The sequence below is a fragment of the Leifsonia sp. P73 genome (genome assembly GCF_051059105.1).
GTDB lineage: Bacteria > Actinomycetota > Actinomycetes > Actinomycetales > Microbacteriaceae > Leifsonia.
On record NZ_CP194931.1, the window covers coordinates 333,184 to 559,002 of the forward strand.

The following is a 225,819-nucleotide window of genomic DNA, read 5'->3' on the forward strand; positions in this document are numbered from 1 at the left end:
CGAAGTCAGTCGTTCCCGGCGATGTAATCTATGCCAACTGGTACGGCACCGGATTCGGCCACGGGATCGGCCATGCCGGCATCATCGATAAGGTCGTAGGCCGGAACTTGGTAATCGATCAACACGACGGAAAAGGCCGGGACACCCTTTATGCCTCCTCCCTGCGCGGCATTCATGGTGTTTGGATGACGCAGAGGACGGACCAGTTCTGGATCATCAGGCCAGGAGAGCAGTACTAATGACACCTCAGGGGTACGAGAACACAACACGCAAGCGCCGCCTCCGAATCACCGGCGGAAGCATCGTTTTAGCGCTGGTCGTTCTTGTCGTGCTTGCGCTCATCGGACGTCCGTGGATCGAAAGCATGACGATTCGAGGCCTCAACCTGACGGTCACCAACGATACCCATCACGCGATCACCTGGAAATGCGGTACCGGCGACCGTTCAATGCAACCAGGCGAAACGGACGTACTGCGCTTCGCGATCCAGCCCGAGGACACCAGCGGCTGCGACTACGCGAACAACGTTGAGATGTGTGTAAACGAATACAAACCGAACCCGGCGATGCCCGTTACAGCGTCCTACGCGATCAACGAATGGGCCTGCAAATAGGGGATGCTCCACCACACCTTCACTATGGGCACCGCCCCCACCGTGAACACGACCCTGACACCGGGAGCGGGAGCGGGACCGAACACACGCCTTCTTGATCCGTCGGGCCACGTCGTGGCCTGGCCGCCGCTATCGCTCGAGCACTGACCGATCCGGCTGCGGGCGGCCGAGTAGGGTCAGATCGTGATGGAGACCCGATTCGTCCGCCCCGATGCGGGGCTGGTCGACAAGATCGTCATCGAGGTTCTCCGTACGGCGGGCGCACCTGTCGACCCGGCCTCGTGGACACGAATCGAGCGTGGATCAGCGAATCTCGTCGTCCTCGCGGGCGAAGTTGCGGTGCGTGTGAGTCGATCAGTCGAGTCGGTCCCGGACTTCATGCGCATTCAAACCCTGGTCGATCGGCTTCCCGAGCTTCCGTTCTCGGTACCGCGTTCGCTCACCGACCCAGTAAAAGTGGGCGATATTGTCGCGGTCGGACAGACTCGGTTCCGCGGCGCTCCCCACCCGAGCGGAGACGGCGACCCACGCCAGCTGCGGGTGCTGCTCGACGCGATCCACAACATCCCCCTCGACGCCGTGCGGGCCGACCTCGCACCGGCGCGAGCCTTCATGGGAGGTGCGAGCTGGTTCGACGTCATGACCGAGCAGGCGATCCCGCTGCTGGCCGCGCAGGTACAAGATCGGGCACGGAAGGTAGCAGAGCGGCGCGCTGCCCTCGAACCTGCCTCTCCCGTGTTCGTCCACGGCGACCTCGCCGGAGGGAACGTGCTGTGGGAAAACGGCCACGTTTCAGCGGTGCTCGACTGGGACCTCGCCAGCGCTGACGACCCCGCCGAAGACGTCGCCGCGCTCGGCACCTGGCACGGCTGGGAAGCCGTCACCCGCGCCACTGAGGCGCACATCATCAGGCGCGCACGAGCCTTCGCAGCCACATACCCGCTCCAACTCATCTGCTTCGCACTCATCAACTCGCGCCCGGCAATCGAACTCGCCCGCGCCGTCGACAACGCCAACAGGCGTCTCCTGACCTAATCGACCTCCGCCCGCCCCAATCGCCCGGTTCACGTCGGGCGCGCTGAACGAACCCTCTACGGGCCGGCGGGCTCCGATTCCGGCCATCCACTCTGCCGCATCTCGTGGAAACCTGCATTAAATGCAGGAAACCAGCGCCTCAGTGGCGACGCGGCGTAGGAAAGCCAAGGCGGCCCGCCAGAAGAGAGCCTGGGAACCCACGCTGACCGGCGGAAACACTTTCACGCCCATAACACGGGCGTTTTTGCATCTGATGAAACTCCCGTGAGTAAATTGCTGATAATGTACATTATGTCAGCTCAAGGATCGTTCACCCGAGTACCCTTCCAGAATGACGCCGAACAACGACTTCCCCGGCGACGCTGAACTGACGCACATCCTGGTCGTGAAGGACGCCGACGTCTCCCGTGACTTCTACCGCGACGTCGTCGGCGCTGAGATCGTCCGCGCGTACGGCGGCACCAGCGTCGTCGCCCGGCTGGCCGGCACCTGGCTGTTGCTGGTGACGGGTGGCGGCCCGACTCCCGACAAGCCCTCCGTGACGTTCTCCCCGCCGGATGACCCCGACCGGGTCGCTCACGCGATGACGTTCCGTGTGCCCGATTGCGCTGCCGCATACGAGGTGCTTCGCACGCGCGGCGCTGACTTCCTGACCCCGCCCATCGTCAACGGCCCGGAGGTCCGCTGCTTCTTCCGCGATCCGGACGGGCACCTGGTCGAGCTCTCCGAGTACCGGGTCTGATTCGACATCCTTAGAACGCCGAGCACACCCGTGCGGATGCGCCGCTAGCGGACCACCCGGTACACGACCTTCTGCACCCCGTTCCCGTACGTCTCCCCCTCGACCACGGCCAGCTTCTCGATGCCGTGCTCCGAACTGCTGAACAACCGCTCCCCCTCGCCCAGGAGCACCGGGAAGACGAGCAGGTGGTAGCGGTCGACCAGTCCCGCGTCGGCCAGGGCGTGACCGAGCGCCGTGCTGCCGTGGACGATGATCGGGCCGCCCTCGGCCGCCTTCAGCGCGGCCACGTCGTCGAGCGAGCGCAGGATCGTCGCGGGCCAGCGGTCGTCGTCGCGCTCCAGCGTCGTGGAGACGACGTAGCGCGGCATCGCGTTGTAGCCGGCGAACTCCTCCATCGACGGCCAGACCGGCGCGAAGAGCTCGTAGCTCCTCCGGCCGAGCAGGACGGCGGTCGCCTCCCCCTGCTCGCGGCCCTTCAGCTCGTAGGCGGCGGGGTCGAACTCGACGCCGTTGAAGGTCCAGCCGGCGTTGCGGTAGCTCGCGTCGCCTCCGGGAGCCTCGGCGACGCCGTCGGCGGAGACGAAGGCGGAGATGATGAGGTCGCGCATGGGAGTCATTCCTCTCGGTGCAGGTGAACGGCAGGATGTTTGCCGTATTCAACCTAGCAGTTCTGAACCGGATAGTTCAATACCGGGAGGAAGGTCGATCAGGCTTCCGCGAGCTCCCCGAGGACGTCGAGGAAGGTCAGCCAGCCGGCGATCGTGCCCTGCCGCTGCTCGTCCGAGAATCCAGGCGTCTGCTGGGTCATGCGCAGGCGCGTCCCCACCGCCGACGGGGTCAGCTCGACCGTCAGCAGGGCGCGCTCCGGGACGGCAGGCCGATCGGTGAGCGTCATCACCAGGCGCGACGGCGGGTCGACCTCCAGGAACTCCCCCGCCCAGTCGATGGTGCTGCCGTCCGGAAGGACCATCATCGCGGACCAGGCCCGGCCCTCCTCCGCGCGGTAGTCGAGCCCGTCGAGCGGGACCTGCACCTCGCGGCCGCCGAACCAGCGGGCGAAGGACTCCGGGGTCGTCCAGGCGGCGAACACGGCGGCCGGCGGCGCCGCGAACTCCCGGTCGATCTCGATGCCGTCCTCGGTGATGCCGGTCACTCCTGGTCCTTCTGTTCGGTGTTCGTGGCCGCGAGGAGGTCGTCGAGCGCGTCGAAGCCGGCCTCCCAGAACCGCTGGTAGTCCTCGATCCACGCCGAGGCGGCGAGCAGCGGGCGCGCGTCGAGCATGGCCGGACGGTACTGGGCCTCGCGGCCGCGGGTGACGAGGCCCGCGCCCTCCAGGACCCTCAGGTGCTTGGAGACCGCGGCGAAGCTCATCTCGAACGGCGCCGCGAGATCGCCGACGTTCGCCGGGCCCTGCGCGAGTCGCGCGAGGATCGCCCGCCGGGTCGGGTCCGCCAGGGCCGCGAAGGTCCTGCTCAACGGATCGTCGATCGCCGTAGTCATCGCCACCTCCCCATCGACGTACTGAACCGAGTGGTTCCATACGACGCCAACGGTAGCACGCGGGCTGCTCCCCGCCGGGAGGCGCTACGCGCCCAGGATGCGGGCCTTCTGCGCCTCGAACTCCGCCTCGGTGAGCACCCCGGCTGCGCGCAGCTCCCCGAGCTGGGCGAGCTGATCGAGCACGGACGGCTCGGCGGCCACGGCCGGCGTCTCGGGAGCAGCGGGCTGGTGCTGCCCGGCAGTCGCGGCGTCCTGGGCGGCCCAGCGCTGTTGCTGGCGTCGGTGGGTGCTTCCGATCACGCGCGTCGCGACAGAGGCGCGCGCGGCGGTGCGGAGGAGGCTCATCGGTCCGTTCCTTCCACATCGAGGGCGTCCGCGAGATCGATGATGTCGACTCCCCGGCGAACAGCTCCTCGCCGCCCGCGGCGATCCAGGCGTCCGCCGCGGGGGCCAGCGACCGGTCCTCGTAGACGAGCGCGATGGCGAAGGCGCCGGGCTCCAGTGCGTCCACGACTCGCTGGACGTCCTCCGCGTCGAGGATGCCCGAGTACGCTCCGGCGAATCCATCGGCGCCCGGGAACCGGTCGAGCGGCTGCCGGACGGGCGCGCCGGTGTCGTCCACACGGATCAGTTCGAGGTCGAGGACCTCGATGACCCCCTCATCCACCCGCTGCTGCACGGCGGCGAGACCCGCGCTGACGGAGGCCTCGGCGGGGAAGGCGAACACGAGGTAGTCCACGGGTCCGGCGAAAGCGTCGTTGGCCATGGCGTTCCTTTCTCTGGAGAGGGCACGGCGAACGTGACGCTAGCGGGGCGCGGGACTCGCTCCCCGCCGCCGGCCCGGATACCGCGCCGTCGCGGCCGAAGTTTCACCGGGTCGGCCATCCGCCCTCCGGCGCTGTCGCCCGCGCCCTCACCCGGTCGGCGCTCACGCCTTGCGGCCACCGACGCCCGGCCGCGACGTGATCTGCCGCATCCAGTCCGCGACCTGCTCCTCGTCCAGGTCCGCGAGCGTCGCCAGCTCCACCCCGCGGGTGGCCTTGCCCATCGCCACCGGGGTCACCGGTGGCACGGGATCGAGGGTCACACCGTTCACGAACATGAGCTTCACGTGGTCGTCGAAGGCGCCGCAGCAGAAGCACCAGCCGTCGCCGACGCCGTAGTACGACATCCCCCACTTGATCGAGCGGGTGAGGCCCGGCAGCGTCCGAGCCGCCAGGGCGTCGACGGCCTCGGCGATCGCGCGCTGGGCGTCGGGGAGGCTCGCGATGTAGGCGAACACCGGCTTGTCGCCGACCGCCGCCTTGGCCGGGCTCGCGCGGCCGGTCATGAGCGCTCCTGAACGGTGTAGGTCAGATGCGTCGCGCGCGGCGACGCCTCCGAGGCGGTCTGCTCCAGCCTGATCCGGGAGTCGTCCACGGACTCGAACAGGCGGATGCCCTTCCCGAACAGCACGGGCGAGAGGGCGATCGAGAACTCATCCACCAGACCGGCGTTCAGGTACTCCACGATGATCGCTCCACCCCCGGCGATCCGGACGTCGCGCTCCCCGCGGCCTCCCGTGCCCGGTCGAGCGCGACCCGGAGGTCGTCGACGAAATGGAAGGTGGTCCCGCCGAGGCGCACCCAGGGGTCGCGGCGTTCGTGGGTCACCACGAACACCTCGCTGTGGAACGGCGGGTCCTCCGGCCAGGAGTGCTCGCCGGCCTCGAACATCCGCTTCCCCATCACGCTGGCGCCGGTGCGCTCGAAGGTGCTGCGTGCGATGTCATTGTCCAGGCCCTCCTCGCCGCCGGGGCCGGGCCCCAGATTCTGGCGGAAGAACCGGGTCGGGAACACCCAGTGCTGCAGCTCCATCCACTGCTTCCCCATCAGCTCGTCCGGGGAGTCCGGCGCCATGAACCCGTCCAGCGACATCGAGACGCTGAAGAACACCTTCCCTGCCATCAGTCCTCCTTCTCATTCCTCATCGTGGTCTCGACGTAGCCGGCCAGCTTGGCCAGCGTCTGCCTGCCGCCCTCGGCCGCGTGCGAGCGTTCGAGCGCCTGGTCGCGCAGCTGCGTCGTCGGGAAGACCGTCCGCAGTTCGATGCGCGTCGCCGCGCCCTCGGGCGCGAAGGTCAGTGCCGACTCGAACGTGTCCGGGTCGTCTCGGCGCTCGCCGTGCAGCATCTCGATGCGCTCGGGCGGCGCGATGGCGGTCCAGGTGATCCACTCGGGATGGACGGTGCCGTCCGGCCCGCGCATCGTGAACACCCACTCCCCGCCCACGCGGAACTCGAAGGACCGCGTTGTCGTGCTGAAGCCCTCCGGGCCCCACCACCGCGCGAGATGCGCGACCGACGTGAACGCCTCGAACACCAGCTCGGGCGGCGCGTCGATCACGCGCGTGACCACGATCTCGCGATCGGCCGTCGACGACTCCACTGCTTCCGGTTCCCGCACCCGCTACTCCCCTGCCCTCTCGGCTTTCAGCTCCTGCAGATAGGCGTCGAGCCGGTCGAAGCTCTCGTTCCAGAACCGCTCGAAGCCGCCCGTCCACTCGTGCACCGTTCGCAGGCCGCCGGCGTCGAGGCCGTAGACCCGCTGCTTGCCCGCCCGGCGGTCCTGGACGAGCCCGACTTCCTTGAGGACCCGTAGGTGCTTGGACGCGCCGGGCTGCGGCATCCCGAGGGCCGTGGCCACCTCGTTCACCGGCCGCTCGCCCGAGCGCAGCAGCATCAGGATGTCCCGGCGGCGCGGCTCCGCGATCGCGTTGAAGACGTCCGAGGTCGTCGCTGCCCGTGCCATGCGCCCGATCATATACCCATATGGGTGCAGATAGGCAGGTGAAGCTCGTCGTTAAACCTGCTTTCCACTGAGCAGAAGGATGCGCTCGGTCCCGCGGAACGACGCGGGCCTGCGGCGGGATCCGCCGCGTGACGTCGGTACGTTTCGACGGACTTTTCACCGACGGGGAGGCATCGATGAAGTTCTTCACACGCAGGCGCTCGAAAGCGCTGGCTGCGCTCGTGAGCGTGCTGATGGCGGTGGCCGGCGTCATCGTCTTCTCGCAGCTGGCCGCGGCCGCGCCGACCGACCAGCAGTGCTCGTACGCGGACGCCGGCACGGGGACGTACGCGCGCACGCTGTGCTGGCTCGACCAGAGCGGCTACGACCCGGCAGTGGCCGGCAGCAGCAGCGGCCAGCCGATGAAGGTCGCTCTGGCCGGCGGCTACACGCTCGAATACACGGCCTTCGCGAGCGGCCGTGCGTTGGTCCCCGCCGCCTTCCCGACGTACGCGAGCGCCTACCTCGGCCGCAACAACGGCGGGTATCGCGGCGTGGCGGGCATGCCGGCGCTGTACCAGGCGGGCGCGACGGGCGGGTACTCGTCCGTGCTGATGAGCGGCATCACCGTCCGGGACGCCGACGGGAACCCGGTGAAGGCGTTCTCGATCGTGATGGCGGACGCCGAGTCCACTGACCAGGGCGAGACGCTGCGGTTCACGGCCGATCAGCCGCTGCGGCAGATCGCGCCGCTGGGCACCGCGTGCGACTCGGCGTTCACCGGGGTCGGCACGAATTCGGTGACGTGCTCCAGTGCTCAGAACGTCATCAGGAGCGGCACGGCGATGCTGGCGGCCGACGCTCCGTTGGGCGCCACGATCGACCTGAACTCGGACCGGCGACAGGGCGTCGCGTTCGGCATCCTGCTGTCGAAGGTCGTGCTGTCCAAGACCGTCGCCAGCCGGGTGAGCCCGTCCGACTCGTTCGGGCTCAGCGTCACCGCCCCCGGCGGCATCCAGCTCGCCAGCGCGAACACCGGGACGGCGACCACCGCCACCACCGGCGAGGTCGAGACGATCGGCGCGGCAACCACCTCGCCGTTCACGCTCGCGGAGACCGCGACCGGCACGACGCCGATCGGCGCGTACGCGCAGTCCTGGTCGTGCGCCAGGAACGGCTCGGCCGATCCCGGGCTGCCGTCCGGCGCCGCCGGCCCTCAGCCACGGTCGCGCTCGCGATCGGAGACCTCGTCGACTGCACCATCACCAACACGGCGCTCGCGGGGAACCTCCTCCTCCAGAAGGAGGCCGGGACCGTCGCCGACGTCAACGGCAACGGCGTCCGCGACGCAGGCGACACCATCGCGTACTCGTTCGCGGTGACGAACACCGGGCAGATGACCGTCGAGAACCTCGTGGTCACCGACCCCTCGGTGGGCGCGGTGACCTGCCCGGCGACGACGCTCGCGCCCGGAGCCTCCACGCGCTGCACGGCGAACTCGCCCTACACCGTCACGGCCGCGGACGTCGCCTCCGGCGCCTTCACGAACACCGCGACCGCGCAGGCCAACCCGCTCGGCGGCACGACCGTGATCCGCTCCAACTCCTCCGCGACCACGACGACGCTCGAAGCGGCGAACGCCGCGCTGACGCTCAGCAAGACCGTCACCCCGTCGACCGCCGCGACGGCCGGGACCGCGGTGACCTACGACTACAGCGTGACGAACACGGGCAACGTGGATGTGCACGCCCTCGCGATCGTGGAGAGCTCCTTCTCCGGCAGCGGCACCGGCCCGGCGCCGGTCTGCCCGGTGACGTCGCTCGCCCCCGGCACCTCGACGGTCTGCACAGCGACATACACCCTCACCCAGGCGGACGTGGACAGCGGCTCGGTGACGAACACCGCGCACGCGACGGCGACCGACCCGGAGAGCGGCACCGTCGACTCCCCTGCCTCGTCGGCGACGGTGACCTCGGCCGCCGCGCCCGCGATCGCGCTGGAGAAGTCGACCTCGCCGGACGACGCCGCGTCGTTCGTCGTCGGGCAGGTGCTGACCTACTCCTTCGTCGCCACCAACACCGGCAACGTGACGCTGACGGACGTCGGCATCGACGAGCAGGGCTTCACCGGCAGCGGAGGCGCGGTGAACCCGGTCTGCCCGGCCGGCGCTCCGATCGCGCCGGGCGGTCAGGTGACCTGCACGGCGACGTACACGCTGACGCAGTCCGACATCGACCAGGGCGACGTGACGAACACGGCGACCTCGCACGGCACCCCGCCGGCCGGTCCGGCCGTGAGCTCGGCGCCTGCCACGATCAGCGCCCCGGGCAACCCGGCGCCGGCCATCACCGTCGAGAAGACCGCGACGCCCGCGACCGTCGCGGCGCAGGGCGACGTCGTGAGCTACCAGTTCGCGGTCACCAACAGCGGGAACGTGACCCTGAAGGACGTCACGGTCGACGAGACCGCGTTCTCGGGCAGCGGCGGGACGCCCGTCGTCACCTGCCCCGCGGAGGCCGCGACGATGCTCCCCGGCGCCCGGCTCGTCTGCACGGCCAGCTACACCCTGACCCAGACGGACGCCGACGGGTCCCAGCTCGTCAACACCGCCACCGCGACCGGCACGCCGCCGGCCTCGGCGGGCGGTCCGGTGACGAGCCCGCCGTCGACGGCGACCGTCGCGGTCGCCGAGAACCCGGCGCTCACACTGGTGAAGACGGCGAGCCCGCTGCACGCGACGGCCGCGGGTGACACGATCACCTACTCGTTCGCGGTGACCAACACCGGCGACACGACGGTGAACGGCATCGGAATCGCGGAGGGCGCGTTCTCCGGCACCGGCACGGCGCCGTCGCCGACGTGTCCGGCGGGCGCGGCCTCCCTCGCACCGGGCGCGACCGTGACCTGCACGGCGACCTACACAGTGACGCAGGCGGACGCGAACGCCGGCGGCATCGACAACACCGCCACCGCGACCGGTACGACGGGAAGCGGCGCCGCCGTCACGTCGGCCGATGCGCAGACCGTGGTGCCGATCGCGCCCGACCCGGCGGTGACGCTGCAGAAGACCGCCTCCATCCGGAGCGTGACGGCAGCCAGCCAAACGGTCACCTACGAGTTCGTGGTCACCAACACCGGAAACGTCACGCTGCAGACGCCACAGGTCGTCGAGGCCGCGTTCAGCGGGTTCGCCGTGCTCGACCCGGTCTGCCCGGCCGGGGTGAGCTCCCTCGCGCCCGGCCAGTCGGTGACCTGCACGGCCGACTACGTCACCACCCAGGCCGACATCGACAAGGGCGGCATCACCAACCGGGCCGTGGCGACGCTCCAGACACCGGGCGGAGCCACCATCACCGCTCCCCCGTCGGAGGTCGACATCACCGCCGACCCGGCGCCCGCGCTGACGATGGAGAAGACGGTCGACCCCACCGCGATCACCGCAGCGGGACAGCCGGTCACGTACTCCTACCTGGTGACGAACACCGGCAACGTGACGCTCACGGGCGTCGCCGTGGCCGAAGGCGCTTTCACCGGCAGCGGCAGCACGCCGGCGCCGAGCTGCCCGGCCGGCGCTGCGTCGCTCGCGCCGGGCGCCACCGTCACCTGCACGGCGGCGTACACGCCGACCCAGGCCGACGTCGACGCCGGCACCGTGACCAACAGGGCGACCGCCAGCGGCACGCCGATCGGCGGAGGCGCGGCAGTGGACTCCACGCCGTCGTCCACGACCTTCAGCGCCACCGCGTCGCCGGACATGACCATCACCAAGACGGCCGACCCGGCCACCATCACGCGAGCCGGTCAGACCGTGACCTACAGCTTCGTGGTGACGAACACCGGCAACGTGACCATGTCCGAGGTCGAGGTGCTCGAAGGGACCTTCACGGGGACCGGCGCCGTGCCGGCCGTCCAGTGCCCGGCGTCGCCGATGGTCCTGGCGCCCGGTGACACCGCGACCTGCACGGCGACCTACCTCACGACCCAGGCGGACGTGGATGCGGGGACCGTGGACAACACGGCGACCGTGCAGGGCACGATCCCGTCGGCGCCCGGCGTGCCGCTGACCTTCGGGCCGTCCGGGAGCACGGTCGACGCACCGGCCCAGCCGGCGCTGACCATCGTCAAGTCGGGGACGCCGAGCGACGCCGCGTCCTTCACGACGGGGGCGGTGATCACGTACAGCTTCGTGGTCACCAACACCGGCAACGTGACGCTGGACGACATCCAGGTGGCCGACTCGGGCTTCACCGGCAGCGGCCCCGCCCCGGTGCCGGACTGCTCGGGTGCGCCGACCTCGCTCGCGCCGGCCGCGCAGCTGACCTGCACGGCGACCTACACCGTCACGCAGGCGGACGCCGACGCCGGAGGCATCAGCAACACGGCCACGGCCAGCGGACTCCCTCCCGCGGGCGGTGAAGCGGTGGAGAGCGAGCCGTCGACGGTCACGCTGCCGCACGACAGCGCGCCGGCACTCGCCCTGGTGAAGAGCGCCACCGTGAACGCGTCCACGATCGACTACCGCTTCACGGTGACCAACACCGGGAACGTGACGGTCACCGGCGTGGCCATCGCGGAGGGCGACTTCACCGGCACCGGCGGCTTCCCCGGCGTCGACTGCCCGGACGGGGCGGCGTCGCTGGCACCGGGCGCGTCGATCGTCTGCGCGGCGACGTACACGCTCACCGACGCGGACCGGCGGGCGGGAACCGTGACCAACACGGCGGTCGCGGACGGCACGGCCGGCGCCGGACGGGTCTCCTCCCCTCCGTCGACGGCTCGGGCCGCGGTGGGCGGTCTGGCCTCGACGGGATTGGACGTGGAGACGCTGGTCTGGGTCGGCGCGATCCTCCTGGCCCTCGGCGGAGGCGCGATCGGGTTCCGCGTCCTGCGGCGACGCCGGGCCTGACCGAGAGGTGAAAGGCGGGGACGACTCTGGTCGTCCCCGCCTTCCGGCGTGCTCAGGCTTCCGTGCTCAGGCGTCGGCGCGCGCCATGAACGGCTCGTGGTGGTAGCCGTCGTCGGTGAGGATCGCGACGGTGGACTCCCCCACCTCCAGGAACGCGCCGGGGATGTCGTTGAGCGGCTCCGACACCACGACCTTCGCCTTGTCGCCGAACACCTCCAGGCGGGCGGCGTCCGGGTACATCTCACGCAGTTCCGGGATGGCGACCGAGTGGTACAGGCTCCGGCTGCGGCCCGAGGTGGAGTGACGGAACGCCCACAGCGTCTCGCCGTCGGAGATCGCGATCGTCCCCTGCATCGGGAACTGCACGCCGTTCGCCTCGCCCGTCTCCTCGATCCGCTGGACGGTCTTCGCCATCGCGCCGATCGGGTCGTCCTGGAGGCCGAGCGTGAGGGCCAGGTAGAACATGACCTCGGAGTCCGTGGTGCCGTGGATGAGCGGGTAGAGCGACGGGTCGACCGCGAACGTCAGGTCGCGCTTCATCTTCGCGAAGCCGCCGAGGAAGCCGTTGTGCATGAACAGCCAGTTCTCGTAGCGGAACGGGTGGCAGTTCGTCTGCTGGATGGGCGGCCCGGCCGCCGCCCGAACGTGCCCGAAGAACAGCGGGCTCGCGATCGAGTTGGTGAGCTCGCGCAGGTTCTCGTCGTTCCAGGCGGGCTCCGTGGAGTGGAACAGCGCGGGAATGCTGCCCGCCTTCGAGCCCTCCGGGTACCACCCGAAGCCGAAGCCGTCGCCGTTCACCGTCTCGGCGCCGAGCGGCGAGTTCAGCGATTGGGCGACCAGCGAGTGTTGCGCGTCCAGGATCAGTTCGGCGGGTTTCAGCGCCTCCCCGGAGTACGCGAGCCAACGGCACATGACGTCTTCCCCTCCCGGATCGACCGGCTCGATCCGCGAGCACCATAACGCCGCGGGGCCTCCCCCGGGAATGGCGGTCGAACGACTCCCAGGACCGCTCTCAGGCGGTCGGCGCCGCCCCCGCGATGTTCACCAGCCACTGCACGCCGAACCGGTCGACCAGCATCCCGAAGCTGTCGCCCCACGGCGCCTTGGAGAGCGGTTCGACGACCGTGCCGCCGTCGGCAAGCTTGTCGTAGTAGCCGGAGAGCTGGGCCTCGTCGTCGCCGCTCAGCGACACGGAGATCTGCGAGCCCTCCTTGAGGTCCATGTGGGCGGGCACGTCGGCCGCCATGAGCGTGAAGCCCGCGTCGGTGGTGAGCTGCGAGTGCATGATCAGGTTCGCGTCGTCCGGGTCCTGGCTCATCCCGAACTCGGAGAAGGTGCTCTGCTGGAGGGTGCCGCCGAAGACGGACTGGTAGAAGTCCATCGCGTCGCGCGCCTGCGTGCGGAAGTTGAGGTACGGGTTCAGGATCGACGGCATCGTGGGGACTCCCTTCGTGCGCGCGCACGGTGCGCGGCTCAGGGTTCAGGCTAGCCAGTGGGCCGCCCGGGCGGGAAGGCCGCGGAGGCACGTCAGGCGAGGTACGCGGCGACGAACAGCTCGCCGCGGATCGCGCCCAGCGCGGCGAGGACGCGCTCGACCACCGCGTCGGTCACCCCGGACGCGACGACGTCATAGGGGCCGAGCGGCGCGAGCGGCGAGCAGCGCACCCGCACGACCTCCCAGCCGGCGGCGCGCAGGAGGCGGTCCTTGCGGCGGTCGGAGGCCTCCCGCGGGCCGACGTGCTCCAACCCGTGCCGGCCGATGGTGTCGTACTCGATGGCGACGCGCAGCTCGGGGACGACGATGTCGGGCCACACCTCGAGCTGGTTGTAGAACGGCCGCGCGACGCGCACCGCGTTGAGGCTCAGGTCGACAGCGAGGCGGGCGGCGAGGCGGCGCTTCAGCTCCGGCTCGGCCGTGGACGCCGGGCGCGGGGCGAGCTCGCTGAGGAAGGCCTCCCCGACCGGGACCCGGTCCGCCCCGCGGCGCGCGTTCCGGCACACCGGGCAGCGGCGGCCGCCGAGGATGCGCTCGACGGTCGCGGTGTAGCTGGGATGCCCGTTCGCGCACTGCCACGAGTAGCGCGTGGCGGTGCCGTTCTCGTGCGAGAGGGCGACGCGCGAGCCGGGCGCCGCCAGCGCGACCAGCGCCTCCCGCGTCATCGACGTGCGGTCGAGCCTGCGGCACAGGTAGCAGCGGTCGTCGTCCGGGTCGTTCTCGATGCGGCGCAGGTCGCGCGCGTGGCCGCAGACGTGCAGCCCGGCGTCGGGCTCCGGAGTCCGGATGCGGCGCGGGACGGCCTCCTCGCTGCACCACGGGCACCAGGCCGACCGCCGGCGGGTGCCGCCCGGGCGGGAGCGCTGCTCCTCCGGTGTGGCGATGAAGCGATGGCCGGCGTCGCACTCCCACTGCACGTAGACGTCGGCGGCGGGCGGGATCTGGCTGAGCACGATCCCGCCGTTGAGCTCGGGATGGAACTGGCGCACCACGGTCGGGTAGCGCTGCCAGTCGGCGCGGTAGGCGCCGACGGCGTACGGCACCGGGAGGCCCTTGGACCACTGCCGGCGCGCCCACCACTGCGCGACGTTCTCGGTCACGTCACCCCGTCCTTCACACGCCAACGGTACGGCGGGCCTCCGACAGCGGGACTGTCAGAGCACGAAGGGAAGAAGGGCACGACGGCCGGGCGGGTAGTCGGGGAAGGTCTCCCGGTACCAGCGGTGGTTCGCCATCGCGCGCGGCGCGAGATTGGCGACGGTGTAGAGCGCGAAGGCGAGCCCCGCGAGCGACCAGGTGGCGACGGCCCAGCCGGTCCACTCCACCATCTCGCCGAGGTAGTTCGGGCTGGACACGAACCGGAAGCCGCCGCCGTGCGGGATGCGGTACCCGGCTCCGGTGCGGCGCAGCCTCCGGAGGATGCGGTCGGACCCGACGTTGAGCGCATACCCCGCGGCGAACAGGGCGACGCCGATCCCGAACCGCGGATCGTGCAGCCAGGACACCGGGTAGTCGCCGTACTCGGAGATCCAGCGCGCGTTCACCCACGCGTTGAGGAGGTTGAACAGGATGGCCAGCAGCATGACGAGCACCGGCATCCGGGAGCCGGAGCGCATGAGCAGCGGGTAGACGAAGGCGCGCTGCACGTAGTGCGCCTGCCAGAGCAGGAGGAACAGCAGGGGCACGAGGTCGGCGCGGTGCGAGCCGAGCAGGTAGAAGGCCAGGAAGGCGAGGCTCGCGGGGGCCTCCATGACGATCCAGCCGACGCGTGCGGGGACCGTCGGGCCCCAGCCCGGGCGGCCGTGGCGGCCGCCGTAGGGGGCGACGACGAAGAGGAGGGCGACGAAGGTCACGGCCGCGAGGAGGAGCTCGGCGACGACGAACCAGCGGTAGGGGCCTGGCGGCATGTGCTGGAGTCTAGGGCCCGACGAACGCGTCGAGCCCCTCGCCCTGCCACAGCGCCGGATCATGCGTCACGCCGTGCTGCCAGAAGGCCTTCGAGATGATTCGGTTCCTTACGCGCGGGCCCCGGAGCCGCTGCTTCGCGAGCGCGCCGGTCAGGACGAGATCAAACCGCAGCCGGATGTCGACCACGTCCGGGATGTGTGGCAGCGCCCGGCGGTGATGCCGGTGAATCGGCGCGCTCAACAGCACGAGCTGCGCGATGGGGCAGCCGTTATTCACGGCCCGGACGGCCACCTCGCCGCCGTAGCTGTGCGCGAACACGGTGCCGACGCCGGCGCCGCCGGTCGCGGTTGCGAGCCAGTCCTGGAGGCGTCGGGCCGCGATCGCACGATGCTGCCCGCTGAGCTCCCCCGACCAGGAGAACGGCATCCCATCGTCGTACAGGGTGGGACGGAGGCGCCCGGCGACATGGGTGTGGAAGTCGCCGCCGGGATACCACCAGTCTGCCTGCCAGGCCCAGGTGCCGTGTATGAGCGTGCTGAGTCGTGCGGGCGCGGCCGGCGCCGCTCCAGGAGGGGCACCCGCGGGGACGTCTGCGGGCGGTACGGCCCCACCTCGCCCCTCGTCGTCCGCTACGGTCTCCGAGTCGTATACCGTCGGCTCGACGCGGTCGTCCAGGGCGACCGCGCGGAGCCATGCCGCGGCCGCCAACTCGCGCACCACCTCGTCGGGTGACCGCAAAGCCGCGCGAATACGCTCGAACGCGAGCAGGAGGAGCCTGCGGAGCACATCCCGAGTGTCGCCGTCCGCGGACGCGCTGAGCCGTTCCGCTGAGTCCTCCGCCCACTCCTCCCTTCGCCAGACCACGCGTTCACCGGCCGGCTCGGCCAGTGACAGGGACAACGGATAAAGGAGGTCGTCGGCGTCGATCCCGAGGAGGTCGATCACGACCGACGCGGAGAGCGCGTTGAGCACGGCCACAGCCGCGACGACGCTCTCCCGTTCCAGCGAGCTGCACAGCCCGGCCGCCAACAGGGTGAGCCGACGCCCCGCGCTGCCGTCGTTCAGCCGCCGCCAGGCGTCGCGGCGAACCGCCCGCGGCTGCCACCCGCCTCGCACCGTCCCCTGAAGAAACTCGCCCTCTCCGAAAATCGGGTTGTCGCCGCGCAGCCGCTCGACAGCGCCTCTCAGCTCGTCCCGGAAGCCGAACATCGCCAGCATGTCTGGCTCGATCACGTCGAGGGGCGCACCCCGCAGAGTCGTCGCGCCGAGGGCGCCTGCGATCGCAAACCGCGACGCGTTGGTCCCCTCGGTCTCCGGACTCTCCTCGATCGAGTCATCCTCCGGGTGGATTTCGTACTCCTGGCGACCGTCACCCTGGGCGTCCATGAACCGCGTCCCCTCCGAGTCGCGCGCGCGACTCCAGGGCACAGACTAGGTCTGCTGCCGGGTGGGAGGCGAGGAGTGGGCCCTGCCGGGATCGAACCGACGACATCCACGGTGTAAACGTGGCGCTCTACCAGCTGAGCTAAAGGCCCTGACCTCACCAGCCTACCGGGCGAGGCTCGACGCTCACACGTGCGCCGGCAGCAGCTCCAGCGCGGCCCGGTACGCCTCGATCGAGCGGGCCTCCCCCGGCGCGGTGATGAACGACGCGCGGATGATGCCGCTCTCGTCGATCAGGAACGTCGCGCGGTTGGCGAAGCCCTTCTCCTGCAGGAAGACGCCGTACTCCTTGGCGGTCTCGCCGTGCGGCCAGAAGTCGGCCAGGAGGCTGAAGTCGTAGCCCTCCTGCTCGGCCCAGGCGCGCAGCGTGTACTTGGAGTCCACGGAGATCGCCAGCAGCTCGACCCGGTGGTCCTGGAACATCGCCAGGTTGTCGCGCAGCGCGCACAGCTCACCTGTGCAGGTGCCCGAGAACGCCAGCGGGAAGAAGACGAGCGCGACGGCCTTGGAGCCGCGGAAGTCGCTGAGGCGGACCGAGCGGCCGTGCTGGTCGAGCAGTTCGAAGTCGGGAGCCTGGGTGTCGTTCTCCAGAGCCATGTGACGTGTCCTTTCACGCGCTCCGGGGACGATTCCACCCGGCCGGCGCACGAGGACACAGCATAGACCCGGAAGCGGTGAGCGCCAACCCGTGGCCTCCCTCCGAGCGGTCACCGGTCGTCCCGAGTTGCGGCTAGGCTGAACGATGGTGCCCGCGGATTTGTCGTGACCCGACAAGCGGATGCGCTCCTTCCACGATCCATCCGACACAAGAAAGAGGTCGAGGGTGACTGTAAACGACCAGGACCCGTACTCGATGAATAACATCGACTCGGACCCCGAGGAGACCGCCGAATGGCGCGAGTCCCTCGACGCACTGGTTGCGGCACACGGCCACGAGCGCGCTCGCGAGATCATGCTCAGCCTGCTGAAGCGCTCGAAGGAACTCCACCTCGGCGTGCCGATGGTGCCGACCACCGACTACATCAACACCATCTCCCCCGAGAACGAGCCGGACTTCCCCGGCGACGAGGAGATCGAGCGCCGCTACCGCGCCTGGATCCGCTGGAACGCGGCCATCCTCGTGCACCGCGCGCAGCGCCCCGGCATCGCCGTCGGCGGCCACATCTCGACCTACGCGTCGAGCGCCGCCCTGTACGAGGTCGGCTTCAACCACTTCTTCCGCGGCCAGGACCACCCGGGCGGGGGCGACCAGATCTTCGTCCAGGGCCACGCGTCCCCCGGCACCTACGCCCGCGCCTTCCTCGAGGGCCGTCTGAGCGCCGACCAGCTCGACGGCTTCCGCCAGGAGAAGTCGCACGCCGGCGGCGGCCTGTCGTCGTACCCGCACCCGCGGCTCATGCCGGAGTTCTGGCAGTTCCCGACCGTGTCGATGGGTCTGGGCCCGATCAACGCGATCTACCAGGCGCAGCTCAACAAATACCTCACCAACCGCGGCATCAAGGACGCCTCCGACCAGCACGTCTGGGCGTTCCTCGGCGACGGCGAGATGGACGAGGTGGAGTCGCGCGGCCAGCTCCAGGTCGCGGCGAACGAGAAGCTCGACAACCTGACCTTCGTCATCAACGCGAACCTGCAGCGCCTCGACGGCCCGGTGCGCGGCAACGGCAAGATCATCCAGGAGCTGGAGAGCTACTTCCGCGGCGCCGGCTGGAACGTCATCAAGGTGATCTGGGGCCGCGAGTGGGACGACCTGCTCGCCCGCGACACCGACGGCGCGCTGGTCAACCTGATGAACCAGACGCCCGACGGCGACTACCAGACCTACAAGACCGAGAACGGCGCCTACGTGCGCGAGAACTTCTTCGGCCGCGACCCGCGCACGCTGGAGCTCGTCAAGGACTACACCGACGACGAGGTCTGGGGCCTCAAGCGCGGAGGCCACGACTACCGCAAGGTCTACGCGGCCTTCAAGGCGGCCGTCGAGCACAAGGGCCAGCCCACTGTCATCATCGCCAAGACCATCAAGGGCTACGGCCTCGGTCCGTCCTTCGAGGGCCGCAACGCGACCCACCAGATGAAGAAGATGACGCTGGACAACCTCAAGACGTTCCGCGACGCCATGCGCATCCCGGTCAGCGACGCGCAGCTCGAGGAGAACCCGTACCTGCCGCCGTACTACAACCCGGGGCCGGACGATGAGGCGATCCAGTACCTGCACGAGCGCCGCCGCGCGCTCGGCGGCTACGTGCCGGAGCGCCGCGTGAAGTACACGCCCCTGAACCTCCCGGACGACTCGGCCTACGCCATCGCCAAGAAGGGCTCGGGCACGCAGGAGATCGCCACCACGATGGCGTTCGTCCGCCTGCTCAAGGACCTGCTTCGCGCGAAGGACTTCGGCCACCGCATCGTCCCGATCATCCCGGACGAGGCGCGCACCTTCGGGATGGACGCGTTCTTCCCGAACGCGAAGATCTACAACCCGAACGGCCAGCACTACACCTCGGTCGACCGCGAGCTGCTCCTGGCCTACAAGGAGAGCCCGCAGGGCCAGATCATCCACGTCGGCATCAACGAGGCGGGCGCCCTCGCGGCGTTCACCAACGTGGGCACGTCGTACTCGACGCAGGGCGAGCCGCTCATCCCGGTCTACGTCTTCTACTCGATGTTCGGCTTCCAGCGCACCGGCGACGCCATGTGGGCGGCGGGCGACCAGATGGCGCGCGGCTTCATGATCGGCGCCACCGCCGGCCGCACCACGCTGACCGGCGAGGGCCTGCAGCACGCCGACGGCCACTCGCTGCTGCTCGCCGCCACGAACCCCGCCGTCGTCGCGTACGACCCCGCCTACGGCTACGAGATCGGGCACATCGTCCGCTCGGGCCTGGAGCGGATGTACGGCGAGTCGCACCCGAATCCGAACGTCATGTACTACCTGACGGTCTACAACGAGCCGATCGTGCAGCCGGCCGAGCCGGAGGGCGTGGACGTGGACGGCATCGTCCGCGGCATCCACAAGCTCCGCGACGGCGAGACGGGCGGCCCGAAGGCGCAGCTCCTCGCGTCCGGCGTCTCGGTGCCGTGGGCGCTGGAGGCCCAGCACCTGCTCGCGCAGGACTGGGGCGTGTCGGCCGACGTCTGGAGCGTCACCTCGTGGGGCGAGCTGCGCCGCGACGGCCTCGCGGCGGAGGAGCACAACTTCCTCTACCCGCAGCAGGAGAAGCAGGTGCCGTACGTCACCCGCAAGCTGCAGGGCGCCGAGGGACCGTTCGTCGCTGCGACCGACTACATGCACGCGGTGCCGGACCAGATCCGACAGTTCGTGCCCGGCGAGTACGCCACGCTCGGCGCCGACGACTTCGGCTTCTCCGACACCCGCGCCGCCGCACGCCGGTTCTTCAAGATCGACGGTCCCTCCATCGTGGTCCGCACGCTCGAGCTGCTTGCGGCCCAGGGCAAGGTGGACCCGAACGCTCCGGCCTGGGCGATCGAGAAGTACCTGCTGCACGACGTGAACGCCGGGACCACCGGCAGCGCGGGCGGCGAGTCCTAGACCGCGGACCGTGCCGACGACACCGGAGCGGACCAAGTCCGAGACCCTTGCGTGGTTGCGCAAGATCTCGGGCGAACTCGCCACGACCACGCTGAAGCGGCTGGAGGACACGCTCCCCTGGTACCGGGACATGCCCCCGGCCGCCGCAGCGCGGTCGGGCTGGTCGCCCAGGCGGGCATCTCCTCGTTCATCTCGTGGTTCGACGACCCGCGGTCGACGCCGTGGATCGCGGCCGACGTCTTCGGGGCGGCTCCGCGTGAGCTGCTCCGGAGCGTCAGCCTGCAGCAGACCCTCCAGCTCATCAAGATCACCGTTGAGGTCGTCGAGGAGCGCGTGAAGAGCGGCGGCAACGAGTCGCTCAAGGAGGCCATCCTCCTGTACTCGCGCGAGATCGCCTTCGCCGCGGCCGATGTGTACGCCCGCGCCGCCGAGGCCCGCGGCCTCTGGGACGCGCGCCTGGAGGCCCTGGTGGTCGACAGCATCCTCACCGGCGAGTACGACGACGAGCTGCCCAGTCGGATCGCCGCGCTCGGTTGGCACGGCCACGGCGAGGTGAGCGTCCTGGTGGGCACCGCCCCCAAGATGCTCGACGTGGACCAGCTGCGGCGTACGGCCAGGCACATGTCCGCGGACGTGCTGATCGGCGTGCAGGGCAGCAGGCTGGTGCTCGTCATCGGCCGCGCCCTCCCGGCCGACGCGGCGAACGAGGAGGCCATCGGCGCCGCTCCCGCGGTCAGCTTCCTGGAGATCGCGCAGCAGCTCGAGCCGGGCTTCGGACCAGGTCACCTCGTGCTCGGCCACGAGGTCGCGAGCCTGGTGGACGCCTCCAAGAGCGCGAAGGCGGCGCTGGCCGGCTTCGCCGTCGCCAAGGCGTGGCGCAACTGCCCGCGGCCCGTGCATGCCGACGACCTGCTCCCCGAGCGGGCGCTCGCGGGCGACGGGCTCGCGCGGGCCACGCTGATCAGCCGCATCTACCGGCCGCTGCAGGCCTACTCGACCGAACTCCTCACCACGCTGTGGTGCTACCTGGACAACGGCAGGTCGCTGGAGGCCACCGCACGCGAGCTGTTCGTGCATCCCAACACGGTGCGGTACCGGCTCAAGCGCGTCTCCGAGGTGATCGGCTGGGACGCCACCGGGGCCAGGGAGGCGCTCATCCTGCAGGCGGCGCTGATCGTGGGCTCGATCAACGAGCCGGACGCTCCGCGACGGCACTGATATCCCCTCGTTGTAGACATCCACAAAGCTACGGCGCATAGTTCATCCACATCCGACACATCCGCTCGGCGGAAGATTGGCAGACTTGAACCCGTGATCGTCATCGTGTGCCCGGGGCAGGGTTCCCAGACCCCCGGCTTCCTCGACCCGTGGCTCACCGAACCGTCGTTCCGTGACCAGCTCACCCGCATCTCCGACGCGGTCGGCATCGACCTCGTCGCGCACGGCACGGTGAGCGACGCCGACACCATCCGCGACACCGCGGTGGCCCAGCCGCTGATCGTGTCCGCCGGCCTGCTGACCCTGTCGGCGCTCCTAGCCGATGGCCGCCGCGAGAAGGTCGGCGGCATCGCCGGTCACTCGGTCGGCGAGCTCACGGCCGCGGCCGGCGCCGGCGTGCTGTCCGAGACCGACGCTGTCGCGTTCGTCCGGGAGCGCGGCGCTGCGATGGCCCGCGCCGCGGCGGAGGTCCGCACAGGAATGAGCGCCGTGATCGGCGCCGACGAGGACGAACTGCTCGCGAAGCTCGACGCGCTCGGCCTGTCCCCCGCCAACTACAACGGCGGCGGCCAGATCGTCGTCGCGGGCGACCTCGACGCGCTGGCGAAGCTGGCCGAGGAGCCGCCGGCCCGCGCCCGGGTCATCCCGCTGCAGGTCGCCGGCGCGTTCCACACGCGCTACATGGCCCCTGCGGTCCCGGCGCTGGAGGAGTTCGCCGCCACCCTCGCCACGAACGACCCGACCCTGCGGCTCTGGACGAACAAGGACGGCTCCGAGGTCACCGACGGCGCCGAGTTCCTGCGCCTGCTCGTGGGCCAGGTCTCCTCGCCAGTGCGCTGGGACCTCGACATGGCGGCGTTCCAGGAGGCCGGCGTCACGGGCATCATCGAGGTCGCGCCCGCCGGCGCACTCGTCGGACTCGCCAAGCGCGGACTGAAGGGCGTCCCCGCCGTCGCGGTGAAGACCCCCGACGACCTGCCCGCCGCGTTCGACCTCATCGACCAGGCCGCCTAGGAGGACCGCAGACCATGACCCACCCCACCCTGCAGCAGTCCCACGGGCCGCAGTACACCCGCATCCTCTCCATCGGCGCCGCCCGCGGCGACCTGGTAGTGCCGAACGACGACCTGGTCGGGCCGATCGACTCGTCCGACGAGTGGATCCGCCAGCGCACCGGCATCATCACGCGCACCCGGGCCAGCCACGACGTGTTCGCCGTCGACCTCGCCACCGAGGCGTCGAAGGAGGCGATCGAGAAGTCCGGCGTCGACCCGAAGCTGATCGACGCGGTGATCGTCGCGACGATCTCCAACCCGCAGCAGACCCCCTCGCTGGCCGCCGTGCTCGCCGACCGCGTCGGGGCCAACCCCGCCGCCGCCTACGACATGAACGCGGCCTGCGCCGGGTACGCCTACGCGGTCGCCCAGGCCGACGCGCTCATCCGCACCGGGCAGGCGCACTACGCGCTCGTCGTCGGCGCGGAGAAGCTCTCCGACGTGGTCGACCCGACCGACCGGACCATTTCGTTCCTCCTCGGCGACGGCGCGGGCGCCGTGGTCATCGGCCCGAGCGAGTACCCCGGCATCGCCAAGACGGTCTGGGGCTCGGACGGCTCCAAGGCCGGCGCGGTCGGGATGGACGGCACGCTCACCGCGTTCCGCGACGGCGAGACCCCGTGGCCGACCCTGCGCCAGGACGGGCAGACCGTTTTCCGCTGGGCGGTCTGGGAGATGGCGAAGGTCGCCAAGCAGGCGCTCGACGCCGCCGGGGTCACCCCCGACCAGCTCGCGGCCTTCATCCCGCACCAGGCGAACATGCGGATCGTGGACGAGTTCGCCAAGCAGCTCAAGCTGCCGGAGACGGTCGCGATCGCGCGCGACATCGAGACGACGGGCAACACGTCGGCCGCCTCGATCCCGCTCGCCACGCACCGGCTCCTGCAGGAGCACCCCGAACTGTCCGGCGGCCTCGCGCTGCAGATCGGCTTCGGCGCCGGTCTGGTATTCGGCGCTCAGGTCGTCGTGCTCCCCTAGGGCCTGCCCTAGACTGATCAACGGTCAAAACGACACCCCCTCAAGGAGAAAACAATGGCATTGTCCACCGAAGAAGTTCTTGCCGGCCTGGCCGAGCTCATCAACGACGAGACCGGCATCGCGACCGACACGGTTGAGCTGGACAAGTCGTTCACCGACGACCTCGACATCGACTCGATCTCGATGATGACCATCGTGGTCAACGCCGAGGACAAGTTCGACGTGAAGATCCCGGACGAAGAGGTCAAGAACCTGAAGACCGTCGGTGACGCTGTCGAGTTCATCGTCAAGGCCCAGGACGCCTAAGCACCGCACGAAGAAACTTCCTACGCGCGGGCGGGCCTCCCCGAGGTTCCGCCCGCGCGGGTAGCAGCGCGCTGCGCGTTGCACCGTTGTTCCTACCACACGGAGTTGCCGTTATGACCAAGAAGATCGTCGTCACCGGCGTGGGCGCATCCTCCCCGCTCGGTGGCACCGCCCCCGAGAGCTGGGCCGGCCTGCTGGCCGGGAAGTCCGGCGCCCGCAGCCTCACCCACGACTGGGTCGCCGAGCTGGAGCTGCCGGTCACGTTCGCCGCCGAGGCGATCGTGCGTCCGGAGACCGTCCTGGAGCGGCCGACCGCCAAGCGCCTCGACCCGTCCAGCCAGTTCGCGCTGGTCTCGGCGATGGAGGCCTGGGCCGACGCCGGTTCGCCCGAGGTCGCCCCCGAGCGCCTCGGCGTCGACTACGCGACCGGCATCGGCGGCGTGTGGACCCTCCTCGACGCGTGGGACACCCTGCGCGAGCGCGGCCCGCGCCGCGTCCTGCCGATGACGGTTCCGATGCTGATGCCCAACGCCGCCTCCGCCGCGGTGTCCATGCACTTCGAGGCCCGTGCGTTCGCCCGCACCGTCGCCTCCGCCTGCGCGTCGAGCACCGAGTCGCTCGTCAACGCGTACGAGCACCTCCAGGCCGGCCTCGCCGACGTCGTCATCGCCGGCGGCACCGAGTCCGCCATCCACCCGATCACGATCGCGTCGTTCGCGTCGATGCAGGCGCTGTCGCGTCGCAACGACGACCCGGCGACGGCCTCCCGCCCCTACAGCGTCGACCGCGACGGCTTCGTCATGGGCGAGGGCGCGGCCAGCCTGGTGCTGGAGACCGAGGAGCACGCGCTCGCCCGCGGCGCCCGCATCTACGCCGAGATCGTCGGCGGCGGCGTGACGGCCGACTCGTACCACATCACCGCGAACGACCCGGAGGGCCGCGGCGCCATCCGTGCTCTGCGGCTCGCCCTGGAGCAGGCCGGCGCCTCCCCCGACGAGGTCACCCACATCAACGCGCACGCCACCAGCACCCCGGTCGGCGACCCGGCCGAGTACGTCGCGCTCCGCGAGGTCTTCGGCGACCGCGTCCACGACATCCCGGTGTCGGCCACGAAGGCGTCGACGGGTCACCTCCTCGGCGGCACCGGCGCGCTGGAGGCGGTCTTCACGATCTTCGCGCTGCGCGACCGCGTCGCCCCGCCGACGATCAACATCACCGAGATGGACCCGGCGATCCCGCTCAAGGTGTCCAGCGCCCCGCAGCCGCTCGGCGACGCACCCCAGCTCGCCGTCAGCAACTCCTTCGGCTTCGGCGGCCACAACGCCGTCGTCGCCATCCGCTCGGTCTGAGCCCCGAAACGTGACTAATTGCGGGAATCGCGTGGTCGATTTCCGCAACTAGTCACGTTTCGGCGGCGTGAAGAAGGCCCCGGTCGCAGGACCGGGGCCTTCTTCTGTCACCGCGTGCGGACGGCTGAGCCTGGCCCGTCGCGGGAGCTCTGCTAGCCGACCTTGTGCAGCCAGATGACGGAGGTGTCGTCGTGGGCACGCCGGAACGGCTCCAGCTCGTCGTCCCACGCCTGGCCGAGCGCGAGCCGCAGCTCGCGCTGCAGTTCGAGCGGGTTGGGGCCGGCGACCTCCATCGCGTAGCGGATGCGGTCCTCCGGCACCACGGTGTTGCCCGCGGTGTCGGTCTGGACGAAGAAGATGCCGAGATCGGGGGTGTGCATCCAGCGGCCGCCGTCCGTGCCGAGGCCGGCGTCCTCCGTCACCTCGTAGCGGAGGTGCTCCCAGCCGCGGAGAGCGGTAGCGAGGCGCGCTCCGGTGCCCTGGGGGCCGTCCCAGAAGAACTCGGTCCGCTGGGCGCCCTTCAGCACCGGCTGCGTCTCCCAGGTGAAGTTGACGGCGCGACCGAGAGCGCGTCCTGCCGCCCACTCGATGTGAGGGCAGAGCGCGCCGGGAGAGGAGTGCACGTAAAGCACTCCTCGAGCTGCGTGAGCCGTCATGGTTTTCCTCCTTCGTCGGTACGTCTTCCCCTACGACCGCGAACGAGTGCCATGACTCCTATGAAGTTGACTACCGCGATTATGCCGGACAACGCGCCCGAGTTACAAGATTGTGATTCGGCGATTCCTGCGTGCCACACGCGAGCGAGCGGAATAGCATACCGGGTATGTCGGTCCAGTATGGTTTCCTCGCGGTGCTGACCCAGGGCCCCGCCTACGGCTCCCAGCTCCAGAACGAGTTCCTCCTGCGCGCGGCCAACCGCCGCACGCTCAACGCCGGGCAGGTGTACTCCACGCTCGACCGGATGACCGAGCAGGGGCTGATCGAGTCGGCGGGTGAGACGGACGACGGCCTCCCGCTCTACCGGCTCACCGCGGCCGGCGCCGAGGAGGCCACGACGTGGCTGACCGCCGGTCCGCGGGACGTGCGCCCGGACTGGGACGAGATGCAGGACCAGGTGCTCGTCGCCGCCTCGCTCGACGGCGCCGACGCGGCGGTGGTCGTCGCGGACTACCGCGCGGCGTTCGCGGAGCGCATCCGGGAGCTGACGCACGACGCGGACTCCCGGGCGGTGCTCGCCGCCAACCGGGCCGCCGAGCTCGGCGCACGCGCCGCGATCGAATGGCTGGACGAGGTCGCGAAGGCCCTCGCCGCGCACCCCGGCGCGCTGGTGCAGCCGCGCTGCCCCGAGCGCCCCCGCCGCGGCCGGAAGCCCGCCGCCGCCCTCGACTGACGGACTCCCCGCGCCGCCTGGGTCAGTGCAGGAGCTGGCCGTCCTTGTTCAGGACGTTCTTCTCGCCGGCTTCGATCGGCACCGCGAAGCGGTTCTGCGCGGGAGGCAGCGGGCAGTTGAAGTTGTAGCTGAACGCGCACGGCGGCAGCACGGCGAGGTTGAAGTCAAGGGTGACCGTGCCGTCCTCGTTCGGGACGACGAACAGGAAGCGGCCGACCGAGTAGGTGCTCTCGCCGTTCGTGGTGTCCGAGAAGACGAGCTGCAGCGCGCGGCCGGCCTTGAAGGCGGCGAGGTTGTAGTCGACGCCGTCCTTGCTGAAGGTGATCTCGCCCGGGATGACCATGTCCCGGGTCGCGCCGTCGTCCTTGAGGTGCTCGAAGCCGACCGTCTTGCCGCCCTCGATCGGCGAGAACGTCGCGGTGATGATCCACTCCGGGTTGAACGGGAAGGCGTCGATCGAGCCGAAGTTCTGGATGTCCTCCGACTGGGCGTCCCACACCCGCAGCGCGTACTCGCCCTGCTCGTTCGCGATGACGAAGCCGGTGACCGTGTCGCTGAACCGGATGGCGGACGGGTTGGGGTCGTCCTTGCCGCGCACGATCGCGGAGCCGTCGACCAGCACCTCGTCCACGAAGACGTTGTCCGTGGCGACCGCGGTGACCTTCAGACCGGACTGGCCGGCCGGCAGCGGCGACCAGAGGCCGGGAACGCCCCAGACCAGCTGCTCGGTGCCCGGCTCACCCGTGATCCACTGGGTGTTCACGAGCGCCAGGTTGCCCTGCGGCGCCGTGACGGCCTGCTCGCGGCGGGAGTGGTAGCGCGCGAGGACGGCGTCGGGATCGGCGGGGGCTGCGATGTCGGTCATGGTCTCCATCCTCTGTCAGGTCGGTGGGTGCAACCAAGCGCGACACTCCACCATTCCCGTCGCCCGCGGCTCACTTGGCCTCGCCGTAGCTGTCGACCACGGCCGCCGTGACCGGGAAGTCGACGGGGAACCCGCCGAACAGGAGTCGCCCTGCGGCCTCGGCCGAGGCGCGGACCTCGGCGGCGACCGCCTCCGCCGACTCCGCGGGGGTGTGGACGATGACCTCGTCGTGCAGGAAGTACACCAGGTGCGGTCCGGCGGTGAAGTCGGCGCCCTCCGGGGTCAGCCGGGCGAGCCGGTTGCGCAGCTCGGCCATCCAGCACAGGGCCCACTCGGCGGCGCTGGCCTGCACGACGAAGTTGCGGGTGAAGCGGCCCCAGTCGCGGGCCTGGCTGCGCGCCCGGCGCTCCTCCGCGGGGGTGGACTCGGCTCCGGAGGCCGCCGATTGGGCGGCCTGCCAGCTCCCGCCGGGCCGTGGCGAGCTGCGGCCGAGCCGGGAGGTCACGATGTCGCCCCGCTCCCCCGTGCGGGCCGCGTCCTCCACGAGCCGCACGGCCCGCGGGTAGGCGCGCGCCAGGCGCGGCATCAGCCGGCCGCTGTCGCCCGTCGTCGCCCCGTACATGGCACCGAGCATCGCCACCTTGGCCTGGGCGCGCTCCTCCACCGCCCCGCTCGCCACGATGCCCGCGTAGAGGTCGCGCCCGCGCCCGGCCTCGGCCATCGCCGTGTCGCCGGCGAGTCCGGTGAGGATGCGCGGCTCCAGCTGGGCGGCGTCGGCGACCACCAGCTTCCAGCCCGGGTCGGCGACGACCGCGCCCCGGACCTCCTTCGGGAGCTGGAGGGCGCCGCCGCCGCGCGTGGCCCAGCGCCCGGTGACGACGCCGCCGGGGATGTAGTCGGGCCGGAAGCGCCCGTCGCGCACCCACGCGTCGAGCCAGCTCCAGCCGTTCGCCGCGTGCAGCCGGGCGAGCTTCTTGAACTTCAGCACCGCTGGGATCGCAGGGTGGTCGAGCTCGCGCAGCTCCCACGACCGCGTCGAGGTCACCATCAGGCCCGCGCGCTGCAGCGCCTTGAGGAGCTCGGGCGGACTGTCGGGGTTGAGGTCGGGCGCCTCCAGGGCCGTGCGGATCTCCGCCGCCAGGGCCTCCAGCGCCTCGGGCCGGCCGTAGCGCGGGCGCGGGCCGAGGACGGCGCGCAGCAGCTCGTCGTGGCGCTCGACGCTGTACGGCAAGCCCGCGTGCTGCATCTCGGCCGCGATCAGCGCCCCGGCCGACTCGGCGGCGAGCAGGAGGCGCAGCCGGCCGGGCTCCGCGCTGCCCGCGACGGCCTCCTGCTGCGCGCGGTACTCGTGCTCGATGGAGGGCCGGGCCGTCTCCACCGGGTGGTCGAGGTCGAACAGAGTCGCGGCCGCCGGCTCCGGCGCGTCCTCCAGTACACGGGCCGCGTCCCACGGGCCGGGTGGGGCGCTGGCGAGCGCCGAGCCCGCGCTGAGCGTGGAGGCCCGCAGGATCGCGTGGCTGAGCCGCAGGTCCACGCAGCGCTCGACGCGGACGCCCGCCTGCAGCAGCCGCGGGTACCAGGCGCGGGTGTCGTCCCAGACCCAGCGCGGGCGCGACGCCGCATCTTCGCGCCGGACCAACTCCGGCAGGTCGGCCTCCGCGAGCTCGATGCGACCGGTTTCGCCACCTTCCGGACGGATCGCCACGACCCGTCCGGGAGCGACGCGGTCGAGTAGGAGCTGCACGCCTCAATTCTGCATGCGACGGATGACACTTCCCGCTATAGTGAGGAAACGTCACTTTATGCGATGCCGACCCGAAAGGCGAGCGACGATGACAGAGTACCTGCACGACTCCCAGGGCGTGTGGATCGCGTACCGAACCGATCCGCAGTCGCGCTGGCTGTTCAACTCCGAGGGCGACTGGATCGGCTGGTTCCCCTGGTCCGACGACATCGCGGTGACCCCGGGGGCTCCTACCTCGGAACGGTGCACGGCGACCGTCTGTTCATGGACGACGAGCACCCGTACCGCGGGAATCCGGGCTACCCGGGCGCGCCGGGCTACCCGGGCCAGGCGCCGTATCCGGGAGCAGGTCCGTACGTCGGGCTGCCGGACGGCTGCGACGACGTCGCGCCCGCGCTGCTCTGGCCGCGCATCGCGTCCTGAGCGCTCAGCCCGCCAGCGCCGCCAACCGGGACCGCAGCTCCGGCCACGCCGCGCCGAAGCCAGGGTGCAACGGCAGGTCCGCGACCTCCGGCACCGACACCCAGCGCAGCTCGATGCTCTCCACGTCGGCCATGTGCGGCTCGAACGCGCGCACCGCCTGAGCGACGACGGTCGTGTACGACCAGAAGCCGAGGTCGAGCACGCTCTCGAACAGCACCTGCACCGCGTCCGCGGGCACCGCCGCCTCCTCCGCGGCCTCCCGCAGTGCGCCCTCCACCGCGGTCTCGCCCTCGTGCCTGGCGCCGCCCGGGAGGCCCCAGGTGCCGCCGAAGTGGCTCCAGTCGGCGCGGTGCTGGAGCAGCACGCCGCGCCGCAGGTCGTGGACGAGCAGGCCCGCGGCGCCGAAGCGGCCCCAGAACCGCTCGCCGTTCGGACCTTCCACCCATGCGTCGCCGGAGTTCACGTCTCCACGTTAGCCGCACGGCCGAACCCGGTGACGCCGCGTGACGGTTCTCGCAGACGGTCCTACTGTGTGGACATGACACTCCAACGCTGGCGCCACCTCACCGAGTGGCCACTCACCGCGGCCGCCGCGGTGTTCCTCGTCGCCTACGCCTGGGAGGTCATCGGCGACCTCCACGGGACGCAGCTCGTCGTGGCGGAGACCGTGATCTGGATCACCTGGGCCGTCTTCCTGATCGACTACTTCGTGTGCCTCGTCCTCGCCCCGCAGCGCTGGCGCTGGTTCTACACGCACCTGTTCGACCTCGCCATCGTCGTGCTGCCGATGCTGCGGCCGCTGCGGCTGCTGCGGCTGGTGACGATCCTCGCCATCCTGCAGCGGAGCGCGGGCGCCGCGTTCCGGGGCCGGGTGATCATCTACGTCGTCGGCGCGGGCGGCCTCCTGGTGTTCACGGCCGCCCTGGCGGCCCTGGATGCTGAGCGCGGGATGCCGCACGCGCACATCGAGACCTTCCCGCAGGCCGTCTGGTGGGCCTTCGAGACGATCTCGACGGTCGGCTACGGCGACTACGTGCCGGTCACCGAGGTGGGCAAGCTGGTCGCGGTCGGCCTGATGATCGGCGGCATCGCGACACTCGGCATCGTGACGGCGACGCTGGCCTCCTGGATCGTCGAGCGGGTCGCCCAGACCGAGATCGACATGAGGGCGGCCACCCGCGGTCAGATCCGCGAGCTGTCGAGTCAGGTGGCGGAGCTGAAGGCCCTGCTCGAGAAGCGGTCGGCCTGATGCCGGTGCGCAGCGCGGCCATCCTGCTGCACCGCCGAGGGACGGGCGGCAGGGAGGTCTGGATCGCGCACATGGGCGGCCCGTTCTGGGCGCGCAAGGACGAGGGCGCCTGGACGCTGCCGAAGGGGCTGGTCGAGGAGGACGACGTCGACGACCTCGCCGCGGCCCGGCGCGAGTTCGCCGAGGAGATGGGCGCGCCCTCCCCGACGCCGTGTACGTCCCGCTCGGGGAGTTCCGCGCCTCGGGCAAGACGTTCGTGGTGTTCGCGGCGGAGGCCGACTTCGAGCTCACGGAGCTGGTCAGCAACGAGTTCGAGGTGGAGTGGCCGCCGCGCTCCGGCGTCGTCCGGACGTTCCCCGAGGTGGACGACGCCGGCTGGCATCCGCTCGCGGTCGCGCACACGAAGCTCGCGAAAGGGCAGCGGCCCATTCTGGACGCGCTCGTGCGGCTCCTCGACGAATACGGATCCGACTAGCGCGCACGGCACCCCCTCGGTCGTATCGTTGGCTGCACGTGCCGGACGGGACGAAGGAGGAGCAGGTGGCGAAGAAGAAGGCGGAGAAGGACGCCGAGAAGGCCCTGATCACCGCACGAGCCGCTGTCGACGAGGCGCAGCGGCTGGTCAAGAAGCTCGACAAGAAGACCCGCAAGGAGGCGGACGACCTCGCGGCCGCGCTGGAGCAGGCCGCGAAGGACGCGAAGAAGGCCTCCCTGCGCGCCCGCAAGACCGCGGAGGCGGCGGCGAAGGACGCCAAGGAGAAGGCCCAGGCGGCCCGCGAGCGGGCGCGCACGGCCGCGTCGGCCCCGGCGGCGAGCACGGGCATCCCCACGTTCCGCGACCTGCGCGACCGGGCGAAGGCGCAGGGCATCCAGGGCTACTCCCGGATGAACAAGGCACAGCTCCTGCACGCGCTCGGTGAGGGCTGATGTTCACCGGCCGGTAACCGGCTGCTTCTACGGTTGCCGCCGTGACTGACACCACCGCCGAGCCCGCGATCCTCTCGGCGCTGGACCGCGCGCCCGCAGCACGGACGCTGATCGACATCCTGCGGGAGTCCGCCGCCGCCAACCCGCAGGGCTCGGCGATCGAGGACGCCCGCGGCGCGCTCAGCTACCGCGAGCTGCTCGCGCGCGTGCTGGCCACGGCGGCGCGACTGCGGGAGGCGGGGGTGCGTCGGGGCGACCGCGTCGGCGTGCGGATGACCTCCGGCAGCCGGGACCTCTACCTGGCGATCCTCGGCGTGCTCGCCGCGGGCGCCGCCTACGTGCCGGTGGACGCCGACGACCCGCAGGAGCGCGCCGACCTCGTCTTCGGCGAGGCGGAGGTGCGCGGGGTCATCACCGACGACGGCTACCTCGCCACGGCCTCCACGGACAGCGCGGACGCCGTCGACGTGCCGGCCGGACCGCTCGCTGTGCAGGGGCAGGAGCCGCACCCGAGCACCTCCGGCCTCTCCGTCGTCGACCCGCCGACACCCGAGGACGACGCCTGGATCATCTTCACCTCCGGCTCGACCGGGACGCCGAAGGGCGTGGCGGTGCGGCACCGCTCCGCCGCGGCGTTCGTGGACGCCGAGTCGCGGCTTTTCCTGCAGGAGGAGCCGATCGGTCCGGGCGACCGCGTGCTCGCGGGGCTGTCGGTCGCGTTCGACGCCTCCTGCGAGGAGATGTGGCTCGCCTGGGGCCACGGCGCGTGCCTGGTGCCCGCGCCGCGCTCACTCGTGCGCACGGGCATGGACCTCGGCCCGTGGCTGGCGGCGCGCCGCATCACCGTCGTCTCGACCGTGCCGACGCTCGCGGCGCTCTGGCCGACCGACGCGCTCGACACCGTGCGGCTGCTGATCTTCGGCGGCGAGGCCTGCCCTCCCGAGCTGGTCAACCGGCTCGCCGTGGACGGCCGCGAGGTCTGGAACACCTACGGGCCCACCGAGGCGACGGTCGTCGCCTGCGCGAGCCTGCTGACCGCGGGCGAGCCCGTACGGATCGGCCTCCCGCTCGACGGCTGGGACCTCGCGGTCGTCGGCCCGGACGGCTCGCCGGTCGCGAGCGGAGAGTCCGGCGAGCTGATCATCGGCGGCGTCGGCCTCGCCCGCTACCTCGACCCGGCGAAGGACGCCGAGAAGTACGCGCCTCTCCCCTCGCTCGGCTGGCAGCGGGCCTACCGCAGCGGCGACCTGGTCCGCTTCGACCCGGCCGGGCTGTTCTACCTCGGCCGCGCCGACGACCAGGTGAAGGTCGGCGGCCGGCGCATCGAGCTCGGCGAGGTGGAGGCCGCCCTCCAGCAGCTCCCGGGAGTGTCGGGGGCCGCCGCGGCGGTGCGCAAGAGCTCGGCGGGGAACGACGTGCTGGTCGGCTACCTGGCCGTCCCCGAGCGCGCGGCCTTCGACCGGCGTGCCGCGCTGGCGGAGCTGCGCGCCGAGCTGCCCGCCGCGCTCGTGCCGCTGCTGGCGGTGGTGGACGACCTCCCAGTGCGCACGTCGGGGAAGGTCGACAGGGCCGCGCTCCCCTGGCCGTCGGAGGAGTCCGACGAGGACGCGCCGGTCCTCGACCCCGTCTCGGAGCTCCTCGCCGCCGACTGGCGCAGCGTGCTCGGGCTGCCGGTGAGCGGCCTGGACGACAACTTCTTCGACCTCGGCGGCGGCTCGCTCGCGGCCGCGCAGCTCGTCTCCCTGGTGCGCAGGCGGCACCCGGACATCACGGTCGCCGACATCTACGCGCACCCGCGCTTCGGCTCGCTCGCCTCCGCGCTCGCGGAGAGCTCGCCGTCGGCCTCCGCCGCCTCGACGCACGTCGTGCCGCCGACGCCGCGGCGCATGCAGGTGCTCCAGACCGTGCTCGGCGTGCCGCTGTTCATCCTGAACGGCGTCCGTTGGCTGCTCTACCTGCTGACGGCGGCGGCCATCCTGCGGCCGTTCGGCGGGTTCGGGTTCCTCCCGGACGTGAACCCGATCTGGCTGATCATCGGGCTGATCGGGTTCGTCACGCCGTGGGGCCGGATGGCCATCGCCGTGGCCGCCGCCCGGCTGCTGCTGCTCGGCGTCGAGGCCGGCGACTACCCGCGGGGCGGGGGCGTGCACCTGCGGCTGTGGCTCGCCGAGCAGGTCGCCCACCAGATCGGCGCGGCCAGCCTGGCGGGCGCCCCGTGGATCAGCTACTACGCCAGGGCGCTCGGCGCGACGATCGACCGCGGCGTCGACCTCCACGCACTGCCGCCGGTCACCGGCATGCTGCGGATCGGCGCCGGAGCGTCCATCGAGCCGGAGGTCGACCTCGCCGGGTACTGGATCGACGGCGACCTCGTGCGCATCGGCGAGATCCGCATCGGCGCCGGGAGCTCCGTCGGCGCGCGCAGCTCGCTGATGCCCGGCGCGAAGATCGGCCGCGACGCGACGGTGGCGCCGGGGTCGGCCGTGTTCGGCCGGGTGCCCGCCGGCCAGAACTGGGCGGGCTCCCCGCCGTCCGGGTCGGGAAGGCGCGCGAGTGGTGGCCCGGCGAACGGCCGCTGCGCCGCACCAGGTGGGTAGCCGCGTACGCCGTGGCCTCCCTGGTCGTCTCGCTGGTCCCGGTCGTCGCGCTCGGCGCCGGCGGGCTGATCGTGGCGGCGTTCACGCGCGGCGCGACCACGATCGCCGCTGCCATCCCCGGAGCAGCGGCCGCGCTCGTCCCGGCGACGCTCGCGGCAGGCGTCGTGCTCGCGGGCGTGGTCGTGGTCCTCGTGCGCCTGCTCGGACTCCGCCTCAGGGAGGGCGTCTACCCGGTACGCAGCCGGGTCGGCTGGCAGGTGTGGTCGACGGAGCGGCTGCTGGACATGGCCCGGACGCTGCTCTTCCCGCTCTACTCCAGCCTGTTCACCCCGGTCTGGCTGCGGATGCTCGGCGCGCGCGTGGGGCGCGACGTGGAGGCCTCCACCGTCCTCCTACTGCCTGCCATGACCAGGATCCGCGACAGTGCGTTCCTGGCCGACGACACGCTGGTGGCGTCCTACGAGCTCGGCGGCGGCTACGTGCGCGTCGCGGAGGCGGAGATCGGCGCCCGCGCCTTCCTCGGCAACTCGGGGATGGCCGGCGGCGGCGACCAGGTGCCGCGCGACGGCCTTGTCGCCGTGCTGTCGGTCGCCCCGCGCAAGGCGAAGGCCGGGACATCCTGGCTGGGCTCGCCGCCGGTGAAGCTCCGGCGGCGCGCGCAGGACGCGGACCTCTCGCGCACCTTCGAGCCGAAGGCCTCCCTGCGCGTCGCCCGCACCGCGTGGGAGCTGCTGCGTATCGTCCCGGTGTTCGTGACGTGCGCCATCGGGCTCGCCGTGCTGCTGACGCTCGCGGCGCTCTCCGAGGCCTGGGGCGTCGGCTGGGCGATCGTCGTCAGCGGTCCGGTGCTCCTTGTCGCAGGGGCGGTGTCCGCGGCCGTGAGCACCGCGGCGAAGTGGGCGCTGCTCGGGAGGCTGAAGCCGGGCGAGCATCCGCTCTGGTCGTCGTTCATCTGGCGCAGCGAGGTGTCGGACACCTTCACCGAGATGGTCGCCGCGCCCTGGTTCGCCTGGGCCGCCGCCGGCACGCCCGCGCTGGTCTGGTGGCTGCGCAGCCTCGGCGCGCGCATCGGGCACGGCGTCTGGATCGACAGCTACTGGCTCCCGGAGGCCGACCTGGTCGAGCTGGGCGACGCATCCACCGTCAACCGGGGCTGCGTCGTGCAGACGCACCTGTTCCATGATCGAATCATGAGCATGGACCAGGTGATCATCGAGCGCGGCGGGACCCTCGGCCCGCACAGCGTCATCCTGCCCGCGGCCGCGATCGGCTCCGACGCGACGGTCGGACCGGCCTCCCTGGTGATGCGCGGCGAGACGGTGCCGGATCGCAGCAGGTGGAGCGGGAACCCGATCGGCCCGTGGCGGGATGTGGTGGTACGCGAGTACCGTGCGGTGCGATGACCGAGGCCACCTTCGACGCCGACGCCGCAGTCCCCGCCGCGTCCCACGTCTACCTCCCGCGCTCCGGCACCGACGATTTCTCGGTGCTGTCCTACGACCTCGACCTGTCGTACAAGGTCGCCACGAACCGGCTCGACGGGACGGCCGTCATCCGGGGACGCGCGAACGTGCCGCTCACCGCGGTCTCGCTCGACCTGGTTCACCTGCGCGCCAAACGGGTCAAGCTGGACGGCGACAAGCGCACGCGGTTCACGCAGTCCCCGACCCACCTGCGGGTGAAGCCGGCCGCGCCGATCCCGGCCGAGGCGGAGTTCACGGTCGAGATCGCCTACGACGGATCGCCCGTCCCGCGCCGGACCCGCTGGGGCACCCTCGGCTGGGAGGAGCTGAGCGACGGCGTCATCGTCGCCTCGCAGCCCTCCGGAGCGCCGACCTGGTTCCCGTGCAACGACCGGCCGTCCGACAAGGCCGCCTACCGGATCACGATCACGACCGAGCAGCCGTACACGGTGCTCGCGACCGGCGAGCTCGCCGGCCACAGCGTCAGCGGAGGCCGAGGCACCTGGACCTTCGAGCGCCCTGAGCCGACGGCGACCTATCTCGCGGCTGTGCAGATCGGCCGCTACGTGCTGGAGCCCCGGCGCACAGGCGGCGTGGAGTGGGTCATCGCCTATCCGCCCGCCCTCGCCGCCCGCGTGCTGGCCGACTTCGCCTCGGTCGGGCGGATGATCGAGTGCTTCCAGGAGCGCTTCGGCCCGTACCCGTTCCCGTCCTACACGGTCGTGGTCACCGAGGACCCGCTGGAGATCCCGCTCGAGTCGCAGGGCATGGCCACGTTCGGCTCCTCGCACGTCGACGGCCGCGGCGGCTCGGAGCGCCTGATCGCGCACGAGCTCGCCCACCAGTGGTTCGGCAACAGCGTCGGCCTGGCCGGCTGGTCGGACATCTGGCTGAACGAGGGCTTCGCCTGCTACGCCGAGTGGATCTGGTCGGAGTACTCCGGCAGCCACTCCGCGAACACGCTCGCACGCACCCACCACGCCGTCCTGCGCGTGAAGCCGAAGGACCTCGTGCTCGCAGACCCGGGCGTCGACAGCATGTTCGACGACCGGGTCTACAAGCGCGGCGCCTGTCTCCTCCACGCCTTGCGCAGGAGGCTCGGCGACGACACGTTCTTCGACCTGATGCGCGGCTGGTCGGCCGCGCACCGGTTCGGCACGGCGTCGACGGCGGACTTCGAGGCGTTCGCGGGCGGGTTCTCCGAGGAGCCGCTGGACGAGTTCTTCGACGCGTGGCTGCGCGACACGCGGCTGCCGTCGCTCAGCGACTGATCGCCCCGCGGCTGACGGCTAGGGCCGGTCCTCCGGGCGGCGCTCCTCGCCGGTGATCCCGTCGATGCGCGGCGCGTCGTGCGCGGGCGCCGCAGCGGCGGTGGCCGGCGCGGCAGGCTCGGCGGCCGGCCGGGGCGGCGGGACGTCGTCGCGGCGGGTGTCGTCCACCGCGCCGTCGGCGACCACGCGGTTGCCGTGCCGGTCGGTCTCGACGTCCGGGTCGACGTCGTCCGCGCGGCTCAGCTTCTCCTGCTGCTCGCTGCGGGCGGCCGCGGCGGCACGCTCGCGCTCGTCGGCCTCCCGGCGCAGCCGCTCCGCGTCGACCTCGGCCTGCTTGGCGTCCGCGGCGGCCCTGGCGGACTTCGCCTCCCGCTCGCGTGCGGCCAGCTCGTCACGGGAGGCGGCCTCCCTCAGCTCGGTCGCCCGCTGCCGGTCGGCCTCCTGCTTGCGGCGGCGTCCCATCGTGGAGACCACGATGACGATCCCCACGACGATGACCACGATGACGACGATCAGCACGATCCATCCGATGGTGTTCATGCCGCGACATAGTACGCGGGGCACGCGGTGCCGGAAGGGCCTTGCGTCCGGGGGCGCGAGGTGCAGGGCGCGGCCCTCCCAACCCAGAACTGGGGGCGACGGAACGGCGGTCGCGTCGCCTACGCTGGCGCGAGGACCGCACGGGGGGATGGATGCGAGAGGTCGAGTACGACGCCTTCGTCGCCGCCTGGTCGACCTATTGGGGACGGCGCGAGCTCGGGATCGTCATCGAGAACGCCACGGCCGCCCGAATCGGAGCGGACCCGCACGGACTCCGCGCCTTCCACGAGCGGTGGCTGGACGCCGTGCGCGCCTACCCCGCCGAGTCGTCCCTCCGGCTGATGGGAACGCCCGTGCTGGTCCCGGAGCTCGCCGATGCCGCCGACGGGCTTCGGTCGGTCACCCCGCCACGCCCCGCGGCGTTCGGGGCGTTCGCCGTCGGCACCTCGACGGGCCTCCCCCAGTCCGAGCGGTCCGGCGACTACGTCCTCCTGTTCGACCCGGACAGCGAGGGGGCGCGAGCCGGCCGGACGCTGCGACGAGGGACCTGGGCGATGCCGCTCGCCATCGTGGCGCTGCTGACGTCCTGGTGGGCGCCGCTGCTCTCCGTCGCGGCGGCGGGCTGGGCGCTGGCGCTCGCCGTCCCTGTCAGCCGGCTGTTCCTCTCCACGCGCGTCCCGCTGCGCCTGCACTGGCGCCCGCTCCTCGTCCACGTGTTGGCGTGCCTCGCGATCGTGCTCGCGGTCGTGGCCGTCGTCCCGCAGTTCACCCATCCCCGCACCCCGTCGAAAGGCGCCGCCGCCATGTCAGAGTCCGTGGGTTCCCAGACCATCGCTCGAGTGCTCGGGCGAATCCGAGCGCACTGGCCGGACGCCCAGGTCGACTTCGTCCTCTCGCCGGACTCCCCCGACCAGCTGGAGAACGTGCGCGTGCGGGTGTCCGACCACGTGCTGCTCGAAGCGATGCAGACCGGGCCGATGTGGGCGGTGCACCCGGTGACCGACGCGAGCGGCCGGCTCGTGCCGCTGGAACCCGACCACCCGTACACGATCGGCGTCGACGTGTCCGCGCCCCCGGAGGAGTTCGCCGACCGATTCTACGAGGAGGTCTACTTCTGGTGGGTGAAGCTTCACCCCAGGCAGGACCCGGCGCCGCCGCAGCTCCCGTCCTAGGCTCCGCCTAGCCCTCGGTCGTCTCCGCCGACCGCAGCCCGGCGAGCAGCAGGCCCACCATCCGCTCGGCGCGCCCGGAGGCCGCCCCGTCCGGCCGGACCCCGTGGCAGAGGTCGGCGACAGCCGCGAGGAACTCCCCGCGTCGACGTCCTGGGCGATGTCGCCGGACTCCCGCGCCGCCGCGAGCAGCCCGGCGAGCGTGGGCGTGAGGTGGGTCGAGAAGTAGGCGGCCAGCGGCTCGTACGCGGGGTCTCCGGAGTGCAGGGCCGCTGCCAGCCCGCGCTTCGCGGCCACGAACTGGGTGTAGCGCATGATCCAGCGGTCGAGGGCCTCCCCGGCGGATATGCCGCCGCGAGCGGGGCGGCAGCGGCGACGCAGGCGTCCAGCTCGCGCCGGAACACGGCAGAGATCAGGTCGGACCGGAGCGGGAAGTGCCGGTAGAGCGTGCCGACCCCGACACCGGCGCGCACGGCGATCGCCCGCGCGGGCACGTCCACCCCGGCCTCCGCGAACAGCGCGGTGGCCGCCTCCACGAGCGCGTCGGCGTTCTGGCGGGCGTCGGCGCGGCGGGGCCGGGTCATAGGCTCGCCTGCGCTCAGGCTGCTCGTGTTCGCGGGCATGCGGCGGTCCCCGGCGTCCTTCCTCTGGCGAATCGGCGGCGATCGGTGTAGCGTCGGAGGTGTAAACGGAACGTTGTTCCGCTTAGCGTTCCACCGATCCGGAATCATGTTCCGATTACTCGATCTTAGGCCTGCCGTCATCCCGGCGCCAGACCGCCGACCCCTCGACACAGGAGCGAAAGTCATGCAGTACCGCACTCTCGGCCGCACCGGCATCACAGTCACCCCGTATGCGCTCGGCGCGATGATGCTCGGCTCGCTGGGCAACCCCGACCGCGCGGAGGGCGTGCGCATCATCCACCGCGCGCTCGACGCCGGCATCAACTTCGTGGACACCGCCGACCGCTACGGCGACTCCGAGGAGGTCGTCGGCGAGGCGCTGAAGGGCCGCCGTGACGACGTCGTGCTCGCGACCAAGTTCTGGGGGCCGGTGGACGACGACATCAGCCACCGCGGCGCCTCCCGCCGCTGGATCATGCAGGCGGTCGAGCGCTCCCTGCGCCGGCTGCAGACCGACCACATCGACCTCTACCAGTTGCACCGTCCCGACCCGGACACCGACATCGACGAGACGCTCTCGGCGCTCACCGACCTGGTCCGGCAGGGCAAGGTGCGAGCGATCGGCTCCTCGTCCATGCGCGGCTCCGAGATCGTGGAGGCGCAGTGGATGTCCGAGCGCCGCGGCTTCGAGCGGTTCCGCACCGAGCAGCCCAACTACTCCCTCCTCGACCGGGAGATCGAGCGCGAGATCCTGCCCGTCGCGCAGCGCTACGGCATGGGGACGCTCGTCTACAGCCCGCTCGCCGGCGGCACGCTCACCGGCCGCTACCGGGCCGGCGGCGAGAACGACAACTTCCGCTCGACCCGGACCGGCATGCGGCACTTCCGCGACGAGCGCCGGCTCGCGGCCGTGGAGGAGCTGATCGCGCTCTCCGACGAGGTCGGCGTGCCGCTCACCCACCTCGCCATGGCCTTCGTGATCGCGCACCCGGGGGTCACCTCCGCCATTGCCGGCCCGCGCACGATGGAGCAGCTGGAGGACACCCTCGCGGGCGTGGACGTGTCGCTGTCCGACGAGGTCCTCGACCGCATCGACGCGATCGTCCCGCCCGGCGAGAGCATCGGGGCGATGGACATGGTCTACCGCGGGCCGGAGGTCGGTGACCCTGCTGCACGGCGGCGTCCGGCGGCGGAGCGGTCGGCGGGCTGAGCGGTGCCGCCCCGCCTCATCCTGATCAACGGCGTCCCCGCGAGAGGCAAGACCAGCCTCGCCTGCGCCTGGTGCGCCCGGCACGCGTCCGGCCTCCCGCTGGCCCTCGACATCGACGTGCTTCGAGCGATGCTGGGCGGCTGGCAGAACGACCTCCCCTCCGCGGGCCTCGCCGCCCGCGACCTGGCGATCGCGGCGATCACGGTGCACCTCGGCAGCGGGCGGGACGTCGTGCTGCCGCAGTACCTGCGACGCGTCGAGTTCATCGAGCAGCTGCAGGCGACGGCGGAGCGGTGCGGGGCGGGCGCTGGAGGCCGCGGTCGCGGCAGCGACGACGCGGTAGCGCTCAGGCGGGTGCGAGAACCCGGATGCCTGCCGCTCGGGCGGCGCGTGCCAACTCGTCGTCGTAGGTCACGATCTCATCTGCACCGATACGCAGGGCGGTCGTGAGGTGGATCGCATCATTGGACCGGAGTGGAGTCTGCGTGCCGGCAGAGAGCAGATCACCCCGTGTGACATCGACCAGGACGACCGCGTCCAGAACCGCCGTGATCGCCTCGATCGGGACGAACGCGGGATTCCTTCCCGCGGCGCAGTGCAGTTCGGTGTGAAGCAGCCACGAGGATGCCAGGCGGCGACTCGGGTCCGAGATCGCGACGACCAGCTTCTGGGACTCCCGTTCCTCGACCACAAGCTTCATCGCCGCAGAGGTGTCCAGGTAGGCGACCGTCATAAGCGTCCCCTGCTGTCCTCGATGATCTGCTCCGAACTCAGCGGCGAGACCGTGCGCGTGATCCTCGCAAGCGCGTCGGCGCCGGTGCGCGCGGCGCGAGCCTCCCCGCGCGCAACGAGGCCGTCGAGCGGATCGCCGCCGGCCGGGACGATGATGGCCGCGAGGTGGCCGTTGTTGCTGACCTGCACCGACTCCCCCGCCTCGACGCGACGCAGGATCTCGCCACTTCGGTTGCGCATCTCCCGGTGCGTCACGGTTTCCATGAATCGAGCGTAGCACGGCGTAGCACAACAGGGGCGAGCCAGCTGCGAACCGTCTTGCGTAGGGCGGACGGGACTTGAACCCGTGACCGGCGGATTATGAGTCCGATGCTCTAACCAGCTGAGCTACCGCCCCGTGTCCTCTCCGGTCACTCCGGGGCGGTCACGCCGGGGCCGCCGCCGTCACCGGGTCGGCCACCGGCTCTCCACGATACAGGCTCTCGAAGGTGCTGATCGTGGTCTGGATGTCGTGCGTCGCCACGATCCGCAGCGACGCGTTCTTGAGGACGTCGAGCTCCTCCTGCGGGAGCGTGAGCACGTTCTCCAGCTTGTCCGCCAGGTCCTGCGCGTCGCCCGGACGGAACAGGTGGCCGTTCTCGCCGTCGTGCACCAGGTGCGGGAGCGCCATCGCGTCCGCCGCGACCACCGGGAGGCCGGAGGCCATCGCCTCCATTGTCGCGATGGACTGCAGCTCGGCGATCGACGGCATCGCGAAGACCGTGGCGCGGGTGTACGCCTTGCGGAGCTCCTCGTCCGTGACGTAGCCGAGGAACTTCACCCGGCCGGCGATGCCGAGGCTCTCGGCGAGCGACTGGAGGTTCCGCAACTGGTCGCCGCCGCCCACGATCTCCAGCTGGGCGTCCAGCGAATCCGGCAGCAGTTTGATCGCGTTCAGCAGCACGTCGATCTGCTTCTCCCCCGTCACCCGGCCGACGAAGAGGATGCGGTTGCCGGTGCGCGGCGTGAAGTCGGGCGTGTAGTTGTGGGCGTCGATGCCGCAGGAGATCGCGTGCACCCCGCGCAGCCCGGTCGCCTTCTCCAGGAACTCGGCCGCTCGGCGCGTCGGGGTCGTGATCGCCTCGGCGCGGTCGAAGCTCTTGCGCGCATCCCGCCAGGCGATGCTCACGAAGGTCTTGTGCAGGAACTTCGGCAGGCGGGTGAACTCGATGATGTTCTCGGGCATCACGTGATTCGTCGCGACGATCCGGATGCCGCGCTTCTGGGCCTCGTAGGCGAGCCCGCGCCCGATGACGATGTGCGACTGGAAGTGCACGACGTCCGGTTTCACCTCGTCGAGCACCCGGCGGGCGTTCGCCTTGCTCATCCACGGCAGCGCGAACCGCAGCCAGTCGTGCGGGTACCAGCGCCAGCTGCGCAGGCGGTGCGCCGTCAGCTTCTCGCCCTCGTGCTCCTCGATCCAGGTCCCGTGGCGGCGGCCGGCGGCGGGGGCGACGATGTGCATGTCGTGGCCGCGCGCGACCAGTCCGGCGGCGAGGCGCTCGGCGAAACGGGCAGCGCCGTTCACATCCGGCGGGAAGGTGTCGCAGCCCATGAGGATGGTCATCGGCCGGTGCTCGGCCGGGGCGGGCGGGAGGTCGTTCGTTCCGCTCGTATCAGGCACGTGGTGAGTCCCTCACGGTCTTCGGCCGGGGCGGGTCGCCCGGCGACGGTCTGAGCGCGCCGGACGGGTCGGACCGGCGATTCATCGCTTCAGTCTAGGCCGGATTCCGGGACGGAGCCCGCAAGCGTGCCGGTGAGTGGCGCCTCCCCGTTCGTCTGCGGGTGGTGCTTGGCGAGCTGGAACACGCCGTAGATCGCCACGGCGCCGGTGATCGCGAAGCCGAGCATCGCCCACCACGGCGCCCCCGCGGCCTCGTTGAGGACGACGATCCCGATGGTCACGGCGACGAGCGGGTCGATCACGGTCAGGCCCGCGATGACCAGGTCGGGAGGCCCGGACGAGTAGGCGTTCTGGACGAAGTACGCACCGAGCCCGGCGGCCGCGAGCAGCGCGACGATGCACAGCACGAGCAGCCAGTCCCACTCCTGGTTGGAGATGCGGTCGATGACCACCTTGGCGAGGGTGGCGACGAAACCGTAGAGGACGCCGGCCCCGACGATGTACATGATCGCCTTGAACCGGTGCCGCAGGAACGCGAACAGCAGCCCGAAGACGATGAGGACGACGGCGAGGATGATCAGGATGACGACGAGCGCCTGGGTGGTCACCGGTTGGTCGCGCGCGAAGATCGCGGCGATGATCACGAACGCGCCGACGCCGCCGACGCACAGCGAGATGGCGACGATGGACTGCCGGTTGAGCTTCACGCCGCTCACCCGGGCGTTCAGCACGCTCGTGATGACCAGCCCGACCACGCCGAGCGGCTGCACCAGGATGATCGGCGAGAGCTTCAGGCTGACGAGCTGGAACACGATCGCGAGCCCGAGCAGCAGCGTGCCGATCACCCAGGAGGGCCGCGCGAGCAGCAGCCCGAGCTGCCGGACGCTGAGCCCGGCCTTCGCATCCTGGGTCTGCGCCTCCACCTTGGCGACGCCGTGGTGCTGCAGCTGCGCGCCGAGCGACAGGAACACCGCGCCGACCAGGGCGACCGGGATGCCCAGGAGCTGACTGGGCTGATAAGCCAGCTCGAGCGCGTCCATCAGTTCCGTAGCCACGCCACGACCCTACCCAACATGATCCCGATAGTCTTGCCGAATGGCCGTCCTTCCCATCCGGATCACCGGAGACCCCGTCCTGCACACCCGCGCGGCGGAGGTGACGGAGTTCGACGATGCCCTCCGCACACTGGTCGCCGACATGTTCGAGACGATGGACGAGGCGCCCGGCGTCGGCCTCGCCGGCCCGCAGGTCGGCGTGCCGCTGCGCCTGTTCGTCTTCGGCTGGACGGACGACGACGACGTGCTGCACCGCGGCGTCGCGATCAACCCTGTACTGTGGCTCAGCCCGCTGGCGGTCGGCGAGCCGGACGAGGACACCGAGTCGGAGGGCTGCCTATCGTTCCCGGGCGAACGCTTCCCGCTGCGGCGCGCCGAGAGCGTCATCCTGGAGGCCACCGACCTGGAGGGCGAGCGGTACACGATCCGCGCCCACGGCTGGCTCGCGCGCATCTTCCAGCACGAGTACGACCACCTGGACGGCGTGCTCTACGTCGACCGGCTGGAGCACCCGTACGGCAAGGCCGCGCTGAAGGCGCAGCGGAAGAACTCGTGGGGCGTGCCGGGGCTGAGCTGGCTGCCGGGGCGGGACCACCTGGAGGATTGAGGCGGCGGTTGGTCGTCACCGCACGAGGGAGTGCGAGAGTTCGCTGAAATCTCCGGGAATGCACGGGCCAGACATGTAGTAGACCGCTGCGAATCCCGTGATGTCAGCCTCGAAAAACACCCGATCGGCGTCCCTCGGATACCTGACTTCGTAACCGGTTCCTTCGGGCAACGGTTCGACGGTCACCCCGTGATAGCCCTCGGACTCCCACAACGCGGCGATCTCGTTCGCCACGGTCAGCGGTTCGAACGTCGCGTTCGTGGCCTCCTGTTGCTCGTATTCCGCCCCCTCGCTTCCGTCGGGCAGGTAGCACAGCCCGAAGCCCCTGCCGTGGACTCTCCAGTCCGTTCCCCCAATGACCTTCCTCGTCGCTTCGAACAGCGTGACGACCTTCTCCCGAGCCTCGTCCGCGGTCGGATATGCAGATGTCATGGATGTGGTCGCCTTTCCGTGATGAGGTGCATTCGATGCGCAGCCGCTAAGAGCAAGCGCGGCGGTAACAACGGCCGCGAGAGCGGTCGCACGCTTAGTCACTTCGCCGCCGATTTCGGATAGCCCATGGTTTGCGCGGCCAGGTTGTGAAGAGCGCTTGTACCCCTGTCGAAGTACCCGTATGCGTTGGGGTTGTTGGCGTGGACCGTCGCCGCGTGCTCGGTGGTCCCGGCCGTGTCTTTCCCGTCGGGGGTCCGGGCGTCGCCGGTGCTGAACGGCACTGCCCCGAAGTCGGACGGGTCTCCGCGACCGCCGGCGAGCCGGCCCACGGTGGCGACAGCGTCGGCGCTCGCCTGCCCAGCCGAGATGCCGCCCCGGGGCACGTTCAACGGCGTCGGGCGTGGGATCAGGTCCGTTCGATCACGTGGCAGACCCGTAGGTGGCGCACTCTCCAGGCGGATCCCCGCCGACCCGACGGACGCGAATGTGCCGGCGGACGCGCGCTTCAACGCTTCTGCGGCGACTGTCGAACCGTAGGAGAAGCCCACCACGGACAGCTGCTCCGACTTCGCTGGCCAGCCGCGGAAAGCGAGCGTGCCTTCCATCGCTGCCGCCAACGATTCCCCGCCCGCGCGAGCGCACTCGCTCGCCGTCACCTGTCCGGCATCCTGCGGGGCGTCGTACCCCAACCACGCCACTACCGCGATCCGGCCCGACCCTCCATTCCGCGCGGCGATGCGTTGCTGCTCGTAGTAGAGGTTCTTGCTCGCATTGGTCCACGCGGCGATATCCTTTGCGACCGTGGTCGTCATTCCCGGGATGTTGTAGGTGACGTGATCTGCGGTGTCCAGGTCCCCTACTGAGATCGCGGCCTTCGGGTTCGCGCCTGTCAGGTCCAGCAGCAGCAGTTGCAGTGGCGGCTTCTCGTCCTCCGGGTGCGGCCCGAGCGTCCTTTGGATCGCCTCGACCGCCCGCAATTTCACCTGTGCGGCGTCGTACCCGGGGTCATCCTTCGCGATCGTCTTCAGCTCCGCGGCGAAGCGGGCGAGCTCCGCTCGGTTCGCCGCCGAGCGGGATGCCCCATCCACGCCATCCAGAGACCCGATCACGCCGGGCAGCTCCGTCACGTACTTCTGCCGTGCGGCCGGCGTCAGCGACGACCACCATTCCGCGACCTGAGCCGGAGTCATCGAGCGGAGTCTCTTCGCTGGCACCAGGGGCGCGGACACACCAGCACCGGCCGACGCAGCCGGTGCGGTTACCCGGTCCCGTGCGGCGACGCGCACAGCCCGGATCGCGCGCTCGAACTCCTCCACGAATTCCTCGGCCGCCCGGTTGAACGCCCGCACCTTCCAGCGAGCGTCCTCCTCCAGCTCCACCGCCGCCGGGACCTCGTGGATCTCCGGGTAGTACGTCGCGCCATTCACGATCATCCACGCCTCGATCGCCGCGGGGATGTCGCGCGCGTACATCTCGTCGACCGCGAGCAGCAACGCGTCGCGACGCCGGGCTAGGTCACCGTGCGCGTTCCAGGCGGTCTCCAGCACGCGGAAGAGCTCGTCAGCAGTCGTGTGGGCGTTCTGAAGCGCGACCCGGCCCGGCTTCACGTATCGGGCGACGACGTCCGGCATCCTTCGCGACCGGAAGCTCTCCGCGAACGCGGTCTGCGCCTCCTCCGCCTCCTGCGCGAACCCGACCATCTGCGCAGCCGCGTCGCGGAGAGCGACGGCGGCCTCCGCCGCGCGGGTCGGGTCCAGCTCGGCCAGATCGAGCAGGTCGCTCTCCCCGATCACGGCGCCTCCACCGGGAGCGCAACAGCGCCCAGCAGCTTCGCACCCCACTGGTCGGCCGCTACCGCCCGCTCCACAGCGCTCTCCCCGACCTGTGCCAGCTTCCGGAAAGCGTCGCTCGTCTCAGCGGGGATGCCCACGAGGTCCTCGACGACCTCGCTCAACGCCGCCCGCACCGGCGCGCATCGCATCGCGTACACGACCTCTGAACCGGCAGCCCGGAAGACGGCCCCCGCACTCCCGATGCCTTCCGCCGCCGCAGTGACGCGTGCCGTCGCCGCCCGCGCCTCGTCGGGTCGAACCTCGATGTCTGCCATGACGTCAAATACTAGGGGCCGACATTGCACCACCTGAGGAGTGCAGGTGTTACTCCTACCGCAGCGGCACCCCGTGTACGCCGTTGTGGTGCCGCAGCGCCGGAAACACCACGGACAGCGAGAACCCGACCCCCGGGACGGGCTTCGCCTCCATCACTCCCCCGAACAGTGCCGCGCGCTCGCGCAGCTCGTTGAGGTCGGGGCCCTCCACGTACGCGGTCATGGCCCGCAGGTCGTCGTCGGCGCTGTAGGCGGTCGCCTGGTCGACGCCCGCGCGGTCGAGGCCGCGGCGACGGGCCGCGGCGCGGAGGCCGTCGTCGTCCACCGTGACCTGGAGGCCGTCCGGCGTCCAGGTCATCGCCACGACAGCAGTGGTGCCCGGGCCGCCGTGGTCCAGCGCGTTGCCGAGGCTGGTCTGCAGGATGCGGAAGACGACGAGCTCCGCGCCCTGACGGAGCTCGTACGGCTCACCCATCTCGGAGAACGTCACCTCCAAGCCCGCCTCGCGCATCACCCGGAACAGGTCGCGCGCGGAGTGGAGGCCGGGCGCGGGCAGCACGTCGCGGCTGCCGTCCGCGACGGCGTTCTGCAGTCGGCGCAGGTCGGCCAGGGCGTCGCGCGCCGAGGTCTCCATCGCAGCGGCTGACCGCGAGGCCGTCTCATGGTCGGCGCCGGCCGCGTAGCGCAACCCCTCCGCCTGGTTCACCAGCCGGGAGACGGCGGCGACCGCTACATCCCCGAGCTCGCCGATGATCCGGAAGCGGCCGGCCTGCTCCGCCAGCTCCAGCTCGCGGTCGATGCGGTCCCACTCGCGCTCCTCGCGCGCGTTCTGCGCACGGCGGCGGAGGGTGCGCTCCCGGAGCCAGAGCATCGCGAACACGACGACGGCCGCCAGTGCGGCGGCCGTGAGAGCGAAGGAGAGCGGGGTCATACTGGTCCTTCCGGGCCGTGGGGGCGGACCGGTGCGCGGCCCGGACGATCATATCCGGGCCGCGCGGCCGGACGGGTGCCCGGCGAGGGAAGGGTCAGGCGCCGTCGCCGCGGTTGGCGCGCAGCACCTCCAGGCGGGCGCGGTACTCCTTCTCGTCGATGTCTCCGTTGGCGTACCGCTCGGCGAGGGTCTGCTCGGCGGCGCGGGTGGCGCCGTGCGGGCCGTTCGGTCCCCAGCCGTAACCTCCGCGTGCGGCGGCGGCGCGACGCCAGCGGCGGCCGAAGACGCCGAAGATGAGGAAGAAGATCCCGATCCAGAAGAGCGGGATCAGGAACCACCACCAGCCGAACCAGGGGCCGCCACCCCAGGCGACGACCGTGCAGGGGGCGGCGGCTGCGAGCGAACTGAACATGGTGCATCCAATCGGTGAGCTGTCCGCGGCTTTCGCGGAACCGTATCCAGCCTCGCCGTGCGAGCTGCCGGGCGAATCCGCCACCGGGAGACACTTCCACTACTCCGCGGGGAGCAGCGCGCTCAGCGTTGGCCCGGCTGCACCAGCCCCGTCTCGTAGGCGACCACGACCAGGTGCACACGGTCGCGCGCGGCCAGCTTGGTCATGATCCGCGAGACGTGCGTCTTCGCCGTCAGCGGGCTGAGGAACAGCCGCTCCCCGATCTCCGTGTTGGTCAGCCCGTGGCCCACCAGCGCCAGCACCTCCCGCTCGCGCTCGGTCAGGTCGCGCAGCGCCTCCGCGTCCGGCGCCGGCCGGAGCCCGCCCGCCACGCGCTCGATCAGCCGCCGCGTCGCGCCGGGCGACAGCAGCGCGTCACCGGCGGCGACCACGCGCACGGCGCGCAGCAGCTCCACGGGCTCGGTGTCCTTGACCAGGAAGCCGCTCGCGCCGGCGAGGATGGCCTGCGCGACGTAGTCGTCCAGCTCGAACGTGGTCACCATCACGATCCGGGTGCCCGCGAGGGCCGGGTCGGCGGTGAGCTCCCCCGTCGCCCACAGGCCGTCGCCGTCCGGCATCCGGATGTCCATCAGGACGACGTCGGGACGCGTCCGCCGCGCGAGGTCGACGGCCTCCCGCCCGGTCGCGGCCTCGCCGACCACCTCCAGGTCGTCCTCGGCCTCCAGCAGCGCGCGGAAGCCCGCGCGGACGAGATGCTGGTCGTCCGCCAGCAGCACCCGGATCATGCGTCCTCGGCCTTCCGCAGCGGGATGCGGGCCTCCACGGTCAGCCCGCCGCCCTCGGTGGTGCGGGTCTCGAACCGGCCGCCGAGCAGCTCCGCGCGCTCGCGCATCCCGATCATCCCCTTGCCGTCGGTCTCGCCCTCCGGGAGCCCGCGGCCGTCGTCGGCGATGGTCAGCACGTACTCGCCGCCGTCCTCGCCGAGCCGGATGGCGACTGTGCGCGCCTGCGCGTGTCGGCCGATGTTGGTCAGGGACTCCTGCACGATCCGGTAGAGCGCGAGCTGCGAGGCGGCGGACGGCGCTGTCGTCAGAGCGTCGTCGTAGCGCACATCGAGCCCGGCGCGCCGGTAGGTCTCGACCAGCACGGGGATGCGCGCCAGGTCCGGCTCCGGTGCGCGCGCCGCCGGGTACCCCTCGGCGCGCAGGAAACCGAGCACGCCGCGGACCTCCTCCAGCGCCTGACTGCTCACGGACTTGATCGCCTCCAGGCTCTCCCGCGCCTTGTCGGGCCGGCTGTCGAACAGGTGCAGGCCGACGCCGGCCTGCACGCTGATCTGCGACAGCGAGTGCGCGAGCACGTCGTGCAGCTCGCGCGCGATCCGCAGCCGCTCGGCCTCCGCGGCGGACTCCCGGCGCGCGGCGATCTGGCGGGAAACCTCCCGGTAGCGCTCGCGCCGCCCGCGGATCGCCTCGCCGACGCCCACCAGGAGAGTGAGCACGAGCGCGATGACGAGCGGCCGGATGACGGCCTCCGGCCTCCCCACCAGCAGGTACGCGCCCAGCGGCCCGACGACGGCGACTCCCGCCACCGTCCACCAGGCCCACACCCGCGCCGAGCGCACCACCGCGCCGACGACCGCGAACGCCAAGGGCACAGCGGCGAGCGGCGGCCCCATCGTGAGGGCGATGGCCGGGGTGCAGAGCACCGCGATCGCGACCAGCACCGGGCCCGGGTACGCGCGGGCGAGCAGCAGCAGGAACGACGCCGCGAACGCGACCAGGACTGCGGCAAGCGTCAGCGGGTCGGCCGCCGCCGTGTGCGCGGCGATGAGGACGCCGGGAAGCTGCAGCAGGACGGACAGGACCACCGGGAACCAGATCGTCCCGCGCGGCCGCCGCCCCGACCAGCCCCGGCCCTCGGCCCAGCCCGGCCCGTGCTGACGGGGGTCGGCGGACGGGTTCCAGGGCATCTCCTCATGCTAACGAGCGCACGGGAGCGTGGCGTGGCCCGAGAGGAGTCTTGCGGCTACTCCCCCGGGAGTACGCGGCTGACGATCACGGATTGTGCTCCGCGTCGAAGATCTCCCCGTCGTCGCCTTCGCTCTTCCCGAACAGCGGCCCGAAGGCGGGCCCGCCGAAGCTGGTCAGTCCGGCCTCGCGCTCCAGCGATGCACGCCGTTCGGCCTCGTCGTTCTCGTACTCCTCGACCGCGTGGTCCGGCTGCTCGGAGTCGCGCTCGTCCCGGTCCCTGTGTTTCATGGCCGCATCGTAGCGATTCGCGCGTGGGTCGGGGTGTATTCCGTACGGAGCATGTGGACCGAAACGACGAAGGCCCGGAGGCTGTCACCTCCGGGCCTTCGCTGTGTTTCCGCTCCCCGACTTGGACTCGAACCAAGAACCTGCCGGTTAACAGCCGGCTGCTCTGCCAATTGAGCTATCGAGGAATGCTTGATCAGCGAAGCTACTCTAGCAAGACTTCGCGCATCGAGTGAAATCGGCTGTGCATCCCGCGCGCGTCACCGTCAGTACCCGGCGGCCGGGTCCACGCGGCCCACGAAATCGCCGTCGCCGAGGAACGCGCGCACGTTCGCGCGCACCCGCTCGGCGAGCAGCGGAGCGACCATCTCGGACGTGTCGGCCTGGTGCGGCGTGATCAGGCAGGCGTCCTCCGACCACAGAGGGTGTCCGTCCGGGAGGGGCTCCGGATCGGTGACGTCGATGCCCGCTCCCGCGATCTCCCCGGTGCGGAGGGCCCGTAGCAGCGCGTCGCTGTCGACCAGGCCGCCGCGGGCGATGTTCACCAGGTACGCGGTCCGCTTCATGGCGGCGAACTCCGCGTCACCGAACAGGTGGCGGGTCCCGCCGGTGAGCGCGGCGGCGACGACCACCACGTCGGCGTCCGGGAGGACCTCCAGCAGCCGGTCGGAGCCGACGGTGCGCTCGGCGCCCGCCACGGGCTCGGGCGAGCGGCGCACGATGGTCACGCGGACGCCGAACGGTGCGAGCAGCACCATCAGCTCCAGCGCGATCCCGCCGGCGCCGATGATCACGACGTTCCTTCCGTAGAGCGAGCGGCCCTCCTCGACGGTCGACCAGGAGGTCGCCCGCACGCGCTCCGGGAGGACGCGCATCAGGGCCAGGGTGAGCGCCAGCGCGTGCTCGGCGACGGGCTGCGCGTAGGCTCCTTCGCGCTGGTCCAGATCAGGCCGGGGCGGTCCTCCGACGCGATGATGCCGGCGAAGGCGTCGACGCCCGCGAACGGGAGCTGCACCCAGCCGATGCCGGGATGCGCCTCCAGCACTGGCGGGAACGCGGCGGCGTCCTTGTTGGACAGCCAGACGACGCCGCGGGTGCGGTCGGAGAGCGGCTCGACAGTCCCGCCCGCGGCCTCCACGGCGGCGACGAAGGACGGCTCGGCGGTCGGGAGCACGGCGATGGGGCCGGGCTCCGGGCGCTCGCCCGGCGCGAGCGGCACTCCGCCCGGGGCGAGGACGGCGCGGTGCTGCGGGCTGGATTCGATCATGGTTCCTCCTGTCGGGACGCTCGGCTATTTCGCCGCGATCTGCGGCCGGCGCTCCCGCCGGCGCTGCGGCGGCTTCAGCGCGTCCGCCAGCCCGCGCACGAACGGGTGCGACGGATCGGCCAGCACGTCCTCGATCGGCCCGTAGGCGATGGGACGGCCGCCCTGCAGCACCAGCGAGTTGTCCGTCGCGCGGCGCAGCACGGCCAGGTCGTGGCTGACGATGACGGCCGTGAAGCCCTCGTGCGTCCGCAGCTGGGCCAGGAGGTCGATCACCGCGTCCCGGACCGTCGCGTCGATGCCGGCGGTCGGCTCGTCCACGATCAGCACCTGCGGCCCGAGAACCAGGGCCTTGGCGAGGGCGACGCGCTGGCGCTGCCCGGCGCTGAGCTGGTACGGGTATTTGCCGAGCACGCTGAGCGGGAGGTGGACGGTGTCCAGCATGAGCGCGGCCCGCTCCCCCGCCGCCCGGCGGTTGTAGTGCTCGTCGCGCTCGAAGATCGGCAGCGTGACGTTGTCCTGCACCGACAGGGACGGCTCCAGCGTGGCCGCGGCCTCCTGCGGCAGGTAGCCGACGTGGAAGGTCACCTCGGCCAGGTCGCGCTTGCGTGCGTGCCGCAGCGAGTGGCCGAGGACGGTCGCGTCGCCGCCGCTGATCCGCGGGCCGGGCTCGCCGGAGCGGAGGGGAAGCCCCGCCCGGCGAGCACCGCGGCCAGCGTGCTCTTGCCCGAACCCGTCTCGCCCAGGACCCCGAGCGACTGTCCGGCCTCCAGCTGGAAGCTCACCCCGCGGAGGGCGACGCACGAGGGGCTGACGCCCCTGGCGGGATATTCGACGGACAGGTCGCTGACGAGGATGGCGGGTTCGGAACTCACATGATCGACCCTAGGCGCTCTCGGCTTGGAGAGCGCGCAGCGCCTCCCGCCGGTCGGCCTGTTCCACCGGATCCGGCACCGGCAGGGAGGCCAGCAGCCGCTGCGTGTACGCCTCGCGCGGGTTGCCTAGCACCTCGGCTCCCGTGCCCTCCTCCACCAGCTTGCCGCGGTGCAGCACCGCGATCCGGTCGGCGAGGAGGTCGACGACGGCCAGATCGTGGCTGATGAACAGCGCGGCGAAGCCGAACTCGCGCTGGAGGTCGGCGAACAGCTCCAGCACCCGCGCCTGCACCGAGACGTCGAGGGCCGAGGTGGGCTCGTCGGCGATCAGCAGGGTCGGCTCCAGAGCGAGGGCGCGGGCGAGGCTCGCCCGCTGCCGCTGGCCGCCGGAGAGCTCGTGCGGGAACCGGTCGCCGTAACTGCGCGGCAGCTGCACGGCCTCCAGCAGCTCATCCACCCGGCCGCGTGCGGCGGCGGGCGAGGACGCCCGGCCGTGCACGACGAGCGGCTCCGCCACGCAGTCCGCGATCGTGAGCAGCGGGTTGAAGCTCGACGCGGGGTCCTGGAACACGAAGCCGATGTCGCTGCGCACCTTGCGGAACTGGCGCTCCTTGACGCCGTTCATCTCGATGCCGAGCACTTCGAGCGAGCCGTCGGTGACCTTGCCGAGTCCGGCGATGGCGCGCCCGATCGTGGTCTTGCCCGAGCCGGACTCGCCGACCAGGCCGAGCACCTCGCCGGGGCGGATGTCGAAGCTCACGCCGTCGACCGCCACGAACCCGGGGCGGCCGAGCCGGCCGGGGTACTGGATGCGCAGGTCGCGCGCCTTCACCACCGGCGCCTCCTGCGGACGCTCGGCGCGGGCGATCGCCCGGTCCTGCGTGGCCACGGCGCCCATGCCGATGCGCGGCACGGAGGCCAGGAGCTTCCGCGTGTACTCGGCCTGCGGCGCGGCGAACAGCGTGCGCGCGTCGGCCTCCTCCACGACCTTGCCCTGGTACATGACCGCGACCCGGTCGGCGAGGTCGGCGACCACGCCCATGTTGTGCGTGATCAGCACGATGGCCGCGCCGAACTCGTCGCGGCACCGCCGCAGCAGGTCGAGGATCTCGGCCTGCACGGTCACGTCGAGCGCGGTGGTCGGCTCGTCGGCGACGATCAGGCCCGGGTTCAGCACCAGCGCCATCGCGATGACGATGCGCTGCTTCTGGCCGCCGGAGAACTGGTGCGGGTAGTACTTGACCCGCTTCTCCGGCTCCGGGATGCCGACCCGGCGGAGGATGTCGACCGCCTGCTTCTGCGCGTCCTTCTTGGACAGCTTGCCGTGGGCGCGCAGGCCCTCGGCGATCTGCCAGCCCACCTGGTAGACGGGGTTCAGCGCGGTGGACGGCTCCTGGAAGACCATCGCCACGTCGGTGCCGCGCACCTCCCTGAGCTCCTTCTTGCTCAGCGAGACGATGTCCGCCTCGCTGGCGCCGTCCTTGCTCCGCAGCACCACGGCGCCCGAGGCGGTCGCGGTCTCCGGCAGCAGGCCGAGGATGGTCTTGGCGGTGACGGTCTTGCCCGAACCGGACTCCCCACGATGGCCAGCACTTCGCCGGGCGACACGCGCAGGGTGACATCGTCGACGGCCTTGACGGCGCCGGCGTCGGTAGCAAAGGTCACCGACAGGTTGTCGATCGTGACGACGTCGCTCATGGCTTGACCTCGATTCCGTGCTCGTCGAAGGACTCTCCGCCCTCCAGGCCGTCGATGCCGCCGGGGCCCGCCTCCAGCGGACCGCCGGGGACGACCGACGTCTCGGCGACCAGACCCGACGCCTCTGCGGCGCGACGCCGGCCACGGAGGCGCGGGTCGGCGAGGTCATTGAGGCTCTCGCCGACGAGCGTGATGCCGAGCACGACGAGGACGATCGCCAGACCCGGGTAAATGGATGTCCACCAGATGCCGCTGGTGACGTCGGACAGCGCCTTGTTGAGGTCGTAGCCCCACTCGGCCGCCGCGGTCGGCTCGATGCCGAAGCCGAGGAAGCCCAGCGCCGCGAGCGTCAGGATGGCCTCCGAGGAGTTCAGCGTGAAGATCAGCGGCAGCGTGCGGGTCGAGTTGCGCAGCACGTGGCGGAACATGATCCGCCCGTTGCTGGCGCCGACGACCTTGGCCGACTCGACGTAGGCTTCCGCCTTGATCCGGACGACCTCCGAGCGGATGACGCGGAAGTACTGCGGGATGTAGACCACGGTGATCGAGATCGCCGCGGCGAGGATGCCGCCCCACAGGCTGGACTGGCCGCCCGAGATGACGATGGCCATCACGATCGCGAGCAGCAGCGACGGGAACGCGTAGATCGCGTCGGCGATCACCACGACGAGCCGGTCGACCCAGCCGCCGAAGTAGCCCGAGACCAGGCCGAGGATGACGCCGGCGAAGATCGACAGGATCACCGCGACGACGATCACCAGGATCGCGGTCTGCGCTCCCCAGATCACGCGGGAGAACACGTCGTAGCCTCCGACGGTGGTGCCCCAGATGTGCGCCGCGCTCGGCGGCTGCTGGGAGCCGAACTGGCCCTGCGCGTCCTTGAGCTGCGCGAAGCCGTACGGCGCGATCGCCGGGGCGAAGATCGCGACCAGGATGAACAGGCCGGTGAGCACGAGTCCCGTGACCAGCATCCCGCGCTGCAGTCCGACGGACTGGCGCAGCTGGTGGACGACGGGGAGCCGGCTCCAGATGGTGCCCTTGCGCGAGGCCATCTCAGTACCTCACTCTCGGGTCGATGAGCGCCGCGATGATGTCGACGATGAAGTTCGTGACCGCGACGATGACGGCGAGCAGGACGACCATGCCCTGCACCGCGACGAAGTCGCGCGCCTGAAGGTAGTGGGAGAGCTGGAAGCCCAGGCCCTTCCACTCGAAGGTCGTCTCGGTCAGGATCGCGCCGCCGAGCAGCAGGGCGATCTGGAGGCCGATGACCGTGATGATCGGGATGAGCGCGGGGCGGTACGCGTGCTTGCGCACCAGGCGGCTCTCGCTGACGCCGCGCGAGCGGGCCGCGTCCACGTAGTCGGTGGAGAGCGTGCCGATGACGTTCGTGCGCACCAGCCGCAGGAAGATGCCCGCGGTCAGGAGGCCGAGCGTGACGGCGGGCAGGACGGCGTGCAGCAGCACGTCACCGACGACAGCCGGGTCACCGGTCATGAACGCGTCGATCAGGTAGATGCCGGTCTTGTTCGGGAGCGTCTGCATCTCGATCTCGGAGCTCGTGGAGGCGCGGCCCGCGACGGGGAGCACGTTCAGCCAGATCGAGAAGATGAGCTTGAGCACCATGCCGACGAAGAACACCGGCGTCGCGTAGCAGAGGATCGCGAAGATGCGCAGCGAGGCGTCGCCCCACTTGTCGCGGAAGTAGGCCGCGAGCAGGCCGAGCGGGATGCCGACGATGAACGCGACGATGAGGGCGTAGAACGCCAGCTCGAGGGTCGCCGCGCCGTACGTGATCAGCACCTGGGTCACGGGCTGGTGGTCGGTGAAGGTCGTTCCGAAATCGCCGCGGAGGATCTGTCCGAGGTACTCGAAGTACTGCACGATGAGCGGCCGGTCGTACCCGGCCTCGTGGATGCGCTGCTGGAGCTGCGCGGGAGGGAGCTTGCCGCCGAGCGCCGCCGTGATGGGGTCACCGGTGGACCGCATCAGGAAGAAGACGACTGTGACGAGGATGAAGATCGTCGGGATGATGAGAAGAGCGCGGATGACGATGTAGCGGCCCAGGCCGCCTCCCGTCCGTCGACGCGCCTTGATGCGTTCTGGCCCGGCAGTGGGGGCTGCCGGGGTACTGACCGTCGCTGTCATGGAAGCCAATCGTGGTGGTTCGTGGGTGAGGGCGGCTCGCGTCCGTCAGACGCGAGCCGCCCCCGTTCGGCCCTGTTGTGCGGCCTAGCCCTTCGAGAGGGCTGCGTAGCGGAACTTGAACGACGGGTCGAGCGTCTTGTCGGCGCCCGAGACGTTCTTGCCCACCACGGCGACCTGCGAGCCCTGGAGGAGCGGCAGGGTGGACAGGTCCGCCGCCACCTTCGCCTGGATCTCCTCGATCAGCTTGGTGCGCGCGGCCTTGTCGGTGGTGCCGAGCTGCTGGGTGATCAGCGACTGCACCTCCGGGTTGTCGTAGTGGTTCGCGAGGAAGTTGTCCTTGCTGAAGAACGGCGACAGGTAGTTGTCCGCGTCGGAGTAGTCCGGGAACCAGCCGAGCTGGTAGGCCGGGTACAGGTCCTTCACGCGGTCCTTGGAGTACTGGACCCACTCGGTCGACTGCAGGTTGACCTTGAACAGGCCGCCGTTCTCGAGCTGCTCCTTCACGAGCGCGTACTCGTCACCGGAGGACGGGCCGTAGTGGTCCGGGTTGTACTGCAGGTTGAGGGCGACCGGGGTGGTCACGCCGGCGGCCTGCAGCGCAGCCTTCGCCTTGTCGAGGCTCGGGCCTCCGTTGCCGTCGCCGTAGAGGTCCTTCAGCACCGTGGTGGCGCCGGTCAGGCCCTGCGGGACGTAGGAGTACGCCGGGGTGTAGGTGTCCTTGTAGACCTGCTTTGCGATGGTGGCGCGGTCGACGAGGTCGGCAGCGGCCTGGCGCACGGCGAGGGCCTTCTTGGCGTCGGCCTGCGGCGTGGTGGCGCCGTAGGGCTGCGTGTTGAAGTTCCAGACGATGTAGCGGAGCTCACCACCCGGTCCCTTGACGACCTTGACGTTCTTGTCCGTGCCGAGGCTCTCGATGTCGGTCGCCGACAGGCTGCGGAACGCGACGTCGATCGCGCCCTTCTGGATGTCGAGCTTCATGTTCGACGACTCCGCGTAGTACTTGACGTTGACCTTCTCCGTCGCCGGCTTGCCGAGCAGGCCGTCGTAGTTCGGGTTCGCCTTGTACGCGATCAGGTTGTTGAAGTCGTAGCTCGTGATGTCGTACTGGCCGGCGAACGCGTGGCCCTTGACGATGGTGTTGTCCGGGGTGACCTTGTCGGCCGAGAAGACCTGGTGGTCGACGATCGGGCCGGCGGGGCTGGACAGCACCTGCGGGAAGGTCTGGTCGTTCGGGACCTTGAGCTTGAAGACCGCGGTCGTCTTGTCCGGCGTGCTGACGCTGTCGAGGTTGCCGAGCAGCGACGCGGGACCGTTGGGGTCGTTGATCTTGAGCTGGCGGTCGAAGGTGAACTTGACGTCCTCGGAGGTCAGCGAGTGACCGTTGGCGAACTTCAGGTTCGGCTTCAGCTTGACGGTGTACTCCGTGGGCGACGTGAACGCGGCGCTCGCGGCGATGTCCGGCTTGACGTCCGGGCTGCCGTACGGCGAGTTCAGCAGGAACGGGTACACCTGGTTCATCACGGCGAACGAGCCGTTGTCGTAGGAGCCGGCCGGGTCGATCGACGTGATCTTGTCGGTCGTGCCGATGGTCAGCGTGCCGCCGCCGCTGCTGGAGCCGTTATTGGCCCCGGAGCAGCCCGCGAGCACCAGCGCCGCGGCCGCGAATGCGGCCGACACGGCGAGCAGGCGCCGTCCGCCGATCTTTACGGATCTCATATCCGATTACCTCTTCCTTGGTGGGGTCACCGATCGACGGAGCGCACACGCGTGCCACATCGCCGAATCGCGTAGCCACAGTCCTAGCACGAATGCCGCGCCGAGTACGCATCTTGCCGCGGATCGCGGCGCAATCTTTACAACGGCGCAACAATTCCGCGCGCATTTGCGCACACTGCCCTGGATTCCGTCGTCGGAACGTGGCGATGATCTATTGTGCCGCGTTACTCGCCGCGCAGCCGCATCCGCTCGTGATCGATCGACGCCAGCGCCACCTGCAGCGACCTCCGCAGCTCGGCGTTCTGCGGGTCGGTGCGCGCCAGGCGGGAGGTGAGCTCGGCCTTCTCGCGCAGCAGATCGCGGTCGATCAGGCCGTCCAGGATGGAGCGCGCGTAGCGGCCCACATCGGTCCCGGCCTGCGGGAGGGCGCCGACGGCGAGGGCGTTCACGGTCGGCGCGTACGCCTGCGGTACCTCGGCGAGGATGCGGTCCACCCAGCCCGGGTCGGCCATGGACGGGAGCTGGATGGCGATCGCGTCGCGGACGACCGCGTGGGTCGGGTTCACGAACGGCACCTGCACGACGCGGGCGGCGCGCTCGGCTCCGACCTCGGCAGGGAGCTGGAGCAGCACCATGAGGCTCTCGCGCTCGGTGCGCTGCGTCGGGTCGCTGGGGTCGAGCTCGCGCACCGGTGCGGGAGCGTCGGGCGTCGGCTGCTGGTACTGCTGCCGCTCGCGCTCGCCGCCCTGCCGGGACCCGTCGTCGCCCCGACCTGTGCGCTGCGCCGACCGCACCGCGCGCAGTGCGTCCTGGAGGTCCGCGCCGGAGAGCCGCGCGAGCTCGCGCGTGTAGCCGTTCTGCGAGGCGGGGTCGCGGATGGTCGCCACGATCGGCGCCCCCGCGCGGAGGGCGGCCGTGCGGCCCTCCACGGTGTCCAGGTCGAACCGGTCGACCACCTGGCGGATCATGAACTCGAACATCGGCTTGCGGGCGTCGATCATCCGGCGCACGGCCTCGTCGCCGCCCGAGAGCCGTAGGTCGCACGGGTCGAGCCCGTCCGGGCCGACGGCCACGTAGGTCTGGGCCGAGAAGCGCTGCTCCTCGCCGAACGCCCTGGCGGCCGCCTTCTGACCGGCCGCGTCCGGGTCGAACGTGAAGATCACCGAGCCGGTGCTGCTGTCGTCCCCCATGATGCGTCGGATCACCTTGATGTGGTCGACGCCGAACGCCGTTCCACAGGTCGCGACGGCGGTCGTGATGCCTGCGAGGTGACAGGCCATCACATCGGTGTAGCCCTCCACGACCACGACCTGGTCGTTGCGGGAGATGTCCCGCTTGGCGAGGTCGAGCCCGTAGAGCACCTGCGCCTTCTTGTAGACCGCGGTCTCCGGGGTGTTCAGGTACTTCGGGCCGTTGTCGTCCTCCAGCAGCCTGCGGGCGCCGAAGCCGATCGTCTGGCCTGTCACGTCGCGGATCGGCCACACCAGGCGGCCGCGGAACCGGTCGTAGACGCCGCGGTCGCGCTGCGACACCAGGCCGGCGGCCAGCAGCTCGTCCGGGCTGAAGCCCTTGCCGCGGAGGTGCTTGGTGAGCTCGTCCCAGCTCTTCGGGGCGAAGCCGACGCCGAAGTGCGAGGCGGCGGCGGCGTCGAAGCCGCGCTCGCCCAGGAACCGGCGGCCGGGGTCCGCGTCCGGCGCGGCCAGCCGCTCGCGGAAGAACTCCTCCGCCGCGTTGTTCGCGGCCAGCAGCCTGGCGCGGTTGCTGCTCGACTCGCTCGGGCCTCCCCCGCCCTCCTCGTAGTGGAGCTGGTAGCCGATCCGGCCCGCCAGCCGCTCGACCGCCTCGGTGAAGGAGACGTGGTCGAGCTTCACCAGGAACGCGTAGACGTCGCCGCCCTCGCCGCAGCCGAAGCAGTGGTAGCGGCCGACGCCGGGGCGGACGTTGAAGCTCGGGCTCTTCTCGTCGTGGAACGGGCACAGGCCCTTGAGCGAGCCGACGCCGCCGGGCTTCAGGCTGACGTAGTCGCCGATGATGTCGGCGATGTTGGTACGGGCCTTGACCTCTTCGATGTCGCTCTGTCGTATCCGGCCCGCCATACGGACGAGTCTAGTTTGCGGGACCGACGCCGGCCGACCTCCCACGGGCTCAGTCGCGCGGAGGCCGCCTGCGCCGCGTGTTCTGGGCGATCTCGATGATCGCGCAGAAGACCTCGATGGTCACCCGGAGCAGCAGCACGCTCAGGATGGCGGCCACCAGCGTGACCAGGATGCCCAGCAGGAAGACGAACGCTCCGCCCGGGGACCGGGTGGCGATCGCGATGCCGAGGCTGTTGGAGAAGCCCACCACGATCCCGAGGCCGATCAGCACGAGCCCGACGACGTAGACGGGACCGGCGAGCTTCCGCGTCACGTAGCTGGTGAAGGTGAAGTCGAACAGCGACGAGAAGAACCGCGAGTCGTCCAAGCGGTCGGCGAGGTCGTTCATGGTGCGGCCGGGCCGCGGGGCGTGCGGGCCGGCGGCGGGAGGCGGCGGGGCGTCCTCGCCGACGGGGGCGCCGTTCGAGTGCGACGCGGCGGCCGCAGCCGTGGCCTCCGCGGCGACGTCTGCCGTGGCGTCCTCGGAGACCGCTCCGACCGGCACCGGCTCGGCCGCGGGCGAGGTGGGCAGGAGCTCGGTCTCGGCCGCGGGCGACGTGGGCAGGAGCTCGGTCTCGGCCGGCTCCTCGCTCGCCGCAGCCGCAGGGCTCAGGAGCTCCGTCTCGGCGGTCGGGATGCGGTAGAACTCGTCCGCGGTCGGGAGGACCGCGGTCGTGGCCTCCGTCTCGTGCGGCTCGGCCGCGTCCGCCTCGACGGGAGGCTCCGCCGGCGAGGTGGAGGTGTCGGGCGCCGTCGCCGTCTTCGCGCGCGATGCGGCCGGGCGACGGCGCGGCTTCGCGGGCGCCGTCGCCGCCACGGTGTCCTCCGTCGCGGCCTTGCCGAGCATGGCGTCCAGGATCTCCGGGGCCTCCCCGTTCGGCGAGATGGGCTCCGTCTTCGGAGCCCGCTTGCGCGGGGAGGGCGCGCGCTTGGCGGCCGCGGGCCGCGAGCCGGGCGCGGATTCGTCGGGGGCGGGCGCGTGCTCCGCCGCCGCGCCGGACTCGGCCTCCGTGGGCCGGTCACCGTCCGCCGGTGGCTGTGGGCTGCTCATCGTCTCTCCTCCGTCGCCGTCCCTCAAGCATTCTGCACCCGGGCTGTCTATTCAAGCCCAGGCCCGGCGCGCCGGATCAGTGCTGCACGAGACGCTCGAACCAGCTCAGCGCCGACTGGTCGGTCAGGCTCGCGACCTGGTCGACGACCACGCGCTTGCGCTCCGCGTCGCTGCCGGCGAGGCGCCAGTCCTCCTGGAATCCCGGGTCCAGCTCCTCCGGCCCGCGCGCGAGCAGCACGTCGGCCAGCGCCATCAGCACCTGACGCTGCTGCGCGTAGATCGGCTGGCGCGTGTTGCGCGACATCACGAACGTGGCGACGATCCCCTTCAGCACGGCGATCTCCGCCCGGATGGAGTCCGGCACCACGACGTCCGCGCCGAACCGGCGCAGCTCCACGCCGCCCGCGCGGTGCTTCGTCTCGTGGACGGCGGCGTGCGCGAAGCGGCCGATGAGCTGGCTGGTGAGGTTCTTCAGGTGCGCCTGCGCGCGCCGCGAGCCGTCCCAGCGGTCGAGCCAGATGTCGAGGGTGTCGAGCCGGTCGAAGGCCGCGATCAGCTCGTCGTGGCTGAACTCGCCGCCCACCCACTCGTACATCGAGCGCACGAGGTCGTCGTGGTCGACGCGGCTGCCGAGCGCCGCCACGTCGATGTACCCGTTGACCACGGCGTCCTCGAAGTCGTGCACGGAGTAGGCGATGTCGTCGGAGAGGTCCATCACCTGCGCCTCGATGCAGCGCTGGCGCTCGGGCGAGCCGTCCCGCATCCACTCGAACACCGCGTGGTCGTCGGCGTAGAAGCCGAACTTGGCGCGCCCGCTCGGGTCGGCGACCGAGCTGGTCTCCGGCCACGGGTACTTGCAGCTCGCGTCGAGGCTGGCCCGGGTCAGGTTGAGCCCGTAGGGACGGCCGTCGCGGCCGAACACTTTGGGCTCCAGGCGGGTGAGAAGGCGCAGCGTCTGGGCGTTGCCCTCGAAGCCGCCGATGTCCTCCGCCCAGGTGTTCAGAGCGCGCTCGCCGTTGTGGCCGAACGGCGGGTGGCCGATGTCGTGCGCCAGGCAGGCGGTGTCGACGATATCGGGGTCCAGCCCCAGGCTCGCCGCGAGCTCGCGGCCGACCTGCGCGACCTCCAGGGAGTGCGTCAGCCGGTTGCGCGCGAAGTCGAGGCCCGCCGTCGGGCTGAGCACCTGGGTCTTCGCGGCGAGCCGGCGCAGCGCGCTGGAGTGCAGCAGGCGTGCACGGTCGCGGGCGAAGTCGCTGCGGCGGCTCGAGTGGTGCTCGGGGAGCCAGCGCTCCCGGTCGCGCTCGCTGTAACCGTCGGCCGGGACGCTGTCGAGCGTCGCCGTCGCGCTATCCGCCACTGTTGTGCACCTCCGCCTCGGCGACCTCCGCACGGGCGCTGCCCGCCAGCTCGCGGCTGTCGAGCCAGCCCTCGGGGAGGGCAGGACGCTTGGGCGAACCCGCGCGTCCGCGCTGGCCCTCTGCCGCCTCGCCCGGATACTCCTGGCTCCAGTCGAGCGTGGCCAGCAGGTCGTCGAGGTGCGCGAGCGTGTCGACCGTCGCGAGGCTCGCGCGCAGGTCGCCGCCGACCGGGTAGCCCTTGAAGTACCAGGCGACGTGCTTGCGGATGTCGCGGCAGCCGCGCTCCTCGCTGTCGAAGAACTCGACCAGCAGCTCGGCGTGGCGGCGGAACGTCGCCGCCACCTGCCCGAGCGTCGGGTGGGCCTGCGCGAGCGCGGCCTCCTCGGCGCTGATCTCGCCCGCGCGGGCGCGGAACGCCGCCGCCAGGTCGCCGAACAGCCACGGCCGGCCGAGGCACCCGCGGCCGACCACGACGCCGTCGCAGCCGGTCTCCTCCACCATGCGGACCGCGTCGGCCGCCGACCAGATGTCGCCGTTGCCGAGCACGGGCGTGCCGGTGATGGTCTCCTTGAGCTTCGCGATGGCGGACCAGTCGGCGTGGCCGGAGTAGAACTCGGCGGCCGTGCGGGCGTGCAGCGCGATCGAGGCGACGCCCGCGCCCTCCGCGGCCTTGCCGGCCTCCAGGTAGGTGAGGTGGTCGCCGTCGATGCCCTTGCGCATCTTGACGGTCAGCGGGATGTCGCCCGCCGCCGCGACGGCGCCCTCCACGATCTCGCGGAAGTGGTTCAGCTTCCACGGCAGCGCCGCCCCGCCGCCCTTGCGGGTGACCTTGGGCACCGGGCAGCCGAAGTTGAGGTCGATGTGGTCGGCGCGGTCCTCCGCGACGAGCATCGTGACCGCCTTGCGGACCGTCTTGGGGTCGACGCCGTAGAGCTGGATGCTGCGCGGCGTCTCCGACTCGTGGTGCGTGATGAGGCGCAGCGACTCGGGCGTGCGCTCGACCAGCGCGCGGGACGTGATCATCTCGCTCACGTAGAGGCCGGCGCCGAACTCGCGGCAGAGCCGGCGGAAGGCGGTGTTCGTGATCCCCGCCATGGGCGCGAGGACGACCGGCACGTCGAGCGCGAGCGGCCCGATGCGCAGGGCGGGGCTCGTCTCGGTGCGGGGAGCTAGGGTTGCGGTAGTAGACATCTGCGTCGATTCTCCCAGAAAGCGTGCTGATACATGGCCGAGAGCCCCGAAGCTGTGGAAACCGGTGGTGGACGCCGGCGTGTGGAGGAGGATGCCCGGGCCCGCGGGATCCCCGTGCGGATCGTGGAGCGGCCCGCCGCCCGGAGCCTGGAGGAGGCCGCGTCGCTGCTCGGCATCCAGCCCGGCGACATCGTCAAGACGCTCGTGGTCAAGCGCAGCGACGACACCTTCGTGTTCGCGCTGGTCCCGGGCGGCCGCAAGATCTCCTGGCCGAAGCTGCGCGCCGTCCTCCACGTCAACAAGCTGCAGCTCCCCGACGCGTCGGTGGCGTTCGCCGCGACCGGCTACGAGCGTGGGACCATCACGCCGTTCGGCAGCACGACCGCGTGGCCGGTGATCGCGGACACGACCGTCGCCGGCCGCACCGTGTCGATGGGCGCCGGCGAGCACGGCTACTCGCTGTTCGTGGACGCGGACGCCCTGCTCGCCGGCTTCGCCGCCACCCTCGCCGACATCACCGACCCCGAGTAGCCGCCGGCCTCCCGCCCAGAGCGGGGTCGCAACACGCCGTTACCGCTCCGCGTTCGCGGCATGTTGCGACCCCGCTCCGTGACGGCGCCTGTGGATAAGTCGGAGGGCGCGTCGGGCGGCTGGCAGGGTGTGGGGATGCGTCGTCCTGAGCCCCTTCCGCCTCTGCTGCGTTCGCCGGCGTTCTCCGTCGCGGCGGCGACCGCCGCCGGTGTACCGTCGGCCCGGCTACGCAGGTCGGATCTCGTCGCGCCGTTCCACGGCGCGCGGGTCCCGGAGACCGAATATGACGGTGGCTTTCTGTCTCGATGCGTCGCGTACCGGGCGGTCATGCCGCGGACACAGTGCTTCAGCCACCAAACGGCGGCGATCATCTACGGTCTGTCGCTCCCCCGTCGACTGTACGAGAGCATCGACCTCCACGTCGCGTCCCTCGAAGGGCGCCGTGCACCCCGCGGTCAGGGCGTCGTCGGCCATAAATCCAGCCTGACCACGGAAGATCTCCGACTCCACACGGGCCTGCGCGTGCCCGGAGTCGAACAGGTGGTGTGCCAGCTCGCCGCAACGCTGACCGTCGATGAACTCATCGTCGCGGGCGACTCCTGCCTGCGACGTAAGAGCCCGCTCTCCACGTCGGCCATCCTGCGCGCTACCGCCGACGCCGCCCGGAATCGCCCGGGTGTGAACAGACTCCGTGCCGCGCTCGCGCACGTCCGCCCCGACACCGACTCGGCGATGGAGACGGTGCTGAGGATGTCTCTCGTCGGCGCCGGGCTCCCTGAGCCGGTCGTGAACCGTCCCATCCGCGTCGCATCCGGAAGGGAGCTGCACGGCGACCTTGTCTATGCGGAGCCGCAGATCGTCGTCGAGTACGACGGCGACCACCACCGCACCGACGCCCGCCAGTACTACGGCGACATCGATCGGATCTGGGCGCTGGAGAGCTCCGGCTGGCGGGTCGTCCGCATCAACCGCTCCCATCTCGACAACGGAGCCGCCGTCGCTATCGCCCGTGTCCGCGCCGCCCTGGCGGAGCGGGGACGCAACACGCCGTTCTGACTCAGACGTTACGGCGTGTCGGGACCCCGGTCCTGCATGGCGCCGGGGAGGACGCACGCGTCGCCCTCGCACGCGGCGGCCGCCGGGTCGCCCAGCGGCGTGAGGAGCGGGCGCGGCGCAGCCGCCGTCTCGCCGCTCACGCGCCGGCCTCCGCCGGAACCGCCGCGCGCTCGGACCAGACCTGCTCCAGCACCTGCGCGAACGTCGCGGCGTCCTGCGCGCCCGAGACGCCGTACTTCCCCTCGATCACGAAGAACGGCACGCCGTTGATGCCGTACTCGGCGGCCGTGCGCTGATCCTCGCGCACCGCATCCAGGTACTCACCGGACTCCATCGCGGCCAGCGCCGCCTCCCGGTCGAGCCCGACCGAGGCCGCGAGGTCGGCGAGCGACTCGGCGCGGCCCACGTGGCCGCCCTCGATGAAGTAGGCCTGGAACAGCCGCTCCGCCAGCTCCAGCTGCTTGCCCTGCGCCTTGGCGAAGTGCAGCAGCTCGTGCGCCTTGACGGTGTTGGTGTGCTGGAGGGCGCCGAAGTCGTAGTCGAGGCCGACCGAGGAGGCGATCCCGGTCACCCGGTCGAGCATCTGGTGCACCTGCTCGGCGGGGATGCCCTTGTGACCGGCGAGGAAGTCCACCTCGCTGCCGTCGAAGTCCACCGGGGTGTCCGGCGACAGCTCGAAGGAGTGGTACTCGACCTCCACCGCGCGGCCCTCGCCGGCGCCGGAGAACGTCGCACTGCCGTTCTCGAACTTCCGCTTGCCGATGTAGCACCACGGGCACGCGATGTCGGACCAGATGTCGATCTTGATGGGTTCGCTCACGTCAAGGGACAACGGTGCAGCGCTGCAGTTATTCCGCGGCTACAGGCGGTTGCCGGCGCGCTCAGTAGGCCAACATGGGGACCTTGTTGGTGAAGTTCTACGTGGTCACCACGCATTCACCAGCACAATCATTGATGTCGGAGCCCGGCCACTCCTTTGGACTCGCTAGCGTGACCAGGGATTTGACCGCCTCACCGCGTCAGGAGAAGTGTGAACTGCGAGCCTCAGGCAGACGAAAAGCGATCAACGCGACGTATCAGTCTCGTCTCTTTGGCGATCGCGCTCGTGAGCCTTCTCGTCGGCGCCTACGGAGCCTGGCAGGCGACAGTCGAGAATGCCAAAGCCGATGCGCGTCCGGCAGGCGCGGTAGCTCGGTACTTCGTGAAGTGGAACGGTAGGCACGAAAATGGCGCACCAGCGCCCACTGCGCCCGGCACCGCGCTGAACATCTTTCAGCTGACGAACGTCGGTCGGTCAGCGACCTCGATAGTTGGCGTCGAGGCACGATCCGGTGTCCGCAAGGGCGCCGCCTTCCGGCAGGTAGGCGGTGACGGTCGTCAACTCACGGGCTGGAATGACTCGATCCTTGTCGAGGCGAAACAGTCACGGTCGCCGCACACACGTTTGTCTGGTCGGACACATGCAACGAACGAACCTTCGTCGATTGCCCCAGCATGTCGGTAGTGTTCGGCGATGGGCAGCGGATCGACCTTCATTCATATGTCACCGATGCCGGCTGCACGACTACTTCCTCCAGCGAGTTCTGCGAAAGGATTGATGTGATCGGGCGGGCGATCACCAAGCAGCTCGAGGAGTCCAAACATTTTTGCAGACTAATTGTGGCTGAGATCGACTCGCACGAACTGGCAAAGAACGGCGCGTGGAAACCCGCAGGCACACAGGGCGCTGAGGAGATTTGCGCCAACCATGTTGGCACCTTCTGAGTGCGAGTCCCGAGCTCCGTGTCTGTGCGACTTGTGGACGTAGATGTCAAAGCCTCCTGCAGCCGCAGCTAGAGCGCCACGTCGTCCGGCGTGTCCACCGCTCCCCCGAACCGCCGGTTGCGCCGCGCGAAGATCTCGACGGCCTCCCACAGGTCGGTCCGCGAGAAGTCCGGCCACAGCGTGTCGAGGAACACCATCTCCGCGTACGCGCTCTGCCAGAGCAGGAAGTTGCTGGTCCGTTGCTCGCCCGAGCTGCGCACGAACAGGTCGACGTCCGGCATGTCCGGCAGGTAGAGGTGCCGCTGGATGGTCTTCTCCCCCACCGCCGACGGCTTCAGCCGGCCGGCGGCGACGTCCTCGGCGATCGACCGCACGGCGTCCGCGATCTCGGTGCGGCCGCCGTAGTTGACGCACATCGTGAGGGTGAGGACGTCGTTGGCCGCCGTCAGGCGCTCGGCGTACTGCAGCTCCTTGATGACCGACGACCAGAGCCGCGGCGTGCGGCCGGCCCAGCGGACCCGCACGCCCCACTCGTTGAGCTGGTCGCGCCGGCGGTGCAGCACCTCCCGGTTGAAGCCCATCAGGAAGCGGACCTCGTCGGGCGAGCGCTTCCAGTTCTCGGTCGAGAACGCGTAGACGCTGAGGTGCTTGACGCCGACCTGGATGGCGCCGGCCACCACGTCCAGCAGGGAGGCCTCCCCGGCCCGATGCCCCTCGATGCGGGTGAGGCCCTGGCGGTTCGCCCAGCGGCCGTTGCCGTCCATCACGATGGCGACGTGCTCCGGCACGGCCTTCGCCGGGAGGGCGGGCGGGTAGAGCCCCGTCCAGTCGACCGGCCGGTAGGCGACCGCGTCCTTGTGCGTGTAGGGCTTGGGCGTCATCCACTCGCCTTCTGATCGTGCTGGACGTGCTGCAGGGAGCGCAGGCCGCGCTCCAGATGCCATTGGGTGTAGGCGGCGACGAGGCCGTTCGCCTTCGAGCGGGTGGAGTCGTCGGAGGCGTCGGCCAGCTCCCAGTCGCCGGTGAGCAGCGCGCCGAGCAGCGCGATCGTCCCGGCGTCGATCCGCGGGGCGCCCTGCGGCGCGCAGTCGTCGCACACCACGCCGCCGAGCTGCACCACGACGTGTTCGTGCGGGCCGGGCGCCCCGCAGCGCGAGCAGTCCAGGAAGCTCGGCGCCCAGCCCGCGAGCGACAGCGCGCGCAGCAGGTAGGAGTCGAGGGTCAGCTGCGGGCCGTGCTCGTGCCGCGACAGCGAGCGGAGTGCCCCGACCAGCAGGAGGTACTGCTGCAGGGACGCCTCGGCCTCGGTCAGCCGGTCGGCGGCCTCCACCATCGCGTTGGCGGCCGTGTAGCTGGCGTAGTCGTCCGCGATCAGCGCGCCGTACGAGCCGATGGTCTCCGCCTGCGTCACGATGTCGAGCGTGCGCCCCTCGTAGAGCTGCACGTCCGCGACCATGAACGGCTCCAGCCGCGACCCGAACTTGGACGCGGTGCGCCGGACGCCCTTCGCCACCGCGCGGATCTTCCCGTGCTGCCGGCTGAGCATGGTGACGATGCGGTCGGCTTCACCCAGCTTGTGGGTGCGCAGCACGACGACTTCATCACGGTAGACAGGCACGACTCCAGTATCCCGCGTGATACAAGTGACTGGTGACATCCGCGGCCTTCACGATCCCCCTCTGGGGCGACCTGGTCGCCGTCGGCGTCGGCAGCCTCCAAGGCGCCATGTTCGCCTCCGGCTTCCGCGACCGGAGGCTCGACCTGCTCGGCATCGCGATCATCGGCGTGGCGACCGGGCTGGGCGGCGGCCTCCTGCGCGACATCCTGCTCAACGTCACGCCGGTGGCGCTGCAGTCCAACTGGTACCTGCCGGCCACGGTCATCTCGGCGCTGCTCGGGATGCTGCTGGTGCGGCTGTTCCGGAGGCTGGACCCGATCATCACCTTCCTGGACGCGCTCACGATCGGGCTGTTCGGCGCGATCGGCGCGACCAAGGCGCTCGCGCTCGGGCTCCCGGAGGTGCCCGCTGTGTTCGTCGGCGTGGTCTCGGCGGTCGGCGGGTCGATCCTGCGCGACGTGCTGCTCACCCTCCCCATCGCGCTGATGCACGTCGGCTCGCTCTACGCGGTCGCCGCCGGCGCCGGGACGATCGTGCTCGTGGTGCTGGTCGACCTGAAGGTGCCCTTCGCGGTCGCCGTGCTGGTCTGCGTGATCGTGACGCTGATCATCCGCCTCCTCGCCGTCCGCTTCGGCTGGAGCCTGCCGGAACAGCGCGAACTCGGCCGCCTCCGCGCCCCCGCCTGGATGGCGTTCGGGCGTCGCCCGAGCCCCGAGCGGACCATCGAGCGGACCGACACCGGGGCCATCCCGCGGTATCGCATCGAGGACAGGCCTGCGGACAACGGAGGAGATCTGCGCGGGTGACCGTCTGAATGGCGATTAACGGAGGGGATCCCGGTCGGTCGGACCGGGATCTCCTCCGCTGTTGCGGGCTCAGGCGCCGACGAGCTCGGCCTGGTCGGCGGTGTGGCCGGCGGAGGCGCGGACGGCACGGTTCACAGCCGACACGACAGCCTTGAACGACGCGGTCGTGGTGTCCCCGTCGATGCCGACGCCCCACAGCCGCACGCCGTCGACATCCACCTCCACGTACGCCGCAGCCTGCGCCGACTCGCTCGCCGACAGCGTGTGCTGCGAGTAGTCGTACAGGTGCACGTTGATCCCACGCGCGTTCAGGATGTCGAAGAACGCCGCGATCGGCCCGTTCCCCTCGCCGGTCGCCTTCGCCACCGTGTCCCCGTCGCGCAGCGCCACCGTGAGGGTGACGTGCTCGCCGGTCTCGTTCGTGGTGCTCGTGCTGCCCAGCTCGAACCGTCCCCACTTGGCGTCGGGATCGGTGGCCGGGGCCGGCAGGTACTCGTCCTGGAAGATGTCCCAGATCTGCGCGCTCGTGACCTCGCCGCCCTCGGCGTCGGTCTTGGCCTGCACGACGCCGGAGAACTCGATCTGCAGCTTGCGCGGCAGGTCCAGCGCGTGGTCGGTCTTCAGCAGGTACGCGACGCCGCCCTTGCCGGACTGCGAGTTCACCCGGATGACCGCCTCGTAGCTGCGGCCCAGGTCCTTCGGGTCGACGGGCAGGTACGGGACGGCCCACACCAGGTCGTCCACGGAGACGCCCTCGCGCTCGGCCCGCGCGGCCATCGCCTCGAAGCCCTTCTTGATCGCGTCCTGGTGCGAGCCGCTGAACGCGGTGAAGACCAGGTCGCCGCCCCACGGGCTGCGCTCGCCGACCGGCAGCTGGTTGCAGTGCTCGACGGTGCGCTTGATCTGGTCGATGTCGCTGAAGTCGATCTGCGGGTCGATGCCCTGCGTGAACAGGTTGACGCCCAGCGTGACCAGGTCGACGTTGCCGGTGCGCTCGCCGTTGCCGAACAGGCAGCCCTCGATGCGGTCGGCGCCGGCCATGTAGCCCAGCTCGGCAGCGGCGACGGCGGTGCCGCGGTCGTTGTGCGGGTGCAGCGACAGGATGACGTTCTCGCGGTGGTTCAGGTGCCGCGACATCCACTCGATCGAGTCGGCGTAGACGTTCGGCGTCGCCATCTCGACCGTGGCGGGCAGGTTGATGATGACCTTGCGCTCCGGCGTCGGCTCGAAGACCTCCAGCACCTGGTTGCAGATGTCGGCGGCGAACTCCAGCTCGGTGCCGGTGTACGACTCCGGCGAGTACTCGTAGTAGATCGCGGTGCCGGGGACCAGCGACTCGAACTGGCGGCACAGCCGCGCGCCGGCCAGCGCGATGTCGACGATGCCCTGCTGGTCGGTGCGGAACACGACGTCGCGCTGCAGGATGCTCGTGGAGTTGTAGAGGTGCACGATCGCCTGCTTGGCGCCGACCAGCGACTCGTAGGTGCGCTTGATCAGGTGCTCGCGCGACTGCGTCAGGACCTGGATGGTGACGTCATCGGGGATCGCACCCTCCTCGATCAGGCTGCGGACGAAGTCGAAGTCCGTCTGGCTGGCCGACGGGAAGCCGACCTCGATCTCCTTGTAGCCCAGCCGCACCAGCAGGTCGAACATGATGCGCTTGCGCTCGGGGCTCATCGGGTCGATGAGGGCCTGGTTGCCGTCGCGCAGGTCGACGGCGCACCAGCGCGGCGCCTGGGTGATGCGCTTCGACGGCCAGGTGCGGTCGGGCAGGTCGACGGTGATCTGCTCGTGGAAAGGCCGGTACTTGTGGATCGGCATGGCGCTCGGCGCCTGCGTGTTCTTCATGGTCTGTCTTCTCCTCGCGGTGTGGTGTGGAGAGCCAACGACGAACTCCGCGACGAGGGAGGCCCGGAACTAGGACTCGTCGCGGCAGCTAAGAAGGAGCAGACCGTACACAGAAACCACGGTACCACGACGCTGCGTCAGCCGCGTCCCACCGCCAGCGCGGCAGCCTGACGCACGGAGAGATCGGGCAGGTACGCGCGCACCAGGCCGACGCCGATCGCCGGGAGGGCGACCGGATCGGGGTACGCCATGATCAGCGGGTGCAGCTCGGGCTGGAACTTCTGCTTGAACTTGAGCAGCGAGCGGAACCCGTACACCGGCTCCAGCGACGTGCTGAGGTAGCCGAGCACCCGGTCCATGCCGCTCTTGGCGTCGTCGGGCGTGCCGGCGGTGTGGGCGAGCGGAGCGGCCGAGAGGCTCATGAACTCGACGCCGTCCTCCTTCATCCGGGTGGCGGCCTCCGCGATCAGGAACTCCATGACGCCGTTGATGCTGCCGGGACGCCGCCGCATGAAGTCCAGCGTCCAGCCCACGACGTGGCCGTCGCGGTAGCTCGGCAGCCAGGACGTCACTCCCTCGATGCGGCCGGACTCGTCCACCGCGAGCATCAGCCGAACGGCCGGGTCGCGCAGCTCGTCCAGCCCGCCGAGGGTGAAGCCCATCTCGGGGAGGTCCTTCTCGGCGACCCACTGCTCGGAGATGTCCGAGAGCTGCAGCGCGGCGCTCAGCGGCAGCGCGCCGAAGCTGGTCCACTCCGAGCGGATGCCCGCACGCTGGGCGCGGTTGATCGAGCTGCGGACGTCCTGCCACTTCTTGCCGGTGGTCGCCCACTGCTGCGGCCGGATGACCGTCTCCTCCGCCACCGTCATCGTCGACCAGCCCATCCGGTCGAAGACCGGCTGGTACGCGGCGTCCACGCTGTAGAAGGTCGGGATCCAGCCGCTGTCGTCGCAGAACCGCGCGAAGCGCTCGATGATGCCGTCGTGCACGGCCTCGTCAGCGCCGAACGGCGCGCCGGTCGTGAGCGCCACGCGCCCGACGATGCGGTACGCCACCGCGCCCCCTGTCGCGGAGTCGAACCAGTAGCTGTTGCCGGGCCAGGTCGCCATGAACGAGATGGCGTCGCCGCCGCCGCGCTCCAGCAGCGTCCGGACGCGTCCGGCGTCGCCGATCGAGCGCCGCCACGCTCCGCGGCCCACCATGAACGGGACGGCGGCGAGGATGACGACCAGCCAGAACACCGTGCCGATGTTGTGGTACACCACGGTCGCCAGCGGCGTCGTCGGCAGGTACTGCAACGGCTCCCGGCGCAGGAAGCTCACCGGGATGAACCGCTCCAGCACGTCGTTGAGGAGGTCGGTGATGTCGATCGGCCGGGTGAAGCCGGTGTCCTTCTGCAGCCAGCCGACCAGCACGTACAGCCCGATCAGGCCGACGCCGGTCAGCGCCACGGTGAGCACGTAGCGCCGCACCGACCGGGCGGTGGCGAGCACGGTGAAGTGGCGACGGTAGGCGACCAGCAGGATCGTCATCGTGGCGGGCACGAGCGCCGACAGCGCCAGGATGAACGTGACCTCCCAGTACCGCGGCGACACCGTGGGGCGCGGGTCGGCGAACGGGAGGATGCCGAAGTAGAGCCCGGAGAGCACGGCGAGCAGCGCGTTGACCGACACGGCCATCCAGACCGCGAAGCGGCGTCCGCGCAGGAGGCCGTACGCGGCGACCAGCAGCGCCAGCAGCGGCAGCACCGAGATGAGGACGGGCCCGATGCCGTTGATCCGCTCCAGGGTGAGGTCGTGCACGCAGTCGCGCGTGACCGCGAACGCCTGGCAGCGCTCCAGCACGCTGCCGGTGGCCGGGACGTCGTTGGAGAACAGCAGGCCGATCGGCGACAGCATCCCGTACCGCGACTGGCTCAGCAGGCCGATGACGGGGCCGAGCGCGCTGATCGTCACGGCCGACGCGAGGAGCACCCTGACCTCGTGATGGGACGACCGGCGCCAGCCGAGGAGGCGCTCGTGCGGCCGCAGCAGCACGCCGAGGCCGAAGCCGGCGAGCACCGCGAGCAGCCGGTACAGGTCGGACGGGTCGCCCGAGTACAGCAGGTACATGATCGCGATGAGCATCGTGATGACGCGGATGCGGCGGCGCCAGAACGCGCCGGCGAACGCGCTCGCGGTCATGATCGTGCCGGCGATCCCCGTGAACACGTCGAGGACGACGAGGTGGTGGACGTTGCGCGACCACATCTCCCCCGTCTGCGAGCCGAGGAGCTGGATGCCGACGCCGGCGGCGATCCCCGCGGCCGACGTCGTGAAGAAGGCGAGCGCCGTCCGCCACGCTCCCATCAACTGCTCGGAGACGCCGACGAGCAGTACGGTGAGCACGAGCACCACGATCAGCTCGGCGAGATTGTTCGTGAACAGCACGGCGGTCACCGGCGCCCACCAGTGGCCGTCGATGAGCTGGTCGGGGCCCACGCCGAGCCACACGCGCAGCGGGCGGTGCGGGCCGTGGATCGGGCCGGTGACCAGTGCGAGCACGAGGATCAGCGCCGTCAGTCCTGCAGTGAAGGGATGCGTCGCGATCAGCCGGCCGAGGCGCCGGACCCCGCCGGCGAAGCCGGACGCCCGCACGGGTGGCTCCGGCGGGCGCGCGGGAGGCTCCTGGGTGCGCGCCGCCGCGTCCCCCGTGGTCACGGCATCGGTCACGGAGCCAGCCCCATGTGAGCGGCGACCGCGGGGAAGCCGTCCGTCAGCGTGTAGCGCACCGTGTTCCAATCGTGTGCCGTCCCGGGCGAGATCAGGAGCTCGCTGCGGATCCCGGCGGAGACGGCGTCCGAGTGCAGCGTCTTCGCGAATGCAGTGTACTTGGCGTCGTTCTGACCAGCGCCGAAGACGATCAGCGTGTTCTTGTAGGGGGCGTGCGCCTTCATCGTAGGCCCGAGCTGGGCGTCCTGAAAGGCAGTGCGCGACCCCGCGAAGCCGGTCGCGATCGTGAGCGCCTCGTTGCCGAGTGTCGGGCCCAGCTCGCTGGAGGACGACAGGGCGGAGCCGAACAGGTCCGGCCGGCTCACGGCGAACTGCGCGGCGCAGGTGGCGCCTTGCGAGTAGCCGAAGACGCCCCACGCCGCCGGGTCGCTGCTCACCCGCAGGTGCGTGGTGATCCACGAGCGCACATCCTTGAGCAGGTACGTGGCGGAGTCGCCGAAGGCCCGGGAGTCGATGCACATCGGGTTGCGGCCGGGGCCGCCGAGCTGGTCGGGTGCCACGACGATCGGCGCGTAGCCGTTGTGCTTGGCCGCATAGGCATCGAGGTAGCTGCCGATCCGGCCCGCCGTGAACATGTCGGCCGGAGCGCCGGGCTGACCGGAGAGGGCGTAGAGCACCGGGAGCGCCGGCGGGTTCGGGCCGAGGGCGACCGGGGGCAGATAGACGACGGCCTCCCGCGCCGGGAAGTCGGACACGGTCGCCGGGATCTTGACCTTGCCGATCTCGCCCTTCACCGGCGGGTCCGCCTGCGTGGTGGAGGCCGACCAGGCCGTGCCCGCGATGACCTCGCCGCGTTCATGGTGCAGGTTCAGCGCCTTGTACGGCACGACGCCGATCGCGTCGTTGAGGTTGCGGTATGCGCCGAAGTCGACGTTCACGCCCGCGAAGGCGGCGATCAGGAACACCGGGATGCTGACGCCCGCGATCACCTTGCGCCACCACCGCGACCGGAAGAAGTTGGCGATCGCGAGGCCGATGCCGGCGAACCCGAGGGCCACCCACATCGTCGTCACCGGCGTGAGCCCGACGCCGAACAGGTTGTAGACGTCGTCCGTCAGCCACACCAGGAACCAGCCGACCAGCGCGCCGCCGACGGCCGCGATCGCCCCGGCGAGCACTCGCTTCCACGTCGGGCGCACGAGCAGGTACACCGCCAGGACGGCGGCGACGACGTCGATCGCGATGAGGAACGGCGGTTTGTCGATCCTCAGGGTCATGAGCCAGTTCAGGGTGGGTCCTCTCACAAGTGCAGGAGGCGCTCCGGCACGGATGGTGGGCACGTCACCGGTGCGCCAGTCCCCAGTATCGGATACCCAGCCTGCGGATAGCTGAGGCTTGATGAGCGTCCAGGAAACCTGAGGCTCGCTACTCGACCGCGAGGGCCTCCACCGGCGCGACGCGGGTGGCTCCGGCGGGTCGGCGCCACCGAGGCGCCGACGGCGAGCACGGCCGCCGCCGCGACGATCAGGCCGATGAACAGCCACGGGATCGCCGGCGGGACGAGCCCGCCGCCCGGGAGCTGCCCGAGCAGGGTCTGGGCGCCGATCCAGCCGTACAGCGTACCCAGCACCAGCCCGGAGAGCACGGCGGCGACGGTCAGCTGCGCGCCTCGGCCAGGATCATCCGGCGCACCTGCGCGGCGCTCAGCCCGAGCGCCCGGAGCAGGCCGAGCTCCCGGCGGCGCTGCAGCACGCTCAGCGACAGGCTGTTGACGACGCCGACCGCTGCGATCACCGCCGAGAAGCCGACCAGCCCGCTGAACACCAGCATGATGACCGTGAGCACACTCTCAGCGCCTTGGTAGAGCTCCGGGTCCTTCGCGGCCGCACTGCGGATGATCGCGAGCCAGGTCTGCGTCGCGACGACGAACATCGTGATCAGGGTGACGCCGATGACCAGACCGATCGCGGTGCGCGAGCTGCGCTCCGGGTTGCGCACCGCGTTGGCCGCTGCGAGCCTCCCGGCCGCGCCCGCGCCGAACAGCAGTCCGACACCGCGGAGCACGGCGGGGAGGAAGAGCGGCGCGGCGACGATGACCCCGGTGAAGGAGAGCAGGCCGCCGAGCATCGCGATCAGGACCCCGTAGCGCCCGAACTCGACGAGCCCGGAGTCGCCGGACTTCGCGAAGGCGCCGAGGCCGAGCAGGAGACCGAAGCCGAGCAGCGCAGCGCCCGGGAGGATGAGCAGCGCAGCGGCAACGATCCGTCCCGTACTGCGCACGGCCGCGGACGGCCGCTCCTGCGCCGCGCCCAGCGCCTCCACGGGCGCGACGGTCAGCACGCGCCTGCTGCCGATCCACGACGCCGCCCAGGTGCTGAGCACCACGACGACCGGGGGCGCGAGCAGCGACGGCGTGACGACCGGGTACAGCGTGTTCGGGAGGACGCCCCACCAGATGAACGCGCGCACCGCGACGAGCGCGAGCACCGCAGCGATGACGCCGCCCGAGAGCGCGCCGATGACGCCGACGGCGAGGCCCTCCCCGCGACCGAGCGGCGCTGCGCCTTCGAGGTCGAGCCGAGCAGGCGCATCAGCGCGATGGTGCGGGTGCGACCGGCGATGACGGTCGCGAACGTGTTCGTGGTGACGATGGCGCCGACGAACACGGCGATCACGAAGAAGATGCCGGCGACGAGCGCGAGCGCGAACCGCGCCGAGCCGTGCGCGCCCATCGGCGACGCCTCGATATATGCCCCGAGGACATTGGTGCAGGCCAGCAGGGCGACGCCGAACGCGGAGCTGAGGGCCGAGACGAGGACGCTGGCGCGGTGGTCGCGCGCGTTCGCCCGGAAGGCGCGGATCACGCCCGCGCCTCCGTGCCCTGGGTGGCCTCCATGCCGAGCATGAACGCGGAGATCTCCTCCGCCGTCGAGCGCTCCCGCTCGGCGACCACCCGGCCGTCGGCGAGGAACACGATCCGGTCCGCGTAGCTCGCCGCGACCGGGTCGTGCGTCACCATCGCGATGCTCTGGCCGTAGCTGCGGGAGGCCTCCTGCAGGACGCCGAGGACCTCCCGGCCGGTGCGCGAATCGAGGTTGCCCGTCGGCTCGTCCGCGAACACCAGGTCGGGCCGGGTGGCCAGCGCGCGCACGATGGCGACGCGCTGCTGCTGGCCGCCGGAGAGCTCGTGCGGGCGGTGGGTGAGCCGGCCCGTCAGGCCGAGGAGGTCGATCAGGCCGTCGATCCACTCGCGCTGGACGAGGGTCGGCCGGCGGCCGTCGATCTCGAACGGGAGCAGGATGTTGGCCCGCACGTCGAGCGTGGGGACGAGGTTGAACGACTGGAAGACGAAGCCGACCCTGCGGCGGCGCAGGACGGTCAGCTCGCCGTCGCCCATCCCGCTGATCTCGGTGTCCCCGAGGAAGACGCGCCCGCCGGTGACCGTGTCCAGTCCGGCCATGACGTGCATGAGCGTCGACTTGCCGGAGCCGCTCGGCCCCATGATCGCGGTGAACCGTCCGGCCGGGATGCCGACCGTCACGTCGTCGAGGGCGATGACCCGGTTGGTGCCGGAGCCGTAGGTCTTCGTCGCGCCGTCGACGCGAGCCACCATGATGTCGGGGTTGTCCATAACCTCAGGCTAGGAAGCCGGAGGCGCAGGCGGATCGGGCTGGGGAGCCACACCGGATCAGCCCAGAGGATGATCTGCGGGTGAAATCCCCGCCACCGTCACTCCGCCCGCTCCGGCGCTCCCCGGTCAGCCCGTGCTCGAACGCGTAGACCACCATCTGGACGCGGTCGCGCAGCCCCAGCTTCGCCAGGATGCGGCTGATGTGCGTCTTGACCGTCGCCTCGCTGAGGAATTCCGAGCCGGCGATCTCGGAGTTGCTGAGCCCGCGCGAGGCGAGCACGAAGATCTCCCGCTCGCGGCTGGTGAGCGTGGCGAACGCCGGCGGCGTCTGCTTGGCCCGCTGGGTGTCCGAGAAGTACTCGAACAGCTCCCGGGTGGCCCCGGCGGCGATGACCGCGCTGCCGGCGTGGACGGTGCGGATCGCGGCGAGCAGGAACTCCGGCTCGGCGTCCTTCAGCACGAACCCGCTGGCGCCGCTGCGGATCGCGCGGGCCGCTGCCTCGTCCAGGTCGAAGGTGGTGAGCACGATGATGCGCGCGGGCGCACGGCCCTCCCGCTCGGCCTCCTCCATGATCCGGGCGGTGGCGGCGATGCCATCCATGACCGGCATCCGGATGTCCATGAGCACGACGTCGGGCCGCTTCTCGCGCACCAGTGCCACGCCCTCCCGGCCGTCCGACGCCTCGCCCACGAACTCCAGGTCGGCCTGCGATCCGATCAGCATGCGGATGCCCGCGCGGAACAGCGCCTGGTCGTCGACGAGGGCGACCGTGATCGGGGCGGTCATGCCCGCACTCCCGAGACCACCGGCAGGAATGCCGTGACCACGAACCCGTCGTCGGCCGGCCCCGCGGACAGCGAGCCGCCCGCCAGGGTCGCGCGCTCCCGCATCCCGGGCAGTCCGTGCCCGATGCGCGGGAGGCCGCCGGTGGCCAGTGGTTCCGGTGTCGGTGTCTTCATGCTGTTCCTCACGGTGATGACGATGCCCGGTCCTGCGTCGGCGCCGCCCGCCTGGGCGAGCACGACGGAGACCGGGCGGGTGGTGTCCCCGTGCCGGAGGGCGTTGGTCAGCGCCTCCTGCACGATGCGGTACGCGGCGATCTGCTGCGCGGAGCCGAGCCCGTCGAGCTCGCCGCGACGCTCCATGACGACGGGGAGGCCGGCCGCGCGCACCTGCTCGACCGTCTGGTCGACGTCGGCGAGCGACGGCTGCGGGCCCTCAGGCTGGCTCTGCCGCAGCTCGGCCAGCAGCACCCGCACGTCGACCAGGGCGGAGCGCGCGGTCGCGGCGATGGTCTCCAGCGCGGTGTCGACCGCGTCCGGGTCGGCGTGCCTGGCGTAGCGGGCGCCGTCCGCCTGCGCGATGACGACGGCGAGCGAGTGCGCGACCACGTCGTGCATGTCGCGCGCGATGCGGGTGCGCTCCTGCTCGACCACCACGACCTCCTCGGCGCGGTTGCGGTCGAGCTCCGCCGCGATCTGGGCGTGCCGGGAGGCCCGGGCGTTGCGCCAGGTGCGGACCAGGAGGCCGAGCACCCAGGACAGCCCGAGCACGGTCGCGCTCACGACGAAGAGGAAGGCGAACTGCAGCGCCATCCCGGTGAGCTGCGACGACAGCAGGTCGAAGTAGCCCTGCGCGAGTGCGGAGGTCAGCGTCAGGTAGAGGGAGGCGACGAGCGCGCCGACCCCGGCCGAGATCAGGCCGGCGTAGCGGACCACCTTGTCGCCGTACAGCGCCGTCGCGTACAGCACGATGAGCACGGCGATGTCGCTGACCAGGATGTTGTGCCCGGTCGTCATCTGCACCGTGGCCGCGAGCCACGCGATCGCGAGCGAGACCGCCGGCGACATCCTGCGCAGCGCGACGGCGACCGCGAACACGATCAGCACGAGGAATGTCGACCGCCCGCTCCCGTCGGGCACCAGGCTGGAGGTGAAGTCTGTCACCAGGCAGAAGAAGACGTAGGCGACGGCGCCCGCGATGTCGAACGTGAGCTGCGGCCGGGTCAGCCGCCGCACGAGCCGCGGGCTGTCGCCCTCCTCCGCCGCCGCGGCCTCCGAGCCCCCGCCGGGCGAGGCCAGCCAGACCAGCAGTGACGGGACGGGGCCGGAGGTCGCGGTCGCCCGCTGCCGCGCGACGAGGTAGCCGAGCAGCCAGGCGCTGACGAACACGACGGCCAGCAGGAGGCTCATCATCAGCACGCCGACGCCCTGGCTCGTGTAGTAGCCGCCGATCACCGGCCCGAACTGCGGGAACTTGAGGTCGCCGCGCACGGTGAAGAGGTAGGCCATCGCCGGCGCCCACAGGATGGCGGAGCCGAACCCGAACCACCGGACGACCCTCCCACCGTGCGACGCGATCCCGAACAGCGCGATCGCGACGGCGACGGCGGAGATGAGCCGGTGCGGCAACGGCAGCGCGGACGACTCGCTCAGCTCGGCGACGACCGCGAGCCATGCGATCTCCAGCGCCACCACCGGCAGCACCCGCGACAGCGCGACGGCCGCGCAGTACAGCAGCACCGCCAGCGCACCGGCCAGGTCGAACGGGAGGCCGGTGACCAGCCACAGCCCGAACAGCACGACCGCCAGCGCGGGCTCGAGCACCCAACGGTGCGGCGCGAGTGCGCTCAGGACGCGGGTGCGATCTGGCATATCTCTACGTTACGGGGCCACGGGCTGCTCGCACGCATCCGCGGGGCGGAATCATCCTGGGGATGTACGGGCTCCTCGCCTAGAACCCCAACCGCCCCAGCTGCTTCGGGTCCCGCTGCCAGTCCTTCGCCACTTTCACCCGCAACGACAGGAACACCTTGCGCCCGAGCAGCTCCTCGATCGGCTTCCTGGCCTCGGCGCCGACGTCGCGGATGCGGGAGCCGCCCTTGCCGATGACGATCGCCTTCTGGCTGTCGCGCTCCACGAAGAGGTTCGCGTAGACCTCCACCAGGTCTTTGTCGTCGCGCTCGATGATGTCGTCGATGGTCACCGCGAGCGAGTGCGGCAGCTCGTCCTCGACACCCTCCAGCACGGCTTCGCGGATGTACTCGGCGATGCGGTCCTCCAGGCCCTCGTCGGTGATCGCGTCGTCCGGGTAGAGCGGGCCGGGCGACTCCGGCAGCAGCTTCATCAGCTCGGACGTGAGCGTGTCGAGCTGGATGCTGCTGGTCGCCGAGAGCGGGATGATCGCCTCCCACTCGCGCAGCGCGGAGACCGCGAGGAGCTGCTCGGCGACCTGGGTCTTGCCCGCGGCGTCGATCTTGGTGACGATCGCGACCTTCTTCGCGTTCGGGTAGTCGTCCAGCTGGTCGTTGATGAAGCGGTCGCCCGGGCCGATCTTCTCGTTCGCGGGGACGCAGAAGCCGATCACGTCCACATCGCCCAGCGTCGACTGGACGAGGTTGTTGAGCCGCTCGCCGAGCAGCGTCCGCGGGCGGTGGATGCCCGGGGTGTCGACCACGATGAGCTGGCCGTCGCGCTGGTGCACGATGCCGCGGATGGCGCGGCGCGTGGTCTGCGGCTTGGAGCTGGTGATCGCCACCTTCTCGCCGACGAGCGCGTTGGTCAGGGTCGACTTGCCCACGTTGGGGCGGCCGACGAACGAGACGAATCCGGCGTGGTACTCGCTCATGCGCGGGCCTCCTTGTGCTGGCGGTCGGATTTGGGATGCTTGGGGCTCTTGTGCGGCTTGTCGCGCCGGTCGTGCTTCTCCGCCGCGTCCTCGTGCGGCTCCGGCAGCAGCGCCGTGTCGCGCTCCACGAGCACCGTGCTCACGTGCTTGTGCCGGCCGTCCATCCGGTCGACGGTGAAGCGGAGGCCGTGCACGGCGACCGTGGAGCCGACCTCCGGCAGGCGGCCGAGCGCCTTCGTGACGAGGCCGCCGACGCTGTCGACATCCTCGTCCTCGATCTCGATGTCGAACAGCTCGCCGAGGTCGTCGATCGGCAGCCGGGTGGCGACCCGGAGCCGGCCGCCGCCGAGCTGCTGCACCAGCTCGACCTCGTGGTCGTACTCGTCGGAGATGTCGCCGATGAGCTCCTCGATGAGGTCCTCCAGGGTGACGAGGCCGGCGATGCCGCCGTACTCGTCCACCACCATCGCCAGGTGGTTGGACTCCAGCTGCATCTGCCGCAGCAGCGCGTCGGCCTTCTGCGACTCCGGCACGAACAGCGCGGGCCGCGCCAGCTCGCCCATCGTCAGCGCGTCGGCGCCGAGCGCGCTCTCGTAGCTGAGCTTGGCGACGTCCTTCAGGTAGAGGATGCCGGCCACCTCGTCGGGGTCGCCGTCGATCACGGGCATGCGCGAGACGCCGGTGGAGAAGAACATCCCCATCGCCGTGCCGAGTCCTGCCGAGCTGTCGATCGTGATCATCTCGGTGCGCGGCACCATCACCTCGCGCACGACCGTGTCGCTGAACTCGAAGATCGAGTGGATGAGCTCGCGGTCGTCCTCCTCCAGCACCTCGAACTCGGTCGCCTCGTCCACGATGCTGAGCAGCTGCTCCTCGCTGGTCACCGGGGCCGAGCGCGCGCGGGACGGGGTCACCCGGTTGCCGAGCGCGACCAGGCCGTTCGGGATCGGGCCGAGCACGACGCGGATGCCGTGCACCAGCGGAGCGGTGAGCTGCAGAAGGATGCGCGAGTTGGCACGCCCGACGCTGCGCGGGCTGGCGCCGACCAGCACGAACGAGACACCGGTCATGATCGCTGCCGAGAGGATCAGCGAGATCCACCACTCCGTGAAGATCTGCGTGAAGGCGAGCGTCACGAGCACGGCCGCGGTGGTCTCCGCGATGATGCGGCTGAAGTTGATCGCGTTGAAGTACGCGCCGGGGTCCTCCGCGATCGACGCGAGCGACGTCTTCGCCCGGGAGGTCTCGGCGAGGTCCGCGATGTCGCCGCGCGACTGCACCGCCAGCGCCGAGTCGACGGCGGCCATGAGACCGCCGAACGCGACCAGGAGGAACGCGACGATGAAGAACAGCGTTGCGAGCATCCGGTGCCTAGCGCTGTCGGTCGTAGCGGGCGAAGCCCACCAGGATGTCGCGCTGGATGCCGAACATCTCCCGCTCCTCCGCCGGCTCCGCGTGGTCGAAGCCGAGCAGGTGGAGGATGCCGTGCGTGGTCAGCAGCAGCAGCTCCTCCTGCAGGGTGTGCCCGGCGGTCTCCGCCTGCACCTGCGCGACCTGCGGGCAGAGCACGACATCGCCGAGCAGTCCGGCGGGAGCAGGCTCCTCCTCGGTGCCGGGGCGCAGCTCGTCCATCGGGAAGCTGAGGACGTCGGTCGGGCCCGGCTCGTCCATCCACTGCACGTGCAGCTGCTCCATCGCCGCCTCGTCCACCAGCACGATCGCGAGCTCGGCGTCCGGGTGCACGTGCATGATGTCGAGCGCGTAGCCCGCCAGCCGCTGCAGCGCGGACTCGTCCACCTCGATGGAGGACTCGTTGTTGATCTCGATGCTCATCGTGTCGGGCCCTGTCGTTTCGGGAGGTGGTCACGCGGCATGCCGGAGCGGCGCTCGGCGCGGTTGGCGAACTCGCGGGCCTCCTCGCGCTCGTACTGCCGCGCTTGCTGCTTGGCGTCGAACTCGGTGTAGGCGTCCACGATCCGGCCGACGAGGCTGTGCCGCACGACGTCGTCGCTGGTGAGCCGGGAGAAGTGGATGTCGTCGATGTCGTTGAGCACGCGTGTCACCAGGCGGAGGCCACTCGCGGCGTTCGGGAGGTCGATCTGCGTGATGTCGCCGGTGACGACCATCTTGGAGTTGAAGCCGAGCCGGGTGAGGAACATCTTCATCTGCTCGGGCGTGGTGTTCTGCGCCTCGTCCAGGATGATGAAGGAGTCGTTGAGCGTGCGACCGCGCATGTACGCCAGCGGCGCGACCTCGATCGTGCCCGCCGCGAGCAGCTTGGGCACGACCTCCGGGTCGAGCATCTCGTTGAGCGCGTCGTACAGCGGACGCAGGTACGGGTCGATCTTGTCCGTCAGCGTGCCGGGCAGGTAGCCCAGCCGCTCACCGGCCTCCACCGCCGGGCGGGTCAGGATGATGCGGCTGACCTCCTTGCGCTGCAGCGCCTGGACGGCCTTCGCCATCGCCAGGTACGTCTTGCCCGTTCCGGCCGGGCCGATGCCGAACACGATGGTGTTGTGGTCGATCGCCTCGACGTACTGGCTCTGGCCGAGCGTCTTCGGGCGGATGCTCTTGCCGCGTGCGGTCAGGATCGCCTGGCTCAGCACGTCGGACGGGCTGAGGTTCAGGTCGCTGCGCATCATCCGCGCCGAGCTCGCGACCTCGGCCGGGCCGAGGTCCTGGCCGTTGCGGACCATCTGCAGCAGCTCCTCCAGGAGCGCGCGGGCGGCGGCGACTTGCGTGGGATCGCCGGTGAGGCTGATCTCGTTGCCGCGCACATGCACGTCGACGAGGGGGTATTGCCGCTCCAGTGTGGTGAGCAGGCGGTCCTGCGGACCGAGGAGCCGCACCATCTGGATTCCGTCGACGCTCAGGCGCGCCTCGGCCGAACCTCCCGGCGTGGTCGTTCCATCCGGGGTCGTCGGGTCACTCGCTGCCAAGGCTTCCTTCCTCGAGCCCGCCGGAGGGCGAGCCCAGAATGTGGGCGTGGACGTGGAACACGGTCTGTCCCGCGCCGGCGCCGGTGTTGAAGATCAGTCGGAAGTCGCCGTCCGCGTGCTCGTCGGCGAGCTTCTTGGAGGTCGCCACCAGCTCCGCGAGGAGCGCAGGGTCGCCGGCGGCCAGCTCCACGACGTCGCGGTACTCCTCGGTCTTGGGCACGACCAGCAGGTGCACGGGCGCCTTGGGCGCGATGTCGCGGAACGCGATGATGCGTTCGCTGTCGTACACGACGTCGGCCGGGATCTCCCCCGCGATGATGCGCGAGAAGATCGAGCGCTCCCCTGTCTCCATGTGGTCCATCCTATTCGTCCGATGCGACGTCGTAGCGGGCTACCAGCGCCCCAGCGCCGCGTTGAGCACCGCAAGCGCCGCCGGCCCCGCCGTCGAGGTGCGCAGCACCGTGTCCCCGAGCCGCACCACCTCCGCACCCGCGGCACGGAAAGCCTCCAGCTCCTGCGGCGCGATGCCGCCCTCCGGGCCGACCACCAGCGCGAGCGGCCGTCCGTCGGGGCGGATCGCCGTCAGCGCGTCGGTCGCGCCCGGCTCCAGCACCAGCACCCGGTGCGTCGCCGCGAGCGCCGCCACCTGCTTCGTCGTCGCCAGCTCGCCGACCTCCGGCGTCCAGGCCCGGATCGACTGCTTGCTCGCCTCGCGCACGATCGCCGCCCAGCGGTCGCGGCCCTTCGCCACCTTGGCGCCCTCCCAGCGCGACACCGACCGGGAGGCCGACCACGGCAGCACCGCGTCCACCCCGAGCTCGGTCGCGGCCTGGACGGCGAGCTCGTCGCGGTCGCCCTTCGCCAGCGCCTGTACGAGCGTAATCGGCGGCTCGGCGCGCGGGACGCGCTCCACGGCCTCCACGTCGATCGTCAGCTCCGTGCTGGTCGCGACCAGCACCTCGCCCGACGCGACCAGGCCGCGGCCGTTTCCGATGAGGACGCTCTCACCCGGGCGCGTGCGGTTGACCGTCGCGGCGTGCTTGGCCTCCGAGCCGGTCAGCGTAAGCCGGGCGCCCACCTCGACGTCGGCGAGGTCTTCGCGCAGGTAGAGCGAGCTCATCCGTCCGCCCGTCAGAGGTTGAGGAACCGGTCGCGGAGCTTCGCGAACAGGCCCTGCTGGAAGCGCGCGAGCGACGGCTCCGGGTTGTGGTGGGTGGAGGCGAACTTCTTGATGAGCTCCTTCTCCTTGTGGTCGAGCTTCGTCGGCGTGACCACCTGGATGCCCACCCGCAGGTCGCCGCGGCCGCTGCCGCGCAGGTGCGTGATGCCGCGGTCCTTCACCGAGACGATGTCCGCGCTCTGGGTGCCGGGCTTCAGCTCCAGGCGGATGTCGCCGTCGAGCGCCTTCACGGTCGCGGTGGTGCCGAGGATCGCGTCGGTCATCGAGAGCTCCAGCGTGCAGAGCAGGTCGTCGCCGTCGCGGCTGAACACCTCGTGGTGCTTGACCTTGATCTCCAGGTACAGGTCGCCGTTCGGGCCGCCGGCGGGACCGGCCTCGCCCGAGCCCGGCATCTGCAGCCGGAGTCCGGTGTCGACGCCGGCGGGGATGTCCACCGGCACCGAGCGGCGCGCGCGGACGCGGCCCTGGCCCTGGCAGGTGACGCACGGCGTGGCGATGACGGTGCCGTAGCCGCGGCAGCTCCCGCACGGGCTGGAGGTCATCACGTTGCCGAGCAGCGAGCGCACCGAGCGCTGGATGCTGCCGGTGCCGTGGCAGATGTCGCAGGTGACGGGGGCGGTGCCGGGCTGGCAGCAGGAGCCTCCGCAGGTCTCGCAGACGACGGCGGTGTCGACGTCCAGGTCGCGGTGGGTGCCGAAGACGACCTCCTCCAGGTCGACCTCCACGCGCAGCAGGGCGTCCTGGCCGCGCTCGCGCCGGGAGCGCGGGCCGCGGGTGGCGCCGCCTCCGCCGCCGAAGAAGGTCTCGAAGATGTCGCCGAAGCCGGCGAAGTCGCCCGCTCCCCTCCGCCGAAGCCGCCGGAGCCGCCCAGGTCGTACTGCTGCCGCTGCTGCGGGTCGCTCAGCACGTCGTAGGCGTGGGTGACGAGCTTGAAACGCTCCTGCGCCTCGGAGCTCGGGTTGACGTCCGGGTGCAGCTCGCGCGCGAGCCGGCGGTACGCCTTCTTGATCTCGTCGGGGGTGGCGTTGCGGTCAACGCCGAGGACTTCGTAGTGGTCGGCCACGTAAGGCTGTTCCTTCTGTTCGGTGCGTCGGAGTTCGTGAGGTCTGGGGTCAGTCGCCGAGGAGGCGGGAGAGGTAACGTGCAACGGCGCGGACCGCCGCCATGTTCCCCGAGTAGTCCATCCGGAGCGGGCCGAGCAGGCCCACGCGGGCGAGGTCGGAGCCGGAGCTGTACCCGCTCGACATGACGGACGTCTCGGTCAGGCCGATGACGGCGTTCTCGCGGCCGATGCTGACCGCGACGCCGTGCTGGTCGAGCGCCATCTCGTCGAAGAGCCGCAGCAGGACGACCTGCTCCTCGATGGCCTCCAGCACCGGGGTGATGGACCCGGGGAAGTCGGTCTCGGTGCGCGCGAGGTTGGCGGCGCCGGCCATGACCAGCTTGTCCTGCCGGTTGGCGGCGATCTGGTCGAGCAGGGCGCCGGCGACCGGAGCGACCAGCGCGCGGGTGCGATCGGTCAGGTGCTCGGGAAGGTCGCGCAGCCGCACCGCCGCGTCGGTGAGCGAGAGGCCGGCGGCGGCGCCGTTGATCGCACCGCGGATCTCGGCGATCTCGGCGTCGTCCAGCTCCTCCTGCAGCTCGATCACGCGCTGCTCGACCGCGCCGGAGTCGGTGATGAGCACGCTCAGCAGCCGGCGGGAGCCGAGCGCCACAAGCTCGATGTGCCGGATACGCGAGCGCGCCACCGACGGGTACTGCACCAGGGCGACCTGGTTGGTGAGCTGCGACAGCAGCCGGACCGTGCGCGACAGCACGTCGTCCACGTCGACCGACTGGCCGAGGAACGCCTCGATCGCGGTGCGCTGAGCCGCCGACAGCGGCCGGGCCTCCGCGAGGTGGTCGACGAACAGCCGGTAGCCCTTGTCGGTCGGCACCCGGCCGGACGAGGTGTGCGGGGCGACGATCAGCTCCTCCTCTTCCAGGAGGGCCATGTCGTTGCGGATGGTCGCAGCCGAGACGCCGAAGGCGTGCCGCTCCACGATGCTCTTGGAGCCGACCGGCTCCCGCGAGGCGACGTAGTCCTGCACGATGACGCGGAGCACTTCCAGACTGCGTTCCGAGACCATGCGAACCGCCTCCTGTCGTCGCTTCGGCACCCGAGGATCGAGCACGGGAGGACATCGGGCGCGCTGGCACTCGATGAACCTGAGTGCTAATCATATCGCGTCGTCGTGGGAGGGCGGTCATGACGCGACACGGATCATTTACCGCGCGACTCCCGAGCAGTACCCTGTGCGCACCGGCTCAGGAAAGCCCCCGCAGCCGCCCACGAAAGGGTTCTCCTCATGTCAGACCCGAACCAGCCCCCGGCCGACGGCCAGGGCGAACAGCCTCCGCAACAGCCGTACGGGCAGCAGCCTCCCGCGCAGCAGCCCTACGGCGCCGCGCCCGGCCAGCCCGGCGCGGTGCCTCCCCAGCAGCCCTACGCGGCCCCGGCCGGTCAGCCCGCCGGCGCCGTCCCGCCGCCCCAGCAGTACGCGAGCGCCGCCGCCGCTCCCCTCGACCCCGCGCAGGACAAGCAGTGGGCGTCGTTCGCCCACCTCGGCGGGATCCTCTGGTTCCTGCCCTCCCTCATCATCTGGCTCGTGTTCAAGGACAGGGGCCAGCTGACCAATCAGGAGGCCAAGGAGGCGCTGAACTGGCAGATCACCTGGATCCTGGCCTGGGTCGTCTCCCAGATCCTCGGCGTGATCATCGGCTCGTTCACATTCGGCATCGGCTACCTGCTGTTCAGCCTCCTCATCCCGTGGGTGCTGTACATCGTGAACCTGGTGTTCTCGATCCTCGGTTTCGTGCGCGTGAACAGTGGAGGGACGTACCGGTACCCGCTGAACTTCCGCTTCATCAAGTAGCGCGCCACAGCGACGCCGCGCGGGCGGCCGATCCCGGAAAAGACTCTCGGCTCCTTCTCAGGATCACCGCCCGCCCCCTAGGCTGAGACCCGTCATTCCCACTCACCGGAGGAGAAACCGACCATGTCCGCAACGCCCCCGCCCCCGCCGCCGCCCCCGCAGCAGCCGTACGGAGGTCAGCAGCCGCAGCTGAGCCCGGCCGACGAGAAGCTGTGGGCGACGCTCATCCACGTGGGCGGCATCCTGTTCAGCTTCATCCCCGCGCTCGTCGGCTACCTCGTGCTGAAGGACCGCGGCCCGTTCATCCGCTCGCACACCGCGACGGCGCTGAACTTCCAGATCACGCTCGCGATCGCCTACGTGGTCGGGATCATCCTGAGCATCGTCGGCATCGGCGTGCTGATCTTCTTCGCCGTGTGGGTGCTGAACATCGTCTTCAGCATCATCGCGGCGGTGCGGGCCAACCAGGGCGCGTTCTACACGTACCCGATCGCGATCCGGTTCCTCAGCTAGCGCTCTTCCTCGGCGAGCAGCCGTCGCACGACGGCGTCCGCCAGCAGCCGCCCTCGCAGGGTCAGCACCACCGACCCGGCGAGGGCGGCTTTCGCGTCCACCAGGCCGTCGGCGATCAGCCCGGCGACGGAACGGCGTCCCTCGGCGGTGAGCTCCTCGGTGCGCAGCCCTTCGCGGATGCGGGTGAGCAGCAGCACGCGCTCCACCCGCTGGGTCTCGGCGTCGAGCGTCTCGCGGCCCGCGGCGGGCGACTCCCCGCCAGCACGCGCTGGGCGTACGCGGCGGGATGCTTCACGTTCCACCAGCGGACGCCGCCGACGTGGCTGTGCGCGCCGGGTCCGACGCCCCACCAGTCGTGCCCGAGCCAGTAGGCCAGGTTGTGGCGGGAGCGGTGCGCCTCGTCGGTCGCCCAGTTGCTGACCTCGTACCAGCCGTAACCGGCCGCGCCGAGGCGGGCGTCGGCGAGCTCGTACATGTCCGCCTCCAGGTCGTCGTCCGGCTCCTGGACCGCTCCTGAGTGGATCTGCCGCGCCAGCTTCGTCCCGGGCTCCACGATCAGCGCGTACGCCGAGACGTGGTCGGGCTCGCAGGCCAGCGCCGCGTCGAGGGACCGCGACCAGTCGTCGAGCGTCTCGCCCGGCGTGCCGTAGATGAGGTCGAGGCTGACCTGGAGGCCCGCCTCCCGCGCCCAGCGGACGACGAGCGGGACGCGCTCCGGGTCGTGGGTGCGCTCCAGGGTGGCGAGGACGCTCGGCACGGCGGACTGCATCCCGAACGACACGCGCGTGAAGCCGGCGTCGGCCAGCCGCCGGAGATCGTCGGCGTCGACCGAGTCGGGGTTGGCCTCCGTAGTGACCTCGGCCCCGTCCGCGATCCCCCACGCGTCGCGCACCGCGCCGAGCATCGCGCCGAGGTCGTCGGGCGGCAGCAGCGTCGGAGTGCCGCCGCCGAAGAACACGGTGGACACCTCCCGGCCCGGGACCCCGCTGCGCTCCAGCGCCTCGCGAGCGAAGCCGACCTCCCGGACCGCGTGGCCGGCGTAGTCGGACTGGGCGACGCCGCGCAGCTCGGTGGCGGTGTACGTGTTGAAGTCGCAGTAGCCGCAGCGCACCCGGCAGAACGGGACGTGCAGGTACACGCCGAAATCGCGCGCGGCGGCACCGTCGGCCGTGCTCGTCGGGAGGAGGCCGTCCGCCGGCGCAGGATCGCCGAGCGGGAGCGCGCCGGGCATCAGGCCGCCCGCGCGGGCAGCAGCGAGCGCAGGTACCGCTTCGTGAACCGCGCCTGCACGGCGCGCAGGACGGGAGAGGTGAGCCGGTAGAACGCGTTGGAGGGCCGGGAGAAGGCGCGCAGCACGAACCACACGGTCCCGTCGTCGCGCATCTCGACCAGGAAGGCCTCCTCGCCGCTCTCGGGGTGACCCTTCAGCGTGCCGTACGCGAAGCCGCGCCGGTGCGGCTCGTCCACCACGTAGACGACGCGGCAGGGCGCGGACACTTTGAAGGGCCCGAACGGCACCTTCAGGACGGCGGTCATGCCGTTCTGGATGAAGGGGGTGCCGTCGTCGGCGAAGACGGCCTCCGCCTCCTTGTGCTCCCGCATCCGCTTCGGGGTGCCGTCCGCGTCGAACTCGATGCCCTCGTACTGGACGCCGGTGCCCTCGTTGACGTCGGTCACGCGGATGCCGCTGTTGCGCTGCACGCCCCAGGTCATCAGCACGGCCGCCGCGGACTCGAACCGCTCCGCGCCGCTGCCCAGCCGCACCTTCCGCTCCAGCGGGCGGTAACCCTTCGGCGGGTAGTAGAGCAGGTCAGCGGCCTGCGTGCCGCCGATGAACCCGTACGTGACGGGCTGGTCGGTGAAGCTGGTGCGGCGCATGCCTTCTATCCTCCGGCAAACCCGCCCCATCCGCGAACCCACCCCCGCCCGCGAGACGAGAGTCGTTGCGGAAATCCGAAGGAGGATTCCCGCGATTGCTCACTTCTGGGGGGTTACTTCTTGGTCTATTCAGTGCGTCCGAGTAGCGCCATGAGTGTGAGAACCAACACCGTCAGCGCAAGTCAGTCGTCATCCCACTCATCGCGTAGCTCCTTGGTCAACACCGCGACCTGGACTGTAAGAGCGCCGAGGAGTTCTTCTCGATTCAAGCGGTTCGTCGTGCGGTAGCCCCAGGTGACGTCGCCCTCCGAGTCCAAAGACTTGATCAGGACGAACGCCTCTATCGCAGTGTCGCCCGGCTCCAAGGCATGGATCTCCAAGCCCTTGAGCACTTCCGAAATCGGCAGGCGCCGCTCACCTGGATCCGGCGTTCCTGAATGACTCCCCATGCCGCAAGATGTTCGCACACGTCACGACAAATGACGGCTACTTGGTCTTCTTTGATGCTTCCGTGTCGCCGGAGAGCGCCGCGATGAAGGCCTCCTGGGGAACTTCGACGCGGCCGACCATCTTCATGCGCTTCTTGCCCTCTTTCTGCTTCTCGAGGAGCTTGCGCTTGCGGGTGATGTCGCCGCCGTAGCACTTGGCCAGCACGTCCTTGCGCATCGCGCGGATGTTCTCGCGCGCGATGATCCTGGCGCCGATCGCGGCCTGGATGGGGACCTCGAACTGCTGGCGCGGGATGAGCTCGCGCAGCCGGCCGGCCATCATCGTGCCGTACGCGTACGCCTTGTCGCGGTGGACGATCGCGCTGAACGCATCCACTGTCTCGCCCTGGAGGAGGATGTCCACCTTGACCAGGTCGGCCTCCTGCTCGCCGAACGGTTCGTAGTCGAGCGACGCGTAACCCGCGGTGCGGCTCTTGAGCTGGTCGAAGAAGTCGAAGACGATCTCTCCGAGCGGCATCGTGTAGCGGATCTCCACACGGTCCTCGCCGAGGTACTCCATGCCGAGGAGGGTGCCGCGGCGGCCCTGGCAGAGCTCCATGATGACGCCGACGTAGTCCTTGGGCGCGAGGATGGCCGCCTTCACGACCGGCTCCTCCACCTTGTCGACCTTGCCGCCGGGGAACTCGCTCGGGTTGGTGACCGTGACGACCTTCTTGTCCTCGGTGGTCACCTCGTAGACCACGCTCGGCGCGGTGGTGATCAGGTCGAGGCCGAACTCGCGGGACAGGCGCTCGGTGATGATCTCCAGGTGCAGGAGGCCGAGGAACCCGCAGCGGAATCCGAAGCCGAGCGCGACGGAGGTCTCCGGCTCGTACACGAGGGCGGCGTCGGACAGCTTCAGCTTGTCCAGCGCCTCGCGGAGCTCGGGGTAGTCGCTGCCGTCGATCGGGTACAAGCCGGAGAAGACCATCGGCTTGGGCTCGGTGTAGCCGGGGAGGGCGTTGGTCGCGGGCTTCGCGGCCGTGGTGATGGTGTCGCCGACCTTGGACTGGCGGACGTCCTTCACGCCGGTGATCAGATAGCCGACCTCGCCGACGCCGAGGCCCTTGGAGGGGTTGGCTCGGGAGCGGAGACGCCGATCTCCAGGATTTCGTGGGTCGCCTTGGTCGACATCATCTGGATGCGCTCGCGCGGGCTGAGCTTGCCGTCCACCATGCGGACGTAGGTCACCACACCGCGGTAGCTGTCGTAGACGGAGTCGAAGATCATGGCGCGGGCGGGGGCGTCGGCGACACCGACGGGCGCGGGGATCTCCTGCACGACCCGGTCGAGCAGCGCCTCCACGCCCATCCCGGTCTTGCCGGACACACGCAGCACGTCCTCCGGGCGACCGCCGATGAGGCTGGCGAGCTCCTGCGCGTACTTCTCCGGGTCCGCGGCGGGGAGGTCGATCTTGTTGAGCACCGGGATGATCGTGAGGTCGTTCTCCAGCGCCAGGTACAGGTTCGCAAGCGTCTGGGCCTCGATGCCCTGTGCCGCGTCCACGAGCAGGATGGCGCCCTCGCAGGCGGCGAGCGACCGGGACACCTCGTAGGTGAAGTCCACATGCCCCGGGGTGTCGATCATGTTGAGGGCGAACGTGCCGCCCTCGACGGCCCACGGCATCCGCACGGCCTGGCTCTTGATCGTGATGCCGCGCTCGCGCTCGATGTCCATGCGGTCGAGGTACTGCGCCCGCATGTCGCGGTCGGAGACCACCCCGGTGATCTGCAGCATCCGGTCGGCCAGCGTCGACTTTCCGTGGTCGATGTGCGCGATGATGCAGAAGTTGCGGATGGAGGCCGGGTCGGTCGCGGCGGGCTCGAGGGGCTTCAGGGCTCGTGGTGACATTGTGCGCTCATTCTCCCACGAACCGCACCCGCGCCCCGAACCGCCGAGTACGCGCGAAATCAGGCGAAAACCGCCGGGCACGCAGAGAATCCGCGTACTCGGCGGTGGGGTCAGGCGAAGCGCTCGGTGACGTGCGGGGCGCCGTCCTCCCAGCGGTAGACCTCGGCGCCGTCGATGACGACGAGTTCGGCTCGGGAGTTGACGTCCAGGGGGTCGCCGGACCAGACGACGATGTCGCCGTCCAGGCCGGGCTTCAGGGCGCCGACCCGGTCGTCCAGGCCGAGGAACGACGCGGGGTTCACGGTCAGGGCCTCCAGCGCGGTCTGCCGCGGCAGCTCCTCCTTGACGGCGAACGACGCCTGGTGCACGAGGAAGTTGATCGGCACGACCGGGTGGTCGGTCGTGATCGCGACGCGGACGCCGGCGGCGGCGATGTGCGCGAGGTTGCCGATGGCGCGATCCCGCAGCTCGACCTTGGAGCGGGAGGTGAACATCGGGCCGAAGATGACCGGGATGTCCCGTTCGGCGAGCACGTCGGCGATCTTGTGCGCCTCGGTGCCGTGATTGACGACGAGCTTGTAGCCGAACTCGTCGGCGAGCCGGATCGCGGTCGCGATGTCGTCGTGGCGGTGGGTGTGCTGGTCCCAGACCAGCTCGCCGTCCAGGACGCGGGCCAGGGTCTCCTTGGTCAGGTCGCGCGCGAACGGCTTGCCGTCCCGCTCGGCCTCGGCCCGGGAGGCGGCGTAGTTCTGCGCCTCCACGAACGCCTCGCGGATGATCATGGCGACGCCGAGACGCGTGCTCGGGGTCTGGTTCTTGCCGCCGTAGACGCGCTTCGGGTTCTCGCCGAGGGCGGACTTGACGCTGACGGCCGCCTTGATGACCTGCTCGTCGATGGTCCGGCCGCCCCAGCTCTTGATCGCGACGGTCTGGCCGCCGATCGGGTTGCCGGAGCCGGGCTTCACGACGATCGCGGTCACGCCGCCGGCGAGCGCGTCGCGGAAGCCCTCGTCGTCGATGTTGACCGCGTCGATCGCGCGCACGGCGGCGGTGTTCGGCGTGGTCATCTCGTTGGTGTCGTCGCCGGCCGGACCGTTGGCCTCCTCGTGGATGCCGACGTGCCCGTGCGCCTCCACGAAGCCGGGGAGCACCCATTTGCCGCTCGCGTCGACCACGCGGACGCCGTTCGGCACGGTCAGCTCGGCCGTCGGGCCGACCGCGGTGATGGTGCCGTCCTCGACGATCACCGTGCCCTTCTCGATCGGGTCCCCGGCGACCGGGACGACGTAGGCGTTGACGATGGCGATGCTGGCACGAGTCATGGGGTCGAGCCTACGCTCCGCGGGAGGGGCGGCGCGGCGGCGGGAATGGGCGCGGGCCCGCTGCGTTGTCCCCTGTCATGACCATTCTCCTGACCGGCTCGACCGGCTACATCGGCTCCTCCGTCCTCCCCCGCCTCCTCGAAGAGGGCCACAGCGTCACCGCGCTCGTCCGCGACGAGGCGAAGGCCGACGCCGTGCGGGCCGCCGGCGCCACCGCCGTGGTGGGCGACGCGACCGACGTGGAACTCGTGACCCGGCTGGCGCGCGAGAGCGACGGGGTCATCCACCTGGCCTCCGGCCACGACGTCGACCCGGTGTTCATCCCGGCCGTGCTGGAGGGGCTCGCCGGCTCGGGCAAGCCGTTCGTGCACACCGGCGGCGTGTGGACGTACGGCTCGAACGCCGACATCGCCGAGGACTCGCCCGCCGCGGCTCCGGCGATCACCGCGTGGCGCGGTGCGACCGAGGCGCTGGTGCTCGGGGCGGCAGGCGTGCGCGGGACGGTCGTCGTCCCGTCGATCGTTTACGGTCACGGCGCCGGGCTCGCCCGCGTGATCGTGGACGCGCCGCGCGACGCGGGCGACGACGCTCCTCTGCGGCTGATCGGCGACGGGACGCAGCACTGGCCCACCGTGCACGTGGACGACCTCGCCGCGCTGTACGTGCTCGCGCTGGAGAATGGGACGGCCGGCTCGGTGTACATCGGCGCGAGCGGCGCCAACCCGACCGTCCGGGAGCTCGGGGAGCTCGCCGCAGCCGCCGTGGGAGCCTCCGGGGTCGCGGCGGAGACCGTCGCCGAGACCGAGGCACGGCTGGGGGCGGGCCTCACCGAGGCGCTGCTCCTCGACCAGCAGGCGCGCGGAACGAAGGCGCGGATCGACCTCGGCTGGGAGCCGAACGGCCCGGCGCTGGCCGACGAGATCGCGACCGGGAGCTACGCGCCGGAGTTCGCGCGCTCCTGAGCGGCGGGCTCCGCACCCAGGCGTTTTGGTGGAACTGTCGGCCGCTGGTAAAGTGGTTTGTTGGCTTGCGTGTGGGTGTCCCGCACGAACGCCGCAAGGCGCCCTCTCTCGCTGAGCGGCAACATCCGATTACTCACTTCGAACGAAAGTAACCATTCGTGGCAAACATCAAGTCGCAGATCAAGCGCAACAAGACCAACAAGAAGGCGCAGGAGCGCAACAAGGCGGTCAAGAGCCAGCTGAAGACCGCCATCCGCGCCACGCGCGAAGCCGTCGTCGCCGGCGACAAGGAGAAGGCGACCGCGGCGCTGCGTGTCGCGGCCAAGCGCATCGACAAGGCGGCCAGCAAGGGCGTCATCCACAAGAACCAGGCGGCGAACCGCAAGTCGGCCATCGCCAAGCAGGTCGCCGCGCTCTGACGCCGTGACCGCTCGCGGGACCTGTCCCGCGCCGCGACGAGCCCCCGCCCCGCATCCACGGGAGCGGGGGCTCGCTGCATTCGCGGGCGCGTGTGCGCACCGGTTGCCGAAGGGCACGTAAACGCCCCTAAAAGTCGCTCTTAGGGGCGTTTACGCGCCCCTCGACGGGAGCGCGGTGGCGGTTCGTGAGCGGGCGGGCAGCACCCGCGGCGTCAGGCGCGGCCGCGGGCGCTGACGATGCGGATCATCCGCTCCAGTGCGAACACCGGGTCGCGGCCGCCGCCCTTCACGTTGGCGTCGGTCTCGGCGAGCACCTCGATGCAGCGGCCGAGGCCGTCCTCGGTCCAGCCGGACAAATCACGACGGGCACGATCGACCTGCCACGGCGCGAGCCCGAACTGCTGCGCGAGCTGGCCTGACCCGCCGCGCGCGCCCGAGATCTTCGCCATCGTCCGGATCTTGCTCGCGAACGCGGCGACCATCGGCACCGGGTCGGCGCCGGACGCCAGCGCGTGCCGCATCGTCACCAGCGCCTCGCCGTAGCGGCCGGCGATCGCCTGATCCGCGACCTGGAACGCGTTGGTCTCGACCCGGCCGCCGTAGTACTTGTCGACCGTGGCCTCGGTGATCTGCTCCGCCGCGTCGGAGATGAGCTGCTGGCAGGCCGCCGCGAGCTCCGCCAGATCGTCCGTGAACGCGGACGTCAGCGCCCGGAGCGCGCCTGGAGCGATCTTGCGGCCGACGGCGGCGAACTCCGCCTGGGCGAAGTCGTACTTCTCGGTGTCCTTCTTGAGCTCGGCGCAGACGACCTCCACGCCTCCGCCGTTGCCCGCACGGATCGCGTCGAGCAGCTTCTTGCCGCGGACCCCGCCAGCGTGCCGCAGGACGACGACCGTGCCGTCGGCCGGAGCCGCGAGGTAGTCGAGCATCTCGGTGAGGAACCCGTCCCCGGTCTTCTCCACCGCGTCCACGCGGATCAGCCGCGGCTCGCCGAACAGGGAGGGGCTCGCGAGCGTGAGCAGCTCCCCCGGCGCGTAGTCCGCCGCCGAGATGTCGCTGACCTCCAGGCTCGGGTCCTCCTGCTTGAGGCGGTCGCGCAGCAGCCGCGTGGACCGGTCGGCCAGAAAGCCCTCCGTGCCGGAGACGAGGACCACCGGAGCCGGGCGGATCTGGTTCCAGGCGAGCTGCGGGATCGCGCTCTTGGCGGGGGCACCAGCCGCCCGCCCTCGCGAGCCGCCGGATCCGCCCCTGCTGTTGCTTCGTGTCGCCACGTTCCTCCTCGTCCGTATAAAGGATAGAGGTGACCACCGGCAGAGGCCGTCGCGGCGGAGTCCTCCCGCTCGCCCCAGAGCCGCGGGCCGTCCCGACCGGCGGACACCAGCAGGAGGCCCGACCGGTCGGTGCGCGCGGTGGCGGTGCCGGAGTGGGCGAGCAGGTCGAAGGCCCGGCGCGTCGGGTGGCCGTAGCCGTTGTCCTCCCCGACCGACAGCAGGCCGAGACGCGCGTGGACGGTGTCGTAGAGCGCCGCGCTCTGGTCGGCGGACCCGTGGTGGGCGACCTTCACGACATCCACCGTGCCGAGCGCCCCCGTTGCCTGAAGCTGCTCCTGCTCGGGTTCGCCGAGGTCGCCGAGGAACAGCCCGCTGAGGCCGGTCCCCTCGGCGTGGACGACAAGGCTTCCGGGGTTCCCGCTCAACGCGGTCTCCCCCGGGCCGACCGGTGGCGGCCAGACGATCCTCCAGCGCAGCGCGCCGAGAGTGCCTTCCGTCCCCGCGTGGGCTTGCTCCACCGCGATCCCGGCGGCGACCAACCGGTCGACGAGGGCGTGGTCGGCCGGACGCCCGGCCTGGCCGACGATCGCGCGGCCGGTCCGGCCGAGCACCGCGTCGGCGCCGCCCACGTGATCGATGTCGAAGTGCGTCAGGAGGACCCAGTCGAGCCGGGCGATCCCGAGCGTGTCCAGGCAGCCGGTCACCGGTTGGGGATGCCGCCCGACGTCGATGAGGCCGACGTGGTCGCCGTCGCGCAGCAGGAGGGCATCGCCCTGGCCGACGTCGCACGCGGCGTACACCCAGTCGGCCGGCCGTCCCCAGGAGCGCCCTGCACCGATCCCGCCGAGGGCTCCCGCGTAGACGGTTGCGCCGCCGAGCAGTCCGACCGCGGCCACGGCGGCCACGGCTCGCGGGAGCCGCGACCGAGCGGCGACCACCGCGACCGCGACGAGGGCCAGCGCACACAGGGTCACGCCCACGATCCCGTCGGGCCACGGCAGCGCCGCTCCGGGCAGGCCCGCCGTGAACCGGGCGACGGCCGCGACCAGCGCGGACGGCAGCCAGGCCAGCCACACGACGATCTGGCCGAGCGCCGGCGCCCAGGTCAGCGTCAGGCACGCGACGCAGCCCAGCACCGTGGCGACGGGCGCGGCGGGCTCGGCCACCAGGTTGGCGAGCACCCCGAACAGCGGCAGCGTCGGCGTCAGGAGGATCAGCACCGGCTGGCACGCGAGTTGCGCGGCCAGCGGCACCGCAAGCGCGAACGCCGCGCCCCGCGGCAGCCACCTCCCGAGGATGCCGGCGAGCGGCCGGGCGAGGACCAGGAGGCCCGCGGTGGCGAGCACCGAGAGTGCGAAGCCGTAGTCGCGCGCGAGCCACGGGTCGTGGACGAGCAGCACGACCACCGTGAGGGCGAGTGCGGGGAGGCCGTCGGCGACGCGGCCGCGCGCGAGACCCACGAGGACCACGGCGGCCATCGTCGCGGCACGGATCACGCTCGCCCCCGGCCCGACCAGCACGACGAACGCCGCCAGCGACGCGCCCGCCACCAGGATGCGCCCGCGGCGGCCGAGGCCGGCCAGGCGGGCGAGGAGGAAGACGAGCCCGGTCACCAGCGCGCAGTTGGCCCCGGATATAGTTAGCGAAGGGGGTGCGTATGACGACGATGATCGTTCGCGAGTACTTGAGAGTATCGAAGGACAGGTCGCAGACCGGGAAAAGCCCAGATCAGCAGCATCAGGAAAATGTCAGCTCGGTTCAACGCCAAGGGTGGCAGTTGCACACCGACGCTCCCTACCGCGACACGGATCGCAGCGCGAGCCGCTACGCAACGAAGGTTCGCGAGGACTTCAAGAGGCTGATCGCGGATCTCGAGGCCGACACCTTTGATGCGGACATCCTTGCGATTTGGGAATCGAGCCGCGGGTCACGGCGGGTCGGCGAATGGGTGGACCTGGTCGACTTGTGCAAGGAGCGCGGCGTTCGTATTTGGGTGACCACCCATAGCCGTCTCTACGACCCAGCGAACGCGCGCGACCGTCGAAGCCTTCTCGAGGATGCCGTTGATGCCGAATACGAGTCCGACAAGACATCGGAGCGTATTCGCCGCAATGTCCGCGCCGCTGCTGAGAAGGGCAAGCCTCACGGTAAAAACGTGTACGGGTATCTCCGCGTATACGACGCTCGAACTCGCGAATTGATCCGGGTTGAAGAACACCCCGAGCAAGGACCGATTGTGAAGGAAGCCGCTGCGAGGGTTCTCGCCGGCGAGAGCTTCTATGGCATTGCCAAAGACTTCAATGAGCGAGGGATTCCTTCCCGCCGGCCGACGCGCGTCGAGCATCGCGCCCGGTACGGCTGGACTCCCCCGGCAGTGAAGCAAATGCTGAGCATGGCGGCCTACGCGGGAAAGCGCGAGTACCGCGGAGAGATCGTCGGCGACGCGATCTGGCCGGCGCTAATCCCGTACGAAAGCTGGCAGAAGCTGCAGTCGGTGATGTCACCGCCCGAGCGTCGGCGAACTAACGACTGGCCGGCCAAGCACTTGCTCGCAGGGATTGCTGTTTGCGGAGTGTGCGGTGGACCGATGCGCGTTGGCAAGCAGAATGCGGGCTCTCGCAAGCTGGACGCGGATGGCAATCCGCTCCCGCGCCAGAGCTACTCCACGTATGTTTGCGTCGGAGTTCCCGGGCGGCCCGGTCCGGATGGCAAGCGGGGCTTTCACGTTGCGATGCGCGAGGAGCACCTGGATAGCGTAGTGACGGAACTATTGCTGAAGCGGGTTCAGCGGCCGGACTTCCTCGCGACAGTCGGCGACCGCGACGACGATCGCGACGCCGAGCGACGCGCATTGCTCGAGGAGATCAACGGCTACCAGGCTTACCTCGATAAGGTGCGTGCGGACGCTGCCGAGAAGCTCCACTTCGAGCTCTTGCTTGATCAGGAGGCGAGAATCGAGCCGAAGATCCGGATCGCGGAAACAAAGCTGGAGAAGTTGTCGGCCGTGGACCCTCTTGTGTTGTCGATACTTGCGGGCGGTGCTGTTCGTCAGAAGTGGGAGACGCTTGATCTCGCTGCTCGGCGCCGGGTTGTGCGCGGAGTCATGGTGCCTCGGGTCAATCGCATTGGCACAGGGTGGCAAGGCAAGAAGGGACCGAACTACGACCGTGTTGAGCCTGTGTGGCTGTAGCGGTGTGTAGCAGTCCAAGAATGGTCTCGGCTACGCCCTTGCCGCGAGATATCAACGATGTTCAGCCGCCGTAGCGCTGTAGCGCTGTAATCCAAAAAGTGTGCAAGGGAACACCAACCCTCGCAAGTGTGCTCGAAGATCCAACAATTACCTGGCTACAGCGCTACGCCGCTACGTTGTCGGGGAATCCGCGAATTGTCGGTAATTGCCCGTAGCAGTCGCATGTCATCTTCGGCTACCGGGCCGCTACCGCCCAACCCTGAGGCCGCATTTTCTTCCGTCTCTAACGGATGGTGAAAAGTTGAAGGCTTGATCCCGCTCGCGTATCGCCAGCTTTTGTCACAGTTGGCTCATACCGTGAATGAGCGCGGCAACCGCCGTGTGCACAACTCAACATCTATATCTCGACTTCGGCAGTTGTCGGGACGAACAAATCATGCGACCTTCCGCGGAAGGTGCGGACCGCAGCACTTGGCTGGTGAGCGATCCAGGTAAATAGAGCCCCGATTTCGAAGGACCCACCTATGTGGGTGCGGACCACACATTTGGCTGGTGAGTGGCCCAGAGCAGAAGAGCCCCGATAACGAAGCGATCAGAAGTTGTGCTCCTCACTCCCAAGGAGCATCACATGCAAGACCTGTCAGACTTTATCGATCTCCCCACCGCCGTCGAACGCTCCGGCTATGGAGAGTCAACCCTGCGACGCCACATCAAGTCCGGCAAGATCCCCGCCGTCAAGATCAAGGGGCGCGTTCACATCAGGCCCCAGGACTTGGAGACGTTCACTGCTCCCGAACCGATGCGCCCGACAGATGCCACCTTGGAAGACTGGGCATCGCGAATGGCAGCCAAGGCGCCGGCATTCCGCCCCGAGCAGCGCAAGCTGATTCTCGCGGCATTCTCCACCGCGCTGGGTGGTGAGTGATCCGAATGCCGGCAACAGAAAACCGCCCCGGCAATCACGGGGCGGCATCTGAAGAGTTTCGCGGCTCTGACCTCAATCTTAATGCCCACCCAACGACAGCGGCGACCGAGGATACCGTGAACCTGACCTCCACCTCGCCCGCTCGCTTCGCACCTACCTCGGCAGAAACACTGACCGAACGGGCGGTGATCAGATACCTCAGCGAGATCGTCGACAGCCCGAGGGTCTCGCTGGGCACCATCCGTGACGCTCTTCTCCAGCGCATCAATGCTGAGTTCGCGTTAGAAAACGCAGGACGCTCCGAGTCGCACTCCAGCTCCGGACCGATCCAGAAGATCCAGTCGCTCGACGAGCGCACCGTTACGCGTGTGCTTCTAGCGCGACACAGGATCGTTTCAATCGATCTCTCAGGGGGCAGGCCGAGGACATGACACTACTCGGCATCTACGTCGACTTCGGAGAAGACGAGGGTACGTACTCGACCTCCGACCGCCGAATCAAGTCACTAGCGAGCGAGCTAAAGCCCTCCCTGACATCAAGAGGCCTCGAATCGGTCTGCTCGAGCCTCCGAATCCATTCACCCGTGGTGCAGAGGACCATAGAGGCACACCTGATCCCGGTCGGCAACGGCGTGTTCGATCACAAACGCCAGACCCTGCGACCGTTCTCGGCCGACTGGATCTTCCTTTCGAAGATCGAGACGGACTACGACCCGAACGCCCAGAGTCCTATCTTCACGATGCCGGACGGAGTCGAGTGGACGTTCGACGGATGGCTCCTGAGCTTGAGCGATGATCCAGGCGTGCCGGAATTGCTTTGGGAGGTCATCAGTGCCAGCGCGCGATCGTACGAGCCCTGGAATAAGGCGCTCTGGCTCGTCTCCGAGCGCGGTAACAACGGCAAGGGGACTTTCGTCCAATTCATTCGAAACCTACTGGGCAAGAAACTCTGCTCTGCTGTGCAGTTCGCTGACTTCGGCCACGAGTTCAAGATGGAACCGCTCCTCCACTCACGCGTCAACCTTGTCGACGAGAACGGCGTGGGGACCTTCGCTGACCGAATCGACGCTTGGAAGGCGTTCATCACCGGCGACACCATCACCTTGAACAGAAAGCACAAGACTCCCATTGCAGTTAGCTGGCGGGGCATCGACATCCAGTGCCTCAACTCGTTCAGCCAGAGAACCAAGGACCGCTCTGAATCGTTCTACCGGAGGCTGCTGATCATCCCGTTCCGCAAGTGGTTCGGGGACGGGGAACGGAAGTACATCAAGCGGGACTACTTGGAGGATCCCCAAGTGCTCCGCTACGCATTGAAGCGCGCTCTCGAGATGCAGCACACGGAGTTCTCCAATCCAGCGGTGTGCCGCGAGGCGCTCGATGAGTACAAGGGTACGAACAACGGCCTTCTGAGCTTCTGGCTCGAATTCGAGAACCAGTTCCCTTGGGACCTGTTGCCGTTCAGATTCCTCTACGACTTGTATTGCGAGTGGTTCCGCAGGGTGAACCCGAGCGGCCAGATCGAAAGCATGAACGCCCTAGTGTCGTTTCTCAAGGAACATCTCGCCGGCTCGGAGGAATGGGAACACAAGGGCTCCGTGGCTGTTCGACCAAAGCTGATGATGAGCCAGCCGGAACCGTTGATCGTCGAATACAACCTCACAGACTGGATGAACAGCACATATTCGGGAACGGACCCGAACAAGAAGACCCTGCCGTATCCCTTGAAGACCAACTACAAGGGCTTGGTGCGCCGCCAGCCAATAAGCGCCTCGGCTCGCATAACTGCTTCGACGGTCACCGAGCCGTAGCAACCGAGTCACACGAGGCGGCCGACGGTCCTGGTCGGCTGCCCTGCGTCCTGCAAGAGGTTGCTGACGTCCGCGCTGAAGGGAGGATCAGAAGAAGCTGCTCACACCGCTCATTAGATTGTGAGCCGAGCTGGGCCGGTGGCGAACACAGTTCGCGCCGGCCCAGCCGTCCGGTTCGACGGTTTCTCGGTAGGATGCGCCGCGCGCATCGCTCTCCTTGCCAGCTGGGGCTTCATCCTCCTCGGGGCGTTCCTGTTCATTGCCTCCGCAATCGACGTGCTCAGTCGTCGTCCGGCCGACGTCCCGCTCGAACCAGTGCGCCTCTGGCTGGCAATCATTCTGGCCGTCGTGGGAATCGGCTGCATCATCGTCGGCTCGGTGCAGTGGCGCGGCGTGCTGCGCCAGTACGACCTCAACGGCCAGATCGGTGACCGTTCCAGCCACAGGAACGATCCGCGTAACATCCCGGGCTGGGTCCCCGGCCACCATCGGTGAGTCGGAGGTCTGCGGTAGCCCAATGCCACGCACAACCGTGTCCACTCTTAACCCACTGTGGTGACCGAGATCACCGCGGAGGCTGACTACGCCCACGAAGCGCGCGCCTTCGTCGACTAGATACGGGCGCTGTGGCCCGCCCATGACACGGTTCGTTTCCCGGGCACTCCCTTGCCTCGACCCTAATGGCGGCGCTCGGGGAGCGGTTGGAAGTCGTCGTCGTAGAACGCGTCGAATTGCACCAGCCCAGTCTCCGCTGGGCCGGGAAACGTCGCCCTCGTCGGAGGCTGTGGCGTACACCGGCCGCGCCCGATGTCATCGCACTGGTGATGGACAGCCGTCAGCGATCGGTCCAGATCTACGCCGGGCGAAACGGGGACAACGTAGATCTGTGCTCGACGCTTGGTCGTGCTCAGATGGAAGTCGCCCTGGACCCGGCCGCACCGTGGGCAGACCTGGCCGATGTACTCGCCTCCCTCCTGGGTCTTCACGGTCCTGTGCGTCGTCGGCGGTGCGAAGTGGGCGGCGAGCTCACGTAGGAGATCCGCGTTGAGCGCTGGCTCGAGGGCCTGCTTCCGCAACGGCAGGGGGTCGGTGAACATCTCCGCTCGCCCGGGCTTGCCGCACCTGGTGTCCACCACGACCCCGTGGAGCCACCAGTGGGTGATCCACTGATTGCACGCGTAGCAGCGGCCCATCTTCGCGAGGATCAGGGCGCCGGCCGAGCGCACCTCGACGCGCTTCCGGAAGCGGCCCATGAAGAGCGCCGTCGCCCCTTCCGTCAGCTGCCACTCGGTCGCCTGCTCGAAGACACGACCGGGCAGCTCGATCACCAGCCCGTCCGCCCTTCCGTCGAGCTTGTAGCGGTCCTCGCCCGCGTGCGCGTGGTTCTTCGGGCCGACGAACCAGATCGTCCGCATCCCGGCGCCCGCGTAGCGCTGCGTGCGCCGCACGAACTCCTCGGGCGTCTGAGGCGACCACTGCGCCTCCAGGGCGACGCGGGTGCCGCCTCGCTCGATCATCACGTCGGCAATCCACTCGCGTTCCGGGCCGACGTACTCGATCGTGGCCGTCCACCCGGCAGCCCGTGCCGCCGCCGCCAGCGCCGCCTTGCTCGCGAGGTGCTCCTGGGTCTCCGGGCCAGAGTCCGCATGCAGCCCGCACCCTGCTGTGTGGTGGACGAAGTGCCTCAGGCCGAGCTTGCTGGTGCGCGGATAGCCGGACTGGCCGCACACGAGCTCCAGACCCGTCTGCTTGTAGGTGGCGCGCAGCTGCTCCCAGGACGCATCGTCCATCGACGGCGCTTCCAGACGCTGGCTGTCGACGATCGCTACGAGGGGCATGCATCCTGCTTACCTGATCGGGATCACCCCGGAAATCACCCGAACTGGTGAACGCAATGGCCCTCGTTTGCCGGCGTGTCGAGGCTCAGGGCCTGTCGATCCAGCGCCTGATCAGCGAAAAGGCCATGCCCCCGCGCGGCTTCCCGAACTTCTTGCAGTGCTCCCAGGCAACGTTAAGCTTACGGTGTGCCACTTCACAGATTCAGAGCCGCCGTTACGTTTAGCGAGACGCGCGCTCCGTTCTGCCGATTGTATGAAGTGGAGGCACGTAAGCCACGTGATGCCGGCGGATCGAACAACGAAGCCGGGCCTGCGCTCACAGGTCCCGGCTTCAAGTTCGGACCGCGGGATGCCCGCCGTCCTGGTCTTCGTGACGAGAACCAGCATACGACGGAGCTCCCAGTGTGGATACGCCTGCAACGCCACACAGAAGGGAGACCGCAGTGACCGACTTGTCCAACCCGCGGCCGCGGCGCTTCTGGTTGAGGACCGACGTGCCCGTGCTCGTCGTCGCGATCCTCAGCCTGATCGCGCCGTACCTCCACGCGCACTGAAATCGCATGGGCCAACCGTGGACCGGGAGTTACTCATCCCGGTCCACGGTTGCACGCCCGGTGCGAGCCCGCAGTCGGTAGACCCGGGGCGTGATGTCTCCACGATGCGCGTTGACCAGCACGGGGGGCGATGCGGATGCGTTTGATCTGCTCCCGTCCGGCGCCGTACCTCTGGCGACGCCAATGGCCGCGACGGATGTGGGGCGAGACGTGGAAGTCCGACGCTCCATCACCCGGCACGGTGCTTGCGCTGACTGACCGGTGTGTTGCCCCGACGTCGACGACGCGGACGCCGGCGCCAGAGCGCCTGCCGTTGCGCCGGAAGTCTTTCGACGTCACCAGGGCCTCGAGGTCCGCGGGCGTAATCCCGAAGGGTGCAGCTGTCTCGTCGTCGGGCTCATGCCATTGGGCCCAGGCGACGACGGCGGTGAGGTTGTCGACGACATCACGATATGCGGTGGTCGAACGCGAGGCGGGCACAACGAAGCGGCCCAGGGTGGAGCCGTAGAGCGCCGGGATCGAAATGCACCACGCGAAGAGGTCCTCAGGCCGGCCGAAGGAATCGGCCAGCAGAAGCAATCCCTCGACCTGTGCGCCGAGCTGAGCGATCGCATCTCCAAGAGGAGGTGCGATCCACCGATCGTCGTGTGAGAACCGCAGGTGGGCGTACATCACGCTCGTCAGATCCTTGTTGCTCCTCGACGTGTCGTGCGTAACCTCCGACAGCAGGCGCCAGTTCTTGGCGTCGTCCAACTCGATCGTCTCGATCGGGTCGAGCACGAGGGGTTCGGCGAATGCGAGGAACACCTGGGGAAACGGGAGGACCAGCTCGGCGCGGTCTGCGTCGTCCAGGGGCTCCGATTCCGCGAATGAGGCTGTCTGGCCTGCGGGGAGCCAGTAGGTGGCAGCTGCGGTCAAGCCGACGGCGGTCTCGGCGTATGCGCTCCCGTTGCTGTCGGCCAGCCAGCGAGAGAACGCGGCAGCGGCGTAGGTGTTCTGGGAGGCAAGACCCTGACTCGGAAAGGGATGGGTCGGTACGGGAGCGAACGGGTGGGTCGGAAGACCGAGGTTCTCCGCGACGCGCCTTCGTGTGATGAAGATGCTGCGCCACGCCTCGAAGACGGAGTCGGCGGACTGTGTGGCGATGGATCGGCGTCGTGCAGCCGGGGTGCTTGCTAGGGGCGGGTCGATCGCGTCCTGCCTGATCTCGCGAGCCTCCACCGTGATGGCGCCCTTGGTGGCCCCGAGAGCAGAAAGCGACGCGCCGTGCTCACCGTCGGGGACCAGGATCGAACCTGCTCCCCACGCGTGAATCGCGTTCGGGTCCAAATCGGTTGCCCTCGACGCCCAGATCCGGGCTGCCGTATGGTTCGCTGCGTCGAGCAGTGATCGCTGCTCGGGGGACAGGCGGTCGGTGTCTGTGACGTGGTGCGCCCCGTCCTCGTCGACGAAGACGACGCCCTGGTCGAGAAGATTCTGCCGGAAGCTCGGCCGGCCGAGCCGGAGGTCGAGCAGGAGGTCGAGATTGAAAGCGGCGCCAGGTCGTGCAGTGTCAGAGGAGACGTTGCGGCGCTCGCCCCGGGCGCGTTGAAGGCGCGTGACCTGCTCCGTACTCCACCCCTTGCCGTCGGCGATGTCGATGGTGCTCAACCACCCTTGCAACCCGAGGAACTGGTTGAGAGCTTCGATCCTCTCGACTCCGGTGGACCCTGGAGAGGCATCAATGGCTGCGCCCGCATAGTGGTCCCACGCATCGAGGATGCGCGAATGGAACCCACTCGCGTCCGCGAAGACGGAGCGCAGGAAGCTCACCTCTCGCCGCAGGCCGCCGGCGTACGGAGAGATCTCGTCTGCGATCGCAGCTGACTGCGCAGCCATATCGCCGCGCAGCTGATCGACGATCGCGAGTGCACGCTCGGCTTCCGCCAGAGCCTCTTGCTCCATCGAAAGCTCGGTTCGCAGCTGCTCCAGGGTCGCGTTGAGGTGGCTGGTTCGCCGGCCCTCTGCTCCCACCTTGTGCTTGCCGCGGGCCATCAGGAAATCACCTCGGCCTCGGGGAGAACAATACGAAGCTCAGCCAGGCGCTCGTCCGTGATGAGAGACCGACGCCAGTCGGCCTCTACATTGAACTCGGCGACGAGGCGCGGCCGTTGAGGGAGTTCGGGGTACACGCTGTCCGCATTCGCGAAGAGAACACGGATCTTATCGATCTCGCGGATCTCATGAACGATGTCGCTCGACAGAGTCTGGATCGTGTCACGAAGCTGATCGGTCTCGGCGGTGGCGCCGCTCGAGCGATCCCGCGACGCCCGCTCTAGTGCCACTTGCAGCACCGGGGTCGTGGCGATGGTCTTCTGCGCCGACATCCTCTTCCTGCGCACCTCGGCGATCTCTTGCCGAAGCTTCGCGATGAGTTGTCCGGCTTCTTGCTCCTCTGTCATTTCCCCACCTTCAGTCGCCCGTACTCCTTGGAATGGTGCCGGACGAGCAACATTTCTGTGAACCATATCGCCAGGTACCGACGGCCAGGACAGAGCGAACCTGAGCACTGGCCGCTCGATTGCTGGGCCTGATCCGAAACAATTCAGTCTCGACGGACGAGCTGTTCGAGGCGTCGCAGCAAAGCGACCGCCTGCACTCTTGCATCATGGTCACCGTGATTGGTGACCAGCCGCCGCAGCAGTGCGGACTGGTCGCCAATCTCAGGATGGTGGATCGCGTTGATCTGCTCGAGCGGCATGCGCCGTGCTTCCCATTCCTGGTCGACGGAGCCGGGACGGACACCGACCGTGCGCTGCGCACCGTGGAAGGTCACGGGACCGACGAGCTGCACCAGGCCGCCTTCCAGCTTCCGCCGCGTGCGCTTGGACAGTCCAACCGCCGGTTCCAGGGCCTCGCGAACCAGCTTGTACTGACCCGGCAGGTCGACGTAGTCCGCGGGGTAGCTGTTCCGGTTCGGCAGCTGTTCCTGGGTGTACTCGATCGTGCGCCGATACTCGGACAGCACCCCTCGGATCTCGGTTCCGGCCTTGTAGCGGTCACTCGCGCGAGTCGAGCGCCACGCTATCTGCCCAGCGACAAGGACGCCGCCCAGAGCGCCGAGGATGGCGCTGAGCACGAGGCTGATCGCCGGCCACCAGGCCGAGAACTCCTTCACCACGTCAGTCCGGCCAGCGCAGTCGATGCAGCCGGAACGCCTCAGCGATCTCCGGCGTCTCGTGGCGCAGCTCGAACGTCTCCGCATTGCCCAGACGTTCGCTGGTCTCGCCGTCCGCTGCATGCTCGAAGACGGCCCACATCCGGTACTCGTCACCGAAGCGGGAAGTGAACTGGATGCCGTCGACCAGGTCGTTCTGGTTCTCGTCCCGCTGCTCGAAGATCCACCTCGCGATCGACCTGGTCAGGTCACGCTGGCGGGCGTCCTTGAGAATCGACGTATCGAGCTGCACCGGGGTCAGCTTGAAACGGGCGAACGGGAAGCCGGCCTGGACGGCCGCAAGGCTCTCGCTATGGGTGATGTAGCAGTACCAGCCCATCTGATCCGCTCTGCCCGCGAAGCGCTCGTCGAGCCACCCGTAGCCGACGGTTCCAGAGGGGGCGTCCGGGAACAGCTCGACGTCGCCGTCGGGGTCCTCGATCTCATCGAGCTCGGCGTCCGTCTCCGGATCGGGCCTGAACTGCGCGAGCACCTCCAGCAGGCATGCGAGAAGGGTCTCGCCGGTGTAGATGGTCCGGAACTCTGCGGACTGATCGTCCCAACGCCCGTTGAAGCGGCCCTCGTCATTCGAGTAGCGCCAATCGGCCCAGGCCCACGGGTCAGGCCGGTAGCCTACGCGCCAGACCGGCTCCGAGACCTCGGTGATCTCGAGGCCGCTCATCCGATGAACGCGAACGCCTTCGCGGCCGCCATCACCTCGGGGCCGACCTCGTCCGGGCTGCCAGTCTGCAGAACCCGGGCAGGTGAGACGTCGTTGAGTGCCGGGTTCATCCCCTTGAACCACGACTGGACGGTCACCGCCTCGTTGCGCTCACGCAGAAGCGCGGCGATTTGGTAGGCGACGAACAAGCGGTCGCGATCGGTTGCTCCCGGCGCTCTGGTGCCAGCGGCCCACTCTGCCACAGGCTTGGTGGACTTGACGTTTCCGATGTAGGCGACGAGGCGCACGCCGACGATGTCCCGGAGCTTGGTGACCAGCTCGGGGAAAGTCGACCGGATCGCGTCGTCGTACGCACGCATCCCCGCCTTCTGAGTCGTTGTCGTTGCCATGTCGTTGACATTACTCCGACAAACCTCGAAACGGCCATATAAGTTCGTTTCGAATCGGCATCAAAATCACCCCCAAAATCGGCCGGGAAGGAGCGCCGATAGTCCACCGTATGTCCGGTTCCGCATTTTGAACGTGGACGGGTCAGTGCGGATCTGCGCTGATCTCCCTTCCCCCGATAGATTTCATCCATGAAGCCGAACGAGATCCGCGAGACGCGCGAGCCGGACGACGAAAGCAACTGGCCGGACCTCCAGGTCGAGCGTGAGCCACGCGACGCCCACGCTGGTGATCGCGTGAAGCTCGCCGGCATCGGCGTCTCGATCACCGGTGACGACCAGCTCGAGTGCATTTGCGTGTCCCTCGCGGACTACCAGCACTTCCTGCACAGCACGACGGCGAGAGCTCTCGGCGATCAGCTGGCGGCGCACGACGGGCACGCGATCGCGATCACGATCCACGGGGTCACCCAGACGGCAGGGGTGAACGCGTCGCGCGCTCTGCGGCAGACGCTGGAACGCCGACTCACCGAATGGAACAAGCACGCACGTGCCAACGGGGCGGCGCCCGTCTAAGCGAGCGCGACACGGCGACGCCGGCGGTGCCGCGCTCCCTTATTTGACCTCCGAAACCGTGCCGCCTTGAGCGCGCCTGAAAGCTCGGCCATCGGCGTCGGTCCACGAGATCATCGGACTCACGTTGGCGTCGGCCCCCGCCTGCGGGACACCGTCGACCGAGTTATGGCCCATCCACGTCCCTGGGAAGTCCTCGTCTTTGCCGCCAGCGATCACCTGGCGGGAGCCGTTCGTCGGAGGGTCTCCCTGCCAGTACGTGCCCTCTGGGGCGTCGCGGAGCCACACGGGGCCGACGGTGACGTCGTAGATCGGACGAGTGTCGGTGTTCATCACAGTGAAGTTGGTCGTCGTGATGCCCATTCGAGCGGTGCCGCCGGTCGACGTGTTGCTGACCTTTGAATATCGAACACGCCGTGCGCGCGTCAACGCCCGGGCATCCTCAACCTCGACCTGGTGGAGACGGTCCTGTCGCCGCTTGAGGACGTCCCAGACAAAGCCCCAGACGGCGATTGCCAGGGCGACGGTCGGGGCGATCAGTTGTATCCAGAACGGCGTCGTCTCGTGCGCGACAGCGTGAGCAAGCACCGGCATTGACCCCTCCGCGACCACCGGGGCTCCTCGCAACCGATGCGAACCCGGCCTCTCAGAGCAGAGAGTACCTCGGCCGTTTACGATGGCAGCAGCACCCGATCGGAGATCCCCATGCCCAAGCTCAACGCAGAAGCGCGCGAGACGCTGGACTTCGCGGGCTTCACGCCCAAGCAGTGGGCCAAGATCCACTTCAACGACGGCGTCTGGCACGGTGACGAATGCGGCTGCAGCGACGACCGCTGCATCGGCCACCACCACGAAACCGAAGACGACTGCCAGTGCCTTCCGGCGATGATCACCGAGGTACGCCGCCAGGAGTTCGCAGACCGCGCGGCCGGTCCGATCTGGACCGCCTACCAGGCGGCTGTCGAGGCTGGAGACGAGGTCGCGCGCCAGGCGGCCCAGGATGCAGCCGAGACGTGGGTCAAGACCTACAAGGGAGCCGGCATGACCTCGTGCTCGCTCGACGAGATCGTCGACGGCAAGCCGGGGATCTCGTACACGAACATCTGGAACGACCGGCGCTGGTTGCTCTGGTCGCCGGAGGCCGTCACCGCCTCGTGACGACCGCTCTCAGCGGCCGAGGCCCGGCAGTCCCCCACTGACACCGCGGATGGAGTGTCCTTTCTTCCCGGCCTTCCGCGCCGCCTTCTGCTCCTTGGTCGGCGGCTTCCCCCAGGGCACCAGCGCCGGTCACCCTGGAAGAAGTGCGCCACGAACGTCTGCTCGCCGACGAGCCACACCTGCTGCAGATGGCACACAGGACATTCGCGTTTCCGGCTCGCCATGGTCAGGCAGGGTCCTCTCTCGGACCAGTTTCGTCGTACTCGCCGTTCGCGAGCCGTCGATACTCGTCGTCGATCTCGGCATCGAGCTTGTGAGCCTCCCGAATGGCCGCGAACAACGCCTTCTCGATGTCTGCGTACTCGTCGTTTCCGAGGATCGGTTCGTCGTCGAACTCGTCGTCGTCCCCCATGCCGACATGCTGCTCGGGTTCCCGCTCCACCGTCAACTGTTGACGGCTTCGTGTCCTCCATCTTGAGGACATCGCCCCACGAGCGCTACCGTATTGCCCACCCGGGGATGCCAGGCCGGCGCGGATACGAAATCCATAGCGAGGACGTCTCAACCCGACGTGACCTGGCCGGCATCTCCAGGGGGACTTCCCTTGGCGCCGTTCCAGGCAGCAGATCGATGATCCGCTGCAGCTGCCCCGCCGGCTCCGGTGCGTGGCCGCATCGGAGATCGAACAGTCGGAAGGCCTCGTTCGCCGCGAGAGTCGCAGCGGCCGCCGCGGGACCCACGTCATGGACGAGGTCGCCGCGCAGCTGCATCACCTTCCGCGGACCTTCACCTTGCACCACGTTGCTGTTCATCCGCATGAGTGCGTATGCCCGCTGGCCGTGTGCTGCTGCGGAGCCCGTCCGCCAGAGGAGCTGTACGCCGGAGGCCGCCACTGGGTCCTCGTGCAGCTGCTTGGCCGCTTCGGTGATGACGTCGGTGTTGTTCAGCTTCGCGGTGCTGCTCTTCGGCAGACCGAGCGCAGTGGCCGCCTCGCGGCACTCCTCGAGCTGCTTCTTCAGCTCTTCCACGTCGCGGGCCTGCGCGCGCTCCTGGTCGTCAGTGAGCTCGGAGGCGCTGTTCACGAGCTTGAGCTGGTCGTCGAGGTCCTGCATCCGCAGCCGCATCGCGCGCCCTCGCCGTTCGGAGCGCTGAGGCGGTGCCAGCACCCACGCCGCCTGTGATGCCGTCAGCAGCGCTGTCCGCAGCGTCGTCATGTAGCTGGTCGGGTACATCGTCTGTGTCGCCCTCATCGTCGAGAGGGCGAAGTCGAGGTGCTCGACGGCGATGACGAGCGGGTACCAGGCGATGTTCGAGACGGACAGACCCGGGCGGTCGTCGCCACTCAGCGCGCTGCTGGGAGGGATCACTGGTGCCGTCTTCGTCCTCTCGCCCCAGAGCTCGACCGCCGCTGAGATGTGCGTCAGCCGCTGCTCCCATTCCGCCCAGGCGCTCGTCATGGGATCAAGCACCTCATTGCGCGGTATCTGTCGTCCGAGCCTTCTCCACCTCGGTGCGCACACTGTCGATCGACTTCTGGAACGACGGCACCCATCGGGTCAGAGCCGACAGGTCGTCCCATGCGACGGTGATCGTGAAGCCCGCCGTCTTCCGCCTCCGGACCACGATCTCCTCGGCCCGCACGGAGTACGGGATCTCCAGCGCGTCGTACGCCTCGCTGAGCTCCGGGATCCCGTCAGCGACGCCATCGCGCCAGATGCAGAACTCGCCGTTCGGCTCGAACCACATGGCGTACTTGGCGTTGAGCACGCCGACGAGTTTCCGCTGGGCCGCGCGTTGCTCGGGTGTCAGATTGGCCATGCCGTCAACCGTAGAGGTCGCCGCCGTCACTCCCCCACCACGGAGCCATCGTGCCCCTGATCGAAGATTCAAACCGGTTCTTTTAGGTTCAAGTGTTCTCTTTTGAATCTCTCTGCGGTACATTCCCTGCAGGAGGTACTGGATATGGACGCCACGAAGATCCGCCAGCTCATTGCAACGGCCCGCTCTCTGGCCGACGAGCTCGAAGCCGAACTGGACGGCAGCGTCGAGCCGGTGATCCAGCCTGTCCGCACGGACTCCGCACTCACGACGTACGACCCCCTCCACAACGCCCTCCCCGAGAAGGCAGACGTCAAGGGCAGCCGACGACAGATGGACATGGCGCTCCTGGTCCTCTTCTCCACGCTCTACGCAGTGAATCGACGCCAGAACCGCGGTCTGGCCGGGAGCGAACTCCGCGACCTCGCGCACAGCGTCCGGTACTCCGACCTCCGCTCGTTGGTCCAGTGGGAGAAGTACGCCATGAAGCGCGACGCGGGCGGCTTCCGCTGGGTCACCGAGGAAGGACACAAGTGGTGGATCGAGAAGAAGTCCGCTGAGCTCGGGTACCAGCTCCCCGACGACCTCGCGATCTGGGTCGAGACCAAAGCCTGACCAAATTGGGGTCCTCGACCCACGCGGCGCTGAATCCTCCTCGCGCTAGACTTGAGGTAGGCGCCTGGATGCGCCCGCCGCTCGCGTGAAGGCCTCGCCATTCCAAGAAGTACCTGGACGAACCGTTGATTCATTACCGGCTCGACCGTATTGCGAGCACGGTAATCGAGCCTGGAAAGTGATTCAACGTGGATACTGTCCGCTACTTCAAGGACCTCGCCAAGGCGCAGCTCCGACAGAGCCGCCTCGACGGCGCCGCGACGCTCGGGCTGCAGAAGATGCAGCATCAGGTCGCCGTCAACGCCGGCTTCCGATCGTGGGACGATCTTCTCGCTGCCCCGGAGAGTGAGCGTGAGCTCGTCGTCCTGATGGACCGGGAGCCGAGCCTGAACATGTTCGGCTTCGGTCCAGGAGACTTCGCTCGTACTCGCGAGGAGCGCATGAAGAACATGGTCGAGTGGCGTCGCGAACTCCGCGCCGGAGGCCGCGTCCAGGAGATCCGCACCTGGATTGTCGACAACCTCGACTCGAGGAAGACGATCAACCAGTGGGCGGGGAGCTACGGCCTCAAGCATCTGGCCGAGCAAGATCTGGGCTACGTCGCCAACGGTGAATTCATCGCCGCGGCGATCCTGGAGGGCTACCCCTACCGGCGCGACAGCTCGGGTCCGAACGCGACATTCGGGATGAGCGAGCGAAGCATCTCCGCGATCCGCAAGCGTCAGCGCGGCTGAGGTCTCCCCCAGCTCGTCGTTGCTCGTCAACTGCTGATGATCCGAGAGGGGCTTGCCGGGAGGCGGGCCCCTCTTCGGTTCAGTCCTTGCGGTTGATCGCCTTCTTCACGCGCTCATACCAGCCCGATGTGCTGATCGCGTTCTCCACGGCCCCGCCGGCCATGTAGCCCGCCGCCAGCCCCGCGAACTGCGTGTAGCAGTCATCGCATAACACTCGCGTAGCCGTCCGATTGCCTTCCCCCGTCAGCCGCTTCCGACACTGCTCGCACCGTCCGCTCATGCGCGCAGTGTCTCACCCTTCGCTGGATGAAACAACCGCCTCATGCGTCACAGCTGGATCTGGACGAAGGAGTCATCCGTGGATCGCACCCAGGTTCGACACCGCGCCCATCGGATCATCGTGAGCCGGATCTCGGATCCCACCTTCGGCGTCGAGCAGCTGGCGGACGAGCTGCATTTCGGTCGGCGACAGCTGCACCGGTACTTCAATCCCGGGCCTTCTCCCCATCAGATGATCATGTAGGTGAGGCTGCAGACGGCTGCGCTGATGATCGCCGCGGATCCGGAGCTGGCGCGGACGGGGTGGCGGAGATGCAGCAGGATGGCTGTGCTAGCCGTAGGTCAATGACGAGACCCCAGTTGAGCGGAAGCGCCCATCGGGCCAGTTGCTCGCAGCAAACGAGGTGGAGAAAGACAGACCTAACGCCCGACGCAACAATCCTTTTGGGAATGATTTCCCTAATGATTCGCTGAGTCGCGCTCGAGGCGGAAGCACGTCGGATGAGTCTCAATGCCGCGTCAAACCATGTGGGCTTCTACCTGACCGTCGTCCACCCGGACTTCTGCGACGCTGCCCTCCTCTCAAAAGACATCTCCCCTATCCAAACCTTGATATTGGCAAGGCCTCGACAGAAGGCATCCGAGAACGCCACCGACGTGGCGTTGGAGGGCAAGGAGCGAAGCGACGCAGTAAGGGCCTGAGGAGCGCCAGCGACGAGGGTGAGGAAGCCCGTCGACCGAGCGCAGCGAGAGTCGAAAGGGCTGACCGAAGAGGTGTCGGCTATGCCGACCACCGAGCAAGTTTCGACCGAGCGAAGCGACGTTGAAACGCAGCGAGGTGCCACCTCCCCTTATGCCCTTTTCCTTTCTCCCTCGCATCGGGAGCTTCAGCGAGCGATCGAGTCAGCTTTTGCTGTTTCATCAGCGGAAATGGATTGACTCAAGATCGCTGTCAACACTCTGACTCAGATCCGCGTCAGCGGGTTGAGTGTTGACAGTGGCATCCATTTTCGTTGGAAAGTCGGGGGAGGGCTGTTAACACGGTTTGGAACGAAGTGGCACCGTGTTAACAGACCTGGAGCGAAGCGACGACAGGGCCTGAGGAGCGAGCGAGTCAGACCCGTTACGACCCCGACGCGGCCGTGGGCACACGGGCGCCTCTACCTCGAAACAGCGCAGGTCGCGGCGTAGCTGCGACCTCTGGGTGTAGCGCTCTGACACCGTTCCGACGGGTGTGACAACGGAGCAGCCGGCGGGTATCGCGGCAGCCGCTTCAGCGGCGACTGGGAGGCTCTTCTTTCACCTCATCGGCCACGACTGTGGAGTGGCCAGGACCGTCACGAGAGACGTCTCGAGAGACGCCACAACGGGCGTCGCAGACCCGAGGCGCGCGCGTAGCGCATTCACCCTCTGCGCCTCCTCGCAGCTGGGCCGTCACGAGATCCGCAGCGACATCGACACAGCCCTCGTCCCAGCTCCGCCCCGGTGGCGCTGTCGGCTTCACGGGGCCCACCATCGTGGCGACGACTTGGGCAACGAAAGCAGAACTCGTTAGCCCTTGCACCCTCAGCGCGAGTTCTGTTTCGGGGGTCAAGTCTTCGACCCTCACACGATCGGGCTCCGGCGCCGGAGGCGACGGCCAGATGGTCACGCGGATCATGCCGACGGGGCGAAGCCCCCGAGGACGGTTTGTGACCCATCGGCTCCGCCGGCTGCTGTCGCGTGCACGATGCAGCACAGCTGCAGCCAGCCCTACAGTGCACCACTCCGCCGGACGCTGCAGAAGAGACCCAACGTCCCGAAGGAGATCTCATCGAAGGGGCGGGGAGCGGCCCGTCAGTCTGGCGAGCAGTTGCCTGAAGGACCGAAGTGCAGTTGCGAAACGAACCAGATCCAGGTGACGCAGCTGGGGCGGAGGAGGAGGGCGCAGTGAGGCACGAACGTAGCGCCCCCGACGGAGCCCGCTGGGGCAGCCTGGGATCTGGTTCGTATTGAGGTCCAGGTCGCTGACCATCGCTCCACGCTCCCGCCCATCGCAGCCTCTTGGGAGCGCCATCCGGTGCGTTCAGCACCGGGAATCTCTGCCCACTCTGTGCCCGTTTTGCGGACGCATCGCGTCCACTCGCTGCCCCCTTGTGACCAGTTGGCGGCCTCTTGCTGACCGCAAGATGGTCACTATTGCCGATCCGAGGCTCCGTCCGAGGATTTCGAGCGCGTTCAGCGCGCTGCGACCGTGCTGTGGCCTTGTCGTGGTCACTCGTTGGCCCATCGCCGGTCACACTTGCCGAATCGGCGGTGCTCAGCCTGTCGTCGCGCCCCTCCGTGGGCGAGACGGGACCGCCGCGCGACCGTTGTGTGGTCAGGCCGCGGCCTCTGCCTCAGTCGTCGGCCGCGGCACCCGCTCCTCCTCGGGTGCTGTGTTTACGACGTCGATGAGCCTCTCGAAGCCGTCGCGCTCGAGCTCCTCGAGCGAGGCGCTCAGCGGCAGCCGGTAGCGGTTCGGGATCATGACCATGCGGTACCTCCACGGGGTCGCGGTGGGGCATCCGCCGGATGCGATTGCCCTCTCACCTCTTAGATGGGCCGAGCCGCGCAGTCGGACAGATTTGGCTCGTCACTACCTAGAGGGGCCGAGGGCGCAGTGAAGCACTTCTGCACTGCCGCTGACAGCGCCCGCTACGCTTCGGTCGCAGGGGGAAGACATGAGAGAACAGATACGGTCCCGCCGCGTGCGGGCGCTCCTAGTTGCCGCGGCCGCGGCAACGACGGCCGTGATGGCGCTCAGCGGTTGCACGCCGAGCACCGTCCCGGTTCTCGAGCGGACAGCAGAGCCCGCCGATGGTCTGCCAGCCGGCCTCCAAGGCTTCAGTGGCTTCGATCCGGACACCACGCGGCACATCGCATCGCATGGCGGTGTCGAGTTCTACCTGGCCAAGCAGACTGGAGACCTGGCGACCGGGCTCTGCCTCGTCGTCGTCAAGCCGGTCGAACCGGTGCAGTGGGCGTCGTCGTGCAGTGCCGCCGAGTACTTCGGCCTCCAATGGGATGCCGGTGACGTCAACGCCGAGTTCTACCGTCACGGTGTCACCGACGACATCGTGAAGCCCGGGTGGTCGCGGATCTCGGAGAACGTGATCGTCGAGGGCTGAACAGCGCCGGGTCTTGCGAGCCGTGCCGCCGGTGTGGTCGGGTGACCATCGTGAGCTTCTTCCCACCAGACCCGCCCGAGGACGAGACCGACAACGACGAGCATGTTCCGGCGCCTTGGTGGAAACCATCGGACGACGAGCTCCCGGCGATCTTCCCGATCCGCGAGACGATCGCCATCCACGACACGGTGGCGCTCATTCTTACGATGGCCCGCGTGTACAGCAACGGCGTTGAGTTCGTGATCGAGCGACGAGTCCGCCGGGGAAGCGCGACTCGTCGCGAGTGGGCAGAACTGCAGTCGGATATGCACGGCCACTTCGTGCGCTTCGACCCGGACCGGCTGCGCTACGGCGTCGTGCTCGGCGACGGACAGCACTTGATCTCCGACCACGCTCCGGGCATGTACGGTGTGACGCCCGAGAAGCACAGCCTGAACCCGTCCGGTGGAGGCGGTCGTGGCAGCGAAGACAACTACCTCTTCGACGACGGCCTGTGGCTCTGGCCCCTGCCACCGGAGGGACCGATCGAGATCGTGGTTCAATGGCCGGCGTTCGGCATCCCGGAGTCGCACGTCGTGCTCGACAGCGCGCCACTCAGAGAGTTGGCCTCGCAGGCACGACCGGTGTGGGGTGCGTAGTCATCGCGCCGCTCGCGCCAAGCCGTGGATGACGCTGGCCCGCTAGCATCATCACCAACCGCGACGAAGGGGACGTTCGTGAATGAGTCGAAGCTGCGACCGAAGGTAGTGCTGTGGTGGGGCATCGTGCTCACCGTGGCAGGCGTGCTGTTCACTCTGCTGCTGCCGCAGCTCGCTTACACCGCCGTACAACAGCCGAGCGCCGCAACCAGTGTCGACCAGTCGCTCCTCGCGCTGCTCGACCTGGTCGTCCGGGTCATCGGGCAGGTCATGACGCCGCTCGGTGTCGCACTCATCGGTGCGGCCATCGTGATGGCATACGTGGGCCGGCTCCTGGCGGCACAGGCGCACGTAGAAGCAGACGACTCGTCGGTACTCTGAGCGTCATGACCACGAAGCCGAACGAGCTCGCCGCGGAGCTGGACGTCTCCGCGAAGGCCATCCGTGCGTTCCTGCGCGAGGAGTACCCGGAGCACGAGCACGGCGCGCGGTGGGAACTCGACGACGACCAGGCATCCCTCGTGCGGGCGCGATTCTCGGATTGACCACGTGACGCGGTTCCGACGCTGGGTAGCCACGACTATCGGCGTACTGGCTGTCGCGCTCCTTGCCGGCTGCGCTCCCTCGATCGCGGTGTGCGCCATGCCCGATATCCGCCCGCCTCATGTCGCCATCGACGCCTCGATCTGGCTTCGTTTGCATCCCGGGGGCACGGTTCACGCCTGCTACGCCGGCGCGTGCGACCGCGAAGACGGAACCAGCCCCTCGTTCGAAGTCGTGGCACCGAGCAAGGCGGATCCCTCGAAGAAGCACGACCTCGTGGTCACGTTGAGCGGCCCGGCGGGTACGACGACCGAGACCGTATCGATGGCTCTCAAGCTGATACCGGGACAGAAGGGCGGCCCGTGTCCGATGCCCGACCAATGGAGCCGCCAGGTCCTGATCGGAACGGACGGTCAGATTCAGGTGGGCGGCGCGGACGACGGGCGCATCATCGTCCCCACTCCGCCGGACACGAGCGGGCCGTAGCCGGCGAGCGGCTGCACGTCATCGAGCGATGCCTCGTGTTGGGAGCGAAGCGATACACGCGGCATCGCGGCGCAGGCCTGGGGATCGGCTCAGCGGCTCCGTCCGCCGACGACCACTACGCGCAGCGGCCCGCTACGGTCGCGCCCGATAGGTTGAGCTCATGACCTCGACCGGTACAGGTTGGCGAGTGACCGTCGTATCAAGTACGGCCATGACTTTGAGGAGGCAGTACGGCAGACCAAGCCTGCTCCTCGGCATCAACGGCTTCTGGGGAACCCTCCACGCGGACCCCGGGCAGCTCCGACTGGCACGGGGTGAGAAGACGGTCGCTCTGATCTCAGACATCGAGGACATCGGCACCGATCTCGCCGACAACGGCTACGGCACCTGGCTCCCATCCCTCATCGTCACGGCGTTCGGAGCGAAGCTCCCATTCATGCCGTTCGAGCGGCGCGGGTTGTTCCCCCACACGGTGACGGATCCATCGGCCATCGCTGCGGAGGCACGACGCATAGTCTTCGGCGAACCTGGCCGACGCGGGTGATTGGTCATCCTGCTTGGACGGCGGCCATCCGTAGGCTGGAGGGCATGACGAGGAAGGCCGGCGCACCGGCAGACGAATACGGCCTTCGGATCGTGGAGCGGCTCCGCGAGGCGATCAACCGCTCGGGCTGCACGGACAAGAGCGTCTACGAGGCTGCACGGCTGAGCTCGAACTACTTCTACATCCGCATGCGCGGCGAGCGGCCCTTCACCGTCAACGACATCGGCGCGCTCGCGCGAGTGCTCGGTCTGGACCCGCTGGTGCTCTTCACCGACGAACCGGCGTCTCGAGGGCAGGTCAGCGCCGAGGTCTGACCGAGACAGCGGCGCCCGCGGCGAGCAGGCCGATACGATCGCCCTGTGTACGGACGACGGGGGAAGGCACGGGCGGCGGTCGACGCCGCCGTGCTGCTCAGCATCTCTCTAAGCGGATGCACGCCGACCGCTGGCAACTGCGCCGCGGACGTCACGCCGCCCAGGATCTCCGTCTGCATGGCCAACTGGGTCTCCGCCCACCCGGACACCGAGGTGCGGGTCTGCCTCGACGGAGTCTGCTCCACCGGCGACAACGAGGTCGTCGTCACCGAGTCGAGCTTCCGCACACCGCTGAACGATCGCCACACCCTCGCGTTCACGATAGAGGGCATCCGCGGAGGCTCCACCGTGGTCACCTCGGTCCAGGCAGAGACGCCGGTGACGCGGGACCACTGCGGTCAGTGGAGCGCTCAGATGCAGCTGAGCACGAACGGCGTGGTCTCACCAGTCTTGCAGTGAGGTCAATCTCGAAGACGATCTCTTCGGGTTCGGCCCGCGTGCCGCTACGCTGGCGACAATCTGTGTCGCTGGGGGGACGATGGCGCAACGACTCGCGGCTTCGGCGGTGGCCGGTCTGATACTGCTCGGCATCTCTCTGACCGGATGCACGGCGGCCGAGCACACCCCGGACCTGATCCACACGGCCAACCATCCTGCGACGCCGACGCCCGCGGCCTCCTTCGCCCCGCCGGAGACGCCCACGCCGGCCGCGACCGCCGCGGGGTGCGTCGGCTGGGGCTTCTGGGAGAGCGACCGCTACAGCGAGACCCAGCAGCCGGTCGACTGTGGCCCCATCCAGTACGCCACCGGGACAACGAAGCTGAACGACAAGGGAGTGCCGGTCGCGTACGTCGTCGCGCCCGGCGATATTTGGGAGTTCATCGCCAAGCGCTTCGACGTCGGGACGGCGTACCTCACGGCGATCAACGCTGTGCGGCGTGAGAACGTGACACAGGTCTACGTCGGCGACACGATCAACCTCGACCCAGCCACGATCACCAGCGTCGGCGACCAGAACGGTGTCGTCTACCACCACCTCGACAACCTGCCGGATCCGCACGTGCCGCAACACTGAATTAGTGGTCCAGTGTCGTCGACGTCGGGTCGACGAGGACGTTGAGCCCCAGACGGATCGCGCCCGGCGGGGTCTGTGCGTCCGAGCTCACCACTCGAGCACTCCCCGCGTCGGCCGAGGCGACACCGAACGGCAGCTTGTTCGTGCAGCTCTGTGCCCAGGTCTTCGACGTGTCGGCCGGAAGGAGGAGCAGGCAGACGTCGCCACTGGTCGATCGCGACAGGTAGTACGTGACCCCGTCCGCCTGGCCGACCAACCGCGAGGAGCCGGCGGCGATGAATGCGTGATCGAAGCCAGGGATGTCCGTCGGGAGCACATCGGCGCGCTGCTGAGGCTGAGCGAAGACCGGGATCTCCGTTGCGGCGCCGGACAGGTTCGGCGAGACCGACCCGGTGAGAGCGCCCACAGCGATCGTCCCGAGGACGCCGAGGGTGACGCCGGCCACAAGTCCGACGAAGATTGTGGGCCACCGGCGCGAGCCGCGAGTAGCCGGCGCGGGCGGCTCAGCGGCCGCTGTCCGACGATCCAGGTCGACGCTCATCGTTCCTCCCCGCAGGTGACGTTCGTTTCGCCAAGTATCCACGGTCGTGGTGGTGTGCTGGCGGAACGGAGTCGGAAAACGAAACCCCGGCGAGCACGAGGCTCGCCGGGGGATTTCGAAGAGGAAGAGCCGGGTCGGGGGTATCAGCGCTTCTGTGGATTGACCGTACTCGCGATGGCCTACATGCTCGGCGACGCGCGTCATTGTGCGAGCATGGCGGCATGAGCGATGACAGCGACGCGAGTCTCCCGTACCGACTTCTGACCGGTCCCGACGACACTGCCTTCTGCAAGCGAGTCAGCGACGCCCTCGCCGAGGGCTACCAGCTCTACGGGTCGCCAGCTCTCACGTTCGACGGCGAGCAGGTCATCGCGGCGCAGGCCGTGATCCTTCCGGCGTTCTGAGCGCGGGCTCCTGCTACTTCAGGTAGAGGAAGGCCTGCAGAACCCAGACGAGGACGCCGAGGATGCCAAGTCCGAGACCGATCCATGCCTTCGATTGCCCCGTGCTGAGCCGGCTGGCTCGATGCAGGCCGATGCTGGCAAAGACGATCGCGGGAATGGCCACGACAGGATCCAAGGCGACGGGGACCCAGAGCACGGTGCAGACAGCGGTGAGGATGCCGAGAACGAACCCTGTCGTGGCCATCCCGTTTCGTGGCTTCTTCGGCTCATCTGCTGGGGGCGCGACCGGCTCGGCAAGATGCTCGACCGGAGGCCGCGCGAACGCCGAAGGCTCTAGGAGGACTTCGCGCTCAGATGGCGTCGACGGCGGTTCCGCGATGGCCATCGACCGAGCGACATGTGATGAGTCCGCACCGGTCGACTGCGAGACAGAGGTGGCCCGTGCGACAGAGTCAGATGGTTCGTCCAGAACGAGCACGTCGGGCCCCGCCTTAGTAACGTCCGCACCTTCATTGCTGAGCTGCGGCTCTTTACCGCGGGCCACTACAGCTTCGGCCGGATCTGCGACCTCAGCGACAACACTCGCGGACGTCGCCGCTTCCCACGCGGCGTACTCCTTGCGGTAGTCGCGCCAAGCCTTCCTCCGGTCGTAAGCCCGGACGCCGCCTCGAACCATCTGAAACACGACCCATCCGAGGATGCCGACAGTACCCAGGACGAGGAGAACCTGGAACACGCGGAAGGCCACGACAAAGACGGCCGCAACACAGCACAAAACCACGAACCCGAGGGTCAGCTTGTAGATGAGGAGGGCATCTCTTGCCTTCGAGCGCAGACTCATGATCCGCACTGTATCCGCAGCAGAGCAGCGATTCGCGGCCCCATACTGGGGCTGCTCAATCTCAATGCACACCCATAGCCTGGGGCGGTGCTTCCTCGTTCTGCCCGATTAATCGCGGCCTTTGTTATCGCCGTCGCTGCACTCGCCGGCTGCTCTTCGCAACCAGCGTCCGTCAGGTCTCACTCCCCCGCTGCGACACCGACGAAACCGTCCCCAACGCCTTCGCCGACTCCAACGGTGATGTCGATGGCGGAGGCCGCTGCTCTCTACAAGTCGGCGGCCTGCTCGTTGAACTTCAAGGCGCAGGCGTTTAATGCCGTCTGGTCGTCGAACTCTGGGGATATCGTCACGTTGCGCGCCGCGGCGGCTGCGGCCCGTGACGCGTCCTCAGCCACCGCAACTCAGCTCGACCAAGCGAAGTGGCCAGTCGACTTGCAAGCGGACATCAACACCGTCCGCGACTCCGACTATGCGAACGCCGCGGTTCTCGCCCAGATCGCCAGCGCACCTAGCTGGAACGACGCTGCGCGGAACACCTTTCCCGCCGACGACCCGGGAACCACGGCCGGTCAAAGGCTCCGCTCCAGGCTGGGCCTCCCAGCCGATCCGATGGCCTGCTAACCCATAGACGGAACGGCGGCGCATCGGGGAAGGGTCCCAGAGAACTGCATACGTGCCCTGAACAGGGCACTGCGGCGCGATCTCGGCCGCCGGTAGGCTTTTGCGCGTGCGCAAAGCTCTGTCCGCCGTACCGGTTGCCGGACTGCTCATCGCCGCCCTCACGGGTTGCAGCGCCATCGGCCCGCAGCCGACCGAGTGGGTTGCCGACACGTCTCAGGGCGCGGTCTACCTGTCGTGGACAAACACCGACGGCAAGCTCAGCGGCAACGAGTCGTCCTCATCGCAGGACAGCAACTACCAGGTGACCACGAACAGCGCTCCGTTCACCGGGACGGAGGCGGACGGCAAGATCACGCTCGACTTCGGCAATGCTCTGGCGTCCGAGGCGTTCACCGGGAAGATCAGCAACACCGATCTCCATCTGACCGGGACAAACGCCAGCGGAACGGTCGAGCTCGACTTCAAGCCGGGCACGGTCACCCAGTTCAAGGCGGCCGTCGCCAAGGAACAAGCCGCTGCGACGAAGGCGCAGACGGATGCCGCCATCGCTGCGGCTCAGCAGCAGTACGACTCCGCGGTCAGCGAGCTCTCACCGGCCGTCGAGAAAGCTCAAGCCGCGCTCGACGCCGAGCAGGCGGACCTGGCCGCCGAGCAGCAGGCAATGACCACATATGGCTCGCAGATCGCTGCCGCGGTGAACACCGGCTGCCAGAACTCGTCCGCTTCCGATGCCGCCAGCGGTCAAGATGAGACCGCGGCGACTAACGCCGTGTACGCGCTCCAGTCCGCCGCGGGCGACCTCAGCAGCGCAGCGTCCGCGCTGACGAACGCCATCAACGCGGTGAATCCGCCGCCGAGCAAAATCGCGAGCTCGGTTCCCGCGTCGACCTTGAGCAACGACAGCGACCTCGCATCGCGCGCGTCGAGCGCAGCGCAGCAGGACGGCGCCCTTGCCTCCAGCGACAGCAGCAAGGTGTTCAGCCTGTCGTCGCAGATCTTCGGACTGACCTACTGCTGATGACATCCGAAACACCGAAGAGATTGGCAGGCTCAGTGTTCTGTGCCGAATGCGGCGTCCGTTCGACAGGCGGCAGATTCTGTACCAATTGCGGATTGCCCCTGTCAACGAGGACGAAGCCGCAGGTGCCGGAACTCCTCGCGACGACTGAAGTGGCCACCGACGGCCGGGCTGCGCGGCCGAGCGTGAAGTGGTGGCGGAGAAGGGCCGTGCTCCTGACGGCTTCAGCCGGATTGGTGGTGCTCATCGCAGCAGGAGCGCTCGTCGGAGTGGAACAGGCTCAAGCCGCAGCGCACGCGAAGGCTATCGCCGCTGCACATCGCGCAGCCGTTCTCAAGGATCAGCGGGCAGCGGCGGCGATGGCTCTCCAGGTCAAGGAGGCCGCCCAGAAGGCGGCCGCCGCCGTGGCGGCGTTGGCCGCAGCAAAGGCGAAAGACGCAACGGACAAGGCTTCCTGGGATCAGAAAGCACATGCCGATGCGGCTACCTATGTCACGGCCTTGCAAGCCGCCGGCGGAGACGGTGAGGTCACCGGCTTCCCGGACTATGCCGGGCCAACGTGGAGCACGATCAACGACCCCTACTCCTGCACGGCCACCAAATGCGTAATCGTCTTTACCACTACCAGCGCCCTGCCAGGCGGCACGCAGTGGGGCGGACCAGGCGGCCTGCCGTGCGCTGTCATCGGTGGCACCACGGTGTGCTCCCAGAACAACATGCAGGACGCGCAGTTGGACGGAGGTCAGACGATAACGCGCAGTGCCGACATGACCGGCCTGGTTTCTGCGGGGTCCACGATCAGTGAGTTCTTCCTCGGGGACCCGACGACTCACGCGCCGACTAGCGCTCCGATCCAGACCCGGATTCTCGTGAAAGCTGGATGACACAGCGTGCAGCACCGAGCTGTCCGATGCACCAACCGAGAGATGAGGAAGACCATCGCAGATGTCGACGCCGCCGCCTAACTGGTATCCGGACCCCAACGTGCAGGGGCAGCTTCGCTATTGGGACGGAGCAAATTGGACTGAGCATATCCATGTGCCGACTTCGACCCCGGCGTCTGCTCAACCAGTCTCCACGGGTAACAAACCGCGTCGCGGCATGATCATCGGCACCATCGTCGCGATCGTGCTCGTTCTGTTCATCGCCTCACGGATTGTCGCGCTGAACAGCTCGTCCACACCCGATCAAGCTGGTGCGGCTGCGGCGGATACGAGCGCGCCCAGCGACTCGAGTACAGCCCAGGGCCTCAGCGGACAGCTTCAAATGGCTGTCGATTCGGCGAGCACCTGCAGCGGGATGAACGGCATGTGCAACATCGCAGTGGACATCGCCAACTCCAGCAACCAGCCTGTCGACGTGCCGTTTGACAACTTCTACGTCCTCGTCGATGGAAAGACTTATGAGGGGCAGGTCGACTGGAACGATTCTACGAGTGCGACCTGCGAGGGAACGGTCAATCCCGGTCACTCACTCGTCTGCCAGGCGATCTTTACAGGGATGCCCAACGGCACCGTGTCGGCGGTCTTCATCGGAAGCTCCGCTGACGCGGCGTCCGCCGATCTCGACACGCGCGCGGCGCTCCCGATCACGCAATAGAGTCGCCGAATGAGTCGCGATCACCCGAACCAAGCGGCGTCGAGCATGTACGAGCCAGGCACGGAGATCACGATCGGCAAGTTCACCTTCACGGTCGAGGAATACAACCCTCGCGAGGACGCCCTCGCGAAGCACTCCGGTGAGGACGGCAGCGGTTGCCTGCTCTGGACCGGACCGCTGGACCGCGACGGCTACGGCATCGCCTCGGTCGAGGGGCGGACGCACCGCGCGCACCGGCTCAGCTACGAGACCCGCGTCGGCCCGATCCTAGAAGGCCTGCAACTGGATCACACGTGCGAGCGCCGGGACTGCATCCGACCAGAGCATCTGGAGCCGGTGACCAACTTCGAGAACACGGTGCGCCGCTTCCTTCGGCAGGGCGTCACGAGGGAACGTGCCGAGGAGCTCGCTACGGCCGAACTCGACTGGAGGGCGCAGGACCAGGCGGCGTCACGCTACGCCAAGGAGCAGGCGGCCAGCGCGGGGATCAAGAAGGGAACCTTCATCCGAGACGGCCGAAAGAAGCGCGTCTGGAAGGTGATCGGCTTATGGGCTTCCACCGAAGGGGCCGAGGTTCAGCTTGTGGTTCGACCGGCCGACGCAGAGACTCCGCGCGACATCGTGGACCTGCGACGCGCACGGATCGTCGAAGCGGACGCGCAGTGACCGTACATCGCGTCGCGACACTCAACATCAGGCACGGCGGAACAGCGAAGCGCATACCGCAGCTCGTCGCCGCCCTTAGAGCCCTAGACGCGGATGCACTGGTCGTGACTGAGTTCCGGATCGGGCTGGCCGGCAACCTGCTCGTCGCGGAACTGGCAAGCTCGGGCTACGAGCTCACGCATCCGGATATAGCGGCCGCGGTCAACGGCGTGCTCATTGCGAGCAAGGCGCACATAACCGTCGCGCGCCCTATCGGCTCTGCCCTTCCGGACCGCCGCCACCTGTGGGCGGCGGATCTTGGCTGGACGAGCATCGCAGGCGTCTACATGCCGCAGATGAAGGCGAAGCTGCCCTACTGGGACGCGCTCCTCGACGAAGCAGGCGGCAGCGCCGCACCGCAGATCCTGATCGGCGACTTCAACACCGGCGACAACATGTTGGATCGCGACCCTGGCGGCGCGCCGTTCGTCGGCGCCGACCGGATCGGCCAGCTGTTGCGGGCCGGCTACACCGACGCATGGAGAGACAAGCACGGTGACGCACGCGAGTACAGCTGGTTCTCCACGACCGGCAACGGATTCCGCGTTGACCACGCCTACGTGCGCGAGGAACTGGAACCCCGCGTGATCCGATGCGAGTACGACCACGATCCTCGACTGGCGCGCGCGACGGATCACTCCGCGATGATCCTCGACCTCGAGGTCTGAGCTAGCTCTTCGCTTGACGCCAGAACAGCCATGCCGACCGCGGGACGGGCCACGGCACGCTCTGTCGGTTCACGATGGCGGCGATTCCCCACCAGATGAGGCCGATCAGTGCGAGGTAGCCCCAGTAGGTCAGCAGGAGCGACCCGACCAGCATCCACCAGAACGCCATGAGGGTCCAGGTAATCAGACCGGCACCACCCTTTGCTGTTGCGCGAGAGACCCGCCTCCGACGACGTGAGGACGGGAATACCCGGCCGCTGATGTAGAAGGGCCCAGGCAGTCCGACTCGATATCGCAATGGCACGAAGTCCACCGTATTGTGCGCGACGACGTGGCCTTTAGCCCCACAACAGGTGGGCCGCGGGTTCCGGTCAGCTGCTGATGCCGAAGGCGCGCATCCGCGCGTGATGGTACTGTGCGCTGGAGTAGGCGAAGCCGCGCGCCGCAGCGACGGCGACAATCCGGGGGTACGCACCGATGAGGCCGTCCCATCGAGGATCAGCGCTGGTCGCCAGGGTGTTCATTTGGTGCGCCTCGAGCAGCGCGTTCCCGCGCTGCGTGTTGCAGAAGGCATGGATCGTGCGCAGGTTCGTGAGCTCGCTGCTGCCGCCGCTGCTGCTCGGCACCACGTGGTCCGCCTCGGCGGCGAGGGCCCAGTAGACCGGGTGGATCTCGCCGCGCTTGTAGTGCTGCTGATACGGCAGTTCCTCAGGGAGCACGTCGCTGAGAGCGACGAGCACGCCGCGCGGCACAGCGCGGCCGCCGCAGGCTCCGCAGCGGAAGCCATCTCGGATGAGAGTCTGCGCTCGGTCGCGCTCCTTGATCGGGACGCGCTTGTGCACGCCGTCCGGCTGCTGCGGCCCGGCGAGGCTGACCTTGCCGAGCCACCGCTCGCCCGCGATCGGCGAGACGCTCAGGCGCGCCAGGTCGAGGTCGTCGTCGACGAGTGCGGCAGCGACAACTGCCAGTACGTCTGCGTAGCGGTCGACGGCTGCGCCGTCCAGGGTGAGTACGTCGGACACGTGTTAGAGCGTATCTGGAGACCTCGCGCGCGCTCGCTCAGCGACCAGCGAGCACGGCTGCTTTCGCGTCGGCGAACTCCTGGTCGCTGAGCACGCCCTGCTGGTGGAGCTGCGCAAGAGAGGCGAGCTGCTCCGCGATGCCAGGAGATGGCGCGGCAGCCGCGGGTGCAGGCGCTTCGAGCGCCCCTGCAACGGCTGCGGCAGCGGTCTTCGCTGCCGTGTTGAACAGCGCCGCGAAGCGAGTGGCATCGCTGTACTGATCGGGCTTCGCGGGAACGGCCCATGCCACGAGCGGACCGTCGATCAGGAGGAACACCTGCCGGCTGTCGACCTTCTTCTGCATGAGCCCCCCGCCGAGTGCTCCAAGCGCACCGAACAGCACGCCGCCCATAGCGACTCGGGAGAGGGTCGGGCGCCGATCGAGCTCGCCCGCCGTGTCGACCACGGCGTTCGAGCCTGCGATCGGCTGCGTGACGCCCTGGTACGTGACGCTCTCACCATCGAACGACAGCCCCGGGAAGAGCGCCGCGATCCGCTGGTCGTCCATCGCCGCCTGGAGCGCGCGGAACTCAGCGATTGCGCCCTTGATCGTCGCGCCCTCGACGCCCTCCTTGTTCGTGAGGCCGCGACCGGCTGTCTTGTCACCTGCATGCGGCGTCCGCTCCACGATCAGGGCGAAGGCATCGGCGGCCGCGCGCAGTCTTCCCGGTCATGAAGCGGAAGATCGACTTGCCGTTGTTGGTGACGATCTCGATGTGCCCGTTCGTCGCGAGGTTGGCTGGTCTGAATGAGCGGTCGGTGATCTCCTCGAAAAGGATTCGTCGCTCCGATGCGCCCAGCGCGCCCTGTGAAACTCGACCCGTCGCCTGGATCGTGACGCCCTCGTCGTCCACGATGAGCGCGTAACCGTAGACGCCTTTGAACTCGGGCATCGAAACTCCTCTGTGAGTGGCGATCGTGACAGTCCAGACGGTAACAGGTATCTCGGCCTGGACGCTCTCGCTCCCGAATTGGGGTACCCACGATGAAAGGCCTTTGCCGGGCCACGCCAATAAGCTGCTCGGACCGCACTCATAATCAGGGGGAATCTGCACCGTGAGTTCACACCCAGGGTGGTTCACCCATCCGTCCAACACGAACCTGCAGATCTATTGGAACGGACAGCAGTGGTCTGGCTCGCGACTCAAGTCGCAGGCGAAGCCTGGCGACCCGATCTACCCCGAGGGCGCGCAGCTCCCCGCTGCCCCTCCTGGGTGGAACGAAATGCCGAAGCCAGCGAAGAGGCCGATGGGCTGCTTCGGCTTCATCCTCATCGCCGTCGGCGTCGTCGTCGCTATCGTGATCGCGCTCAACGTGTACGGGTCGTTTCGCAACGCGAACCCCACCGACGAGGACAAGCAGGCCGAGTCGCAGGTGGCGTGCGAGAACGTCGTGAAGAACGGCCTCAAGTCGCCGAGCACGGCGAGCTTCTCGAACGAGACGGCGACGGGCACCGATGGCCAGTACACCGTGACCGGTGACGTGGATTCGCAGAACAGCTTCGGCGCCATGATCCGGAATCACTTCACCTGCGAGTCAGACGGCACGACCGTCCACCTGACGTCGCTCGGCTGATCATCTAGATCTGAGGTCGGTCAACGTCACGTTCAGCGCACGCCTGTCGCCAGCGAAGAGGAAGCCCCGACGAGCACGGGGCTCGCCGGGGCGTTCGAGGATGAAGAGTCGATCCGGGGAGATTCAGTTTTTCTTGAGCTTGATCGTCGTGGTGGTGCCGAGGGCACTGGCGGAGTAGGTGATGGTGTCGTCCTGGAACGTGAAAACCTTGGTGGCGTCCTGCGATGCGAGCATCGCCGACTCGGTGGCGGCCTCGTCGCGCGTCGACGTCCACTTGTATGGTGTCGCGGAATCGGTCGGTGCAGCGAAGCTGCCGACCCAGTAGATCGACTTCGTGTCGCCGTTGTCGGTCACCCAATTGATGGTGATGACGTTCCCGGATATCTCGGCTTCCTGGTAGCTGTCCGCCGCCGCCGAGGTCGTCTGCTTCCACGTGCCGGTGAGGTCGGGCGTTTTGGCAGCCTCTTTGGTCGGCGCGGCCGAGCTGCTGGACTTCGTGTTCGATGAGGCAGCTGGCGCAGCGTCCGGTGTGGTGCTGCACCCGGTGAGGGCGATGACGGCGGAGATGGTGACTGCGAGCGCGAAAGGTGTGAGTTTGTTCATGATCGCTTCCATCGTGGCAGCCGCGTGACAGATCCTCAGCACCCCAGTCCTGGGGCACTGTTGCGTGGCTCACCCCATAAGATGACCGCATCCACGATTGGGGGATCGGATGTCGGAGCAGGTGTCGGAGGGCGGCATCGCCGTCGCGAAGGCGGCGACCAATATCAGCCGGCGCAGCATCGCCGCGAACATCCTCGTCGCGATCGCGGTGCTCGTCCTCGCGATCATGGCGGCGGTCGATGCGTACCTGCTGATTCAGTTGAACTTCGTGACGAGGATGGCCATGCTCGTCACGCTCCTCGCGGTCGGATGGATCCCAGTCGGGCTCGTGCTCATCGCCGTCTCACTGCGGCCCTACTGGCTCACGTTCATCGCCATGGGCGTCGTCGGTGCCGCGATCGTCGCGACGCTTGTCGTCGTCTGGGTGGTGCCCGATGCCGCCTATCCGTACCCGGAGATCCCGTGGCCTCATCGCGGGTCGTGGTGACGGAGACGCACAGCAGTTCGAGCTGAGAAAACGAAACCCTCGCCGCCCGGAGGCAGCGAGGGTTTCGTGACGGAGCTACGTGGTCTGGTAGCCCGGGTGCGGCGCCTCGTTCGGCCGGCCGAGGTCCGCGACAGTGAGTCCCCGTAGCGCGAGGTCCCTGGCATGACTCATGTGGTTGGGTGTCGACCTGCGGTAACCAGAGACACGGCGCCTTCTGTAGCCCTCGGAGAGCGAGGGCAGATACGGACAGGCACCATCTTCGGCCGCCAGATCGCTGAGCGGGGTACGCTCGTAGGACCATTCCCTCGACTCGCGCACGAGGGCCGCGATCTGCTGGCCGAAGTGTCCGTCCTGTTGCCGGCTGCGGTGCCGTCCTTCCTTCTTCTCTTCGTACCGCCAGGTTTCGTAACGGTCATAGACCAGCCGAAACGGCACGAACGGCCAGGTGAAGAGCACGGAGAACATCTCCCAAAACTCACGGACATCGTCGTGGACCGGGGAACATCCCTTTGACGATTGGAGGAGCGCAGTCGGCTCGGCGGAGCCGCTCACATCTGGCGCCACGCCGTCCCTGTGGGGCCCGTCCATCGCGATCGATGGCGCAGGCGCGGTCGATTTGATGGCTTTGCCATTTCGCTGCGGTGCGACGTCGCCTTCTTGGATTTCCTTCAAGGCGATAGAGTCGCCTGTCACCCGGTACCGAAGGGCGACGGCAGGATGGGGGCCGTCGTTCAGTACCTCGAGCGAGCGGTACGTGCGCAAGTCTAGGGCCGCTGCGACGATGATGATCCGAACGGTTCTATTTGACCGCTCGGGCAGCGGATGTCCGAAACGTTGCTTGAAGGCCGCCAACAGATCAAGACGCACGCGACGGCGAGCAGCAACAGCGATGAGCTGGTCGAGAGTGGCCGTCCTGGCCCAATGAACGTAGTCGAGAACCTGCGCGACCACCCTGTCACTCGGAACCTTCCGCTTCACCTCGATGACATAGATGTCACCCGCAGCGTCGATTCCTAGTAGATCGATCCGACGCATGAGTCCAGCACTCACCTGCCACCCGAAAATGAGCAGCCCTAGCAATTCGGGATGCTCAAACAGATGTCGCTCCAAATCCCGCTCCCACCTGATGAGCGGCGGAACCAACCCGTCTTTCACCTCCACTCCCCCGCCTCGATGATGCCTCGCACGTCATCGACCGAACCGCCGCGGCGAAGCCACTCCGCCGGCGTCTGCTGGCCATCAATCACCAGGTCCTCTTGCGGGGTGGACATGAACGCCGTGAGACCAGACCAGTCCCAGCGTTGCGAAGCAGCCTGCAGAAGAGGTTGAAGGCCGGGCAGGAGTTTCTCGGGATCCGGGAGGCTCAATTGCCACACGGGGAATCGCAGCCGTCCCGCAATTTCAGCGGCACATAGCCGCCCCTCGGCGACAGCGAGTCTCACCGCGCCCTCGTCCCAGCGCAGGTACGCCGCGATGTCCTCGAGCGAAATGGTCTGGTAGAACTTTGAAAGGAACGCCTCGACCGCGCTTACTTTGAGCGAACCGCGATTCACTTCACGCTGCGCGTGATCAAGTTCCTCTGCTGTGAAGGCGCCCATTGCCACAAGCAGCTCTTGCTGCTCGTGGCTCATCCCGCCCTTGTCGATGGGGTCCATCGCCTCCATAGTCTCAGCGAGACTGTCGAGGATCCAGGTGGTGCCGCCATTTAAACGTCTGACGGCCGCGTGGAGGCGCGCCAATGCCTCAGCCTCGGCTCCCAAATCGTCCGCCCTCGGGTCCGTCTTCTCATCGTCCACATGAGCAACGCTAGAGATGCCCTGCGGCAAATTCGCTCAAGCTGAACGACTGATTGCCACGCCTCGCATTCGCAATTGGGAATATTGCTCGTAAACGAGAAGACGCGTGGACGTACGCTTGCGAAATTCAGTCAATAACAGGCAAGGCGCCCGCGTGTCGCACGGAACTCGCGGCCCGCACGCCGATCTTCGCGTGCGGGGAGACGGAACGTGAAGGCATCGTGCCTCTCTGCGCCCCATGCACGCATCTCGAACGCATCCGCGCGAATCTCAGACCTGGACTTACCAATCGGTGTCGGACGGAACCGTCCCACTACCTTTCGAGGGGCAAACGTATCCAGCATCCGGGCATGAGCCGGAGAAGCCAACCGAACCTCCTAAGCAGCATTCCTAATGACCGAGAACACTCGCTCAAACGAGGGCGACTGTGCCGCTCAGCGGGCTGGTATCCCAATCATCTGGTCCATGGGCGGCGCGGAGGGTCAATTCGGATAGAGCAGGTAACTCGGCAAGCGGGTGCAGATCACGATCTAGCCGCGAAATCCGGCTCAATTCCAGGGTCCTGAGAGATTTGAGCTGTGTTAGCGGCCAGAGTCCCTCCGGCACTCTTAGCAAAATGTCGCGGAGCCGCAGCGTGGTGATCTGCCAAAAATTGGCAACTCCACCAAGGACTTCATATCCTTCAAACATTTCCAGAGTAAGTGATGTCAGCCGCGGTAGCGAGGAGATCTCTCGCAGGTTAGGGAAACCTGTCCGCCCATCGTAAAACGCGTCGCCGACCAACGTGACCTGCTCCAGGCGGACAAGACTGGCAAGTGGCCCGAGGTCCGGAAAGTTGGGCGCTGACAGTGTCAACTCGTTGAGGTCACGTAACCGGCTGATCGCCGTCAAATCCTCTGATCTCAGGTCGACGTCAAGTTTCAGGCTTCTCAGCCGTGCTAGGGATCCCAGCGCCGTCGACAGGCCGACAAAAACCCCCTCGATTCGCTCGACTAGTTCCAGGCTCGAAAGTTCTGGCAGCGTTCCGACGGCCTTGACATCGAGGGAACCCGGCACCAGCCGTTCTAGAAACACAGACACGACGGCAAGCGAACGAAGTTGGGAAAGCCGACCCAGTGGCTCAAGGTCCGCAACACCGCCAACATCGTCGAGTCGCAGCTCCGTCAACGCGGACAGTTTGGCCAGTGGCTTCAGGTTCTTCACCCACAGCCGCGAAAGAGTGAGGGAACGTAATCGCGGGAGCTGTGCCAACGCTCCAAGCCCGTCGACGTCACCCGCTGACTTGAGCGTCAGAGATGTCAACTCGTCGAGACCGACAAGTTGGGCCAGGCGCTGCTCTCTCGGAGGGTCGGTAAGTACCAGCTCCGTGAGCCCTAGTAGTCCGCTTACGACGGCGCTATCGAAAGGCTCCGATACGCCGGCGAGCTCAAGGAACGTTAGCCCCTCCAGACCAGCAAGCGGGCGAAAGTCTGAGACGCGTGGAAGGCCGTAGAGGGTGAGTGCGGTCAGCTGTCGCAGCCCCGCGAGAGGGTCGAGCGAATCGATATCGGCGCCCACCGCGAGCACTTCGAGGTTCGTGGCGTGTTGCAGGCCCTCGAGGTCCGTAACGTGCCCGATAACTACGAGCGTGCCTGTGAGAGACGCGAGCTGCTTCGGCGAAATGGCAACCCGCTCCTCGGCGGGAACTCCGAGCGCTTTCCACACGATGTCCGCGAGAGCCGCATCGGCGACCGCGCCGAAAGCGTATGGACCAGCGTGGCCACTATCCAGATCCCAGACACGTTGCTGCGCCTCCCGGACGTGAGCCACGTGCGCCTGCGCAGCCTGCCACCGATCCCGGCGAAGCTGCGCTTCCCGGTCCTGCGCCTCCTGCCGTTGCCGCGCTTTCCTAGCTTTCGCCGCCCGTTTGCGGTTCCTGCGTTCCAACTCCTGTGCTCGCCGTTCCTTCTCCTCGTTCTGTTGCCGCTCTACCAGTCGGCGCTTTTCAATGGAATGAGCGATTATGGAGGCGATTGTGGTGATGACACCGATGAAGATCAGCCGCTCGATAAACACGCCAGGCGCGAAGAGCCGGTAGCTGACCAGCAGCGAAAGTACAAACGCTGCAATGCCGGTAATCGCCGTCATCCAGGCGCCCTTCGTTCGTGGTGCGAGCGCAACGAGGCTAGCGGATAGCAGTTGCTGCTTAGCTAGCCCCCATTCGGGGAGAACGCCATCACGCCGCGAGCAGGCGTCCAGGATGCGCGTATGCGACAGCGCAAGAGTTCATTTTTGGGCAACCGCGGCACAGGAATCAACCTTCATTGGTGAGAGACCATCTGTGACGATCGTCCAGAACCGCGCCGCCTCAACTACTTCATGGGGTTGAATTCTGCTGATCGACAGTTGACAGGAACAGCACTTCTCGTCTCCGTACGGAGACACCCTTATTCCCATCAGCACCCGTTCGGGCAGCACCGGCTCGTATTCATCGCAGGGCTCGCCACAGTGCGCGCTGAACGAAGCGTTGTAGGGCTGGCTGATCGCGTGGATAGAGACCGAAAGCCCTAGGGGCCCCAGTTCGTCTGACCGAGTTAGTTCTCGTCGTTCAGAATCCGTGCGACGTTCGGGCGCGTAATCCGCGCGAGATTGGATGCGTCGGGGCTGTTCGGGTCTGGGCCGCACAGCGCGACGATCAACCGCATATTGTTCGTGATGGACTCGTACGTTCCACGCCACTGCTCAGCCGGCGTCGCGTTCGCGAGCTGACCGACGACCAAACTTGTGTACGCGCAATCGTCGGCGGTCGGCGCCGGCCCCGAGGACTTCGCCAGCGCGCCGATTGCAACACCGAGCGCATTCAGCGCAGCAGAGACGTCCTCGGCGGCCGCGCTAGTCGTAGGCGACGAGGTTACCTGGCTCGGCATTCGCGCAGATACAGGGACGTTGATGGTCACGCAACCGGTCAGCTCAACACCATCAACAGGCCGACGCCCGCAACAGTCGCGGCTGTACGAAATCTCACCCGCCAAGCCTAGGGGTCGGATGGCTCTGACCGACTGGCGTGGTGATGGTCCCGATGGCACGCGTTGCGTTGGGCACGCAGCGTTGACGGCTCACACGACTCGAGTCCAGTGGTGGTCACTGAGTGATGAACAGCTTGGTGACGGGATACTGAGTCGGCACTGTTCCTTGGCTCGATTCCCACAGAATCTTGTAGCCGAGTTTCAGCGCCTGTCCTGACCAGTTGAACTTGTGCACGTTGTTGTCTAACGCGTCCTCGAAGAGGGCGATCTCTTGTCCGTTTGGAGTGGTGACAGAAACGGTGGCGCTCACCGCATAATTGCCATGTGTGGGCGGGACGAATCGCACATCGGAGCCATCCTTCGCCTCGACAGTCGTGAGACCGCCCTGGAGGTCTACGGCAAACAGGGTCCAGGTTGCCCCGTCGACAATGATGTTTGCGAGATCACTGACGACCCAGGCGTGCACGTCTGCCGGCGGGGGCATTTGAGGATCCGCGACGGCGAGCGTAAGTGTTGCATCTTGGTACTCTGCGATTCGGACCGTGATCTGCGGCGGCATGCCGGTGGCGGGGACCGTGAGCGCGAATACGCTCCCAGTTTCGGCGACCTTCATACCCCCGAGAAATACGTCTCCCGCGATCTGCGCCCCAGTCTCCTTGTCTGTCGCGGTGACCGTCAGGGGTGTGTGCGTGCCTCTGATGACGGGCGACGGTGTGTGGGAGAGGTTCATCTCGCCGCGCTGAACGGTCGCGGACGTGCGCAACGAGTACTCACCGCACACTTCCTGAATGACGGTGATTGTTTGATCTTCGTCCGCGCGCAGCACAGGGATGTCGACACGCATCTCGGAACTGTTGATTTCGACGCTGACAACGGTAGTGCCCCCGACCGAGATGTGCAGGCGTCCGCCCACCACCAGGTTCTTGAAGCTCGCTGCGCGATGCGGGCCGCGGACTGGCCCGACTATCCCGACCGGCGCAAGCGGCACTCGTTGCACCGTGAACTTCGGAGATTCGAGCTGGGCCCCGCACCCGGTCTGGGCTAGTACCACGTGCTCGCCATCATGGAGGCGACGGGGTAGTCGTAACCGCTGCTGCGAACTCGTAACGCGTTGTGGACCGCCCAATTCCATAAGGTCCGCGCGGTCGCTCACTGGGGTGACGAAGGCACCCACCGTGAGACCGTCGGCGTTGATAACCATCGAACATGCAGGGGCATCGAGGATCCGGGGCGTACCCGTGAGTGCCGGGAGTGCCCTAACCTCGACGTAGCTCTCGGCGGCGCTCCACACACATCCTTGCTGGTGAACCCAAAGCGAAAGGTCGCCGGGACCTTCGCCGAGATCGGGCCGGTCGGCCGCCCAGTCCGCCGGGAGCGGAACCGAGCAATAGGTCGCCCACGCCGTGACCGACCCGAGTGTGTACGACCCGAGCACGAACCCGCCTCCTGGAGCATTCTTCTGAACGCGAATCCAGAGGCTCGACCCAGGGCGGCAATTGTTCACCTCCACGCGAGGCGCTGCTGGGCAGATTGGCCCGACCGGGTCCGCTTTGATAGGAGTTGAAGGCTGCACCGTAGTACTTGCCGACCCGGCCACTTCTCTGCCGCATTGCTCGGTGCTTACGCGGGCCTCGACCCGATCACCGCCTCTCACCCCGTCCCTCAAACGAGCCCAAACGTTCCTTCCACGATACGGATAGCCGGTTAGCACGCTCCCGTTGTGCTCGACCTCAAGACTTGCCCCGGCGGGCACTCCGCTCACGAGGATCTCTCGGTCGCATTCGACGGGGCTTGTGATGGTCAGATGCCCGAAGTCCTGTCGGTTCTCAACGGGAAGCGACTTGGTGACCTGAGAACGCAACTGCTGCCCCGGCCCCGTTTCGCAATGTTGCCACGCTTCGAGCTCATCGCCCTTAGTGAGTCCTCCTTGAACCGAGATCCGCACACTGGTAACGACGTCCGAGGCTACTGCTGAGCCGACCTCGATCCCAGCTCGCTCCACGTGCACGGTGGCACCGGGGAATGTTCCCGCGAGCAAGACCCAATCGATGCAGACGTTCGGTGCCTCGACAAAACTGAGCAGCGTCATCGCGTCAGCTGTCGGGACCGGGGCGACCTTCACAGGCGACGACGCCGACCCACTCGGAATTCCCCACTGATCCACCGCGCGACGACATTGATCCCCGGCTTCAACGCGCCCTGCGTGGGCTGGACGCTTGCCGATACGCCGTCCCCCGCGACCGCGGCGCTCAGGACTACACCGGCGTCTGAGAAGAGCTGAACAGGGTTGATTCCCCCGCCCAAGACCGTCACGAACGGTGAGATCGGCGTAATCGGTCCCTGAATCGACAAGAGCAGGTCATTTTGACCCATTACAATCCCCCACCTGTGAGCACTGAATTGCCGTCGACGACACGGCGTCGACGCATGTGGCTGAGTGTCCCTGCTCCCGACCCTTCGTGGCAATAGGGATCGAACTGAAGGACGCAGACACTTCAGGCATCGACTCGGTAGGGAACCAGGGACTCCGCCTCAACTCATCGCTTCATCCTGACTTCCAGCACCAGACCGGACAACCACGCGAAATCAGACAATCAGCCGCAACTGCCGATTCCACAACTAAGTTGTCCACTTCGCGAAGACGGACCCATATGCGTGGCGGAGATGCGATCTATGCGGGCGGTCGAAATCGCCTGTCGACGCCTCGTGCAGATTGTCCCGAGCGACCGCTCCTCAGGCGCTTCCGCCGGAAGATTGTCCGCGATCTCCGCCAAATACGTTGTCCGGCCGGCGTATACGAGACGTGAAGACCGTCCCACAAGAGGATTCCCGCACGTACATGGGCGACGTGCAGTCAGAGTGCTTGCCGAAAGAGTTCGCGATTCTCTTCGAGGACGCGATGATCGTTCGCCGCCCACTCGACCGCGGCGCGGGCATGCGCTCGACGGACCTCACTCAGACTCAGATCGTCCATGTTTCGCCCCTCGACCTGAACGATATGCAGCTGCGCGCGCTCGACGGCGTCGATCAAAGCATTCGGGGGCAGCGCGGTATCGTATCCGCGCGCGAACTCGCGCAGGCGCCTTGCCTGTTCTTCAACCGGCACATGACCGACGGCCTGGATGCACCACGTCCAGCCGGCGTAGCCGACGTCCGTGAGCGGGTCACCGGCGTGCGCCGAGTCCCAATCGATGAGCGCCACTGGCATGCCGTCGCGCATCACTACATTGAAGGGTCCTGGGTCTCCGTGGACGATGCAAGCGCCGCCCGCGGCAAGCTCCGTACTGCGGGTCAATTCATGCAGTTCCCGAAGTATCCGCCCCATGACCGCATAGCATCGCTCGTCACGTTCCGACGGATGACTCGTCGTCGCGCCCTCAATGAAGGACAACACGTCGCGTCCCTCGTCGTCCACGCCCAGGTACTGCGGAGCCCAGCGATAGCTGTGCGCGTTCAGGTCTCGCAGCACTTTGGCTGCGAACATCGACCGGCGCCCCCGTGGTCGCCGGACGCTATCGCCGCTCTTGACTACGCCGGGCGTCGTATTGCCGCCCTCCAGGGCTTCTTCCACGATTGAGCTCCGATCGCCGGCACTCAGTCTAGGACTGCCATGCCGACAGCAAGGGGGCGCCCGCAAGCCGGTCCATCACCGAACTGCCCCCGAACCGCAAAGCGCGGGCGACGATGTCAGCAGCTATGTGGGCAGGGATCCCGTATGCCCGTCCCGCAAAAGCGCCCGGTGAAGAGACGCCACACCTACACGCGTGCTGTGGCTTGGCTGCAGGATGCACCGCCCGCGCGCATGATGTCTCCGTCGGCCGGGTGGGAGCGTCGAGAGTACTCCCCACCGGTTGCTGCGCCGCGGATTCCTTGGGCGTCTTCGACGCGGGAGGGCGCCGCTGCAGTCAGTTTCGGCAGCGACGCCCACCCTCCCAACGATGTCGCTCCCGACTTTCCGGAAGCTGCCGTGTCAGAGCATGGTTAGTGGCTCGGAGCGTGCTTGGCGATAACGTCCATGACTTCCTTGCGGTGCTTTGCAAGCTGGTCGTACACCCTCGTCAGATCGTCCGCGTCAGCTTCGATGATGTCGACCTGGTTGTTCCACTCCTGCGCGTAGAGCGCCGCCTTGTACCCGGTATTATCCTGGCACTTCGCGTCTGCGGTCGCGATTGTGATCTCGCCTTGACTGATCGGACCGGAAGCGCCGTCGCCAAGCATCCCGAACTGCTTCAACAGTGTGGGGGTGGGCATGCCATCGGGTGTATCAGGCAGGTCGGCGATGCCAAGCGGCTGCATGCAAGTCCGCCACTGCGCCACGGCCTTCTTGACCGGAGACGACTGCTTAGCCTTCTTCACGGCATCGTTCGAGTAGTTGGTAGCGTCTTGGGCTTCCAGCGGAAGCACGGGGACTGTCTTTCGCGCCACGGTCAAGCAGGCAACCAACGCAGAATCCTCGTCCTTTGAAATGTTGGACATCTTGCTAACGGCCTCCCTCCACTGCTCAGCGCTTGGATCATTGTTTGGAGCAATGTGGTACCCGTACTGTTGCGCGAGGGACTGGTCAAAGAGCCTGACACCAACGTCGTTATATGACGCGCTGTGGAGAGCGTCGAGATTGCGCCACGGTACCGGAAAGTCGTAGCCACGCTTTTGCATGCAGGGCTGAGTAAGGAGGTTCTCCGCGTAGTCTGCCTGGACCGAATACGAGTAGACGTACTGGTCCAAGGGCATCGACCAGAGCTGCAGGTTCTTCTCGGGGAGGGGGCGAATAGCCGGTTCGTGTCCGGAGGAGCATCCAGCGAGCAATCCTCCTGCTAAGGCGACAGCTCCTGCGATCGGTAGCCAAGCACGCATTCTCACTGGATTCTCCTTTATGTAGATGCTGCCGGGAGCGCGGTTTGCGCTCCCGGCAGCGAGCGGTTTAACAGATGAACTGTCCCGAGGAAAGCTGGTCGTTGTAGCCGCCCGAGACAGCCAGGTTCGACCATCCCGTCTTCTTCGACGTGCGGATGGCCAGGGTGCCGTACCCGGCATCCAGGTAGTAGCCCGACGTGCACGAGTTGCCGTTGTTGTAGATAGATGAGGCACTGTCGTTCGCGCCGTTGTAGTAGCCGGAGCCCGACCAGCTGTAGTAGTAGCCAACGAAGCTATAGATGTTCTGCTGGAACCCGACCCAGTCGCCTCCGCCATGTCCGCCATTGCTCAGCGTCGTGTAGTTGGCGTCCATCCAAGTGCAGCTTGCACCTGACGGGCAATCGCCCGCTGCCGCGGAAGCCGGCGCAGCTGCGGCCAAGCTAAGACCCGCGACGCCCGCAACGACAGCGGCACTTGCCAGAGCGACTCTCAATTTCTTCATTTGAACCCCTTGTTGGTTACTCCAAAGCCGGCCTACAAATGGCTCGGCACTTCCTATGATTTCGGAGTAAAACAGGTGTGAAAATGTACCCAAGGTTGTGAAGTTCTTTAGAGTCGAAGCGCCTCGCTAGGTTGAATCCGAGCCGCCTTGAACGCTGCCGCTGCCCCACTCGCTGCACCCACCGCTATCCCTCCAACAAGCGCAATCGGGGCAAGCCTCATGTCGAAGACCGGAATCCAATGCTGCGCGATTGTGACAGTGAGGATGCCCCCCAATCCGAGCACCAATCCGAACACACCGCCGAGTAGCCCGATATACGAAGACTCGCTGATGACGAGGGCGAACACGTGCTTTCGCTGAGCACCAATTGCACGCCTAAGGCCAAACTCTTGCCGACGTTCAACGACCGCCAAAATCATGGCGTTTGCAAGTCCAGCGATTGCAGCAATCAACGCGAGTGCGGTCAGGCCGAGAAGCGTCGAGCTCACTGTCCCTTCAATTTCGGCGCGCAACGTGCGCGGATCAGACGGCGCGCTGACCTTGAGGCTCTTCGGATCGAAGGGATTGATCACTAGTGGCGCTTGCTTGGCAACCTGTTGGGCGGCACCCGCGCGGGTAACAACCAACGCTCGGATCCTGTTTGGAATTTGCAGCAACGAATCATCAGCGGCAGAGAGGTACACGCCCCCGGCAAGCTCATCGAGCCTCGGCGACTGATCGACGAGACCGACGACGCGAAATGGCTGCTTATTGATCAAGACGACGGGCGAGAGATCAATCGACGCAAGGTCCAACTGCTGTGCAAGCGTCGCCCCAATGAGCGCTTGTCCTTTACCTACAGTGTGTTGCAAACCGCTGGCCCAGCGGGTCGACAAGCGGGCGGCTGCCACCCCTCACTGGTCCCCGTGAAAGCGTTCACTTGATAAGAGGGTCTCCCAGGTCCAGCCTGCACATCCGTCTGACCGTGGCTCGATACGATCGCCGCGCTGGTTACCCCTCGAAGTTCGCCCAGACGCCTGGACGCACTCACCTGCATGTCTGCCGGCTGATCATCGAGAAGGCCGGGTTTCCATTCCACCGTCACATCGCGGTTAGAGTGTGAATCAAATCGCTCAGAGACCTGGGCACTTGCCGATCCCGAAATTCCCAAGCTTCCGACTGTGAGAGCAACGGCCAGTGCGACCGCCGCGACCAAGCCACTAGTCTTCCCCAGCCTGGCCGCGATGTTTGCCGTTGCGTCTGCCAGGACGTCGTGAAGACGCAACGTCGACGCCGTGCCTGGCATGTCGGCAACGTTTTGAACGGCGTTATCGGGCAAATCGGATGTCGCGATCTCTGTGGTGCGTCCGTCCGACATCCTGATTCGTTTGCGGGCAGCAGCCGCGACTTCCGCCGAATGAGTGACAAGTACAACAGTCGTACCTCGGCTGTTCAACCGCTCCAGCGCATCGACCACGGCGGCGGCATTTACAGAGTCGAGACTGCCCGTGGGCTCGTCTGCCACAATAACGGGAGCTTCACAAGCCAGCGCCCGAGCAAGGGCCACTCGTTGCCGTTCGCCTCCAGAAAGCTTGCTGCTTCGCGTATCAGCCAGGTGCCTAATGCCAAGCGCATCCATGGCTTCAAGGGCACGCTGACGTCGTTCTTTCGGCTTGACTCCGCGATAGGTAAGGCCCAGCTCGACGCTATGGATGGCTGCGCGACGATCCAAGAGGTGGAAACTCTGAAAAACGAAAGCGAACGTGTCCGAGCGAAGTTTAGATATCGCTCTGTCAGAGAGCTTTTGGACGTCGGTCCGGCCGATCAAGTAGGTGCCCGTTGTTGGTGTGTCGAGAGATCCGATGATGTTGAGCAGCGTTGATTTGCCACCGCCCGAGGGCCCTTCGATAGCGACAAACTCGCCCTGATCGATGGACATCGATACGCCGCGCAGCACTGTCTGTCGATTGGCGCCGTTGAAGGTTCGGGTCACGTCTTGGACGTCAAGGGTCGGCATCAGCCCACCTTGACAAGGTCGCCAACTGAAAGCTGGTCGGATTGAGTAGGCGTGACTGCTGATTTGCCGTTCAAGGTGGCGATCTCTTGCACTTCGATTGAACGAAATGAGCCGTCGGGCTGCCGCTTGAATATGTGCGGGTTTCCGTTGCCAGCTGGCACTACCGCAATCGTCGGGACGATAAGTGCGTCCGCCGCCGCGAGATGCACCGAGATGGTGGCGAGGACCTGCTGTCGAAGTAGCTGGGTGGGAACGGGCGCAGGCCCCGCTGCCGAGATTTGGACGTGCGTTTGTCCTGATGACGCACTCGATGACTCAGAAGAGCCTCTCGAGGCCGGGGCTCCCTGTGCATCCGAGCTTGGTGCGGATGTGGGAGCCGTAGGCGCCATCGACCGGATCACTGCTTGGATTCGCCCGCCTTGGCCGGCATCCAACGACACGCTCATCCCTACCTTGAGCCGCGCCGCAACTGAGTTATCGAGATCTGCCGACGCGACGACATCGCCGTGCTCGACCGTGAGAGAGGTGCTGGCGGCGACGTTCGTGCCCACCAGTGGCACGTCCACTATGTACGCCGGCGTCGCGCTAAGGACGAGCAGCTCGGATCGCGGGAACACCAGCGTGGGGGCTGCGGGTCCTGTCGTTGTGCTCGCACCTGCAGCACCCGTCTGCTCCGTCGGCGGGTCTTGCTGCGGGACCGCCGCTGCGGTGGTCGCCGGTGAATAACCCGCTGCCGCGTACATCTTCTGAAGCGCTCCGATGGTTCCACCGCCCAATGCACCGTCCGCGGTGACGCTGTAGCCGGCCGCCTTGAGCGCAACCTGAAGCTGCATAACATCCGGTCCGGTCATTCCAGCTTGGAGATCGCGGTAGAAGGGAAACGTTCCCGGGATAGCAAAGAGCGGTCGCCCGTTGATCTCAAGGAGCACCGATCCGGCCTTTGCCTCAGTTCCCGGTGTGAGAGTGTTTTTCGTTACGACCGCTATTGCAGCTGGTGCTGGCACAGCAACGCTCTCCGAAACATCCCGAGACACCGTCGCCTTCGTGCTGATGGTTTCCTCGAGGGTGCCCTTTACTACTTCGCTTGTAACTGGAGCAGGTGCAGGGGGCCGCGCAGACGCTTCGCGCTGCGCTGGCGATTCAAAAGCGGACGCCAGAGCCCAACCGGTCGATAGAGATCCCACGACCGCCAGTAGCACAGCAGGTACGATCAGGCGCTTCCGAGCCCAACGGGCTCGGCGTCGCTCGTTTGACTCAGCGGGGGCATCTGAAAGGGTCATTTGAGTAGCCCGTTCTCGTAGGCGTGGGCGACGAGCTGGACCCGGGAACTGAGGTCTAGCTTGGTCAGCACGTTTCGCACGTGTGTCTTCACCGTCGCTTCGCTGATGTACGCTGACTCGGCGATTTCGGCATTACTCAGACCACGCGCAGCCAGCAGGAACACTTCCTTCTCGCGAGCTGTAAGGACAGCTATCGATGCGTCCTGCGCTGGCTTTGCTGAGTTGCCACCCCGGAGTAGATCGGCTGTATCGAGGGGGGCAATCACTGATTGTCCGCTATGCACTGCGCGAATCGACGCGAGGAGAAAGTCCGGCGTTGCATCCTTTGTCAGAAAGCCGTCGGCGCCTGCCTGCAATGCGTCGATTACAGCGCGATCCCGATGGAAAGTCGTCAGGACAATAACTTTGGGCCGCTGAGAACTGGCAACAATGGTTCGCGTCGCATCCACACCATTCATTTCGGGCATCCGAAGGTCCATAAGCAGTACGTCGACTCCCCCCGTGCCCGCGAGATCCACGGCTTCGAGGCCATTCGATGCGATGCCAGCAAACTCCAGGTCGGATTGAGACTCAATTAGCATCTGCACCCCGGAGCAAAACAGCGCCTGATCATCCGCAACTGCCACTCGGATCGTCATACAGTGACCCCCACCTCGGCAGGAGCCAGCGGTGGGATGTAGCAGGTAACGAGATATCCATCTTCCTCGTCGCTTCCGGCACTCAACCAACCGCCGGCCACCCGAGCTCTCTCCTGCATACCCGTCACCCCCCTACCCGACCCAAAGGTTTGGACCGGGACATTTCCTTGCTCCCCATGTGAATGAATCGAAAGCGCGAGGCCTGGGCTGCGCCAGTCGAGTACGACTCGCGCCTCAGCGTTGGCGCCCGCGTGCTTGACGGCGTTGGTGAGGCTCTCCTGGACGATTCGATACACCGCGATCTCCTGAAGTTTCGATAGCTCTGACGGCTGTCCGAACTCGGTGAGGAGCACATTCAGGTTTACCGAACGCAGTGTCGACACGAGTTCTGGCACGTCTTGAAGACCCGGCGAAGGGTGACGGTCGGGCTCCGCCACAAGTGACTCGATGAGCATCCGCACTTCAGTGAGCGAACGACGAGCCGAATGCGCAATGTGTTCGAGAGAGTTCGCCACAGCTTCGGGACGTTGATCGACGAGGAATCGTGCTCCGTCCGCTTGCGCGATGATGACGGCCAACGAATGAGCCATCACGTCGTGCACGTCCTGGGCAATTCGTTCCCTCTCGGTCACGAGGTCGAGTTCCCGATTTGCCCTCGCGACATCCTGCCGGGCCTGTGCCAGGAGCGTCTCCCCACGCACCTTCTGCTGCCAGGCGCGTGATCCGGCGCCGAGAAACCATGCGCCCAAGGCAAGACCGATTACCGCGACAAAGACGGCTGCAACGTTCGCAGGCGACCCGAATGCACCGGGCAGGTGGGTCTGGTTTGAGGGCCAATAGCGCGAAACGGTTGCGCCAGCCACCAGCAGCCAAGCGACGAGAGCAGCCGACAGAATTGTCAGGACTAATCCTGGACGCCTCCAAGGGGAGCGCAGCTGCGCCTCAAAGGTGAATACGGCGACGAGGATCCCGAAGTAGATCGGCCAATCGGTGCCGTTGAACTGCAGACGCGGCACAAGAAGCTGACAAAGCAAGAGTATTACCAGAGTCACGCCAGCTACTCGCGGCAACAACCTCGACGCGCCGATCACGAACGCGACCGCAAGCAGCGCTGCGTACCAGACCACGGTAGAGGAACGGGTTCCGACCTCGAGCTGATGCGCACCGGCCTGCGTGACTGACCAGTAGCCGAAGAACAAGATGGCGATGGCCGGCTCGAGGAAGAGGAACGCCCTCGCGACAAGTTGACTCATGGATGACACAGTATGGGCGGGCTCAACCCATTGCGCGCGCTTCGAATGGAAATCATCCGAGATGATGAATCTTTTCCACCCGCTAGGGTAAATGCCGCTCACGCTGGTGCCCTCACTGATGCTGCAGTAAGCCGAGGCGCTCGGCACGTCGAACCACGTCCACTCGAGACCTCGCCGTCAGCTTGCGGAAGATGCTATTCACGTGCCGTTTGACGGTCCCTTCCACAATGAAAAGCTCGGTGGCAATTTCTCGGTTGGTGAGCCCGAGCGCCAGCAGCTGCACGACATCAAGTTCGCGGGCCGACAGGACCTCTGTGCGAGCCGGCTCCGCGCTCGCGGTGGCAGCACCGATCTGTTGCTTGCGGCCCGCGATTGACCGCAGTAACTCCGCATGTCCACTCGCAGCGGATATCACCGTAACCGCGCCGGACTCCATAACCTTCTGCCTCAGCGAACCCATAGCACTCCAGCCCACGCCAATGACGCGTGTGGAAGGTGCGAGCTCTCGGAGGCGCTTGATGTACGCGGGGGCACACATGCCCGGCATCCGCAGGTCGAGCAGCAGCACATCAACGCGTTGCGTGGTGATAATGCGTTCGATGTCGCGCAAGCTTGAGGCTTCGGCACTGACTACTATGCCGGACGTAGAACCGAGGACCAGCGTAAGGGCGTCCCTAGCAATTCCGATCTCCAATGCAATGGCAACGTGGATCTTGGCACCATCGCCGGCCTTCATCGATGACTACGCGATCGCCACTGCACACTCTGCCCGTCGCGAAGGCATCGTGGCCTGTCTCGTTGGCAAGCGGGCGCGCACCAACACAGACCTATGGAACTTTCCCCCACTTTTGACCTTCCCAAGAATGCAAAATGGCCCATCCCACCCATAAGCGGCCATCTTTCAGATCCTGGCTGCTCAAATCGCAGAGTTTCAAGTCGGCGCTTCGGAGGACACGCAGGCAACGCGTGACGCGCCGAATAGAGTCGATTCGGCAACGTCGGCGGCACACGGTAGAAGTGAGGGGATGGCTTCTACGCTGCCAGCTGCCCTCGAACGCTTGTTGCGCGCTCCAAGAACACTCCCGAGTGCCCGCCGCTTGGGTGCCAGGTCTCGACGAGGCTGAGCGGCGCGCGCTTGGCGCTGCGGATGGGGTCGCACGGGAGCTACTCCCCCAAGCCACAGTAAGCGCGCTTCCCGCGGATGTGCACCATTGGATGGAATCCGCACCGACCACCACACGCTGCTGGCCTTGAGGAGCACAGCGCGGCTCTTCGGGCTGACGCCGACGGTGGTCTCGCCAGCCTCTACTCCACAATCGTAAGACGCGGGTGCCACGAAGCCGCGCGTCGGACGTGGCTGTTGCCGTCCTCTGGGGAGTCATCGCCGTCCACAGTGTTTTCGCTAGCCGTGCCACTGATCCGATCTATCTGCTCCGGCTGCCCGAAGGGGTGCCGGCCAGTTCGCTTGAGCATGGCGTCACGGAGGTGGTGACCGCGTATTTCATCCTTATCGCAAGCGCCCTCGTCCAGGTCCTCATCGCGCGCCTGTTCAACCCGGTCGACTTCGACGAATACGCCCGGCACATCCGGGGGATCCTGCACCCGCCACGGAAGAGGGTTGCCGAGTAGGCAGCGCTACCGCCTAAACGAAGACGGCCTGACGGCTCTGGAATACGGGCCACGCCTGATCTAGCGCGTCAAGCCGGCGGCCAAATAGATCGTCCCGATCGTGAAAACGGACAATCTACGTGGCGGAATGACAATCTACGTTGGCGGTCCACAAGGGAGCTTTCTCACTTCAAGCGCCTGGGATTTAACCCGCGATAATTGCAGGAATCAGAACTATTCGGCATCTTCGGCCGCCCTGACGGAATGCATCAAGGTAGGGCAATCGAACTGACCGCATAGTCCGACGAGTCTTCCGCCCCGCTTGGGCACCCTCGCAGTATTCTCCGGATATGCCTCTGAGCGTCGACCTAGACCGCCTCCGCACTCTGCTGGCGCGCGGCGCCGGGTCCGACGACCTCGACTACAAGACAACGTGGGACCCCCGTCAGAAATCAGATCGCATCGAACTATGTAAGGGCATCGCCGCGATGGAGTCGCTATCGGACGGCGGGTATGTCGTCGTGGGCGCTGACGCTCACGGGGCACCCAGCGGCATGTTCAGCTCCCAGCCGTCAGCTGACTTCGACGAGCAACGGATCCGCTCACAGATAGCAGCAGTGCTCGGCGAGCCCATCGACTTCAGCGCTGCGCTCCACCGGGTCGGTTCTGACGCCTTTTTCCTGATCGGCGTAGGACCAAACCGGGACGGAATGCGCATCATGTCCAAGGACGGTGAGTACGAAGGCGCCACGGTGTGGCGCGCCGGTGATGTGTTCGTACGTCGAGGCACCTCGAGTATGCGGTGGAATCAGCACGAAGCTCGCGGAATCCTTGAGCGCGTCATCGCTGCACGCAAGGAGGAGTGGCGACGAGACATCTTCGAGACCATCCGCATGGCAACTCCCGCGTACGACGCCGGCGGCTACGTGAATGTCAACATCGAAATGCCATCCGAGTCGTTCGCGGCCACAGTAACGGAGCTTATCCGGCGCGACGACCGAGTTGGCCTCGATCTCCTTCTGCGGAAGACGATCAGCCAAGCCGTCTCCATCGCCGAGGAGGCGCCAGAGAAGGACCCTAGGGCTGCCGCGACTGAACTGGGTGACCAGATCGAGCGCCTCGACATCATTGCTGCGCTTTCAGCCCGCTATTCGGCGGACACGGCCTTCTCGCGTGCCATCGAAGGGTACCGAGAGGTGTACGAGGCAGTTGACGAAGACTTCGCGAGTTTGCCTATGCACTTTCCCCTAGGACATATGGAACTGCTGATACATGTCTATGCTGTCGGCGCAGTCCTGACTCAGGAGAAGCAATGGGACTACCTCGCCGCCTTGGCCCGTCTCACACCAATCAGTATGCATCACGGCTACTGGAAATCGCTGCTGGGGAAGGCAGAGGTCATGGTCGCACGAGGCGAGCTTTTGACGGAAGAGCAAGGCACTCGTATTGGGCTCATTGAGGCGGCCAAGCCCGCAACTACTCACTTGTTTGAACTTCTCGGGGACGGCGCACCGCGGGACCTTACGAACGCGTTGGTCCAGTTCGACGTTTACCGCGGAATTGCCAACGCTGGCAGGGACGACGACAAGCTTGGCGGGTATACCAACTTCGCTTTCTACTTCTCCGCTCGCGCAGAGCCGGCCTTCCTCACGCTCCTGGATGAGGTCGCTGCCCGCGTTGCATTGTTTGACGGTTCGGACGAAGAACTCGCTGCCGTCTACCGACAGATGGATAGGACCGCGATTAGTGAAGCATTTGCCTACAACGGCTGGAATGGCTTCACTAGTCCTCGCCTCCTGGCCTTCGCCGAATCTGTTGACGATTAACTATCGATGACTGAGGGGTACCAACTCTTGGAGTTGGAGGCTTTGTCCCATCGAGATCCGAGTTCTGACGAGTGGCGCTCTCGCTTAGGAGCCCTGCCGTCATCAGGCCTGGCAATTCGTGATGTCGCTACGGGAGAAGCTACGGCCGGGCGTGACGTACGCGCGCGCGGACGTCATGCTGAGCGGCCTCTCCCCCGCCAACTCGCACTCCGTCCTGCCGGTGTTCCAGCCGAGCTACGACCACTGCGGCGTCGGTGACCTGATCGGCAAGGTGCGCACGCGCCACGGCGAGCAGAACATCAGCCTCGGGATAGTCGGCGTCCGGCCCGGCGCCGGGCTCGAGATGCGCCGCGAGATGCACTCACTACGCGCAACGACGCACCGGGCCGAGCTAGCCACCGCGCACGCGGTCTGACCTCAAGTGCGCGCTGCTCAAGCATGGCGACAGCCCGCGGCGGCCTGGCAGTCGCTTGCTCCTTGCCCCGACGTACCTACCGTTCGTCACGACCATGTAGCGCTGGCGTATCTGCGTGTGTCATCGCTATCGTGAGCACACCCGAAAGCGAAGCTGGAGAAGCGCGGCATGGTGTGGTCAGAATCGCGTTATGCACTCACAATCAGCGTGTCCAACGTGGAGTCAGCCGAGGATCGCGGTCCGGAAAAGCGTTATCGGCCGCTCTCGTATGCTGACGCACGTAGTGCCGAGCTGGCAGCGACATTGAGAGAGTTTGCTTACTCCGTCAAGCCCAAGCAATCGCCGACCGGCCAAGCGATCGATGATGCTCTCCTGGAGATCATGAACCTTCCGGCGGGTGCGCGCATCGTTCACGTAATAGCCCACGGCACGAGTTCGCAAAATGACCTGCACCTAGTTGGTTCTGATGGACGTCACAGCAGTCCACTAAACACCTGGACCCGCGAGCCGTCAGAGATCATGCTCATCGAGGATCCCTTGCAATCAGTGCCCACACTCTTCATTGTTGATAGTTGTTCAGCTGGTACAGCGATCATTGAACAACTGATTCACCGTGCTGTCGACGGAATCACGCGACGATGGGTAGTCGGCGCAGCAAGCGACGGGGCTGCCTCATATGACGGCCGTCTCACACAAGCAGTCCGCCTCGTTGGTCAGCGCATCGGTGCCGGCGCATTGGACATAGCGCCGGATTTTCCCCATATTCCCTACATGCAGTTTCTGCGTGAACTGCGGGTCGAGATTGAGGCGCTCAGTACGACCGGTCCGAAACAGATTCTGCGTGTAACACCCGTCGAGCGCGACGATCCCGGATCCTTCCCGTTCTTTTCAAATCCCGCGTTCGTTGAAATGGCCGGGAAGAACGCTCCACCGGAACTTGGAAGCTTCTTGGAGTCCCTCGCCTTCGATGCTCAGCATTGGCGCACTCGCGCGGCAGGGCTGGCTGCCAATGAGGGAGATGAGTACGACGACCGCGGGGCGTTTGCGGGCCGCAAACCCGAACTGGTCAAGCTAGCCTCTTTCGTCCGCGGCGACCTTGACGAGCATCTGCTGATCGTCACCGGCGCTCCGGGGTCAGGAAAGTCGGCGCTCCTAGCGCTGCTTGTTTGCAATGCGCATGCTGCACTCGCGACGTCCACTCGAGGTCTTTGGTTGGCGCAGTCAGACCTGCTTCCTGGCGTGATCTCCCCGTTTGCCGCAGTGCACGCGCGACAACTCGTGATGGCAGAAGTCGTCGATGCGCTGAGAGATCAGCTCTACTTGCCTGCCTCGAATGGCCCAGAGGAGTTGATCTCCCAAATCGAGCAAATGCCGGAACCACCGGTGATAGTAATTGATGCGCTTGACGAAGCAAGCGTCGCTGCCAGTCCAAATACTGCTGGATCCGAATTGTTGGACGGCTTGATTCGACCTCTCATCGATTCGGTTCGGCCTGACGGGTCTCCGAGCGTTCGGCTCATAATCGGCACGCGACGCTGGGCCGCCGGACTGCCTGTAGTTGAACAATTCGCACAATCGGGAACAACGGTCGATCTCGACGATGTTCCCGTTGATCGTCTACGCGTCGAACTCCAGGATTACGCGGTCCTTCGACTTTCAGCGAGCTCCAACGACTGGGGATCCAAGGGCAAGCTAGCCGTAGCTCAAGCTTTATCGGAGAGGCTTACAGCACAGGTTGATCGCTCTGCGCGGAACAAAGTAGACAGACACTTTCTCGCCGCTTCTCTCTTCCTCTCGGCCATTGCGGGTGATGACAGCTTGGGCATCGACGCCGCAACCCTTCGAGCTCGTCAAGCACCGACGCTGCTCAGTGAGCTGCTAGAGATCGAACTTGCGCGTCATACGGATGCAGATAGCCTCCGACGTCTTCTTCGCGTGCTCGCCCTCATTAAGGGAAGTGGTGCGCCGCTCGCTATTGTCGCGAAACTATTCGAAATTGCGTCCGGCGAGAGCGTAGGAATTAGTGAGACACACACACGCGATCTCTTGACTGGGCCGCTATCCTTCTACCTCCGTACGTCCTCGGACGCAGACGGAAGTGTTCTCTACCGACTTTTCCATCAAGGGCTGGTCGATCATCTACGTGACTTGTCCCTATTCGACCTCCGGACCTTCTTCACGCTCTTGGGCGGTGATCACCCGAATTGGGAGCGTCAACGCCCATACATCCTCAGGCACATCGTTGAACATGCGGTCGACATCGACAATCGAGAGCACCTAGAGCGAACGAGCGTGGTTTCGTGGCTTTGGGAACAGCCAGGCTTCATGCTCTCGTGCAATCCATCTATTGCCAGGGGCTTTGCACCGCCCATCATTGCGACTGGATTCGCAAACTGGGAGCTCTTTGCCTCAACGAAATTCGGTCCTGATGCAACGCGGACCGAGCGTGCCAGGCAACTTGCCATACAGGCCGTTCGTTGGGAAGACCAGGCTCTCGGCGAACACATGAAGGCCTCCACCAGGGACGTCATGCTATGGCCAGCCTGGGGAACGACCCGTATATACCCACACGCGAGGAGCGATGAACGCCACCCAGTTACGCTCATGCCCTTCACGTTCCTCCATGGACTCGGAGTGACATTCAGGGGGTACACACGAGAGGGCCCGCCCCGCATCGCTGGGACTTTCAGCGGATTGGTGTGGGCGGGGGAAGACGCCGATAAGTTCGATCACCCACTTTGGGATCACGGGGCTAGCGTCACCGCGGTAGCGGTGTCCTCTGATGGCACTTGGTTTGCATCAGGAAGCTTTCACGGACAGGTCGTTTCACAGACCGAGAAGTTGCCTTCAACCCACGCGATGCTTGAATTGTTGACCGCGCCCAACGTGCTTCACGTAGACAATTCAGGTGGCGTCGTTGTCGGGCTGAACAACGGAGTCGTACAGGTACACGATCTGGTGATCAATGAAGAGCCCGGCACTCCGAGCGAACTCACAAAAGTATCTGAGCTCGTATTGAAAGACCGCGGTCGCGTCACTGCTCTTGAGCGGTTCCGCGATGGCGATATCCTCGTCGCATTCGAGGATCGAACCCTCATCCGTTGGTCACCCTCGTTGGCACAAACGATCGAACTGTCCCCGTCGCAAAGCCCAGTGACATCGATTGCGCTTTCCCGGGACGAGCGTCTGATTGTCTGCGGCTACTCCGACGGAAGCCTACGGCGGTGGGATCTGACGAATGAAATACAAATTGGCACGCCCATATTCGCCAACCAGTTTGCGATCCTGGCGGTACGCATACTCTCGGACGGGGTGACTATCGAGGCCTTCGGAGAGTCGGGTTCGTCGTCCCGATGGGATCTATTTAAGGGCACACCAGCCGGATCAGAGGCTAGGACCTCCATCGGAACACTACGGTCAGTGACCAGCTCAGCTAATGAGCAGAACGTCTTAGCCGGCGGACGCCAAGGCCTACAGACGTTCGAGAGCATCAACGGTAGGCAGAAGACCCTTGGACTATTGGCGGAGCACCCAATAACCAATTTCGTCGTCGACGGTGTGGTGCAGGATCCCGACGACGAGACACCCGACCTTGACGGCGACCGCCTCTTCAAACCTTGGTTCGAACGGCGCCGCGAATACGAAGAGGATCGCGTCGTTGATTCGTTGCAGCCGCGGCTCCTACCGGGAGCATTTCGCGTCGCCAACCGGCGGCTCTCCTGGCTCGCGCAGCGTAAGTACCGAGCTGACGTCAGTGCGGTTGCGGACAGCGCCTCCGGCATGATCATCGCCGAATTCGATTGCAAGCTGTCCGGCTGGGAACGTGTACAGCGAAACGGGCAAGACGCGTGGGCGCCCCGCTGGATGTCGTACACAGACGAGCGAGTTAGGCAGCTTGTTTCCGTTGGAAAGACGGTTGCAGGGCTTCTTGATGACGGCGCGATCTCGATGTGGAACGTTGAGACTGGCGAACGCGAAGCTGAGCCAGCCGCACTCCGATACGCTAACCCGTCGAGAACGATTCTCGCCCCAATCTACAACGGTTTGATGATCGGACACGGCGGAGGCGAAGTGGTCGAGTGGGTGATGGGCTCCAAGCAAGTTTCCGTGTTCGCCGCATCGCAGTCTGGCGCAGTCACGGCATTGAACGACGCGACAAGTTGCGTCCTCCTCGGAACCGAACTCGGGACGGTGACTGCGATTCAACGAGATGGCGAACTCAAATGGCAAACACAACTCGAGTCTCGGGTGGTCGGTGTATTTGAGACCTCGATCATTAGAGCAGGGAGTTCGCAACCCCTCGTTATCGCTGTGGATGCCAATGGGGCCGTCGATCTACTCGATGCGGGTACAGGGGAACGAGTTGTGGATTCCTTTCGCACCACCGGTACTTGTACCGCAGTCGCGTTCAATCGCCTCACGCGCGTGGTTACGCTCATGAACGATCAAGATCTCCTAGCTCTTAGGCTCATTGATGAGTAGCAGCCTACACATCCTCGGGATCCACGGCATTAATCAGCACGACGTCACCCCGTCTGCGCTCGCCTCGGCATGGACAACAGCCTTACGCGAGTCCCTTCAGAGACTTGGACACGAGACCGACGCGATTGAACTCCCGGTCGTCTACTATGCGGACCTCTTTCATCGACACCCAACACCCCAGGGTGAGGAACAACTCAATAGCGAAGAAGCACTTCTGCTAGCCGATTGGGCACTAGATACTGTCGCGGTCGAAGCCCAGGGGCCGGTTGAAGAGTGGATCGGCCAAGTGGCAGCCCTGATTGCAGATCGACTGGACAACGTCCCGAAGTGGCTCGTCGAACGACTCATGAGAATTGGAGCACAGGATGCCGGCCAGTACCTGAATGACCAAGCGCTGCGGCGTGATATTCGAGGTCGTCTGGCCGATGAGCTGAACGCACATAGCCCACGTGTGCTGATCGCTCATTCGCTTGGATCCGTCGTGGCTTGGGAAACACTTCAAACGATCCCCGAGTTGCACGTCGATGTCCTCATAACGATCGGCTCGCCCCTGGCGCTGCCAAATGCCATCCTGCCCCGGCTAGATCCTCAGCCGGTCGCAGGTCGAACCCGACCTCCAGGCGTAGGCCGCTGGGTAAACGTGGCCCATTCGGGTGACTTAGTCGCCGCTGTGCGAAGCCTAAAGCGCACCTTCCCAGAGGTCGACGATGAGTTCGAGGTTGAGGTAGATCAACGGGACTGCCACCGCGCCGACAGCTACTTGAAGGCGACGCGGGTGGCAGAAGTCGTTTATACCTTTGGATGATCGCGATTATCGCTCATCGACGAAGCAAAGCGCGTTCGCAGACTGGTAACTGGTCAGGTTTTGTCACGTCCTCTAACCCACCTCGGATTCCATCTGTGTCTCCGGAGACGGCGGTGAGGTGGCTGAGGGCGCTCACCTTCATGGCGTCGTCGAGGTCGGGGCCGACGTTCGTCTCGTCGCCGATGGCGAGTCCGGGCAGGAGTGCGCCGCCGTCGCCGGGGGTCTCGGAGGCCGCGGCGGCGAAGGCGGCGCGGACCGGCGCCGGCCAGGCGAGCCACCACGGCGGGGGCTCGCGGACGTCCGGCGCGGCGGTGGCGCGGAGGGTGAAGGTGGTGGCCTCCCTAGGTCGTTCGGGCGGACGCTCATGCTGCCGGCGATGATCGTGCCGAGGGTGAAGGCACGGACGGAGTGGGGCGTGCCGGGGAGGAGGACGGAGACGGGGACGCCGGGGTGAATGGGGTCGGCGGCGGGGTGTCTCGGGGTTGTGGCGGTGGCGACGGTGGTGCCGCGCAGGCGCCAGCGGTCTGCGCCGTCCAGGCCGGGCGCCGCGCGCTTCGGGGCGCTCTCGACGCGGAGGGCGACGTCGACGGTGCCGTGGTGGGTGGACGCGGTTCCGAGCGTCGGGTCGGTGCGGCCGGGTGCGAGTGCCGCGATGGAGGCCGCACCGAGTACGACGGCCGCCAGGGAGATGGCGACGGCGGGCCATGGGCGGCGTGAGCCGCGTGAAGGGTGACACCTGCGGGACCGCCTACCAACCGCGCGGCGCGCGTGACGACTCGGCCTGCCTGCGCGTCCCGTCCCACTCAGGCGACCGGCCACCAGCGCCGCCACCGCGCCCACACCGGCCACCACCGCCGCTCCCGGCATCGCTCCCGCAGCCCCCACACCCGCCCCGCAGCACACCCATAGCGCAGCCGCCGGGATCGCCAACCGTACGTCCGGCATCAGACGGTCACCTTGTCCTTGAGGCCGTCGAAGAGTTTCTGGCCGATGCCCGTCACCTTCAGGAGGTCGGTCACTGCTGCGAAGCGGCCGTTCGACGTTCGCCAGTCGATGATGCGCTGGGCCATCGCGGGGCCGATCCGTGGGAGGGACTCCAGCTGGGCGCTGGAGGCCGTGTTCAGGTCGACCAGGGCGCCGTCGGTCGCGGGGCCGCCTGCCGTGTCGGAGGAGGGGCCCTCCACGACGGCCTCCCCGACCAGCGGCGCGCGCAACTGCTCGCCGTCGTGGAGACGGCGGGCCAGGTTCAGACCGGCGGGGTCGGCTCCGTCCGCGAAGCCGCCCGCGGCCTCCACCGCGTCGACCACGCGTGCGCCGGGGGCGAGCCGGATCAGGCCCGGCTTGTTCACGGCGCCGGAGACGTGCACGAAGAGTTCAGCTGAGGAGCCGTCCGCGGCGGCGGACATCGGCGCGGAAGGAGAAGACGACGCCGGAGATGTGCCCGCCGCAACCGGCAACTCCCGCCCGCCGCTCAGCCCCGAGATGATCGCCGCCACCACGAACGCGGCGACCAGCAGCACCGTCGCCGCCCCGATCCCGACCTTCAGTCGGCGCGACGGCGCTCGTTCCGTGTCCTCGTCCCGATGTCGCATCCCCTCACGCTACGAACGCCGCAGACGCACGGACGGGCGAACAACGAATCAGTGGATAACCGGCAGCGGCGGCCTCCTGTGGAGGACCGCCGCTGCGTAACGAGAAGACCGGGACTCAGCCCCGCGTCGCGATGTTCACCAGTCGCGGCGCCCGCACGATCACGTTCACGATCTCGCGGTCGCCGATCGAGCGGACCACGGCCTCCGACCCGCGGGCCATCGCCTCCAGGTCGTCGGACGCGATCTTCGGGGACACCTGGGCGCGGTCGCGGACCTTGCCGTCGACCTGGAAGACGGCGGTCACCGACTCCTCGATCAGCAGCGTCGGGTCGGGCTTGCGCCACGGCACCAGCGCGACGGACGGCTCGTAGCCCAGGATCGACCACATGTCCTCGGCCGTGTACGGCGCGAACAGGTTCAGCGCCATCGCGGTGACCTCTGCGGCCTCGCGGACCGCGGCGTCGGCCGGGCCTGCGGAGCCGTCGATCGCCTTGCGGGTCGCGTTGACCAGCTCCATCAGGCGCGCGACGACGACGTTGAACTTGAACGCCTCGATCAGTCCGGGGGCGTCGGCCAGGAAGCGGTGCGTCACGCGGCGCAGCGCCGGGTCGCCGGTCTTCCAGACCACATCGGGCGCGCTCGTGACGTCGTGCGCCACGCGCCAGGCCCGCGCGAGGAACTTCGCACTGCCGGACGGCGAGACGTCCGCCCAGTCGATGTCGTCCTCCGGAGGACCGGCGAACGCCATGGTCAGGCGCACCGCGTCGACGCCGTGCTCGTCCAGCTGCTCCGCCAGCTTCACCAGGTTGCCCCGGGACTTGCTCATCGCGGAGCCGTCCATCAGCACGAGGCCCTGGTTCAGCAGCGCGGTGAACGGCTCGGTGAAGCTGATCGAGCCCAGGTCGAACAGCACCTTGGTGATGAACCGCGCGTACAGCAGGTGCAGGATGGCGTGCGTCACGCCTCCCACATACTGGTCGACCGGCGCCCACTTCTCCGCCTCGCGGGGGTCGAACGCCTGGGTGGCGTCGTTCGGGCTCAGGAAGCGCAGGAAGTACCACGAGCTGTCCACGAAGGTGTCCATCGTGTCCGTGTCGCGCTTGGCCGGGCCGCCGCAGTTCGGGCAGGCCACGTTGACCCAGTCGGTCGCGCCGCCCAGCGGGCTGGTGCCCTTGGGCTGCAGGTCCAGGCCCTCGGCGGGCGGCAGCAGCACCGGCAGCTCGGACTCGGGCACCGGCACCTCGCCGCACTCCTCGCAGTGGATGATCGGGATGGGCGTGCCCCAGTACCGCTGACGCGAGATCAGCCAGTCCCGCAGGCGGAAGTTCTTCGCCGGCGCGCCCAGGCCGGAGCCCTGCAGAGCCTCGGTGATGCGGCGGATCGCGTTCGACTTGCTCAGCCCGTCGAACGGGCCCGAGTTGATCAGGCGGCCCTCTCCGGTCAGCGCGACGCCGGTCTCGGCCGGACTCTGTAGCGGGGCGTCCTCCGGCAGGATCGACTCGCCGGTCTCCGGGTCGGTGTGGATGATCGGGATGGCGCCGGTGACCGGCTGCGTCGTGTCCACCACGACCCGCACGGGCAGGTCGAAGGCGCGCGCGAAGTCCAGGTCGCGCTGGTCGTGCGCGGGCACGGCCATGATCGCGCCGTGGCCGTAGTCGCTCAGCACGTAGTCGGCCGCCCAGATCGGGATGCGCTCCCCGGTCAGCGGGTTGACCGCGTGCCGCTCCAGGAAGACGCCGGTCTTCTCGCGGTCGGTGCTCAGGCGGTCCATCTCAGTGGTGCCGCGCACGGCCTCCAGGTACTCGTCGAACCGCTCCTTGACCTCCGGGCGCACGTCGGCGACCAGCTCGGCGGCCAGGTCGGAGTCGGGCGCGACGACCATGAAGGTCACGCCGTACAGTGTGTCGGGGCGGGTCGTGTAGACCGTCACCGGCTCGTCGCGGCCCTCGATGGCGAACTGCACGTCGGCGCCGGTGGAGCGGCCGATCCAGTTGCGCTGCATGGACAGCACCTTGGACGGCCAGGCGCCCTCCAGCTGGTTCAGGTCGTCCAGCAGGCGGTCCGCGTAGTCGGTGATGCGGAAGTACCACTGGGTCAGCTTCTTCTTCGTGACCAGGTTGTCGCAGCGCTCGCAGCGGCCGTTGACGACCTGCTCGTTCGCCAGCACGGTCTGGTCGAAGGGGCACCAGTTGACCTGGGAGGCCTTGCGGTAGGCCAGGCCCTTCTCGTGCAGCTTCAGGAACAGCCACTGGTTCCAGCGGTAGTAGCCGGGGTCGCTGGTCTGCAGGACGCGGTCCCAGTCGAAACTGGGCGCGTAGCGGCGCATCGACGCCTTCTGCTGGGCGATGTTGTCGTTCGTCCAGCCGCCGGGTCGAGGCCGCGCTTGATCGCGGCGTTCTCGGCGGGCAGGCCGAAGGAGTCCCAGCCGATCGGGTGCAGGACGTTGAAGCCCTGGTGCCGCCAGTACCGGGCGATGACGTCGCCCAGCGCGTACGCCTCGGCGTGGCCCATGTGCAGGTCGCCGGACGGGTAGGGGAACATGTCGAGCACGTACTTGCGCGGGCGCTTGTCGTCGGGGTCGGCCGTGGAGAACGGCTTCAGCTCGTCCCAGACCGGGAGCCACTTGTTCTGGATCTCGGTGAAGTCGTAGTGCGCACCGGCCTCGCGGACCGGTGCGGGTGCTGCATCGTGCTCGTGTGCCACTGGACTCTCTCTCGGATGTCGCCGCGGCCCGGACGGGCGTCGCGACGAGAAGGCATCGGGCGCGCGGCCCGAGCTTCCAGGTTACTAAACGTTGGAGGGGTCCGGTCCGTTCCCCGGAGGGCGGAGGCCGGCGGCGCGGAACAGGGCGGCGGCCTTGACGGCGACCTCCTCCAGCTCCTCGGCCGGGACCGAGAGCGCGGTGATCCCGCCGCCCGCGCCGATCGTGACCACGCCGTCGCGGAACCGCAGGCTGCGGATCACCATCGCGACGTCGGCGGAGCCGTCCGCGGCGAGCGAGCCGAAACAGCCGGAGTAGACCCCGCGCGGGCCGTCCTCCAGCCCGGCGAGGATGCTCATCGCGGACAGCTTGGGCGCGCCGGTCATCGACCCTGCCGGGAAGGCGGCGGCCAGCGCGTCCACCGCGGTCAGGCCGGGGCGCAGCCTCCCTCGACGGTGCTGACGAGCTGGTGGACCTGCGCGTAGCTCTCGACCTCCAGCAAGTGCCGGACGCCGACGCTGCCGACCTCGCACACGCGCCCGAGGTCGTTGCGCATGAGGTCCACGATCATGACGTTCTCGGCCTGCTCCTTCTCGCTCGCCTCCAGCTCGGCGCGCAGCCGGAGGTCCTCGGCGACGGTCGCGCCGCGCGGGCGGGTGCCCTTGATCGGCTTGGTGCGGACGTGGCCGTCGGGGGTGACGAGGAGGAACTGCTCGGGCGAGGAGCTCACCAAGGATTCTCCGGCGATCCGGAGGAACCCGGCGTGGTGGGCAGGGCTGTCGCGGCGCAGGCGGAGGTGCACGGCGAGCGGGTCGGCGGTCGTGGTGGCGGTCGCGGTGTTGGTGAGGCAGAGCTGGTAGGCGTCGCCGGCGCGGATGGCGTCCTGGCAGGCGGCGATCATGGCGAGGTAGGCGGGGGCCGAGTGGCGCCAGGTCGGGGCGGCGTCGTCCACCACCGGATGCGCGGCCGCATACCGCGCCGCCGCACCCTCCGCCCCGGCCAGCACATCGACCGCCTCCCGCAGCCATTCGCCCTCCGCCGTCGCATCCACCGCGGTCGCCGACCCGTCCGCGTGGTCGAACACCACGAGCCGGTCCACGTACAGGAACGCCGCATCCAGCCCCGGCCCCGCGGCGTACGGCACCCCGAGCGCGGCGGCGCCCGCCTCGTAGCCGAGCCAGCCGATCCAGCCGAGCGGGTGGCCGTGCGTTGCGGTCGGCTCCTGGCGCAGCGCCTCCAGGATGCCGCCGCCGACGCTCCGGCCGTCCACCGTCACGGTCCCCTCGGCCACGGACGCCGTCGCCAGACGCGTTCCCGTGCCGATGACGCTGCGGCCGGTCTCCGCGTCGGGGCCGCTGTCCAGCCAGACCGCGTCGCCGGTCGCGAACAGCGCCGCGAAGGCGTCGGCCGGGTCGACGGGGGCGCGCAGGCGGTGTGTTCGGGGGTGGACAGCACCGCACCAGTCTGCACCAGGCGACGTCGACACCGCGGCTGGCGTTAGCCTGAGCGGATGGACACCACGGCCACCCTCTACGACTGGGCCGACGGCGCGCTCGTCGTCCGCGACGACTGCGAGATCGTGGAGACCGAACTGCTCGCGGCCGACTCCTTCCTGGTGGCGGAGGGGCGCGTCCTGGCTCTCGGGCTCCACCGGGAGCGTTTCGCCGAGACGACGCGCGAACAGGGCTTCCGCGACGCCGGCGCGCTGGCCGCGTTCTGGGACGCGGGGTCGGGATGCTCCCCGGCGACGGTCGCTGGTTCCCGCGCTTCGAGCTGGTGCGGGCGCGCGGCGCCCTGCGGCTCCGCTTCCGGCTCCGCACCGCGCCGCCGCTCGGCTCCGATCTGGTGGTGGCGACGGCCGCGAGCGACCCGCGCCAGCTGCCGCACCTGAAGGGTCCGGACATCGACCGGCTGAACGCGCTCCGGCAGCAGGCTCAGAAAGTGGGCGCTCAGGAGGCGGTCATCCTGGACGAGGGACGGGTGGCCGACGGCACGACCACGGCCCTGCTCTGGTGGCGCGGCGACACGCTGTGCGCGCCGCCGCTCTCGCTGGCGCGCGTGGACAGCGTGGCCGCGCGGACCGTGCGCGGGATCGCCGCCGCCCTCGGCGTGCCGGTCGAGGAGGAGGCGGTGCGGCCGTCCGAGCTCGACGGCGTCGCGCTGTGGGCGGTCAACGCGCTGCACGGGATCCGCGATGTGACGGTGTGGGTGGACGGGCCGGCGCTCGGCCACGACCCGGCGCGCACGGCGGCGTGGCGGTCGCGCTTCGGGGCGCTGGCGCGGCCGATCCGCTGACGCGCCGGCCGCTCAGACTAGGGTGCCCGCCTCCATCCGGATGCGCCGCGTCACCAGCCCGTCCGGCACCGCGGTGTGCGAGATCAGCAGCACCGTGCGGCCATCGTCCGCGGCCGTCGTAAGGATGTCGTGCACGATCCGGCCGGCGACGGCGCTGTCCACGTTGGCCGTCGGCTCGTCGACGACCAGCACCGGGAAGTCCGCCAGCAGGGCCCGCGCGAGCGCGATCCGCTGCGCCTGACCTCCCGAGACCAGCGCGCCGCGCTCGCCGACCGGGCTGGTGAGGCCACCGCGGGAGCGGGTCCACTCCCCCAGGCCGACCCGGTCGAGCACGGCGAGCAGTTCCTCGTCGGTGGCGGTGTCGCGCGCGAACAGGAGGTTCTGCCGCAGGTCGGAGTCGAACAGGTACGGCTGCTGCTCGACCAGGCCGACCACGCGCCGCACATCGTCCTGGCACACGCCGCTCACGTCCACGCCGTCGATCGCATAGCCGCCGTCGAGATCGAGGAACCGGGTCAGCACGTGCGCGAGCGCCGTCTTGCCCGCGCCGGTCGGCCCGGTGAGCACCACCCGCTCCCCTGCATGCAGCACGAGGTCGATGCATTCGAGCACGGGGGCGTCCTCCCCGGCCAGTGCGCCGTGCGGAGGCTCAGCGCCACGTCGGGCACCGACGTCACATTCAGCGCAGCCGCGTCGGGCGCGTCCACCGGCACGCCGTCCGGGACCGTCGCCGGAACGGTGTCCGCGATCCGCTCGGCGCTCGCGCGCACCCGCCGCAGCGCGCCGAAGGCCAGCGGGAGCGTGCCGAACACCTCGAACACCGCCAGGGGCAGCAGCGCGACGACCGCGAGGGTCGGCGCGTCCAGGTGGCCGGCCTCCAGCGCGGGGATGCCGGTGGCGAGCGCCAGGACGGTCGCGACGCCCGCGAGGAGCGACACGGCGCCCGCCGTCAGCCCGAGCCCGGCCGCCCGGGTGCGCGCCGCAGCGGTGAGCCGCGCGCTCGCCGCCCGGACGCGCTCGCGGGCCTGGGGCAGCGCGTCGAAGGCGATCAGGAGGTCGAGGCCGGTCACCAGCTCGTGCAGCGCGGAGGCGAGCGCGGCGCGGAGCGGGGCGATCCGGCGCTCGGCCGATCCGGCCGCCCAGCGGTTGACGAGCGTGCCGACGACGAAGGCCGCGGCGAGGGTGAGCAGCAGGGCGACCCCGGCGGCGGGCAGCAGCACGAACGCGGCGACGGAACTCGCCAGCACTACCACGCCTCCGGACACCAGCGGCTGGACGACCCGCAGCGCGAAGTCGGGCAGCTCGTCCACGTCGTCCGCCAGCCGCGCGAGCAGCTCGCCGCCGCGGGCCTTCCCGTCGCCCCCTCGCCGGCGCCCACCCCGTCCGGACCGAGCGGCACCAGGCGGGCGAACAGGTCCGCCCGGATGTCGCCGAGCCGGCGGAAGGCGGCATCATGACCCACGAGGCGCTCCAGGTAGCGGAAGAACGCGCGCCCGAGCGCGAAGGCGCGGACGCCGACGACAGCCATCGAGATGTACAGCAGCGCCGGCTGCTCGGAGGCGCGCGTGATCAACCACGCCGAGACGCCGAGGAGGGCGACCGCGCTTCCGCCGCTCAGCGCTCCGAGGGCGATGGCCGCCCACAGCCGTCGCGCCGGAGGCAGGGCGAGCCGGAGGATGCGGCGGGTCCGGTCCCGGTCGGTCGCCACAGTTTCAGAGCCGGACATCGGACAGCACCCCCACCGTGAGAACGTCATCGGCGGCGGCCACGACCGCCTCCCGGTGGCTGACCACCAGCACGGCCATTCCGTCGTCGGCGACCGCCCGCAGCGACGTCAGCAGCGCCCGCTCCGTCGCCGCGTCGAGAGCGGAGGTCGGCTCGTCCAGGATCAGCACCCGGCACGACCGCGCCCGCAGCCGGTACAGCGCCCGCGCGACGACGACCCGCTGCGCCTGGCCGCCCGACAGTCCCGCGCCGCCGACCCCGACCGGGAGGTCCGGGTCGAGCTCTGACGCGGCCGCAGCGCGCAACGACGCGACGACGAGCGCGCGATCCGGCGCCGGGTCGCCGAGGGCGACGTTCTTCGCGATGGTGCCCGCGTGCAGCCCCGGCTTCTGACCCGCCCAGGCGATGGCCTCCCGTCGCCCCACGGCGTCGGCGCGGCCCGCCGCTGCGATCGTCCCGCTGTGCGCCACGAAGCCCAGCGCCGCCGCGACGAGGCTGGACTTCCCCGCCCCGCTCGGCGCGCTGAGCACCGCGAGCGTGCCCGGCCGCACGGCAGCGGAGAACGGCCCGACCACCGCGCGTCCGTCGTACGACACGGCGACCTCCGAGAACACCAGCCCGGTCGCCTCCGCGCGCGCCGCCGGCTCCGGAACGACATCCTGCGCCGCGTCCAGCACCTCGAACGCCTTCGACGCGGCCTCCATCCCCTCGGTCGCCGCGTGGTAGCTCGCGCCGACGTTCCGCAGCGGCAGGAACGCCTCCGGCGCCAGCAGCAGCACGAACAGCCCGACCGACAGGTCGAGCGAGCCGCCGAGCAGCCGCAGGCCGATCGCGACGGCGATCAGCGCGACGGACAGGCTGGCCGCGAGCTCCAGCACGAACCCGGACAGGAACGACATCCGGAGCACCTTCATCGTCCGCGCCCGGTACTCCTCACTCCTCTGCCGGATCCTCGCCTCCTGCCGGTGCTGCCGGCCGAACAGCGTGAGCGTCGGGAGGCCGGCGACGACGTCCAGGAAGCCGCGCGAGAGCGTCGAGAGCGCCGCCCACTGCCGCTTCTGCGCCGCCTGCGTCGCCCAGCCGACCAGCACCATGAACACCGGGATGAGCGGGAGGGTGAGCACGAGGATGATCCCGCTGGTGAGGTCCTGCCAGCCGATCACCAGCACGAGCAGCGGCATCGCGACCGCCGTGCCGATGAGCTGCGGGAGGTACTTGGCGAAGTAGCCGTCGAGCGCGTCCATCCCCCGGCCGGCGACGAGCGTCAGGTCGGCGCTGCTCCGTCCGGCGAGGCCCTGCGGTCCGAGGCGGCCGAACGCGTCGACGAGCTGCTCGCGGAGCTGCCCGACGACCGTCGCCCCGCCGCGCGCCGCCACCGACTCCGCCAGCCAGAGCAGCACGCCGCGCACGATCACCACCAGCACGAGCCCTGCGACGAGGGCGCTCAGCTCCGCGAACGGCGCCCCCGCGATCGCGCGCACGACCAGCCGGGTGACCAGCCAGGCGAACGCGACCACGGCCGCGGTCTGCAGCACTGTGACGAGTGCGCCGGTCGCGAGCGTGGCGCGGGTCGCGGCCGCGTAGCGGAGGAGGCGGGGATCGAGCGGTCGCACCTCAGGCGGCCGCCGGTTCGGGATCGACCGGCTTCGCGGGCTCGGCCGGGATGCTCGCGCGCGTGACGCGCTTGCGGAACACCCAGTAGGTGAACGCCTGGTACGCCAGGATCAGCGGCAGGAAGATCACGGCTACCCAGGTCATGATCGTCAGCGTGGTGTCCGTGCTGGACGCGTTGGCGATGGTCAGGCTGTTCTGCGGGTTCGGCGAGGACGGCATCACGTTCGGGAACAGCGCCACGAACAGCGACACCACCGCGAGGGCGATCGTGGCGGCCATGAACCCGAACGACCATCCCTCCGCGCCGCGCAGGTTCAGGATCCAGGACGCGATGAGCGCGACGGCGGTCAGCGCCGCGAGCACGACCAGCGCCACCGAGAAGTGCGCGATCACGGTCCAGAGCAGGAAGGCCGCGGCCACCACGATCGCGACGAGCCCCGCACGTCCCGCCAGCGCCCGCGCCCGCGCCCGGATCTCCCCGTCCGTCTTCAGCGACACGAAGACGACGCCGTGCGTGAAGAACAGCAGCAGCGTGGTCAGGCCGCCGAGCAGTGCGTACCCGTTCAGGAGGTCGAACAGCGTCCCGGTGTAGTTGTGGCCGTGATCGAGCGCGACGCCCTGCACGATGTTCGCGAAGGCGACGCCCCACAGGAACGCCGGCACGGCCGAGCCGACGACGATCATCCCGTCGAACCAGCGCTTCCACTGCGACTCCGGCCGCTGGTGCCGGTACTCGAACGACACCCCGCGCACGATCAGCGCGAGCAGGATGAGCAGGAGCGCCAGGTAGAAGCCGCTGAACAGCGTGGCGTACCACTCGGGAAACGCCGCGAAGAGCGCGGCGCCGCCGACGATCAGCCACGTCTCGTTGAGGTCCCAGACCGGGCCGATGGTGTTGATGAGCACGCGGCGGTCGGTCTCGTCCCTGCCGAGGAACGGCAGCGACATCCCGACGCCGAAGTCGAAGCCGTCGAGCACGAAGTAACCGATGAAGAAGAAGGCGATGATGCCGAACCAGAGGACTGCGAGATCCATGTCGATGTGCTCCTAGTAGACCGTGGCGACCGGGACGTGGTTGCCCTCGTCGTCGAGGTGCTCCTCGGCGGGGGCGGGTCCCTTCTGGGCCGCGCGTTTGATGAGCTTGAACTCGACCACGGCGAGCGTGCCGTAGACCGCGGTGAAGGCGATCAGCGAGATCAGGACGTCGAGCCCCGTCGTCCCCGGCGAGACGCCGTCCTGGGTCTTCATCAGGCCGAAGACGAGCCAGGGCTGCCTGCCCATCTCGGTGAAGATCCAGCCGACGATCATGGCGGCGAGCGAGAGCGGCATGGCCCAGATCGCGACCTTCCACATCCACGCCCACGGCGGCGTCCGGCCCTTGCGCGTGAACCACAGTCCGACGACGGCGATCAGGACGTGCAGGAGGCCGAGGCCGATCATCCAGCGGAACGCCCAGTAGGTGACCCAGATGACCGGGGTGTAGTCGCCGGGGCCGTACAGCTGCTGGTACTGGGCGTTGAGGTCGTTGATGCCCTCGACCGTGCCCGTGAGCGTGTGCGTCGACAGGAACGACAGCAGGTACGGGATGCGGATCGAGAACAGCTCGTGGACGCCGTCCGGCGTGCCGAGGGTGAAGATCGAGAAGGACGCGTCGGCGCCGGTCGAGGTCTTGTAGAGCGCCTCCGCTGCGGCCATCTTCATCGGCTGGGTCTGCACCATCGCCAGGCCGAGCTGGTCGCCGCTGACGACGCTGCCGATGCCGGCCACGACCATCATCCAGAGCCCGAACTTCAGGGCGGGGCGCATGGTCTCCAGGTTCCTGGTGCGCGAGAGGTGCCAGGCGGCCACCGCGATGATGAGGCCGGCCGAGACCATGAAGCAGCCGAAGATCGTGTGCGGGAACGCGGCGAGGGCGACCTTGTTCGTCAGCACCGCCCAGAGGTCGGTGAGCTCGGCGCGGCCGCGCGCGTGGTTGAGCGTGTAGCCGACGGGGTGCTGCATGAACGCGTTGGCGGCGAGGATGAAGTAGGCCGACAGGATGGAGCCGATCGCGGTGATCCAGATGCAGGCCAGATGGATGCCCCTGGGCAGCTTGTCCCAGCCGAAGATCCAGAGCCCGATGAAGGTGGCCTCCAGGAAGAAGGCGAGCAGGCCCTCCAGCGCGAGCGGCGCGCCGAAGACGTCGCCCACGAACCGGGAGTAGTTCGACCAGTTCATGCCGAACTGGAACTCCTGCACAATGCCGGTCACGACGCCCATCGCGAAGTTGATCAGGAAGAGCTTGCCGAAGAAGTGCGTGAGCTGGAGGTAGTGGACCTTGCCGCTGCGGTACCACGCGGTCTGGAAGATCGCGACGACCGTGACGAGGCCGATGGTGAGCGGAACGAACAGGAAGTGGTAAATCGTCGTCAGTCCGAACTGCCAGCGTGCCAGCAGCAGCGGATCGAGGATCTCGTTCACGCAGCCCACCTTTCCGGTCGTTGTTCTACAGCTTGTAGAAGACTACTTCTACAGAGTGTAGAACATTCACAGCCTTCTCGCGCTACCCTGGATCCGTGGCCAATCTCGGAGAGCTCGAACGTGCGGTGATGGACGCCCTCTGGTCGGGCGACGCCCCGATCACCGCCAACGAGTTGCGCGACAAGCTAGCGGCCACCCGCGACGGCGGCAAGACCCCGGCTCTGACCACCGTGCTCACGGTGCTCTCCCGCCTGGAGCAGAAAGGGTTCGTGGACCGCGACCGCGACGCCCGCCCGCACCTCTACTTCGCCTCCCTCACGCGGGCCAACCACGTCGCCGACCTCATGCGCGAAGTCCTGGAGACCTCCACCGACCGCACGGAAGCCCTCGCCTACTTCGTCGGCTCGGTCGACGAGTCCGAGGCGGCCATGCTCCGCCGGCTGCTCGACGCGCGCAGCTGACACCGATGGCCGTCGACTCGACCGCCGTCCTCCTCGGCGTCCTGGCGGTCGCCCTCGCCTGGCCGGTGCCGCTGCTGCTCGCACGCGCGAAGTGGCCGCCCGCTGCGCCGGGACTCGCGCTGGCCCTCTGGCAGTCGATCGCGCTGGCCGGCGGCATCTCGATGATCGGCTCGCTGCTGCTCGCCGGGCTGGAGCCGTTCGGGGACGACCTCCCGAGCCGGGTCGCAGGCGCAGCGGCCACGCTCTTCAGCGGACCGCTCCCCGCCGGCGTCTCGCTGCTGCACACCTTCTTCCTCAGCGCCGCGGTGCTGCTGACGGCCCACCTCGTGCTGAACCTCGCCCTCACCTCGGTCCGCAGCCGGCGCCAGCGACACCGGCACATGGAGCTCCTCCGGCTGCTCAGCTCGCCGCTGCCCGACGAGCCGGCCACCCGGATCATCGACCACCCGGCGCCCGCGGCGTACTGCCTCCCCGGCGCGCGCAGCGTGACCGTCCTGTCCGAGGGGATGATCGAGCTGCTCACCCCCGGGCAGCTCGACGCCGTGATCGCCCATGAGCGCGCCCACCTGCGCCAGAAGCACCACCTCCTGCTCGACGCCTTCCGGTCCTGGAAGCGCGCGCTGCCGTGGTTCCCGATCGCGACGCGTGCGCAGGACGCCGTGGCGCTCCTGGTGGAGATGCTGGCCGACGACACCGCCCGGCGCACCTCCGGCGACGCGGTGCTCGCGGACGCCATCCGCATCGTGGACGCGACAGGATCGGCCGGCGCCGCCCTCGGCGCTCCCAAGGACCCGCGCACGCCCGAGCAGCGCCGGTCGGCCCTGGTGGCGCGCGAGCAGCGCCTCACCTCCGGCCACCGCACGGTCGGCCCGGGAGTCCGGCTCCTGGTGGTGGTCGCCGCCGCCCTGCTCGTCGTGGTGCCGCCGGTGCTGGTGCTGACGAGCTGAGCGGCCGCCGCCCACTAGCCTGGCTACATGCCGGAGAAGCGCGGATACGCCAAGGGAATCGCCAAACGCGAGGAGATCCTCGCCCGCGCGCTGGAGGTGTTCGCCGACAAGGGCTACCGGAAGGCGTCGCTGCGCGAGATCGCGGCGTCCGTCGGACTCAGCCAGGCCGGCCTCCTGCACCACTTCTCGTCCAAGGAGGAGCTGTTCGCCGAGGTGCTGCGCAAGCGCGACGAGGTGGACTCCGCCGGCGGCGAGCTCGGCGGGGACTGGGCCGGGGCGGCCGACGGCCTGGTCCGCATCGTGCGGCACAACGCCGAAGTGCCGGGGCTCGTCCAGCTCTACGCGACCATCTCCGCGGAGGCGGCCGACGCCGACCACCCGGGTCACGACTACTTCGTGTCGCGCTACCAGCAGATCGTCGCGGGACTGGAAGGGTATCTCCGCTCCGAGCAGGAGGCCGGCCGGGTGCGCGACGGCGTCGACCCGCGCATGCTCGCGCGCCTCGCGGTGGCCGTCGCCGACGGGATGCAGGTGCAGTGGATGCTCGACCCGTCCGCCGACATGGGCGATGCGATCGAGGCGTTCTGGTCGCTCCTGCGCACGCAGTGAGGTCCCGCACAGACGGATGCGGCGGCCCGGTCGTCCGAGCCGCCGCACGCGGAGTCCGTCAGGAGGTCGCCCTCCCGCGTCGGTCCGTCACCCCTTGATCGGGTGCTCCTGCAGCCACTTCTTCGCCACGGCGTCCGGCTGGGTCTTGCTGGCGCCCTGGTTCTCGCTGTTCATGGTGATCAGGTCGTCCGTGGTCAGCTCGGCCGAGACCTTGTTGAGCACCGACTTGACCTTGTCGGAGGCCTTCTTGGTGTTGATCAGCGGCACGATGTTCTGCGCGGCGATCAGGTTCTTCGGGTCCTTCAGCACGACGAACCCGTTGTCCTTGATGGCGGGGGTCGTGGTGTAGATGTCCGCGAGCTGAACGCTGCCGTCCTTCAGCGCCGCGACGGTCAGCGGGCCGCCCGAGTCGCTGATCGGAGTGAGCGACGCCGTGACGCCGTAGGTCGACTTCAGGCCCGGGATGCCGTACGGCCGGGTGCCGAACTCGGGGTTCGCGCCCACGGTCAGCGGCACGGTGACCTTCTTGAGGTCCTCCAGGCTGGTGACCTTGTACTTGTCGGAGAACTCCTTGGTGACGTTGTAGGCGTCGGCGTCCTGCGCCTTGGCCTGGTCGAGCACTTCGAAGCCCTTGGGCAGGGCGTCGTTGAGCGCGGCGTAGACGTCGTCGCTGGAGGAGGCCGTGCTGGTCTTGTTGTAGAACTGCAGCAGGTTGCCGGAGTACTCCGGGACCAGGTCGATCGAGCCGTCCTGCAGCGCCTTCAGGTAGACGTCGCGCTGGCCGATGCTCGGCTTGTAGCTGACCTTGACGCCGTTGGCCGCGAGGGCCTGGCCGTAGATCTGCATCAGGATCTCGGACTCGCCGAACGCGGCGGACCCGACGGTCACCGTGTCGCCCGAGGAGCCGCTGCCGCTGCTGCTGGTGTTGAACGCGCCGCCGCCGCCGGACGAGCACGCGCTGAGGGCGATGAGCGCCCCCGCCGCGAGCACACCGGCCGCGATACGGCCCTTCTTGGATCCGAACATGTGATTTTCTCTTTCTACTGTGTGCGTTGGGTCACTGTGAGTCAGGAATCGGGTGGACCGGCGAACCGGCGGGTCAGAGGGTGGGCTGCCGCCCGGGGACGGTGATGCCGAACGCGCGCGACTGATCCTTCTGCACGTCGGCCCGGACCTTGCCGGCTGTGACGCCGCGCGGAACGACGAGCTTCTGGGTCACCGCGAACAAGCCGTCGACGACCAGCGCGAGCACGACCACGATGATCGACCCGCCGAGCATCTCCGGGTAGTTCTGCACGGCCAGCCCGTCGAACAGGAACCGCCCGAGCCCGCCCACCGGGAGGATCGCGGCCACCGTCCAGGTCGCGATCACCTGCAGCGCGCCGGAGCGGATGCCGCCGATGACGAGGGGCAGGGACAGCGGCAGCTCCACCTTGGCGAAGATCTGCCACTCGGTCATCCCGACCGCGCGCGCGGCGTCGATCGTGCTGCGGTTGACCGACTCCAGGCCGGAGTACGCGCCTGCCAGCAACGGTGGTATGGCGAGGATGGTCAGCGCGATCAGCGGCGGCACGATCGTGATGTTCGCCATGATGAGCGCGAGGTAGACGACGAGTCCCAGCGTGGGCAGGGCGCGCAGGGCGCCGGAGACACCGACCGCGAGGCCGCGGAAGCGCCCGGTGTGCCCGATCGCGAAGCCGATCGGCAACGCGATCACCACGGCGAGCAGGAGCGTCAGCAGGGTGTACAGGAGGTGCTCCCCGATGCGCACCGGGATGCCCCCTGGCCCCATCCAGTTCACCGGGTCGAAGAGCCAGCCGAAGGCGGCCGCGAAATCGGTCATCCCCCGGTCACCGCCTTCATCGCGGCGGAGCGGCGCAGCCGGCCCGTGCGCTTGTCGAGTCGCGACCACGGCAGCAGCAGCCGGCCGAGCAGCACGAGGATGAGGTCGAACACGAGGGCGACGATCATGATCAGGACGATGCCGACCGCGACCTCCTCCGGGTAGTACCGGTTGAGGCCGTCGGTGAACAGCTGGCCCAGGTTCGGGACGCCCAGCAGGGCGCCGACGCTCACCAGGCTCACCGTCGACACGGACACCACGCGCAGCCCGGCCAGCAGCACCGGGCCGGCCAGCGGCAGCTCGACGGCCCAGAACCGCCTCCAACCCGAGTAGCCGATCGCGGTCGCCGACTGCACGACGTCACCCGGCACCGACGCGAGGGCGTCCGTCGTGGTGCGCACCAGCAGCGCCACGGCGTAGATACTGAGCGCGACCACCACGTTCGCCGGGTCGAGGATCTTGGTGCCGATCAGCGCCGGCATCGCGAAGAACAACGGAAGAGACGGGATCGTGTACAGGATGCCGCCGATCGTCAGCAGCACCGGCCGGCTCACCGAATACCGGTTGGCCACCCAGCCGATCGGCAGCGACACCGCGAACCCGACCACGATAGGGATGGCGCTCAGCCACACGTGGGAGACCGTGAGATTCCAGACCAGGCCGAGATTCGACCACAGGAAGTTCACTGCGGCAGCCGTGGAGGGGCGCCACCCTGCGTTACGGCGTCCGCACCACCCGCGACGGACACCGTCGCGGCCTTTGAATCTTCGGATAGGTGTCGCTCGTCGCTGAGGACGCCCGCAGGGCGCCCCTCGCTGTCGACGAGCACGGAACCGGTCTCGGTCCGCTCGATGTGCAATGCCCGCTTGCCGCGGTCGGCGCCGACGAACGACGCCACGAAGTCGTCGGCGGGCGACGCCAGGATCTCGGCCGGAGTGCCCTGCTGGGCGACGATCCCGCCCTTGCGGAAGATCACCACCTGGTCGCCCAGCCGGAACGCCTCGTCGATGTCGTGCGTCACGAACAGCACCGTCTTGCCGAGCTCGCGCTGCAGCCGCAGCAGCTCGTTCTGCAGGTCGTCGCGCACGATCGGGTCGACGGCGCCGAAGGGCTCGTCCATCAGCAGGATGTTCGGGTCGACCGCGAGCCCGCGCGCCACTCCGACGCGCTGCTGCTGGCCCCCGGAGAGCTGGCTCGGGTACTTGTCGGCGAGCGAGCGCTCCAGCCCGACCGTGTCCATCAGCTCCAAGGCCCGCTCCTGAGCGGCCTTGCGCTTGACGCCCGTGAGCAGCGGCACGGTCGCGATGTTGTCGACGACCTTGCGGTGCGGCAGCAGCCCGGAGTTCTGCATGACGTAGCCGATGCGCCGGCGCAGGAGCACCGGCTTCAGGCTCTGCACGTCCTCGCCGTCGATCGAGACGGTGCCGCTGGTCGGATCGACCATGCGGTTGACCATCCGCAGGATCGTGGTCTTGCCGCTGCCGGACGAGCCGACGAGCACGGTGATCTTGCGCGACGGGATGACGAGCGAGAAGTCATCGACCGCCACGGTCCCGTCGGGGAATCGTTTCGTGACCGAACTGAATTCGATCATCGGTCCTCAGCTCTCGGTCGATACCGCAGGGTGGTCTCAGTATTCGGGGCCATCGTTCCTACCCAAACAGCGTTTCGATCAATTCGCAATGAATTGAGTCGGTTTGTGGCAGGAAACCCAGACACCATGAGACAACCCTGTCCCATACCGCCGACATTCCCCGAAGAGCCTCAGCTCTTCGGGTCGTACCGCCGCTCCAGGTACTCGCGGGCCACGACACGCGCCTCGTCGATGTAGCGGACGTCTCCCATCGGGTCGTCGCGGAAGGCCCGGTTGATCAGGCCGTCCATGATCTCCACGACGATCTCGAGGCGGAAGCCGAGCTCCTCGCCGGCGGGGAGACCGTACTCCTCGGACAGGATGGAGGCGAACTGCGATGCGAACGACACCGTCTGCTCCGGCTCCTCCTCACCGGGCAGTCCAGAGCGCTCGGCGTCGGTGAACCGGATGATCCGGAAGCCCGGCTCGGTACGGAACATCGCGACGAACGCGTCGATCGCGCACTCCACGGCGTTCCACCAGTGCTCGGGGCTCTCGGCGTGGATCGCGGCGACGACCGAGTGGCGGTAGCGCAGCAGCGCACGGTCGCGCAGCGCCTGCAGCAGGACGATGCGGTCCGGGAAGTACCGGTAGACCGTGCCGATGGACGCGCCGGCGCGCTCGGCGACCATCGCGGTCGTCAAGCGGTCGAATCCGATCTCGTCCACCACCTCCGCGGCGGCGTCGAGGAGGGCGTCGATCCGGGCGGCGCTGCGCTCCTGGATCGGCTCCGTACGGACGAGCGGCGCTCCGGCAGTGTTCTGTGCAGCGACCAGGTCGTTGATGGGCACGAGGGCGGCTCCTTCTTTCTCTGTTCCACGATACGCGTGCGGGTCCCCAGCCCGGCGATGGTCCAATCCATCGCTCTCATCGGATCATATTGTGGAAATCTCACCTTTGCTGGGGAAAATCCTCCGACACACCGAAGAATCCTCACCCCAGATCTGGGGGCTGCGTCTGAGAGGCCCCTCACTCCGTGAGAAACTGGTACCTCTATGACTGCCACCCGAGCCAAGCGCGGCGCGAGCGTCGACCCGATCATGCACCGTGCCGCGCGCGTCGAGGACGCGTTCCACCAGTTCAGAGCCCGCCGCGCACGCAAGCGCGGATTCCTCGCGACGGTCGTCCCGTACGCGGGCTACGGCTCGCCGACCTGGGTGCGCATCCTCGGCAGGGTGGTGCTGGCGAAGGAGCCACGGCCCGGCAGCCGTGCCGAGCGCAAGCACCGCAAGCGCGAGGAGTCCATCCGCGGCTGGCGCTCGTTCATCAGCGTCCCGGTCGCCGACGTCACCGTCACGATCACGGTCGATGGGGCCCACCACGAGGTGCAGCCGGACCGCGGCGGCGTCATCGACACGGTCCTCCCCGTCCAGCTCAAGCCCGGCCTGCACACCGTGAGGCTCACCACGCCGGAGTCCGCGCGCGTGTTCGAGGCGCCGGTCTACATCGTCGACCCCAAGGCCACCTTCGGCATCATCTCCGACGTCGACGACACGGTCATGGTCACCGCGCTCCCCCGGCCCCTGCTCGCCGCGTGGAACACGTTCGTCCTGGACGAGCACGCCCGCGTCCCCACGCCGGGGATGTCGGTGCTGCTGGAGCGGCTCGCCACCGCGCACCCGGGCGCCCCGGTCATCTACCTCTCGACCGGCGCCTGGAACGTCGCGCCGACGCTCACGCGCTTCCTCTCGCGGAACCTCTTCCCCGCCGGTCCCCTGCTGCTCACCGACTGGGGCCCGACCCACGACCGGTTCTTCCGCTCCGGCCGGGAGCACAAGCGCACCAGCCTCGCCCGGCTGGCGGACGAGTTCCCCGGGCTCCAGTGGCTGCTGATCGGCGACGACGGGCAGCACGACGAGGCGCTCTACCGCGAGTTCACGACCGAGCACCCCGGGAATGTGGCGGGCGTCGCCATCCGGCAGCTCTCCAACGGGGAGGCCGTGCTGGCCGGTGGGCGCTCGAAGGCCGAGAAGCACAGCGAGATCTCGGGCGCGCCGTGGGTCTACGCGCCGGACGGCGCCGGCCTGAGCGACCAGCTCAAGGAGCACGGCCTGCTGCCCTGAGTCCGTCGTGCCTTGTCGGCGTCGAGGACAGAAACTGTCCGCTGTCTGGACCAGACTGGCTCCATGACCTCCCGCGCCGACCTGCTGCGCCTGCGCCGCCTCGCCCACGCGATCGACGGCGACCGCGAGGCGTCCCCCGCCGACGTCGCGCGCCGGATGCTCGCCGTGCAGGCCCAGGACTTCGCCGCGGGCGCGTGGGCGCTCGGCCTCCGCACCACCGGCTCGACCCGCGCCGACGTGCTCGCCGACCTCGACGCCGGCCGGATCGTGCGCTCCTGGCCCATGCGCGGCACCCTGCACTTCGTCCCGCCGGAGGACCTCCGCTGGATGCTGGGAGTGACCACCGGCCGCATGATCGCCGGCCTTTCCGCGCGACACAAGCAGTTGGAGCTCGACACCCCCGACTTCGCCCGCGCCCGCGACCTGATCACCGAGGCCCTCGCCGGCGGCGGGCGCATCGGCCGCGCGGAGCTGATGGAGCTGTGGGAGGCGAACGGCATCGCCACAGCCGGCCAGCGCGGCTACCACCTCATCTACTACCTGGCGCAGACCGGGCTGATCTGCTGGGGTCCGACGCTGCGCACGCAGCAGGCGCTGGTGCTGCTGGACGAGTGGGCGCCGGAGTCCCGGCGGCTCGAGCCGGACGAGGCGTGGGGCGAGTTCCTGCTCCGCTACCTCCGCGGCCACGGCCCCGCGACGGTCAAGGACTTCGTCTGGTGGACCAAGGGCACCGTCGCCGGCGCGAAGACCGCGCGCGCCGTCCTGGGGGACGCGATCACCACGCTGGAGGTCGACGGGGTGGAGTACCTGCTCACCTCCGAGCTGGCCGACCGTGCCGCGGGCCTCGCCGAGAGCCGGAGCGAGCGGGAGGCCGTCCAGCTCCTCCCGGCCTTCGACGAGTACCTGCTCGGCTACCAGCAGCGCGACCTCGTGCTCGACGACGACCACTTCCAGCGGATCGTGCCCGGGGGCAACGGCGTCTTCCAGCCGATCCTGGTCGCCCGCGGCCGGGTGGTGGGGACGTGGCGGCGCAGCGCGGTCGAGATCGAGTCGTTCGCGCCGCTGACCGCGGGCCAGCAGCGTGCCGCCGAGCGCGCGGCGGCGGCGTACCGGAGGTTCGCGGACTAAGTCGCCGTACCGGCCGCACGGCTACGCTGGAGTCGTGCGTTCGCTGTCCCCGGTCAAGCTCTCCCTCCCCGTGAACATCCGGTCGACCACCCGCACCCCGTTCCTCCAGGTGGCGAAGACCGCCACGGCGATGATCATCTCCTGGGGCCTGGCGACGCTGATCTTCCCGGGCGAGCTCCCGGTGTTCGCGACCATCGCCGCGCTGCTCGTCGTGCAGCCGAGCGTGAACCAGTCGGTCGGCCGAGCCTTCGAGCGCTCCCTCGGGGTGATCCTCGGCGTGGTCATCGCGTACGGTGTCGGCCTGGTCTTCGGCGACAACACCTGGATCGTGCTGCTCGCGATCGTCGCATCGCTGGTGCTCGCGTGGGCCTTCAAACTGACGCCGGGAACGGCCAACCAGATCCCGATCAGCGTCATGCTGGTGCTCTCGCTCGGGGCCACGAACTCCGAGTACGCCGTGGCGCGCATCGTGGAGACCGTGCTCGGCGCGGCGATCGGCGTCATCGTCAACATCGCGATCGTCCCGCCCGTGCTCACCGGCCCGGCGCGCACCGCGGTGCTCGACCTCGGCCGCGAGATCGCCTCCACACTCGACCGGCTCGCCGTCGCGCTCACCAGCCGGCCGACATCCGGCGAGCGGGACGCCCTGCTCATCGAGGCGCGGCTGCTGCGCCCGATGGAGAAGAAGGCGGAGGCCGCCCTCACCGCCGCCGACGAGAGCCTCACGCTCAACCCGCGGCAGGCCAAGCACCGCGTCGTCCTGGAGCACGACCAGCAGCTGTTCGCGCGCCTGCGGCCGCTGATCACGCGCTCGCTGGGCATGACCCGCGCGTTCCACGACCACTACGACGACAGCCTCGCCGACGAGCCGACCATCGCGGCGATCGCGGACGAGCTGGAGCGCTCCGCCCACGACCTGCGGCTGCTGTCGCGCGACCCCGACGCGCACGTCGTGGAGCCGGGCACCGAGACGGCGGGCATCCCGGTGCTCACCGCACCGCTCGTCATCAGCACGCCGAACCCGCGGCACTGGGTCCTGATCGGCTCGCTCATGGAGGACCTCCGCCGCATCCACGCGGAGATCACCGGAGATGACGACGCCGCCTGAGCCGCGGTGCGGTCAGGCGGCGTCGTGACGGTCGCTCAGGCGGTGAGTGCCGCGACGGCCTCCGCCAGCGGGACGGTCGACCGCTCGCCGGTGCGGCGGTCCCACAGCTCGACCTCGCCCTCGGCGGCTCCGCGGCCCGCGACGAGCACGCGCGGGATGCCGATGAGCTCGGCGTCGCCGAACTTCACCCCGGGCGACACCTTGGGGCGGTCGTCCAGCAGCACCTCCAGGCCGGCGGCCTCCAGCTCGGCGGCGGCCTGCTCGGCCACCTCGAACGCGACCGCATCGCGGCCCGCGGCCACGACGTGCACGTCGAACGGTGAGACTGCGGCCGGCCACACCAGGCCCTTGTCGTCGTTGTTCTCCTCGGCGATGATCGCCAGGATGCGGGTCACGCCGATGCCGTAGGAGCCCATCGTCACGGTGACGAGCTTGCCGTTCTCGTCCAGCACCTTCAGTCCCAGCGCCTCGGCGTACTTGCGGCCGAGCTGGAAGACGTGGCCGATCTCCATGCCGCGCGCGAGCTCGACGGGGCCGGATCCGTCCGGGGCGGGGTCGCCCGGCTTGACCTCGGCGGCCTCCACGGTGCCGTCCCAGGCGAAGTCGCGGCCGGCGACCAGCCCGAAGACGTGCTTGCCCTCGAGGTTGGCGCCGGTGATCCAGCCGGAGCCGTCGACCACGCGCGGGTCGACCACGTAGCGGATGCCCGTGGAGGCCTCCTCGCCGAGCACGGGGCCTTCGGCCGACCAGGGGCCGATGTATCCCTTCACGAGGCCGGGGTGCTTGCGGAAGTCGTCCTCGGTCGCGGCCTCGATCTCGGCCGGCGCGAACGCCACCTCGGCGCGTTTGAGGTCGACCTCCCGGTCGCCGGGCAGCCCGACGACCACGAGCTCGCGGGTGCCATCCAGGTGAGTGAGCGCGAGCACCACGTTCTTCAGCGTGTCCGCGGCGGTCCAGGCCCGGCCGTCCGGACGCGGGTGCTTCGCGTTCGCGACGTCGACCAGGGTCTGGATGGTGGGGGTGTCCGGGGTGTCGAGCACCTCCTGGGGCGTCAGCTTCTCGTAGCCGCGCGTGGGCGGCGCGAGCGTGGTGAACGCCTCCACGTTGGCCGCGTAGCCGCCGGCCGAGCGGACGAAGGTGTCCTCGCCGACCGGGGTGGGGTGCAGGAACTCCTCGCTGCGGGAGCCGCCCATCGCGCCGGCGTCGGCCTGCACGATGACGTAGTCCAGCCCCAGGCGGCTGAAGATGCGCTCGTACGCGTCGCGCTGCGCCATGTAGCTGGTGTCGAGGCCGGCGTCCGTGTAGTCGAACGAGTAGGCGTCCTTCATGGTGAACTCGCGGCCGCGCAGCAGGCCGGCACGGGGGCGCGCCTCGTCGCGGTACTTGTCCTGGATCTGGTAGATCGACAGCGGCAGGTCCTTGTACGAGGAGTAGAGGTCCTTCACCAGCAGGGTGAAGACCTCCTCGTGCGTCGGGGCGAGCAGGTAGTCGGCGTCCTTGCGGTCCTTGAGCCGGAAGATACCGTCGCCGTACTCCTCCCAGCGGCCGGTGGCCTCGTAGGGCTCGCGCGGCAGCAGCGCGGGGAAGTGCACCTCGTGGGCGCCCGCGGCCGTCATCTCCTCGCGGATGATCTGCTCGATGCGCGCCTTGACCCGCAGCCCCAGCGGCAGCCACGCGAAGATGCCCGGCGCCTGGCGGCGGATGTAGCCGGCGCGCACGAGGAGCTTGTGGCTGGTCACCTCCGCGTCGGAGGGGTCTTCACGGAGGGTGCGGAGGAAGTAGTTCGTCAGGCGAGTAGGCACCGTTCCATGTTAGTGGTGCGGTGGTGCGGCGCCCGCCGCGGGCGTCAGTGGCCGACGGTGACGGTGGGCTCGCCCGAGGCGACCTGCGCGTCCTGCATCTCGGCGGCGATGCGGTTCGCCTCCTCGATCAGGGTCGCGACGATCTCGGCCTCCGGCACGGTCTTGATGACCTCGCCCTTGACGAAGATCTGGCCCTTGCCGTTGCCGCTGGCGACGCCGAGGTCGGCCTCGCGGGCCTCGCCCGGGCCGTTCACGACGCAGCCCATGACCGCGACGCGCAGCGGCACGCTCATGCCCTGGAGGCCCTCGGTGACGCTGTCGGCGAGCGAGTAGACGTCCACCTGGGCGCGGCCGCAGCTCGGGCAGGACACGATCTCCAGCTTGCGCTCGCGGAGGTTGAGCGACTGCAGGATCTGCAGGCCGACCTTGACCTCCTCGGCCGGCGGGGCCGACAGTGAGACGCGGATGGTGTCGCCGATGCCCTCCGAGAGCAGGATGCCGAACGCGGTCGCGGACTTGATGGTGCCCTGGAACGCCGGGCCGGCCTCCGTAACGCCGAGGTGGAGCGGCCAGTCGCCCCGCTCGGCGAGCTGACGGTATGCCTTGACCATCACGATCGGGTCGTTGTGCTTGACCGAGATCTTGAAGTCGTGGAAGTCGTGCTCCTCGAAGAGGCTGGCCTCCCAGACGGCGCTCTCGACCAGCGCCTCCGCGGTCGGCTTGCCGTACTTCTGCAGCAGGCTCGGCTCCAGCGACCCGGCGTTGACGCCGATCCGCAGCGAGACGCCGGCGGCCTTCGCGTAGGCTGCGATCTTGCCCACCTGGTCGTCGAACTTGCGGATGTTGCCCGGGTTCACGCGCACGGCCGCGCAGCCGGCGTCGATCGCCGCGTAGACGTAGTTGGGCTGGAAGTGGATGTCGGCGATGACCGGGATCTGGCTCTTCTTGGCGATGATGGGCAGCGCCTCGGCGTCGTCGCGGCTCGGCACGGCGACGCGCACGATGTCGCAGCCGGAGGCCGTCAGCTCGGCGATCTGCTGGAGGGTCGCGTTGATGTTCGTCGTCGGCGTCGTGGTCATGGACTGGACGCTGACCGGGGCGTCGCCGCCGACCAGGACCTTTCCGACACGGATCTGACGGGACTTGCGACGGGGTGCGAGGGTCTCGGGGACCTTGGGCATCCCCAGGTTGATTGCTGCCACCCGACAATCCTACGCGGCCGGGTGGGAAGCGGCTGGGCGTCGGGTGAACGGCGGGTATGCGGCGGTCAGCCGAACAGGTTGACCGGCTTGACGATGTCCGCGTACATCAGCAGCAGGCTCATCCCGCCGAGCACGACCACCACGGCCATCGTCAGCGGCATCAGTTTGGCCATGTCGACCGGCCCCGGGTCGCGGCGCTTGAACAGCTTCGCGACCGACCGGCGGAAGCCCTCCCAGAGAGCACCCGCGATGTGCCCGCCGTCGAGCGGCAGCAGCGGGATCAGGTTGAAGACGAACAGCGCGATGTTCAGCGACGCGAGGATGCCGATCATCGTGTAGACCTTGTCGACCACCGGCACGCCGTCCAGGGCGGTCAGCTCCCCCGCCGCGCGGCCGACGCCGACAAGGCTGATCGGGCCGTTGGGGTCGCGCTGCCCGGAGCCGAACGCGGCGTTCCAGACGTCGACCATGCGCTGCGGCAGGTGGATGACGACGCCGACGACCGCGGCGGTCTGCGCGCCGACGGCCGGGAGGACGGAGGTGATGGGCTGCGGGACGAGCTCCTGCACCGGGCCGATGCCGACGAAGCCGGCCTTCACGGTCTCGGTGCTGCCGTCAGCGGCTTTGACCGCCTGCCCGTTGGGGTCGAGCTTGGCGACGGTGTTTGTCATCGGAGTGAGGACGACCGTCCGCTCCTGGCCGTCGCGCCGGAGGACGACCGTCAGCGGCGTGTTCTCGGACTGGCGGATGATCGTGGTGGACTGCGTCCAGGAGGTCATCTTCTTCCCGCCGATGCTCACGATGGTGTCGCCCGGCTTGAGGCCTGCCGCCGCCGCGGGACCCTGCTTCGCGTCCGCACCGCAGGTCTGAGAGGCGCTCGTCGTCGGCTGGACGCACTGGCTCACCGTCCCGATGGTGAGCGAGTTCTGCGGAGCGCCGAACCCCATCAGCAGCACCCCGAACAGCACGACCGCGATCAGCAGGTTCATGAACGGGCCGCCGAACATGATGACGATGCGCTTCCAGACCGGCAGGCGGTAGAAGGTGCGATCCTCCTCGCCCTCCCCGACGGTCTCGGCGCTGGAGGTGCGGGCGTCCTGCACCATGGCCTGCATGAAGCCGGTCGTCGCGTTGCGGCCCGTGCCGCCGTCCTTGCCGGGATGGAACATCCCGATCATCGAAATGTAGCCGCCGAGCGGGATGGCCTTGACCCCGTACTCGGTCTCGCCGCGCTTGAAGGAGAACAGCGTGCGGCCGAACCCGATCATGTACTGGGTGACCTTGACGCCGAACAGCTTGGCCGGCACCAGGTGCCCGATCTCGTGCAGCGCGATCGAGAGCGCGACGCCCACGAGGATGATGACGACGCCCAGGACGAACAGCAGCACGGAATCCACGTGCCCAGGCTAGTCGCGGACGCTTGGAGGCAGCCGCACGGTTCCTATGCGGAACCGATGCCTATCGCCCCGCGAGGTGCGCGTCGGCGGTCGCGCGAGCCCAGCGCTCGGCCTCCGCCAGCGACTCCAGGGTCAGCTCGCCGGCCGGCTCGTGCTCGTCCACGACGCGCTCCACCGTGTCCACGATGTCCAGGTAGCCGATCGCGCCCGCGTGGAACGCCGCCACCGCCTGCTCGTTGGCCGCGTTGAACACCGCGGGGTAGGTCGCGCCCGCAGCGCCCACCCGCTTGGCGAGGGCCACGGCGGGGAACGCCTCGCCGTCCAGCGGCTCGAACGTCCAGGTGTGCGCCTGCGTCCAGTCCAGCGGCGCGCCGACCCCCGGCACCCGGTCGGGCCAGCCGAGGCCGAGCGAGATCGGGAGGCGCATGTCGGGCGGGGACGCCTGGGCGATGGTCGAGCCGTCCACGAACTCCACCATCGAGTGGATGACGGACTGCGGGTGCACCGTGACGTCGATGCGGTCGTAGGGGACGTCGAAGAGCAGGTGCGCCTCGATGACCTCCAGGCCCTTGTTGACGAGCGTGGCCGAGTTGGTCGTGACCACGAGTCCCATGTCCCAGGTCGGGTGCGCGAGCGCCTCGGCGGGTGTGACGTTTCGCAGGGAGTCGCGGGAGCGGCCGCGGAAGGGGCCACCCGACGCCGTCAGCACCAGCCGCCGGACCTCGCCGGCCGTGCCGGAGCGCAGGGCCTGGGCGAGCGCCGAGTGCTCGGAGTCGACCGGCACGAGCTGGCCGGGCGCGGCCGCCTGCTTGACGAGCGCGCCGCCGACGATCAGCGACTCCTTGTTGGCGAGCGCCAGCATCGCCCCGGTCTCCAGGGCGGCGAGCGTCGGACCGAGCCCGACCGACCCGGTGATGCCGTTGAGCACCACGTCCGCCTGCACGGAGTGCAGGAGCCGCACCGCGTCGTCCGCGCCGAGCGCCGTGTCGCGCACGCCGAACCGCTCCGCCTGCTCGGCGAGGAGGTCCGCGTTGCGTCCGGCGGTCAGCCCGACGACGTCGAACCGGTCGGGGTTCGCCGCGATGACGTCGAGCGCCTGCGTGCCGATCGAGCCCGTGGACCCGAGGATGACGACGCGGCGCGCGGGCATCAGCGGGTCGTTCCCAGGATGTCTACCACGAACACCATCGTATCGGTGCCCTTGATCTCGCCCTGACCTGCGGTTCCGTAGCCGTCGGCCGGCGGAACGATCGCGATCACCTGCGAGCCGACGGTCTGGCCCTCCAGGGCCTTCTGGAAGCCCTTCACGACCTGGGTGGTCTGGAACGACGCCGTCTGGCCCCGGCTCCAGCTGGAGTCGAACATCTGGCCGTTCCGCCAGAGCACGCCCTTGTACTGGACCGTGACCGTGTCCCCGGGCAGGACGGTCTCGCCCGAGCCCTTCTTGAGCTCGGCGATCCGGGTCTCCGTCGGCGGGTCGGCCTTCGGGACGGTGATGGTCGGCTCACCCGTCTTGCTGAGCTTCACCGTGGGGAAGCCCGGCGTGGGAGGAACGGGCGTTCCGTTGGCCTTGGTGGGCAGTTTGGGCGCGATGTTGACGATGTCGGCCAGCAGGACGACGGGGGCGTTCTGCTTGAGACCCAGCTGCGAGAAGGCCTGCCCGAACGCCTCCTCGGCCGTCGCGGTCACGACCACGCGGGATCCGACGTTCAGGCACTCGACGCCGCGGACGAAACCGGGAAGCCACTTCTTGTCGTCGACCGGCGCGTCGACGACGGCCTGGGTGCCGAAGCCCTCGGGCGCGGCGAGCTGCTTGCCCGTGGTGCCGTCGTAGGCGGCAAGGGCCAGTCCGGCCGTCGCTCCCGCCTGGACCCTCTTGCCGGTGCCTTTCGTCACGACGGTGCGCTCGAGGTCGGTGACCTTGAGCGGAGTCGCGAAGGTCACCGTGGGCGTCTGGTGGAAGGCGCCGGAGACCTTGATCGAGTCGGAGGAGGACCCCGCCTTCGCGTTCTGACAGGTTGCGGCCGCAGCGGTGCTGGACGCCGTGGGACTGGGCGACGAGGAGCTGCAGGCGGCGAGGCCGGCGACGACGAGGGCGGCTGTGAGGACGGAGAGGGATCTGCGCACGAGGAGCCAGTCTGCCTCATCCACCTCTGTCCCCGCTGAACGGGCGCCTGAACATCGCCCATACGATGGAGGTCATGACCCGCGACTTCTCCGTCCCCCAGTCCCGCCACGTCGTCACCGAGCTCCCCGGCCCGCGCTCAGTGGAGCTGCAGCAGCGGCGCGTCGCGTCGGTCAGCCGCGGCGCCGGGACGCTCGCGAACATCTACATGGAGTCCGGCTCCGGCGCGATCCTGGTCGACGTCGACGGCAACCGGCTGATCGACCTGGGCTGCGGCATCGGCGTGACCACCATCGGCCACGCGCACCCCGCCGTCGCCGCGGCCGCCGCCGAGCAGGCCGCGAAGCTGACGCACACGCTCTTCACGGTCACGCCGTACGAGAACTACGTGCGCGTCGCCGAGAAGCTCGCCGAGATCACGCCCGGCGACTTCGAGAAGCACAGCATCCTGGTCAACTCCGGCGCGGAGGCCGTCGAGAACGCGGTCAAGATCGCGCGCAAGTACACGGGACGCCGCGCGATCGCGACGCTCGACCACGCCTTCCACGGCCGCACCAACCTGACCATGGCGATGACCTACCGCCCCTGGCCGGAGCGCGCGGGCATGGGGCCCTTCCCGGGCGAGATCTACAGCCTCCCGATCAGCTACCCGTTCCGCGACCCCGAGGGGATGACCGGCGAGGAGGCCGCCGAGCGCACCATCGACTACATCGAGACGCACATCGGCGCCACCGAGCTCGCCGCGCTGTTCGTGGAGCCGGTGCAGGGCGACGGCGGCGTCATCATCCCGGCGCCCGGGTACTTCACGCGGCTCTCGGAGTTCTGCACCGAGAACGGCATCGTCTTCGTGGCCGACGAGATCCAGGCCGGCATCGGCCGCACCGGCACCTGGTACTCGATCGAGCACCACGGCGTCGTCCCCGACCTGATCACCTCCGCCAAGGGCATCGCGGGCGGCTTCCCGCTCGCGGCGGTGACCGGCCGCGCCGAGATCATGGACGCGGTCCAGCCTGGCGGCATCGGCGGCACGTTCGGCGGCAACCCGGTCTCCACCGCCGCGGCGCTCGCGGTGTTCGAGGCGTTCGAGCAGGAGGACCTGCTCGCCGAGGCGAAGCGCGTCGAGAAGGCGCTGTGGGCGCGGATCGGCGACTGGGCCGAGCGCTTCCCGGTCGTCGGCGAGGTCCGCGGCGTCGGCGCGATGTTCGGTGTCGAGCTGGTCGTGCCGGGCACGAAGAAGCCCAACCCGGAGGCGCTGAAGGCCGTGCTCGCGCACGCGACCGCCAACGGCGTCATCCCGCTGGACGCCGGGAGCTGGGACAGCGTCCTGCGGCTCCTGCCCTCGGTCGTCATCAGCGAGGAGCTGATCGACGACGCCGCCACCGTCATCGAAGAGGCGCTCGGCCGGCTCGGCTGACCGCCCGGAGACGCAGCCCATGCGCCTGCCCCGACGGCTCGCCGCCGCGGTCCTCGTGACCGCGGCGGTCCTCGCGGCGCTGCCCGCGGTCGGCGGCGCGCCGGCGGACGACGCCAGTGCCGCCTTCGCTCCGGGAGCAGCGGCGACCCTCGCGGCGAAGCCCCGGCCGGCGTTCGACCCCGGCGACATCATCAGCGACGACAGCTTCTACAACCCGTACGCGATGACGGCGGCCCAGGTGCAGCGCTTCCTGGACACCCGGACCTGCACGCCCAAGGACGCCTCCCCTGCCTGGCGGACTTCCGCATGGACGTGCCGCGCACCCCGGCCTCCGCCGAGCGCTGCGCCGCCATCCCGGCGAGGAAGGACGAGCGGGCCAGCAGCATCATCGTGCGGATCGCGCAGGCGTGCACGATCAGCCCGCGGGTGCTCCTGGTGCTGCTGCAGAAGGAGCAGTCGCTGCTCACCACGCCGAGCGCGACCGGTTACCAGAAGGCCACCGGGTACGCGTGCCCGGACACCGCCGCCTGCGACACCCGCTACTTCGGCTTCTTCAACCAGGTCTACCGCGCGGCCTGGCAGTTCCGGGAGTACACCGCGCACCCCACCGACTGGCGCTACCGGGTCGGCGCGAACCGCATCCAGTACCACCCGGACGCCGCCTGCGGGGCGAGCACGGTCCGGGTGGTGAACCAGGCGACGGCGAACCTCTACAACTACACGCCGTACCAGCCCGACAGGACGACGGTCGCGCAACCGACCGGCCCCGGCGACAGCTGCTCCGCCTTCGGCAACCTCAACTTCTCGCGGCTCTACAACTCCTGGTTCGGGGATCCGCGCAGTGTGCGCTACCACGGGCTGCAGCTCCCCTGCCTGATCTACGCGGGAGGCTGGGGCTGCACACCGCTCCGGCCGTTCGGCGAGTGACGAAACGCATGCCGGTCGTGGCATACGATCGGGACTACCCTCGTTCTGTGAGTCAGACAGCACCCGACGACGGGCACGAGGCGGAGGCCGAGGTCCTCCCACGCCCGGGACTGACCTACTTCATCGGACGCCGGGTGGTCGCGCCGCTGCTGCGCCTCATCTACCGGCCGCACGTCATCGGCGCCCGCAACGTGCCGCGCCACGGCAAGATCATCCTGGCCAGCAACCACCTGTCGTTCATCGACTCCCTCGTCATCCCGATGATCTCGCCGCGCCGCGTGCAGTTCCTCGCCAAGTCGCACTACTTCGAGGGGACCGGGTTCAAGGGCGCGGTCTCGCGCTCGTTCTTCACCGCGATCGGCGCCGTCGGCGTCAAGCGCGGGGCCGGGCAGGCCGCCCAGGAGGCCCTGGAGCAGTCCCGCCGGATCATCGACACCGGCGCCGCGTTCGCGCTCTACCCGGAGGGCACCCGCTCGCTCGACGGCCGCCTGTACAAGGGGCGCACCGGCATCGGCTGGCTGGCGCTGACCACGGGCGCCAAGGTCGTCCCGGTCGGACTGATCGGCACGAACGAGGTGCAGCCGGTCGGAGCGAAGTTCCCGCGCGTGCGCCGCATCACCATCGCCTTCGGAGAGCCGATCGACGTCGCGCACTACGGTCCGGCGGAGTCCGGCCGCGCCCGGCGTCAGGCGACCGACGAGATCATGGCGGCCATCCACGGCCTCACCGGCCAGGAGCTCGCCGGCACCTACAACGAGTCGCCGCCCGCGAACACCGTGGAGCGCGTCAAGCGCGCCCTGCGCCCGGAGCGCCTCTAGCGTCTCGCTCAGGCCAGGGTCAGGAGCTCCGGCTCGTGGCCGACCGGGAAGTTGACGCTCGCGGCGATGAAGCACTTCTCCGCGGCCGGGGCGTGCAGGGAGGCCGCCAGCTCGGCCTGAGCCGGGTCGGCGATCGTCACCTTCGGGCGGAGCATCGCGCTGGTGAAGTGGCCCCCGCCGTTGCCCGTCTGCTCCATGACGCCGGTCGCGGCGTCCGTGTAGCCGACGACGACGACGCCCGCCCGGGCGGCCTCGGCCAGGTAGCTGAGCATGTGGCACTGGCTGAGCGCGGCGAGCAGCAGCTCCTCCGGGTTCCACCGGTCCCTGTCGCCGAAGAAGGTGCGGTCGGCCGATCCCTCGATGGGGTGCTTGCCCTCGGTGCTCACCGTGTGGTCGCGACCGTAGGCCTTGTAGCCGCTGGTCCCCTCTCCCCGGTTGCCGGTCCACTGCAGGTCGATCGCATAGCGGTGCTCGAGCTTCATGGTTCGATTCTCGCACCCCGGCTAAACTGGCCATCATCATGACTGACACCCTGAGCACGCCCACGTTCACCGTGGAGCAAGAACGCCGCATCGTCACCGCCGTCCCCGGCCCGAAGTCTCAGGAGCTGCATCAGCGCCGCCTCGCCGTGGTGCCCACCGGCGTGTCGTCCGCCCTCCCCGTGTACATCGCCCGCGCGAACGGCGCCATCCTGGTCGACGTCGACGGCAACCAGTTCGTGGACTTCGGCGCCGGCATCGGCGTGACCACGGTCGGTCACACCGAGACCGCGGTCGTCGCGGCCGCCGCCGAGCAGCTTCAGGACGTCATCCACACGCTCTTCACCATCACGCCGTACGAGGAGTACGTGCGCGTCGCCGAGCTGCTCGCCGCGCACACGCCCGGCGACCACGCCAAGAAGACCGTGCTGGTCAACTCCGGCGCGGAGGCCGTCGAGAACGGCGTCAAGATCGCCCGCAAGCATACCGGCCGCCGCGCCGTCGCCGTCCTCGACCACGCGTACCACGGCCGCACCAACCTCACGATGGCCATGAACTACAAGGCCATGCCGTACGCGACCGGCTTCGGCCCGTTCGCCGGCGACGTCTACCACGCGCCGAACTCCTACCCGTACCGCGACGGCCTCAGCGGCGCCGAGGCGGCCGCCCGCACCATCGCGTACCTGGAGAAGGTCATCGGCGCGACCGACCTGGCCTGCCTGGTCGTGGAGCCCATCCAGGGCGAGGGCGGCTTCGTCGTCCCGGCCGAGGGGTACCTCCCGGCGCTGCAGGAGTGGTGCACGGCCAACGGCGTCGTCTTCATCGCCGACGAGATCCAGAGCGGCATGGCCCGCACCGGCGCGTTCTTCGCCAGCGAGCACTTCGGCCTCGTGCCCGACCTGGTGCTGAGCGCGAAGGGCATCGCGGGCGGCCTCCCGCTGGCCGCGGTCACCGGCCGCGCCGAGATCATGGACTCCGCCCAGCCCGGCGGCCTCGGCGGCACCTTCGGCGGCAACCCGGTCGCCGCGGCGGCCGCGATCGCGGTGTTCGGGCAGATCGAGAAGGGCGACCTCCTCGCCCACGGCGCGCGCATCGAGAAGGCCCTCAAGCCGGCGCTGGAGCAGCTGCAGCAGAAGTACGACATCATCGGCGACGTGCGCGGCATCGGCGCGATGGTCGCGATCGAGCTGGTCCAGCCGGGCACCGGCGAGACCACCAAGGTCCCGAACCCGGAGGCCGTGAGCGCGATCATCGCGTATGCGGCACAGCAGGGCATCCTGTTCCTGAACGCCGGCACCTTCGGCAACGTGCTCCGCTTCCTGCCGAGCCTCGCCGTGAGCGACGAGCTCATCGCGGACGCCCTGTCCGTCCTCGACGACGCCTTCGCCGCGCTGTGACAGCGGAGGTCTTCGGAACCGCGGAGGCGGTGGAGCTGGCGGTCGTCGAGCGCAGCGGGTTCGTCGAGTCCCGCCACGCCGGCTCGGCGGTGGTGCTCGGGCCGGACGGCGACGTCGTCCTCTCGCTCGGCGCGCCGGAGAAGCCGGTGTTCCCGCGCTCCTCGCTGAAGCCGTTCCAGGCCGTCGCGGTCATGGGCGCGGGCGTGACGCTGGAGGGCGCGGGCGCCGTGCTGGCGACCGCGAGCCACGCGGGTACGCCCGCGCACGTCTCGGTGGTCCGCGGGCTGCTCGCGCAGGCCCAGCTCACGGAGGACGCCCTGCATTGCCCCGCCGACTGGCCGCTCGACAGCGCTTCGCGCGAGAACGCCATCCGCGACGGCGCCCAGCGCAGCCCGGTGTTCATGAACTGCTCGGGAAAGCACGCCGCGATGCTGCTGGCCTGCCGGGTGAACCACTGGCCGCTGGAGAGCTATCTCAGCCAGCAGCACCCGCTGCAGCAGCACATCCGCGACACGACCGAGCGGCTGACCGGCGAGAAGGTCGTCGCGACCGGGGTCGACGGCTGCGGCGCGCCTGTGCACGCCATGTCGCTGCTGGCGCTCGCGCGCGGCATCCAGCGGATCGGCACGGCGTCGGAGGGCTCCCCTTCGCGCTCTTCCGCAACGCGGCCGTGCTGCGGACCGCGGTGCTCGCCAACGGCTGGGCGATCGACGGCCCGGGCCGGGCCAACAGCGTGGTGATCGACGAGCTCGGCGTCTTCGCCAAGCTCGGCGCCGAGGGCGTCATGGTGATGGCGGCGCCGGACGGCACGACCGTCAGCCTGAAAGTGCTCGACGGGAGTCTGCGCGCGGCCTCCATCGTGGCGCTGTCGCTGCTGGCCGACACGGGCGCGATCGAGCGTGCCGCGGTGGACGCCGTCGCCCCGAAGCTGGACCTCGCGGTCCTCGGCAACGGCGTCCCCGTCGGCGAGATCCGCCCCTCCTACACCCGCTGACCCCCCGCTTACCTCCCACCGAGGGGCACGTTGTTGTCACTTTTCGAGCTCACAAGTGACAACAACGTGCCCCTCGGCGGATGGGTTACTGGGTGCGGGCCAGGCGCTTCGCGCGGGCGGCCGCGGTGAGCTGGGAGATCAGCACGACCAGGATCGTCAGGATGAACACCGCCGACGCGATCACGTTCGCCTGGGCCGGGATGCCGCGCGACGCCGCGATGTAGATGTACATCGGGAACGTCGTCACCGCGCCGGCGTTGAAGTTCGTGATGATGAAGTCGTCGAAGCTCAGCGAGAACGACAGCAGCGCGGCCGACAGGATGCCCGGCAGCAGCAGCGGGAACGTGATCCGCCAGAACACCGCGTTCGGCGAGCCGTACAGGTCGCGGCCCGCCTCCTCCAGCGCCGGGTCGAGCGACGCGACGCGCGCCTTCACCGTCACCACCACGAAGCTGATGCAGAACATCACGTGGGCGATGATGATCGTCCCGAAGCCCTTGTTCACGCTGAGGCTCAGGAACTGCGCCGCGAGGCCCGCGCCGAGGACGACCTCCGGGCTGGCCATCGGCAGGAACAGCAGCAGGCTGGTCTGCGAGCGGAACCGGAACCGGTAGCGCATCAGGGCGATCGCGATCATGGTGCCGAGCACCGTCGCGATCACCGTCGAGACGATGCCGATGATGATCGACGCCGCGAACGCGTCGCAGATGCCGGCGGCGTCGCAGACGTTCGTCCAGTTGCGCAGGGTGAAGCCGCGCCAGGCGATGTTGTTCTTGATCGCGTCGTTGAACGAGAACACGAACGTGTAGACGATCGGGATGAGCAGGAACGCCAGCGCCAGGAAGGCGTAGACGCCGAGCCCGAGGCCCTGGAACCGGAAGCGTCTCACAGCAGGTCCTCCGTCCCGCTCCGCCGCACGTAGAACCCGACGATCACCAGGATGACGGCCATCAGGATGACCGACATCGCGGCCGCCGCCGGATAGTTCTGCAGCACCAGGAAGTTGCTCTCGATGACGTTGCCCATCATCGAGGTGTCGGCGGCGCCGAGGAAGTCCTGCGACGCGTTGATGTAGTCGCCCGCGGCCGGGATGAACGTCAGCAGCGTCCCGGAGACGATGCCGGGCATCGACAGCGGGATGGTGATCTTGCGGAACGTCATCCAGTTGCTCGCGTAGAGGTCGCGGCCGGCCTCCAGCAGCCGGGTGTCCAGCCGCTCCAGCGTCGAGTACAGCGGCAGCGTCATGAACGGGATGAAGTTGTACGTCAGACCGAAGATGACCGAGAACGGCGTGCCCGTGATGTGGGCGTCCGGCGGGAGGACGCTGATCGCCTTGAGCGAGCTCGCCACCCAGCCGTCGTCGCTGAGGATCGACTTCCACGCCAGCGTCCGCAGCAGGAAGCTGATGAAGAACGGCGCGATCACCAGCGTCATCAGCAGGTTCTGCAGCACCGGCCTGGCCCGCATCTTCACGCCGATGAAGTACGCCAGCGGGTAGCTGATCACGAGCGCCGCGGCCGTGGCGATCAGCGCGTAGCCGAACGAGCGCAGGATCTGCGGCCAGTACTCCGCGATCGCGTCGGTGTAGTTCTGCCACTGGAACGCCGCGACGTACTGGCCGATATCGCCCTCCGGCGCGGGCGCCTGGAACGAGGTGATGATGAGCGAGACCAGCGGCGTCAGGAAGAACAGCACCAGGTACAGCACGCCGGGCAGCAGCAGGACCAGCGCGATCCCGGACTTGCGCCGCGCCGCGGGCTCCTGGTCCTGGGTGGCGGGAGGCCCGGTGAAGGCGGCGATGGCCATCTACGCCTCCTCCAGCTCGGAGAGCAGCCGCTCCTTCGCCTGCGCCGCCACCGCCTGCGTGTCGGTGTCGTCGGCGAACTTCCCGTCGGCCGGCGGCTCGTCGGCCAGCACGAACGTGTGGGAGGCCTCCCACGACACCCAGACCCGGTCGCCGAAGCCCGCGGCGGGGCCGCTCGCGAGGTTCTGCGCGAAGACGATCACGGTGCCGATGCCCGGGACGTCCACGAGGTACTGCGTGCTCACGCCGCTGAACGAGACGTCGATGACCCGGCCGGGGCCGAGCCGGTTCGCGCCGGACGGGATGGTGTCCTCCCCCGCGTGCAGCGTCAGCTTCTCCGGCCGGACGCCCACGGTCACCGTCCCCGAGCTGCGTTGGGCGCGCGAGCGCGGCACCTGGATGCGGTGGCCCGCGACCTCCACGCCGAGCGTATCGCCGGCGCTGTCGAGCACGGGACCGGCGAAGAGATTCGACTGCCCGAGGAAGTTCGCCACGAACACGGTCGACGGCAGTTCGTAGAGCAGCTCGGGCGCGCCCATCTGCTCGATACGGCCCTTGTTCATCACCGCGACGGTGTCCGCCATCGTCATGGCCTCCTCCTGGTCGTGCGTGACGTGCACGAAGGTGAGGCCGACCTCGGTCTGGATGGACTTCAGCTCCAGCTGCATCTGGCGGCGGAGCTTGAGGTCCAGCGCGCCGAGCGGCTCGTCGAGCAGCAGCAGCGCCGGCCGGTTCACGACCGCGCGGGCGAGCGCGACGCGTTGCTGCTGACCGCCGGAGAGCTGGGACGGGCGCCGCGCCGCGAGGTGGTCGAGCTCGACCAGCCGGAGCGCCTCGTGCGCCTTCGCGACCGGGTCGCTGATGCGGCGGCGACGGAGGCCGAAGGCGACGTTCTCCAGGATCGTCATGTGCGGGAAGAGCGCGTAGCTCTGGAACACCGTGTTGACCGGCCGCTGGTACGGCTTGGTGCTGGTGACGTCCTTCCCGCCGATGAGGATGCGGCCCTCCGTCGGCTCCTCCAGCCCGGCGACCAGCCGCAGGGTCGTCGTCTTGCCGCAGCCGCTCGGGCCGAGCAGGGCGAAGAACGACCCGGCGGGGATCGTCAGATCGAGGCTCTCGATGGCGGTGAACCCGGGGAACCGTTTCGTGATGCCTGCCAGCTGCAGGTCGGCGCCCGACTCGGCGAAGACTCCTTTCGGCATCAGGCCCCCAGGATCACTTTCTGGAACGCCGCCTGGTACTTCTGCTCCTCCGCGGGCGAGAGCGTGCGGAAGACGTGCACCTTCGAGAGGGTCTCCTCGTCGGGGAAGATGAGCTGGTTGTCGGCCAGCTTCGGGTCGATCTTCACGGCCGCCTCCTTGGCGCCCTGCACCGGCGTGATGTAGTTCACCCACGCGGCGACCTCGGCGGCGACCTCGGGCTCGTAGTAGTAGTCGATCAGCTTCTCGGCGTTGGCCTTGCGCGTCGAGCCGATCGGGATGACGAAGTTGTCGCTCCACAGGGTGCCGCCGGCCTCCGGGATGGCGAACTGCCAGTTGTCGCCGGCCTCGGCGTTGAGCTGGGTGATGTCGCCGGACCAGCAGATCGCGGCGAGCGTGTCGCCGGACTTCAGATCGTTGAGGTACGAGTTGCCCTTGATGTTGCGGATCTGGCCGTCGTTGACCTCCTTGGTCAGCGTGTCGATGGCCTTGTTGTAGTCGGCGTCGCTGAACTGCTTGGAGATGTCGACGCCCTGCTGCAGCAGGAGCAGGCCCATGGTGTCGCGCATCTCGCTGAGCACGCCGACCTTGCCCTTGAGGTCGGGCTTCCACAGGTCGTCGATCGACTTCAGGCCGTTCGGGAGCTTCGACTTGTTCCAGCAGATGCCGGCGAAGCCGCTCTGCCACGGCAGGGACTTCGTGCGGCCGGGGTCGAAGTCGACGTTCACCAGGTTGGAGGTCAGGTTCTTCTTGTTCGGGATGGCCGACTCGTCGAAGGCCTGCACATAGCCGAGGCGGATCCAGCGCGCGATCATCCAGTCGGTGAGACAGACCGTGTCCGCGCCGATGTCCTTGCCGAGGGCGAGCTGATCCTTGACCTTGGCGTAGTACGTGTTGTTGTCGTCGACGGCGACGTCGTACTTCACCTTCATGCCGGTCTGCTTCTGGAACGCCTCCAGCGTCGGGTACTTGCCGTTGTCGTCCTGGTCGAGGTACGCCTGCCAGTTCGCCCAGGTGAGCGTCTTGTCCGTGGCCGACTGGTCCTTCGCCGCGGAGGGCTTGCCCGACGCGCCTCCGGTCGAGCAGGCGGCCAGCGCGAGCGCTGCGGCTCCGGCCGTCGCGCCGGCCAGCAGACCGCGGCGGGTGAGCTGGGACGCGCGGGCCGACTGGACCAGCCGGCGGATCATCGGGTCGTCAGGGAGAGGCCTTGTGTTCACTGCGGAGCTCCTTCGGGTCTATCTGGTGGTGCCTGGAGGGCTGTCCGCCGGAAGCACGTCCTCGTGCCGCCGCGGTGGGTCGATCCTGGCATACGACCGGTGCGATCCGCACCCTTCAGCGCGCGAATCATCCATTTGGAAACATGATCGTCACGAAATCCGTTCCGATTCGTCCGAAAGACGGAGGAAATCGCACACAGCGTTCGGTGCGCGGATGAGCGGCGAGACGAACTGACGAAATCAGCCCCGATCGGAGGCCGAATTTACGGAATCAGCACGATGGTGAACGAATTGCTATCGAAATCCTCCGTGAAGACAGCTAAGGTGAAGTCGAACCATCACGTCGAAGTGTGAGGAGCTGAGGAGCCCCATGAAGGTCGCGATCCCCCGCGAGATCAAGAACAACGAATTCCGCGTGGCGATTACGCCCGCAGGTGTGCACGACCTGGTCGGAGCCGGCCACGACGTGTACGTCGAGACCGGAGCCGGGGTCGGCTCATCCATCCCCGACGAGCTGTACGTCGGCGCGGGGGCGACGATCCTCCCCGACGCGGCCACCACCTGGGCGGCGGGCGACCTCATCCTCAAGGTGAAGGAGCCGATCGCCTCCGAGTACGGCTACTTCCGCGAGGGCCTGGTGCTCTTCACCTACCTGCACCTCGCGGCCGACGAGGCGCTCACCCGCGCCCTCGTCGACGCCCGCGTGACCGCCATCGCGTACGAGACGGTCCAGCTCCCGAACCGGTCGCTGCCGCTGCTCGCCCCGATGAGCGAGGTCGCCGGCCGGCTCGCGCCGATCGTCGGCGCCAACACCATGCTCAAGCCGAACGGCGGCCCCGGCCTGCTGATCCCCGGCGTTCCCGGAACCCACCCGGCCGTCGTCACCGTGCTCGGCGGCGGCGTCGCCGGCACCAACGCGACCTCGGTCGCGGTCGGCCTCGGCGCGGAGGTGACGGTGCTCGACACGAACATCGCGCGCCTGCGCGAGCTCGACGCCCTGTACGCGGGCCGCATCAAGACGATCGCGTCGAACAGCTTCGAGATCGACAAGGCCGTCACGGAGTCCGACCTCGTCATCGGCTCGGTGCTCGTCCCCGGTGCGAAGGCGCCCAAGCTGGTCAGCAACGAGCTCGTCTCGCGGATGAAGCCGGGCAGCGTGCTCGTGGACATCGCCGTCGACCAGGGCGGCTGCTTCGCCGACTCGCACCCGACCACGCACGCCGACCCCACCTTCACGGTGCACCAGTCGCTGTTCTACTGCGTGGCGAACATGCCGGGCGCAGTGCCGCACACCTCGACCTACGCGCTCACCAACGCGACCCTGCCGTACGCGCGGGCCATCGCCAACAACGGCTGGCAGGCCGCGCTGCGCGCCGACGCGTCGCTGGCGCTCGGCCTCAACGTGCACGACGGGCGCGTCACCAACGCCGGTGTCGCCGAGGCGCACGGGATCGTGGACGCGCCGCTCGCGGACGCACTGGTCTGATGCTGACGACGTGGGCTGGGCGGCGATCCGCTCAGCTCACGTCGAACCACTGATCGCCGATGTCGACGCGGGTCCCCCGCTCGACGCGGTAGCGGCGACCGGCCTCGCACTGCCGCGCGATTCCGCCGAGCATGCGGGCCACCGTGCCGTTGCCGGAGTAGCGGTCGCAGATCCAGAGGTCCTCACCCTCCAGGCCGAACTCCAGGTGGGTCTTGGACACGCTCCTGGCCGGGTCGGAGATGGCGACGAGCTGGTCGACGTGCTCCCCGGCTGCGTGATGGGGCGGCGCCCGACGAGGCCGCTGCCGCGCACCTCCACCGACTCCCCGTCGAGAAGCTCAGCCGGTAGACGCGCACGCGCGCGGCCGAAGGCGCGGGAGGGGCGCTGTCGAGCGACACGATGTCGATCGCCTCGGTCGGCGGCAGGCCGTCCTCGTCCAGCTCCACATCGCCGGGGAAGCGCCCGGCGACAGCGGGCTTCGAGCGCCCGACCGGCGGCTTGGCCAGCGGCGGGACGATGGAGGTGTCGGAGGGCCGGGAGTCGGCCATCTCGGGAGGCCGCACGCGCGTGGCCGTCACCGAGCTTCCGCAGTTGCCGCAGAACAGGGTCCCGTCCTTCAGCTCCGCTCCGCACACCCGACACGTCATCGCCTGCTCGTCCTCTCTCCCGTCCTCCCACGGTAACCGAGGGAGCGCAGGGAGACCGCCGCGAGCCACCGCTTCCACCGCGTGTCGCGCCGATCGAGCTGGCCGCGGAGGTCGTCCACCGCCTTCCAGACCGAGTCGGCCTCCTCGCGGCTGGGCGACAGCGGGCTGAACACCGCACGGTCGGCGACCTGGGCGAGCGCCGCCGCCCTGGTGCCGCCGATCGTGGTGGCGAACTCCAGGCGCGTCGCGGCCGGGGGCCGGTCGTAGCCGTGGTCGACGGCGGCGTCGGCGAACTCGCGCCAGCCTCCCACGATCCGCTCGGCCGCGGTCGGCGCCGACCTCCGCAGCGACCGTCGGCGCCACTTGGCCGCGATGACGGCGAGGAACGGCGCGGCGATCAGCGCGACGACGAGCAGCGTCCAGCCGATGACGGTCAGGATCGCCAACAGCGTCTCCAGCACCGGGTTGGGCGCGGGCGGGTTGGTGCTGTCGACCTGCGCGTTCGGCGGCTCCTCATTCTGCTGGGGCGTGTCGTCGATCGGAGGCTGCACGTTCGTCTGCGGACGGGAGATCTCCGTCGGCTGCTGCGGCTGCTTCGGCGGGACGGCGCGCACCGGCGGCGTCGGGTCGACCGTGACCCAGCCGCTCGTGGTCTGGACCTCGATCCAGGCCGACGCGTCCGAGCCGAGGAAGGTGACGGGTCCCCGCGCGTCGGCGGGTGCCACGAAGCCCATCACCACGCGGGCCGGGAAGCCGAGCTGCCGGGCCATCAGGGCGGCTGTGACGGCGTACTGCTCCTGGTCCCCCAGCATCGGCACATCGGTCAGGAGCTCGGTGATCCGGTCGGCGCCGTGACCGGAGCGGCTGGCCGGCTCCTTCGGGCCGACGCCGTGGGAGAGGTAGCCGTCGGTCTGCAGCCCCTTCAGCGCGGCGGCGAGCTTGGGACCTGCGCCGGTGACGCCGGCGGTGTACTTCTGCAGTGTCGACTGCAGCTCGTCGGGGACGACCGTGGGGCGCGGCACCGAGTCCGACCCCGGATCCACCTTGGCGAGCTGCGCCGCGCTGAGCTTCGGCGGCGTGACCGAGTCGGCGACGTACGTGTCGCCGTCGTGCAGGGAGGCCATGACGGCGCCGGTGCCCGTCACGTCGTTGTAGAAGTACGCGCCGGACAGGTTCGTCGCGTGCGGGCCGTAGAACTGGATCTGCTCCAACTGGCCGGAGCCGGGCACCCACGGGCCGCGGTAGCCGCGCACGGTCACCGTGAGCTGCGTCGGGTCGCCCTTCGTGCCGCTCTGGTCGAGCCGGTAGGGCAGCCGCACGAACGACCCGGAGGCGCTGGAGACCGCGTCGGTGCCGACCGAGTAGGTGACGCCGTCGTACGTGTCCAGCGTCGCGATCCTGACGCGCCCGTCCGCGGGCAGGCCGGACACGCTCAGCATGGGCTCGGAGGCCGCGGACGGCTCGAAGTACGACCGGAAGCCGGTCAGCGGGCTCGGATAGGCGCGCGGGTCGAAGGGCTGCTCGACCGCGGTCCGCACCACCTGCCGGTCGTTGGCCGGGGGCACGAGAGCCGTGGCTCCGATGCCGACCGCCGCGGCGACCGCGAGCATCACGGCCGCGCCCGTCGCCGTCAGCACCGCGGTCGAGCCGCGCTCGCGCCGGGTCTCGACGGTGAGACCGCTCTGCTCGCGCAGCGTGCGCACCGCCGCCGTCCTCCTCCGCAGCCGCAGCCGGATGTTCCACACCAGCAGGAGCGCGAACAGGGTGAGCACCTGCCAGAGCGGCGCCGCCGTCACCGCCGAGCCGAACGCGATCCCGGCGATCAGCACCAGGACCGGCGGGATGCCGGCGAGCTCGGGGAACCGCGACCGCAGGGCGATGGTGGTCGTGATCGCCGACGCCAGCAGCACGAGGATGAACGCGGGCACCAGCAGCGCCTCGTACGATCCGACGGGCACCGAGATGGTGACGAGCTGCTTCCAGGAGAGCCAGGTCCCCTGCACCAGGTCGAGGAAGCCGGCCCCGGTCGGGAGCAGGCCGCCGGCGGCCGCCAGGCTCGGAACGGCGAGCTGGACCCCGGTCGCCAGATAGGCGAGGACGATGGCGCCGGCCACGACGATGCTGGGCCAGCGGAAGGTCGCGCCGAGCACGCCGATCGCGCCGCCGAGCGCCAGCGTCACCACCAGCATCGTGAGGAAGGCGCCTGACTGGTACACCGGCCAGAACGACCACGCCGCGAGCGCCACCGCCGCCAGCGCGAACGCGGTGTCGAGCGCGGCAGAACGCCAGGGCAGCCGGCCGATCATGTCGCGAGCCGTTTCGCGAGGCTGCGCTGGAGGTCCTCCAGGTAGCCGATGGTCAGCACGCTGAGGTCGGCGACGCGGCGCAGGCTCGGCACCGCCCCCTCGTCGCAGACGATCGCGACCACGTCGACGCCGAGCGGGAAGTGCGCCGCCGCGGAGCGCAGCTGCGTGGCCGTCACCGTCGAGCCGCAGAGCAGGAACGCGATGGAGATGCCCGCGGCGTCCTCGCTGGCCACCTGGGCGAGCTCGGGCAGCCGCAGGGCGGACTCCGCCGTCTCCACCCCGGCCAGGTCGTCGAGCAGCCGGCCGCGGCCGACGGTGCTCAGCCGCCTGGCGCTGAACAGCACGCGCTTGGCGAAGTCGGGCGTCTCGGCGCTCGCGACCACGGAGACGGTGCGGGAGTCGAGCATGGCGCGCACACCGAGCGAGCCGGTGGCGCTGACGGCCAGCTCGAACTCCTCCTCGGTGGCGTAGTCGGCCTCCGACAGGCTGAGCGCGACGAGGAGGTGGCTGCGGCGGGTCTCCTCGAACTGCCGCACCATGTAGCTGCCGGTCTTGGCGGTGCTCTTCCAGTGGATGTTGCGCCGCTCGTCGCCCGGCATGTACTCGCGCAGCGCGTGGAAGGCGACGTCGGACTGGGTCAGGTCGCGGGTCGGGGCGCCCTCCAGGTCGCGGACGAAGCCCGTGCTCATGCTGGGGATGGCGATGGTGCGCGGGTGCACGAACAGGTCGAGCGACTCGGCCCACACCATCTCGCGGCGCAGCAGTCCGATCGGGTCGGCGCGCACGGTGCGGACCGGGCCGATCGGCACGATCCCGCGCCTGCTCGTCGGCACCACGAAGACGTCGGAGTGCTCCTCGCCGCTCGCGAGGGCCGGCGCGGCGAACTCGGCGAGGCCCGCGCCGACCGGGACCTCCACCCGCACGCCCGGGAGCCGGCGCCGCACCGGGTTGCGGACCGTGACCTCCCCCGGCGCCCGGTCGCCGACGACCACGCGGTTGGTCGGGAGGGCCAGCCCGACGTCGTACGCGATCCTGCCCACCAGGTAGAGCGACGCGATCAGCAGCAGCGTGACGGCCATCCAGCCCGCGACGACGGCCTCCGTCCAGCCCAGGACGTAGCCGGCCACGAGCGCGAGCACGGTCACGACGAACATCGACCAGCCAAGCGGGGTGATCACCGCGCCGAGCGCGCGCGCGGCCGACGCCACGGCCCGGCCGACGACGGAGCCGGTGCGCACCACCCAGACGATGGCGTCCGCGAGGACGCCGTCGCGCTCGCCGACGATCCGGGCCCGCGCGTTGGTGAGCTCGACCTGGGTGCGGGTGACGGTGCTGGTCACACGGCGGCCCGATCGCTGGGCGGCGGCACCTCGATGAGGAGCTGGCCGACGATGCTGGAGGCGGTGACGCCCTCGAACTCGGCTTCGGGGTCGAGCACCAGGCGGTGCGCGAGCACCGGCTCGGCCAAGGCCTTCACGTCGTCCGGGGTCACGTAGTAGCGGCCGGACGCCGCCGCGAGCGTCTTGGCGGCGCGGACGAGCGCGAGCGCGCCGCGGACGCTGACGCCGAGCCGGATCTCGTCGGCCGAGCGGCTGGCGTCGACCAGCCGGGACACGTAGTCGTTGATGGTCGGGTCCACGTGCACGCTGCGCGCTAGGTCCGCCATCTCCGTGACCGTCTCGGCCGAGATGATCTCGGGGACGACGATGTCGTGCGCGCGACGCTCGGCGCCCTCCAGGATGCGGAGGGTGGCCTCGTGGTCCGGGTAGCCGATCGACGCCTTCATGAGGAAGCGGTCGAGCTGGGCCTCCGGGAGCCGGTAGGTGCCGGCCTGCTCGATCGGGTTCTGCGTCGCGATCACCATGAACGGCTCGCCGACCGGATGGCGCACGCCGTCGACGGTGACCTGCTGCTCCTCCATGACCTCCAGCAGCGCCGACTGGGTCTTCGGCGACGCGCGGTTGATCTCGTCGGCCAGCACGATGTTGGCGAAGACCGGACCGCGGTGGAACTCGAACGCGCCGGTGCGCTGGTCGTAGATGTTCACGCCGGTGATGTCGCCGGGCAGCAGGTCGGGGGTGAACTGGACGCGGTTGGTCGTGCCGCGGACGCTCTCGGCCATCGCGCGGGCGAGCGAGGTCTTGCCGGTGCCGGGATAGTCCTCCAGCAGCAGGTGGCCCTCGCTCAGCAGCGCGACCAGGGCGAGGCGGATGACGTGCGACTTGCCGAGGAGCACGCGATCGATGTTCTGGACGAGCCGGTCGAACACGCCCGAGAACCAGCCGGCCTGCTCGGGGGTCATCGTCATGCTGTCGCCTCTCGTGGGTGTGAGCAGCGCCGCGCCTGCGCGCGGGCCGTCCTCAGTATGCCGGTCGTCGCTCATTGCATGCCTGAGGCTGGATAGGGGGTGCTGTACGTGTCGCCGTTGGCGTACACCTTCACGGTGAGGGTCGGCTGGCCGCCGCCCTGCGGTGCGACGCAGACGGCGGTCTGCCCGACCGGCGGCATGTCGACCTCGACGCCCGGCACGCAGCTGTAGGTGACCCGCGTGTAGCCCGGACCGGTGGGCCAGCTCGTCCAGCTGAACGTGTTGGTGGGATTGTCGAACCGCGCGCCGCCGATCGCGGTGCTGACCGCGACGCCCAGCGCCTTGGTGAAGTTCTGCTGGGTGCACAGCTGCGTGCCGTCGGGGTAGGTCTCGCAGATCTGGGTGATGCTCAGCGTGAGCGGCACCCCGTAGTGCTGCTGGCTGAGCGCGCCCGCGACGGTGCCGCTCGTGCCGGAGAGCTGCCCGCTGTCGACCACTGCGCCGCCGCTGAGGAGCTGGTAGCTGATCACCGGGCTGGAGCCGCTGCCGGTCTGGTAGTCGACCGAGGCCTGGTAGTCCCACGTGGTCGACGTGCTCGGCGTCGGGCCGGTGACGGTCACGTCCCGCACCGACCCGGGTTGCTGGTGCGTCGTCGCCGGGACGACCGCGCTCGGCGTGCAGCCTTGGCCGTTGTAGGCGTAGACGACGAAGTTGTAGGTCTGGTTGGGCTGGAGCCCGGTGAAGGTGGCGCTGCCGCCCTGCGTGTGGATGAACGACGCCGACGTCGGGTCGACGTGCAGCACCGGGTTGCCGGTGTCCACGCCCGTGACGCTGCAGCCGGGCTGCGCTGTGCCCTGGAACACCGCGGCGTAATAGTCGGTGATCGTCTTGCCGTTGGCGCCGAAGACGCTCGGCCACGAAAGCGTGGCGCTCGACCCGTCTGTGTTGTTCGGCACCGCGGTGGGGGCCGTGCCGGTCAGGACAGGCGCGCCGGCGGGCACACCGCTCCCCGCGGTCTGGTTCCAGGTCGTCCTGTTCTGGTAGAAGGCGTTGCGGCTCGCCACCGTGAACCCGATCGCCGCGCCGTTCGCGATCCCCGGGTCCGTGACGTTCAGCGCGTAGCTGCCGTTGTCGGCCGGCCCGACCTGGACGGCGTTGGTGATGCCGCCCACGGTGACGAGGTAGGAGGTGATCGGGCTGGCGCCGGGAGCGTCGGCCGGGCGGTTCCAGGTGATCCGGAGCCCGTTGTTCAGCGGGGTCGAGCCGACGTTGGCCGGCGCGTTCGGGATGACGTCGGACCAGACCGGCTCGACGTAGTTCGTCGGGTCGGACAGTCCGAGCGCGTTGCGGGCCTGCACGGCGAGCACGACCGCGTTCTGGGGACCGTTGCCCGGGGTGGTGATCGCGCACACCGTGGTCGTGCACTGCGTGGTGCCGAGGACGGCCCCGGTCGCCGCGCTCGTCATGGTGACCTGGAAGCCGGTGATCGGCGAGTTGTTGAACGCGCCGGGCGTCCAGCTGAGCGTCAGGCTGCGGTCGCCGATCGCCCCGACCTGCACGTTGGAGACCGGCGCCGGGCGGTCCTGGACCGAGACGGTGACCGTCCCCCAGGTGTAGCGGTCCGGGTCGTTCGTCGCGTCGGCGACCTCGTACTGCAGGGTGGTGTCCTGCGGAGCGGCCGTGCTCGACACGGTGACCTGCAGCACCGCGTTGTCCGCGCTCGGGGTGATGGAGACGCCGTCCGGGAGCGCCCCGCCCAGCCCGCGCACCGCGAGCACGCGCAGCGGCTTGCCAGGAAACGGATTCGTGGCGGCGTCGTTCGCCAGCACGTCCACCGTCGTCGTCTGCCCGCGCGGGGCGATCACGCGGTCCGGCTGCGGACTGGCCAGCGGGCGCGTCGACGGCACGATGTTGAGGTCGATCCGGCCGGCCTGACCGGCGTTGACGGCGTCCTTGACCCCGATCGAGATCGACGGCGTGCTGCCCTTCTGGACTTCGGCGCCCACCGAGATGGTCAGCTTCTGGCCCGACAGCGACAGCGACACGCCGTCCGGCCGCGGGTTCTGGATCGAGTACTGGAGCTCGCTCTGGTCCTTCGCGTACGGGTAGCTGGTCAGCTTGGTCAGGTCGACCGTCTTGGACTGGCCCGGCTCGAAGTCGATGAGCGCGCCCGTGAACACCGGCGGCTGGTTCTCGCGGGGCGTCACGTCGATCGGCAGCACGATGGTCGCCACGTTGCCGTTCGGGTCCGTCGCGCTGTTGCCGTCGGTGACCTGGAACGAGATGCTCGCGGGGCCGAAGTACCGGGTGGTCGAGGTGTACTGGAGCGTGTCGGAGTTGACCACGAGGTCGTCGCCGTTGGCGTGCGTCGCCCGCACGGTCGCGGCGTCGGTCAGCTTCACCTTCCTGCCGCCGATGGCCACGATGTAGTCGTTCAGGTGGATGGTGAGCGTCTTCTCGCTGACCACCGTGAGCTTCGGCGCTCCGCGCTTGAGCTGCGGCAGGGCGTCGTCGTAGCCGGGGACGCGCACGAAGCCGTACCCGGCGACGGACTCGTCCTCCGGATTGGCGACCTTGAACGGGATGATCTGGCTCTTGGCGGCGATCGTCACGTGCAGGCGCTTGCCTGCGGTGACCGTCGCCGTGCCTCCGTAACCGGACACGACCGAGAGCTTCAGCGTCGACACCGGCCCGTCGGCGAAGAACACGTTGGAGAGCACGTTCACGTCCACCGTGTCCCGGCCGAGGATGTCGGAGAGCCCGAGCACGGTGTCGGTCACCACCGGCCGCGCGGGCGGCGCGTTCTTGTCGACGGTGACGCGGAGGAACGCCTGGCTGGTGCCGCCCTGCTCGTTCTGGATCGTGTACAGGAACCCGTAGGCGCCCTCCTGCTGCGGCGCGGTCACCACCACGATGTCGCCCTGGATCTTCGCCTTCGCCTTCCCGTCGAGCGAGGTGACGGCCGTCACGCTCAGCGGGCTGCCGTCCGGGTCGGAGTCGTTGGCCAGCACCTGGACGTTGAGCGTCTTGCCCGGCCGCGTGGTGACGTCGTCCTCGACCGCGACCGGGTTGCGGGGCCCCCGGCGCGGGGCGCGATGCCGATCCGCACCGTCCCGGTCGCGCGCGCGCCGAGCGCGTCGACGACCGCGTAGGTGAACGTGTCGGTGCCGGCGGCGTAGGCACCGGCCTGGAAGTCCATCCAGTCCGGCCCCGAGGCGACCACGGCGCCCTTCTGCGGGTTGGTCTCCTGACCGATGAACTGCACCGAGTCGCCGTCCGGGTCGATTCCGGAGAGCGGGATCGTGACCCGCACGGTGTCGCCGGCCAGCACCCGCGCGGTGACGGTCTTCGGCACCGGCGGGTTGTTGGTCGCGAGGTCGCGCTCGCGCACCGCGATGTTCACCTCCGCCGTGGCCCACTGCCCGTCCGCGCCGTACACCCGGTAGGCGGCGACGTAGTTGCCCGGCTTGGAGGGCGCGAGGTACCGCAGGTGGTCCCCGCTCGTGAACAGCAGGCCGGCGCCGGCCGGCAGCGGCGTGGCGAGGGTCGGGTCGAGCGTCAGCTTGTCGCCGTCGGGCTGGACGTCGTTGGCGAGCACCGGGACGTCGACGGTGTCGTTCACCCGCACCGCCACGGAGTCCGGGACGGCGATCGGCGGCTGGTGCACGGTCAGCGCAGGGAGCTGGACGACGGTGACCGTCCCCTCCGTGTCGGCCAGGCCGTTGCTCAGCCGGTAGTGGAAGTCGACAGGAGCGGCGAGCGGGCGGGTCAGCGAGACGCGGAGGGTGCGCTGCTGCAGGATCTGGACCTTGACGCCGGTCGACGGCGCGGGGTCGGTCACCCCGGTGACCAGCAGCACGCCGCCGGAGGGGTCGATGTCGGTCGACAGCACGTCCACATCCTGCGTCGACTGCTCGCGGATGAAAGCGGTGTGCGGCACGGCGATCGGCGTCGTGTTCGCGCCGGGCGGCGCCTTCACCTCGATGCGGACCACTCCGGTCGCCGTGATCACGCCGTCCGTCACCGAGTACTCGATGTTGTGGGTGCCGGCCTGCTCGGACGAGAACCGGAAGGTGCCGCCCTGGTAGTCGGGCGTGATCGTCGCGTCCGCCTTGGAGGGCACCGTGCTCAGCCGGACGACGCCGTTGCCGCCGCGGACGTGGTCGAGCGGGCGGACGGTCGTCTCCTGGCCCTGGTACGCCACGACGGCGAACGGGTCGGCGATGATCGGCACCTGCCCGGGCGACTGCACGGTGACGGCGAGCTGTCCCGTCCCCTCCGCGCGGCCGTCGGAGAGCGTGAGCGCGACGTCCTTGAGCGCGCCGCCCTGGCCGTGGTCGGAGTAGGCGGCCTGGCCCTGCGGCGTGAAGGTCACCGTGTCCGGCGCCGGCACGGACGCGCCGGCGAGGAAGAACGGGTCGCCGTCGGGGTCGTAGCACTCGTTGAGCGTCGACGTGGTGACCCGGCCGCCGGCCTGCACGACGGCCTTCGCCGGCCGGACGCAGACCGGGGGCGAGTTCTCCTCCGGTGTCCGGACGGTCACCGTCACGTGCGCGGTCGCCGTCCCGCCGCGGCCGTCCGAGATCGTGTAGTCGAAGCCGATCGACCCGCTCGCCGTCGCCGGGAGGGTGATCTGCAGCAGCTGGTCGGCGTTGGTCAGCTCGATCGTGCCCTGGCTCGCCGGGATGGCGGTGAACGAGTCGATCGTGAGCACGTCGCCGTTCGGGTCGTAGTCGTTGAGCAGCACAGGCAGCGGGGTCACCCGGCCCGGCCGCGCGCCGAACTGGTCGTTCACCGCGACCGGCGGCTGCTCCTGCTTGGCGTACTGCGGCGTGGTGTCCTGCTTGGACTGGTCCACCAGTTCCTGCGTCGTCTTCTTGGCGACCAGCTCGTCCCAGTTGTCGATGCGCGTGTTCCCGCTCTGCACGGCCCAAGAGACGCCGGACCTGGCGTCGTTGAGGACCACCCGGTCGCGGTTCACCCGGAACGCCAGCACGGCGCCGGAGGGCACCTGGCTCAGCGTGCTGCGCGTGCCCGCGGACGGCGTCGAGCAGGTGTGCCACGCCGCGCCCGAGTTCCAGGCCGTGTACGCGCAGCCTCCCACGACCACCGGCGCGGCCGGCGCTCCGGACACCGTGCCGAGCACGCGCTTCGGCGCCGTCCCGTCGAGCGGGACGCGGATCAGGCCGCCGGCGGTCGCGATCCAGACCGCGGTGCCGTCCGACGACGGCGCCTGGATGATCGGATCGGAGTCCTCGCCGAGCGCCGCCGCGAGGTCGATCGTGCGGCCGGACACCCAGAGCGTCTTCTCGTCGGGGTCGAACAGCACCCACTGGCCGCCGGCCGAGGTGAGCTGGACGTGCGCGCCCGCTCCCCGCGACGGCACCTTCTCCGAGGAGGTGGCGGGCTGCTGGCCGCCGAGGTCGACGCGCACCAGGTTGCGCGTTCCCGGCTGGTACGCGAAGAGCACGCCGGAGGGATCCATCGCGCCGACCGCGCGGCCGCCCAGGTCCATCGTCGGCGCCGATCCGGAGTTGAACTGCTCCAGCTGCGACACCGAGGTCAGCCAGAGCTGCCCGGTGGTCTGCGAGAGCATCGCGACGTGGTCTCCCGCGACGGCGACCTGCGGCGACCGCGGCGGCAGCGCCACCGACTTGCCCGCCTGCGCGGTCGCCGGGTCGACCACGGCCGCGGTGTTGGCCTCCTTGTCGAGGAGCAGCACGTTCTGGCCGTCCTGGACGACGTCGAGCGCCTCGCCGGTTCCCGGCACGATCGAGTTGAGCGAGTCGATCTGCGTGTTCGCCCGGCCGAGGGCCTTCTTGGCGTCGCTGGCAACCCACACCGCCGCGTCGTTGAGCTGCAGGTGCTGGGCGCTGTAGCCTCCCGACACCACCGCGAGCGTCGCGACGACCGCCGCGACCACGGTCCCGCTCAGGGCGGTGGCCGCGATCGACTTGTGGGCGAGGAGCCAGGCGCGGATCATGGCGAGTCGGTCCTCTGGACGCACTTCTGGCCGCTCGGCGATCCGGTCTTGCCGTCGCGGTTCACCGTGACGGTGACGCACACCGTCTGGCCGGGCTTCGCGTCCACGCGGAATTCGGTCGCCCGCTGACTGCTCGGCGGCTGGTCGTCGACGGTCACCTGATAGCTGTCACTGCTCTCCAGTCCCGGATCGCTCCACGTGAAGACGATGGTGCCCTGGCTGACCCGGCCGCTCAGGTCGCGCACGGTCGGGATGTCGCCGGAGGAGTTCGCCCGCACCAGCACGACCGTCGCCGTGACGGCGAGCACCACGACGAGGACCGCGCAGGCGACCAGCGCGCCGATGAGTGCGCGCGAGAGGCGGGCGGGCGGCGCGGGCGGGGCCGACGGTGAGCTGCCGGCGCTCTCCCGGACGATCGTGGGCGCCCGGGTCGCCCCGACCGCGACGGGCGCGGCACGGCGACGGCGCCGCCTGGCCGCGCCGGGGTCGACGGCGAGGACGCCCTTGACGCGCGTGCGCTCCTCCGGGTCGTCGGCGGTGGCCAGCGCCCAGTCGTCCATCGCGACCTCGATCGGCGTCTGCGGGAGCCCGAGCTCCGCCTCCACGGACTGCAGCTCGCGGATCAGCTCCAGGGCGCTGCGCTGCCGCGCGGACGGCTTGCGCGCCATCGAGCGCATCAGGATCTGCTCCAGCCGCGGCGGAACGTCCGGGCGGCCGATCGGCTGCGGGCGGCCCTTCGTGATCCGCTGGATCAGCTCGGCAGAGGTGTTCTCCTTGCCCGGCTGCTCGAACGGCGAGCGGCCGGCCAGCAGCGAGTAGATCGTCGCGCCGAGGGACCACACCTCGCTGGCGACGGCGCCGCTGGTCTCGTCGAGGAGCACCTCGGGGGCCGACCAGGGGATGGAGAGGCCGATCGCCTCCGTCACGTCGGCTTCGCTGAGCGTCGCCGCGATGCCGAAGTCGCTGAGCACCGGGTGGCCGTAGGCGGTGGTGAGGATGTTGGAGGGCTTGATGTCGCGGTGCAGCACCCCCGCGCGGTGCGCCGTCTCGACCGCGCTCGCGATCCGGACGCCGATGCTCAGCACCTCCGGCACCGGCAGCGGGTCGGAGCGGTAGCGCTGGCCGATGGCGGACGAGCACAGCTCCATCACCAGGTAGGGCCGGCCGTCGGCGGAGACGCTCGCCTGATACACCGTGAGGATGGAGGGGTGCGTGCTGAGCTGGGCCATCAGGTTGGCCTCGGCCTGGAACATCTGCTTGACCTGGCTGGTGACGACCTCGGCGAGCATCACTTTGACCGCGACCTGACGGCGCGGCATGTTCTGCTCGTAGAGGAACACGTCGGCGAAGCCGCCCGAACCGAGCACCCTGACGTACGAGAAGCCAGGGAGGTTCGGCGGCTGTGAAGGCAAGCGCCGAGCCAAGCAGCTCCTCCCGTCATCGGCCGTTCGCGTTCGCGAGGGCGAAGGCGTTCATCAATTGTAGGCAGCCGCCGCAGCGCCTCAGGGGGTCGGACCCGCTCTGGGGGCATCTCCATTACCCCCAACTCGGGGGCCAAATCGACCTTCGGCGACCCCCGTGGAGGGGCCGTCCGTCAGTGCCGGCGGGCCGCCCTGCGCGGGAAACCCTCGCGGTGCGAACCGCTCTCGGGGGTGGCCAGCACGTCGACCACGACCACGGTCACGTTGTCGCGCCCGCCGTTGCCGAGCGCGGCGTCCATGAGCTGCTGTGCGGCGTCCAGCGGGGAGGCGCCCTCGCCGAGGTAGTAGCGGATGCCGTGCTCGGTGAGCTCCTTGGTGAGGCCGTCCGAGCAGACCAGCAGGCGGGAGCCGGCGACGATCGGGAACAGGAAGTAGTCGGGCACCGGGTCCTCGTTGAACCCGACCGCGCGCGTGATCACGTTGCTGTGCGGGTGGACCTCCGCCTCCGCCGGCGTGATCGCCCCGGCGTCGAGCAGCTCCTGCACGATCGAGTGGTCGACCGTGAGCTGCTCCAGCGTGCCGTCGCGGAAGCTGTAGACGCGCGAGTCGCCGATGTTGAAGACGAGCCAGTACGGCGACCCGTCCGACAGCGTGAGCGCGATGCCCGTCACGGTGGTGCCCGTACCGAGGTCCGTCTGCCCGACGCCGCGGCCCATGTCGTCCACCGCGTCGCGCAGCGCCTCGGTCAGCGAGGCCTCCGTGACGAAGTCGACCCTGACCTTCTCGGCAAGCCGGGTGACGACGGCGGTGCTGGCGAAGTCGCCCGCGGTGTGGCCGCCCATGCCGTCGGCGACCGCGAAGATCGGCGAGCGCGCCAGGAGGCTGTCCTCGTTGACGCTGCGCCGGTAGCCGGTGTCCGACAGCGCCGCCCAGGACAGGCTGATGCGTGCGTCTGCGCCGCCCGGCACGACCACGGTGTGGCGCCGGTTGGTGCGACCGATCTGGGTCACTCGCGTCCTTCTTCTCGACGGTCCGCTTCCGGCAGCGGCCGCGGGGTCCCCGTGGTGCCGCCGGCCGGGACGGCGGTGATCTCGATGATATTACCGTCGCCGATCTCCACAACCGTTCCGGGGAGGACGACCGTGGACTCCCCGGACGCAGTCGCTCGTCCGCGCCGCCGGGCCGGTGGACGCGGGTGCCGTTGGTCGACCGCAGGTCGGTGACGACCACGGCGTCCCCCGACTGCTCGATGCGCACGTGCGTGGAGGACACCTCCTGCTCGGGCGACTGCACCGCGACGAGGCGCGGCGCGACGCCCGACTCGACCCGCGGGAGCGTCGGCTTGCGGCCGATCAGGATCGGCACGTCCAGCTCCAGGATGTCCCCCGGGACGACCCGCACGGCGAACCGCTGCGGCGGCGGCACGACCTCCGCGCCGCCGGCCGGGGTCGGGATCGCACCGGGAACCGGCGGCCGGCCGATTCCGGGCGTGTCGCGCAGGTCCGGCCGCTCGGTCGCGGCGCCCGGCTCCTCGATGTCGATCGCGCCGGGCAGCTCGTGCGCGACGGGGACGGGCTGCGCGACGGGCGCAGCCTCCGGCGACTCGGCGAGCCCGGCCGTCGCAGGGACGTCCGGCTCGTCAGCGTGCGAGAACAGGCTGGAGCTGCGGTTGCGCGAGCGGATGATCGTCTCGTCCAGCTCGGACTCCGGCACCCCCGCGACGGCGTCCTCGGCCGGCTGCGGCCTCCGGTCGGCGGTGCGCTCGACGCGCTCCAGCGGCGTGCTCGACCAGGTGAGCAGCTCGCCGTCCACGACGCCGAGCCCGATTGGCAGGGAGCCGATCGAGAGCCGCGCGACCGACCCCGTGGGGAGGTCGTCGCCCCCGATCGCGAGCCCGGTGACGTTGCGGAACTCCGCGAGCACCCAGGGCTGGACGCCGCCCGACCCGAACCGCCGTGCGCCGCCGACCGAGTAGATGTCGAGCGCAGCCGACCCGCGGACCACGGCCGTGACGACGATCTCGCCGGAGGCGTTCGGCTCGCCGAGCTCGGCCACCGCGAACGAGCGGACGCTGTCCGGCCCGGCGAGCGGGAACGCGCCGACGACCGACTCGATGGTGGCGAGGTCGGAGTCGGCCAGCCACCACACCGCGTCCACGATGCTGTCCGCCGCCGTGCTCTCCACGCAGGCGACGAACCGCCGTCCGGCGATCAGCAGCCAGCGCGACGGGCCGGCGGTCGGGGCGTAGCGGGTGAAGCCGGGAGTCACCGCGGTTCCTCCTGGTCGACGATGGACCGGGGCTGCTCCCCGATGCAGGATGTAACTGGCCTTACAGATGTTAGACCAGGCGCGAGGTCAGACCAGGCGGAACGGCGTGCCGGCGCAGCGCACGGCGTCCTCCCCCGTCGCCACCACATCGCCGACCAGCACCGCAGGGTCGGTGGAGACCATCGCGCGGCCGGCCTCGTTGACGAGCACCACCGGGCGCCCGGCGGCGAGCATGGCGGGCAGCAGCTCGCGCTCCAGCCGCTTGACGTAGACGTCCACGCCGACGACGCCGATCATCCGGCCGTCCCGTTCGACGGGCGAGGTGACGGTGACGATGTAGTCGCACGCGCACAGGTGGTCGACGTACGGTCCGGTGATGTGGGTGCGGTGCGTGGTCTGCGGGATGCTGTACCACTCCAGCGAGCGGAAGTCGCGCAGATAGTCGGAGTACGAACGGGAGGCCAGGTCCAGCCGGCTCGGCTCGGTGGTGGACCCGAACACCGGGTTCTCCTCCAGCGGCCCGAGCCACCAGGAGAAGTGCAGGTCGTCGCCGCCGGTGAACTCGGGGGCGGCGATGAACCCGGCGCCGACCAGCAGCGGGTCGTCCTCGCGCAGCAGCGGGATGACCAGCGCGCCGACGGTCGCGTCGATCGCCGCGGGCGTGGTGGCGGTGTCCGTGCCCTCCTCGTCAGCGCTCTCGTCCCCGAGGATGGCGTCGCGCCAGCCGGCCAGCGAGTCCTGGATGCGCGCGAACAGGGCGCTCACGCGCTCGGCCGCAGCCGCCACGCCTACGCCGGTGTCCGTCGCGATGACGTCAGCCATCGATCGTCCCTCCCGTCTCGATCCGCGCCTTCGCGGACAGCAGCCAGCGTGCGACGCCCGCCAGCAGGGCGCTGATCTCCTCCCGGGCAGCGCCGGCGTCGCCCGCCGCGACGGCCTCCGCGATCAGGCGGGCGGAGTCCGCCGTCCCCGCGCGGAGGTCGGCGTCGCGCATCCCGAGCCAGAGCAGCGGGCCGAACTCGGCCTGCAACCGGATCTGCTCGCGCACCAGCCGGGTCGACTGGCTGAGCACGGCGAGCTCCAGCAGGAAGCCGCCCGCATTGCGGCGCGCGGCGGCCGGGCCGCTGAAGTCGGCGGCGTCCAGCCACGCCGCCAGCCGCGCGTCGTCGGCGGCGGTCGAGCGCTCGGCCGCGCGATCCGCGCAGCCCGCCGCGATGGCCGTCACGTAGACGGCGAGGTCGCCCAGCTCCACCTGCGACAGGCCGCGGAGCCGGGTCGCGAGCAGCGCCTCGTCGCCGTCGCCGGGATGGACGACGAAGGAGCCGCCGTCCCGTCCGCGCCGGGTCTCGACCAGTCCCGCCTCGCGCAGCATCCCGAGGCCCTCGCGCGCCGTCACCAACGCGACGCCGAACCGGCGGGCGAGCTCGGCCTCGCTGGGCAGCCGCTCCCCCGGGGTCAGCACGCCGAGGACGATCGCGTCGGCGAGGCGCCGGGCGACCTGCTCGGCGCGGCCCGCGTCGGAGAGCTGCGCGAAGACCGCGTCCCGCGCCCCTGGCGCCGGCCGGGTCGTTCCGGCAGCATCGCGAGTGGAGGTGGTCACGCCTCCCACGATAACCCGATCCAATCATTCGATATAGGATGAATTACCGACGGCTCGTGTGGGCGACCGTCCGAGCGAAGGAGCGAGCATGGCCGACGGCATCCTCTCCGGCCTGCGCGTCGCCGACTTCTCCCGGGTCCTCGCCGGCCCGTACGCGACGATGACGCTCGCGGACTTCGGCGCCGACGTGGTCAAGATCGAGAGCCCGGCCGGCGACGACACTCGGTCGTGGCGGCCTCCCGTGGACGAGGCGGGCGAGTCCACCTACTTCGGCGCGGTCAACCGCAACAAGCGCTCGGTGGTGTGCGACCTCGGCACGCCGGAGGGCCTCGCCGCCGCGCGCGCCCTCGCGGAGACCGCTGACGTCGTGGTGGAGAACTTCCGTCCGGGGGTGATGGAACGGTTCGGGCTGGACGAGGACAGCCTCCGTCCCGCCAACCCCGGGCTGATCTACTGCTCGATCACCGGCTTCGGACGGGAGGAGGGCGCGGGCCTGCCGGGCTACGACCTTCTCGTCCAGGCGGTCGGCGGTCTGATGAGCATCACGGGAGCGCCGGACGGCGAGCCCAGCAAGGTCGGCGTCGCCCTCGTGGACGTGCTCACCGGGCAGAACGCGCTCGCCGGCATCCTGCTCGCCCTGCGCGAGCGGGACAGCACCGGCCTCGGCTCACGGGTCGACGTCGACCTGCTCGGCTCCCTGCTCGCCGCGCTCACCAACCAGGCGTCGAGCACGCTCGCCACCGGCCGCTCCCCGGCCGGCTCGGCAACGCGCACCCGAGCATCGCACCGTACGAGCTGTTCCGCGCGGCCGACCGGGAGTTCGTGCTCGCGGTGGGCAACGACCGGCAGTTCGCCGCGTTCGCCGCCGCGATCGGCCTCCCGGAGCTCGCGGCCGACGCCCGCTTCGCGACCAACGAGGAGCGCGTGCACCACCGCGCCGCGCTGCGGGCCGTGCTGGAGCCCGCGCTCGCCGCCCGCCCCGCCGCCGACTGGGTGGCCGTATTCGGCGCCGCGCGCGTCCCGGCCGGGCTCGTCAACAGCGTCGGCGAGGCGTTCGCGTTCGCCGACGCGCTCGGGCTCGATCCGGTGACCGCCACCGCCGACCCGGCGACCGGCCGCGTCTCGCGCCAACCCGCGACGCCCATCCACCTGAGCACGTCGCCCGCCGTGCACCGCACCCCGCCGCCGCTGCTCGGCGCGCACGAACCCCAGTGGCTGGACGCCGTCCGCCCGTCCACCGAAAGGACCACCCGATGACCACGCAGACGCTCGCCTCCGCCGCCTCCGCCCTCGACGAGGCCTTCAGCATCGACCACCTGCTCACCGACGACGAGCTGCGCTGGCGCGACGCCGCCCGGCGCTTCGCGGTGGAGCGGATCGCGCCGGTGATCGAGCAGGACTTCGAGGACAAGCACTTCCGCCGCGAGTTCGTCGCCGAGCTCGGCGCCCTCGGCTTCCTCGGCATGCACCTGAAGGACCCCGGCTGCGCAGGAGCGGGCGCGGTCGCCTACGGGCTGGTCTGCCATGAGTTGGAGGCCGCCGACAGCGGCTGGCGCACCTTCGTCTCGGTGCAGGGCTCGCTCGCCATGAGCGCCATCTCCAAGTTCGGCTCCGACGAGCAGAAGGCCGAGTGGCTGCCGCCGATGGCCCGCGGCGAGCGCATCGGCTGCTTCGCCCTCACCGAGCCGCAGGGCGGCAGCGACCCGGCCGCGATGAGCACCACTGCGCGGCGGGACGGCGACGACTGGGTGATCGACGGCGCCAAGCGCTGGATCGGCTTGGCGGCGCTCGCCGACGTGGCGGTCGTCTGGGCGGCGACGGAGGACGGCGTGCGCGGGTTCGTCGTGCCGACCTCCACCCCGGCTTCGCCGCCACCGCGATCGACGGCAAGCTCTCGATGCGCGCGTCGGTGCAGTGCGACATCGTCCTCGACGGCGTGCGCGTCCCCGCCTCTGCGATGCTGCCGGGCGCGCGCGGCCTGTCCGGTCCGTTCTCCTGCCTCAACGAGGCCCGCTACGGGATCGTCTGGGGCGCGATGGGCGCCGCCCGGTCGTGCCTGGAGGTCTCCATCGAGCGCGCGACGACCCGGGAGGTGTTCGGCCGGCCGATCGGCGCGACGCAGCTCATTCAGCAGAAGCTCGCCGACATGCTGGTGGAGTACGAGAAGGGGATGCTGCTCGCCCTGCACCTCGGCCGGTTGAAGGAGGCGGGCCGGCTGACCCCGACGCAGATCAGCGTCGGCAAGCTCAACAGCGTGCGGGAGGCGCTCGCCATCGCGCGGGAGGCCCGCACCATCCTCGGCGGCGACGGCATCACCAGCGAGTTCCCGGTGATGCGGCACATGGCCAACCTGGAGTCGGTGCGCACCTACGAGGGCACGGACGAGATCCACACCCTGGTGCTCGGGCGGGCGCTGACCGGGCTGGCGGCGTTCTGATGAGCGAGGTCACTGCTGCCGCCGCGGCCGCCGCCGACGCCGCGCTCGTCCCGACCACCCGCGAGGAGCGTGCGGCCTGGCTGGACGCCCTGGCCGCCGCGCTCGAAGGCGACCGGGCCGCTCTGGTCGCGCTCGCCGCCGAGGAGACCCACCTCTCCGAGGCGCGCCTCGACGGCGAGGTCACCCGCACCGCCGCGCAGCTCCGCTTCTTCGCCGGCGTCGCGCGCGAGGGCGGCTACCTGGAGGCGACGGTCGACTCCCCCGACCCGTCGCTCATCCCGCCGCGCCCCGACCTGCGCCGGATGCTGCGCCCGGTCGGCCCGGTCGCGGTCTACACGTCGTCCAACTTCCCGTTCGCGTTCTCGGTGCTCGGGAACGACACAGCGTCGGCGCTCGCCGCGGGCTGCCCGGTGATCGTGAAGGCGCATCCCGGTCATCCCCGGCTGTCGCGCCGCACCGCCGAGCTGGCCGTGTCGGTGCTGCCCGCGGGCTGGTTCGCGCTGGTCGAGGGCATGGAGGCCGGGGTCGAGCTCGTGCGGCATCCCGCCGTGCGCGCCGCGGGCTTCACCGGCTCGGAGCGCGGCGGCCGGGCGCTGTTCGACCTGGCGTCCGCACGGCCGGACCCGATCCCGTTCTACGGGGAGTTGGGCAGCGTCAACCCGGTGGTGGTCACCCGCGCGGCGGGCCGCGAGCGCGCCGCCGCCATCGGCGCGGGCCTGGTCGGCTCCTTCACACGCGACGCGGGGCAGTACTGCACCAAGCCGGGCCTGGTGTTCGTCCCGTCCGGCGAGGGCGTGGATGACGCCGTGAGCGCCGCGCTCGGCTCGGCTCCGGCCTCCCGGCAGCTCACCGAGGGGATGAGCACGGCCTACGCATCGGCGGTCGACGCGTTGGGAGGCGACGACGCCGTGACGGTGCTGCTCGGCCGCGACGAGCCGGGGACCTCCGTGCCCGCGGTCGCCCTCACGGACGCGGCGGCCTTCCTCGCCGCGCCGGATGCGTTCCTGGAGGAGCACTTCGGCCCGGTCACTGTCCTGGTCTCCTACCGCGACGACGAGCTCCCCGCCCTGCTCACCGCGCTGCGCCCGTCGCTCACCGCCACCGTCCACCGCGGCACGGGCGAGGACGTCACCGCCCTCGCCGCCGCGCTCGCCCCGATCGCCGGCCGCCTCCTGTTCGACGGCTGGCCGACCGGCGTCGCGATCGGCTGGGCGCAGCACCACGGCGGCTCCTGGCCGTCGACCACGGCGAGCCTCCACACCTCGGTCGGCGCGACGGCCATCCGCCGCTGGCTGGCGCCGATCGCGTACCAGGACGCGCCGCAGGGGGTCCTGCCTCCCGAGCTCCGCGACGGCAACCCGCTCGGCATCCCCCGCCGCGAGTCCTGACCGCGCCATCTATCTGTCACGACACGCCGTCTCACCACGCGACCGCGCGGCATGTCCTGTCAGTTCGTTCGCGCGCCCGGCCGCCGGGCCGGCCAAACGAGATGACAGGACACGCCGCCTGGCCGGGCGGCCAGGCGGCGTGTCCTGTCAGGTAGGCGGCGCGGGCCCGCCGCCGGCGCACAGTTCCGACGGCGGGCCGCGCCCGGGTCAGTCGGCCGGGGCCGGCTCCGCGGAGGCCGCAGGCGCGACCGTCCCGCTCCGGTGCGACCGCAGCAGCTCCGCCACCCGAATGGCGTCGCCCGCCGGCGCGTCCGACGCGCGGTCGGGCCGCGCGAGGAACAGGTACAGCAGTCCGGCGCCCGCGACGATCCCGAGGCCGATGAGCACGATCCAGTCGTTGAACCAGTTCCCCGTGCTCGTCGGCCAGGCCAGCAGCACCATCGCGAAGATCCCGTACGCCAGCGCCAGGATGTTGACGACCATCCCGCCGCGCCCGAGCGAGAACGGCCCGGCCGGACGCCAGCCCTTGACCCGCTGCCGCAGCGACGCGAGCACCACCGACTGAAACGCCACGTAGATGCCGAGCACCGCGAACGCGGTCACCTGGGTGATGAGCCCGTCCGGCCCGAGGTAGACGATCAGGCTGATGACCACCGGGATGCTGCACGCCACGATCAGCGCGTTCACCGGCACCTTGGTGCGCGGCGAAACCCGCGACAGCCAACGGTGCGCCGGGATCATCCCGTCCCGCGCGAACGAGAACAGCAGCCGGCTCGCCGCCGCCTGGAGGCTCAGCACGCAGGACAGGAACGCCGTGACCGCGACGACGAGGAAGATCTTCGCGCCGACGTCGCCGAGGGCGGACTGCAGGATCTCCGGGATCGGGTCGACGTCCTTGCCCGCCACGATCTTCGCCAGGTCGGGCGCGGCCAGGATGTAGCCGCCGAAGGCGAACAGTGCGGACACGCCGCCGACCAGGATCGTCATCATCATGGCGAGCGGGATCCGCCGGGCCGGGTTCGCGACCTCCTCGGCGACGTCGCCGCACGCCTCGAAGCCGTAGAAGAGGAACAGTCCCGCGAGCGCCGCGCCGAGGAACGCCACCAGGTACGAGCCGTGGCCCTGGACGCCCATCGTGTCGAAGAACACCGAGAACGGGTGCTTGCGCTGGAAGATCAGCAGGTAGAGGCCCACCGCGATCACGCCGATGAGCTCCGCCGACAGGCCGATGCGGGCCACGGTCGCCAGCGTCTTCGTCCCGGTGAAGTTCAGCCCGAGCGCCACGACCAGCAGCAGCACGGTCAGCCCGAGGGTGACCTCCTTGGTGGCGGGGAGGCCGAACAGGCTGGCGAGGAACCCGCTGCCGTACGACGCCACCGCGGTGATGGTCACGATCATCGCCCAGATGTAGACCCAGGCCGCCATCCACGCGTACCGACGGCCCCACAGCCGCCGCGCCCACGGGTAGATGCCGCCGTGGATGGGGTACTGCGAGACCACCTCCCCGAAGACGAGCGACACCAGGAACTGGCCGGCGCCGACGATGACGATCCACCAGATGGAGGGCGGGCCTCCCGTCGCCATCGCGACGGCGAACAGCGAGTAGACGCCGACGAGCGGCGAGAGGTACGTGAATCCGAGAGCGAAGTTGGCCCACAGGGTCATGGACCGGTTGAAGGAGTCCTCGTATCCGAGGACGGCGAGGTGCTCGCCGTCTCCGAGATGGGTCGAGGACGAGGGTTCTGAGGACATCGAATGCCTTCCGGGTCAGTCGCACACGACGATGTGTGTGCCAGGCAGCGTAGCGGAGGACGGGCCGAATACCTATAGGAGCGGATGTTTAATCGCGGTCGGCGTGTCGCCCCACTCCCCGATGGTCCTACTCCCCGATGTACGACATCACGTGCTTGAGGCGCGTGTAGTCCTCGAAGCCGTACATCGACAGGTCCTTGCCGTAGCCGGAGTGCTTGAAGCCGCCGTGCGGCATCTCGGCCACGATCGGGATGTGGGTGTTGATCCACACGCAGCCGAAGTCGAGGCCCTTGGCGAAGCGCATCGCGCGGCCGTGGTCCTTCGTCCACACCGAGGACGCCAGGCCGTAGCGCACGCCGTTCGCCCAGCGCAACGCCTCCGCCTCGTCGGTGAACTTCTGGACGGTCTGGACCGGCCCGAAGATCTCGTTCTGCACCGCGTCGTCGTCCTGGCGCAGCCCCGACACGATGGTGGCCTCCCAGAAGTAGCCGCGGTCGCCCTGGCGGCGGCCGCCGAGCTCCACGTTCGCGTGGTCGGGCAGCCGGTCCACGAAGCCGCTCACCTGGGCGAGCTGGCTCGCGTTGTTCAGCGGGCCGTAGAGGATGCCGTCGTCCCGCGGCGCGCCGGTGCGGGCGTTCTCGCGTGCGTACTGGGCGAGCGCCGCCACGAACTCGTCGTGCACGCCCTCCTGCACCAGCAGGCGCGTCGCCGCCGTGCAGTCCTGGCCGGCGTTGAAGTACCCGGCCGCGACGATCCCTTCGACCGCCTTCTGGATGTCGGCGTCGTCGAACACGATCACCGGCGCCTTGCCGCCGAGCTCCAGGTGCACGCGCTTGAGGTCGTAGGAGGCGGCGCGTGCGACCTCCATGCCTGCGCGCACCGAGCCGGTGATCGACACGAGCTGCGGGGTCGGGTGGTCGATCATCGCCGCTCCCGTGCTGCGGTCGCCGAGCACGACGTTCAGCACACCGGACGGCAGGAACTCGCTCGCGACCTCCGCCAGCAGCAGCGTCGACAGCGGAGTGGTGTCGGAGGGCTTCAGCACGGTGGTGTTGCCCGCGGCCAAGGCGGGGGCGAACTTCCAGACCGCCATGTTGAGCGGGTAGTTCCAGGGCGTGACCTGGCCGACGACGCCGATCGGCTCGCGGCGGATGAAGGAGGTGTGGTCCGGCATGTACTCGCCGGCCGAGCGGCCCTCCAGGTTGCGGGCGGCTCCCGCGAAGAAGCGGATCTGGTCGACGGACAGCAGGATCTCGTCCTCGACCAGCGTGCCGCGCGGCTTGCCGGTGTCCTGCGACTCGGCGTCGGCGAACTCCTCCGCGCGCGCCTCCATCGCGTCGGCGATGCGGAACAGCGCGAGCTGGCGCTCGCCCGGCGTGGTGCTCCCCCACACCTCGAAGGCGTCCTCGGCCGCGCGGTACGCGTCGGCGACGTCCTCCGCGGTCGAGACGGGGGCGGTGGCGTACACGTCCTCGGTCGCCGGATCGATCAGGGAGATGCTGTCGCTCCCGCGCGCGGCGGTGCGCGCTCCGCCGACGAAGTTGTGCAGTTCGGGTGTGGTGGTCGTGCTCAGCGGTGAACTCATGGCGGGGAGTCTACTGATTTCGTCGGTGAATCGGCCAGTAATGTGCGGATTCGCTTGCTAGACCGCCTCGCCACTGACAGAATCGCTCCATGAGTACCCCTCGGGCAACGAACGGCACGAAGGCTGCGGTCATCGATGACGTCTCAAAGGCGATCATCGAGCAGCTGCAGGTGGACGGCCGCAAGTCCTATGCGGAGATCGGCAAGGCCGTCGGTCTCAGCGAGGCGGCCGTGCGCCAGCGCGTGCAGAAGCTGACCGAGTCGGGTGTGATGCAGATCGTGGCCGTCACCGATCCGATGCAGCTCGGCTTCTACCGCCAGGCGATGATCGGTGTCCGGGTCACCGGCGACACGATCGTGATCGCGGACAAGCTCGCCGCCATGCCTGCCGTGGACTACGTGGTCCTCACGGCCGGCACGTACGACATCCTCGCGGAGGTCGTGTGCGAGAACGACCTCGACCTCATCACGATGCTCAACTCCGAGATCCGGACTCTCGAAGGAGTGCTCTCCACCGAGACGTTCGTGTACCTCAAACTCCACAAACAGTTCTACAACTGGGGAACGCGATAACAATGACGACAACCGTTGAAACGTTCGGTGAGCCCATCACACCCGATGAGGCAGACCTGCAGGCGAAGGCGCGCGACCACCTCTGGATGCACTTCGCGCGCCAGTCGGTGATGGAGGAGGGCCACGGCGTCCCGATCATCACCCGCGGCCAGGGGCACCACATCTGGGACGACCACGGCAAGCGCTACATCGACGGCCTCTCCGGCCTGTTCGTGGTGAACGCCGGCCACGGCCGCAAGCGCCTCGCCGAGGTGGCCGCGAAGCAGGCCGAGCAGCTCGCCTTCTTCCCGATCTGGTCCTACGCCCACCCGAACGCGATCGAGCTCGCGGACCGCCTCGCGCACTACGCGCCGGGCGACCTCAACCGCGTCTTCTTCTCCACCGGCGGCGGCGAGGCCGTCGAGACCGCCTTCAAGCTGGCCAAGTACTACTGGAAGCTGCAGGGCCGTCCGACCAAGCACAAGGTCCTCTCCCGCGCGGTCGCCTACCACGGCACCCCGCAGGGCGCGCTGGCCATCACCGGCATCCCGGCCATGAAGGAGATGTTCGAGCCGCTCACCCCCGGCGGATTCCGCGTCCCGAACACGAACTTCTACCGCGCGGGCGAGATGGGCGCTCCCACCGACGACGTGGAGGCCTTCGGCGTCTGGGCGGCGAACCGCATCGAGGAGATGATCCAGTTCGAGGGTCCCGAGACCGTCGCCGCGATCTTCCTGGAGCCGGTGCAGAACTCCGGCGGCTGCTTCCCGCCGCCTCCCGGCTACTTCCAGCGGGTGCGCGAGATCTGCGACAAGTACGACGTGCTCATGGTCAGCGACGAGGTCATCTGCGCCTTCGGCCGCATCGGCCACATGTTCGCCTGCGACCAGTACGGCTACGTGCCCGACATGATCACCTGTGCCAAGGGCATGACCTCCGGGTACTCCCCCATCGGCGCGACGATCATCAGCGACCGGATCTACGAGCCCTTCAAGCACGGCAACACGTCGTTCTACCACGGCTACACATTCGGCGGTCACCCGGTGTCCTCCGCCGTCGCGCTGGCCAACCTCGACATCTTCGAGGAGGAGCGCCTCAACGAGCGCGTCCGGGAGAACTCGCCGCTGTTCCGCGCCGAGCTGGAGAAGCTGCTCGACCTCCCGATCGTCGGCGACGTCCGCGGCGACGGCTACTTCTTCGGCATCGAGCTGGTGAAGGACAAGGCCACCAAGGAGACGTTCGACGACGACGAGTCCGAGCGGCTGCTGCGCGGCTTCCTGTCGAAGGCGCTCTACGACGCGGGCCTGTACTGCCGCGCCGACGACCGCGGCGACCCCGTCGTCCAGCTCGCCCCGCCGCTGACCATCGGCCCGGACGAGTTCGTCGAGATCCGGCAGATCCTGGAGTCGGTGCTCACCGAGGCGAGCAACCACCTGTAAGGCAGGCACCACCGGACGAGTCCGCGCACCGCTTGGGCGGGGCGCGGGCTCGTTCTCTTTTCCCTGACGTGTTGAGGAGTGACGTGGACTACCGCAGTGTCGGCTTCTGGTTCGACTCGATCACCGAGGCCGAGGACGGCTTCCGGCCCCGCCCCGCGCTGGCGGACGACGGCACCGTGGACGTGGCTATCGTCGGCGCCGGCCTCACCGGCCTCTGGACGGCCTACTACCTCCAGGAGCTCGACCCCGGCCTGAACATCCTGCTGCTGGAGCGGGAGGTCGCCGGCTTCGGCGCGTCCGGCCGCAACGGCGGCTGGTGCTCAGCGCTGTTCCCCTGGTCGGCCTCCCGGCTCGCCGCCCGCTACGGCCGGGACGCGGCGGTCGCGCAACGGCAGGCGATGGTGGATACGGTGGCTGAGGTCGGCCGCGTCGCCGCCGCCGAGGACATCGACTGCGACTACCTCCGCGGCGGCACCGTGACGTTCGCCCGCGACCGCGTCCAGCTCGCCGCCGCACGAGCCGAGTTCGCCGAGTCGGAGGAGTTCGGCGTCGACCGGGTCTCCCTCGCCGGGACCGAGACGGTGCGAGCGCGGTACGGGGTCCCGGACGCCGTCGCCGCGACCGTCACGCCCGCCTGCGCGCGCGTCCACCCGGCGAAGCTCGTCCGCGGCCTCGCCCGCGCCGTCGAGCGCCGCGGCGCCACGATCGCCGAGGGCACCGAGGTCCTGAGCTGGGCGGACGGCGTCGTGCGGGTGCGCGTCGGCGACGTCGAGCGCACCGTGAGGGCGGGCACCGTCGTGAACGCCACCGAGGGCTACGGCTCGCAGCTCCCGCAGGTCGGCCGGAGCGTCCTCCCGCTGTACTCGCTGATGATCGCGACCGAGCCGCTGTCCGACACGGTCTGGGACCGCATCGGCATCGAGCACGGCCAGACCTTCGCGGACTTCCGGCACCTGATCGTCTACGGCCAGCGCACCGCCGACAACCGGATCGCGTTCGGCGGCCGCGGCGCCCGCTACCACCTGGGCAGCGCCATCCACCCGTCGTACGACAGGTCGCCGCCCGTGCGCAACCACCTTGTCCGCACCCTGGGCGAGCTGTTCCCCGCGGTCGCGGGGGCGCGGATCACGCACCACTGGGGCGGCCCGCTCGGCGTGCCGCGCGACTGGCACGCCGCGGTCGGCATCGACCGCGACACGCGCGAGGCCTGGGCCGGCGGCTACGTCGGCGACGGCCTGAGCACCACGAACCTCGCCGGCCGCACCCTCGCCGACCTGATCGCCGGCCGCCGTACCGGCCTCACGGAGCTCCCCTGGGTCGGCCACCGCTCCCCGCGCTGGGAGCCCGAGCCGCTGCGCTTCCTCGGCGCCAACGCGGGCTTGGTCGCGATGGAGGGCGCCGACCTGGAGGAGCGCGCCACCGCCCGCCCCTCCCTCATCGCCCGCACCCTGGCCCCCCTCACCGGCCACTGACCGGCACTCCCACCTCCACCCACTCGCCGAGGGGCACGTTGTTGTCACTTTCGGGCGCGAAAAGTGACAACAACGTGCCCCTCGGCAGAGGTGACGGACGGGTTAGGCGTCCTCGAACCGCAGATGCCTTACGCTGCGGCCGTTGCGGCGGACGAGGCGCAGAGCCTCGACGCCGATCCGGATGTGCCGCTCCACGAACTGCGCGGTGACGCTGCGGTCGCTCTCGGCCGTCTTGACCCCCTCCGGGATCATCGGCTGATCCGACACCAGCAGCAGCGCGCCGGCCGGGATGTGGTTGGCGAACCCGGCCGCGAAGATCGTCGCCGTCTCCATGTCGACCGCCATGCACCTGGTCTGCCGCAGGTAGGTCTTGAAGGTGTCGTCGTGCTCCCACACCCGCCGGTTCGTCGTGTAGACCGTGCCCGTCCAGTAGTCGTACCCGGCGTCGCGGATGCTGGTGGAGACACCGCGCTGGAGCTGGAACGCCGGCAGCGCAGGCACCTCCGGCGGGAGGTAGTCGTTCGACGTGCCCTCGCCGCGGATGGCCGCGATCGGGAGCACCAGGTCGCCGAGCTGGTTCTTCTTCTTGACCCCGCCGCACTTGCCGAGGAAGAGCGCCGCCTTCGGGCTCACCGCGCTCAGCAGGTCCATGATCGTCGCCGCGTTCGGGCTGCCCATGCCGAAGTTGATCATCGTGATGCCATCGGCGGTCGCGTTCGGCATCGACCGGTCGGTGCCGCGGACCTCCGCGCCGTACCACTCCGCGAACCGGTAGACGTAGTCGCCGAAGTTGGTCAGGAGGATGTGCTCGCCGAACTCCTCCAGCGGTGTGCCGGTGTAGCGGGGCAGCCAGTCCCGCACGATCTCCAGCTTCTCCTTCATCGCTCCCCTTCACGCGGCCCGAGGGCGTCAGCCTACCGTCGTGCCGAGCAGCGCGCCGATCGCGAACGTGGCCGCCAGCGCCAGGGCGCCGCCGATGACCACGCGTAGCATCGCCTTGCCGCGCGAGGCGCCGCCGATCCAGGCCGCGACGTAGCCGGTGGCCGCCAGCGCGATCAGCACGATCACGAAGGTCAGCGGGATGCGGATCGCCGCCGGCGTGAGGATGGTCAGGAGCGGCAGGATGCCGCCGATCGTGAACGCGATGGCGGACGCGATCGCCGCGTGCCACGGGCTCACCACGTCGTCCTGGTCGATGCCGAGCTCGGCGGAGAGGTGCGCGGCCAGCGCGTCGTGCTCGGTGAGCTCGATCGCGACCTGGCGCGCGGTCTCGGGCTTCAGGCCCTTCGCCTCGTAGAGGCCGGTCAGCTCGGCCAGCTCCTGCTCCGGCATCTCCTCCAGCTCACGGCGCTCCTTGGCGATGAGGGCGTGCTCGCTGTCGCGCTGGCTGCTCACCGACACGTACTCGCCGAGCGCCATCGAGATCGCGCCGCCGACGAGGGCGGCGAGGCCGGCGGTCAGGATGGCCGGGATGGCGGGAGTGGCCCCCGCGACACCGACGACGACCGCGGCGACGGACACGATGCCGTCGTTGGCGCCGAGCACGCCGGCCCTCAGCCAGTTCAGCCGTTGCGCGATCCCCTCGCGGTGGGGTTCGTCTGGGTGCTTTCCGTTCACGGTCTCCGCGGTCATAGCGTCAGCCTAGGAATGTCGCGCCCGGGATTCCAGCAAGCGCAGCCGAACCTAACCCGTGGCGGGCTCCCGTTCGGCCGCCGCCGCGAGCTTCGCCGCCCGCAGCCGCCGCTGCACGCGGTACTCGTGGACGGTCAGCCCCACGATGAGCAGGTCGAACAGGGTCAGCCCGAGCAGCCCCCAGGAGAAGTGCCTGGCCA

Annotated in this window: 215 protein-coding genes, 3 tRNA genes and 19 pseudogenes (1 of these 237 only partly in view); 85 read left to right on the forward strand and 152 right to left on the reverse strand. The window is 69.0% G+C overall.

Annotated features, from left to right (window positions below; translation table 11 throughout):
* Positions 1-5: 5 nt before the first annotated feature.
* Complete coding sequence (locus tag ACQ86L_RS01745; RefSeq protein WP_434317422.1) at positions 6-176, reverse strand: hypothetical protein; 171 nt, start codon at positions 174-176, stop codon at positions 6-8.
* A 62-nt stretch (positions 177-238) separates the two neighbouring features.
* Between ACQ86L_RS01745 and ACQ86L_RS01750 the strand changes: the two genes are divergently transcribed.
* From ACQ86L_RS01750 to ACQ86L_RS01760, 3 genes are all read left to right on the forward strand, one after another.
* On the forward strand, positions 239-613 hold the full coding sequence (locus ACQ86L_RS01750; protein ID WP_434317423.1) for a hypothetical protein: 375 nt from the start codon (positions 239-241) through the stop codon (positions 611-613).
* Between the two features lie 186 nt (positions 614-799).
* Complete coding sequence (locus ACQ86L_RS01755; RefSeq protein ID WP_434318968.1) at positions 800-1,648, forward strand: phosphotransferase family protein; 849 nt, start codon at positions 800-802, stop codon at positions 1,646-1,648.
* A gap of 331 nt (positions 1,649-1,979) precedes the next feature.
* Complete coding sequence (locus tag ACQ86L_RS01760; protein ID WP_434317424.1) at positions 1,980-2,390, forward strand: VOC family protein; 411 nt, start codon at positions 1,980-1,982, stop codon at positions 2,388-2,390.
* A 44-nt stretch (positions 2,391-2,434) separates the two neighbouring features.
* Here the strand turns inward: ACQ86L_RS01760 and ACQ86L_RS01765 are convergent, their stop codons facing one another.
* From ACQ86L_RS01765 to ACQ86L_RS01805, 9 genes are all read right to left on the reverse strand, one after another.
* Positions 2,435-2,998, reverse strand: a complete 564-nt coding sequence (locus tag ACQ86L_RS01765; RefSeq protein WP_434317425.1) for a dihydrofolate reductase family protein — start codon at positions 2,996-2,998, stop codon at positions 2,435-2,437.
* A 98-nt stretch (positions 2,999-3,096) separates the two neighbouring features.
* Positions 3,097-3,543, reverse strand: a complete 447-nt coding sequence (locus ACQ86L_RS01770; RefSeq protein ID WP_434317426.1) for an SRPBCC family protein — start codon at positions 3,541-3,543, stop codon at positions 3,097-3,099.
* Complete coding sequence (locus tag ACQ86L_RS01775; protein ID WP_434317427.1) at positions 3,540-3,890, reverse strand: ArsR/SmtB family transcription factor; 351 nt, start codon at positions 3,888-3,890, stop codon at positions 3,540-3,542. Before ACQ86L_RS01775 ends, ACQ86L_RS01770 begins: the two co-directional genes overlap by 4 nt.
* A gap of 84 nt (positions 3,891-3,974) precedes the next feature.
* Positions 3,975-4,235 carry an SHOCT domain-containing protein gene (locus ACQ86L_RS01780; RefSeq protein ID WP_434317428.1) on the reverse strand — a complete coding sequence of 87 codons (261 nt, stop codon included), beginning with the start codon at positions 4,233-4,235 and terminating at the stop codon, positions 3,975-3,977.
* Between the two features lie 583 nt (positions 4,236-4,818).
* Positions 4,819-5,220, reverse strand: a complete 402-nt coding sequence (locus ACQ86L_RS01785; protein WP_434317429.1) for a DUF1801 domain-containing protein — start codon at positions 5,218-5,220, stop codon at positions 4,819-4,821.
* Positions 5,217-5,399 (reverse strand): dihydrofolate reductase family protein, encoded by a 183-nt coding sequence (locus ACQ86L_RS01790; RefSeq protein ID WP_434317430.1) that lies wholly within the window; start codon positions 5,397-5,399, stop codon positions 5,217-5,219. The genes ACQ86L_RS01785 and ACQ86L_RS01790 overlap by 4 nt, the downstream gene beginning before the upstream one ends.
* Positions 5,387-5,836: a hypothetical protein gene (locus ACQ86L_RS01795; RefSeq protein ID WP_434317431.1), complete on the reverse strand. Its 450-nt coding sequence runs from the start codon at positions 5,834-5,836 to the stop codon at positions 5,387-5,389. Before ACQ86L_RS01795 ends, ACQ86L_RS01790 begins: the two co-directional genes overlap by 13 nt.
* Positions 5,836-6,333, reverse strand: coding sequence for an SRPBCC family protein (locus ACQ86L_RS01800; protein WP_434317432.1), 498 nt, complete (start codon positions 6,331-6,333; stop codon positions 5,836-5,838). Before ACQ86L_RS01800 ends, ACQ86L_RS01795 begins: the two co-directional genes overlap by 1 nt.
* A 3-nt stretch (positions 6,334-6,336) precedes the next feature.
* Positions 6,337-6,678, reverse strand: a complete 342-nt coding sequence (locus tag ACQ86L_RS01805) for an ArsR/SmtB family transcription factor (protein WP_434317433.1) — start codon at positions 6,676-6,678, stop codon at positions 6,337-6,339.
* Positions 6,679-6,854: 176 nt separating this feature from the next.
* Here ACQ86L_RS01805 and ACQ86L_RS01810 point away from each other — a divergent pair, with 176 nt between their 5' ends.
* Both ACQ86L_RS01810 and ACQ86L_RS01815 read left to right on the forward strand, forming a co-directional pair.
* Positions 6,855-8,039 (forward strand): CshA/CshB family fibrillar adhesin-related protein, encoded by a 1,185-nt coding sequence (locus ACQ86L_RS01810; RefSeq protein WP_434317434.1) that lies wholly within the window; start codon positions 6,855-6,857, stop codon positions 8,037-8,039.
* Positions 8,036-11,563, forward strand: a complete 3,528-nt coding sequence (locus tag ACQ86L_RS01815) for a beta strand repeat-containing protein (RefSeq protein WP_434318969.1) — start codon at positions 8,036-8,038, stop codon at positions 11,561-11,563. Before ACQ86L_RS01810 ends, ACQ86L_RS01815 begins: the two co-directional genes overlap by 4 nt.
* A gap of 66 nt (positions 11,564-11,629) precedes the next feature.
* Here ACQ86L_RS01815 and ACQ86L_RS01820 read toward each other — a convergent pair whose 3' ends face one another.
* The 7 genes from ACQ86L_RS01820 to ACQ86L_RS01850 form a co-directional block, all read right to left on the reverse strand.
* The gene (locus ACQ86L_RS01820; protein ID WP_434317435.1) at positions 11,630-12,475 is read right to left on the reverse strand and encodes a class II glutamine amidotransferase; all 846 of its coding nucleotides are present in this window, start codon (positions 12,473-12,475) and stop codon (positions 11,630-11,632) included.
* Positions 12,476-12,575: 100 nt separating this feature from the next.
* The gene (locus ACQ86L_RS01825) at positions 12,576-12,998 is read right to left on the reverse strand and encodes a VOC family protein (protein ID WP_434317436.1); all 423 of its coding nucleotides are present in this window, start codon (positions 12,996-12,998) and stop codon (positions 12,576-12,578) included.
* 92 nt (positions 12,999-13,090) lie between these two features.
* Positions 13,091-14,158: a hypothetical protein gene (locus ACQ86L_RS01830; RefSeq protein ID WP_434317437.1), complete on the reverse strand. Its 1,068-nt coding sequence runs from the start codon at positions 14,156-14,158 to the stop codon at positions 13,091-13,093.
* A 54-nt stretch (positions 14,159-14,212) separates the two neighbouring features.
* Positions 14,213-14,965 carry a 3-oxo-5-alpha-steroid 4-dehydrogenase gene (locus ACQ86L_RS01835; RefSeq protein ID WP_434317438.1) on the reverse strand — a complete coding sequence of 251 codons (753 nt, stop codon included), beginning with the start codon at positions 14,963-14,965 and terminating at the stop codon, positions 14,213-14,215.
* Between the two features lie 10 nt (positions 14,966-14,975).
* Positions 14,976-16,352 (reverse strand): hypothetical protein, encoded by a 1,377-nt coding sequence (locus tag ACQ86L_RS01840; RefSeq protein ID WP_434317439.1) that lies wholly within the window; start codon positions 16,350-16,352, stop codon positions 14,976-14,978.
* A gap of 76 nt (positions 16,353-16,428) precedes the next feature.
* Positions 16,429-16,501: transfer RNA gene (locus ACQ86L_RS01845), tRNA-Val, on the reverse strand.
* A 34-nt stretch (positions 16,502-16,535) separates the two neighbouring features.
* Positions 16,536-17,006 carry a peroxiredoxin gene (locus ACQ86L_RS01850; RefSeq protein ID WP_434317440.1) on the reverse strand — a complete coding sequence of 157 codons (471 nt, stop codon included), beginning with the start codon at positions 17,004-17,006 and terminating at the stop codon, positions 16,536-16,538.
* Positions 17,007-17,232: 226 nt separating this feature from the next.
* Between ACQ86L_RS01850 and aceE the strand changes: the two genes are divergently transcribed.
* The 6 genes and pseudogenes from aceE to ACQ86L_RS01880 all read left to right on the forward strand — a co-directional run bounded on the left by aceE (position 17,233) and on the right by ACQ86L_RS01880 (position 24,865).
* Complete coding sequence (gene aceE, locus ACQ86L_RS01855; RefSeq protein ID WP_434317441.1) at positions 17,233-19,959, forward strand: pyruvate dehydrogenase (acetyl-transferring), homodimeric type; 2,727 nt, start codon at positions 17,233-17,235, stop codon at positions 19,957-19,959.
* 10 nt (positions 19,960-19,969) lie between these two features.
* Positions 19,970-21,177: pseudogene (locus tag ACQ86L_RS01860) on the forward strand (PucR family transcriptional regulator).
* A 93-nt stretch (positions 21,178-21,270) separates the two neighbouring features.
* Positions 21,271-22,191 (forward strand): ACP S-malonyltransferase, encoded by a 921-nt coding sequence (locus tag ACQ86L_RS01865; RefSeq protein WP_434317442.1) that lies wholly within the window; start codon positions 21,271-21,273, stop codon positions 22,189-22,191.
* Positions 22,192-22,205: 14 nt separating this feature from the next.
* Positions 22,206-23,210: a beta-ketoacyl-ACP synthase III gene (locus tag ACQ86L_RS01870; RefSeq protein WP_434317443.1), complete on the forward strand. Its 1,005-nt coding sequence runs from the start codon at positions 22,206-22,208 to the stop codon at positions 23,208-23,210.
* Between the two features lie 54 nt (positions 23,211-23,264).
* Complete coding sequence (locus ACQ86L_RS01875; protein ID WP_021765217.1) at positions 23,265-23,516, forward strand: acyl carrier protein; 252 nt, start codon at positions 23,265-23,267, stop codon at positions 23,514-23,516.
* A gap of 113 nt (positions 23,517-23,629) precedes the next feature.
* The gene (locus ACQ86L_RS01880) at positions 23,630-24,865 is read left to right on the forward strand and encodes a beta-ketoacyl-[acyl-carrier-protein] synthase family protein (RefSeq protein WP_434317444.1); all 1,236 of its coding nucleotides are present in this window, start codon (positions 23,630-23,632) and stop codon (positions 24,863-24,865) included.
* Positions 24,866-25,017: 152 nt separating this feature from the next.
* Here the strand turns inward: ACQ86L_RS01880 and ACQ86L_RS01885 are convergent, their stop codons facing one another.
* On the reverse strand, positions 25,018-25,521 hold the full coding sequence (locus tag ACQ86L_RS01885) for a DUF3145 domain-containing protein (protein WP_345835084.1): 504 nt from the start codon (positions 25,519-25,521) through the stop codon (positions 25,018-25,020).
* Positions 25,522-25,688: 167 nt separating this feature from the next.
* Between ACQ86L_RS01885 and ACQ86L_RS01890 the strand changes: the two genes are divergently transcribed.
* Positions 25,689-26,255: a PadR family transcriptional regulator gene (locus ACQ86L_RS01890; protein WP_434317445.1), complete on the forward strand. Its 567-nt coding sequence runs from the start codon at positions 25,689-25,691 to the stop codon at positions 26,253-26,255.
* A gap of 22 nt (positions 26,256-26,277) precedes the next feature.
* On the opposite strand, the gene ACQ86L_RS01895 is transcribed toward ACQ86L_RS01890, so the two are convergent.
* Entirely contained in the window at positions 26,278-27,120 is an 843-nt protein-coding gene (locus tag ACQ86L_RS01895) for a DUF1684 domain-containing protein (RefSeq protein ID WP_434317446.1), read from the reverse strand.
* A 70-nt stretch (positions 27,121-27,190) separates the two neighbouring features.
* On the reverse strand, positions 27,191-28,864 hold the full coding sequence (locus ACQ86L_RS01900; protein ID WP_434317447.1) for a bifunctional 3'-5' exonuclease/DNA polymerase: 1,674 nt from the start codon (positions 28,862-28,864) through the stop codon (positions 27,191-27,193).
* A gap of 264 nt (positions 28,865-29,128) precedes the next feature.
* On the opposite strand from ACQ86L_RS01900, the gene ACQ86L_RS01905 reads away from it, so the two are divergent.
* Complete coding sequence (locus ACQ86L_RS01905) at positions 29,129-29,287, forward strand: hypothetical protein (protein WP_434317448.1); 159 nt, start codon at positions 29,129-29,131, stop codon at positions 29,285-29,287.
* A 4-nt stretch (positions 29,288-29,291) separates the two neighbouring features.
* Here ACQ86L_RS01905 and ACQ86L_RS01910 read toward each other — a convergent pair whose 3' ends face one another.
* A complete protein-coding gene (locus tag ACQ86L_RS01910; RefSeq protein ID WP_382457470.1) occupies positions 29,292-29,750 on the reverse strand; it encodes an NUDIX domain-containing protein in 459 nt (152 codons plus the stop codon).
* Between the two features lie 75 nt (positions 29,751-29,825).
* On the opposite strand from ACQ86L_RS01910, the gene ACQ86L_RS01915 reads away from it, so the two are divergent.
* The 5 genes and pseudogenes from ACQ86L_RS01915 to ACQ86L_RS01935 all read left to right on the forward strand — a co-directional run bounded on the left by ACQ86L_RS01915 (position 29,826) and on the right by ACQ86L_RS01935 (position 36,794).
* The gene (locus ACQ86L_RS01915) at positions 29,826-30,536 is read left to right on the forward strand and encodes a potassium channel family protein (RefSeq protein ID WP_434317449.1); all 711 of its coding nucleotides are present in this window, start codon (positions 29,826-29,828) and stop codon (positions 30,534-30,536) included.
* A pseudogene (locus tag ACQ86L_RS01920) lies at positions 30,536-31,011 on the forward strand (NUDIX domain-containing protein). Before ACQ86L_RS01915 ends, ACQ86L_RS01920 begins: the two are co-directional and overlap by 1 nt.
* Positions 31,012-31,049: 38 nt before the next feature.
* Positions 31,050-31,463 (forward strand): hypothetical protein, encoded by a 414-nt coding sequence (locus tag ACQ86L_RS01925; protein ID WP_434317450.1) that lies wholly within the window; start codon positions 31,050-31,052, stop codon positions 31,461-31,463.
* A 41-nt stretch (positions 31,464-31,504) separates the two neighbouring features.
* A pseudogene (locus ACQ86L_RS01930) lies at positions 31,505-35,463 on the forward strand (Pls/PosA family non-ribosomal peptide synthetase).
* Positions 35,460-36,794 carry a M1 family metallopeptidase gene (locus tag ACQ86L_RS01935; RefSeq protein WP_434317451.1) on the forward strand — a complete coding sequence of 445 codons (1,335 nt, stop codon included), beginning with the start codon at positions 35,460-35,462 and terminating at the stop codon, positions 36,792-36,794. Before ACQ86L_RS01930 ends, ACQ86L_RS01935 begins: the two are co-directional and overlap by 4 nt.
* An 18-nt stretch (positions 36,795-36,812) precedes the next feature.
* On the opposite strand, the gene ACQ86L_RS01940 is transcribed toward ACQ86L_RS01935, so the two are convergent.
* Positions 36,813-37,334, reverse strand: a complete 522-nt coding sequence (locus ACQ86L_RS01940) for a hypothetical protein (protein ID WP_434317452.1) — start codon at positions 37,332-37,334, stop codon at positions 36,813-36,815.
* Between the two features lie 152 nt (positions 37,335-37,486).
* Between ACQ86L_RS01940 and ACQ86L_RS01945 the strand changes: the two genes are divergently transcribed.
* A complete protein-coding gene (locus ACQ86L_RS01945; protein WP_434317453.1) occupies positions 37,487-38,506 on the forward strand; it encodes a hypothetical protein in 1,020 nt (339 codons plus the stop codon).
* Positions 38,507-38,701: 195 nt separating this feature from the next.
* Here the strand turns inward: ACQ86L_RS01945 and ACQ86L_RS01950 are convergent.
* Both ACQ86L_RS01950 and ACQ86L_RS01955 read right to left on the reverse strand, forming a co-directional pair.
* A pseudogene (locus ACQ86L_RS01950) lies at positions 38,702-38,818 on the reverse strand (TetR family transcriptional regulator); the annotation flags it as partial.
* A 146-nt stretch (positions 38,819-38,964) separates the two neighbouring features.
* Positions 38,965-39,423 (reverse strand): annotated as a pseudogene (locus ACQ86L_RS01955) (hypothetical protein); the annotation flags it as partial.
* Here ACQ86L_RS01955 and ACQ86L_RS01960 point away from each other — a divergent pair.
* A complete protein-coding gene (locus tag ACQ86L_RS01960; RefSeq protein ID WP_434317454.1) occupies positions 39,311-40,336 on the forward strand; it encodes an aldo/keto reductase in 1,026 nt (341 codons plus the stop codon). The pseudogene ACQ86L_RS01955 and the gene ACQ86L_RS01960 sit on opposite strands and share 113 nt — an antisense overlap.
* A gap of 346 nt (positions 40,337-40,682) precedes the next feature.
* Here ACQ86L_RS01960 and ACQ86L_RS01965 read toward each other — a convergent pair whose 3' ends face one another.
* From ACQ86L_RS01965 to ACQ86L_RS01985, 5 genes are all read right to left on the reverse strand, one after another.
* The gene (locus ACQ86L_RS01965; RefSeq protein WP_434317455.1) at positions 40,683-41,069 is read right to left on the reverse strand and encodes a PIN domain-containing protein; all 387 of its coding nucleotides are present in this window, start codon (positions 41,067-41,069) and stop codon (positions 40,683-40,685) included.
* Entirely contained in the window at positions 41,066-41,332 is a 267-nt protein-coding gene (locus tag ACQ86L_RS01970; protein WP_434317456.1) for a type II toxin-antitoxin system Phd/YefM family antitoxin, read from the reverse strand. Before ACQ86L_RS01970 ends, ACQ86L_RS01965 begins: the two co-directional genes overlap by 4 nt.
* 59 nt (positions 41,333-41,391) lie before the next feature.
* Positions 41,392-41,465: transfer RNA gene (locus tag ACQ86L_RS01975), tRNA-Ile, on the reverse strand.
* Positions 41,466-41,492: 27 nt separating this feature from the next.
* Entirely contained in the window at positions 41,493-42,731 is a 1,239-nt protein-coding gene (locus tag ACQ86L_RS01980; protein WP_434317457.1) for a glycosyltransferase, read from the reverse strand.
* An 89-nt stretch (positions 42,732-42,820) separates the two neighbouring features.
* Positions 42,821-43,786, reverse strand: coding sequence for a DMT family transporter (locus ACQ86L_RS01985; RefSeq protein WP_434317458.1), 966 nt, complete (start codon positions 43,784-43,786; stop codon positions 42,821-42,823).
* Positions 43,787-43,826: 40 nt separating this feature from the next.
* On the opposite strand from ACQ86L_RS01985, the gene def reads away from it, so the two are divergent.
* Positions 43,827-44,393, forward strand: coding sequence for a peptide deformylase (gene def, locus ACQ86L_RS01990; RefSeq protein WP_434317459.1), 567 nt, complete (start codon positions 43,827-43,829; stop codon positions 44,391-44,393).
* 15 nt (positions 44,394-44,408) lie between these two features.
* On the opposite strand, the gene ACQ86L_RS01995 is transcribed toward def, so the two are convergent.
* The 21 genes and pseudogenes from ACQ86L_RS01995 to dusB all read right to left on the reverse strand — a co-directional run bounded on the left by ACQ86L_RS01995 (position 44,409) and on the right by dusB (position 63,969).
* Positions 44,409-44,825 (reverse strand): hypothetical protein, encoded by a 417-nt coding sequence (locus ACQ86L_RS01995; protein ID WP_434317460.1) that lies wholly within the window; start codon positions 44,823-44,825, stop codon positions 44,409-44,411.
* Positions 44,826-44,923: 98 nt separating this feature from the next.
* Positions 44,924-46,618 (reverse strand): alpha/beta hydrolase, encoded by a 1,695-nt coding sequence (locus ACQ86L_RS02000; RefSeq protein WP_434317461.1) that lies wholly within the window; start codon positions 46,616-46,618, stop codon positions 44,924-44,926.
* Positions 46,615-46,932 carry a hypothetical protein gene (locus ACQ86L_RS02005; RefSeq protein WP_434317462.1) on the reverse strand — a complete coding sequence of 106 codons (318 nt, stop codon included), beginning with the start codon at positions 46,930-46,932 and terminating at the stop codon, positions 46,615-46,617. Before ACQ86L_RS02005 ends, ACQ86L_RS02000 begins: the two co-directional genes overlap by 4 nt.
* A 55-nt stretch (positions 46,933-46,987) precedes the next feature.
* Positions 46,988-47,863 carry a sensor histidine kinase gene (locus tag ACQ86L_RS02010; protein WP_434317463.1) on the reverse strand — a complete coding sequence of 292 codons (876 nt, stop codon included), beginning with the start codon at positions 47,861-47,863 and terminating at the stop codon, positions 46,988-46,990.
* A 94-nt stretch (positions 47,864-47,957) separates the two neighbouring features.
* The gene (locus ACQ86L_RS02015) at positions 47,958-48,275 is read right to left on the reverse strand and encodes an SHOCT domain-containing protein (protein WP_434317464.1); all 318 of its coding nucleotides are present in this window, start codon (positions 48,273-48,275) and stop codon (positions 47,958-47,960) included.
* 122 nt (positions 48,276-48,397) lie between these two features.
* Positions 48,398-49,060 (reverse strand): response regulator, encoded by a 663-nt coding sequence (locus ACQ86L_RS02020; protein ID WP_434317465.1) that lies wholly within the window; start codon positions 49,058-49,060, stop codon positions 48,398-48,400.
* The gene (locus tag ACQ86L_RS02025; protein ID WP_434317466.1) at positions 49,057-50,247 is read right to left on the reverse strand and encodes a histidine kinase; all 1,191 of its coding nucleotides are present in this window, start codon (positions 50,245-50,247) and stop codon (positions 49,057-49,059) included. Before ACQ86L_RS02025 ends, ACQ86L_RS02020 begins: the two co-directional genes overlap by 4 nt.
* An 85-nt stretch (positions 50,248-50,332) precedes the next feature.
* The gene (locus tag ACQ86L_RS02030) at positions 50,333-50,536 is read right to left on the reverse strand and encodes a hypothetical protein (protein ID WP_434317467.1); all 204 of its coding nucleotides are present in this window, start codon (positions 50,534-50,536) and stop codon (positions 50,333-50,335) included.
* A 112-nt stretch (positions 50,537-50,648) separates the two neighbouring features.
* A tRNA-Asn gene (locus ACQ86L_RS02035) sits at positions 50,649-50,721 on the reverse strand.
* A gap of 78 nt (positions 50,722-50,799) precedes the next feature.
* Positions 50,800-51,408 (reverse strand): NAD(P)-dependent oxidoreductase, encoded by a 609-nt coding sequence (locus ACQ86L_RS02040; protein WP_434317468.1) that lies wholly within the window; start codon positions 51,406-51,408, stop codon positions 50,800-50,802.
* Positions 51,408-51,800 (reverse strand): hypothetical protein, encoded by a 393-nt coding sequence (locus tag ACQ86L_RS02045; RefSeq protein WP_434317469.1) that lies wholly within the window; start codon positions 51,798-51,800, stop codon positions 51,408-51,410. Before ACQ86L_RS02045 ends, ACQ86L_RS02040 begins: the two co-directional genes overlap by 1 nt.
* A gap of 24 nt (positions 51,801-51,824) precedes the next feature.
* Complete coding sequence (locus tag ACQ86L_RS02050) at positions 51,825-52,385, reverse strand: ATP-binding cassette domain-containing protein (RefSeq protein ID WP_434317470.1); 561 nt, start codon at positions 52,383-52,385, stop codon at positions 51,825-51,827.
* Positions 52,382-52,672: an ATP-binding cassette domain-containing protein gene (locus ACQ86L_RS02055; RefSeq protein WP_434317471.1), complete on the reverse strand. Its 291-nt coding sequence runs from the start codon at positions 52,670-52,672 to the stop codon at positions 52,382-52,384. The genes ACQ86L_RS02050 and ACQ86L_RS02055 overlap by 4 nt, the downstream gene beginning before the upstream one ends.
* Before the next feature lie 10 nt (positions 52,673-52,682).
* A pseudogene (locus ACQ86L_RS02060) lies at positions 52,683-54,370 on the reverse strand (dipeptide ABC transporter ATP-binding protein).
* Complete coding sequence (locus tag ACQ86L_RS02065; RefSeq protein ID WP_434317472.1) at positions 54,367-55,422, reverse strand: ABC transporter permease; 1,056 nt, start codon at positions 55,420-55,422, stop codon at positions 54,367-54,369. The pseudogene ACQ86L_RS02060 and the gene ACQ86L_RS02065 overlap by 4 nt, the downstream one beginning before the upstream one ends.
* A gap of 1 nt (position 55,423) precedes the next feature.
* On the reverse strand, positions 55,424-56,518 hold the full coding sequence (locus ACQ86L_RS02070) for an ABC transporter permease (RefSeq protein ID WP_434317473.1): 1,095 nt from the start codon (positions 56,516-56,518) through the stop codon (positions 55,424-55,426).
* An 84-nt stretch (positions 56,519-56,602) separates the two neighbouring features.
* Positions 56,603-58,234 carry an ABC transporter substrate-binding protein gene (locus ACQ86L_RS02075; protein ID WP_434317474.1) on the reverse strand — a complete coding sequence of 544 codons (1,632 nt, stop codon included), beginning with the start codon at positions 58,232-58,234 and terminating at the stop codon, positions 56,603-56,605.
* Between the two features lie 224 nt (positions 58,235-58,458).
* Positions 58,459-60,330, reverse strand: a complete 1,872-nt coding sequence (gene dnaG, locus ACQ86L_RS02080; protein WP_434317475.1) for a DNA primase — start codon at positions 60,328-60,330, stop codon at positions 58,459-58,461.
* Positions 60,331-60,379: 49 nt separating this feature from the next.
* Entirely contained in the window at positions 60,380-61,420 is a 1,041-nt protein-coding gene (locus ACQ86L_RS02085; RefSeq protein WP_434317476.1) for a DUF4282 domain-containing protein, read from the reverse strand.
* A gap of 76 nt (positions 61,421-61,496) precedes the next feature.
* Entirely contained in the window at positions 61,497-62,777 is a 1,281-nt protein-coding gene (locus tag ACQ86L_RS02090) for a deoxyguanosinetriphosphate triphosphohydrolase (RefSeq protein ID WP_434317477.1), read from the reverse strand.
* A complete protein-coding gene (dusB, locus tag ACQ86L_RS02095) occupies positions 62,767-63,969 on the reverse strand; it encodes a tRNA dihydrouridine synthase DusB (RefSeq protein WP_434317478.1) in 1,203 nt (400 codons plus the stop codon). Before dusB ends, ACQ86L_RS02090 begins: the two co-directional genes overlap by 11 nt.
* Positions 63,970-64,002: 33 nt before the next feature.
* On the opposite strand from dusB, the gene ACQ86L_RS02100 reads away from it, so the two are divergent.
* Entirely contained in the window at positions 64,003-64,500 is a 498-nt protein-coding gene (locus tag ACQ86L_RS02100; RefSeq protein ID WP_434317479.1) for an aminoacyl-tRNA deacylase, read from the forward strand.
* Positions 64,501-64,827: 327 nt separating this feature from the next.
* A complete protein-coding gene (locus ACQ86L_RS02105; RefSeq protein WP_434317480.1) occupies positions 64,828-65,556 on the forward strand; it encodes a DUF559 domain-containing protein in 729 nt (242 codons plus the stop codon).
* Positions 65,557-65,564: 8 nt separating this feature from the next.
* On the opposite strand, the gene ACQ86L_RS02110 is transcribed toward ACQ86L_RS02105, so the two are convergent.
* Both ACQ86L_RS02110 and ACQ86L_RS02115 read right to left on the reverse strand, forming a co-directional pair.
* Positions 65,565-65,696, reverse strand: a complete 132-nt coding sequence (locus ACQ86L_RS02110) for a hypothetical protein (RefSeq protein ID WP_434317481.1) — start codon at positions 65,694-65,696, stop codon at positions 65,565-65,567.
* Entirely contained in the window at positions 65,693-66,376 is a 684-nt protein-coding gene (locus ACQ86L_RS02115) for a DsbA family oxidoreductase (RefSeq protein ID WP_434317482.1), read from the reverse strand. Before ACQ86L_RS02115 ends, ACQ86L_RS02110 begins: the two co-directional genes overlap by 4 nt.
* A gap of 683 nt (positions 66,377-67,059) precedes the next feature.
* On the opposite strand from ACQ86L_RS02115, the gene ACQ86L_RS02120 reads away from it, so the two are divergent.
* Complete coding sequence (locus tag ACQ86L_RS02120) at positions 67,060-67,320, forward strand: hypothetical protein (protein WP_434317483.1); 261 nt, start codon at positions 67,060-67,062, stop codon at positions 67,318-67,320.
* Between the two features lie 68 nt (positions 67,321-67,388).
* Here ACQ86L_RS02120 and ACQ86L_RS02125 read toward each other — a convergent pair whose 3' ends face one another.
* Positions 67,389-68,201 (reverse strand): isoprenyl transferase, encoded by an 813-nt coding sequence (locus tag ACQ86L_RS02125; protein WP_434317484.1) that lies wholly within the window; start codon positions 68,199-68,201, stop codon positions 67,389-67,391.
* Positions 68,198-68,938 carry a DNA repair protein RecO gene (recO, locus tag ACQ86L_RS02130; protein WP_434317485.1) on the reverse strand — a complete coding sequence of 247 codons (741 nt, stop codon included), beginning with the start codon at positions 68,936-68,938 and terminating at the stop codon, positions 68,198-68,200. Before recO ends, ACQ86L_RS02125 begins: the two co-directional genes overlap by 4 nt.
* Before the next feature lie 32 nt (positions 68,939-68,970).
* On the opposite strand from recO, the gene ACQ86L_RS02135 reads away from it, so the two are divergent.
* Positions 68,971-69,744, forward strand: coding sequence for a trimeric intracellular cation channel family protein (locus tag ACQ86L_RS02135; protein ID WP_434317486.1), 774 nt, complete (start codon positions 68,971-68,973; stop codon positions 69,742-69,744).
* Positions 69,745-69,813: 69 nt separating this feature from the next.
* Here ACQ86L_RS02135 and leuA read toward each other — a convergent pair whose 3' ends face one another.
* From leuA to hrcA, 16 genes and pseudogenes are all read right to left on the reverse strand, one after another.
* A complete protein-coding gene (gene leuA / locus ACQ86L_RS02140) occupies positions 69,814-71,592 on the reverse strand; it encodes a 2-isopropylmalate synthase (RefSeq protein ID WP_434317487.1) in 1,779 nt (592 codons plus the stop codon).
* A gap of 137 nt (positions 71,593-71,729) precedes the next feature.
* A complete protein-coding gene (locus ACQ86L_RS02145; RefSeq protein ID WP_434317488.1) occupies positions 71,730-74,303 on the reverse strand; it encodes a bifunctional lysylphosphatidylglycerol flippase/synthetase MprF in 2,574 nt (857 codons plus the stop codon).
* Positions 74,300-75,580: an alpha/beta hydrolase gene (locus ACQ86L_RS02150; RefSeq protein ID WP_434317489.1), complete on the reverse strand. Its 1,281-nt coding sequence runs from the start codon at positions 75,578-75,580 to the stop codon at positions 74,300-74,302. The genes ACQ86L_RS02145 and ACQ86L_RS02150 overlap by 4 nt, the downstream gene beginning before the upstream one ends.
* A gap of 23 nt (positions 75,581-75,603) precedes the next feature.
* A complete protein-coding gene (locus ACQ86L_RS02155) occupies positions 75,604-75,948 on the reverse strand; it encodes a hypothetical protein (RefSeq protein ID WP_434317490.1) in 345 nt (114 codons plus the stop codon).
* 11 nt (positions 75,949-75,959) lie between these two features.
* Positions 75,960-76,790, reverse strand: a complete 831-nt coding sequence (locus ACQ86L_RS02160) for an FtsX-like permease family protein (RefSeq protein ID WP_434317491.1) — start codon at positions 76,788-76,790, stop codon at positions 75,960-75,962.
* Positions 76,791-77,163: 373 nt separating this feature from the next.
* Positions 77,164-77,934, reverse strand: coding sequence for an ABC transporter ATP-binding protein (locus ACQ86L_RS02165; RefSeq protein ID WP_434317492.1), 771 nt, complete (start codon positions 77,932-77,934; stop codon positions 77,164-77,166).
* Between the two features lie 127 nt (positions 77,935-78,061).
* Positions 78,062-78,721, reverse strand: a pseudogene (locus ACQ86L_RS02170) (response regulator); the annotation flags it as partial.
* Positions 78,718-80,589 (reverse strand): sensor histidine kinase, encoded by a 1,872-nt coding sequence (locus ACQ86L_RS02175; RefSeq protein ID WP_434317493.1) that lies wholly within the window; start codon positions 80,587-80,589, stop codon positions 78,718-78,720. The gene ACQ86L_RS02175 and the pseudogene ACQ86L_RS02170, both read right to left, overlap by 4 nt.
* A 79-nt stretch (positions 80,590-80,668) precedes the next feature.
* Positions 80,669-81,562 (reverse strand): GTPase Era, encoded by an 894-nt coding sequence (era, locus tag ACQ86L_RS02180; protein WP_434317494.1) that lies wholly within the window; start codon positions 81,560-81,562, stop codon positions 80,669-80,671.
* A complete protein-coding gene (locus ACQ86L_RS02185; protein WP_434317495.1) occupies positions 81,559-82,926 on the reverse strand; it encodes a hemolysin family protein in 1,368 nt (455 codons plus the stop codon). Before ACQ86L_RS02185 ends, era begins: the two co-directional genes overlap by 4 nt.
* Positions 82,927-82,933: 7 nt before the next feature.
* Positions 82,934-83,395: an rRNA maturation RNase YbeY gene (ybeY, locus tag ACQ86L_RS02190; protein WP_345835035.1), complete on the reverse strand. Its 462-nt coding sequence runs from the start codon at positions 83,393-83,395 to the stop codon at positions 82,934-82,936.
* Entirely contained in the window at positions 83,392-84,501 is a 1,110-nt protein-coding gene (locus tag ACQ86L_RS02195; protein ID WP_434317496.1) for a PhoH family protein, read from the reverse strand. Before ACQ86L_RS02195 ends, ybeY begins: the two co-directional genes overlap by 4 nt.
* On the reverse strand, positions 84,488-84,853 hold the full coding sequence (locus ACQ86L_RS02200; RefSeq protein WP_345835034.1) for a histidine triad nucleotide-binding protein: 366 nt from the start codon (positions 84,851-84,853) through the stop codon (positions 84,488-84,490). Before ACQ86L_RS02200 ends, ACQ86L_RS02195 begins: the two co-directional genes overlap by 14 nt.
* Positions 84,854-84,892: 39 nt before the next feature.
* Positions 84,893-85,621 (reverse strand): 16S rRNA (uracil(1498)-N(3))-methyltransferase, encoded by a 729-nt coding sequence (locus ACQ86L_RS02205; RefSeq protein WP_434317497.1) that lies wholly within the window; start codon positions 85,619-85,621, stop codon positions 84,893-84,895.
* A gap of 11 nt (positions 85,622-85,632) precedes the next feature.
* Positions 85,633-86,744 (reverse strand): annotated as a pseudogene (dnaJ, locus tag ACQ86L_RS02210) (molecular chaperone DnaJ).
* A 49-nt stretch (positions 86,745-86,793) separates the two neighbouring features.
* Entirely contained in the window at positions 86,794-87,810 is a 1,017-nt protein-coding gene (hrcA, locus tag ACQ86L_RS02215) for a heat-inducible transcriptional repressor HrcA (RefSeq protein WP_345835031.1), read from the reverse strand.
* Positions 87,811-88,029: 219 nt separating this feature from the next.
* Between hrcA and ACQ86L_RS02220 the strand changes: the two genes are divergently transcribed.
* Complete coding sequence (locus ACQ86L_RS02220) at positions 88,030-88,596, forward strand: DUF4870 domain-containing protein (protein ID WP_434317498.1); 567 nt, start codon at positions 88,030-88,032, stop codon at positions 88,594-88,596.
* A 123-nt stretch (positions 88,597-88,719) separates the two neighbouring features.
* The gene (locus ACQ86L_RS02225; protein ID WP_434317499.1) at positions 88,720-89,109 is read left to right on the forward strand and encodes a DUF4870 domain-containing protein; all 390 of its coding nucleotides are present in this window, start codon (positions 88,720-88,722) and stop codon (positions 89,107-89,109) included.
* Here ACQ86L_RS02225 and hemW read toward each other — a convergent pair.
* The 5 genes and pseudogenes from hemW to ACQ86L_RS02250 all read right to left on the reverse strand — a co-directional run bounded on the left by hemW (position 89,106) and on the right by ACQ86L_RS02250 (position 94,648).
* Positions 89,106-90,340, reverse strand: a pseudogene (gene hemW / locus ACQ86L_RS02230) (radical SAM family heme chaperone HemW). The gene ACQ86L_RS02225 and the pseudogene hemW overlap by 4 nt on opposite strands.
* A complete protein-coding gene (locus ACQ86L_RS02235; RefSeq protein WP_434317500.1) occupies positions 90,340-90,987 on the reverse strand; it encodes a DUF1990 family protein in 648 nt (215 codons plus the stop codon). The pseudogene hemW and the gene ACQ86L_RS02235 overlap by 1 nt, the downstream one beginning before the upstream one ends.
* 182 nt (positions 90,988-91,169) lie before the next feature.
* Positions 91,170-91,379, reverse strand: a complete 210-nt coding sequence (locus tag ACQ86L_RS02240; protein ID WP_434317501.1) for a hypothetical protein — start codon at positions 91,377-91,379, stop codon at positions 91,170-91,172.
* A gap of 94 nt (positions 91,380-91,473) precedes the next feature.
* A pseudogene (gene lepA, locus ACQ86L_RS02245) lies at positions 91,474-93,326 on the reverse strand (translation elongation factor 4).
* Between the two features lie 110 nt (positions 93,327-93,436).
* Positions 93,437-94,648, reverse strand: coding sequence for an amidohydrolase (locus tag ACQ86L_RS02250; RefSeq protein ID WP_434317502.1), 1,212 nt, complete (start codon positions 94,646-94,648; stop codon positions 93,437-93,439).
* A gap of 77 nt (positions 94,649-94,725) precedes the next feature.
* On the opposite strand from ACQ86L_RS02250, the gene ACQ86L_RS02255 reads away from it, so the two are divergent.
* Positions 94,726-95,610, forward strand: coding sequence for an NAD-dependent epimerase/dehydratase family protein (locus ACQ86L_RS02255; protein WP_434317503.1), 885 nt, complete (start codon positions 94,726-94,728; stop codon positions 95,608-95,610).
* A gap of 158 nt (positions 95,611-95,768) precedes the next feature.
* Positions 95,769-96,029, forward strand: a complete 261-nt coding sequence (rpsT, locus tag ACQ86L_RS02260) for a 30S ribosomal protein S20 (protein ID WP_345835022.1) — start codon at positions 95,769-95,771, stop codon at positions 96,027-96,029.
* Positions 96,030-96,241: 212 nt separating this feature from the next.
* Here rpsT and holA read toward each other — a convergent pair whose 3' ends face one another.
* Positions 96,242-97,222 (reverse strand): DNA polymerase III subunit delta, encoded by a 981-nt coding sequence (holA, locus tag ACQ86L_RS02265; RefSeq protein WP_434318970.1) that lies wholly within the window; start codon positions 97,220-97,222, stop codon positions 96,242-96,244.
* 620 nt (positions 97,223-97,842) lie between these two features.
* Positions 97,843-99,027: pseudogene (locus tag ACQ86L_RS02270) on the reverse strand (ComEC/Rec2 family competence protein); the annotation flags it as partial.
* On the opposite strand from ACQ86L_RS02270, the gene ACQ86L_RS02275 reads away from it, so the two are divergent.
* From ACQ86L_RS02275 to ACQ86L_RS02295, 5 genes are all read left to right on the forward strand, one after another.
* Complete coding sequence (locus tag ACQ86L_RS02275) at positions 98,958-100,490, forward strand: recombinase family protein (RefSeq protein WP_434317504.1); 1,533 nt, start codon at positions 98,958-98,960, stop codon at positions 100,488-100,490. The pseudogene ACQ86L_RS02270 and the gene ACQ86L_RS02275 sit on opposite strands and share 70 nt — an antisense overlap.
* 628 nt (positions 100,491-101,118) lie before the next feature.
* Positions 101,119-101,415 carry a helix-turn-helix domain-containing protein gene (locus tag ACQ86L_RS02280; RefSeq protein ID WP_434317505.1) on the forward strand — a complete coding sequence of 99 codons (297 nt, stop codon included), beginning with the start codon at positions 101,119-101,121 and terminating at the stop codon, positions 101,413-101,415.
* Positions 101,416-101,420: 5 nt separating this feature from the next.
* Positions 101,421-101,846: a hypothetical protein gene (locus tag ACQ86L_RS02285; protein WP_434317506.1), complete on the forward strand. Its 426-nt coding sequence runs from the start codon at positions 101,421-101,423 to the stop codon at positions 101,844-101,846.
* A complete protein-coding gene (locus ACQ86L_RS02290) occupies positions 101,843-103,225 on the forward strand; it encodes a DNA primase family protein (RefSeq protein ID WP_434317507.1) in 1,383 nt (460 codons plus the stop codon). The genes ACQ86L_RS02285 and ACQ86L_RS02290 overlap by 4 nt, the downstream gene beginning before the upstream one ends.
* Before the next feature lie 138 nt (positions 103,226-103,363).
* On the forward strand, positions 103,364-103,720 hold the full coding sequence (locus ACQ86L_RS02295) for a hypothetical protein (protein ID WP_434317508.1): 357 nt from the start codon (positions 103,364-103,366) through the stop codon (positions 103,718-103,720).
* A gap of 182 nt (positions 103,721-103,902) precedes the next feature.
* Here ACQ86L_RS02295 and ACQ86L_RS02300 read toward each other — a convergent pair whose 3' ends face one another.
* From ACQ86L_RS02300 to ACQ86L_RS02325, 6 genes are all read right to left on the reverse strand, one after another.
* Complete coding sequence (locus ACQ86L_RS02300; protein WP_434317509.1) at positions 103,903-105,063, reverse strand: competence protein CoiA; 1,161 nt, start codon at positions 105,061-105,063, stop codon at positions 103,903-103,905.
* Between the two features lie 587 nt (positions 105,064-105,650).
* Complete coding sequence (locus tag ACQ86L_RS02305; RefSeq protein ID WP_434317510.1) at positions 105,651-107,651, reverse strand: hypothetical protein; 2,001 nt, start codon at positions 107,649-107,651, stop codon at positions 105,651-105,653.
* Entirely contained in the window at positions 107,651-108,058 is a 408-nt protein-coding gene (locus ACQ86L_RS02310; RefSeq protein WP_434317511.1) for a hypothetical protein, read from the reverse strand. The genes ACQ86L_RS02305 and ACQ86L_RS02310 overlap by 1 nt, the downstream gene beginning before the upstream one ends.
* 143 nt (positions 108,059-108,201) lie before the next feature.
* The gene (locus tag ACQ86L_RS02315) at positions 108,202-108,774 is read right to left on the reverse strand and encodes a hypothetical protein (RefSeq protein WP_434317512.1); all 573 of its coding nucleotides are present in this window, start codon (positions 108,772-108,774) and stop codon (positions 108,202-108,204) included.
* A 4-nt stretch (positions 108,775-108,778) separates the two neighbouring features.
* Positions 108,779-109,495 carry an RES family NAD+ phosphorylase gene (locus tag ACQ86L_RS02320; RefSeq protein ID WP_434317513.1) on the reverse strand — a complete coding sequence of 239 codons (717 nt, stop codon included), beginning with the start codon at positions 109,493-109,495 and terminating at the stop codon, positions 108,779-108,781.
* Positions 109,492-109,884, reverse strand: coding sequence for a hypothetical protein (locus tag ACQ86L_RS02325; RefSeq protein WP_370053347.1), 393 nt, complete (start codon positions 109,882-109,884; stop codon positions 109,492-109,494). Before ACQ86L_RS02325 ends, ACQ86L_RS02320 begins: the two co-directional genes overlap by 4 nt.
* Positions 109,885-110,073: 189 nt before the next feature.
* Between ACQ86L_RS02325 and ACQ86L_RS02330 the strand changes: the two genes are divergently transcribed.
* On the forward strand, positions 110,074-110,457 hold the full coding sequence (locus ACQ86L_RS02330; protein WP_434317514.1) for a hypothetical protein: 384 nt from the start codon (positions 110,074-110,076) through the stop codon (positions 110,455-110,457).
* A gap of 39 nt (positions 110,458-110,496) precedes the next feature.
* Here ACQ86L_RS02330 and ACQ86L_RS02335 read toward each other — a convergent pair whose 3' ends face one another.
* Positions 110,497-111,066: a hypothetical protein gene (locus ACQ86L_RS02335; RefSeq protein ID WP_434317515.1), complete on the reverse strand. Its 570-nt coding sequence runs from the start codon at positions 111,064-111,066 to the stop codon at positions 110,497-110,499.
* Between the two features lie 93 nt (positions 111,067-111,159).
* Here ACQ86L_RS02335 and ACQ86L_RS02340 point away from each other — a divergent pair, with 93 nt between their 5' ends.
* On the forward strand, positions 111,160-111,612 hold the full coding sequence (locus tag ACQ86L_RS02340; RefSeq protein WP_434317516.1) for a hypothetical protein: 453 nt from the start codon (positions 111,160-111,162) through the stop codon (positions 111,610-111,612).
* 226 nt (positions 111,613-111,838) lie between these two features.
* Here ACQ86L_RS02340 and ACQ86L_RS02345 read toward each other — a convergent pair whose 3' ends face one another.
* The 3 genes from ACQ86L_RS02345 to ACQ86L_RS02355 all read right to left on the reverse strand — a co-directional run bounded on the left by ACQ86L_RS02345 (position 111,839) and on the right by ACQ86L_RS02355 (position 113,430).
* A complete protein-coding gene (locus ACQ86L_RS02345) occupies positions 111,839-112,024 on the reverse strand; it encodes a hypothetical protein (RefSeq protein ID WP_434317517.1) in 186 nt (61 codons plus the stop codon).
* Positions 112,025-112,109: 85 nt separating this feature from the next.
* Positions 112,110-113,069 carry a hypothetical protein gene (locus ACQ86L_RS02350; protein ID WP_434317518.1) on the reverse strand — a complete coding sequence of 320 codons (960 nt, stop codon included), beginning with the start codon at positions 113,067-113,069 and terminating at the stop codon, positions 112,110-112,112.
* 13 nt (positions 113,070-113,082) lie between these two features.
* Positions 113,083-113,430, reverse strand: a complete 348-nt coding sequence (locus ACQ86L_RS02355) for a hypothetical protein (RefSeq protein ID WP_434317519.1) — start codon at positions 113,428-113,430, stop codon at positions 113,083-113,085.
* A 144-nt stretch (positions 113,431-113,574) separates the two neighbouring features.
* Here ACQ86L_RS02355 and ACQ86L_RS02360 point away from each other — a divergent pair, with 144 nt between their 5' ends.
* Positions 113,575-114,045, forward strand: a complete 471-nt coding sequence (locus ACQ86L_RS02360; protein ID WP_434317520.1) for a hypothetical protein — start codon at positions 113,575-113,577, stop codon at positions 114,043-114,045.
* A gap of 188 nt (positions 114,046-114,233) precedes the next feature.
* Positions 114,234-114,779, forward strand: coding sequence for a hypothetical protein (locus tag ACQ86L_RS02365; protein ID WP_434317521.1), 546 nt, complete (start codon positions 114,234-114,236; stop codon positions 114,777-114,779).
* Positions 114,780-114,858: 79 nt separating this feature from the next.
* On the opposite strand, the gene ACQ86L_RS02370 is transcribed toward ACQ86L_RS02365, so the two are convergent.
* Entirely contained in the window at positions 114,859-114,993 is a 135-nt protein-coding gene (locus ACQ86L_RS02370; protein ID WP_434317522.1) for a hypothetical protein, read from the reverse strand.
* 144 nt (positions 114,994-115,137) lie between these two features.
* Here ACQ86L_RS02370 and ACQ86L_RS02375 point away from each other — a divergent pair, with 144 nt between their 5' ends.
* Positions 115,138-115,302 (forward strand): hypothetical protein, encoded by a 165-nt coding sequence (locus ACQ86L_RS02375; RefSeq protein WP_434317523.1) that lies wholly within the window; start codon positions 115,138-115,140, stop codon positions 115,300-115,302.
* Positions 115,303-115,841: 539 nt separating this feature from the next.
* Complete coding sequence (locus tag ACQ86L_RS02380) at positions 115,842-115,997, forward strand: hypothetical protein (protein ID WP_434317524.1); 156 nt, start codon at positions 115,842-115,844, stop codon at positions 115,995-115,997.
* Between the two features lie 1,420 nt (positions 115,998-117,417).
* On the opposite strand, the gene ACQ86L_RS02385 is transcribed toward ACQ86L_RS02380, so the two are convergent.
* Positions 117,418-117,567 carry a hypothetical protein gene (locus ACQ86L_RS02385; RefSeq protein ID WP_434317525.1) on the reverse strand — a complete coding sequence of 50 codons (150 nt, stop codon included), beginning with the start codon at positions 117,565-117,567 and terminating at the stop codon, positions 117,418-117,420.
* Between the two features lie 193 nt (positions 117,568-117,760).
* Between ACQ86L_RS02385 and ACQ86L_RS02390 the strand changes: the two genes are divergently transcribed.
* From ACQ86L_RS02390 to ACQ86L_RS02430, 9 genes are all read left to right on the forward strand, one after another.
* Entirely contained in the window at positions 117,761-118,207 is a 447-nt protein-coding gene (locus ACQ86L_RS02390) for a hypothetical protein (RefSeq protein ID WP_434317526.1), read from the forward strand.
* Positions 118,168-118,845 (forward strand): hypothetical protein, encoded by a 678-nt coding sequence (locus ACQ86L_RS02395; RefSeq protein WP_434317527.1) that lies wholly within the window; start codon positions 118,168-118,170, stop codon positions 118,843-118,845. The genes ACQ86L_RS02390 and ACQ86L_RS02395 overlap by 40 nt, the downstream gene beginning before the upstream one ends.
* Positions 118,846-118,923: 78 nt before the next feature.
* A complete protein-coding gene (locus ACQ86L_RS02400; RefSeq protein WP_434317528.1) occupies positions 118,924-119,226 on the forward strand; it encodes a hypothetical protein in 303 nt (100 codons plus the stop codon).
* 5 nt (positions 119,227-119,231) lie between these two features.
* The gene (locus ACQ86L_RS02405; protein ID WP_434317529.1) at positions 119,232-119,390 is read left to right on the forward strand and encodes a hypothetical protein; all 159 of its coding nucleotides are present in this window, start codon (positions 119,232-119,234) and stop codon (positions 119,388-119,390) included.
* A 97-nt stretch (positions 119,391-119,487) separates the two neighbouring features.
* The gene (locus ACQ86L_RS02410; RefSeq protein ID WP_434317530.1) at positions 119,488-119,874 is read left to right on the forward strand and encodes a hypothetical protein; all 387 of its coding nucleotides are present in this window, start codon (positions 119,488-119,490) and stop codon (positions 119,872-119,874) included.
* A 160-nt stretch (positions 119,875-120,034) separates the two neighbouring features.
* Positions 120,035-120,418, forward strand: coding sequence for a hypothetical protein (locus ACQ86L_RS02415; protein ID WP_434317531.1), 384 nt, complete (start codon positions 120,035-120,037; stop codon positions 120,416-120,418).
* A gap of 44 nt (positions 120,419-120,462) precedes the next feature.
* Positions 120,463-120,732, forward strand: coding sequence for a hypothetical protein (locus ACQ86L_RS02420; RefSeq protein WP_434317532.1), 270 nt, complete (start codon positions 120,463-120,465; stop codon positions 120,730-120,732).
* Positions 120,733-120,777: 45 nt separating this feature from the next.
* Positions 120,778-121,191, forward strand: a complete 414-nt coding sequence (locus tag ACQ86L_RS02425) for a hypothetical protein (protein WP_434317533.1) — start codon at positions 120,778-120,780, stop codon at positions 121,189-121,191.
* Between the two features lie 106 nt (positions 121,192-121,297).
* Positions 121,298-121,807, forward strand: a complete 510-nt coding sequence (locus ACQ86L_RS02430) for a LysM peptidoglycan-binding domain-containing protein (RefSeq protein ID WP_434317534.1) — start codon at positions 121,298-121,300, stop codon at positions 121,805-121,807.
* 1 nt (position 121,808) lies between these two features.
* Here the strand turns inward: ACQ86L_RS02430 and ACQ86L_RS02435 are convergent, their stop codons facing one another.
* Positions 121,809-122,252 (reverse strand): hypothetical protein, encoded by a 444-nt coding sequence (locus ACQ86L_RS02435; protein ID WP_434317535.1) that lies wholly within the window; start codon positions 122,250-122,252, stop codon positions 121,809-121,811.
* 317 nt (positions 122,253-122,569) lie between these two features.
* Between ACQ86L_RS02435 and ACQ86L_RS02440 the strand changes: the two genes are divergently transcribed.
* The gene (locus ACQ86L_RS02440; RefSeq protein ID WP_434317536.1) at positions 122,570-122,752 is read left to right on the forward strand and encodes a DUF1737 domain-containing protein; all 183 of its coding nucleotides are present in this window, start codon (positions 122,570-122,572) and stop codon (positions 122,750-122,752) included.
* Positions 122,753-122,765: 13 nt separating this feature from the next.
* On the opposite strand, the gene ACQ86L_RS02445 is transcribed toward ACQ86L_RS02440, so the two are convergent.
* The gene (locus tag ACQ86L_RS02445; protein ID WP_434317537.1) at positions 122,766-123,593 is read right to left on the reverse strand and encodes a hypothetical protein; all 828 of its coding nucleotides are present in this window, start codon (positions 123,591-123,593) and stop codon (positions 122,766-122,768) included.
* Positions 123,594-123,839: 246 nt separating this feature from the next.
* On the opposite strand from ACQ86L_RS02445, the gene ACQ86L_RS02450 reads away from it, so the two are divergent.
* From ACQ86L_RS02450 to ACQ86L_RS02480, 7 genes and pseudogenes are all read left to right on the forward strand, one after another.
* A complete protein-coding gene (locus ACQ86L_RS02450) occupies positions 123,840-124,214 on the forward strand; it encodes a hypothetical protein (protein ID WP_434317538.1) in 375 nt (124 codons plus the stop codon).
* A gap of 106 nt (positions 124,215-124,320) precedes the next feature.
* Complete coding sequence (locus tag ACQ86L_RS02455) at positions 124,321-125,232, forward strand: hypothetical protein (protein WP_434317539.1); 912 nt, start codon at positions 124,321-124,323, stop codon at positions 125,230-125,232.
* Positions 125,233-125,357: 125 nt separating this feature from the next.
* Entirely contained in the window at positions 125,358-126,116 is a 759-nt protein-coding gene (locus ACQ86L_RS02460; protein ID WP_434317540.1) for a hypothetical protein, read from the forward strand.
* A 61-nt stretch (positions 126,117-126,177) separates the two neighbouring features.
* A pseudogene (locus tag ACQ86L_RS02465) lies at positions 126,178-126,279 on the forward strand (DUF2510 domain-containing protein); the annotation flags it as partial.
* Positions 126,280-126,333: 54 nt separating this feature from the next.
* Positions 126,334-126,831, forward strand: coding sequence for a hypothetical protein (locus ACQ86L_RS02470; RefSeq protein WP_434318994.1), 498 nt, complete (start codon positions 126,334-126,336; stop codon positions 126,829-126,831).
* A 9-nt stretch (positions 126,832-126,840) separates the two neighbouring features.
* Positions 126,841-127,497, forward strand: coding sequence for an HNH endonuclease signature motif containing protein (locus ACQ86L_RS02475; RefSeq protein WP_434317541.1), 657 nt, complete (start codon positions 126,841-126,843; stop codon positions 127,495-127,497).
* Entirely contained in the window at positions 127,380-128,204 is an 825-nt protein-coding gene (locus ACQ86L_RS02480) for an endonuclease/exonuclease/phosphatase family protein (RefSeq protein ID WP_434317542.1), read from the forward strand. Before ACQ86L_RS02475 ends, ACQ86L_RS02480 begins: the two co-directional genes overlap by 118 nt.
* Before the next feature lies 1 nt (position 128,205).
* Here the strand turns inward: ACQ86L_RS02480 and ACQ86L_RS02485 are convergent, their stop codons facing one another.
* The 4 genes from ACQ86L_RS02485 to ACQ86L_RS02500 form a co-directional block, all read right to left on the reverse strand.
* A complete protein-coding gene (locus ACQ86L_RS02485; RefSeq protein ID WP_434317543.1) occupies positions 128,206-128,373 on the reverse strand; it encodes a hypothetical protein in 168 nt (55 codons plus the stop codon).
* Between the two features lie 202 nt (positions 128,374-128,575).
* Positions 128,576-129,226, reverse strand: coding sequence for an HNH endonuclease (locus tag ACQ86L_RS02490; RefSeq protein ID WP_434317544.1), 651 nt, complete (start codon positions 129,224-129,226; stop codon positions 128,576-128,578).
* A gap of 37 nt (positions 129,227-129,263) precedes the next feature.
* On the reverse strand, positions 129,264-129,893 hold the full coding sequence (locus tag ACQ86L_RS02495) for a hypothetical protein (RefSeq protein WP_434317545.1): 630 nt from the start codon (positions 129,891-129,893) through the stop codon (positions 129,264-129,266).
* Positions 129,868-130,158, reverse strand: coding sequence for a hypothetical protein (locus ACQ86L_RS02500; protein WP_434317546.1), 291 nt, complete (start codon positions 130,156-130,158; stop codon positions 129,868-129,870). Before ACQ86L_RS02500 ends, ACQ86L_RS02495 begins: the two co-directional genes overlap by 26 nt.
* Positions 130,159-130,489: 331 nt before the next feature.
* Here ACQ86L_RS02500 and ACQ86L_RS02505 point away from each other — a divergent pair, with 331 nt between their 5' ends.
* The gene (locus tag ACQ86L_RS02505) at positions 130,490-130,840 is read left to right on the forward strand and encodes a hypothetical protein (protein ID WP_434317547.1); all 351 of its coding nucleotides are present in this window, start codon (positions 130,490-130,492) and stop codon (positions 130,838-130,840) included.
* A 123-nt stretch (positions 130,841-130,963) separates the two neighbouring features.
* Here the strand turns inward: ACQ86L_RS02505 and ACQ86L_RS02510 are convergent, their stop codons facing one another.
* Positions 130,964-131,443, reverse strand: coding sequence for a hypothetical protein (locus ACQ86L_RS02510; protein WP_434317548.1), 480 nt, complete (start codon positions 131,441-131,443; stop codon positions 130,964-130,966).
* A 109-nt stretch (positions 131,444-131,552) separates the two neighbouring features.
* Here ACQ86L_RS02510 and ACQ86L_RS02515 point away from each other — a divergent pair, with 109 nt between their 5' ends.
* Positions 131,553-131,930: a hypothetical protein gene (locus tag ACQ86L_RS02515; protein ID WP_434317549.1), complete on the forward strand. Its 378-nt coding sequence runs from the start codon at positions 131,553-131,555 to the stop codon at positions 131,928-131,930.
* Positions 131,931-132,005: 75 nt separating this feature from the next.
* Here ACQ86L_RS02515 and ACQ86L_RS02520 read toward each other — a convergent pair whose 3' ends face one another.
* From ACQ86L_RS02520 to ACQ86L_RS02585, 14 genes are all read right to left on the reverse strand, one after another.
* Positions 132,006-133,091 (reverse strand): hypothetical protein, encoded by a 1,086-nt coding sequence (locus ACQ86L_RS02520; RefSeq protein WP_434317550.1) that lies wholly within the window; start codon positions 133,089-133,091, stop codon positions 132,006-132,008.
* On the reverse strand, positions 133,082-133,726 hold the full coding sequence (locus tag ACQ86L_RS02525; RefSeq protein WP_434317551.1) for a hypothetical protein: 645 nt from the start codon (positions 133,724-133,726) through the stop codon (positions 133,082-133,084). The genes ACQ86L_RS02520 and ACQ86L_RS02525 overlap by 10 nt, the downstream gene beginning before the upstream one ends.
* A 411-nt stretch (positions 133,727-134,137) precedes the next feature.
* The gene (locus ACQ86L_RS02530; RefSeq protein WP_434317552.1) at positions 134,138-135,853 is read right to left on the reverse strand and encodes a hypothetical protein; all 1,716 of its coding nucleotides are present in this window, start codon (positions 135,851-135,853) and stop codon (positions 134,138-134,140) included.
* 446 nt (positions 135,854-136,299) lie between these two features.
* Entirely contained in the window at positions 136,300-136,662 is a 363-nt protein-coding gene (locus ACQ86L_RS02535) for a hypothetical protein (protein ID WP_434317553.1), read from the reverse strand.
* A 184-nt stretch (positions 136,663-136,846) separates the two neighbouring features.
* Entirely contained in the window at positions 136,847-138,166 is a 1,320-nt protein-coding gene (locus ACQ86L_RS02540; RefSeq protein WP_434317554.1) for a hypothetical protein, read from the reverse strand.
* A 1,419-nt stretch (positions 138,167-139,585) separates the two neighbouring features.
* Positions 139,586-140,302 carry an aminoglycoside phosphotransferase family protein gene (locus ACQ86L_RS02545; RefSeq protein WP_434317555.1) on the reverse strand — a complete coding sequence of 239 codons (717 nt, stop codon included), beginning with the start codon at positions 140,300-140,302 and terminating at the stop codon, positions 139,586-139,588.
* 410 nt (positions 140,303-140,712) lie between these two features.
* Positions 140,713-141,456 (reverse strand): hypothetical protein, encoded by a 744-nt coding sequence (locus tag ACQ86L_RS02550; protein WP_434317556.1) that lies wholly within the window; start codon positions 141,454-141,456, stop codon positions 140,713-140,715.
* Positions 141,457-141,652: 196 nt separating this feature from the next.
* Positions 141,653-141,958: a hypothetical protein gene (locus ACQ86L_RS02555; RefSeq protein ID WP_434317557.1), complete on the reverse strand. Its 306-nt coding sequence runs from the start codon at positions 141,956-141,958 to the stop codon at positions 141,653-141,655.
* 236 nt (positions 141,959-142,194) lie between these two features.
* Positions 142,195-142,977: an FtsX-like permease family protein gene (locus ACQ86L_RS02560; protein WP_434317558.1), complete on the reverse strand. Its 783-nt coding sequence runs from the start codon at positions 142,975-142,977 to the stop codon at positions 142,195-142,197.
* Positions 142,923-144,083, reverse strand: a complete 1,161-nt coding sequence (locus ACQ86L_RS02565) for an ABC transporter ATP-binding protein (RefSeq protein WP_434317559.1) — start codon at positions 144,081-144,083, stop codon at positions 142,923-142,925. Before ACQ86L_RS02565 ends, ACQ86L_RS02560 begins: the two co-directional genes overlap by 55 nt.
* Positions 144,083-145,012, reverse strand: a complete 930-nt coding sequence (locus ACQ86L_RS02570; protein ID WP_434317560.1) for a hypothetical protein — start codon at positions 145,010-145,012, stop codon at positions 144,083-144,085. The genes ACQ86L_RS02565 and ACQ86L_RS02570 overlap by 1 nt, the downstream gene beginning before the upstream one ends.
* Before the next feature lie 347 nt (positions 145,013-145,359).
* Positions 145,360-146,001 carry a response regulator gene (locus tag ACQ86L_RS02575; protein ID WP_434317561.1) on the reverse strand — a complete coding sequence of 214 codons (642 nt, stop codon included), beginning with the start codon at positions 145,999-146,001 and terminating at the stop codon, positions 145,360-145,362.
* Positions 145,998-147,254: a sensor histidine kinase gene (locus ACQ86L_RS02580; RefSeq protein ID WP_434317562.1), complete on the reverse strand. Its 1,257-nt coding sequence runs from the start codon at positions 147,252-147,254 to the stop codon at positions 145,998-146,000. The genes ACQ86L_RS02575 and ACQ86L_RS02580 overlap by 4 nt, the downstream gene beginning before the upstream one ends.
* Positions 147,255-147,366: 112 nt before the next feature.
* Entirely contained in the window at positions 147,367-147,990 is a 624-nt protein-coding gene (locus tag ACQ86L_RS02585; RefSeq protein WP_434317563.1) for a LuxR C-terminal-related transcriptional regulator, read from the reverse strand.
* A 617-nt stretch (positions 147,991-148,607) separates the two neighbouring features.
* On the opposite strand from ACQ86L_RS02585, the gene ACQ86L_RS02590 reads away from it, so the two are divergent.
* From ACQ86L_RS02590 to ACQ86L_RS02610, 5 genes are all read left to right on the forward strand, one after another.
* Complete coding sequence (locus tag ACQ86L_RS02590) at positions 148,608-148,883, forward strand: hypothetical protein (protein WP_434317564.1); 276 nt, start codon at positions 148,608-148,610, stop codon at positions 148,881-148,883.
* Between the two features lie 329 nt (positions 148,884-149,212).
* Positions 149,213-150,688: an ATP-binding protein gene (locus ACQ86L_RS02595; protein ID WP_434317565.1), complete on the forward strand. Its 1,476-nt coding sequence runs from the start codon at positions 149,213-149,215 to the stop codon at positions 150,686-150,688.
* 151 nt (positions 150,689-150,839) lie between these two features.
* Positions 150,840-151,103, forward strand: coding sequence for a hypothetical protein (locus ACQ86L_RS02600; RefSeq protein WP_434317566.1), 264 nt, complete (start codon positions 150,840-150,842; stop codon positions 151,101-151,103).
* Positions 151,104-151,271: 168 nt separating this feature from the next.
* A complete protein-coding gene (locus ACQ86L_RS02605; protein ID WP_434317567.1) occupies positions 151,272-155,585 on the forward strand; it encodes a caspase family protein in 4,314 nt (1,437 codons plus the stop codon).
* On the forward strand, positions 155,578-156,390 hold the full coding sequence (locus ACQ86L_RS02610) for a hypothetical protein (RefSeq protein WP_434317568.1): 813 nt from the start codon (positions 155,578-155,580) through the stop codon (positions 156,388-156,390). The genes ACQ86L_RS02605 and ACQ86L_RS02610 overlap by 8 nt, the downstream gene beginning before the upstream one ends.
* Positions 156,391-157,334: 944 nt before the next feature.
* Here the strand turns inward: ACQ86L_RS02610 and ACQ86L_RS02615 are convergent.
* The 3 genes and pseudogenes from ACQ86L_RS02615 to ACQ86L_RS02625 form a co-directional block, all read right to left on the reverse strand.
* Positions 157,335-157,982, reverse strand: coding sequence for a helix-hairpin-helix domain-containing protein (locus tag ACQ86L_RS02615; protein ID WP_434317569.1), 648 nt, complete (start codon positions 157,980-157,982; stop codon positions 157,335-157,337).
* Between the two features lie 115 nt (positions 157,983-158,097).
* A pseudogene (gene leuS, locus ACQ86L_RS02620) lies at positions 158,098-160,685 on the reverse strand (leucine--tRNA ligase).
* Positions 160,686-160,769: 84 nt separating this feature from the next.
* A pseudogene (locus ACQ86L_RS02625) lies at positions 160,770-161,584 on the reverse strand (anthranilate synthase component I family protein).
* A 609-nt stretch (positions 161,585-162,193) separates the two neighbouring features.
* Here ACQ86L_RS02625 and ACQ86L_RS02630 point away from each other — a divergent pair.
* Together ACQ86L_RS02630 and ACQ86L_RS02635 are read left to right on the forward strand one after the other, a co-directional pair.
* Complete coding sequence (locus ACQ86L_RS02630) at positions 162,194-162,574, forward strand: hypothetical protein (protein ID WP_434317570.1); 381 nt, start codon at positions 162,194-162,196, stop codon at positions 162,572-162,574.
* Positions 162,532-162,978 (forward strand): aminotransferase class IV, encoded by a 447-nt coding sequence (locus ACQ86L_RS02635; protein ID WP_434317571.1) that lies wholly within the window; start codon positions 162,532-162,534, stop codon positions 162,976-162,978. The genes ACQ86L_RS02630 and ACQ86L_RS02635 overlap by 43 nt, the downstream gene beginning before the upstream one ends.
* A 12-nt stretch (positions 162,979-162,990) precedes the next feature.
* Here ACQ86L_RS02635 and ACQ86L_RS02640 read toward each other — a convergent pair whose 3' ends face one another.
* Genes ACQ86L_RS02640 through ACQ86L_RS02665 form a run of 6 tightly spaced genes read right to left on the reverse strand, consistent with a single transcriptional unit; the run spans position 162,991 to position 168,777 of the window.
* Positions 162,991-163,590 (reverse strand): ATP-binding cassette domain-containing protein, encoded by a 600-nt coding sequence (locus ACQ86L_RS02640; RefSeq protein ID WP_434317572.1) that lies wholly within the window; start codon positions 163,588-163,590, stop codon positions 162,991-162,993.
* Positions 163,494-164,288, reverse strand: a complete 795-nt coding sequence (locus ACQ86L_RS02645; RefSeq protein WP_434317573.1) for a hypothetical protein — start codon at positions 164,286-164,288, stop codon at positions 163,494-163,496. Before ACQ86L_RS02645 ends, ACQ86L_RS02640 begins: the two co-directional genes overlap by 97 nt.
* Positions 164,225-164,704 (reverse strand): hypothetical protein, encoded by a 480-nt coding sequence (locus ACQ86L_RS02650; RefSeq protein WP_434317574.1) that lies wholly within the window; start codon positions 164,702-164,704, stop codon positions 164,225-164,227. Before ACQ86L_RS02650 ends, ACQ86L_RS02645 begins: the two co-directional genes overlap by 64 nt.
* On the reverse strand, positions 164,691-166,316 hold the full coding sequence (gene cydD, locus ACQ86L_RS02655; protein WP_434317575.1) for a thiol reductant ABC exporter subunit CydD: 1,626 nt from the start codon (positions 166,314-166,316) through the stop codon (positions 164,691-164,693). Before cydD ends, ACQ86L_RS02650 begins: the two co-directional genes overlap by 14 nt.
* 1 nt (position 166,317) lies before the next feature.
* On the reverse strand, positions 166,318-167,352 hold the full coding sequence (gene cydB, locus ACQ86L_RS02660) for a cytochrome d ubiquinol oxidase subunit II (RefSeq protein ID WP_434317576.1): 1,035 nt from the start codon (positions 167,350-167,352) through the stop codon (positions 166,318-166,320).
* A gap of 12 nt (positions 167,353-167,364) precedes the next feature.
* Positions 167,365-168,777, reverse strand: a complete 1,413-nt coding sequence (locus tag ACQ86L_RS02665; protein WP_434317577.1) for a cytochrome ubiquinol oxidase subunit I — start codon at positions 168,775-168,777, stop codon at positions 167,365-167,367.
* A 95-nt stretch (positions 168,778-168,872) separates the two neighbouring features.
* Between ACQ86L_RS02665 and ACQ86L_RS02670 the strand changes: the two genes are divergently transcribed.
* From ACQ86L_RS02670 to ACQ86L_RS02680, 3 genes are read left to right on the forward strand one after another with little or no spacing between them, the layout of a single operon-like run.
* Entirely contained in the window at positions 168,873-169,238 is a 366-nt protein-coding gene (locus ACQ86L_RS02670; protein WP_345835012.1) for a BlaI/MecI/CopY family transcriptional regulator, read from the forward strand.
* A 5-nt stretch (positions 169,239-169,243) separates the two neighbouring features.
* A complete protein-coding gene (locus tag ACQ86L_RS02675) occupies positions 169,244-170,185 on the forward strand; it encodes a M56 family metallopeptidase (RefSeq protein WP_434317578.1) in 942 nt (313 codons plus the stop codon).
* A gap of 27 nt (positions 170,186-170,212) precedes the next feature.
* Entirely contained in the window at positions 170,213-170,794 is a 582-nt protein-coding gene (locus ACQ86L_RS02680; RefSeq protein ID WP_434317579.1) for a TetR/AcrR family transcriptional regulator, read from the forward strand.
* Positions 170,795-170,881: 87 nt separating this feature from the next.
* On the opposite strand, the gene ACQ86L_RS02685 is transcribed toward ACQ86L_RS02680, so the two are convergent.
* From ACQ86L_RS02685 to ACQ86L_RS02705, 5 genes are all read right to left on the reverse strand, one after another.
* Positions 170,882-171,820 (reverse strand): ABC transporter substrate-binding protein, encoded by a 939-nt coding sequence (locus ACQ86L_RS02685; protein ID WP_434317580.1) that lies wholly within the window; start codon positions 171,818-171,820, stop codon positions 170,882-170,884.
* Between the two features lie 73 nt (positions 171,821-171,893).
* Complete coding sequence (locus ACQ86L_RS02690; RefSeq protein ID WP_434317581.1) at positions 171,894-172,637, reverse strand: ABC transporter permease; 744 nt, start codon at positions 172,635-172,637, stop codon at positions 171,894-171,896.
* A complete protein-coding gene (locus ACQ86L_RS02695) occupies positions 172,634-173,323 on the reverse strand; it encodes an ABC transporter permease (protein ID WP_434317582.1) in 690 nt (229 codons plus the stop codon). Before ACQ86L_RS02695 ends, ACQ86L_RS02690 begins: the two co-directional genes overlap by 4 nt.
* Positions 173,320-174,231 carry an ABC transporter ATP-binding protein gene (locus ACQ86L_RS02700; protein ID WP_434317583.1) on the reverse strand — a complete coding sequence of 304 codons (912 nt, stop codon included), beginning with the start codon at positions 174,229-174,231 and terminating at the stop codon, positions 173,320-173,322. Before ACQ86L_RS02700 ends, ACQ86L_RS02695 begins: the two co-directional genes overlap by 4 nt.
* Positions 174,232-174,401: 170 nt before the next feature.
* Positions 174,402-175,061 (reverse strand): TetR/AcrR family transcriptional regulator, encoded by a 660-nt coding sequence (locus ACQ86L_RS02705; protein ID WP_434317584.1) that lies wholly within the window; start codon positions 175,059-175,061, stop codon positions 174,402-174,404.
* A 204-nt stretch (positions 175,062-175,265) separates the two neighbouring features.
* Here ACQ86L_RS02705 and ACQ86L_RS02710 point away from each other — a divergent pair, with 204 nt between their 5' ends.
* The 3 genes from ACQ86L_RS02710 to ACQ86L_RS02720 all read left to right on the forward strand — a co-directional run bounded on the left by ACQ86L_RS02710 (position 175,266) and on the right by ACQ86L_RS02720 (position 178,569).
* Positions 175,266-176,333, forward strand: a complete 1,068-nt coding sequence (locus ACQ86L_RS02710) for an App1 family protein (protein WP_434317585.1) — start codon at positions 175,266-175,268, stop codon at positions 176,331-176,333.
* Positions 176,334-176,396: 63 nt separating this feature from the next.
* Positions 176,397-177,461 carry a winged helix DNA-binding domain-containing protein gene (locus ACQ86L_RS02715; protein WP_434317586.1) on the forward strand — a complete coding sequence of 355 codons (1,065 nt, stop codon included), beginning with the start codon at positions 176,397-176,399 and terminating at the stop codon, positions 177,459-177,461.
* A 34-nt stretch (positions 177,462-177,495) separates the two neighbouring features.
* Positions 177,496-178,569: an FUSC family protein gene (locus ACQ86L_RS02720; protein ID WP_434317587.1), complete on the forward strand. Its 1,074-nt coding sequence runs from the start codon at positions 177,496-177,498 to the stop codon at positions 178,567-178,569.
* 35 nt (positions 178,570-178,604) lie between these two features.
* On the opposite strand, the gene ACQ86L_RS02725 is transcribed toward ACQ86L_RS02720, so the two are convergent.
* From ACQ86L_RS02725 to ACQ86L_RS02745, 5 genes are all read right to left on the reverse strand, one after another.
* Positions 178,605-180,371 (reverse strand): proline--tRNA ligase, encoded by a 1,767-nt coding sequence (locus ACQ86L_RS02725; RefSeq protein WP_434317588.1) that lies wholly within the window; start codon positions 180,369-180,371, stop codon positions 178,605-178,607.
* 44 nt (positions 180,372-180,415) lie between these two features.
* The gene (gene ispG / locus ACQ86L_RS02730) at positions 180,416-181,552 is read right to left on the reverse strand and encodes a flavodoxin-dependent (E)-4-hydroxy-3-methylbut-2-enyl-diphosphate synthase (RefSeq protein ID WP_434318971.1); all 1,137 of its coding nucleotides are present in this window, start codon (positions 181,550-181,552) and stop codon (positions 180,416-180,418) included.
* A gap of 86 nt (positions 181,553-181,638) precedes the next feature.
* Positions 181,639-182,970, reverse strand: a complete 1,332-nt coding sequence (locus ACQ86L_RS02735) for a M50 family metallopeptidase (protein ID WP_434317589.1) — start codon at positions 182,968-182,970, stop codon at positions 181,639-181,641.
* Positions 182,971-183,031: 61 nt separating this feature from the next.
* Entirely contained in the window at positions 183,032-184,120 is a 1,089-nt protein-coding gene (dxr, locus tag ACQ86L_RS02740) for a 1-deoxy-D-xylulose-5-phosphate reductoisomerase (protein ID WP_434317590.1), read from the reverse strand.
* Positions 184,120-185,097: an FKBP-type peptidyl-prolyl cis-trans isomerase gene (locus ACQ86L_RS02745; protein WP_434317591.1), complete on the reverse strand. Its 978-nt coding sequence runs from the start codon at positions 185,095-185,097 to the stop codon at positions 184,120-184,122. Before ACQ86L_RS02745 ends, dxr begins: the two co-directional genes overlap by 1 nt.
* Before the next feature lie 65 nt (positions 185,098-185,162).
* Between ACQ86L_RS02745 and ACQ86L_RS02750 the strand changes: the two genes are divergently transcribed.
* From ACQ86L_RS02750 to ACQ86L_RS02760, 3 genes are all read left to right on the forward strand, one after another.
* A complete protein-coding gene (locus ACQ86L_RS02750) occupies positions 185,163-186,509 on the forward strand; it encodes an aminotransferase class III-fold pyridoxal phosphate-dependent enzyme (RefSeq protein ID WP_434317592.1) in 1,347 nt (448 codons plus the stop codon).
* Positions 186,510-186,815: 306 nt separating this feature from the next.
* On the forward strand, positions 186,816-187,436 hold the full coding sequence (locus tag ACQ86L_RS02755; protein WP_434317593.1) for a hypothetical protein: 621 nt from the start codon (positions 186,816-186,818) through the stop codon (positions 187,434-187,436).
* 47 nt (positions 187,437-187,483) lie between these two features.
* A complete protein-coding gene (locus ACQ86L_RS02760) occupies positions 187,484-188,254 on the forward strand; it encodes a lysophospholipid acyltransferase family protein (RefSeq protein WP_434317594.1) in 771 nt (256 codons plus the stop codon).
* A gap of 8 nt (positions 188,255-188,262) precedes the next feature.
* On the opposite strand, the gene ACQ86L_RS02765 is transcribed toward ACQ86L_RS02760, so the two are convergent.
* Complete coding sequence (locus ACQ86L_RS02765; RefSeq protein WP_434317595.1) at positions 188,263-188,736, reverse strand: OsmC family protein; 474 nt, start codon at positions 188,734-188,736, stop codon at positions 188,263-188,265.
* Positions 188,737-188,774: 38 nt separating this feature from the next.
* On the opposite strand from ACQ86L_RS02765, the gene gabT reads away from it, so the two are divergent.
* A complete protein-coding gene (gabT, locus tag ACQ86L_RS02770; protein WP_434317596.1) occupies positions 188,775-190,130 on the forward strand; it encodes a 4-aminobutyrate--2-oxoglutarate transaminase in 1,356 nt (451 codons plus the stop codon).
* Positions 190,127-191,124 (forward strand): annotated as a pseudogene (locus ACQ86L_RS02775) (asparaginase). Before gabT ends, ACQ86L_RS02775 begins: the two are co-directional and overlap by 4 nt.
* An 85-nt stretch (positions 191,125-191,209) precedes the next feature.
* Here the strand turns inward: ACQ86L_RS02775 and ACQ86L_RS02780 are convergent.
* From ACQ86L_RS02780 to ACQ86L_RS02795, 4 genes are read right to left on the reverse strand one after another with little or no spacing between them, the layout of a single operon-like run.
* Positions 191,210-192,013, reverse strand: coding sequence for an ABC transporter permease (locus tag ACQ86L_RS02780; protein WP_434317597.1), 804 nt, complete (start codon positions 192,011-192,013; stop codon positions 191,210-191,212).
* A complete protein-coding gene (locus tag ACQ86L_RS02785; RefSeq protein ID WP_434317598.1) occupies positions 192,010-192,930 on the reverse strand; it encodes an ABC transporter permease in 921 nt (306 codons plus the stop codon). The genes ACQ86L_RS02780 and ACQ86L_RS02785 overlap by 4 nt, the downstream gene beginning before the upstream one ends.
* On the reverse strand, positions 192,931-194,130 hold the full coding sequence (locus ACQ86L_RS02790) for an ABC transporter ATP-binding protein (RefSeq protein ID WP_434317599.1): 1,200 nt from the start codon (positions 194,128-194,130) through the stop codon (positions 192,931-192,933).
* Positions 194,130-195,314: an ABC transporter substrate-binding protein gene (locus tag ACQ86L_RS02795; RefSeq protein WP_434318972.1), complete on the reverse strand. Its 1,185-nt coding sequence runs from the start codon at positions 195,312-195,314 to the stop codon at positions 194,130-194,132. The genes ACQ86L_RS02790 and ACQ86L_RS02795 overlap by 1 nt, the downstream gene beginning before the upstream one ends.
* A gap of 400 nt (positions 195,315-195,714) precedes the next feature.
* Here ACQ86L_RS02795 and ald point away from each other — a divergent pair, with 400 nt between their 5' ends.
* Entirely contained in the window at positions 195,715-196,830 is a 1,116-nt protein-coding gene (ald, locus tag ACQ86L_RS02800; RefSeq protein WP_434317600.1) for an alanine dehydrogenase, read from the forward strand.
* A 31-nt stretch (positions 196,831-196,861) separates the two neighbouring features.
* On the opposite strand, the gene ACQ86L_RS02805 is transcribed toward ald, so the two are convergent.
* The 11 genes and pseudogenes from ACQ86L_RS02805 to ACQ86L_RS02855 form a co-directional block, all read right to left on the reverse strand.
* Positions 196,862-197,050, reverse strand: a complete 189-nt coding sequence (locus ACQ86L_RS02805) for a hypothetical protein (protein WP_434317601.1) — start codon at positions 197,048-197,050, stop codon at positions 196,862-196,864.
* On the reverse strand, positions 197,013-197,477 hold the full coding sequence (locus tag ACQ86L_RS02810) for a zinc-ribbon domain-containing protein (protein ID WP_434317602.1): 465 nt from the start codon (positions 197,475-197,477) through the stop codon (positions 197,013-197,015). Before ACQ86L_RS02810 ends, ACQ86L_RS02805 begins: the two co-directional genes overlap by 38 nt.
* A complete protein-coding gene (locus tag ACQ86L_RS02815; protein WP_434317603.1) occupies positions 197,474-199,783 on the reverse strand; it encodes a DUF3488 and transglutaminase-like domain-containing protein in 2,310 nt (769 codons plus the stop codon). Before ACQ86L_RS02815 ends, ACQ86L_RS02810 begins: the two co-directional genes overlap by 4 nt.
* Positions 199,780-201,123, reverse strand: a complete 1,344-nt coding sequence (locus ACQ86L_RS02820; RefSeq protein WP_434317604.1) for a DUF58 domain-containing protein — start codon at positions 201,121-201,123, stop codon at positions 199,780-199,782. Before ACQ86L_RS02820 ends, ACQ86L_RS02815 begins: the two co-directional genes overlap by 4 nt.
* A complete protein-coding gene (locus ACQ86L_RS02825; protein ID WP_434317605.1) occupies positions 201,120-202,091 on the reverse strand; it encodes an AAA family ATPase in 972 nt (323 codons plus the stop codon). The genes ACQ86L_RS02820 and ACQ86L_RS02825 overlap by 4 nt, the downstream gene beginning before the upstream one ends.
* A gap of 71 nt (positions 202,092-202,162) precedes the next feature.
* On the reverse strand, positions 202,163-203,557 hold the full coding sequence (locus tag ACQ86L_RS02830) for a fibronectin type III domain-containing protein (protein WP_434318973.1): 1,395 nt from the start codon (positions 203,555-203,557) through the stop codon (positions 202,163-202,165).
* A 1,404-nt stretch (positions 203,558-204,961) separates the two neighbouring features.
* Positions 204,962-205,105 (reverse strand): annotated as a pseudogene (locus ACQ86L_RS02835) (Ig-like domain-containing protein); the annotation flags it as partial.
* Entirely contained in the window at positions 205,063-208,074 is a 3,012-nt protein-coding gene (locus ACQ86L_RS02840; protein WP_434317606.1) for an Ig-like domain-containing protein, read from the reverse strand. The pseudogene ACQ86L_RS02835 and the gene ACQ86L_RS02840, both read right to left, overlap by 43 nt.
* Positions 208,071-209,486 carry a serine/threonine-protein kinase gene (locus ACQ86L_RS02845; protein ID WP_434317607.1) on the reverse strand — a complete coding sequence of 472 codons (1,416 nt, stop codon included), beginning with the start codon at positions 209,484-209,486 and terminating at the stop codon, positions 208,071-208,073. Before ACQ86L_RS02845 ends, ACQ86L_RS02840 begins: the two co-directional genes overlap by 4 nt.
* A gap of 182 nt (positions 209,487-209,668) precedes the next feature.
* On the reverse strand, positions 209,669-210,505 hold the full coding sequence (locus tag ACQ86L_RS02850; protein ID WP_434317608.1) for a PP2C family protein-serine/threonine phosphatase: 837 nt from the start codon (positions 210,503-210,505) through the stop codon (positions 209,669-209,671).
* A gap of 226 nt (positions 210,506-210,731) precedes the next feature.
* Positions 210,732-211,550: pseudogene (locus ACQ86L_RS02855) on the reverse strand (FHA domain-containing protein); the annotation flags it as partial.
* Here ACQ86L_RS02855 and ACQ86L_RS02860 point away from each other — a divergent pair.
* Positions 211,471-211,743 (forward strand): hypothetical protein, encoded by a 273-nt coding sequence (locus ACQ86L_RS02860; RefSeq protein WP_434317609.1) that lies wholly within the window; start codon positions 211,471-211,473, stop codon positions 211,741-211,743. The pseudogene ACQ86L_RS02855 and the gene ACQ86L_RS02860 overlap by 80 nt on opposite strands.
* A 107-nt stretch (positions 211,744-211,850) precedes the next feature.
* Here the strand turns inward: ACQ86L_RS02860 and ACQ86L_RS02865 are convergent, their stop codons facing one another.
* Together ACQ86L_RS02865 and ACQ86L_RS02870 are read right to left on the reverse strand one after the other, a co-directional pair.
* Entirely contained in the window at positions 211,851-212,585 is a 735-nt protein-coding gene (locus ACQ86L_RS02865; protein WP_434317610.1) for a cache domain-containing protein, read from the reverse strand.
* Entirely contained in the window at positions 212,578-213,363 is a 786-nt protein-coding gene (locus tag ACQ86L_RS02870; protein ID WP_434317611.1) for a FadR/GntR family transcriptional regulator, read from the reverse strand. The genes ACQ86L_RS02865 and ACQ86L_RS02870 overlap by 8 nt, the downstream gene beginning before the upstream one ends.
* Before the next feature lie 88 nt (positions 213,364-213,451).
* Here ACQ86L_RS02870 and ACQ86L_RS02875 point away from each other — a divergent pair.
* The 3 genes and pseudogenes from ACQ86L_RS02875 (at position 213,452) to ACQ86L_RS02885 (ending at position 217,188) form a co-directional block, all read left to right on the forward strand.
* A pseudogene (locus tag ACQ86L_RS02875) lies at positions 213,452-214,620 on the forward strand (CaiB/BaiF CoA transferase family protein).
* Positions 214,617-215,800 (forward strand): annotated as a pseudogene (locus ACQ86L_RS02880) (acyl-CoA dehydrogenase family protein). The pseudogenes ACQ86L_RS02875 and ACQ86L_RS02880 overlap by 4 nt, the downstream one beginning before the upstream one ends.
* Positions 215,800-217,188, forward strand: a complete 1,389-nt coding sequence (locus ACQ86L_RS02885) for an aldehyde dehydrogenase family protein (protein ID WP_434317612.1) — start codon at positions 215,800-215,802, stop codon at positions 217,186-217,188. The pseudogene ACQ86L_RS02880 and the gene ACQ86L_RS02885 overlap by 1 nt, the downstream one beginning before the upstream one ends.
* 207 nt (positions 217,189-217,395) lie before the next feature.
* Here the strand turns inward: ACQ86L_RS02885 and ACQ86L_RS02890 are convergent, their stop codons facing one another.
* Complete coding sequence (locus ACQ86L_RS02890) at positions 217,396-218,940, reverse strand: APC family permease (RefSeq protein ID WP_434317613.1); 1,545 nt, start codon at positions 218,938-218,940, stop codon at positions 217,396-217,398.
* Positions 218,941-219,067: 127 nt separating this feature from the next.
* Positions 219,068-220,525, reverse strand: coding sequence for a gamma-aminobutyraldehyde dehydrogenase (locus ACQ86L_RS02895; RefSeq protein WP_434317614.1), 1,458 nt, complete (start codon positions 220,523-220,525; stop codon positions 219,068-219,070).
* A gap of 89 nt (positions 220,526-220,614) precedes the next feature.
* Between ACQ86L_RS02895 and ACQ86L_RS02900 the strand changes: the two genes are divergently transcribed.
* The 3 genes from ACQ86L_RS02900 to ACQ86L_RS02910 all read left to right on the forward strand — a co-directional run bounded on the left by ACQ86L_RS02900 (position 220,615) and on the right by ACQ86L_RS02910 (position 223,987).
* Complete coding sequence (locus ACQ86L_RS02900; protein ID WP_434317615.1) at positions 220,615-221,097, forward strand: Lrp/AsnC family transcriptional regulator; 483 nt, start codon at positions 220,615-220,617, stop codon at positions 221,095-221,097.
* 2 nt (positions 221,098-221,099) lie between these two features.
* The gene (locus ACQ86L_RS02905; protein WP_434317616.1) at positions 221,100-222,515 is read left to right on the forward strand and encodes an aspartate aminotransferase family protein; all 1,416 of its coding nucleotides are present in this window, start codon (positions 221,100-221,102) and stop codon (positions 222,513-222,515) included.
* A gap of 83 nt (positions 222,516-222,598) precedes the next feature.
* On the forward strand, positions 222,599-223,987 hold the full coding sequence (locus tag ACQ86L_RS02910; RefSeq protein ID WP_434317617.1) for an NAD(P)/FAD-dependent oxidoreductase: 1,389 nt from the start codon (positions 222,599-222,601) through the stop codon (positions 223,985-223,987).
* Positions 223,988-224,089: 102 nt separating this feature from the next.
* On the opposite strand, the gene ACQ86L_RS02915 is transcribed toward ACQ86L_RS02910, so the two are convergent.
* The 3 genes in view from ACQ86L_RS02915 to ACQ86L_RS02925 are tightly spaced (at most 51 nt apart) and all read right to left on the reverse strand, a layout consistent with a single transcriptional unit that may run on beyond the window.
* Positions 224,090-224,869, reverse strand: coding sequence for an AMP nucleosidase (locus tag ACQ86L_RS02915; RefSeq protein WP_434317618.1), 780 nt, complete (start codon positions 224,867-224,869; stop codon positions 224,090-224,092).
* 27 nt (positions 224,870-224,896) lie between these two features.
* A complete protein-coding gene (locus ACQ86L_RS02920; RefSeq protein WP_434317619.1) occupies positions 224,897-225,619 on the reverse strand; it encodes a VIT1/CCC1 transporter family protein in 723 nt (240 codons plus the stop codon).
* Between the two features lie 51 nt (positions 225,620-225,670).
* Positions 225,671-225,819, reverse strand: the end of a protein-coding gene (locus ACQ86L_RS02925; RefSeq protein ID WP_434317620.1) for a DUF2127 domain-containing protein. Its footprint extends 403 nt past the window's final position; 149 of the gene's 552 nt are visible here — the last part of the coding sequence; its start codon lies off the right edge, out of view; it ends in the stop codon at positions 225,671-225,673.

Coding starts and splice junctions, on each gene's coding strand:
- ACQ86L_RS02185 (WP_434317495.1), bottom strand. CDS start 82,926: ATGCTCGCAACGCTGTTCTTCATCGTCGCGTTCCTCCTGGTCGCGTTC.
- ACQ86L_RS02310 (WP_434317511.1), bottom strand. CDS start 108,058: ATGACAGAGGAGCAAGAAGCCGGACAACTCATCGCGAAGCTTCGGCAA.
- ACQ86L_RS01885 (WP_345835084.1), bottom strand. CDS start 25,521: ATGACGGCTCACGCAGCTCGAGGAGTGCTTTACGTGCACTCCTCTCCC.
- hrcA (WP_345835031.1), bottom strand. CDS start 87,810: ATGGTCTCGGAACGCAGTCTGGAAGTGCTCCGCGTCATCGTGCAGGAC.
- ACQ86L_RS02505 (WP_434317547.1), top strand. CDS start 130,490: ATGCCGAAGCCAGCGAAGAGGCCGATGGGCTGCTTCGGCTTCATCCTC.
- ACQ86L_RS02355 (WP_434317519.1), bottom strand. CDS start 113,430: ATGGCCAATCTGACACCCGAGCAACGCGCGGCCCAGCGGAAACTCGTC.
- leuA (WP_434317487.1), bottom strand. CDS start 71,592: ATGAAGAACACGCAGGCGCCGAGCGCCATGCCGATCCACAAGTACCGG.
- ACQ86L_RS02005 (WP_434317462.1), bottom strand. CDS start 46,932: ATGGCAGACATCGAGGTTCGACCCGACGAGGCGCGGGCGGCGACGGCA.
- ACQ86L_RS01760 (WP_434317424.1), top strand. CDS start 1,980: ATGACGCCGAACAACGACTTCCCCGGCGACGCTGAACTGACGCACATC.
- ACQ86L_RS01945 (WP_434317453.1), top strand. CDS start 37,487: ATGCGAGAGGTCGAGTACGACGCCTTCGTCGCCGCCTGGTCGACCTAT.
- ACQ86L_RS02610 (WP_434317568.1), top strand. CDS start 155,578: ATGAGTAGCAGCCTACACATCCTCGGGATCCACGGCATTAATCAGCAC.
- ACQ86L_RS02285 (WP_434317506.1), top strand. CDS start 101,421: ATGCCGGCAACAGAAAACCGCCCCGGCAATCACGGGGCGGCATCTGAA.
- ACQ86L_RS01755 (WP_434318968.1), top strand. CDS start 800: ATGGAGACCCGATTCGTCCGCCCCGATGCGGGGCTGGTCGACAAGATC.
- ACQ86L_RS02765 (WP_434317595.1), bottom strand. CDS start 188,736: ATGAAGCTCGAGCACCGCTATGCGATCGACCTGCAGTGGACCGGCAAC.
- ACQ86L_RS02125 (WP_434317484.1), bottom strand. CDS start 68,201: ATGACGCCCAAGCCCTACACGCACAAGGACGCGGTCGCCTACCGGCCG.
- ACQ86L_RS02325 (WP_370053347.1), bottom strand. CDS start 109,884: ATGGCAACGACAACGACTCAGAAGGCGGGGATGCGTGCGTACGACGAC.
- ACQ86L_RS01960 (WP_434317454.1), top strand. CDS start 39,311: ATGCAGTACCGCACTCTCGGCCGCACCGGCATCACAGTCACCCCGTAT.
- ACQ86L_RS02150 (WP_434317489.1), bottom strand. CDS start 75,580: ATGACCCTGAGGATCGACAAACCGCCGTTCCTCATCGCGATCGACGTC.
- ACQ86L_RS02810 (WP_434317602.1), bottom strand. CDS start 197,477: ATGACGTGTCGGGTGTGCGGAGCGGAGCTGAAGGACGGGACCCTGTTC.
- ACQ86L_RS02900 (WP_434317615.1), top strand. CDS start 220,615: ATGAGTACCCCTCGGGCAACGAACGGCACGAAGGCTGCGGTCATCGAT.
- ACQ86L_RS02220 (WP_434317498.1), top strand. CDS start 88,030: ATGTCAGACCCGAACCAGCCCCCGGCCGACGGCCAGGGCGAACAGCCT.
- ACQ86L_RS02905 (WP_434317616.1), top strand. CDS start 221,100: ATGACGACAACCGTTGAAACGTTCGGTGAGCCCATCACACCCGATGAG.
- ACQ86L_RS02175 (WP_434317493.1), bottom strand. CDS start 80,589: ATGCCAGATCGCACCCGCGTCCTGAGCGCACTCGCGCCGCACCGTTGG.
- ACQ86L_RS01750 (WP_434317423.1), top strand. CDS start 239: ATGACACCTCAGGGGTACGAGAACACAACACGCAAGCGCCGCCTCCGA.
- ACQ86L_RS01870 (WP_434317443.1), top strand. CDS start 22,206: ATGACCCACCCCACCCTGCAGCAGTCCCACGGGCCGCAGTACACCCGC.
- ACQ86L_RS02345 (WP_434317517.1), bottom strand. CDS start 112,024: ATGGGGGACGACGACGAGTTCGACGACGAACCGATCCTCGGAAACGAC.
- cydB (WP_434317576.1), bottom strand. CDS start 167,352: ATGGATCTCGCAGTCCTCTGGTTCGGCATCATCGCCTTCTTCTTCATC.
- ACQ86L_RS02415 (WP_434317531.1), top strand. CDS start 120,035: ATGACCTCGACCGGTACAGGTTGGCGAGTGACCGTCGTATCAAGTACG.
- ACQ86L_RS01745 (WP_434317422.1), bottom strand. CDS start 176: ATGAATGCCGCGCAGGGAGGAGGCATAAAGGGTGTCCCGGCCTTTTCC.
- ACQ86L_RS02920 (WP_434317619.1), bottom strand. CDS start 225,619: ATGACCGCGGAGACCGTGAACGGAAAGCACCCAGACGAACCCCACCGC.
- ACQ86L_RS01840 (WP_434317439.1), bottom strand. CDS start 16,352: ATGGACGCCCAGGGTGACGGTCGCCAGGAGTACGAAATCCACCCGGAG.
- ACQ86L_RS02690 (WP_434317581.1), bottom strand. CDS start 172,637: ATGACCGATTTCGCGGCCGCCTTCGGCTGGCTCTTCGACCCGGTGAAC.
- ACQ86L_RS02815 (WP_434317603.1), bottom strand. CDS start 199,783: ATGATCGGCCGGCTGCCCTGGCGTTCTGCCGCGCTCGACACCGCGTTC.
- ACQ86L_RS01785 (WP_434317429.1), bottom strand. CDS start 5,220: ATGACCGGCCGCGCGAGCCCGGCCAAGGCGGCGGTCGGCGACAAGCCG.
- ACQ86L_RS02025 (WP_434317466.1), bottom strand. CDS start 50,247: ATGCCCTGGAACCCGTCCGCCGACCCCCGTCAGCACGGGCCGGGCTGG.
- ACQ86L_RS02020 (WP_434317465.1), bottom strand. CDS start 49,060: ATGATCCGGGTGCTGCTGGCGGACGACCAGCATCTCGTCCGCGCGGGC.
- ACQ86L_RS02750 (WP_434317592.1), top strand. CDS start 185,163: ATGGAGGTCATGACCCGCGACTTCTCCGTCCCCCAGTCCCGCCACGTC.
- ACQ86L_RS02915 (WP_434317618.1), bottom strand. CDS start 224,869: ATGAAGGAGAAGCTGGAGATCGTGCGGGACTGGCTGCCCCGCTACACC.
- ACQ86L_RS02650 (WP_434317574.1), bottom strand. CDS start 164,704: ATGTCCGGCTCTGAAACTGTGGCGACCGACCGGGACCGGACCCGCCGC.
- ACQ86L_RS01875 (WP_021765217.1), top strand. CDS start 23,265: ATGGCATTGTCCACCGAAGAAGTTCTTGCCGGCCTGGCCGAGCTCATC.
- ACQ86L_RS02030 (WP_434317467.1), bottom strand. CDS start 50,536: ATGAAACACAGGGACCGGGACGAGCGCGACTCCGAGCAGCCGGACCAC.
- ACQ86L_RS02615 (WP_434317569.1), bottom strand. CDS start 157,982: ATGCGACATCGGGACGAGGACACGGAACGAGCGCCGTCGCGCCGACTG.
- ACQ86L_RS01895 (WP_434317446.1), bottom strand. CDS start 27,120: ATGACCGACATCGCAGCCCCCGCCGATCCCGACGCCGTCCTCGCGCGC.
- ACQ86L_RS02675 (WP_434317578.1), top strand. CDS start 169,244: ATGGCCGTCGACTCGACCGCCGTCCTCCTCGGCGTCCTGGCGGTCGCC.
- ACQ86L_RS02470 (WP_434318994.1), top strand. CDS start 126,334: ATGATCATCGGCACCATCGTCGCGATCGTGCTCGTTCTGTTCATCGCC.
- ACQ86L_RS01970 (WP_434317456.1), bottom strand. CDS start 41,332: ATGGAAACCGTGACGCACCGGGAGATGCGCAACCGAAGTGGCGAGATC.
- ACQ86L_RS02290 (WP_434317507.1), top strand. CDS start 101,843: ATGACACTACTCGGCATCTACGTCGACTTCGGAGAAGACGAGGGTACG.
- ACQ86L_RS02410 (WP_434317530.1), top strand. CDS start 119,488: ATGCCCGATATCCGCCCGCCTCATGTCGCCATCGACGCCTCGATCTGG.
- ispG (WP_434318971.1), bottom strand. CDS start 181,552: ATGCCCAAGGTCCCCGAGACCCTCGCACCCCGTCGCAAGTCCCGTCAG.
- dnaG (WP_434317475.1), bottom strand. CDS start 60,330: ATGGCGGGCCGGATACGACAGAGCGACATCGAAGAGGTCAAGGCCCGT.
- ACQ86L_RS02385 (WP_434317525.1), bottom strand. CDS start 117,567: ATGATCCCGAACCGCTACCGGCTGCCGCTGAGCGCCTCGCTCGAGGAG.
- ACQ86L_RS01825 (WP_434317436.1), bottom strand. CDS start 12,998: ATGCCGTCGATCCTGAACCCGTACCTCAACTTCCGCACGCAGGCGCGC.
- ACQ86L_RS02450 (WP_434317538.1), top strand. CDS start 123,840: ATGGCGGAGGCCGCTGCTCTCTACAAGTCGGCGGCCTGCTCGTTGAAC.
- ACQ86L_RS02205 (WP_434317497.1), bottom strand. CDS start 85,621: ATGAGCTCGCTCTACCTGCGCGAAGACCTCGCCGACGTCGAGGTGGGC.
- ybeY (WP_345835035.1), bottom strand. CDS start 83,395: ATGAGCATCGAGATCAACAACGAGTCCTCCATCGAGGTGGACGAGTCC.
- ACQ86L_RS01995 (WP_434317460.1), bottom strand. CDS start 44,825: ATGACATCTGCATATCCGACCGCGGACGAGGCTCGGGAGAAGGTCGTC.
- ACQ86L_RS01810 (WP_434317434.1), top strand. CDS start 6,855: ATGAAGTTCTTCACACGCAGGCGCTCGAAAGCGCTGGCTGCGCTCGTG.
- ACQ86L_RS01820 (WP_434317435.1), bottom strand. CDS start 12,475: ATGTGCCGTTGGCTCGCGTACTCCGGGGAGGCGCTGAAACCCGCCGAA.
- ACQ86L_RS01850 (WP_434317440.1), bottom strand. CDS start 17,006: ATGGCTCTGGAGAACGACACCCAGGCTCCCGACTTCGAACTGCTCGAC.
- ACQ86L_RS02010 (WP_434317463.1), bottom strand. CDS start 47,863: ATGACCCCGCTCTCCTTCGCTCTCACGGCCGCCGCACTGGCGGCCGTC.
- ACQ86L_RS02045 (WP_434317469.1), bottom strand. CDS start 51,800: ATGATCGAATCCAGCCCGCAGCACCGCGCCGTCCTCGCCCCGGGCGGA.
- ACQ86L_RS02360 (WP_434317520.1), top strand. CDS start 113,575: ATGGACGCCACGAAGATCCGCCAGCTCATTGCAACGGCCCGCTCTCTG.
- ACQ86L_RS01765 (WP_434317425.1), bottom strand. CDS start 2,998: ATGCGCGACCTCATCATCTCCGCCTTCGTCTCCGCCGACGGCGTCGCC.
- ACQ86L_RS02085 (WP_434317476.1), bottom strand. CDS start 61,420: ATGAGCAGCCCACAGCCACCGGCGGACGGTGACCGGCCCACGGAGGCC.
- ACQ86L_RS02890 (WP_434317613.1), bottom strand. CDS start 218,940: ATGTCCTCAGAACCCTCGTCCTCGACCCATCTCGGAGACGGCGAGCAC.
- ACQ86L_RS02885 (WP_434317612.1), top strand. CDS start 215,800: ATGAGCGAGGTCACTGCTGCCGCCGCGGCCGCCGCCGACGCCGCGCTC.
- ACQ86L_RS01890 (WP_434317445.1), top strand. CDS start 25,689: ATGTCGGTCCAGTATGGTTTCCTCGCGGTGCTGACCCAGGGCCCCGCC.
- ACQ86L_RS02255 (WP_434317503.1), top strand. CDS start 94,726: ATGACCATTCTCCTGACCGGCTCGACCGGCTACATCGGCTCCTCCGTC.
- ACQ86L_RS02825 (WP_434317605.1), bottom strand. CDS start 202,091: ATGACGATGACCCCCGAGCAGGCCGGCTGGTTCTCGGGCGTGTTCGAC.
- ACQ86L_RS02280 (WP_434317505.1), top strand. CDS start 101,119: ATGCAAGACCTGTCAGACTTTATCGATCTCCCCACCGCCGTCGAACGC.
- ACQ86L_RS02340 (WP_434317516.1), top strand. CDS start 111,160: ATGCCCAAGCTCAACGCAGAAGCGCGCGAGACGCTGGACTTCGCGGGC.
- ACQ86L_RS01780 (WP_434317428.1), bottom strand. CDS start 4,235: ATGAGCCTCCTCCGCACCGCCGCGCGCGCCTCTGTCGCGACGCGCGTG.
- ACQ86L_RS01795 (WP_434317431.1), bottom strand. CDS start 5,836: ATGGCAGGGAAGGTGTTCTTCAGCGTCTCGATGTCGCTGGACGGGTTC.
- ACQ86L_RS01915 (WP_434317449.1), top strand. CDS start 29,826: ATGACACTCCAACGCTGGCGCCACCTCACCGAGTGGCCACTCACCGCG.
- ACQ86L_RS02405 (WP_434317529.1), top strand. CDS start 119,232: ATGACCACGAAGCCGAACGAGCTCGCCGCGGAGCTGGACGTCTCCGCG.
- ACQ86L_RS02715 (WP_434317586.1), top strand. CDS start 176,397: ATGACCTCCCGCGCCGACCTGCTGCGCCTGCGCCGCCTCGCCCACGCG.
- dxr (WP_434317590.1), bottom strand. CDS start 184,120: ATGCCCGCGCGCCGCGTCGTCATCCTCGGGTCCACGGGCTCGATCGGC.
- ACQ86L_RS02515 (WP_434317549.1), top strand. CDS start 131,553: ATGTCGGAGCAGGTGTCGGAGGGCGGCATCGCCGTCGCGAAGGCGGCG.
- ACQ86L_RS02300 (WP_434317509.1), bottom strand. CDS start 105,063: ATGCCCCTCGTAGCGATCGTCGACAGCCAGCGTCTGGAAGCGCCGTCG.
- ACQ86L_RS01940 (WP_434317452.1), bottom strand. CDS start 37,334: ATGAACACCATCGGATGGATCGTGCTGATCGTCGTCATCGTGGTCATC.
- ACQ86L_RS02895 (WP_434317614.1), bottom strand. CDS start 220,525: ATGAGTTCACCGCTGAGCACGACCACCACACCCGAACTGCACAACTTC.
- ACQ86L_RS02630 (WP_434317570.1), top strand. CDS start 162,194: ATGGACACCACGGCCACCCTCTACGACTGGGCCGACGGCGCGCTCGTC.
- ACQ86L_RS02530 (WP_434317552.1), bottom strand. CDS start 135,853: ATGACGGCGATTACCGGCATTGCAGCGTTTGTACTTTCGCTGCTGGTC.
- ACQ86L_RS02585 (WP_434317563.1), bottom strand. CDS start 147,990: ATGAAGGCCGGCGATGGTGCCAAGATCCACGTTGCCATTGCATTGGAG.
- ACQ86L_RS02165 (WP_434317492.1), bottom strand. CDS start 77,934: ATGGACAACCCCGACATCATGGTGGCTCGCGTCGACGGCGCGACGAAG.
- ACQ86L_RS02065 (WP_434317472.1), bottom strand. CDS start 55,422: ATGGCCTCGCGCAAGGGCACCATCTGGAGCCGGCTCCCCGTCGTCCAC.
- ACQ86L_RS02445 (WP_434317537.1), bottom strand. CDS start 123,593: ATGAGTCTGCGCTCGAAGGCAAGAGATGCCCTCCTCATCTACAAGCTG.
- ACQ86L_RS02605 (WP_434317567.1), top strand. CDS start 151,272: ATGGTGTGGTCAGAATCGCGTTATGCACTCACAATCAGCGTGTCCAAC.
- ACQ86L_RS02330 (WP_434317514.1), top strand. CDS start 110,074: ATGAAGCCGAACGAGATCCGCGAGACGCGCGAGCCGGACGACGAAAGC.
- ACQ86L_RS02480 (WP_434317542.1), top strand. CDS start 127,380: ATGGGCTTCCACCGAAGGGGCCGAGGTTCAGCTTGTGGTTCGACCGGC.
- ACQ86L_RS02840 (WP_434317606.1), bottom strand. CDS start 208,074: ATGATCCGCGCCTGGCTCCTCGCCCACAAGTCGATCGCGGCCACCGCC.
- ACQ86L_RS02565 (WP_434317559.1), bottom strand. CDS start 144,083: ATGCCGACCCTTGACGTCCAAGACGTGACCCGAACCTTCAACGGCGCC.
- ACQ86L_RS02040 (WP_434317468.1), bottom strand. CDS start 51,408: ATGCGCGTCCTCCCGGAGCGCGTGCGGGCGACCTCCTGGTCGACCGTC.
- ACQ86L_RS02575 (WP_434317561.1), bottom strand. CDS start 146,001: ATGACGATCCGAGTGGCAGTTGCGGATGATCAGGCGCTGTTTTGCTCC.
- ACQ86L_RS02015 (WP_434317464.1), bottom strand. CDS start 48,275: ATGTTCAGTTCGCTCGCAGCCGCCGCCCCCTGCACGGTCGTCGCCTGG.
- ACQ86L_RS02235 (WP_434317500.1), bottom strand. CDS start 90,987: ATGCGCCGCACCAGCTTCACCGACCAGCCCGTCACGTACGGGTTCATC.
- ACQ86L_RS02685 (WP_434317580.1), bottom strand. CDS start 171,820: ATGTTCGGATCCAAGAAGGGCCGTATCGCGGCCGGTGTGCTCGCGGCG.
- ACQ86L_RS02580 (WP_434317562.1), bottom strand. CDS start 147,254: ATGAGTCAACTTGTCGCGAGGGCGTTCCTCTTCCTCGAGCCGGCCATC.
- ACQ86L_RS02595 (WP_434317565.1), top strand. CDS start 149,213: ATGCCTCTGAGCGTCGACCTAGACCGCCTCCGCACTCTGCTGGCGCGC.
- ACQ86L_RS02380 (WP_434317524.1), top strand. CDS start 115,842: ATGCCGACCACCGAGCAAGTTTCGACCGAGCGAAGCGACGTTGAAACG.
- ACQ86L_RS01965 (WP_434317455.1), bottom strand. CDS start 41,069: ATGACGGTCGCCTACCTGGACACCTCTGCGGCGATGAAGCTTGTGGTC.
- ACQ86L_RS02710 (WP_434317585.1), top strand. CDS start 175,266: ATGACTGCCACCCGAGCCAAGCGCGGCGCGAGCGTCGACCCGATCATG.
- ACQ86L_RS02070 (WP_434317473.1), bottom strand. CDS start 56,518: ATGACAGCGACGGTCAGTACCCCGGCAGCCCCCACTGCCGGGCCAGAA.
- ACQ86L_RS02700 (WP_434317583.1), bottom strand. CDS start 174,231: ATGATCGAATTCAGTTCGGTCACGAAACGATTCCCCGACGGGACCGTG.
- ACQ86L_RS01935 (WP_434317451.1), top strand. CDS start 35,460: ATGACCGAGGCCACCTTCGACGCCGACGCCGCAGTCCCCGCCGCGTCC.
- ACQ86L_RS02420 (WP_434317532.1), top strand. CDS start 120,463: ATGACGAGGAAGGCCGGCGCACCGGCAGACGAATACGGCCTTCGGATC.
- ACQ86L_RS02250 (WP_434317502.1), bottom strand. CDS start 94,648: ATGACTCGTGCCAGCATCGCCATCGTCAACGCCTACGTCGTCCCGGTC.
- ACQ86L_RS02200 (WP_345835034.1), bottom strand. CDS start 84,853: ATGGAGACAGGGGAGCGCTCGATCTTCTCGCGCATCATCGCGGGGGAG.
- ACQ86L_RS02500 (WP_434317546.1), bottom strand. CDS start 130,158: ATGCCCGAGTTCAAAGGCGTCTACGGTTACGCGCTCATCGTGGACGAC.
- ACQ86L_RS02475 (WP_434317541.1), top strand. CDS start 126,841: ATGAGTCGCGATCACCCGAACCAAGCGGCGTCGAGCATGTACGAGCCA.
- ACQ86L_RS02440 (WP_434317536.1), top strand. CDS start 122,570: ATGAGCGATGACAGCGACGCGAGTCTCCCGTACCGACTTCTGACCGGT.
- ACQ86L_RS02075 (WP_434317474.1), bottom strand. CDS start 58,234: ATGAGATCCGTAAAGATCGGCGGACGGCGCCTGCTCGCCGTGTCGGCC.
- ACQ86L_RS01880 (WP_434317444.1), top strand. CDS start 23,630: ATGACCAAGAAGATCGTCGTCACCGGCGTGGGCGCATCCTCCCCGCTC.
- ACQ86L_RS02275 (WP_434317504.1), top strand. CDS start 98,958: ATGACGACGATGATCGTTCGCGAGTACTTGAGAGTATCGAAGGACAGG.
- ACQ86L_RS02795 (WP_434318972.1), bottom strand. CDS start 195,314: ATGATCCGCCGGCTGGTCCAGTCGGCCCGCGCGTCCCAGCTCACCCGC.
- ACQ86L_RS01805 (WP_434317433.1), bottom strand. CDS start 6,678: ATGGCACGGGCAGCGACGACCTCGGACGTCTTCAACGCGATCGCGGAG.
- ACQ86L_RS02485 (WP_434317543.1), bottom strand. CDS start 128,373: ATGGCGTTCTGGTGGATGCTGGTCGGGTCGCTCCTGCTGACCTACTGG.
- ACQ86L_RS02100 (WP_434317479.1), top strand. CDS start 64,003: ATGGCCGAGAGCCCCGAAGCTGTGGAAACCGGTGGTGGACGCCGGCGT.
- ACQ86L_RS02865 (WP_434317610.1), bottom strand. CDS start 212,585: ATGGCTGACGTCATCGCGACGGACACCGGCGTAGGCGTGGCGGCTGCG.
- ACQ86L_RS02390 (WP_434317526.1), top strand. CDS start 117,761: ATGAGAGAACAGATACGGTCCCGCCGCGTGCGGGCGCTCCTAGTTGCC.
- ACQ86L_RS02320 (WP_434317513.1), bottom strand. CDS start 109,495: ATGAGCGGCCTCGAGATCACCGAGGTCTCGGAGCCGGTCTGGCGCGTA.
- ACQ86L_RS02510 (WP_434317548.1), bottom strand. CDS start 131,443: ATGAACAAACTCACACCTTTCGCGCTCGCAGTCACCATCTCCGCCGTC.
- ACQ86L_RS02860 (WP_434317609.1), top strand. CDS start 211,471: ATGTCGAGCGCAGCCGACCCGCGGACCACGGCCGTGACGACGATCTCG.
- ACQ86L_RS02105 (WP_434317480.1), top strand. CDS start 64,828: ATGCCGCGGACACAGTGCTTCAGCCACCAAACGGCGGCGATCATCTAC.
- ACQ86L_RS02785 (WP_434317598.1), bottom strand. CDS start 192,930: ATGGCCATCGCCGCCTTCACCGGGCCTCCCGCCACCCAGGACCAGGAG.
- ACQ86L_RS02680 (WP_434317579.1), top strand. CDS start 170,213: ATGCCGGAGAAGCGCGGATACGCCAAGGGAATCGCCAAACGCGAGGAG.
- ACQ86L_RS02555 (WP_434317557.1), bottom strand. CDS start 141,958: ATGGACGCCAACTACACGACGCTGAGCAATGGCGGACATGGCGGAGGC.
- era (WP_434317494.1), bottom strand. CDS start 81,562: ATGAGCGAGTACCACGCCGGATTCGTCTCGTTCGTCGGCCGCCCCAAC.
- gabT (WP_434317596.1), top strand. CDS start 188,775: ATGACTGACACCCTGAGCACGCCCACGTTCACCGTGGAGCAAGAACGC.
- dusB (WP_434317478.1), bottom strand. CDS start 63,969: ATGTCTACTACCGCAACCCTAGCTCCCCGCACCGAGACGAGCCCCGCC.
- def (WP_434317459.1), top strand. CDS start 43,827: ATGGCCGTCCTTCCCATCCGGATCACCGGAGACCCCGTCCTGCACACC.
- ACQ86L_RS02350 (WP_434317518.1), bottom strand. CDS start 113,069: ATGACGAGCGCCTGGGCGGAATGGGAGCAGCGGCTGACGCACATCTCA.
- ACQ86L_RS02755 (WP_434317593.1), top strand. CDS start 186,816: ATGGACGTGCCGCGCACCCCGGCCTCCGCCGAGCGCTGCGCCGCCATC.
- ACQ86L_RS01905 (WP_434317448.1), top strand. CDS start 29,129: ATGGACGACGAGCACCCGTACCGCGGGAATCCGGGCTACCCGGGCGCG.
- ACQ86L_RS02225 (WP_434317499.1), top strand. CDS start 88,720: ATGTCCGCAACGCCCCCGCCCCCGCCGCCGCCCCCGCAGCAGCCGTAC.
- ACQ86L_RS01835 (WP_434317438.1), bottom strand. CDS start 14,965: ATGCCGCCAGGCCCCTACCGCTGGTTCGTCGTCGCCGAGCTCCTCCTC.
- ACQ86L_RS02790 (WP_434317599.1), bottom strand. CDS start 194,130: ATGCCGAAAGGAGTCTTCGCCGAGTCGGGCGCCGACCTGCAGCTGGCA.
- ACQ86L_RS02305 (WP_434317510.1), bottom strand. CDS start 107,651: ATGGCCCGCGGCAAGCACAAGGTGGGAGCAGAGGGCCGGCGAACCAGC.
- ACQ86L_RS01775 (WP_434317427.1), bottom strand. CDS start 3,890: ATGACTACGGCGATCGACGATCCGTTGAGCAGGACCTTCGCGGCCCTG.
- ACQ86L_RS02830 (WP_434318973.1), bottom strand. CDS start 203,557: ATGACGAGCGCGGCGACCGGGGCCGTCCTCGGCACCACGCAGTGCACG.
- ald (WP_434317600.1), top strand. CDS start 195,715: ATGAAGGTCGCGATCCCCCGCGAGATCAAGAACAACGAATTCCGCGTG.